Genomic DNA, 167,272 nt, shown 5'->3' with positions numbered 1-167,272 from the left:
GTTTAGCTTACAGAACTGCTTGTGAAGCTCTAGAGGATGAGTTCAAGTAAATGTTGCACTTATTCTTGCAATTTATCATATCAAAAATAGAGGAAAAAAGGTAGATAAGGAGGCAAGGATTCCTTGCTTGGTCCTCTCTTTCATGCTAAAATAACCATAGAATCTGCATTTGGCGAAGGAGTAGGACCATGAAAAAGAATTCCCTCTATAACACTTCCAATATTAGTCTTTTTCAATACCTCTTTGCGATTGCAGTGATATTGGTGCATAGTGGTCGCTTGACCTCTTATGAGCCGGTGCATTTTGGTCTCAAGAGTATGCTCGGCCGGCTAGCGGTGCCATTTTTTATCGTCTGTGCCAGCTTTTTCCTCAAGCCATCACTAAGAGATGCAAGGAAAATGAAGACCTATCTGGTCAAAATCGTAAAAACCTATTTATTTTGGAGTTGTGTCTATCTTCCCTATGCCTGGGTCTTTTTTTCTAGTCTTCATCTCCCTGTCTATCTCTTTCCAGCAGGCGTTCTGATTGCTCTTCTCTATCTGGGAATGTGCTACCAACTCTGGTATATCCCAGCCTTTTTGCTGGGCTTGTTTTTGGTCAATCAATTGGTCAAACGCCTAGGTATGGTTTGGACGGGGTTGATCACCTTTCTTCTATACTGCTGGGGTTTGATCGAGACCTATTCAGCTTATCTGGACACCACGAGTCTTCTCAAGGGTTACCAACTCTACAGCAACTTATTTTTCACAGCGCGAAATGGTCTCTTTTACACGCCTATTTTTATCTTTATGGGTTACTATCTCTATGACCATTTTCATGCACAAACCTTTAGGGTTCACCGTTGGCAAAAAGTAGCCCTTGCCTTTGGACTGTTCTGTTTAGAAGGCCTCATCATTTTTCAACATGAAGGAATCGATAAGAACTTTTACTTGCTCCTTCCCTTTGTGACGGTCTATTTGGTTAATGCTTGTCTGCGATCGTCCTTTTTGAAAAGCTATGATTTGCAGTACTTAAAGCAGATGAGCATGGCGCTTTATTTTTCGCATCCGATCTTTATCGAATGGGCTCGCTATGGCTTTAGCAATGTTCCGCTTTCTTATCCAGACAGGGGCAAGTTGATTTTTGTGACGGCCTTGTTGGGAAGTCATCTCTTTGGATTGGCCATGCTCTCTTATCACTCTTGGCAAAAAGAAGAGAAAAACAGAAGTCTTGAAAAGGAAGTTCTCTAGAGAGACTTCTTTTTTATTTTAAGGGAGACAGATAGGTCAGCTGAGGGTTGCAATTCTTTTCCAGTTTGGTTATGATGTAAGGGATTACAAGTGAAACCAAAAAGGAGAAGCACATGAAGAAAAAATGGTGGCATGATGCCGTGATTTATCAGATCTATCCCAAGAGTTTTTTAGATAGCAATGGAGATGGAATCGGTGACCTCAAGGGGATCATCAGTAAGCTGGATTATTTGGAGAAGTTAGGTATTACAGCCATTTGGCTGTCTCCTGTCTACCAAAGCCCTATGGATGATAATGGCTACGATATATCTGATTATGAGGATATTGCTTCCATCTTTGGTACCATGGAAGATATGGAAACATTGATTGCGGAGGGGCAAAAGCGCGGTATTAAGATGATCATGGATTTGGTGGTCAACCATACATCTGATGAACATGCTTGGTTCATCGAGGCCAAGGAAAATCCAAACAGTCCAGAGCGAGACTACTATATTTGGAGGGACCAACCCAATGATCTTGTATCTACCTTCAGTGGTTCAGCTTGGGAATTTGATCCAGCTTCCCAGCAGTATTATTTGCACTTCTTTAGTAAGAAGCAACCAGACCTGAATTGGGAAAATGAGACCCTTCGGCAGAAGATTTATGACATGATGAACTTTTGGATCGACAAGGGGATCGGTGGTTTTCGGATGGATGTCATCGACATGATTGGGAAAATTCCTGATCAGAAGATCGTAGCCAATGGTCCCATGCTCCACCCTTATCTGAAAGAAATGAATCGAGCGACTTTCGGGGATAAGGATTTGTTAACGGTCGGGGAGACCTGGGGAGCGACACCTGAGATTGCTAAGCAATACTCTGGTCCTGACAATGAAGAATTATCGATGGTCTTTCAATTTGAACACATTGGGCTTCTCTTCCAAGAGGGTCAGCCCAAATGGCACTATGCGAAGAAACTCAATGTTCCTAAGTTGAAAGAAATCTTTTACAAGTGGCAGACGGAACTGGGCATGGATGAAGGCTGGAACTCCCTCTTTTGGAACAATCATGACCTTCCTCGGATTGTCTCTGCCTGGGGAGATGACCAAGTATACCGGGTGAAGTCCGCTAAGGCCCTAGCCATTCTTCTTCATTTGATGAGAGGGACACCTTATATCTACCAGGGGGAAGAGATTGGCATGACCAACTATCCTTTTAAGAGCCTAGACGAAATCGAAGATATTGAATCTATTAACTACGCTAAGGAAAGCCTAGAAAAGGGAGTAGACCTCGACACCATTATGGACCAGATCCGACATATTGGCCGGGACAATGCTCGGACTCCGATGCAGTGGTCCAAGCAGCCACAGGCTGGTTTTACAACCGGTCAACCTTGGCTAGCTGTTAATCCAAACTATCAGGAAATCAATGTGGAAGCGGCTTTGGCTGATCCCTCATCCATTTTTTATACCTACCAACAATTAGTTGCCCTCCGTAAGGAGCAAGACTGGTTGATCTCGGCAGACTTTGAGCTAGTGGATACAACTGATCAAGTCTTTGCCTACCAACGAGTAAATGGGAATCAACGCTATTTGATTGTGGTCAATTTGTCTAGTCAAGTTCAGAGCTTTGAACTGGAGGAAGACTATCAGGAGGTCCTCATTAGCAATACCAATGTAGAGCAGGTTAAACAAACAAAAGTATTGGAACCTTGGGATGCTTTTTGTGTGCAACTAACTTGAGCATAAGTTCCTACAAAAAAGAAGCGGATAGCTTCTTTTTTTGTTTTAGAGGGGACGAGGACTGTCCAATGGGAGGGGCCTCGGTCTGTCTAGTAGAAACCTTATAGTTATTTTTTATAAGAACTATTAGTTCTGGTCAATGGCAAGCGACGAAAACCCTTGATCTATAAGGTTATAGCTTCTGGCTATATCGTAAACCATTGAAAAGCAATTATACAGAAGGGGCTTCTTCTGATAAGATAGACTCAACTTGAATTTTTGGAGGACAAAACATGTCAACTACAATTATCGGATTCCCTCGTTTGGGTGAATTCCGCGAACTAAAATTTACAACTGAGAAATATTTTAGAAACGAAATTACAGCTGAAGATTTGTTGGATGCTGCAAAAGAATTGCGTGCCAAACACTGGAACATTGTCAAAGAAAAAGGCATTACTGAAATCCCATCAAATGACTTTTCACATTATGACAACTTCCTAGATGCTGCTTTCCTCTTCAACGTGGTTCCTGCATCAGTTCAAAACTTGGACTTGTCTGACCTTGAACGCTACTTCGCTTTGGCGCGTGGTTACCAAGGAGAAAAAGGGGATGTGCGTGCCCTTCCAATGAAGAAATGGTTCAACACCAACTACCACTACATCGTTCCAAAATTTGAAAAAACAACAGAAGTCAAATTGGCTGGTCACAAGATTTTTGATGAGTACCAAGAAGCGAAAGAATTGGGTCTTGATACTCGTCCAGTTGTGGTTGGACCATTCACTTTCCTTCAATTATCAGACTTTGAAGAAGGCGTGAAAGCAGAAGACTTCGTGGATAGCTTAGTAGCTGCTTACCAAGATGTTTTTGCTAAATTGGCAGAGCTTGGTGCAACTCGTATTCAATTGGACGAAGCCGCTCTTGTTAAAGATTTGTCAGCTGAAGAAAAAGCGCTCTTCTTGAACCTATACAACAAGCTCTTGGCTGACAAGAAAGGTCTTGAGGTCTTGATCCAAACTTACTTTGGTGATGTTCGTGATGTCTACAATGACCTTGTGAACTTGCCAGTAGATGCGATCGGTCTTGACTTTGTGGAAGGGAAGAAAACTCTTGAACTCGTTAAAGGTGGCTTCCCAGCTGACAAGACTCTTTATGCAGGGATTGTCAATGGTAAGAACATCTGGCGCAACAACTACGAAGCAAGCTTGGAAATCTTGAAACAAGTACCAGCTGAAAACATCGTTTTGACAACTTCTTGCTCACTGCTTCATGTGCCATTTACAACTGCCAATGAAGACTTTGAACCAGCTATCTTGAACCACTTTGCTTTTGCAGTTGAAAAATTGGAAGAACTTCGTGACTTGGATGCTATCCGCAACGGTCAAGGTGAAGCAGCCCTTGCAGCAAACAAAGAACTCTTTGCGACAGAACGTGTCGGAGAAAATGCAGAACTTCGTGCACGTATTGCTGGATTGACAGAAGCAGACTACACTCGTTTGCCAGCTTTTGCTGAACGTGAAGCTATCCAAGAAGAAGCATTCAAACTTCCAGCCCTTCCAACAACAACCATCGGTTCATTCCCTCAAACGAAAGAAGTTCGTGCCAAACGTTTGGCCTTCCGTAAGGGTGAATTGTCACAAGAAGAATACGATGCCTTCCTTGCTGAAACCATCGACGAATGGATCAAATGGCAAGAAGAAGTTGGATTTGATGTACTTGTACACGGTGAATTCGAGCGTAACGACATGGTTGAGTACTTCGGTCAAAACTTGTCAGGTTACCTCTTCTCTAAGAATGGTTGGGTACAATCATACGGTATGCGTGGGGTGAAACCACCAATCATCTGGGGGGATGTGACTCGTCTCAACCCAATCACTGTCAAATGGTCTAGCTACGCACAAAGCCGTACGGACAAACCTGTTAAAGGGATGTTGACTGGACCTGTTACCATCCTTAACTGGTCATTCCCACGTGAAGACATCTCTATCAAGGATTCTACTCTTCAAATCGCTCTTGCAATCAAGGATGAAGTTCTTGACCTTGAAGCTGCAGGCGTGAAGATTATCCAAATCGACGAGGCTGCTCTTCGTGAGAAATTGCCACTCCGTCGTAGTGACTGGTACGAAGACTACCTTGACTGGGCTATTCCAGCCTTCCGTTTGGTACATTCAACAGTAGCACCAGACACACAAATCCACACTCACATGTGTTACTCAGAATTTACAGATATCATCCCAGCTATCGACAACATGGATGCAGACGTCATCTCATTTGAGGCAAGCCGTTCAAACCTTGAAATCTTGGACGAACTCAAAGCGAAAAACTTCCAAACAGAAGTTGGACCTGGGGTTTACGATATCCACTCACCTCGTGTGCCTAACGAAGGCGAAATCGATCACACTATCGAAGCGATCCTTGCCAAAGTACCAAGCAGAAAAGTTTGGATCAACCCTGACTGTGGTTTGAAAACTCGTGGAATTAAAGAAACAAAAGAAAGCTTGATCCGTCTTGTAGAAGCGGCAAAAGCTGCTCGTAAAGCGCTATAAAGCAAGTAGAAATTCCTAAGCTTGCTCGATAGCAAAAAAAGAATTGCTCAATCAAGAAAGGAATACATTTGATGACTAAGCAAACACCGTCGCTCTCCTTTGAGGTTTTCCCTCCAAATCCTGAAGTAGGCAATGCCAAGCTCTTACGTGCCTTGGAAAATATGCAGGAATTAGCTCCACACTTTATCAGTGTGACAGCTAGCAATAATAAATACAATATCAAAGAGACGACGGTTGCTTTAGCCAATCATATTCAGAATGAATTGTCTATTCCGACCATTGCCCACTTACCTGCCATCTATCTAAGCAAGGAAAAAGTAGCAGATACCCTTCATGAATTAGATCAAGTAGGGGTTCATCGGATCTTGGCCCTTCGTGGTGATATTATTCCTGGTATTGAGCCTTTAAAAGACTTTCGTTATGCAACGGACTTGATTGAATTTATTAAAACAGAAGCTCCTCACTTTGATGTGATCGGTGCTTGTTACCCAGAAGGTCACCCCGATTCGCCAAACCAAATTTCAGATATTCAAAATCTGAAAAAGAAAGTGGATGCTGGATGTTCGAGCCTAGTGACTCAGCTTTTCTTTGACAATGAGCGTTTCTACGATTTTCAAGATAAGTGTATTTTGGCGGGAATTGATGTGCCCATTCATGCAGGAGTGATGCCAATTCTTAACAGAAACCAGGCCCTTCGCTTGTTGAAGACTTGTGAAAATGTTCATATCCCACGGAAATTCAAAGCCATTCTGGATAAGTATGAACATGATCCAAAATCCCTTCGTGCAGCTGGTTTAGCCTATGCGGTGGATCAAATCGTTGATTTGGTCACACAAGATGTTGCCGGTGTCCATCTCTACACCATGAACAATGAAGATGTAGCCTATCATGTCCACCATGCAACAAAAGCCTTATTTGAACACCAACCAAATTTGGAAGTGATTTAATCAACAGTCTAAGCAGGAATTGTAGAGATTGAGAAAAATTTTTCTCAGTCTCTTTTTTACTTGGGCCAATCGCTTGCTAAAAGACAACTTTTTTTTTATAGTATTAATATGAAGATTTTGGAGGCGCTTGCAATGAAGAGAGAACTCACGTTGAAGTTATTTGGACCCCCTAAGGTTGTTTTTCAACAGAAAGACATCCGTTTTTCCTTCTCGAAGATGGAGGCTTTATTTTATTACTTAGCTGTATCGGGTGAGGTTAACCGTGATGAAATTGCGGGTATTCTTTGGGGGGATAAGGAAAACCAAGTCGCTCGGAAAAATCTACGGAATACTGTTTACCAAGCCAATAAAATCTTTGAAGGAGATGTCATTGTTTCTCCAAGTAGGAGTAGCCTGGCCCTTAATCCTGAGTTGAATCTTTCTTTGGATGTCCAGCTTTTTGAAAGGGATCCAATAAGCAATTTACATCTTTATCAGGGAGATTTTCTAGAAGGCTTCTACGTCAAGGATGATGAGGACTTTGACCAGTGGGCTTCCCGTAAACGGAGCGCTTATAAGCAACTCTATATTGAAAGCTGTTATCAAAAGATTGACAAAGAGGGGCTGGGAGACCCTGGTATAGAGTCCTTACTCCACCATTTAGTAGAGCTGGATGAATTTGAAGAAAAGAACTACCAGCTCTTGATGGAGTATTATAGAGTTCATCACCAGCTGGGGAAATTTTTTGAGACCTATTACAAGCTGGTGGATTTATTGGATCGTGAGCTGAATGTTCGTCCCAGTCGAGTGATAGAAGAACTGTATCATTCTGTTTTGGAAGCTAAACGCACCCGTAAACAGAGCAATCGTGTGAATGTCCGAGAACTCCCTTTCTTTGGTCGCAAACAAGAACTGTCCCAACTGGAAGAATACCTCTCCTTAGTAGAGAAGGGGGAAGCGGTTGGCCCTCTCTTGGTCATGGGGCAATCTGGAACAGGCAAAAAACGTTTATTGCGTCAATTGGTCTTGCTGTCCAATCGTAGTTTTAGCTTTGTCAAGCTGGAAGGCAAAGTCGGCAGTCGCCAAGAAGAAGGAGGGATCTGGGACGACCTCAAAGCTTCCCTAGAGAAAGTGAGTGGGGGCTTGGAAGCTCCTCCTCTAGGAAAAGCGGACAATCTCCCTGCTGTCCGGAAGCACCTTCAAAGACTCAGCCAAGAAAAACCTCTCCTGATTCTGCTTGAAAATGCTCAGTGGATGGATGCGGCCTCATTCAATAAAGTAAAGCAATTGGAGGAGAAAAGTAGCGGGGAAAGATGGCAACTGATTGTTACAGCTGAGGGGCCTTTGCCGGAATTCTTGCTCACCTTCTTTGGGAGCTTAAAAGTAGAGAGACGGTTGTCCCAGCTCGAGTTGACCAATTTTGATCCGAGTGAAAGTCGATTACTCTTGCAAGGGCAACTGGGGCAGATAGAACCAGCCCTGATCGAGCAAATGATGGAGTGGAGTGAAGGTAGTCCCTTCTTGTTGTCCAGCTATATAGAAGAGTGGAAAGAGAAGGAAAGTTTAGAGCCCTTACCTGATATCATTCAAGCTTATCTGTCTCAAGAGTTGGGTGACTTGAGCAGTGAAGAGGAGTCCCTTCTTCATTATTTGTCTTGTTTTCATAAGCCGATATCCATGTCTATCTTGGCCGATTTGACAGCTACAGATCTTTCTGTTTTAACTGCATTATTAGATCCTTTAACTCAAAGAGGAATCATCTCAATAGTGGAGGAAGGGGAGGATCTCTTGGTCCAATTTTGCAAGCAATTGGTAGCCATGTACTTCTACCAACTCCTGTCACCAGCCAGACGGCGTCTCTTCCACCAACAAATCGCGCAAAAACTGGAAGAAACCTTAGAAGATTCGACAGATTTGCTCTTCTATAAGGAAATTGCTTACCAATACAAGCAGTCCCAAAATCTCTTGCGTTCTCTATCCTTTGAGCTGACCTACTTGGAAGAAATCCTCCAGCTAGAACATGAACTATTCCCAATATACTCCAAGGGAGAAGAAGGGGGAGTATCCGATGGGAAAAATAGCCATTTGGACATTTTTGGGGAACTCTCTCGTCTTCGTCGAGAACTGGATCAGCTTTTTTCAAGGCACCAAAAAGATAGAGATTACAAGTATTTGCAACTGCGTTACTTGTATCTAGAGGGGCGCTACTTTATTCGAAGCGGAGAGTACCAAAAGGGGATTCATGATATACAAAAGGTCATCTCCTATGCGCGGGAACTCAAACAGCTCGACTTCCTTTTAGAAGGGTACCGGCAAATCATTTATTATTGCATTCAAACAGAAAATATTTCTGAAATGGCCTATTACACAGATTTGGTTTTAGAAGATGCGATTCAGGCCAACAACCATGAAGCGATTGCGATTCAGTTGCGCTTGAAGGGTTTGTACCATTTGATGGTGGGGGATGAGGAGCAGGCGACCCGCCACCTCTATCGCTCCATTGATTGCTTTAGTCTGACCAATAGCATGCAGGCCAAGTATGCCATTCAAATTGCGGCTTCTTTAGCCTACCTGGCTGAGATAGAGCAAGTCAGGGGACATTTTCAAGTAGCTGTTACCCACTTGGAAGAGGTCCTTCGCCTGGTGGGAGATCAATCTGTTGATTCGGTCCGAGTGGTGTTTGAAATTGATCTTGGGATTGCCTACTATTGGAAGGGAGACTTGGTCCAAGCCCGTCTCTATTTTGACAGGGCTCAAAAGGTTTTGTCCAGCGTTCGCTTCCCTTGGAAGGAAGAATTGCTCGAATTTTATCAAGCCTTAATTGCTTGTCATTTTGGGGAACAAGAGAAGGTAGCACATTACCTGGCTCGTAAAGAAGGAACCATAAAGCAAGCGACTCATTCACGGGATAAGGGGATGGTGTATTATCTCTTGGCTTTCCTATCGGCCCAGAAGGAGCAAGGAGAGCATCTGAATCCTCCTTTGAGCATCTTCTTGAGAGAAGATAAAAACTACTACAAGAAACTGGCAGAGCAACACTTGACTCCATATAGAGATCGTCCCTTCCTCAAGAGATTAAAAGTCCTCTAGTATATCTTATCAAGTGTTATGAAGGAAGAATAAAAAAGGCTTTGCAACGCCCTAGGGGTGGATGTTGCGAAGCCTTTTGTATTGTTAGAGAGGTTTTGAATCTTATTTTTGTTGGGACAAGATTTGGGTCAAGTAAAAGATAAAGGTTGCAGCCAGGTTGGAGGTGTGGTTGTCAATATCATGAGGAGGGGAAACTTCCACAATATCAAAGCCAATCAGTTTGCCACTAGCTGCAATGTGTTGGAGCAACATCAAGGCTAGTTTTGGATCCACACCAAGTGACTGGATGGCACTGACACCAGGGGCAGAACCAACGGCAAAGCAGTCCATATCGATGGAGAGGTAAATCGCTGTCTGTTTTTCTAAGAATTGATCAATCCGATCAAGAATAGCCTGGTGGCTCATCCGGAAGAGATCTTGTCCTGTTAAGAAATCAATGCTTGGTGTTTTAGCTACATAGTTGAATAGGAACAGGTTATTGCTGTGTTCCTGAATGCCCAAGATTAAGTAAGGGAAATCCTGGCTCTCTTCTTTTGCGTGGTCTGCCATCTGGCGAAATCCTGTTCCAGAGTTGGGACCAGTTTGGTCGTAAGGACGCAGGTCAAAGTGAGCATCTAGGTTGATGACGGCCAATTGTTCATCTGGTTGCAAGGAGGATTTGAGGCCCAGGTAGTGACCATAAGCCGTTTCATGCCCTCCACCAAGGACGATTGGTTGAATATTTAACTCCAACATCCGTTTGACAGTTAGAGAGAGGCTCTCTTGCAAATCTTCAAGAGAACGATTGGGGCCATCGATATTTCCAACATCAAAAACTGTGACGTTGGTGCCCCAGTGCCAAGGAAGTTTAGCGAGCTGGGTGCGAATAGCATTAGGACTTTCGACGGCACCGACACGACCATTATTGATATAGACTCCTTTATCGCTTTTAAAGCCAAGGATTCCAAAGGTGATTTCTTCAAAAGGAGTCAAGGTTTCATCATTCAAATCCAAAAACTTCGTTAGCATTCCCCATTTGGCTGTATAAGGATTGTCTTCAATACTGCCTTGGTAATAACTGTAAGTCGTTGGGTAATAATCTCTAAGCACGTTACATGCCTCCGTTTGTTTGTATTTGGCTAGAATTGGAAAGGCTGAGAAATTTTCTCAGCCTTTTTCTGCTGTATACTTACTGTATCAGTATTGAATGCTTAAGTCAACTGCTTTTTCGATGGTTGCTAAGAATTCTTCACTTTCAACAACGGCAGATGCTTTATTGAGTTCTTCGAAGATTTCGATGTCTTTGTCAAATTCAATGAAGGCCACCTTGTTGCGAATCATGTCATAGGCTGGTTTTGTACCTTTACCAAGTTCATGATTTTCTGGTTTGAGATCTAAGGCTTGGCAAGCGGCCATGATTTCAGTGGCAACGATGCGACGTGAATTCTTAAGGATTTCTGCTGCTTTACGAGCTGCTGTAGTTCCCATGCTGACGAAGTCTTCTTGGTTTTCACAAGATGGGATTGAGTCAACGCTGGCTGGGTGAGACAAGATTTTGTTTTCAGATGCAAGAGAAGCACAAGCATACTGCGTAATCATGAAGCCTGAGTTGAGGCCAGGATGTTTGACCAAGAAGGATGGCAATTTGCTAAGTTGGCTGTTGACCAAGCGTTCCACCCGACGTTCAGATACGTTTCCGATTTCAGAAAGGGCAATACCCAAGAAGTCAAATGGTTGTGCCATTGGTTCACCGTGGAAGTTACCTCCGGAGATGACGTGTCCTTCCTTGGTGATGATTGGGTTATCTGTCACAGAGTTGATTTCGATTTCAACTTTTGTTTTTACATAAGCAATAGAGTCTTTGCTGGCTCCATGGATTTGAGGGATACAACGGAGTGTATAAGGATCTTGGACCCGTTGTTGGGTTGCAACGGTTGTGTTTTTGCTTCCTTCAAGGAGGTTACGGATATTACGAGCGGTTGCCAATTGTCCACTTTGAGGACGGATGGTATGAAGGTCTTCTTCAAATGGGCTGGTAATACCATTGTGGACTTCCATTGAAAGAGCACCGGCAATGTCAGACAGTTTGAGCAATTGGATACCATCATAAGTCGCAAGAGCGCCGATACCGGTTAGGACAGTCGTACCATTGATCAAAGCAAGCCCTTCTTTGGCAGCCAATTGGATCTTTTCAATACCAGCTTGGTCGAGAGCTTCTTGACCGCTCAAGAGTTGACCTTTGTAGTAGGCATGTCCAAGTCCCAACATTGGGAGCACCATATGAGAAAGGGGGGCAAGGTCTCCGGAAGCTCCGAGTGATCCTTTTTCTGGAATATAAGGAGTCACTCCTTTGTTAAGCAATTCTAATAGTTTTTCAACAGTTGACAGACGAATGCCAGAATAGCCTTTTAAGAGCGAGTTGATCCGGATGAGCATGATGGCACGAACGGCATCTTCTGGAAGTGGATCACCAAAACCAGATGCGTGGGTACGAATCAAGTTTTCTTGCAGTTGGACAGTATCTTCTGGAGAAATGCTGACATTACAGAGGGAGCCAAATCCAGTGGTCACACCATAGACAACACGTTTTTCACGGACGATATCATCAACAATTTTACGAGATGCGATAACAGCTTCTTTGGCTGCTTCGTCTAACTCACATTGGGCACCGTGCCGAGCGACGGCGATGACTTCTTCCAGTGTTAAGCTGTTACCATCTAAATGAATCAATTGAGTCATATAAAACCTCCGATTATGAATTGTTCTGTAGAAGTAGATGTGTTTACTTCGGTTTGAATACCAAACGTGAGCCCATTGTCTATTGCTCTTAGGAAGATTGAAAGAAGTCTTAGAGAAAAGAGCTCAGGTTTGATATTCGTAGCTTCTTAGATGGGCTAGGGAGCAAAGAAATTCTTTGCTCCTCCTAAGTTCCCATCTAGTGTGTAAATAGAATTGGTGAGGACTGTTTTATTTCTTAGCTAGTTTGTCACCGTGGAAAACAAAGTAAAGTCCACTAGCGATTACTAGACCGATAGCTCCCCATACAAAGTTCATTAGATTATCCCCTGCAATCATCAAGATACTGATGACAACAGCCAAAATTGGGATAACTGGACCGAATGGCACTCGGAAGGTAACCTTTTTCTCTGGGTACATTTTTCTGAGTTTGAGCGCTGCCAAAGCAGTCGGAATATATTGGAAGAAACGGAAAACAACACTGAAAGTTGCTAAGGATTCGAAAGATCCAGATAACAAGAGTAAGAATGCAAAGAAACCGGAAATGATAATGGCAATGACAGGAGCATTCTTGGAGTTTGTTTTTCCAAGTTCTGCTGGCAAGAGTTTTTCGTCTGCTAGGGCAGCACCGAAACGAGGAACCATAATGGATTCACCGATGTTGAGACCGGCGATTGAAATGAGAGCACCATAGGAGACAAGAGGGGCACCGATAGGGCCAATCATTTTAACAAATGCGTCTTGTACTGGTGCCTCGGTTCCCATAATGCCTCCACCAAGCATAGCGATTGTTCCAGCGATGATCAACATGTAGAGAACTGAGACGATACTGATGGATCCCAAGATAGCACGAGGAACGTTCTTTTCAGGGTTACGCATTTCCCCTGCAACGATGGACATGGTTTCGAATCCGATAAATCCGTAGAAGATGTAAACAGCGGTACTAGAAATAGCACTAAAGAGATTTGATCCACTTTCCAATTGAAGGAAAGGTGTGAAGTTGCCCTTGCTTACTCCACCAGGAATAAAGAAGATGGCGAAGAGTGAGAAGAGGACAATTGGGATTAATTTTGCAACAGTAGCTGTCAGTGTGAACATTTTCGATGTTTTCAGACCGGCGATGTTCATAAGACTCAAGAGAACCAACATAACGATACTAATCTGTAGGTTGTAGCCTTCGAATGCTGGGAAGGTAATGATGAAGATCTTAGCAAAACCAGCTAGCATAGCAGCCCAAGCGATAACGGTAACGGCCCATCCGAGGATCCCGACGTTAAAGCCGACAAAGTCTCCGAAAGCTGCTTTTGAGTATTGCATGGCTCCACCGTTTTTATCAAAGTAGCCAGCCGTTTCAGCCAGACAGGCTGATAGTAGCATGACAAGAATAGCTACTCCAAACATGACGGCCAGGGAAGCTGGTCCGAGGCCAGAATATATCTTTTTGGGCAAGAGGAAGATACCAGACCCAATCACGGCATTGATACCGTATAGAGTGGCACCGCTAAAGCTGAATTTCGCTTTTTCTTGTTCCTCAATCGACTGTTTATGTGCTCCGTTCATAATGTCTCTCCTTTAAAACATTATCTTAGCGCAGTCCAGATAGCAATCGGTTGCTTCCCAGACTGAAGGGGTGAAAACGTGATTGTCATCTCTTGAAGAGGAGATGCTTGTTCAATAAACAGGAGCTCGTGAGTTTGGAGGGAGTAGGATTGTCCCTTTTTCCATTCAAGTGTTAGTGGACAGAGAGCATAGATCCATTGATAGCGACTCTGGCTCGTGACACTTTCATTTGGGGATATAGCACTCATATGCCCCTGATAGGAAGGCTTATAGATGAGATTAAAATCTTGACAGGTCCCTTGGCTGGATACAGGATCTCCCCCGTCAAAGAAGTAGCTTTGAAATGGCTTCAAAACCACTTCTTTCTTTTGATGGGTGAGTGTAATCGATGAAGTCAGAGGCATCAAGATTCGGTGGTAGCCTGTGAGATCGGAAAAGTCACTTGTTTCAACCTCTACCGTTGCTGTGGAGAGGCGAAAGTCAAAGGTCCGATCTGGATAACTTCCCTCTTTTGGAGAGAGGAAGAGTTGGGTAGTTTGGCCACCGGACCAAGTAGATATCTGATAATCTGCGGGGGTAAGATGAAGGATAGTCACCATAGGACGTCCTCTTTCTTAAAAGAGACCAGTGATATTGCCTTGGGCATCGATATCAATCTTTTCACTGGCTGGAACTTTTGGCAGGCCAGGCATGGTCATGATCGTTCCGGTGAGAGCTACGATAAAGCCAGCTCCGGCTGCTACCTTAAGGTTACTGATTTTAACAGTGAAGTCTTTTGGTGCTCCGATTTTCTTGGCATCATCCGAGAAGGAATATTGCGTTTTGGCCATACAAATTGGGTAGTTTGAGAAGCCAAGAGCTTCCAATTCTTTGAGTTCGCGTTTAGCAGCTGGCGTTAGGCTGATACCTTTTCCACCATAGACTTTTGTGACAATCTTGGTCAATTTCGTTTCAATGCTGTCTTCGTCGTCATAGACATAAGAGAAGTGGTTTTCTTCTTGAGCTAGTTGAATGACTTTTTCAGCTAGGTCGCGTCCACCAGCGCCACCATGTGCCCAGACATCCGAAATGACAACATCTACATTGCGTTTCTTACAAGATTCATAGACAGCTTCTAGCTCTGCCTCTGTATCCAGTGGGAATTTGTTAATGGCAACGACCACAGGAAGGCCATAGACTTCTTGGATGTTGGCCAAGTGTTTGTCTAGGTTTGGCAGACCATCGATAACAGCTTGGACATTTTCAGTAGCCAAGTCCGCTTTGGCAACTCCGCCATGCATCTTGAGAGCACGGATGGTTGCGACGAGGACTACGGCAGAAGGTTTGAGTCCGGCAATGCGGCACTTGATGTCAATGAATTTTTCAGCACCGAGATCTGCTCCGAAGCCAGCTTCTGTCACAACATAGTCTGCATATTTGAGAGCTAGTTTAGTAGCCAGCACACTGTTACAGCCATGAGCAATATTGGCAAATGGTCCACCGTGGATAATAGCAGGAGTATGTTCCAAGGTTTGTACCAAGTTGGGATGGATGGCATCTTTGAGAACAGCTGCCATAGCGCCTCCAGCCTTGAGGTCTTTAGCTGTGACCGGTTGTCCTTGGTAGTTGTACCCAATGATGATGCGATCGAGGCGTTCTTTGAGGTCAAGGATATTTTCTGAGAGACAGAGAATAGCCATGATTTCAGAAGCCACTGTGATATCAAAGCCATCTTCACGAGGAACCCCATTTGTTTTTCCTTGGAGGCCATCGACAATATGACGGAGTTGACGATCATTCATATCGACCACCCGTTTCCAGGTGATGCGACGAGAATCGATGCCCAACTCATTGCCGTGATGGATGTGATTGTCAATCAAGGCAGCAAGCAGGTTGTTGGCAATCCCAATGGCATGGAAGTCACCTGTAAAGTGAAGGTTGATGTCTTCCATTGGAACCACTTGGGCGTACCCACCACCTGCAGCTCCCCCCTTGATCCCAAAGACAGGGCCAAGTGAAGGTTCGCGGAGGGCAATAACCGCTTTTTCACCAATAGCAGAGAGGGCATCCACTAGTCCAACAGAGGTGGTTGTTTTTCCTTCTCCGGCAGGTGTCGGAGAGATGGCTGTCACAAGGATCAGCTTTCCATCTTTCTTGTCCTTTAGTTGTTCCAGTTGATTGCTATCGATTTTTGCCTTGTACTTTCCGTAGAGTGAAATATCCTCTTCGGTCAATCCAAGTTCAGCAGCGATTTCTGTGATGGGCTTCATTTGGACAGAATTGGCAATTTCAATATCCGATAAAACCATAGAATCCCTTCTTTCTTTGTAGGTATTAAAGTTATAAAGTTGAATGATAGGTTTATGATAGGCTTTCTAAAATGCTTTGGTAAATGCTATCTGCAAGGTCAGAGCCTGTTTGGAGGAGTTCGAGACCCTTGCCGTGGTATTCTTGGACAAAGTCTTGGTCCTTGATTCCTGAAATGTTGATTAGGACATTAAGCCAAGCCCCCTGAAGGCCAGCTTTAAGGTTGAGAGCAGCCACCCCTAGGTCACTCGCCGCATTGGTATTGGACTTGCCAACAGCTTCTTTGGTGGTTTCAAGCGCCTCAACGATGAGCTCCATCATAGAGAAAGGAGATACTGTCGCATGTTTCAAAGCTTTTTGCATGGCTTCACGACGAGCGGCTTTCTCTTCTTCCGTTTCTTTTGGAAGATCAAAGACAGCTGATACGACGTTGAAAGCTTCTGTATCCTTGTCAATAGCTTCTAGTAATTGATCTTGGAGGTGGGCACTTTTTTCGTGAACCCCTTTGATGTGGTCTTCAAATTCAGCGTATTTTTTCTTACCAATGGTCAGTTCGCAGACCATTTTTGTAAGGGAAATCCCATTTGCAGCAGATAGGGCAGCAGCAGAACCACCACCTGGAGCTGGGGCATCTGAACCAAGAACCTTGGCAAACTCAGTAATACTTAAGTCAACTAGTTTCATAGAACTCCCTTTCTAACCCAACAAGTGATTTTCCAAGACTTGTTTGCTGTAGTCAAAGTCTTCTAATTGCAAGTAGTATTCAGCAGAGTCGATCAAAGCCTTAGCTGGAGCAAGTCCGATGAGTTCTGTTCCGATGATTCGAACCCCGTAGCGTTGTGCTTCGAAACGAACGGTTTCAACGACGCGATACAATGGGAATTTTTCCAAGTTGACCATGTTGATAGAAACTTGGGCAATGTTGCGATCTTCTAGCATAACACCAATCGCTTTACAGTATTTGTATCCACCGCTGGATCCGCGAATGATTTTAGAAATGTTATTGGCAATTTCTAGATCATCTGTGTCCAGGTTGACATTGAAGGCAACGAGCGGCATACGGACACCGACAGCAGTAACCCCTGCAGTTGGGTGAATCTTGCGTTCACCGTAGTCTGGTTTCCAGTCTTCTTCCAACAATTTTTCTGGCATTCCTTCGAATTGGCCTTTACGAACTTTAGCGAGGTTGGTGCGTTCTGGACGGGTTGCGGCATCTTCATAGAGGAAGATTGGAATACCCAATTCACGATTGATGCGTTCCGCTACTTTATTAGCGATTTCAACACATTCATCTGTTGTGATATCTTTGACTGGAACGAATGGACAAACGTCTGTTGCTCCCATCCGAGGGTGTTCGCCTTCGTGCTTGGTCATATCGATGTTTTCAGATGCGTATTTTACCAATTGGAAAGCCGCTTCTTGAATGGTTTCTTCATCCCCAACGAGTGTAAAGACGCTGCGGTTGTGACTAGCATCAGACGAGTAGTCTAATAATGTAACACCTGGAATGCTTTTCGCAGTAGCGACTAATCCGTCGATTACAGCTTGATTGCGTCCTTCGGAGAAGTTTGGAATACACTCAACAATTTTTGCCATATGATTACCTCTTTTTATAGGAGAAGTGGGGAAGGAGGGCAATGTATTCTCCTCCCCTTTCTCAATTTTTATTTTTTTGAATTAAAACAATTTTTGAACCGCATCTTTGACCAAATCTTCGTCTGCAAGATAAGGAATAGTGATGTGGTCTGTTCCTGCATGGAGACGGTTGTATTCGATCGCTGTTTCAATAGCATGATTGTTCCGTGCCCAGTTCCGACGAGCAACCCCTCCCATGGTATCCCATGAAATAGCAGATTTGATAATTTCGTCGATTCGGTGACTACCGTCTAGAACAAGACCGAATCCTCCGTTGATAGCTTTACCGATACCAGTACCACCACCATTGTGGAGAGCAACAAGACTCATACCGCGAGCAGCGTTACCAGCGTAACATTGAACCGCCATATCGCAAGTAACGTTCGATCCATCTTTGATATTGGATGTTTCACGGAATGGAGCATCTGTACCAGATACGTCATGGTGGTCACGTCCGATCATGACTGGTCCGATCTTACCTTGGCGAATGAGTTCATTGAATTTCAAAGCAATGTTGACACGGCCCATACAATCTTGATAGAGGATACGAGCTTCTGTACCCACCACCAATTGGTTCTTTTCAGCATCGCGAATCCAGTTGTAGTTATCGCGGTCTTGGTAACGACGAGTTGGATCGATCGCTTCCATAGCTGCGTGGTCAGTTGCAATCAAGTCTTCGTGTTTACCGCTGAGGCAGACCCAACGGAATGGTCCATAACCATAGTCAAAGAGCATAGGGCCCATGATATCTTCTACATAAGATGGCCAAATGAAGCCGTCTTTGTCATCCAAACCATTCTTAGAAATTTCCTTGATGCCTGAGTCATAAACAGATTTCATGAAGGCATTACCATAGTCGAAGAAGTAGGTACCTTTAGCAGTCAAATCTTTAATCACTGCGAAGTGGCGAGCCAAGGTTTCATCGACGAGACGGTGGAAGGTTTCCTTGTCTTCTGCCAACAAGCGTGTCCGTTCTTCAAAGCTAATACCAGCTGGACAATAACCACCATCGTAAACGTTGTGGCAAGAGGTTTGGTCAGACAAAAGATGAACATGGACTTGGTGTTCATTGACATATTCAAGCAAGTCTACGATATTACCATGGTAGGCAATAGAAGTTGATTCACCAGCTTCCAGTGCTGCTTGAGCCAATTTCACAGCTTCTTCGGCACTGTCTGTCACTTGACTAATCCAGCCTTGAGAGTGACGGGTTTCGATCCGAGAGCGGTCCACTTCTGCAACGATAGCAACAGCTTTTGCAATTTCAGCTGCTTTCCCTTGAGCGCCACTCATACCACCGAGACCAGATGAAATAAAGAGTTTACCAGTTAAGTCACCATCGTCAGCAACGCCGAGTTTAAGACGACCAGCATTAAGAAGAGTGTTGAAGGTACCGTGAACGATTCCTTGAGGGCCGATGTACATCCAGCCACCAGCAGTCATTTGACCGTAGTTGGTAACGCCCATCTCTTCAGCAATTTCCCAGTCGTGCATGTTGTCATACTCACCTATCAAAAGACCATTGGTAATGATAACGCGAGGAGCTTCTGGTTTAGACTTGAAGAGGCCGAGTGGGTGACCAGATTCAACGACCAAGGTTTGGTCTTCCGTCATGACTTCCAAGTATTTTTTGATCAAGTTGTATTGCATCCAGTTAGCACAGACAGAACCTGTTTCTCCATAAGTAACCAACTCATAAGGATAAAGAGCAATCTCAAAGCTCAAGTTGTTGTCGATCATGACCTGCATAGCTTTAGCAGCAGTGCAGTTTCCTTTGTACTCATCAATTGGTTTTCCATAGATCCGATCTTTTGGACGGAAGCGATAGCCATAGATCCGACCGCGAGTTTTTAGTTCTTCTAGAAATTCTGGGATCAACTCTTGGTGGAATTTTTTAGGGATGTAACGCAGAGCGTTTTTAAGGGCAATCTCAGTCTGAGCTTGCGTTAAGCGGAAGCCTCTATCAGGTGCACGACGGATGCCTTCTTGAAACGTTGCCTTTTCAGGTAGGACATCAAAGTCAAGTTTGACAGACATAGCAGCTGCAATTTCTTTATCGTCTATAAATGACATAGTAGGAACCTCCTTATGTATAAACTATGAATTTATATTTTCTTTATTGTATCCAAGAAACGTCAATAAAGAGTCAAAAATAAATTTAATTTTTAATAAAGCAAAAAAAAATTAGGGAAAAACTTTTTGACTTTTTTTTGACGCTTTTGCTTTAGAATTATAAAATGAATAACAATGGAAATAGAAAGGAAAGTATTCATATGTCTGCTGATGTAATCTTAACCCACTTTAACCAGTTGTTTTGTCCAAACGACCTCGGTCATCCTCTTTATGGTAAGGAGATGGCAGAGGCAAAAATCCTTTCTGATGCTTATATCGCCATTAAAGATGGAAAGGTACTTGCAGTGGGGACCGGTCAACCAGATCCAGAACTGATGGATGCCCATACGGAAGTAAAATCCTGTGAAGGAAAAGTTGCGACCCCTGGCTTGATTGACTGCCATACCCACTTGGTCTATGGAGGCAGTCGTGAACATGAATTTGCTAAAAAGTTAGCGGGTGTTTCCTACTTAGATATTCTCGCTCAAGGAGGAGGGATTCTGAGCACTGTTCGGGCAACACGAGAAGCGTCCTTCGACAACCTTTATGACAAATCCAAACGACTGTTGGATTATATGTTGCGCCATGGGGTGACAACTGTTGAAGCCAAGAGTGGTTACGGTTTGGATTGGGAAACGGAAAAACGCCAATTAGATGTAGTAGCAGCCTTGGACCGAGACCATGAAATTGATCTGGTTTCAACCTTTATGGCAGCTCATGCGATCCCGACAGAGTACAAGGGCCGTTCTCAAGAGTATTTAGATCTGATTATTGAACAAATGCTTCCAAAGGTAAAAGAAGACAATCTGGCTGAATTCTGTGACATCTTCTGTGAAAAGGGTGTCTTTACAGCGGATGAATCCCGCTATCTTCTGTCGAAAGCCAAGGAAATGGGCTTCAAATTACGAATTCATGCGGATGAAATTGAGTCCATTGGTGGCGTGGATGTGGCAGCCGAATTGGAATCTACCAGTGCAGAACACTTGATGGTCATTACTGATGAGGGTATTCAAAAACTAGCAAAAGCAAAAGTTATTGGAAATCTTTTGCCTGCAACAACCTTCAGCCTCATGGAAGATACCTATGCACCAGCTCGTAAGATGTTGGACGCTGGCATGGCTATTACCCTAACAACAGACAGCAATCCAGGATCCTGTCCGACAGCCAATCTCCAGTTTGCTATGCACCTTGGTTGCTTCATGATGCGCCTAACTCCAGTGGAAATTCTCAATGCAGTGACCATCAATGCAGCCTACTCAGTAGATCGTGCCAAAACGATTGGCTCTTTCGATGTTGGAAAACAAGCTGATATCACGATTTATGACGCACCAAATCTAGATTATCTCTTCTATTTCTTTGCGACCAACCTAGTGACAGATGTCTATAAGAATGGTAAGAAAGTGATTTAATTTTCTTCGTTTTAAATGTGACCTAAATAGAAAACCCCCTCATCAGAATTGGTTGATGAGGGGTTTTTAGGGCTTAGAAAAGTATTTCAAAAGAGGAGTTAGAAAGCTTTAAATTCCAACCTTGACATCTGAGAATCGCTCAGACACCTGTGCAAAGAGAGTGTAAAGTTGTTCTTCAGCGTTCTTCTTATTTTTAATGGCTAGGCGGTGCTGTTTCTTTGGCTTGTCCTTGCGGATGTAGCACAATTGGAAGATAGAGCGGGCAATACCTGATTGACGAACTCGAGTGACATGTAAGTATAGTTGTTGAACATCTCGTAAATCAATCGTTTGCGTTCCTCTGAAATAGGTGATCAAATGATTTTTGTATAAGATAACTTTTAAGTCTTGATTGTAGTAACTGGCCTCATCAGCCAAACGGTTTAGATCTCCTTGGAGTTCGGGATAGTTTTGGTGGAGTTCCTGATAGGAAGCAATGGTCCGTTTCCGAACAGAGAAGCTGGCTACAACCATTGTAATGGTAAGTCCAGCTAAAGCAACTGAACCAAGTAAGAGGAATAAGGAGTCTTTGTTATATTCCGTAAGGCTTAGGTAATAGCTGGTCGTCATATTGAGTGACACGACAGAAGTCGGGTCAAGGAGGGAATGGATGTACTCACTATAACCGACAAGGCGACCGTTGCGAGATGTATTCTTACTATCCTTGGCTAAAGGGGCTAGTTGCGTTCCCTTTAGTTGATAAGGTTTGGTCTGCAGTTCCCCATTCTTCGCTTTATCAATGATTTCTTTAATCGTCGCATCGTCTTTTTTGGTTTCGATCCCTGCATACTTACCATCATTTTGGTTATCGTATTGGACAATATAGAGTACATGCCTTTTGTCCACAGTTCCGACAGGTTCTGGATAAATATCATAGACTTGCATCGTTACAGGATCCCCAGACTTTTCTGCCTTAGCAAAGCTAGTAGCAGGATTTTGGTGACGAATCCATAATGAAAATACTAATCCTGCGAATGCTAGGAAGACAAGGGCAAGCACCAGACCTGACACAAATCCTTTATTGCGTTTTTCCTTAATCATATCGACCTCCTTTAGTTTGATATCTAAAGTATATCACGAAAGATTTTATGTGACAAGGAAATTTATAGACGGCTGATTTCTAAGGCTTTTTAGCAGTTTCACCCAAAAGCTGTCTGTAAAATGATTGAAAAATAGTTTGATTTTAGAAGAGATTTGTAACTTTTTATAAAAAATTATATTTTTTTTAATTTTTTCTATATACAAAAAGATAAATTATTGATAGAATAGAAAAGAATTGAATTAAATTTGGTTCGCGCTCATTCTGTCTTCATGTTAGTGAAACAGAATGTTTATAACCTAAATACTTGCACTGGATTCTAATTCATCAGAATCATAGCTAGAATTTGAGAGGAGACAATATGACTGTTGATTTTAACAGCAAAGCATACTTGGATAAAGTGGATGCGTGGTGGCGCGCAGCAAACTATATTTCAGCTGCTCAAATGTACTTAAAAGACAACCCGTTGTTGAAACGTGAAGTGGTTGAAAACGATTTGAAAGCTCACCCAATCGGACACTGGGGAACTGTACCTGGACAAAACTTTATTTACGCACACTTGAACCGTGCCATCAACAAGTATGACTTGGATATGTTCTACATTGAAGGACCAGGTCATGGTGGACAAGTAATGGTGTCCAACTCTTACTTAGATGGTTCTTATACAGAATTGAATCCAAATATCCCACAAAATGAAGAAGGATTTAAACACCTATGTAAAATCTTCTCATTCCCAGGAGGGATTGCATCTCACGCGGCACCTGAAACTCCAGGATCTATCCACGAAGGTGGAGAACTTGGTTATGCTCTTTCTCACGCAGCTGGAGCTGTTTTAGATAATCCAGATGTGATTGCTGCAACCGTAATCGGTGATGGTGAAGGGGAAACTGGTCCATTGATGGCTGGTTGGTTGGCCAATACCTTCTTGAACCCAGTCAATGATGGTGCTGTTCTTCCAATCTTCTACCTCAACGGTGGAAAGATCCACAATCCAACAATCTTCGAACGCAAAACAGACGAAGAATTGGCCCTCTTCTTTGAAGGTCTTGGATGGAAACCAATTTTTGCAGACGTAACGGCTATTTCTGACGACCATGAAGCAGCTCATGCTTTGTTTGCAGAAAAATTGGACGAAGCGATTGAAGAAATCAAGAAAGTCCAAGCAGAAGCTCGTAAAGGTTCTGCAGAAGAAGCAACTCAACCAGTATACCCTGTCTTGATTGCTCGTATTCCTAAAGGTTGGACTGGACCAAAAGCTTGGGAAGGAACACCAATCGAAGGTGGATTCCGTGCGCACCAAGTGCCAATCCCAGTAGATGCTCACCACATGGAGCATGTAGATGCCCTTCTTTCATGGTTGGAATCTTACCGCCCAGCAGAGTTGTTTGATGAAACTGGTAAACTAGTTCCTGAAATTGCTGAAATCGCACCAAAAGGTGACCGTCGTATGGCTATGAACCCAATCACAAACGCAGGTGTTATCAAACCAATGGACACTGCTGATTGGAAGAAACATGCCTTCAAGATCGAAACACCAGGTGCCATCATGGCGCAAGATATGATCGAGTTTGGTAAGTATGCAGCAGATCTTGTGGATGCGAACCCAGATAACTTCCGTATCTTTGGACCAGATGAAACCAAATCAAACCGTCTTCAAGAAGTCTTCACTCGTACAAGTCGTCAATGGTTAGGACGTACGAAACCAGACTACGATGAAGCTTTGAGCCCTGCTGGACGTGTCATTGACTCTCAATTGTCAGAGCACCAAGCAGAAGGAATGCTCGAAGGATATGTCTTGACAGGTCGTCATGGATTCTTCGCTTCTTACGAATCATTCCTTCGTGTCGTAGACTCTATGATTACTCAACACTTCAAATGGTTGCGTAAATCGAAGACACATACGACATGGCGTAAAAACTACCCAGCCTTGAACCTGATTGCGACTTCAACTGTTTTCCAACAAGACCACAATGGTTATACTCACCAAGATCCAGGTATTTTGACTCACTTGGCTGAGAAAACTCCTGAATACATCCGTGAATACTTGCCAGCAGATACCAATAGCTTGCTTGCAGTGATGGATAAAGCCTTCAAGGCAGAAGACAAGGTAAACTTGATCGTTACTTCAAAACACCCACGTCCTCAATTCTACTCAGCTGATGAAGCAGAAGAATTGGTTCATGAAGGATACAAGGTGATCGATTGGGCATCAACTGTTGCAGCAGATGAAGAGCCAGATCTTGTCATTGCAGCTGCAGGTACAGAGCCAAACTTAGAAGCTCTTGCAGCCATCACAATCTTGCACAAGGCTTTCCCAGAATTGAAGATCCGCTTTGTCAACGTTGTAGACATCTTGAAATTGCGTCACCCATCAGTCGATGCTCGTGGACTTTCAGATGAAGAGTTTGACAAAGTCTTCACCGCTGACAAACCAGTGATCTTTGCCTTCCACGGTTACGAAGGCATGATCCGTGATATCTTCTTCAACCGTCACAACCACAACTTGCGTGTGCATGGTTACCGTGAAAACGGTGATATCACAACACCATTCGATATGCGTGTCATGTCTGAATTGGATCGCTTCCACTTGGCACAAGATGCAGCTAATGCAGCTCTTGGAGCAGAAGCAGCTGAATTTGCAGCTCAAATGGACGAAACAATTGCATTTCACAATGCTTACATCCGTGAACACGGTGATGATATTCCAGAAGTACACAACTGGAAATGGGAAAACGTAAATAAATAAGTTTATTCCAAAAGAAATCAGAAGCTATTCTGGTTTCTTTTTTTTTACCTTTTTAAAGAAAGAAACTTTGTCTAAGGAATTCCCCTTGGTAAGAGAAGCTTCTCCAATACTGGATAGAGAAACCTATCAAAAATCAATAAAATAATATATTTTTTAGAATTTGCTAGATTGCATTGACTTTGCATAAGATAAGGACTAAAATATAGGTGTGGAAACCGCTTACAAAATATAAAGGAGGTCTGTTTATGGGAAGCGACAGACAACAACGTTTTTCTCTACGAAAATATGCAGTCGGCCTAGTATCGGTACTTGTCGGATGCTTTTTTTGTGGGGTGACTGTTTCAGCCCAGGAGCAGGAAGGGCAGGTAGATGTACCCGCTATTGTAGTAAAAGAAGGAAGTCAGGAGGTGAGTCCGACAGTCGGACAGGGCGATGGCTCGGACGGCGCTCATACAACTGATACAGTTAAGGAGGAGTCTTCTTCACAAGAGAAAGCCAAGACTGAGAAAACTGGCGAGATCTCACCTTCCAATGCTCAAACAAATCCAGTTTCGGACCCTACACCTGAAAAAGAAGGTGTTGAAAAGAAGGAGCAAGAAGACCACACTGTTTTAGCATCTCAGCCAGTAGCTAATAAGGACGCTGTTTCAGCAAGTGTGGCAGATGAAGCCCGTGTTCAGGCCCTGGTACGTTTGGAGACGAAAAAGCAAGCTGAAGCAGCTCCTCTTAGTATTGCGGAGCAGATCAAGGATAATGCACCAATCAAGGAAGCGGTATTGAATGAATTGAAGGAAAAAGGCATTCAGTATACAAAACTAGCTGATTTTGATTTGGTCTTTAATGGTTTTGTTTTAGAAACCAAGTACAAGGATGCTTTGAAGATCCGTCAGTTAGCGCGTGTTGAAAAGGTGGAAATTACGCCACTAACGGATCGGACGGATGCACAGCCTAGCCCAACGAAGCAGAATACCCTCCTTCCTACAAAAGTTAGTGATGAAAATGAGTTGATTAATCTACAGCCTCTCTGGGACAAAGGGATCAAGGGGCAAGGTCGGGTGGTAGCTGTTTTAGATACTGGTCTTGATGTCAACCATAATTTCTTTAGTCTAACGGATAAAAGCAAAGCCAAATATCAGAATAAAGAGCAGATGGAAGCGGCTATGAAAAAGGCAGGCATCACTTATGGGAAGTGGTACAACGATAAGGTGGTCTATGCCTATAACTATTCAGATATGAACGATGAGATTCGAGAAGATGATCCGCGTTCACATGGGACCCACGTAGCAGGCTCAGCCGTTGGAAATGCGACCAAGCCAGTGCCAACTGGCGAATACCTAAAGGGAGTCGCACCAGAAGCCCAGCTTATCTTTATGCGCGTTTTCTCTGATAAGAAGGGCATGACAGAACAAGGCTTTGTCGTCGCTAAGGCTGTTGAAGATGCGGTCAAGCTTGGTGCTGACACCATCAATATGAGTTTTGGTGGAGTTAATGGATCTGAAGCAGATACCAATCCCCTAACTCGTCAAGCCTTTGAATTCGCTCGTAAATCCGGTGTTGTCATCAATGCTGCAGCAGGGAATTACGCCGTAAGTGGATACTGGCAGGCTAAGCCAAAAGCAGATGCACCGGATACTGGAACGATTGATGAACCCGCCATTGAAGATGGAGTTCTAGCCATTGGTGCTTTCAATAATCAGATCAATCACGAAACGACCATGCGTCTGGAAATCCCAGCTCTAAAGGATAAGAAAGAATTCCAAAATGGCCTCGTCGATCTTCCCGTTTACCGGCTGATTTTCCCAGTAGAAGGTCCTCAGTCTTACGTTTCAGTTCCAAAAGGTGGACTGGATAGTTACCGAACTGCTACGGTGAAAGGCAAAATTGCTCTGGTTGAGAGCGGTGGGGATGTGACGGACGAAGAGAAGGTTAATGCCCTCAGACAAGCTGGTGCAAAAGGTGTCCTCGTTTATCAGAATGAAGAGCAAGGGGACAGCCTCCAAAAACTTCCGATGGGCTATTGGGGCTCCTTCTATCCGGTTAGCGTCTTGAATCATGCTATCGGTAAAGAACTCGCTTCCCACGCTGGAGAATACGAGCTAATCTTCCATCAGGAAGTCAAGAAAGTGCCTTATAGTGAAGCCAACAAGATGCTCTTCTTTACTGGTTGGGGGCTTTCTGCCGAAGGAAAACTTAAGCCAGATGTTACCCTACCTGGCGGAATGGTCTACTCGGCGATTCCAGATGGTCTGTATGATATGGATGAGGGGACCAGTATGGCAACGCCCCATGCGGCAGGGGCGACAGCCTTGATCAAGCAAGCTCTAGAACAACGTTTCCCAACTTATAGTCCAGAGCAAATTCATACGCTTTTGCGCCAATTAGTCATGAGTACAGCCAAACCTCATTTTGATCAGGAAAGTAAGAGCTACTCTTCTGTCCGTCAACAAGGATCTGGTCTCATGGATGCTGCAGCGGCAGCCTTTGGTGATGTCTTTGTAACAGGCGGAAAAGGAACAAACAGTAGTTTGACGCTAGGCAATGTCAAGGATACCTTTACGTTTGAGGTTACGGTGCACAACTTAAGTTCGGAAGCGAAAGACTTCACTTATCATACGGTCGTCAACACCGATCAGGTGGAAAATGATCGCATCAGCTTGAAGATGCGTCAGCTACTGGATCAAGTGGGAGAAAAAATCATTCATGTTCCAGCAAAGGGAAGTGTGACGGTTCCAATTTCTGTAGATACCAGTACCTTTACAAGCGAACTTACCAATCAAATGAAGAATGGTTACTTTTTAGAAGGATTTGTCTTCTTTAAAGATGCCAAAACCAAGAAAGATCTCGTAAGTCTTCCATATATCGGCTTCAAAGGGCAGTATCAGGATTTACCAGGTATCGAAAAGCCTATCTATGCCTTCACTGGGGATGAAAAACCATTCTACTATTATGCAAATGAAAAAGCAGAGAAACCTGAAAAAGACTCAGGAGATCACTTTACAGCCTTGGTCAGCACTATTTGGCGCGGGGGCAAAGAAGTACAGGTTGTATTGGGAGAAAAAGATGGGCATTACGATGGAAATCAACTTGTCTTCTCGCCAAATGATGATGGTTCCTATGATAGTGTCAAGCTCAATGCAGTCGTTTTGAGAAATGTAGACAATATTCATTTATCGGTCTATCGTGCAGATGACCTCAAACGCGAACATCCTATTTTTGAACAAGGTAATGAAAGTCAGAAGAAATCGGACTATGGTTGGCGGATTAATGACCGTAGTAAGATTCTTTATGCGACACAGTGGGCAGGCAAGGACAATAACAATCAGCTAGTGCCAGATGGGGACTATCAATATGTAGTCACTTATCGTCCAAGCACACCAGGTGCCAAACCTCAAGAGATTGTTCTAAAAGTCCGAGTCGATAAGCAAGTGCCACAACTGGCGAATACCAAGGATCTCTTTGATCCAGCAACTCGTCTCTTTAAGCCAGGTGAAATTATTGAAACGGGTAGTGGACTAGGCGGAAAATACCTCTCTTACAAAAAAGATGATCAGGAAGTCGAAATTAGTCCAAATGAAGATGGAACCTACTCTATTCCAGAAGGAGTAGATCTAAAAACTGTGCGCTTCTATATTTGGGATCAGGTCAATAATACCAACACCTTGACCTTGGATGGTAAGACCGCTTCAGAAGAAAAAACGACGGAAAAATCAGGGACGGAGGAAGCAAGTCCGACAGCTGCGACTAGCGAAGCAACCGTCGGTCGCTTAGAGGTGCAAATTGTCGATGAAAAAGGCGAGGCAACCAACCAATACCCAGAAATGATGCGTTACCAAGTCTTTGACAGCAAGGGGAATCGGGTGGATCAAGAATTTAATAGCTACTACGAAGATCCGCTACCGACTCTTCCATTTGGAACCTACACTGTAAAAGTTGTCGCTCAAGATCAAAATTATTCTTGGGTATCTCCAACCACTGTGACAGTGGAATTAAGCAAGGAGCACCCTGAAGGACTGGTCAAATTTGTCTACCACTACATTGACAAAAATCGCTTTGACCTCGTCTTTGACAAAGAACTTCCAGATGGAACCCGTGTCTTTGCCATTGATCAGAAGACAGGAGAAAAAGTGGAGTTGAATCAAACCCTATATGAACCAAAGACATTTGAAAGCATCCTGATCAATGGAGAGTATCAGATCCATATTGATCTGCCAACAGGTTATCGGGCAGTGGAAAATGATTTCATCTATACCGTAGCTAATCGTATTAATCGCTACTTGACCAGTTTTGTAGAAGTCTCAGAAGATCAGGTGGAAGATCCAACTGTCCCACCTACTCCTCAACTGTCACCTATGACACAAAAAGGTAGAATAAAAATGGATCAGGAGGCTCAACAAGTCACTCCTCAACCGTCACCTATGACGCAAGAAGGTCAATCAGCAATGGATCAGGAGCTTCAACAAGTCTCTCATCGCCCAGTAACTTCTCTTCCAAAAACTGGACAGGAAAATGACCAATTAGGGATTGTAGGCTTTATGGTTTTTCTACTCACTTTCGGTGCGATCCGAATGAAGAAAAATCATCCAGACCAAGTATAACGTTCTCTTAGTAGAGAAAATTGAGTGGGCTTCAGGTGGTGTAACAGCCACCTGAACCTGGTATATAAAAAGGAGTTTTTATGGAATTTCATCGACAACAACGTTTTTCCATTCGTAAATATGCGGTTGGAGTTGCTTCCGTTTTAATAGGTATGTTCTTGATGGGATCGGTGGTTTCGGCAGATACTGTAACACCAGCACCATCCACAGTCGAGTCATCAGCCGTAGTACCTGATAGCACAACGACAGATGAAAAGGCAATAGAGCCGATCGTTGCTGTTAAGGAGGATATCTCCGGTGTACCAGTAGAAAAATCGACTTCCGCTGTCCCTACTCCAACAGAGACTGAGGGCAAGGACCAGACCAAACAAGCACTAAATACTTCTTCAGTTGCTAGCGATTCTTCAAATGAGAACCCAAGAGAAGAGAAGACCTTGTCACCTTCTGTTATTGCAAGTCCAAAAGTCAATTCTGAAGTTGTTGCGACGGAGGCTCCCCAGGAAGTAGCTAAAGAAACGCTAGAGGATGCAAGTCCAGTCGAGGTCCTGGTTCGCCTGAAAGAAAAGGTTTCTGCTGAGAATGGAGATGGATCTCGAACTTCAAAAGAAGCGCGTATCGAGCAAACCAACCAAGACCATGAACAATTTTTGAAAGAACTCGAAAGACAATCCATTCAGTTCAAAAAATTGTATGACGTTAATTTGCTCTTTAATGGATTGGCTCTAGAGACGACCTATGGAGATGCTAAAAAGATCCGGGGATTAGCACGTGTCGATGCCCTAGATTATGCTCCACTTGGTCGGACCAGAGTAGCTGAGAACCAGCCTACTCCTGCCTCACCGGCTTCAACTACGACCAAGGTCAGTGAAGAAAACAGCCTGATCAATTTGCAACCACTCTGGGATAAGGGTATCAAAGGCCAGGGACAGGTTGTAGCGGTTATCGATTCGGGGGTCGACCCTGCCCACGATATTTTTCGTCTAACAGATATAAGCAAGGCCAAGTACAAGAGTGAAGCGGAAATTGAAGAGGCTAAAAAGAAGGCCGGCATCACTTACGGTAAATGGTACAACAATAAAGTCGTCTACGTTCACAACTATAGTGATATGGATGACAATGTTAAAGAAGATGATCCAATCTCTCACGGTGCCCACGTAGCTGGAACCGCTGTGGGAAATGCCTCTCAACCATCCCCAAATGGTGAGATTATTCGAGGTGTCGCTCCCGAAGCCCAGCTTATGTTTTTGCGTGTTTTCTCAGACACCAAGGGCGGTCAGGTTCAAAATTTCATCTATACCAAGGCAGTGGAAGACGCCGTCAAATTAGGGGCTGATTCCATCAACATGAGTTTGGGAACCGCATCAGGCTCGATTTATGATGTAGGAGAAATCACGCGCCAGGCCTTTGAGGTAGCGAGAAAGGCGGGAGTGACCATTACAGTTGCCTCTACCAATATGGCGACCAATGGCTTCTGGCACAGCAAACCACTTGCAAGCACACCGGATTATGGGATGACAGGAACCCCATCCGTCAACCCAAATGTCATCTCAGTCGCTTCGATTAATAGTCTGACCAAGCATGAGTCGACAGAAGCAAGCCTGACCGTAGAAGCCTTAAAAGGTTCCGTGGACTTTCCTGATGGCAAAATTCCGATGCACTCCTTTGTAGAACGCGATGCCTTTCGGACAACCATCCCTCAAAGTTATCTCCATGTGGAAAAGGGAGGGATCGACCACTACCAAGCTGATAGTATCAATGGGCACTTAGTCCTTACGGAGCGAGGTGGGGAAGTTTCGGATGTGGATAAGGTCAAAGAGCTGAAAAGAGCAGGTGCTACAGGGGTGATATTCTACCAGACTAAGGAGCAGGGCAATAATCCTGTAGGCTTTGACTTAGAAGGACTGGGGGAACGATTCCCAGTTGGGGTTATTGGCCACGATGCTGGAAGTGTCTTAGCTCAACATGCCAAGGACTACCAGCTCCATATTGCCAACAAATTCAAACGGGTTCCGTACGACGCAGCCAATCAATTATCCGACTTCTCCTCTTGGGGGCTGTCAGCTGATGGCGACCTCAAACCGGATGTCACTCTTCCAGGAGGGATGATCTACTCATCTGTTAATAATGGAGAGTACTATATGGATAGGGGGACCAGTATGGCCTCTCCTCATGCAGCGGGTGCCACTGCGCTGGTGAAACAAGCCCTGAAGGAGCGCTTCCCTCATCTCAGTCCAGAACAGTTACAAGTTCTTGTCAAACAGATGACCATGAGTACAGCTGTCCCGCATGTTGATGAGGAAACACATGCCTATTCCTCTGTTCGTCAGCAAGGAGCAGGGGTCATGGATGTCACAGCTGCAGCTCTAGGAGATCTCTATGTGACTGCAAAAGATGCTAAAAGTAGTCTGACACTAGGCAATGTCACAGATACTTTTGAGTTTGATGTGACCATCCACAATCTTTCCAATCAAGAGAAGTCTCTTCGTTATGAAACGACCCTTCAGACAGACCAAGTTCAAGATGGTAAATTCACCCTTCATCCTCGGCTATTAGAAACCATAGATGGCAAGGAAACCATCACTGTTCCAGCCAATGGTCAGCGGACCATCCATGTAACGGTTGATGCGAGCAAGTACAAGGAAGAGCTCAGCAAGCAAATGCCAAATGGTTATTTCTTAGAAGGTTATGTACTAGTCAAAGATGCCGGCACCCAAAAACATCTGGTCAGCCTCCCTTATGTTGGCTTTCATGGAGATTACCAAAATCTGCGTGGCATTGAAAAGCCAATCTACGAATACACAGGTAGCGACAAGCCGTTTTACTACTACAAGGACAAGACCGATTATCCAGATGAAAAGGTCCCAGAAACGCCAGAGCGTCATCCAGACAATCACTTTACCTCTTTGATCAGTTATGTCTATGAAAATGGAGAATCCGTAGCCAAAACTCTTGGCCAGGATGGGGATCGCTTTGATGGGGACCAACTTTACTTCTCTCCAAACAATGATTCCAGCTTTGATAGCATCAAGGTTAAAGCCGTCATGCTTCGCAATGTTGAAAATGTCCACCTATCAGTTTACAAGAAGGAGGACACAGCTCGTACTAACCCGATTTACGAGGTCGGAAATGAAGTCCACCGTAAGACAGACTGGAGTTACCGGATTGGGAATCGTAGCGAAGAGTTTTATGAAATCTCTTGGGAAGGTTTGGACAAAGACGGCAAGCAATTACCAGATGGAGAATACCAATTTGTGATCACCTACCGTCCAACTGCTTCAGGGGCTAAGCAACAAGAGCTTAACTTCAAGGTTAAGATTGACAATACGGCTCCAAGCATCGAGTCTGGAAGTGCACAGTACGATCCAGCAACACGGATTTTCCGACCAGGTAAGGTGATTGAAACTGGTAGTGGACTAGCAGGGACTTATCTGTCCTACGTCAAAGATGGGGAAACCGTGGCCTTGGAACCCCAAGAGGATGGTAGCTATCTGCTTCCGGAAGGGGTGGACCCTTCTACTGTTCGCTATACCATCTGGGATAAGGTCTACAATACCACTGAGATGGACATCGAAGGAAAGAAAGTAGAGGCAACGACTTCGACGAATGAAGCCAGTTCAGATGAACAACCAGGCGAGACAGAGACTGAAAAATCAAAGGCTGAAAAGAGCACCTTGGAGGTGGTCTTCACAGATAGCAGTGGAGAAGTCATTTCGTATTATCCATCCGTCGTTCGTTATCAGGTAGTGGATGACCAAGGCCGTGTAGTAGAAGGAGAGTTCAATGCGTCCTACAATGCTGGCACCTTCCCAGACTTACCTTTTGGTACTTATACAGTGAAAATCACCCTATCTGATTACCATTATGATTGGGGAACAGAACTAGTGAAGAAGGTGACGGTTTCAGCCGAAAATCCACATCCGAAAGTGACCTTTGCCTTCCATTATTTAGATGAAAACAAACTCACTATTGGATTTGATCAGCCGGTTCCGACAGGAACAGTCGTAAAAGTGGTGGGGAATGATGGTATCAGTCGCCTTCTCCCACAAAGTATCTATGATTTGAAACGCTTTGAGACCATGCTGATGAACGGCTCCTATCGTGTTCATGTGGATCTCCCAGCGGGGTATCGTGCATCGGAAAATGATTTCCTTTATGAAGTGAGCAATCAAATCAATTTCCACCTTCTTTCTTTGGTCAAAGACGTTATCAAGCCAAACCCAGAGGTGCATAGTGGAGCGATTGTGGAACCATGGATTCAACCAGAAAATCCGACACTAGAGATACCGGAAACTCCAGTGACGCCTGTCCAACCAGCGGTATCCAAAGGCCCAGTTACCCCAGCTCAACCAACTACACCTGAAACGAAAGAAGTTGCAGCAAACAAACCAGTCGCTGTTGGCTATCATACTGGTGGCCAAGCAGAAGTGGCTGCTTCAAGGCCAATAACCAGCCTTCCAAAAACAGGACAAGAAGCCTTGACTTCAACAGCCCTCAGCCTCTTGGGTATGAGTTCACTAGCTTTGGCAGGTTTTGTAGCAAGCAAAAAACGGCAAGATTAAGCCGTTCAGGCATTAGCTTACTCTAAAAAACGTCCGTTTAATTTTAGAAACGGACGTTTTGAATGTTTTAAGCTGTTTTCTCCACCCAGACACTGCGGACTAAGAAGAGGCTGATGAGGGCAAGGGCTAGGAAGATCCCTGCAACATAATAGTAGGGTTGGTCGAGAGTTGTTGAACGACCAGAGAGGTTCACAATACCTCGATAGAGGGCTCCAGCAGTTGCCGTGGCAACAGCTGAGTTCCAAAGATTAAGAGTGATTCGAGAAAGGCCTTTTACCACTAGTTGCAGAGCTACGAGCAGGGCGCCACCAATCAAAGGGATCAAGAAGAGGTAGTGCATGAAGGCAGAGGTTTCGCCAAAACTAAAGTGTTCGTAGATGCGACTCCCGACGAAGAAGAAAGCTGAAATCAGAGTGTACCAGAGGATGGTCTTTTTCAACCGTTGTTTGATAGGATTAGTAACCGATGTAGACAATGTCACTCACCGCCCTTTCTGAGATAGTACCATTTGTAGTTGGTTTGTTCATAACTTGGCCATTGAAGTAAAGAGTAGAAGATCCACCACCATCCAGGTTGTAGGCTGTTTTAACGCCATACGATTTCATCACTTCCGCTAATTGGTAGAGAGAAAGCCCTTCACTCTCTGAAGTCCGGCCGTCCGAGACGACAATGATGTAGTGATTTTCATCGATGATCCCAATGGCAGTTCGTGGGTTAGAAGACATGGATTGTCCCACCTCTGAGTTAGTATCGACTGTAATTTCTCCATCTTCAACCAAGGAAGGTCCGAAGGCAAGGAGATTAACAACCCCGTCTTTGACCAACTGATCCGCAGAGATTTCATCTTCGTAGATAACCTTAAAGGAACCATCTTTATAAATCGCTAAGTCGCCATTGCTAGAGTCTTCGCGAACCGTATCGCGGTAGACCACTCCGTTTCGGATGACATAGCCGGTGCTATTAGCTCCGTAGTAGTCTCCATTGACGGCTAGAATAGCATTGTTCTCAGCTGCAGTGACGGAAGTTTTAGCCGTCACATTGGTCCCATAGGTATTTTGAGCAAAAGCAGTTTTTAGATAGTCAGAAGAGCTAACCGTAATATCTGCAATGTAAACTTGAGTGTTTTCAACTGTTTTTTCTGTCAGGCTCACCTGGATATTGTCATCGGAGTAACTGGTATCTGTTGTAGTAGCAGTTGCGGCAGCTTGTTCAGCAGCTTTGGTATCAGTGGTCGTAGCTTTGACTGTTTGGATAGCATCGGATAAGACAAAGGTTTTGAGCATAGAATAGCTGAAGGAGCTTGTTAGCAGGATACCAAAACAAGCAGCATAGGTATACGATTTTTTAAAGAATTTCATGAGTAGGTGCAGTCCTTTCCTTGAAAATGATTTTTTTCTGAATCAACCATGAGACGACGAAAAGCAAGAGTCCGACGAGCACTTTGCAGAGGAGCAAATGGAGACCGAAGCTTGTATAGAAGAGTCGAATCAAGAGGGTATCGAGAATAAAGAGTCCAATCGCAAGTCCCAAGTAACCACTTCCGGTTCGAGCCAGGCTGTCTTTGTTCTTAAAGACGAAACGTTTGTTGGTCGAGTAGTTAAAGATAGAGCTAGCCACACGAGCAATCCCGTTGGCAAGGAGGATCCGAAGGCTAATCGGCACAGCCATCATCACGAACAGGAAGAAGGCGTAGACCAGATAGTCAACGATAAAGCTACTCAGGGAGGAGAGGGCAAATTTAAACATGTCCTTGTAGATCATAAGGCCGTCTCGAATAGGGCGGAAGTGGGACCCTTCATTGTCATTGATATAGACTGTTTCAATCGGAACTTCCAAGATGGGGAAGGCCTTGCTAGCTGCGAGGAGAACATTCATTTCGTACTCATACCGTTGTCCCTCAATTTCTAACATAAAGGGGATCATGTTGGTTGTAAAGGCTCGAAGGCCAGTCTGCGTATCTGTCACAGCGACCCCTGTTTGTTGCTTGAACAAGAAGCGGGTCAATTTATTTCCAAAGGCTGAACGCAAGGGAACCTTTCCTGAAAAGGCGCGTGCCCCTAGAATCAATTGATTCGGATTATCTTGCGACTGGTTGGCCACGCGGAAGATATCCCAAACCTTATGTTGGCCATCGGCATCGGCAGTGATGACTGTACCGTATTGCCCTTGCTCTTGAATGTAGGTGTAGGCTGTTTTGAGAGCCCCTCCTTTTCCAAGGTTCACTTCGTGGTGAAGGACTGTAGATAATCCGTTTAACTTTTCAAAAATAGCCTGGCAATCCTCAGAACTACCATCGTCCACAACGATAATGGAGAAGTCACATTTTTCTCTCAGTTTTTTCACCAGTTTGAGAAGTTTTTGATCGGGTTGATAAGCGGGGATGACTAAATAATTCATAACCGTTCCTCGTTTCTTGTTTGTGATGAAGGTAGTATAACGGCCCATTCTTAAAGCTAACTGATATCAGTTTTCTTTAAGGAAAGGAGGAGATTTCCTTGCTGTATAAAAACTAGAGAAAATAATAGAAGAAAAATAAATCTTCTCAAAAAGAATCAAGAGAAGGTATTTTTACTTGCCATCTATCCTAAAGTCTGGTATAATAGTTTCTTGTGAGCAAACCTCACTTACCCCTTGCAAAGACTTGGGGTCATTAGACCAAAAGGAGGAACATATCAATGGCTAAATACGAAATTCTTTATATTATTCGTCCAAACATTGAAGAAGAAGCTAAAAACGCTTTGGTAGCACGCTTTGACTCTATCTTGACTGACAACGGTGCAACTGTTGTTGAATCAAAAGATTGGGAAAAACGTCGTCTTGCATACGAAATCCAAGATTTCCGTGAAGGACTTTACCACATCGTAAACGTTGAAGCGAACGACGATGCAGCTCTTAACGAGTTCGACCGTCTTTCAAAAATCAACGGTGACATTCTTCGTCACATGATCGTAAAAGTTGACGCGTAAGCCCTAACGAATAAAGAAGGTGACTAATGATTAACAATGTTGTACTTGTAGGTCGTATGACTCGAGATGCTGAACTTCGTTATACCCCTCAAAATCAGGCTGTTGCGACATTCTCACTTGCTGTTAACCGTAATTTTAAAAACCAAAATGGTGAACGAGATGCGGACTTTATCAACTGTGTGATTTGGCGTCAACAAGCTGAAAATTTAGCAAATTGGGCTAAAAAGGGTGCCTTAGTTGGGATTACAGGTCGTATCCAGACTCGTAATTATGAGAATCAGCAAGGTCAACGTGTTTATGTCACTGAAGTCGTAGCGGACAGCTTCCAATTGTTGGAAAGCCGCGCGAATCGTGAAGGACAAGCAAGTGGTGGTTATGCTTCAGCTGGAGGATTTGCAGGAAATGCAGCTCCAAGCTTTGGAGGATCTGAACCATCAAATGCAACACCAAACTTTGGACGTGATGATAATCCATTCGGAGCTAATCCAATGGACATCTCGGATGACGATCTACCATTTTAAGAATGGGTTTAACGAATTAAAACTATAAAGGAGAAATAAACATGGCTCAACAACGTCGTGGCGGATTCAAACGCCGTAAAAAAGTTGATTACATCGCAGCAAACAAAATTGAATATGTTGATTACAAAGATACTGAGCTTCTTAGCCGTTTCGTTTCAGAACGTGGGAAAATCCTTCCTCGTCGTGTAACTGGAACTTCAGCGAAGAACCAACGTAAAGTAACAACAGCTATCAAACGCGCTCGCGTAATGGCTTTGATACCTTTCGTAAACGAAGATTAAAAAAAAGACCCGGGTGGGTCTTTTTTTCACGAGCCTGGAAATTGGATAGCGAGTTGAGGTCCGGGTGGCCCTCTTTTTCATGAGCTTGAAAACAAGAAAGCGAATTAAGACCCTTACAGGTCTTTTTTTCAGGTCCGGGTGGCCCTCTTTGATCTTTCCCAAGCTCTAATTATGCTATAATGAGGGGGAGAAAGGTATCAAGAAGCGCAACATGAAGGAAAGCACAATCATCAGAAGTATGATGGAGTATGATATTGAAGGGATCTCTCAAGCCTTTATCCATCAAGGGTGGCCGGGTAGAGAGGATATCTTGGCCAGCTATTTTCAGGATCAGGAGAACGGAAAGAGAGACGTATTAGTAGCTGAGTCGGATGGATTTGTGGCAGGTTATATCACTATATTGCCTTATGCCAAGCACGGCCCTTTCGTGGGAGTCTATCCTGAACTATCTGATTTTAATGTTTTTGAGCCATTTAGAAATCGAGGAATTGGGAATCAACTCTTAGAAGAGGCGGAAAAAAGAGTCCGGCTACTATCAGAGATTGTTACTTTAGGGGTTGGTTTACACTCGGGTTATGGTCCAGCTCAAAGACTGTATGTCAAACGGGACTATATCCCAGACGGATCTGGAGTTTGGTTTAGGGATCAGCCCTTGGACCCTTACAGTTCTTGTGAAAACAATGATGACTTAGTCCTCTATTTTTCAAAAAGATTGAACAGGGAAATACAGTAAAAACAAAAACGGATGAAAACTTCATCCGTTTCTTTTTAGCGTCGTTGAGGTGCTGTATTGGCGCTCTTAATATTGTATTTTTTCTTCAAGTAGTAGCGGAGAAGAAGAGCTCCTCCACCGAGTAAGAGCATGAACCAGTTTGGTACACGAGGGTTGAGGAATTGTGGGAGCAAAGCAGTGACCATGAGAATTACAACCCAAAGGATCATCGCCAACATTAGGATAGGGAGTGACTTGGTTAAAGCAGGCCGTTTCATTCCACGTTTAGAAACTTCGTAGTACTGGTAGAAGTAGTAATACATCAAATAGAGCACAACCCCACCAGCCAAGCTACCAAGAGTCAATGTGAGAAGTCCATAAGTGGTTCCCTGAGGTGCAAAAAGGTTCATGAAGGCTGAAATAGCAGCAAAGAGACCAAAGACGAGAAGGAAAGAATCTGTGATCATAAGATGAGGAGCATCATTCTCTTTTGGATGCTCTTTTTCGTAGCGTTCCTGATCACTAAAAGCATTGGCCCAAACAGTTGGCGCTCCAAAGAGAGTTCGCGCCGTTACTCCTTTTGGTTGGTTTTCAAAGATAGCTGGAAGAATTTCTTCAATCAGGCTAGTAGCCTCTTCTTCTGTTTTGCCGTTTTCAATCAATTGGTGTTTAGCGATGCGAACGAATTCTTGATTCTTTTTACTTAATTGGGTCAAATCAAATTGAGACATAAATACTCCTTAGTGTTATTAGTAGGTGTTAGAACCATTTTTTATGGATGAGGTAGACAACGAGCGATCCGGTCATGGCAAAGGCAATAAAGATAATGAGCCAGAAAGCATTAGGTTCTCCGTTGAGGGGGAGATCATTGTTTTTAAAGTTCATGCCATAAGCCGAGAAGATCATAGTTGGGATGGACATGACGATGGTCACCATGGCCAAGGTCTTCATGATATTATTCTGGTTGTTGGAGATGATCGATGCGAAGGTATCGGTCATAGAGTGGAGAATGTTTCCATAAATATCCGCCATCTCAATGGCCTGTTGGGTCTCGATCAAGGTATCTTCCAACAGATCCTCGTCTTCCAGGTATTTCTTGATGTTACTAGTGGCACTGGTCAATTTCTTGATCACGCGCTCATTGGTTTTCAGAGAGGCCTTGAAGTAGACGATGGTCTTTTCTAGCTCCATCAGTTCAATCAGCTCCTCATTACGCGTTGACTTGTGCAGTTGACTTTCAATCTGTTCACTCTTGCGATCCAAGGTACGAAGCGCGGTTAAGTAGAGCTCGGCATTGCGATAAAGGATCTGGAAGATGAAGCGGGATCGCATGAAGGTATAGAAATTCCGCAAGCGACGATTGATAAAGGTGTCTAGGAGAGGTAACTCTTCCAAGCAAGTGGTGATGATAGCCTCTTCTGTTAGGATAATTCCCAAAGGGATGGTGACATAGTAGGTCTGATTGTTCCGCTCTTCCTTGATGGGAACGTCTACGATGATCAAGGTATACTCATCTTCGATGGTCATACGGGACATTTCTTCCGCATCGAGTGGTGCTCGTAAGTCGGCAATATCGATGTTAAAAGCAGAGGCGATTTCCATCGATTCACTTTGGGAAGGATTGACAAGGTTGATCCAGCTACCGGGTTCCAGTGTCTCTATTTCTTTAAATTCAGTCGTTGTCGATAAAAAGACCTGTTTCATGGTGCCTCCCCTTGTTTTTTTACACCTTAACATTATAACAGAAAAAGCACGCTTTTGGATAAAAGAATACTGAAAAATTTGATATAATGAAGGATAAATAAATTGATGAAAAGTGGAAGAAATGCTCGATAAAATTGTCATTCATGGAGCGCGTGCTCATAATTTAAAAAATATTGATGTTGAAATTCCTCGAGATAAGCTGGTCGTGGTCACTGGTCTATCAGGTTCTGGGAAATCGAGCTTAGCCTTTGACACTCTCTATGCAGAAGGACAAAGACGTTATGTAGAGAGCCTGTCAGCTTATGCTCGTCAGTTTTTAGGAAATATGGAAAAACCCGATGTGGACTCGATTGATGGCCTAAGTCCAGCCATTTCCATTGACCAAAAAACAACCAGCAAAAATCCGCGGTCAACGGTTGGAACGACAACAGAAATTAACGATTACTTACGCCTTCTATATGCTCGTGTGGGGACTCCTTACTGTATCAACGGCCATGGAGCGATTACGGCTTCTTCGGTCGAGCAGATTGTAGACCAAGTTTTGGAATTGCCAGAGCGCCAACGCCTGCAAATTCTAGCGCCCATCGTTCGTAAGAAAAAAGGCCAACATAAGAATATCATCGAAAAGGTGCAAAAAGACGGCTATGTCCGGGTGCGTGTGGATGGCGAGATCTTTGATGTGACAGAAGTCCCAGAATTATCCAAAAGCCAACAGCACACAATTGAGGTTGTCGTAGACCGGATTGTCATCAAAGATGGCATTCGGTCCCGTCTCTTTGATTCGGTCGAAGCGGCCCTTCGGATCGCAGATGGCTACGTGGTCATCGATACCATGGACGAAAATGAACTGCTCTTTTCAGAGCATTATGCTTGCCCGGTTTGTGGCTTTACCGTCCCTGAGTTGGAACCTCGTCTCTTTTCATTTAATGCCCCCTTTGGCTCTTGTCCAGATTGTGATGGACTAGGGATCAAGCTAGAGGTGGACTTGGATTTGGTTGTTCCAGATTCTAGCAAGACTCTCCGTGAAGGAGCACTAGCACCCTGGAATCCGATTTCTTCTAACTACTATCCTCAGATGTTGGAGCAGGCCATGATCCAGTTTGGGATTGATATGGACAAGCCATTTGAAGACTTGTCCCCAGAAGACCGACACTTGATTTTCTATGGTTCTGAGGGCAAGGAATTCCATTTCCATTATGAGAATGAATTTGGTGGGGTTCGCGATATTGACATTCCTTTTGAAGGGGTCGTTACCAATATTAATCGCCGTTACCACGAAACGTCTAGCGACTTTACTCGCAATCAGATGTTGTCCTACATGAATGAATTGACTTGTGTCACCTGCCATGGGTATCGCTTGAATGACCAGGCCTTGTCTGTCCGAGTAGGAGGAGAGAGGGGGCTACATATTGGGCAAATCTCTGACTTGTCCATTGAGGACCATCTTAAGGTGGTAGCTGATCTCAAATTAACCAAGAATGAGGAGACCATTGCTCGACCGATTCTCAAAGAAGTCAAGGATCGTTTGACCTTCTTGAACAATGTTGGCTTGAGCTATCTGACCCTGTCTCGCTCGGCCGGGACTCTATCTGGGGGAGAGAGTCAGCGGATTCGCTTGGCGACCCAGATCGGCTCCAACCTCTCAGGTGTCCTCTATATCCTGGATGAGCCTTCGATCGGTCTTCATCAACGGGACAATGATCGCTTGATTGCTAGCCTCAAGAAGATGCGTGATTTGGGCAATACCTTGATCGTTGTCGAACACGATGAGGATACCATGAGAGAGGCTGATTACCTGATCGACGTCGGTCCAGGAGCCGGTGTCTTTGGAGGCGAGATTGTTGCGGCTGGAACGCCTAAGCAGGTAGCCCGCAATAGCAAATCCATCACTGGTCAGTACCTCTCTGGAAAACGGGCTATCCCTGTACCAACGGAACGACGGGTGGGCAACGGTCGCTTTATCGAATTGACAGGGGCTGCTGAAAATAACTTAAAAGAGGTGACCGCTCGCTTCCCGCTGGGCAAGTTCATTGCTGTTACTGGCGTTTCTGGATCAGGGAAGTCAACCTTAGTCAACAGTATTTTGAAAAAAACGCTGGCGCAAAAGTTGAACCGCAATTCAGAGAAACCCGGGAAATACAAAACCATTTCAGGTGTCGAGCACATTGATCGACTGATTGATATCGACCAAAGTCCGATTGGCCGCACTCCACGCTCCAATCCGGCTACCTATACAGGTGTATTTGACGACATTCGTGACCTCTTTGCCCAAACCAATGAAGCCAAGATTAGAGGCTACAAAAAAGGCCGTTTTAGTTTCAACGTCAAAGGAGGCCGGTGTGAGGCCTGTTCGGGAGATGGGATTATCAAGATTGAGATGCATTTCCTACCGGATGTCTATGTACCGTGTGAAGTCTGTCATGGACGACGCTACAATAGTGAAACCCTAGAAGTTCACTATAAAGAAAAAAATATCTCCCAGATTTTGGACATGACCGTCAATGATGCGGTGGATTTCTTTAAACATATTCCAAAGATTAATCGCAAATTACAAACCATCAAGGATGTCGGCTTGGGCTATGTGACCCTGGGACAGCCGGCAACGACGCTTTCTGGTGGAGAAGCCCAGCGGATGAAGTTGGCTTCAGAGCTTCATAAGCGCTCAACTGGCAAGTCCTTCTATATCTTGGATGAGCCGACAACAGGACTTCATACAGAGGATATCTCTTGTTTGCTCAAGGTTTTGGAACGCTTTGTGGACGATGGCAATACCGTTTTGGTTATTGAGCACAACTTAGATGTCATTAAGACAGCGGACCATATCATCGACTTAGGACCAGAAGGTGGTGTCGGTGGTGGTACCATTATTGCGACAGGAACACCAGAAGAAGTAGCCAGCAACCCAGCTAGCTTTACAGGACAGTATTTGAAAGGGAAATTACAATGAACCAACGAATTACAAATCTACGAACTAAAATGAAGGCACAGGATTTAAAAGCTGTCCTCATTAACAACTTGAAAAATGTCTACTATTTGACAGGTTTCTGGGGATCAAATGGGACTGTTTTGGTGACAGAAGAGCGCGTGGTCCTCTTCACCGATTCGCGCTATACCATTCATGCCCATGCGACTTGTTTCCCCTTTGTTGAGATTGTTGAAACCCGCAATGAATTGGAAGAAGCGGCAAAAATTGTCAAAGACGCAGCGATCCAAGAACTTGGCTTTGAGGATGAGATCACAGTTGCCTATCATACTCGTCTGGCGACAGTTTTCTCAGGAGTCTCTCTAAGAGCCTTGTCTGATTTTGTGATGGAGTTTCGTTTGATTAAGGATGAGACAGAAGTGGCAACCATCCGCAAGGCCTGCAGTATTTCAGATCAAGCCTTCCTAGATGTGCTGGAGTTTATCAAGGTTGGTCGAACAACAGAGTTAGAAGCGGCAACTTTCCTGGATTTCAGAATGCGGGAATTGGGAGCGTCAGGTGTATCCTTTGATATCATCTCCGCTGCGGGAGAGCGCTCTGCTATGCCCCATGCGACTCCAAGTGATCGCATCATCTCTGCTGGGGATGCCTTGACCTTGGACTTTGGCTGTCTCTACAACCATTACGTCAGTGATATGACCCGGACCATTTATGCAGGTCATGTCAGCGACAAGGAAAGAGAAATTTACGAAACGGTCTTGAAAGCCAACCAAGCTCTCATTTCTGAAGCCAAGGCTGGACTCGGTTTCCGTGATTTTGATAAAATTCCTCGGGATATTATTGAGGCTGCAGGATACGGTCAGTACTTTACTCATGGAATTGGCCATGGAATTGGCTTGGACATCCATGAAGAGCCTTATTTCAGTCAAACTTCAAAAGAAGTTATCAAGGCGGGGATGGTTTTGACAGATGAGCCAGGGATCTACATTGAAGGCTTATCTGGTGTCCGGATTGAAGATGATCTCCTGATTACGGAAACTGGCTGTGAAGTCTTGACCTTGGCACCGAAAGAATTGATTGTGATCTAAGGAAATTTGCAGAGACAGATTTGAGAAATCTGAGCATTTGTGATAAAATAAAGAGTAATATATTTTTAAAAAGAGGTATGAAAACATGATTGAAGCAAGTAAGTTGAAAGCTGGTATGACCTTTGAAACAGCTGATGGAAAATTGATCCGCGTTTTGGAAGCTAGCCACCACAAACCAGGTAAAGGAAACACCATCATGCGTATGAAATTGCGTGATGTACGTACTGGTTCAACTTTTGATACAAGCTACCGTCCAGAAGAAAAATTTGAGCAAGCTATTATTGAAACTGTACCGGCTCAATACTTGTATAAAATGGATGATACAGCTTACTTCATGAATACTGAAACATATGACCAATATGAAATTCCTGTTGTCAATGTTGAGAACGAATTGCTTTACATCCTTGAAAACTCAGAAGTGAAAATTCAATTCTACGGAAGTGAAGTGATTGGGGTGACTGTTCCTACAACTGTTGAATTGACAGTTGCTGAAACTCAACCATCTATTAAAGGTGCTACAGTGACAGGTTCTGGTAAACCAGCTACAATGGAAACAGGTCTTGTGGTAAACGTTCCAGACTTCATCGAAGCAGGACAAAAATTGATTATCAATACAGCTGAAGGAACTTACGTTTCTCGTGCCTAATCAGCTCTAAAATAGGTCTGATAGAAAGGAACTTCTATGGCAACTGAACAATACGGCGAAATCGTCATTGCACCTCGTGTGCTAGAAAAAATTATTGCGATTGCGACTGCAAAAGTAGATGGTGTTCATTCTCTTGAAAACAAGAGTGTATCGGATAGCCTTTCAAAACGTGCTCTTGGACGTGGGGTTTACCTTCGTACACAAGAAGATGGTCAAATTTCTGTTGATATTTACCTCTATCTAGAGTATGGTGTAGCAGTCCCTAAAGTAGCGGTTGCGATCCAAAAAGCAGTAAAAACAGCTGTCTATAATATGGCAGATGTCACCTTGGATGATGTCAATATCCATGTGGTTGGAATCGTGACTGAAAAAGCAGCGAAACCTGATTTGAAAGATTTGTTTAATGAGGATTTCCTCAATGACTGATATTTTATTTGAATCACGTCGTGATCTACGGGAGCGTGCCTTTCAAGCTCTAATGAGTTTAGAGTATGAAGGGGATGTTGTAGAAGCCTGTCAATTTGCTTTTACTCATGACAAAGAGGAGACTAACCAGGAAGTGGAAATTCCAGCTTTTCTACTCAATTTGGTATCTGGTGTTCGTCAATCAAAGGATGAATTGGATCAACAGATTGCCCAACACTTGAAAACTGGATGGACCGTCGAACGCTTGACTCTAGTGGAGAAAAACATTCTTCGTTTGGGTGTGTTTGAAATCACTTCATTTGATACCCCTCAGTTGGTTGCAGTGAATGAAGCGATTGAATTAGCTAAAACATTTTCAGATGAAAAATCTGCTCGGTTTGTGAATGGTGTCTTAAGCCAATTCGTAACGGAAGCAGAATAAGATAGAAAAGAAACCACCTTTGAGGGTGGTTTCTTTTTGAGTATAGAGCTTCGCTTGATTATGATAAGGAAAAAGACTGGTACAAAAGTCCGGCCTCTCAATTGACTTTGGATTGTCTAACAAGACGCAGTGGTTGAGTGGGCTCTACTACGCTGATTTTATCAGCTTTTACAGCCCTACTCAACTGTGCGGAGGTGGGACAACGAAATCGAATTCTAACGAATTACCGATTTCTGTCCCACTCTCTTTTAAACACTTTTGCCGGGTAAAACACTAACAGGGAGAAAATAGCCTGTTGTTTTTACGTCTTTTCCTTCGATTTTTTGAAGAAGAAGGTCGACTGTAAGGCGAGCAATCTCTTGTAAGGGTTGCTTGATGGTGGTGAGACGGGGGAAATAATTTTCGATAAAGTAGGTCCCGTCATAGCCAATGATCTTCAGGTCTTCTGGAATGGCAATGCCGAGTTCGTCAGCGATTTTCATCACCAAAATAGCCGTTAGATCGTCAGATGCAAAGATGGCATCCGGTTTTTGCTGAGTCAAGATGGACTTGATTTCCATTTCTTTGCGAATAGGTGAGTAATCACTGGAAACATTGATAATTTGTGCTTCTGGTAGGACGGAAGCAAAGCCAGCGTGGCGAAGACCGGTTGGGGAATTAGAGTTGTCATTCCCTGTAATCATAATAATCTTTTGTGCCCCTGTCTTGGCAAGGGTTTCTGCAGCGAGAACTCCACCAGCGTAGTTATCTGAAGAGACGACTGGAATCTCAGGGGAGAGGTTCCGGTCAAAGGCGATGATAGGAGCTGTGACCCGGTTATAATCTTCAATTCCCAGATTATGACTACCAGAAATAATCCCATCTACTTGATTGGCTTCTAGCATTTCGATGTATTCACGTTCTTTTTCCGAATCATGCTCGCTATTACAAATAATGGTTTTGTACCCATGTTTAAACAGTTCTTCTTCCAGTTTATCGATTAATTCTGCATAGAAGACATGGCTGATTTTTGGAAAGATCAAGCCGATTAACTTGGCTGATTTTCCTTGTAGGCTCCGAGCAATCGTATTCGGCTTGTAGCCCAATTCCCTCATGGCCTCTTTAACCTTTGAGACAGTTTTTTCAGATAAATAGCCCTTTTTGTTAATGACTCGTGAAACTGTCGTTGGGCTGACGCCAGCTAATTTGGCGACATCAGTGAGCTTTGCGACCATAGTCTAGTTCGTAGTATGTTCCAGTAGGTGTTCCGGATTTGATCAAGATACCAGTTTGATCAGCATGCGGGAAGACGCGACCAGAGAATACCTTTTCTCCTTTGTTGATAAAGATTTCAAAAATCGAGTTATCGATGAAAATTGTAGCAGTTGTCGCTTGATTTTCGATCGGGCAAGTACGAGTAGTTCCAAACTCTTGGGCATACTGTTCGCCAGCTTGGCTACGGTCGACAATGACTTGACCATTTGCAATATCAAAAGTAATAGAAAGTCCTTTGCCTTCTTTATCGGCTAGGAGAACAATCTCACTTTTGCTATTGGCTTCAAAGGTTAATTCTAACTCGTAGCAATTATTGGTTGTTTCCTTGTTTGTAAATTCGGAAGAAGTGGAGCGGAGCTCTTTTACAGCTTCAACCGGATATTGATAAAGTTTACCGTCCTGAATGGTTAGCTCTTTGACCAAAGAGAAGGATCCTTGGTGGTCATAGCGATCGGATGGGTATGCGACATCTGGTAAACCTAACCAGCTAACCGTTAAGGCTCTTCCATCAGGAGTGTTGAAGCCTTGAGTTGCATAGGCTTCGAAGCCGTAGTCCAAGTTGTGCAATTCAGATACGTCAACGAGACGAGCTTGTCCAGGATCAAAAGAAGCCCCAATCTTATACATATTTGGGTAGATATTGTCGTAGTCGAGGACTGCTTTGTCCAAACCTTGAGGGCAATACAGAAGGACAGGTTGCTCACCGACGAAGACCAAGTTAGGACATTCCATCATATAAGCTGTACGATCATTGTTGAAATCAAGATCGCCTACTTCAACCCAGTTGGTATAATCGTTATTCACCGCTTTGTAAAGGCGAACGAATCCTTTTTTCTCAAGGTCTTGACCCCCGACGATGGCATAGTATTGATCTTTGAATTTAAAAATCTGTGGGTCGCGGAAATGATCGGTAGCATCCTCTGGTTGATCAATGAGGATTTGGTCGATTTTTTCGAGATTTCCATCCTGGTCTAAGAGAGCTCCGATTTGGTAGGGATGACGGATCCAGTTCTCGTCTCGTACATTTCCTGTATAGAATAAGAAAAGTTTATCATCGAATTGCATAGCCGAACCAGAATAGGCTCCGTGGCTATCCAAAGGTGTGTCTGGTAAAACTTTAAGACCAGTTTCTTTAAAATGAACTAAATCATCACTTTCCAGTTGTACCCAAGACTTCAATCCGTGAGCGGCTCCAAAGGGAAAATTCTGGTAAAAAAGAATCCATTTACCATTAAAATAGGAGAAACCATTCGGGTCATTTAAAAGACCAGTTTTGGGTTCGACATGGTAATGAGTATGCCAAGGAGAATTAGCCATGTTTTCTTTTATTTGTTTCTTTTCTTCTTCGGTCCAGTCTTCATATCGTTTGTACCGAAGTGCTGTTGTCCATTCCATTTGACTCCTCCAAAATTTTTCTTACTTCCATAGTACCGATTTCTATAAAAAAAAGCAAGACTTTGGCCAAAGAATTGAGAAAAAATGTCAAACGTTTATCATAAGATTTAGTAGGAGAAACTAGATTGAGTTTTTGAAAATAAATGAAAATATGAAAGTTTTTGAAAACAAATTAATATAAAACATCCAATAGGATAGGTAGATTAGGTATTTATGTGAATGAAAATGAAAAACAATTGTTTCAAACAATCAAAAATAGCAAAATGTTATCAAAAACTTTCTGCAAAACGGTTGACATATTCTTAATACGTGGTACAATTAAATGCGTAGAGACGGGTGAACCGTTTTCAAAACAATAAAAAATAAGGAGATTTTTGCAAATGTCAAATACAGAAATTGCAAAAAAAGTCATCGATGCGATCGGTGGAGTTGAGAACGTCAACAGTGTTGCTCACTGTGCGACTCGTCTTCGTGTGATGGTGAAAGATGAAGCGAAAGTCGACAAAAATGCTGTCGAAAATATTGAAAAAGTTCAAGGAGTTTTCTTTAACTCAGGTCAATACCAAATCATCTTTGGTACTGGTACTGTGAACAAGATTTATGATGAAGTAGTCGCTCTTGGATTGCCAACTTCAACTAAGGCTGAAATGAAAGCAGAAGCCGCTAAACAAGGAAATTGGTTCCAACGGGCTATCCGTACATTTGGTGATGTCTTTGTACCAATCATCCCAGTTATTGTTGCGACAGGTCTCTTCATGGGTGTCCGTGGACTCTTGAATGCCCTTGGTGTGACTCTTCCAGAAGATGTTACGACTTATACTCAAATTTTGACGGATACGGCCTTCATCATCTTGCCAGGTCTTGTCGTTTGGTCAACCTTCCGTGTCTTTGGTGGGAATCCAGCAGTTGGTATCGTTCTTGGTATGATGCTTGTTTCTGGTTCGCTTCCAAATGCCTGGGCGGTTGCATCCGGTGGTGAAGTGACTGCTATGAAATTCTTCGGCTTTATTCCAGTAGTAGGGTTGCAAGGATCTGTTCTTCCAGCCTTTATTATCGGGGTTGTTGGAGCTAAGTTTGAAAAAGCTGTTCGTAAAGTAGTTCCAGATGTCCTTGATCTCTTAGTGACACCATTTGTTACTCTTTTCGTAATGTCAATTCTTGGTCTATTCCTTATTGGACCAGTATTCCACGTTGTTGAAAACTACATTCTTCTTGGAACAAAAGCTGTTCTTAGCTTACCATTTGGTCTTGGTGGGTTGTTGATTGGTGGGGTACACCAAATTATTGTCGTATCAGGTGTTCACCACATCTTCAACTTGCTTGAAATTCAATTGCTTGCTGCTGACCATGCCAACCCATTTAATGCTATCATCACAGCTGCTATGACTGCTCAAGGAGCTGCTACTGTAGCGGTTGGTGTGAAAACTAAAAATCCTAAATTGAAAACTCTTGCTTTCCCAGCTGCTCTTTCTGCCTTCTTAGGTATTACTGAGCCTGCGATTTTTGGGGTTAACTTGCGTTTCCGTAAACCATTCTTCCTTTCATTGATTGCAGGTGCTATCGGTGGTGGATTGGCTTCACTTCTTGGTCTTGCTGGTACTGGTAGTGGAATCACAATCATTCCAGGTACAGTGCTTTATGTAAATGGTCAACTCCCACAATACTTCCTTATGGTAGCAGTATCATTTGCTCTTGGTTTTGCTCTTACTTACATGTTTGGTTTTGAGGATGAAGAACCTGAAACTGTAACTGAAAGTGCTACAACAGATCGTTTTGTTGAGGAAGCTGTGACTGGAACCGTTCCTGCAACTCTTCAAGATGAAACCATTATTTCACCAATCGTTGGGCAAGCTGTTGCTTTAGAAAATGTGAATGACCCTGTCTTCTCAAGCGGTGCTATGGGTCAAGGGATTGCAGTGAAGCCATCTGAAGGTGTCGTTTATGCTCCTGCAGATGCTGAAGTAACCATTGCTTTTGCAACTGGACATGCCTTCGGTTTGAAGACAGCGAATGGTGCTGAAATCTTGATCCACGTTGGGATTGACACTGTTTCAATGAATGGTGACGGTTTTGAGCAAAAAGTTGCACAAGGTGACAAGGTTAAAGCTGGTGATGTTCTTGGAACATTTGATTCTGCTAAAATTGCAGCAGCTGGTCTTGATGATACAACAATGGTCATCGTCACAAACACAGCTGACTATGCTTCAGTAACTCCAGTAGCTACTGGTGCAGTTGCTAAAGGCGATGCGATTATTGAAGTAAAAGCATAATTTAAAATATGATTGCTCAAGGACTGGTTAGGGTATCCTCCAGTCCTTGAATTTTGTTTGGAGATGAGGTTTGGAATAAAAAAGTTGCTCACCTAATGTTGAAACATAAATAAGAGTAGTTTTTTCTTTAAGGAATAGAAGTGAACCGTTTTCCTTTATGATATAATAGAAAAAAAGAGAATTGAAGAAGAGGATTGATATGACTAAATTATATGGAAGTCTTGAAGCTGGTGGAACAAAGTTTGTTTGTGCTGTAGGTGACGAAAATAATAACGTCATTGAAAAGACACAGTTTCCAACAACAACCCCTATTGAAACCCTTGATAAATGTATTGAGTTTTTCTCTAAATTTGAAAGCCTTGCTGGTTTAGCGATTGGTTCATTTGGACCGATTGATATTGATAAAAATTCAAAAACATATGGTTTTATTACAACAACTCCCAAACCCCATTGGGCGAATATTGATGTGGTAGGGGCTTTCCGTCGTGCGTTAAATGTACCGATTTACTTTACAACGGACGTAAATAGCTCGGCATATGGTGAAGTTGTCGCTCGTAATAATGCGGGTGCACGGATTGAAAACCTAGTCTACTATACAATTGGTACAGGGATTGGTGCAGGTGTCATCCAGCGTGGTGAATTCATTGGTGGAGTGGGACATCCTGAAATGGGCCATTACTATGTTGCTAAACACCCAATGGATGTTGAAAAAGAATTTAATGGTGTGTGTCCATTCCACAGAGGCTGTTTAGAGGGTCTTGCGGCTGGTCCAAGCCTGGAAGCTCGTACTGGTATTCGTGGGGAAAATATCGAACTCAATAGCTCTGTATGGGATATCCAAGCCTACTATATTGCCCAAGCTGCTGTCAATGCAACTGTAACCTTCCGCCCAGATGTGATTGTCTTTGGTGGAGGAGTGATGGCACAACAGCACATGTTGGATCGCGTTCGTGAAAAATTCACAGTATTATTGAACGGCTACTTACCAGTTCCAGATGTTCGTGACTACATCGTGACTCCTGCGGTAGCTGGAAATGGTTCAGCAACCTTGGGTAACTTTGTCTTAGCAAAACAAGTCAGCAAAAAAGACTAATCAGGTAAGGCTGAAACAACAAAAAGCATGAAATGCTAGGGGAGGGAGTTCTTCGTCGGGAAGATGGATGAATGACCTTCTCTTTTTTAAGCAAGAGAGGAGAAAAGATGGAAAAAGCCATTATGAAGGATCCCTTCTTTTTGAGTCAAGTATCTGAAGAAGCGACAAAAGAGGATTTGTATCTGGCGCAAGACTTACAAGATACCTTACGAGCTCACCAAGATTCCTGTGTTGGCATGGCGGCCAATATGATTGGTGTACGCAAGCGAGTGATCATTATCCAATTTGGTTTGATGCCCTTGGTTCTCTTTAACCCTGTTCTAGTCAAGAAAGAAGGAGTTTATGAGACAGAAGAGGGGTGTCTTTCTTTGGTAGGGAGCCGAAAAACGAGCCGCTTTGAAAAGATTCAAGTCTCCTACCGCGACATGAATTGGAAGCCTCAGCTCATAAGCTTAGAAGGTTTTGCGGCTCAGATTTGCCAGCATGAGCTAGATCACCTGGAAGGGATTTTGATCTAGGTCCAGTTGCTGCTTGTTAAGGAATCGATCGAAGAGAAATTGTTGATGAAAAAAGAATATTTGTTCTATGAACGTGTTAGACCATTTTTTGTGTCCCATCCCTATTATCTTTCTTTATTAAAGTGGGCTAACCGCCTCGTCACCCTCCTGATGCCACTCCTTTACTTTTATGTTCTTTGGGCAGCCTATCTGAAAGCTTCCGAGCTTTGGGTTGTTCTTGCCTATCTGTTGGTTCCAGCCTCTGGCTTTATTTTATTGAGTGTCATTCGAAAAGCAATCAATTGGCCCCGTCCCTATGAGCTTGGCACATTTCCACCTCTCTTAGAGAGAGAAGGCAAGGGGAGTTCTATGCCAAGTCGGCATGTTTTTTCGGCGGCAATCATTTCGACGGTAGCTTGGGGTGTGAATCCTCTTCTATCGAGCTTAGGTCTCTTCTTGGCTCTGCTATTGGCAGGAGTTCGTGTTCTGGCGGGACTCCATTTTGTCCGTGATGTCGTAGTCGGATTTGTCGTTGCACTCCTATGGGGAATCGTCAGTTTTTCTCTATTAGGAATTTTCTGATAGAGGCTGGATGAGAGAAGTAAGAAATGATTAAAAACTGCCTAACTCAGTTAGGCAGTTTTTAATTATGTGAGATTTGGTGTTGGAATTTTTGGAAGAACCGTTCACGTTCTTCTATAATCGCAGGACTTGGGTTTTTGAGGGAAGTTAACAAATCAACCAAGTCAGGTGTGACTTCACGAATCAGCTCTCCCAGTGACCAAATGGCTGTTGCAATATGAATCTGGTTTTGCGAGGTTTCGATGATTTCTAACAGTTTAGGAATAGCAGACCGGTCATTAGCATTGGCCAAAGCAATGATAGCATTGCGCTGGAGAATATTTTTTCCCCGCCAACTACCAGCGACCATTCCAAATTTTTCCTTGAATTGTCCATTGGATAACTCAATAAAGGGGATTAATTCTGGGTGAGCCAATTCAGGATCGATATCAGTGGCTAATGGATTGTCCAGACCACGATTGTAGGGGCAACAGATTTGACAGATATCACAACCGTAGATGACCGTTTTAATCTTTTTACGGAATTCCAGATCCATCATCCCCTTGTCTTGGGTCTGAAAGGAAAGGCAACGTCGGGCATTCATAGAGCCATCTCCGATTAAACAAGAAGTCGGGCAGGCTTCTACACAGCGGTTACAATCTCCGCAACCATAGTCAACGGCTTGATCGGGTTCAATCTCTAGGTTGGTGATAAGCTCCCCTAAAAACATATAAGAACCGTATTCTTTCGAGATGACGAGGCCGTTCTTTCCGATAAAGCCAATCCCAGCTCGTTGAGCAACCGCGGTATCCACTAAGGCACCGGTATCCACCATGCCCTTGTATTCGAAGTCGGCGGTTAATTCTTCAATTCCTCTTGCTAGCCGGTCTAATTTATCTTGCAAGACATAGTGATAATCAAGGCCCCAACTGTTGGGGGTGAATTTTCCGCGTTTATAGGCCGTCTTCTGAGGTTGTTGTTTTAACTTGTGGGGATAGGCAACGGCAATGGAAATAATCGTTTTAGCAGAAGCTAAACTTAAGCATGGTTGGATTCGTTCTTCAATATTTTTGTGCTCAAAACCAGAATTTCGGCCTTCTTCCACAGCTAGGCGGAGGGATTTTTCTAAATAGGAAAAATCATCTGCCGTGGTAAAGCCAATTTTTGAAATACCAATGGAGTGAGCCAATTCAATAATAGATTCTTTGAGGTTCATATACCTATTATAGCGGAAAGCTGGTAAAAATGCGAAAAACGTGCAAAAAATTAAAAAGGGTCTAAACAGCTTGGCATGGCTTTCAAAAATGAGTAGAATTTGGTATAATAAGGTATTGAATACAAGGATATATGGAGGCAGGTATGTCACAACCGTTATTTTTACAATCCGTCATGCAGGAAAAGATTTGGGGTGGAACTAGATTACGAGATGAGTTTGGCTATGAAATCCCGAGCGATCATGTTGGTGAATACTGGGCTATTTCGGCCCATCCACATGGTGTTTCTGTTGTTAAGAATGGACCTTATGCTGGAATGGGCTTAGACCAACTATATGCAGAGCATCGCGAATTATTTGGAGATCGAACAGAACCGGTTTTTCCTTTGTTGACAAAGATTCTAGATGCAAATGACTGGCTCAGTGTTCAGGTTCACCCAGATGATGCCTATGGAATGGAGCATGAAGGAGAACTTGGGAAAACTGAATGCTGGTATATTATTGCCGCTGATGAAGGGGCAGAGATTATCTATGGTCACCACGCTCAGTCCAAGGAAGAATTGCGCCAAATGATCGAAGCCAAAGAATGGGATGATCTGTTAGCACGGGTTCCTGTGAAAGCGGGAGATTTTTTCTATGTGCCAAGTGGTACCATGCATGCCATCGGTTCAGGTATCCTAATCTTGGAAACCCAGCAATCGAGCGATACAACTTATCGAGTTTACGACTTTGATCGCAAAGATGATCAAGGGAATTTACGTGAGTTGCATATTGAACAGTCCATTGATGTACTGAACTTAGGTGCTCCGGCAAATAGCCGACCGGTTGAGGAAAAAGTCGATCACTTGTCGTCTACTTTGTTAGTGGTCAATGACTTCTTTGGTGTTCACAAGTGGGTAGTCAATGGGGAAGTTCGATTTGAAAAGACCCATGATTATAGCTTGGTGAGCGTTCTCTCAGGGCAAGGAAGTCTTCAGGTAGATGGGGTAGATTATCCGATTGGAAAAGGAGACCACTTTATCTTAACGAGTGATATCCAGACTTGGACCTTGTCAGGAGAAGAGATGGAATTAATTGTCAGTCATCCATAAATGGAGAAAGGAGGTTGAGTCATCAAGTACTCAGCCTTTTGTTGTTTTTAGGAATTTTCTAATGGATGGTTGGAAGGTGAAATTGATAAGGGAAAAAGAGGGGGAAACCATTTTCTAATCAATGGAATTTCTTGATGGATAAGCTACAGTATGCTATAATAAAAAGAACGTTTAAAATTTAAGAAATTTGAAAAGTAAGGAAACTAATGGCTAATTTATTAAAAACAATTATCGAAAATGATAAAGGTGAATTAAGACGATTGGAAAAGATGGCAGATAAGGTCTTCTCGTATGAAGATCAAATGGCTGCCTTGTCAGATGATGAACTGAAAGCGAAAACAGAAGAGTTCAAGCAACGCTACCAAGATGGTGAATCATTGGATGATCTCCTCTATGAAGCTTTCGCAGTAGTTCGTGAAGGTGCTAAACGTGTCTTGGGCTTGTTCCCTTATAAAGTACAGGTCATGGGGGGAATTGTTCTTCACCATGGTGACGTTCCAGAAATGCGTACAGGGGAAGGGAAAACCTTGACCGCGACCATGCCGGTGTATTTGAATGCCCTATCTGGTAAAGGAGTTCACGTTGTTACTGTCAACGAATACTTGACAGAACGTGACGCGACAGAGATGGGGGAATTGTACTCATGGCTAGGTCTTTCAGTTGGGATCAACCTAGCTGCAAAATCACCTTCTGAAAAACAAGAAGCTTACGCTTGTGATATCACCTATTCAACCAACGCGGAAATCGGTTTCGACTACTTGCGTGATAACATGGTTGTTCGTGCCGAAAACATGGTACAACGTCCTTTGAACTACGCATTGGTCGATGAGGTAGACTCCATCTTAATCGATGAAGCCCGTACTCCATTGATTGTTTCAGGTCAGACTTCTACAGAAACTAGCCAACTTTATCACATGGCGGATGCCTTTGTGAAATCTTTGGAAGAAGAAGACTACATTATTGATGTCCCTTCAAAAACGATTGGTTTGTCAGATTCTGGAATTGATAAGGCTGAAAGCTACTTTAAGCTTGAAAACTTGTATGACATTGAAAATGTTGCTTTAACGCACTACATTGACAATGCTCTCCGTGCCAACTACATCATGATTTTGGATATCGACTATGTGGTCAGTGAGGATCAAGAAATCTTGATCGTCGACCAATTTACAGGTCGGACCATGGAAGGTCGTCGTTATTCAGACGGCTTGCACCAAGCGATTGAGGCTAAAGAAGGTGTGCCGGTTCAAGAAGAAACCAAAACATCAGCTTCTATTACCTACCAAAACTTGTTCCGTATGTACAAGAAACTTTCAGGGATGACAGGTACTGGTAAAACAGAAGAAGAAGAATTCCGTGAAATCTACAACATTCGCGTCATTCCAATTCCAACCAACCGTCCGATTGCACGTATTGACCATCCAGACCTTCTCTATCCAAGCTTGAAATCGAAGTTTAAAGCTGTAGTAGAAGATGTAAAGGCTCGCTATGAAAAAGGCCAACCAGTCTTGGTGGGTACTGTTGCTGTTGAAACCAGTGACTACCTATCTCGCCTTTTGGTCGAAGCAGGCGTTCCTCACGAAGTCTTGAATGCGAAAAACCACTACAAAGAAGCACAAATCATCATGAACGCTGGTCAACGTGGTGCCGTTACGATCGCGACCAACATGGCCGGACGTGGTACCGATATCAAGCTCGGCGAAGGAGTTCGTGAACTCGGTGGACTTTGTGTCATTGGTACAGAGCGTCATGAAAGCCGTCGTATTGATAACCAGTTGCGTGGACGTTCTGGACGTCAAGGGGATCCAGGTGAATCTCAATTCTACCTTTCTCTTGAAGATGAGTTGATGCGTCGTTTCGGTACAGAGCGCATCAAGGCCTTGCTAGACCGTTTCAAACTAAGCGAAGAAGAATCTGTCATCAGATCCAACATGTTTACACGCCAAGTTGAAGCAGCTCAAAAACGAGTGGAAGGGAACAACTATGACACTCGTAAGCAAGTCCTTCAGTATGATGATGTTATGCGGGAACAACGCGAGATTATCTACTCTCAACGCTATGATGTTATTACAGCGGATCGTGATTTAGCTCCAGAAATCAAGGCTATGATCAAACGGACCATTAAACGGATCGTTGAAGGAGCAAGCCACTCAAGCAAGGAAGAACGGATCGAAGCTATTCTGAACTTTGCCAAATACAATTTGGTCCCTGAAGATACGATTTCAGAGAGCGATATTGAAGGCAAATCGGATAAAGATGTGATTGATTACTTGTATAAACGCGCTGAAGAGGTTTATGAAAACCAAGTAGCGAAACTACGTGATGAAGAAGCAGTCAGAGAATTCCAAAAGGTCTTGATCCTTCGTGTTGTGGATAGTAAATGGACTGATCATATCGATGCTTTAGATCAATTGCGTAATGCTGTCGGTCTTCGTGGCTATGCACAAAACAATCCTGTAGTTGAATACCAATCTGAAGGATTCCGTATGTTCAACGACATGATTGGCTCTATCGAGTTTGATGTGACTCGTTTGATGATGAAAGCTCAAATTCATGAACAAGAGCGTCCACGTACAGAACACAGTATTTCAACGACAGCGACTCGCAACATTGCCGCTCAAAAAACTGATTTACCAGAAGATCTTGATTTGAGTCAAATCAAACGCAATGATATTTGTCCATGTGGATCTGGTAAGAAATTTAAAAACTGTCACGGTAAAAAACTCTAATCGTATGAAAGGATTTGCCTATGTCTTTTACAGCTACTAGCCCAATCATTGATGAAACAACGGTGACTTCTCTTTATCGCTTAGAAGGGGAACATTTGGCTCGCAAAGAAGCGCGTGATCGTGAACTAGCCTCTATTTTAAAGGGGGAAGACAAGCGGATCTTGCTTGTGATGGGACCATGCTCATCAGATAATGAGGAAGCGGTGATGGAATATGCTCGTCGACTTGCAGCCCTTCAAGAAGAAGTCAAAGATCGGGTCTTCATTGTGATGCGGGTCTATACTGCTAAACCTCGGACCAATGGTGATGGCTATAAAGGCTTGATGCATCAGCCAGATACTGCTTCAGAACCAAGTTTTGTAGCTGGTTTAAAGGCTGTTCGTCGCTTGCATCATCGAGTGATTACAGAAACCGGATTGACAACAGCAGACGAATTGTTGTATCCAGAGACCTACCCATTTGTTGAGGATTTACTTTCCTATGTTGCTATTGGGGCACGTTCTGTAGAAGATCAAGGCCATCGATTTGTAGCGAGTGGAATTTCAGTCCCAACTGGATTGAAAAATCCGACATCTGGAAATCTGTTTGTCATGTTTAATGCGATTTATGCTGCACAGCATGGGCATCATTTCTTCTATAATGGTCGTTCTGTGGAGACAAGCGGAAATTCATTCGGACACGCTATTCTGCGTGGGGCCTTAGATGCGAATGGGAAAAATATTCCAAACTACCACTATGAAGATCTGTTAGAAGCTGCGCATCGCTACCAAGCCTTGGGATTGCAACATCCATTTATCCTGGTTGATACCAATCATGATAATTCAGGGAAAAAATTTGCTGAGCAGATTCGCATTGTCAGAGAAACCCTTACAAATCGTAGCTGGAATCCAATTATCCATGATGTAGTCCGTGGATTTATGATTGAATCTTATCTAGAGGACGGTCGTCAAGATCAACCAGAAGTATTTGGTCAATCGATCACAGACCCATGCTTGGGTTGGGAAAAGACAGAAAGCTTAGTACGAGAAATTTATCAGTATGTAGCTGAATAAGATGAAAGGGCTGGAGAAAAGATTCTCAGCCCTTTCCTTCTTAAATTGAGTTGTCGATAGAGAATCATTGAAGAGGAAATAATATGATTGTTGGACATGGGATAGATATCGAATCGATCCAATCCATTGAACAAGCCTACCAGAGACATCCGAGATTTGCTTCCAAGGTATTGACAGAGACGGAACGAGAACGGTTCGACCAATTATCTGGAAAACGGAAAATGGAATACCTGGCAGGTCGATGGTCTGCCAAAGAAGCCTTTTCCAAGGCTTGGGGAACAGGAATTGGTCCAGTAGGATTTCAGGATTTGGAAATTCTAACCAATCAAAAAGGAGCGCCCTATTTTTCAAAAGCTCCTTTTAGTGGAAAGATTTGGGTATCGATTAGTCACTCAGGCGATTTAGTTTCGACCAGTGTCATTTTGGAGGAAAGAAATGAAAGCTAGTATACATAGACCAACGCGAGCATATGTGGATGTAGAGGCTATTGCCTATAATGTTCAACAAATACAAGCCCATATTCCGAAAGAGACCTTGACTTTTGCAGTTGTCAAGGCTAATGCCTACGGCCATGGGGTTGTGCCAGTGGTAGAACGTTTATTGCCACTAGTAGATGCTTTTTGTGTCTCCAACCTAGATGAAGCCTTGGAAGTTCGCCAAGTAGCAGGTGAAAAGCCGATTTTAATTTTGGGTGTTGCACCAGTGGAACACGTTGCGATCGCCATCAAAGAGGGAATTCGCTATACAGTGGCTAGTCTCGAGTGGTTGAAAGCTTTGTTAGCTAAAAAGACTGATTTGAGTGGGTTGAAGGTTCATATAAAAGTGGATTCAGGAATGGGACGAATTGGTTTCCGTTCAGCAGAAGACTTGCAAGAAGCCATGATTTTATTAAGAGACCATGGAGCAGAAGTGGAAGGGATCTTTACTCATTTTGCAACAGCTGATGAGATAGATGATCGCCATTTTCAAAACCAATTGCAACGATTTAAGTGCTTACTGGAGCTCTTGCCCTTTACTTCGAAAATCGTTCATGCTAGCAATTCAGCAACAACTTTATGGCATGCTGATACCATATTTAATGCGGTCCGACTGGGCGATGTCATGTATGGCCTCAATCCAAGTGGAAGAGAGTTAGAACTTCCCTATGACATCCGTCCTGCTTTGAGTTTGGAAACAGAATTGGTGCATGTCAAGCCACTAGAAGTGGGGCAGACAGTTGGCTATGGAGCGACCTATCAGACTAGTGATGAAGAGTGGATTGGGACCATTCCGATTGGCTATGCAGATGGCTGGACCAGAGATATGCAAGGTTTTCATGTCCTTGTTGATGGGCAATTCTGCCCGATTGTCGGTCGCGTATCCATGGACCAAATCACCATTCGCCTACCGAAGGCCTACCCGATTGGGACTAAGGTAGTATTGATCGGAGTAGATGGTGATCTAGCTATAACGACAACGGACGTAGCAGATTATAGAGGCACGATCAACTATGAGGTTGTTTGTGTCTTGAGCGATCGCGTCCCAAGAGTTTATCGTCCAACAAAGGAAGATAGTGGGAAGTAAGCTGTTTGTCTTTTCCTAGCTTCCTTTCATAAAAAGTTCGAGATGAAAGAGGTTGAAGACGAATGTCCCAGCCTCCTTTCTTATCTAGGAGGAATGAATGAACTTACACCAACCACTATCTGTCCTACCAGGAATTGGACCAAAATCAGCAGAGAAATACAAGAAATTGGGTATCGAAACGGTTGAAGATCTCTTACTTTACTTCCCATTTCGGTATGAAGATTTTAAATCAAAAAATGTTTTAGACCTGGAAGATGGAGAAAAAGCAGTTGTTTCTGGACTTGTCGCTACTCCAGCCAATGTCCAATACTATGGTTACAAGCGTAACCGTCTTCGTTTCACTATTAAACAAGGGGAGCTGGTCCTAGCAGTTAGTTTCTTTAACCAGCCCTATCTAGCGGACAAGATTGAACTGGGGCAAACGGTGGCTGTCTTTGGTAAATGGGACAAAGCCAAGGGAGCCTTGACAGGAATGAAACTGTTAGCGCAAGTTGAAGATGACCTCCAACCGGTCTACCGCTTGTCTCAAGGGGTGAGTCAGTCTGCCCTGGTAAAGGTCATTAAAACGGCTTTTGAAGCCGGATTGGATCAACTGTTGGAAGAAAATCTCCCCCAAATCTTAATGGACAAGTATCATCTGCTTTCTCGCAGACAAGCAGTCAGAGCCATGCATTTTCCCAAGGATCTTGAGGAATACAAGCAGGCTCTGAGACGAGTAAAATTTGAAGAACTGCTCTTTTTCCAATTGCAACTGCAGGTCTTGAAGGAAGAAAATCGTTCTGTTGGACAGGGAATCGTGCTGGATTGGGATGAGAAGAAGCTAAAAGCTCTTCAAGCTAGTCTTCCCTTTGCTTTGACAGAAGCCCAGGAGAGAAGTCTGAGCGAAATTCTAGCAGATATGCGTTCTCCTTACCACATGAATCGTCTCTTGCAAGGGGACGTTGGAAGTGGAAAAACCGTCGTTGCTGGATTAGCCATGTATGCTGCTGTGACAGCTGGCAAACAAGCGGCCTTGATGGTACCGACAGAAATTTTGGCCGAGCAACATTTACAAAGTTTGACATCTCTTTTTTCTAACCTTAGAATCCTTCTTTTGACAGGAAGTTTAAAAGCTGCGGAGAGACGAGAACGGTTGGATTTGATTAAGTCAGGGCAAGTGGACCTTGTTGTGGGAACCCATGCCTTGATTCAGGAGGGGGTTCATTTTCATGATTTAGGCTTGATCATTATTGATGAGCAGCACCGTTTTGGTGTGGCCCAAAGACGGATCCTGCGTGAAAAAGGCCAAAATCCGGATGTCTTGATGATGACAGCGACCCCAATCCCTCGGACCCTGGCAATCACTGCTTTTGGAGATATGGACGTTTCCATCATCGATCAAATGCCAGCTGGTCGAAAAGAAATCATCACCCGATGGGTCAAGCACCAACAGTTAAACTTGGTTTTGGATTGGCTGGTCAAAGAAATTCAAAAAGGTTCCCAAGCCTATGTTATTTCTCCTTTGATTGAAGAATCTGAAGCCTTGGACCTCAAAAACGCTATTGCCTTAGAGGAAGAATTGATTGCTTACTTCGGGGATCGTGTCCGTATTGCCCTCCTCCATGGTAAGATGAAGGGGGAAGAAAAAGACGCCATTATGCAAGCCTTTAAGCAAGGAGAAATTGACTTACTAGTTTCTACAACTGTTATCGAGGTTGGAGTTAATGTTCCCAATGCCACCGTCATGATTATCATGGATGCAGACCGCTTTGGATTGAGCCAATTGCACCAGCTGAGAGGTCGGGTAGGACGTGGTGATAAGCAGTCTTACGCAGTATTAGTTGCCAATCCTAAAACAGAATCAGGCAAGCGTCGAATGAAAATCATGACCGAAACAACCAATGGGTTTGTCTTGGCAGAAGAAGACCTCAAGCTACGAGGCTCTGGGGAAATCTTTGGAACGCGTCAATCAGGTATACCAGAATTTCAAGTGGCCAACCTCATTGAAGATTATCCGATTTTAGAGGAAGCGCGAAAGGTAGCTGTTCAAGTGGTGACAACTCCTAATTGGCGAGAGCATCCAGACTGGCACTGTCTGTCTCTGCATTTGGAACAGAAAGAACACCTGGATTAAGAAGTGATAAGAAAAAGAGGCTAGGACAAAAGTCCGGCCTCTCAATTATCTTTGGATTGTCGAGCAAACCGCAGTGGTTGAGCGGGCTCTACTACGCTGATTTCATCAGCTTTTACAGCCTTACTCAACTGTGCGGAGGTGGGACGACGAAATCGAATTCTAACGAATTACTGATTTCTTTCCTACTCTCTTTTTATCTTTTTTTAAGTTTGTGGACCTATAATCGTAAAAAACAGAAAAGAGGTCCTAGCTATGCGAACCATGTTGAAATTTATTTTGTCAGTCATTATCTCAGTCCACCAAAGCTATTTTTAAATTCAAAAGGCGGATGTATCAACCATCACGCCTTCTATTCTTATTTTAACCTTCCATATAATCTCTTAATTCTTTATCTTTTAAGCCAGCATTGATTGCGATCAAGAGTTTTAGCCGAGCCTTGGCGGCATTGAGCTCTTTGACAAAGAAGATGCCGTGCTCGTGAAGTTGAACTCCGCCACCGTCGTAGGCATAAACTGGTTCCGCAATCCCATTGAAGCAACGAGAAACTAAAGCAATGGGGAGGCCAGACTCTTGAAACTCAAAGAGTTTTTCCGCAACCTCCCTAGGAAGATTTCCTGCACCAAAGGCTTCGATAATTAAGCCATCCATTTGTCGAACATCTAGCATATCAAGAAGGTCTGTCTTCATGCCAGCATAGGCAGAAACAATGGGGACGACTCCCTTAATCTCTTGCAAATCAAATCGAACACGAGGTTCAGCTGTTTTGAAATAGAGAACTTCTTTTTTCATGACCAAGCCTAGAGGACCGTGAGTTGGTGTTTGAAAAGTACTGACATTGGTTGTATGGGTTTTGGTCACGTACTTGGCTGCATGGACTTCGTCATTCATCACGACCAAAACACCCTTGTCTTGTGATTTGGGATCTGCCGCGACCCGGATGGCAGTCAGATAGTTATAGACGCCATCACTCCCTAATTCGTTGGAGCTTCTCATGGCTCCTGTCAGGACTACCGAAATAGTTGGCAAGTCCATGGTATCTAGAAAGTAGGCTGTTTCTTCAAGAGTATCGGTACCGTGGGTGATGACAATCCCATCATACTGGGAAGCCTCTTTCTGAATCTTATGATAAAGTTGCAACATGTGCTGAGGAGTTACATGAGGGCTAGGTAAATTAAAAAAATCTTCTGAAGTAAGCTCAATCCCTGCCAGTGACAGATCAATATGGTTCATGGGGTTGGATGAATTGGTCACGACAGCTCCAGTGGCATCCGCCTGCATGGAGATGGTCCCTCCTGTATGAAGGGCCAAAATTTTCTTAATCATGTGTGTCTCCTTAGAATGTGTGTTATAATTTATTGTATCATAAAACGGAAAGAAAGCAGTTATCATGGAAATAAAAGCGGTCTTTTTTGACATTGACGGAACCTTGGTCAATGATAGTAGAATGGTTTTAAAGTCGACCGAAAAAGCCATTCGCGCCTTAAAGGAACAAGGAATTTTTGTTGGTTTGGCAACAGGGAGAGGCCCCTTCTTTGTCCGTCCTTTTATAGAGCGTTATGACTTTGATTTTGCGGTCACCTATAATGGTCAGTATATTTTTACCAAGGACAAGGTCTTATCTGCTTCTCCAATTGATAAGAATAATCTTCGTCACTTGATTGACTATGCAAAGAAACATTGCATCGAAATCGCCTTAGGAACAGAAGATGGAGTTGAAGGTTCGCGCATTATGAGTTTTGGTCTGAGTCCGATTTCTCTATGGTCTGCACGATTTGTACCAAAAGGCTTTTCGAAGGCAGTTAGTCAAGGCTTCAACAAGGTGGTTAGCAAGGTTGTCCCTCAGGACCAAAAGCAACTGCAACAAATTGCTCAAGGACCAGTTTATCAGGTTCTCTTATTAGCTAGTCCTAAAGACACTCAAAAAGTTGAGCAAGCTTTTCCTGATTTAAAATTTACGCGTTCCAGTCCCTTTGCGGCAGATGTTATCAACCCTGGTAACTCAAAAATGGAGGGGATTCGGATTGTAGGAGAAGAATTTGGCTTCTCGATGGACCAAGTTATGGCCTTTGGAGATTCGGATAATGACTTAGAGATGCTTTCGGGTGTCGGTCTGTCGATTGCGATGGGGAATGGGACAAGCAAGGTTAAAGAAGTAGCTCAGCATACGACGACCAGTAATACCAAAGATGGGATCAAAAAAGCGCTGGAACATTTTGGTATTATCACGGATCAGTCACTTTTTGTTAGTCGCGATGACCACTTTAATAAGGTCAAAGCCTTTCATCAACTCATGGATGGTCAAACCCAGGAAGAACCAAAGGCCTGGGACAATCAAGAGGCTCTTTACCGAACCATGTTTAAGCAGGAAGAACTGGTTGAATTTATCCGCGCGGCTAGCAAAGATGAAGCAACCTTTGATCGTTCAATTGAAAGCTTGCATCAAGCCCTAGATGAGGCAGCTAATAAGGTTCGTAGCAAACATCCAGCTGAGATCTCCTTGGTGGGGCAGGTTGATGCCTTGATTGATACGCTGTATCTGACTTATGGTAGTTTTGTTCTAATGGGGGTTGATCCTGAAGAGGTCTTTGAGATTGTTCACCGCGCCAATATGGGGAAAATTTTCCCAGATGGTCAGGCACACTTTGATGAAGTCACGCATAAAATTTTAAAACCAGACGACTGGGAAGAAAAGTATGCACCTGAGCCAGCCATTCAAAAAGAGCTGGAACGGCAAATCAAAGCTTATCAAAAACATTGCTCTGAAAAAACAGTAGAATCTGAGGAAACTAAAAAGGTGTGAGGAAATTCATTCTCCTTCACACCTTTTTGTTTTTTATAAAGTTTATAAGGTCTTTTCTGACTCACGAACCACTAACAAATCGACATTGGCATGGCGGAGGATATATTCAGAAGAAGAACCAACTAGTAAACGTTCAAAAGCATTTAGACCAGTCGCCCCAACCATGATGAGGTCAACACCTTCTGCTTCTGGGATATCAGTTGCTAAGAGGACTTTTGGATTTCCCATTTCAACCACCGAAGCAATATCTTGGACGCCAGCTTCTTTTGCACGCTTGATATACCCTTCTAATAGTTCATTGGCTTCTGTTTGGAATCCTTCATACACCTCGGCATCAAAGCTAGAGACACTTTGTAAAGCACGTGTATCAACGACATGAGCAAGGGTAAGTTTAGAACCGTTTCGCAACGCAACATTGACCCCCTTCTCAAAAGCGAGTTCAGCTTCGCGAGATCCATCAACTGCAACCATGATGTTTTCGTATTTTTGAGACATGTTCCGTCCTCCTTTACTGCTTGAAAAACGTGAAAATGAAATGGATGAACCCATTTATGTTACCTATAATTATATTTTAAACCTTTTACCATAGAAAGTAAAGGTCAAATCAGATATCTATAGGATTTCATCGAAAATGAAAGAGGTTGCTTAGTTGTACTCGAGATTAACTAGTGGTATAATGGAAGCAGTTTGATAAAGTGAGGAAAAAATCATGAAAGAATACAATAAGTCCGTCAAACTGGAGCACGTCGCTTACGATATTCGTGGTCCAGTCTTAGAAGAAGCGATGCGCATGCGGGCAAACGGGGAGAAAATCCTTCGCTTAAATACAGGAAATCCGGCTGAATTTGGGTTTACAGCTCCCGACGAAGTCATTCATGATTTGATTATGAATGCTCGGGATAGTGAAGGGTATTCGGATTCAAAAGGAATTTTTTCTGCTCGTAAGGCCATTATGCAGTATAGCCAATTGAAAAAGATTCCGAATGTTGAGATTGATGATATCTATATCGGAAATGGTGTTAGTGAGCTAATCGTGATGTCTATGCAAGGCTTGCTGGATAATGGGGATGAAGTACTTGTACCAATGCCAGACTATCCTCTTTGGACAGCAGCGGTCAGCCTAGCAGGTGGTAATGCAGTGCACTATGTCTGTGATGAAGAGGCTGAGTGGTATCCTGATATTGATGATATCAAGTCAAAAATCACATCGAACACTAAGGCTATCGTCGTGATCAACCCTAACAACCCGACCGGAGCTCTTTATCCAGATGAGGTGTTGTTGGAAATTGTCGAGATTGCTCGCCAACATGGCTTGATTATCTTTGCAGATGAAATCTATGATCGCTTGGTCATGGATGGTGCCAAACACACAGCCATTGCTAGTCTCGCGCCAGATTTATTCTGTGTCAGCATGAACGGTTTGTCCAAATCACACCGCATCGCGGGCTTCCGTGTCGGCTGGATGGTCTTGTCTGGACCAAAACACCACGTGAAGGGCTATATCGAAGGTTTGAACATGCTTTCTAATATGCGCCTGTGTTCAAACGTCTTGGCCCAACAAGTGGTACAGACTTCTTTGGGAGGCTACCAGTCAGTGGATGAGCTCTTGCTCCCAGGTGGTCGAATTTACGAACAACGGAACTTTATCTACAAGGCCATCAATGATATTCCAGGACTTTCAGCTGTCAAACCAAAAGCTGGTCTCTATATCTTCCCTAAGATTGATCGCGAGATGTATCGAGTGGATGATGATGAGCAGTTTGTCTTGAATTTCTTGAAACAAGAAAAGGTTCTCTTGGTTCACGGACGTGGATTCAACTGGAAAGAGCCAGATCATTTCCGGATTGTTTACCTTCCACGAGTGGAAGAATTGGCTCAAATTCAAGAGAAGATGACCCGTTTCTTAAAACAATACAAACGATAAGAGTAAGAGAAATCGCTAATAGGCGGTTTCTTTTTTTGAATGAATCTAGCGAATATTTTGTTACATAAGCCTAATTTTTCAGAATTGAATAGAATTGTAGAAAAAATAAATAATTTTCAGATAATTTGATTGAAATTCCCTCACTTATATGATATACTTTAGCTGACTACATGCGAGGTTTATTATGGCTAAATTATTAGAAAAAACGAGAAAAATTACATCTATCTTGAAACGTTCTGAAGAACAGTTGCAAGATGAAATGCCTTATAATGCAATTGCCCGTCAACTGGCTGATATCATTCATTGTAACGCTTGTATTATTAATAGCAAGGGAACTCTTCTAGGTTATTTCATGCGCTACAAGACGAATAATGACCGGGTTGAGGCTTTTTTTGACAATAAAAAATTACCGGAAGATTATGCTAAAGCAGCTAGTTTAGTCTATGAAACAGAAGCAAACCTTCCTATCGAACATGATTTGACCGTCTTTCCGGTAGAGACCAAGTCTGAATTTCCTGATGGCTTAACGACCATTGCACCCATTCATGTTTCTGGGATTCGTTTGGGATCTTTGATTATCTGGCGCAATGATAAAGAGTTTGACGATGATGATTTGATCTTGGTTGAGATTGCTAGTACTGTAGTTGGGATTCAAATGTTGAACTTCCAACGAGAGGAAGATGAGAAAAACATTCGTCGCCGGACAGCGGTCAATATGGCTGTTAATACCTTGTCTTACTCTGAACTGCGGGCGGTTTCCGCTATCCTTAGTGAATTGAAAGGTAATGAAGGGCAGTTGACAGCGTCTATTATTGCGGATCGGATTGGCATTACTCGCTCAGTGATTGTCAATGCACTTCGGAAGTTGGAGTCAGCAGGAATTATTGAAAGTCGTTCGCTTGGGATGAAGGGAACTTATCTCAAGGTGTTGATTCCAGATATCTTTGAGGAAATTAAGAAAAGAGACTACTAATGAACAAAGCATTGATTTCAATTGATTACACAGTTGATTTTGTCGCAGATGATGGAAAACTGACCGCTGGAGCGCCTGCCCAGGCTATTTCAGAAACTATTGCTCAAGTGACAGAGGAAGCTTTTAAGCAGGGAGCTTATGTCTTCTTTGCTATTGATGGCCACGATTTGGACGATCCTTTTCATCCGGAAAGTAAACTATTTCCCCCTCACAATATTATGGGGACTACTGGTCGTCATCTTTATGGGCCTTTGGCTAATTTTTTCAAGGATTATCAGTCAGATGCTCGTGTCTTTTGGATGGACAAACGTCATTATTCTGCCTTTTCAGGGACTGATTTGGACATCCGCTTACGAGAGCGGGGAGTGGATACTGTCATTTTGACAGGGGTTTTGACGGATATCTGTGTTCTCCATACAGCTATTGATGCCTATAATCTGGGCTATCAGATTCAAGTAGTGGAGTCTGCTGTAGCCTCCCTAACAGTAGAGAATCATCAATTTGCTCTGAATCATTTTAAATACGTTTTAGGTGCAACACTAGTAGATGAGAAACTAAACAAAATCAAAGACTAACGATTGATTTGTAAGATAGTATCAGATGAAGAATCTGATACTATTTTTTAGGAGCTAGCCATTGTTTTGTAACTCCAAAAATGATATTCTTAAGGGTGTTTAAGAAGGAGAAATGAATGAGTAGAAAAGCAGTTGTCTTTGTAGCAGAGTTATCCTATATGGAAAAATTAGAAATTGCTATCAAATCACTTTGTGCCCATCATCGCCACTTAAAAATCTATGTACTGAATGAGAATATCCCTACAGAGTGGTTTCAACTGATGAATCATCGTTTGGCAACCATTGACTCAGAGATTTTGAACTGTCGGGTTGCTGCGGAGAGTTTCAAACAGTTCTCACTTCCAAGCTCGCATCTTCATTATGCGACCTTTTTCCGTTATTGCATCCCAGAATTAGTCGAAGAAGATCGTGTTCTCTATTTGGATTGTGATATGATTGTGACGAAATCTCTATCAGACTTATTTGAAGTAGATTTAGATGGCTGTGGGTTAGGAGCGGTAGAGGATCGTCCGACAACAAGAGAGGGCTTCAATGCCGGACTACTCGTATTGGACTTGGCTTGGTGGCGTGATCACCAGACGACTCAAGCTCTCTTTGACTTGACCAAGGAGCATCACCAGCATGTCTATGGAGATCAAGGAATTTTGAATCACTACTTCAAGGATGCTTGGCTTCGCCTGCCTTTAACCTATAACCTTCAAGTGGGATCGGATAAGGATCAGCATCAGTATGGGGACTTAGCCTGGTATGATGAGTTTCAAGGCCTTCCAGCAGTCATTCATTATACATCTCATAATAAGCCTTGGACAGCTAAACGATTCAATCGTTTCAGAGAGATTTGGTGGTTCTATTATGCTTTATCTTGGGAAGATAACTTATTAAGAAAGCCACTCATGCAGCAGCGCTTGGAAGATCTAATAGGGGAATTCCCCTATCATACTGCTGTCTATACTCATTCAGCAGATTTACATGAGGTAGAGCTTCTATTGAAGGCCTTTCCAGATGTAGCTTTTCATGTATTGGCGCACACCCATTTTGGTTTTGGCTTGATTCAGCTGGAACGGTATCCAAATTTAATCCTTTATCCCGCCTTTGATCCTTTGACGAGCCGCAAGGTCCTAGAAAAAATCGATTTTTATTTGGATATCAATCCATATGGAGAAGTGGACCAAATTACTCAAAAAATCCACCAGTTGGGCAAGCCGATTTATTCCTTTGTTAGTACCAATCATGATCAGACTGGGCAAAATCACCTTTTTGAAGACCAGCAAGTAGATCAGATGATTGAAGCTATCCGCCAATATCTAAAGATAGTTGAGAAATAGAAGATGGAAAAAAAAGAAGTCATTAGTATTGTGATTCCCATTTACAATGTGGAAAAGTATCTGAGCCAGTGTCTTGAGACTGTTGTGACCCAAACCTATCCTCATTTGGAGATTATCTTGGTCAATGATGGGTCTCCTGACCAATCAGAAGCTATCTGTAAGGAGTTTTTTAAGAAGGATACTCGTATTCGCTACATCCGCCAAGAAAATGGTGGCTTATCTGCTGCAAGAAATGCGGGGATTGATTTAGCAACAGGGGACTATATTACCTTTATCGACCCAGATGATTGGGTAACGGAAGACTATATTGAAACCCTCTATAACCAATTAATAAAATATGAGGCCGATATCTCCATTGGGAACTACAATTTATATGATGAATCGAGAAGCAAGTACCTCATTAAAGTGACGGAAGAGACCTACTCAGAAGCGGTGTATGAGGGGCGGGAGATTATCGACCAAGACGCTGTCCAGGAAACCAAGGACATGGCTTGGGCCTGTGCCATGATGAAGCTCTACAAGCTTTCTCTCTTTGACGACCTTCGTTTTCCCCTTGGGAAAAATGTAGAGGATAATTTCTTGATGTATAAGTTGTTGCTGAAGGCTGAGCGTGTCATTCATACAGAGAAGTGTATCTACTGGTATCGAGTTGGCAGAGAGGACACCCTATCTCAGGTCTGGACTGAGAAGCGTGTCTCAGATGAGATGGAAGCTAAAAATGAAAAACTGGCCCTTTTAGGAATGATGGGGTATGATTTGACTTGGCATCGTTATATCTACAAGACGAGGTTGAAACGAGCGATTGAAAAGCTTGAAGAAGCCCAGCTACAAGAAACAGAAACCTATCAACGTGCCCGTATGAACTTAGGTTTGTTGGAGCCCTAAATTCTTAGTTAGTGGGCTTCTTTTTAGAAAGGATTCTTATGCTAGTCATTGCACCAGAAAATAGTAGAGAGCTGGAAAAAGTCAGAAAGCTACTGGCTATCTTGGGTCAGTCTTATCAGGTTCTGTTTACCAATTTAGAAACAGATTTGGGTCTGGGAGAAGCTAGCTTGGTTTCCCTCTTGACCTATACAGATCCCAGCTCTAGAGAGGGCAAGCCCCTCTTTTTCAATGACCTACCTGTTCCTGCCTATTGGGAGCCGTGGACCATGGGGATTACGACCTATATTTTTGATGGTCAGAAACGACGTGGAAATATAATCTTACGAAAAGATATCCAATCACGAACTGTAGAGCGTGTGGAGTGGTTGGGTGAGGGGGATACTGTTCTGACCGTTGAGGATTACAATCGTTATGGTTGGAGAAGCCGTCAACGACTGTTGGAAGAAGATGGACAAACCTACCTGGAAATTTACTACAATCGAAATCAGGAAGAGGTCTTGCATCATTTTGTCAAAAAGGGGTATTTCCTCTATCAGACAAAGTCTGGTCGAGATCAGCTTTATGCCAATGAGGAGGAATTGAGACGAGCCCTATTAGATAAGGTCCTTTCTGGTCAGGAACCCCTTATCTGTTTGGATTCGAAGGTAGTTCCCCTTCTACAAGAACTTAGAAAGGAAGACCTCATTTTTTGCAGTCCTCAGCAAGAGAATTTAGACGACCTTCAAAAACAAGTCAAGCAGATTCTCATCTTGAATTACTATGCTCCTGAAGATCGAAACACGGACCTTCACTATGTGGCTGGATTGGTTGATCCCGAGACAATGGCCTTTCAAGCTAAGGCTTTGATCATGACAGCATCAGAAGAGGTAGAAGGCTTGGCCTATTTGGTAGAAAGTCTTCCTGAAGTGGACTTTCATGTTGCAGCCCTGACCAACATGGGACCAAAATTAACGAACCTAAACTCCTTTTCAAATCTCTATCTCCATCCGAATTGTTCAGAGGAGCGTTTCCAGGAGCTATTGGTAAGTTGCTCGCTATATTTGGATTTGAACCAGGGCAAGGAAGTTTTAGCAGCCACCATGAGGGCGATTGAAAATGGACAGTTAATCCTTGGATTAGACACCACTGTTCATTGGGGAGCATATCAAAAATTACCAACTGTCCTGACCTCCGGCGAATTATTACTAGAAAAGATCAAAGAAGTGTTGCAATCACCAGAAGAGTTTACTAGTCGGATTGAGGAACAAAGAGATGTCTTACAATTGGCTAGGAAAGAAGATTTGCTTACACTCTTCAATTGTCGAGAGGAGGTAGCTACATGACCATTTATACCTTTAATCTTTTGGTGGGCTATGAACCAAATGGGGTAGATGTAGCTCAAGCTTCTCGGGCGATCATGCTTCGTCAGTTACAGGAGCCAGCACGATTTGTCTTTACGACCTGGCCCAGTCCTCAGAAGTTAGCCTATTATCTTTCGCTTGGCCACAAGGATGAAGAACTCTTATATGCCTATCTCAGCTTTACGGATCAAGCAACCAATGTTCCTTCTGTCACAGTCGGGGCTCTACAAATGGACTTTCAGTTAACGCGACTAGACTTGGTGAAAAAGACGGAGACGGAGGCACATTACCAGCTTTCTAATAACCAATCGCTGGTCTTTACTTTAGATCCTTATCATAGAGACTGTGTCCGCTATGTTGATTATCTAGTGAGAGGGTCCATTGTAAAACGGGAGTGGTATGGGGCCAAAAAAATGGTTACAGAGTACTTTGTGGGTGGGATCATCGTGCGGCGAACCTATCACCATCAAGATGGCAAAGTAGCTTTTCAAGAAATCAAGCAGGGAGAACAATGGTTTTACCAATTGGGGACAGAAATCTTATTGACCCAAACCCAAGTGTTGGAACGTTTTCTTGCTCGACTTAATCTAGGGAAAGAAGATATCCTCCTGCTTGATCGGGCTTCATTAATGGACTTTACCCGTCCAATTCTTGAGCAAAAGACTTCTGCTCGTTTAGGCTTTGTCTTTCACTCGGAACATGAATTTTTGAATGGTTCTCTTAACTATGAGTACTATTATGTATTTAAATATATGCGACGCTTTGACTTCCTGCTAGTAGCAACAGGACTTCAAAAAGAGGTCTTATTAGAAACTTTTAAAAAGCAAGGTATAGATGTACTTCCTATTTATGTACTTCCTGTTGGACATTTGGATCAGTTACAGCAACCATCGTCCCCGCGCCAACCTCTGAGCATGATGACGGCCTCTCGTCTGGATCCTCGTAAACGAATTGATTTAGCCATTCGAGCGGTTGCTCTAGCCCATCAAAAGGTGCCCAGTTTGCAATTTCATATCTTTGGTAAAGGAGGAGAGGAGCCTACTTTGCGCCAGCTTATTCAAGATCTTTATGCGGATGATTATATCTTGCTTCGAGGGCATGCAGATCTAGATTCTCTCTATCCCCAGTTTCAAGTATATGTCACGACTTCCCAGTGGGAGACCTTTGGATTGACCTTGATGGAGGCGGCCGGAGCAGGGTTAGCCTTGCTCGGCTTTGATGCCCGTTATGGCAATCCAACTTTTATAAAAGAGGGTGAAAATGGCTTTTTGGTACCTTATAGCGAGACAGTGCAAGAAGAACAATTGGTGAAAGAGTTGGCAGACAAGCTGGTCCAGCTCTTTGAAAGTGACCTTGCACCATTTCATCAGGCTTCTTATGACTTGGCTTCTTGCTACCTCGCATCTCATGTCCAGGAACTCTGGAAAGAAACTCTAATAGAGATGGGACAATTAGGTGAAAAAGCAATATAAAATGAAGAATCTGTAGCGACAAAAAAGTCCTACAGATTTTTTCTAAGGCAAGCAAATTGAGCTAAATTATGGTAAAATAGAGGGTATTGAAAAATCATCAATTCACGAAAGGAAGCAAGATGAAAATTACGCAAGAAGAGGTAACCCACGTTGCCAATCTTTCAAAATTGAAATTCTCTCCAGAAGAGACAGCTGAGTTTGCGACAACCTTGTCGAAGATTGTCGACATGGTGGAATTGTTGGAAGAAGTGGACACAACCGGTGTGGCTCCAACAACGACCATGGCGGATCGTAAGACCGTATTGCGTCCGGATGTCGCTGAAAAAGGCACTGACCGCGACCGTTTGTTTAAAAATGTACCTGAAAAAGACAATTACTACATCAAGGTGCCAGCTATCCTAGAAGATGGAGGAGATGCCTAATGTCATTCAATCAAAAAACTATTGAAGAGTTGCACGACCTCCTTGTCTCTAAGGAAATTTCAGCAACCGAATTGACCCAAGCGACACTTGACGATATCAAGGCGCGTGAAGAAGCAGTCAATGCCTTTGTGACGGTGGCTGAAGAAGTGGCCCTTGCACAAGCCAAGGCCATTGATGAAAAAGGAATCGATGCAGATAATCTTCTATCAGGGATTCCACTCGCCGTCAAAGACAATATCTCAACAGATGGCATCTTGACGACTGCGGCATCAAAAATGCTCTATAACTATGAGCCCATCTTTGATGCGACAGCGGTTGCTAATGCCAAGGCAAAAGGGATGATTGTCATCGGAAAGACCAACATGGATGAATTTGCCATGGGGGGATCTGGTGAAACTTCTTACTATGGACCAACCAAGAATGCTTGGGACCACTGCAAGGTTCCTGGTGGATCATCTAGTGGTTCTGCTGTAGCTGTGGCTTCAGGGCAAGTCCGTTTGTCCCTTGGTTCAGATACTGGGGGTTCTATCCGCCAACCGGCTGCCTTTAATGGGATTGTTGGTCTCAAGCCATCCTATGGAACGGTTTCCCGCTTTGGTCTCATTGCCTTTGGTAGCTCATTGGATCAAATTGGTCCTTTTGCACCAACCGTTAAGGAAAATGCCCTCTTGCTCAATGTCATTGCCAGTGAAGATGTCAAAGATTCAACTTCAGCGCCCGTCCGCGTAGCAGATTATACTTCTAAGATCGGTCAAGATATCAAAGGCATGAAGATTGCCCTTCCTAAGGAATACCTTGGGGAAGGGATTGACCCAGAAGTCAAAGAAACGATTCTTAATGCAGCTAAGCACTTTGAAAAATTGGGAGCAACTGTCGAAGAAGTCAGCCTGCCTCATTCTAAATACGGGGTTGCTGTCTACTACATCATCGCTTCATCTGAAGCTTCTTCAAACTTGCAACGTTTTGACGGGATTCGTTATGGTTTCCGTGCGGAAGATGCCAAGAACTTGGATGATATCTACGTGAACACTCGTAGCCAAGGCTTTGGTGATGAAGTCAAACGTCGGATCATGCTGGGAACCTTCAGTTTGTCATCTGGTTACTACGATGCTTACTACAAGAAAGCTGGTCAAGTCCGGACACTTATTATCCAAGACTTCGAAAAAGTCTTTGCGGATTACGATCTCATCCTTGGTCCTACAGCTCCAAGCGTGGCCTTTGATTTGGATTCGCTCAACCATGATCCTGTTGCCATGTACTTGGCGGACTTGTTGACCATTCCAGTTAACTTGGCGGGTCTTCCAGGGATTTCGATTCCTGCAGGATTTGCTCAAGGTCTTCCAGTTGGTTTGCAGTTGATTGGTCCGAAGTATTCGGAAGAGACCATCTACCAAGCTGCAGCTGCCTTTGAAGCAACAACGGATTACTACAAGCAACAACCCCTTATTTTCGGAGGTGACAATTAATGAACTTTGAAACAGTCATCGGACTTGAAGTCCACGTTGAATTGAATACAAACTCAAAAATTTTCTCACCAACCTCTGCTCACTTTGGGAACGAGCAAAATGCCAATACCAATGTGATCGACTGGTCTTTCCCAGGGGTGCTTCCTGTCTTGAACAAGGGTGTTGTGGACGCTGGTATTAAGGCTGCTTTGGCCCTGAATATGGACATCCACCAGCACATGCACTTTGACCGTAAGAACTATTTCTACCCTGATAATCCAAAGGCCTACCAAATTTCGCAATTTGACGAGCCCATCGGTTTCAACGGTTGGATTGAAGTACAATTAGAAGACGGCTCAACTAAGAAAATTGGGATTGAACGGGCCCACTTGGAAGAAGATGCTGGTAAGAATACGCATGGAACAGATGGATTCTCTTATGTAGACCTCAACCGTCAAGGGGTGCCATTGATTGAGATCGTCTCTGAAGCAGATATGCGTTCTCCAGAAGAAGCCTACGCTTATTTGACAGCCCTCAAAGAAGTCATCCAATACACAGGTATTTCAGACGTCAAGATGGAAGAAGGATCGATGCGGGTCGATGCCAACATTTCCCTTCGCCCATACGGCCAAGAGGAATTTGGTACCAAGACGGAGTTGAAAAACTTGAACTCTTTCTCAAACGTCCGTAAAGGTCTTGAATACGAAGTTGAGCGTCAAGCGAAAATCTTGCGTTCAGGTGGGGTCATTCGTCAAGAAACACGCCGTTATGATGAAGCAAATAAGAGCACCATTCTTATGCGTGTCAAAGAAGGAGCAGCGGATTACCGTTACTTCCCAGAACCAGACCTTCCATTGTTTGAAATCTCAGATGAGTGGATCGAGGAAATGCGCACAGAGTTGCCAGAGTTTCCAAAAGACCGTCGTGCTCGCTATGTGGCAGAGCTTGGCTTGTCTGACTATGATGCCAACCAATTGACAGCGACGAAAGTCACTTCTGACTTCTTTGAAGCAGCGGTAGCCCTTGGTGGCGATGCCAAACAAGTGTCTAACTGGCTCCAAGGTGAAGTGGCGCAGTTCTTGAACGCAGAAGGCAAAACGCTGGAAGAAATCCAATTGACACCGGAAAACTTGGTCGAAATGATTGCCATCATCGAAGATGGAACCATTTCATCTAAGATTGCCAAGAAAGTCTTCGTTCATTTGGCGAAAAACGGTGGTGGCGCGCGTGAATACGTCGAAAATGCTGGATTGGTACAGATTTCAGATCCTGAAGTCTTGATTCCTATCATCCACCAAGTCTTTGCAGACAACGAAGCAGCAGTAGCCGACTTCAAGTCAGGGAAGCGTAATGCGGACAAGGCCTTCACCGGCTTCCTCATGAAAGCAACTAAAGGCCAAGCTAACCCACAAGTAGCTCTCAAGTTACTTGCCCAAGAATTGGCTAAGTTGAAAGAAGAGTAATAGAGAAAAAACCAGCCGAGAGGTTGGTTTTTACTATCCATAAAATTGTGTTAGAATAGGAAAGATCATTACATATCAACTGTCATTAGGAGGAGTTACATGAACAAATTTTTAAGAGTCTTATTTGTCCTGGTTATCATCGCCATGTCTGGAGCGATTATCTTCCAGCTCTTCTTTCCATCTTATATGGGAAGTCATTCGGGATATGGTATTTCTGCCGGTTGGCAACGGGAAATTGGGATTTGGAATGTGGCAGTTCTTGTGATTCTCATTGCTGTAAATCTCAAATATGATTGGTTTTATCTTCGTACGGTTTTATTGGCCTTGATTGTTGGTGGCATTGGAATTGGGACGAATCATTTATTTGCTTATCTCAACTATCATTTGCCAGTAAATGCTATTGGAGCTTTTGAAAATTATCTTCTTGTTCTGGGCTGGATTGTCGGTTGGAAATTAGAGTCATCTCGGACCGATAATTAAGATATTAACCGTCTGTTTCTTCTTGACAAAGCTTGTGAAAAGGCTTACAATATGGTTGTCGGGTTTCCTGAAAGGGAATTGCAATTCATGGAAAAATAGGAGAATCATATGGAAACAATGAAAGCTGCTCGCTGGCATGGCAAGAAGGACGTTCGTATCGAAGAAGTAGAAGTCCCTAAAGTACAACCTCATCAAGTAAAGGTTGCGGTCAAATTCACAGGAATCTGTGGGACAGACTTGCATGAATACTTGGATGGGCCAATCTTTATTCCAACAGAGGAGCATGTTTATTCTGGTCAAAAAGCACCCGTTACCCTCGGTCACGAGTTTGCTGGAGAAATTGTTGAGGTTGGAAGCGATGTGACTCGTGTTAAAGTCGGTGATCGTGTGACGATTGAACCAATTTTGGCAAAACACAACTTAATTGGTGACTACAACCTTGATCCAAACTTGAACTTCGTCGGTCTTGCGGCAGATGGTGGGTTTGCTAAATACTGTGTCCTAGATGGAGATTTAGTCCATGTGATTCCAGATAGCTTGAGCTATGAGCAAGCAGCGCTTACAGAACCTGCTGCTGTGGCTGTTTATGCAGTTCGTCAATCTGCTTTGAAAACAGGGGATACAGCTGTTATCTTTGGTTTAGGTCCAATCGGTCTCTTGATCGTGGAAGCCCTTCGTGCAGCAGGTGCTTCAAAAATCTATGCGGTTGAATTGTCTCCTGAACGTCAAGCAAAAGCAGAAGAGCTAGGTGCCATTGTGGTTCGTCCAGAAGAAGGTGAATCAATCGTTGAAGCCATTCATCGCTTGACGGATGGTGGAGCGGATGTGTCTTATGAAGTAACAGGGGTTCCTGTTGTTCTTGGGCAAGCTTTGGCAGCTGTCCATAAGGCTGGTGAGTGTATGGTTGTTTCTATTTGGGAACGCGAAGCCAGCATCAATCCTAATGAATTCGCCATTCAAGAAAAGACTCTTAAAGGGATTATCGCTTATCGCCACATCTTCCCTAAAGTATTGGAATTGATGGAACAAGGCTATTTCTCTGCTGAAAAATTGGTTACCAAGAAAATCAAATTGGAAAACATTGTTCAAGATGGCTTTATCGAATTAACGCAAGATAAATCTCAAATCAAGATTTTGGTTGAGCCGTAAATTAGTATATTTTATGAATAAAACCAGTCCATTTGGGCTGGTTTTTTTTACTAGGGAGGACAATATAAAAAGATAGTATAAATTAAGAAAACGCTTGCATAAATAATTCTTACATGCTATACTGGTTGAACACTAATCATTTTAAGGAGACAGATATGAAACAGAAACCTTCTGTGTCAGGCGATAAACAAGTCGTCTATGCGATTCGTCGATTGAAAAATGGCGTTGGTTCGGTGGCGATTGCGACGAGCTTGGCTTTATTAACAGCCTTTGCTGGTCCGGTCAGTGCGGATGAGGTGGGCAATACCCCTGCACCAGCTTCAGAAGTGGTGACAGCCCCGTCAAATGAAGCAAGCATTTCTTCATCGGATGTGAAACCAGCTGCGAACACTGAGGCAAGTGAAACTCCAAAAGTGGCGGAAGAAAGTGTCACTGCGCCTGAAAATGTAAGCGCCCTCACTGAAGGAGTGGCTTCTTCTCAGTCTGAGAAGGCAGAGGAGCCGATAGCTGATCAGACTATCCGGATTCACGTGAAAAAGCTACCAGAAGAAAACAAGGAAACTCAGGGGCTTTGGACCTGGGATGATGTTGAAAAGCCTTCGGAAAACTGGCCGACGGGTGCTCAATCCTTTAAGGACGCAAAAACGGATGACTATGGCTATTATCTAGATGTCAAACTTAAAAATGATCAGGCTAAGAAGATTAGCTTCCTCATCAACAATGTTAAAGGGGACAATATCACAGGGGACAAGTCCATTGAATTGCTCTCTCCAAAAATGAATGAAGCTTGGTTAGATGACAAATATAAAGTCTATTCTTATCAGCCTCAAGCAGAGGGAACGGTCAGAGTCAATTACTATCGGACAGATGGAAATTATGACAAAAAATCTCTCTGGTATTGGGGAGATGTAGAGAATCCGAGCAGTGCTGCTTGGCCGGATGGGACAGATTTTGTAGCGACAGGGAAATACGGTCGTTACATTGATATCCCCCTAAAGGAAGCTGCAAAAGAATTTGGTTTCTTATTATTGGATGAGAGTAAGTCTGGAGATGATGTGAAAATTCGACAAGAAGATTATAAATTTGCTGACTTGAAGAACCATAGCCAGATTTTCTTACGGGACGATGATCCGACTGTTTACACCAATCCATATTATGTCAACGATATCCGTATGACAGGTGCCCAGCATGTCGGTAAGGAAAAGATTGAAGCCAGCTTCTCGACCTTGGCGGGAGCACAGAAAGAAGAATTGCTCAAGCGGACCAAGATCACGGATGCTCAGGGAAATCCTGTCACCATCTCGGACCTGCTTTTAGATGAAGCAGGAAAGAAAGTAACCTATACAGGAGATTTCTCTCAGGTTGATCAATCCTATACGGTTCAATACGACAATGACCGCTTTACAACCAAAATGAACTGGCGCCTCAAGGATGAAGCCTATAGCTACGATGGAACGCTCGGAGCTCATCTTCATGAAGGAGGGAAGAAGGTTGATCTCACCCTCTGGTCACCAAGTGCGGAAAAGGTATCCGTTGTCATCTATGATAAGAACGATTCTGAAAAACTAGTTGGCCGTGTGGCTCTAGAAAAAGGGGAGCGAGGAACTTGGAAGCAGACTCTTTCTGCTGATTCAGGACTGGATATCCAAGATTATACGGGCTATTTCTACCAGTATGAAATTGAACGCCAAGGGAAGACCTTTACCGTTCTTGATCCGTATGCCAAATCGTTGGCAGCTTGGAACAGTGAATTGTCCAAGACAGATGCGGTTCATAAGGTAGCAAAAGCAGCCTTTGTTGATCCAAGTAGATTAGGTCCGAGTGACTTAACCTATGCGTCCATTCCAAACTTTAAGAAGCGAGAAGATGCTATCATCTATGAAGCTCATGTCCGCGACTTCACTTCTGATCCGGCTTTGGCATCAGAGCTTAAGAGCCAATTTGGGACCTTTGCTTCCTTTGTTGAAAAATTGGATTACCTCAAAGACCTTGGTGTAACCCACGTTCAACTCTTGCCAGTTCTGTCTTATTACCACGTTAATGAATTGAAAAACAGCGAGCGCTTGTTAGAGTATGCATCAAGCAACAGCAATTACAACTGGGGTTATGATCCACAGAACTACTTTGCCTTAACAGGTATGTACTCAACAGATCCAAGCAATCCTCAAAAACGGATTGAAGAATTCAAGAATTTGGTCAATGAAATTCACAAACGCGGAATGGGAGTGGTACTAGACGTTGTTTATAACCATACAGCTAACGTGGACATCTTTGAGGATATCGAGCCAAATTACTACCATTTCATGGATGCGGACGGTACACCTCGGACAAGCTTTGGTGGTGGACGTTTGGGAACCACCCACTACATGTCCAAACGAGTCTTGGTTGATTCAATTAAGTATTTAGTAGATACTTATAAGGTGGACGGTTTCCGATTTGACATGATGGGTGACCATGATGCGGCCTCTATCGAAGAAGCCTACAAGGCGGCTCGGGCTCTGAATCCAAATCTCATCATGTTGGGAGAAGGCTGGGTGACCTATGCAGGTGATGAAAATAGTCCTGTACAACCAGCAGACCAATCCTGGATGAAGAAAACAGACACCGTTGCTGTATTCTCAGATGATGTTCGAAACAATCTAAAATCAGGTTATCCAAATGAGGGACAACCAGCCTTTATCACCAATGGAAAACGAAAGATTGCGACTATCTTTAAGAATCTCATCGCACAACCAACCAACTTTGAGGCAGATAGCCCAGGAGATGTCATCCAATATATTGCGGCCCATGATAACTTGACCCTCTTTGATATTATCGCTCAGTCGATCAAGAAGGACCCTAGTATCCCAGCCAACAATGCAGAGATTCATCGTCGCTTGCGTCTCGGAAACCTGCTCGTGCTGACAGCTCAAGGAACACCGTTCCTTCATTCTGGTCAAGAATATGGTCGGACTAAGCAATTCAAGGATCCAGCTTACCGCACGCCTGTTTCCGATGACAAGGTTCCAAACAAATCTCATTTATTAGTAGATGAAAATGGAAAACCATTTGATTACCCTTACTTTATCCACGATTCTTATGATTCAAGCGATGCTATCAACCACTTCGATTGGGAAAAAGCAACCAATGAAGCCCTCTATCCAGAGAATACGCGCTCTCGCGCCTTCACCAAAGGCTTGATTGCCCTTCGTAAGTCAACAGACGCCTTCCGGATGGACAACATGGAAGAAGTGAAGAACCACGTCAAGCTCTTGACGATTCCAGGTGAGAATGGAGTTGAAGAAGAGGATCAGGTGATTGGCTACCAAATCACTGCTAGCAATGGAGATGTCTATCTAGTCTTGGTAAATGCCGATACAAAGGCGCGTGACTTTGCATTAGGAACGGACTTCGAACGCTTTAGAAAGGCAGATGTTCTAGTGGATGGTGAACGAGCAGGTATTAGCAATCTAACTGATCCAAAAGGAATCTCTTGGACAGAAACAGGACTTCGACTAGATGCTTTGACAGCAACTGTCTTGCGTTTGTCTACTAAGGAAGAAGCTGAAAATCCTGTTCTTCCAAATCGTCCTGAATACCATACACCGGTATCTCCATCTCCAGATAAAGTCCTTCCTTCGCAAACTGCTAAACCGACGTCACAACTTCTTGCTCGAAAGAAAGAAGAGCCAGAGGTTCAAGATTTGACTCCTCATCATGAATTCGTTTCAGTTGAAAATGGAGAAGAAGCAAGTACAACTCGCGCGCTTCCTGAAACAGGAGAAGTGAGCTCCAACCTCACTAGCTTAGCTGGGCTCCTTCTCTTAGGAGGTCTCGGGTTAGGAATGGCTAAGAACGGGAGAAAAGAAGAATAAGATCTTCTAGAAAGGATTTAAAAATAGTTTTTAAATCCTACATAAAACCAGTCCATTTGGGCTGGTTTTTGTGATAGAATAGAGAAGAAGCAGTGTACCGTATTAATTCGTTTTGGGAGGCAACATGTCTACATCTTTCAAAGGAACCGTGATGACTGTGATTGCTGGAATTGCCTGGGGGCTTTCTGGAGTGAGCGGGCAATATTTGATGGCCCACGGTTTTTCAGCTATCGTTTTAACCAATATTCGTTTACTAATTTCAGGTGCCGTCCTCCTTCTCTTTGCCTATCTGTCTGACAAGGAGAAGTTTGTTGCCTTTTTTAAGGATAAAAGTTCTTATATCTCTTTGATTCTCTTCGCCTTTTTGGGATTGCTATTGACTCAGTTAGCCTATCTGATTGCTATTGCAGAAACCAATGCTGGAACTGCAACAGTGCTTCAATACGTATGCCCGGTTGGTGTTTTAGCCTATACCTGCATCAAGGATCGTGTTGGTCCTACTGTCTCTGAGATTGCTTCCATGCTGTTAGCAATTGGGGGGACCTTCCTGATTGCCACCCATGGACAGTTGAATCAATTGGCTATTACGCCCAAGGGTCTAGGCTGGGGCTTGTTTTCGGCCTTTGCCTACGCTCTCTATATCATTTTACCCCTCAATTTAATCAAAAAATGGGGAAGCATGCTGGTCATTGGGGTAGGCATGCTCTTGCCAGGGATTCTCATGCTTCCTTTTAGTGGCTTGGTATCCTTTCAAGGACACTATTCTTCGGATAACCTCTGGGCCCTCTTTGGCTTGATTGTGTTAGGAACCATTTTTGCTTATACGGTCTTTCTTAAAGGAACCTCGATGGTCGGGGCAGTCAAGGGGAGTTTATTAGCTTCTATTGAGCCTATTTCCGCTGTGTTTTTCGCCTATATGATTATGAACGATCAGTTCTATGCGATTGATTTTATAGGGATGGGGATGATTTTGTTAGCAGTTCTTCTGATTTCTCTGAAAGACCTCATTATTCAAAAAGAAAAAGGAATTCTATAAAAAAAGATGCTGGGTGTTTGCCCAACATCTTTTTTAGGTCATTTGCCAGAAATAGTCGATGATATAGGTGAGACCATAGGTGTAGATGACTAGAGTAATCGGTTTACAGAGAATAATAATGGTCATATAGCGCTTAAAGGTCATATTGGTCAATCCAGCTAGCATGCAGAGAAAGTCAGCAGGACTGATGGGCCAGATCATCATGAAAATGAAGAAGCGATCAAACCGCTTGCCTTCGTTGAGCCAGTTAATATACTTGTCGTAAGTCTTCTGGCTGACCATAGACTGGACAAACTTAGGCCCGTACATTCTTGCGAGGTGGAAGATGATGGCACAGCCGATGACGATGCCGATGTAGTTGTAGATGGTCCCAATGATGTGGCCATAGATAAAGACACCAGCGACAGACGTAAGAGCGCCAGGAATAATCGGCACCACCGTCTGGAGAATTTGGAGCAAGATAAAAAGAGGAGGCCCAAAGATTCCGGCTTGCAAAATAAAGGCTGACAGGGTTTCTTTAGATTGAAGAATGCCAGAAAAGTAGGCCCAGATACAGAATGCAAGGGTTGCGAGGGCTCCAATGATGGAGGACCAATTGATGATTTTTTGGAGGAGAGGAGAAACCTCCCTCAATTTTTTTTCTTTTGCTATCATAACTCTTCCATGTATTTTTTTCTTCTACTATACCACGTTTTTGGAACTTTGTAACGATTTTGTCTATTTTAGAGAATATCAAAGAGATAGAATGGGTCCTCTTACAAAGGGGAGACAACGAAGCAAGTGCAAAATACGTCCATTTATGCTACAATGAAGAGAATATAAAAAATGGAGAAAAACGTGTCAATCGAAAATTACAAACCAGATTTTGCGGTGGAAGCAGCCTATGATCTCACCGTTGCAGACTTGAAAAAACAAGGCATCAAGGCGGTCCTTGTGGATTTGGATAATACCTTGATTGCTTGGAACAATCCGGACGGCACCCCAGAGATGCGCCAGTGGTTGCATGATCTTCGTGATGGAGGGATTCGAGTTATCGTGGTGTCTAATAATAGTCCCAAACGGGTCAAGCGCGCTGTTGAGAAATTTGATATTGACTATGAAGCTTGGTCGCTCAAGCCCTTTACTTTTGGGATTGATCGGGCTCTCAAACGTTTCCACTATAAGAAAAATGAAGTGGTCATGGTCGGGGATCAACTGATGACGGATATCCGGGCTGCTCATCGTGCAGGCATTCGCTCGATTTTGGTCAAGCCTTTGGTCGAGCATGACTCCATCAAGACCCAGATCAACCGGGCGCGTGAACGCCGTGTCATGAAGCAAATGGCCGAAAAATATGGTCCAATTGTATATAAAAAAGGAATCTAAGAATGGAAGAATTATTCTGTATTGGCTGTGGAGCCCCCATTCAGACAGAAAATAAAGAGGGGCTAGGCTATACTCCCCAATCAGCTCTTGAAAAGGGCTTGGAAACAGGCGAAGTCTATTGCCAACGCTGTTTCCGTCTGCGTCACTATAATGAAATCACAGATGTGCATCTGACAGATGATGATTTCCTAAAGCTCCTTCACGAAGTGGGGGATAGTGACGCACTTGTGGTCAATGTAGTCGATATTTTTGACTTTAATGGTTCTGTCATTCCTGGCTTACCGCGCTTTGTAGCAGGTAATGATGTCCTTTTAGTTGGAAATAAAAAGGATATCTTGCCCAAGTCTGTCAAGGATAGCAAGGTGACCCATTGGTTGATGGAGCGGGCCCACGAAGAAGGGATGCGTCCTGTCGATGTGGTCCTCACCTCTGCCCAAAACAAGAGTGCCATCAAGGACTTGATGGAAAAGATTGAGCAGTACCGCAAGGGACGTGATGTCTATGTGGTAGGTGTGACCAACGTAGGGAAATCGACCCTCATCAATGCGATCATCCAAGAAATCACTGGAGACAAGGATATCATTACAACCTCTCGCTTCCCAGGGACAACACTGGACAAGATTGAAATCCCACTGGACGATGGATCCTACATCTATGATACACCAGGGATTATCCATCGCCACCAGATGGCTCATTACTTGACGGCTAAAAACCTCAAGTATGTCAGTCCTAAAAAAGAAATCAAGCCCAAGACTTATCAGCTCAATCCCGAGCAAACCCTCTTTTTGGGTGGTCTGGGACGCTTTGACTTTATCAAGGGAGAAAAACAAGGTTTCACCGCCTTCTTTGATAACGAACTCAAGCTTCATCGGACCAAACTCGAAGGAGCGACCGTCTTTTATGACAAGCATGTCGGTGGCTTACTAACACCCCCTAACAGCAAGGAAAAAGAAGAATTTCCACCCTTGGTTTCCCATGAGTTTACCATCAAGGACAAGACAGACCTCGTCATCTCAGGACTCGGCTGGATCCGCGTCAATGGAGAAGCAAAAGTAGCCGTCTGGGCACCAGAAGGCGTCGCCGTCGTAAGTCGTAAAGCTATTATTTAAAAATTTGAAATAGAATGAAATTGAAGAGCGAGCGAAGTGAGCTCAAATAGGGATCGTTATTGCCGTGGTGTAGTTGCCAATCGATAGATTGGCAAGGGCAAAATGGAGACTAAGGCTCCATTTTGAGGTAAGGAAATCCATTTTTCAAAGATGAGATCTTTGAAAAATTAGTTCCGGCCGTCCCCACCACTTAAAATAACGATCAAAAAATAAGGAAATAAAAACATGACATTAACATCCAAACAACGGGCTTTCCTCAATAGCCAAGCCCATAGCCTCAAACCTATTATCCAAATTGGGAAAAACGGGCTTAACGATCAAATCAAAACCAGTGTTCGCCAAGCGCTAGACGCTCGCGAACTGATTAAGGTCACCCTCCTTCAAAATACGGACGAGAATATCCATGAAGTAGCGGAAATCTTGGAAGAAGAAATCGGTGTGGATACGGTTCAAAAAATTGGACGCATCCTCATCTTGTATAAACAATCAAGCAAAAAAGAAAACCGGAAGATTTCAGTCAAAGTAAAAGAAATCTAAGAGACACAGGAGAGCAGGTATATGGCCATTGAACTATTAACCCCCTTTACCAAGGTAGAGTTAGAGCCAGAGATCAAAGACAAGAAACGCAAACAAGTTGGTATTTTGGGTGGGAATTTCAATCCGGTCCATAATGCCCATCTCGTGGTTGCAGACCAGGTCCGCCAACAATTGGGCTTGGACAAGGTCCTTCTCATGCCAGAATATGAGCCTCCGCATGTGGATAAAAAAGAAACCATTGATGAGCGTCATCGCCTGAAAATGCTAGAACTAGCCATCGAAGGGATTGAAGGGCTAGAAATCGAGACGATTGAGCTAGAGCGTAAAGGGATCTCTTATACCTACGATACGATGAAGTTGCTCAATGAGCGAGACCCAGATACAGACTATTACTTTATCATTGGAGCGGATATGGTGGACTACCTGCCAAAGTGGTATCGGATTGACGAGTTAGTGGAGATGGTCCAGTTTGTCGGTGTTCAACGTCCCCGTTACAAAGCGGGAACTTCTTATCCAGTGATTTGGGTCGATGTTCCCCTGATGGATATCTCTTCAAGCATGGTGCGAGAGTTTATCGCTCAAGGTCGGTCGCCCAACTTTATGTTGCCAAAACCAGTTTTGGACTACATCAAGAAAGAAGGTTTGTATTAATGACCTATGAAAACTATCTCGGCTTTTCTCGAGAGGTCTTGCTCGAAAAAATGGGCCAAATCCTTCCGGAAAAACGCCTAACCCATTGTTTAGGGGTTGAGAAGGCTGCTCGTGAATTAGCTAAGCGCTATGGGGCAGATGAAGAGCAGGCTGGCCTAGCCGGTCTATTACATGACTACGCCAAGAAATTATCAGATCAGGAATTTCTGGACTTGATCGATCGCTATGAGCTGGATCCAGCATTAAAAAACTGGGGCAACAATGTCTGGCATGGGATGGTAGGGATTTATAAGATCCAAGAAGATCTCGGACTAACAGATCCAGCCATTCTTCGTAGTATTGAGATTCATACGGTTGGGAGTGGACAGATGTCAACCTTAGACAAGATTGTCTATGTGGCAGATTATATTGAGCATAACCGGGCCTTTCCAGGGGTGGATCAAGCGCGAGAAATCGCTCAAGTCTCCTTGGATCGTGCCGTGGCCTATGAGACAGCTCGCACAGTCGAACATCTAGCCCACCAAGGGTTGCCCATTTATCCCCAAACCCTTGAAACCTATAACGCCTTTGTGAAGTATTTGAAAGAGGACTAAATGAAAGAAAAAGAATTACTTGAACTTGTTGTTAAAGCTGCCGATGAAAAGCGCGCGGAAGATATTGTGGCTTTGGATGTTCAAAGCTTGACCAGCGTGACCGATTACTTTGTTATCACGAGCTCTATGAACAGCCGTCAGTTGGATGCGATTGCTGAAAATATTCGCGAGAAAGTCGTTGAAGCTGGTGGCAATGCCAGCCACGTCGAAGGTGACTCAGCTGGAGGTTGGGTCCTTCTTGACTTAGGTGGTGTGGTGGTCCATGTCTTCTCAGAAGAAATGCGTACCCACTATAATCTAGAAAAGCTATGGCACGAAGCAAGTGCTGTCGATCTTTCAGCAGCCCTAGCATAAGCAGGCAAACTCAGTTGGCAGCAACTGAGTTTTGTTGGTTAAATTGAAATTCTATGGAAAGAAAGGATGGAGCCTCGTGTTTGGTTATTTTCTTAATTGAACACGAGCTAAAAGCTGTGAGAAAAAGACTCACTTCCTTTGTATCTGATGATACAGCAAGAAGTTTCCTATTTTCTTTATACTTTTAACGCTCTTTGTATCATGAATATGGCGACTTATGAAACGTTTGCGGCTGTCTACGATGCGGTTATGGATGATAGTTTGTATGATTTATGGACGGATTTTTCCCTCCGCCATCTCCCAAAGACAAAAGATAAGAAAAGATTACTGGAATTAGCTTGTGGAACAGGGATTCAGTCTGTCCGCTTTTCCCAAGCTGGATTTGACGTGACAGGATTAGACCTGAGTGCTGACATGCTGAAGATTGCTGAAAAAAGAGCGGCTTCAGCCAAGCAAAAGATTGATTTTATCGAGGGCAATATGTTGGACTTGTCGCAAGCGGGTACCTACGATTTTGTGACCTGCTACTCTGATTCCATCTGCTATATGCAGGACGAGGTGGAAGTGGGAGATGTCTTCAAAGAAGTCTACAATGCGCTTAACGAAGACGGGGTCTTTATCTTTGATGTCCATTCAACCTATCAGATGGATGAGGTTTTCCCAGGCTATTCTTACCACGAAAATGCAGAAGATTTTGCCATGCTCTGGGATACCTATGAGGATGAAGCCCCTCACTCGATCGTCCATGAGCTGACTTTCTTTGTCCAAGAGGAGGATGGCAGCTTTAGTCGGCACGATGAAGTCCATGAGGAGCGGACCTATGAAGTTTTAACCTATGACATTTTGCTGGAGCAGGCTGGCTTTAAATCTTTCAAATTGTACGCGGACTTTGAAGATAAGGCCCCAACAAAGACCAGCAAACGATGGTTTTTCGTAGCGCAGAAGTAGGATAGCATGACAGTTACAGGTATTATTGTAGAATTTAATCCTTTTCACAATGGGCACAAGTACCTGCTGGAACAGGCAGAAGGGCTGAAAATCGTTGCCATGTCTGGGAATTTTGTCCAACGTGGCGAGCCTGCCATTGTAGACAAGTGGATTCGCGCGCAGATGGCTTTGGAAAATGGAGCAGACCTGGTGGTCGAGCTCCCCTTTCTAGTAGCTGTTCAGTCGGCTGATCATTTTGCCAAGGGAGCGGTAGAGATCTTGTCCCGTCTGGGAATCGACCAATTGACCTTTGGGACAGAAGAGGTCTTAGACTACCAAGCGATTGCAACTATTTACTCTGAGAAAGAAGTGGAAATGGAAGCTTTCTTGCGAAGCCTTCCTGACGATTTATCCTATCCACAGAAGACCCAAAAAATGTGGGAAACCTTTGCTGGAGTGGAGTTCACAGGGGATACTCCCAACCATATCCTGGGCTTGGCTTATGCCAAGGCTTGTGCTGGGAAGGGGATTGCGCTCAAGCCTATCCAACGTCAAGGTGCGGGTTACCATTCGGAAGAAAAAGAGGTGGCTTTTGCTTCTGCAACTAGTCTACGCCTACACAAGGATGATCAGGACTTTGTCGACCGATTCATGCCCAATAGCCAACTCTTTCAGTCGGCTCCAAAGGTATCTTGGGAGGATTACTATCAATTGCTCCGTTATCAAATCCTAACCCATCCGGAGCTGACACAGATTTTTCAGGTCAATGAAGAGTTGGCTAGTCGGATAAGGGATGCCATTCGAAGCGCGAGTTCTGTGGAAGACTTGGTGGAGAAAGTGGCAACCAAGCGCTATACCAAGGCGCGTGTCCGTCGCATTTTGACTTATATCTTGGTAGGGGCGATGGATCAAGAATCGCCCGATGCCATTCATGTCTTAGGATTTTCCGCAAAAGGCCAAGCTCACCTCAAGTCACTAAAAGGTCAAGTGGACTTGGTGACGCGGATTGGTAAGGAACCTTGGGACAGTTTGACCCAGCAAGCGGATCAGGTGTATCAGTTAGGCCATCCCCAATTGCCAGAGCAGACCTGGGGTCGGGTGCCGGTGAGAGTGGAAGAATAAACAGTCTTACGCTCCCCCTATGCCCACATAACAAAGACATCTTTGTCACATATGGCAAGAAGTTTTATGATTTACGGAAACAGTGTTTATTTACTGTCTAAAAATTCTTTTTAGACAGTAGATTATTTTTACCAAATTTAGAAACTTTTTACGAATAATTAAGTGGAGAGGAAAAACTTGTACAAGTTCCTGACAAGTTTTTCTTTTTCATGTATAATAATAGAAAATAGGTAGAATGAGGTATGGTAATGGAAGCAGTCGTTTATTCAACATTCCGCAATCATTTGAAGGATTATATGAAGAAGGTGAATGATGAGTTTGAGCCTTTGACAGTCGTGAATAAGAATCCAGACGAAGATATTGTGGTTATTTCTAAGAGCGAGTGGGACAGCCTACAAGAAACCCTAAGACTAGCTCAGAACAAGGAATTGTCAGATAAGGTCTTGCGGGGCATGGCAGAAGTCCGAGCTGGTCAGGTTCAACTCCATGAGATTGAGGGGTAACGGATGTTACTCAAGTTTACAGAAGATGCCTGGAAGGATTATTGTTACTGGCAAAGTCAGGACAAAAAAACACTGAAGCGGATTAATAGCCTGATTAAGGAGATTCAAAGGGATCCATTTGCAGGGATTGGTAAACCTGAACCCTTGAAATATGACTTTCAAGGAGCATGGTCAAGGCGGATTGATGCAGAAAATCGCCTGATTTATATGCTAGATGAGTCAGGTGTCGCTTTCCTCTCTTTTAAAGATCATTACTAAGTCTCTAACAGAGAGGCTTTTTTGATAATTGAACTAGCTATTTCAAGTTTCCACCTCATAGAAAATTCCCATGAATCCCCAGCTAAAAATAGAAAAATCTAGTCTAATGTGGACGATTTGTGATATAATGTTAAAGATTGAAAATAATATGAATCAAACACAAGGAGAATCCTCATGGGACGTAAATGGGCCAATATTGTAGCCAAGAAAACTGCCAAAGATGGTGCTAACTCAAAAGTATATGCGAAATTCGGAGTTGAAATCTATGTAGCCGCTAAAAAAGGTGAGCCAGATCCAGAATTGAATACTGCTTTGAAATTCGTTATCGACCGTGCTAAACAAGCGCAAGTGCCAAAACACGTGATTGATAAAGCGATCGATAAGGCAAAAGGAAATACAGACGAAACCTTTACAGAAGGACGTTATGAAGGATTTGGACCAAATGGTTCTATGTTGATCGTTGATACCTTGACGTCAAATGTCAACCGTACAGCTGCCAATGTCCGTGCGGCTTTTGGTAAAAACGGCGGTAACATGGGAGCTTCAGGTTCTGTGTCTTACCTCTTTGACAACAAGGGTGTCATCGTATTTGCGGGTGATGATGCGGATGCTATCTTTGAGCTTTTGCTTGAAGCAGATGTCGATGTAGACGATGTTGAAGCAGAACAAGGAACTATTACAGTTTACACTGCTCCAACTGACCTTCACAAAGCGATTGTTGCTTTGCGGGAATCTGGTATCGAAGAATTCCAAGTAACTGAATTGGAAATGATTCCTCAATCAGAAGTTGAGTTGTCGGGTGAAGATTTGGAAACCTTTGAAAAACTTTACAGCGTTCTTGAAGACGATGAGGACGTGCAAAAAATCTACACTAACGTAGATGGATTCTAATAGAAGTAGACCTTTGAAGATAATTTCTTCAAAGGTTTTTTTCTTCTAGCGTGGCTTTTTAAGGAACGAGTATGAAGTAATAAAAAGTGTTATAGCCCCTGGCTATAACTTAGAGAAAAAAATAGGAATTAGACGAATAGGGGAGGCAGTGATAGAATAGAACTATGCTAGAAAGGGGACGAGAAATGGTATCATTTTCCTATGAACATCTAGTGCCCGTTCGGCATTATGTGCATCAGCATCCAGAGTTGTCTGGACAAGAATACCAAACCACAGCTTATCTCAAAGCCTATTTGGAAAAGCTAGGTGTACGCATTTTAAACAGTGGATTAAAAACTGGTCTGATTGCTGAAATCGGAAGCGGTAAACCAGTCATTGCTCTTCGAGCAGATATTGATGCCCTCCCGATTCAGGAGAACACGGGTCTCGACTACCAAAGCCAAAACCCTGGTGTCATGCATGCCTGTGGCCATGATTTCCACCAGGTCAGCCTCTTAGGGGCTGCAGAAGTCCTAAAGGGTATGGAGGCTGACTTAAAGGGAACGGTTCGGTTAATTTTTCAGCCGGCTGAAGAGACTTCTGAGGGAGCATCTGCGGTATTAGCAACCGGACTCCTCGAAGATGTCCAAGCCATCCTTGGATTTCACAACATGCCGTCATTGCCTGCGGGTCAGTTGGCCCTGCGTCCAGGCGCCATGATGGCTGGAGTTGAAAAGTTCAAGGTGACTGTCACTGGAGTGAGCAGTCATGCGGCTCGACCGGATCTCGGTTTGGATACTGTTGTAGCGATTACTAGTATGGTCCAGCAGTTGCAGACCTTGGTCTCTCGTACGGTTTCGCCATTTGAGACAGCTGTCCTATCGGTGACCCATATCGAAGCTGGTTCAACCTGGAATGTTCTTCCCAAGTCTGGTTACTTCGAAGGAACCATTCGAACCTTTAATCCGGATCTCCAGAAACGTCTCAAGGCGGACTTCATTCGCGTGATCGAACAGATCTCTAACAGTACCGGAGTCATGGTCCAATTTGATTGGGGCAAGACACCACCGGTTACCTATAATGATAAGGTCTTGGCTAAAAAAGTCTTTCGCTGGTCCAAGTCTTTCGCAGAAGTTGTGGAGGCTCAGCCGTCGACAGCGGGTGAAGATTTTGCCTTCTATCAAGAGAAGATCCCGGGAGTCTTTGCTTTTATAGGATCCAATGGTGCAGCGGATGCACCGGATCTCCACCATGATAGCATGATCATAGATGACGCGGCTTTTGCGGTATCGGTTCCATATTACGTTGAAAATGCCCTCGCTTTGCTGGAAAAATTCTCAACCAAATGAGAGGTGATAGATAAAACCTATCACCTCTATAAAGAAAATATAATACCCAAGAGTTAGGAATTTTGATATGATGGAAAAAGCTGTTTTTTTACAGAGGAATAAACAATTTTAGTGAAAAAGGAGAACAAATGAAATTGAATAAATTCATCAAATATGTTGCTTTGAGCCTTGTGGGCTTAGCTGCAGTTGGGACTTTGGTTGCCTGCTCATCCAAGTCATCAAGTAAATCAAGTGGAAAACGGACCATTGAAGTCGCAACAGTTGGGACAACCAAACCCTTCACCTATGATAAGGATGGGGAATTGACTGGTTACGAAATCGAAGTTATGCGTGAAATCTTCAAAGGTTCAGATAAATACGAAGTCAACTTTAATAAGACAGAGTGGTCTTCTATCTTTGCTGGTTTAGACGGAGATCGTTACCAAATCGGTGTCAGCAACCTTAGCTACGATAAAAAACGTGCGGAGAAATACTTGTACCCAAATCCTTACGCTAAGAACCCAGTGGTCTTAGTAGTCCGTAAAGATTCAGGCATCAAGTCATTAGATGATATCGGTGGCAAGTCTACAGAGGTCATCCAAGGAACTTCTACAGCGAAACAATTGGAAGCCTACAATAAAGAGCATAAGGACAATCCAACAGAGCTCAAATATACAGAGGGGACCATCCAATCCATTCTGTCTAATTTGAGCGATGGCCGTTCGGATTATAAGATTTTTGAACGCTTGACAGTTGAGGCCATCATCAAGGACCAAGGCTTGGATAACTTGGAGGTCATCGAACTACCAAGCGATCAACAACCATACGTATACCCAATCCTTGCCAAAGGTGAGAAAGAATTGGAAACCTTCGTCAACAAACGGATCAAAGAGTTGTACGAAGATGGGACACTGGAAAAATTGTCTAAGAAGTACTTCGGTGGAACTTACCTTCCAGAAGCTTCTGATATTAAATAAGGTTATTTAAAAACATCATAAGGAGAAAGAATATGAAATTAACAAAACTTTTTGGTGTAGCAGCTCTTGCTACCGTTGCAACCTTTGCCTTAGCAGCATGTGGGTCTTCAAAATCATCTAAATCATCTGATAAAGATGGTGTGACAACTGTTAAAGTTGGGGTGATGAGCTTAAGCGATACAGAAGAAGCTCGTTGGAAAGAAGTGCAAAAGAACTTGGATGATGCAAAAGCTAACATCAAGTTGGAATTCACTGAGTTTACAGACTATTCTCAACCAAACCAAGCTGTTCGTGATGGGGATGTGGATATCAACGCTTTCCAACATTACAACTACCTTGAAAACTGGAACAAAGAAAACAGTGCAGACCTAGTTTCTGTAGCAGATACTTATATTGCGCCAATCCGTCTTTACTCTGGTACAAAAGATGGGAAGAACAAATACACAGATGTGAAAGACATTCCTGAAAAAGGAACGATTGCAGTACCAAACGACCCAACAAACGAAAGCCGTGCCTTGTATGTATTGGAATCAGCTGGTTTGATCAAGTTGGATACAAAAGATGGGGAATTGGCTACTATCAGCAACATCAAAGACAATCCAAAGAACTTGACAATTTCTGAGTTGGACGCTTCTCAAACAGCTTCTTCACTTCCATCAGTTGATGCAGCAATCATCAATAACACCTTTGTTCGTGAAGCAGGTATTGATTACAAGAAAGCTCTCTTTGTAGAAAAAGCAAACAGCAACTCTAAACAATGGTACAACTTGATTGCAGCTAAGAAAGATTGGAAATCATCTGATAAAGCGAAAGCAATCGAAGCCATTATTAAAGCCTACCATACTGATAACGTGAAGAAAGTCATTGAAGAATCTTCAGACGGTATGGACCAACCAGTTTGGTAATTGAGAGGATGAATAGAGAGGTGGAGAAGGTTTTCTCTACCTCTTATCGTGTATAGAAGGAGGAAATGATGTCCAATCCAAGAGAGACAGAACAAATACGCAAATTTGAAAATGATGAGGTGGCTCAGCATTATTTTGAAGTCCTGAGGACCCTCATCTCCAAGCGGTCTATCTTTGCCCAGAAGATTGGTTTAAAAGAAGTAGCAACCTACTTGGGAGAAATCTTCACAGCTGCGGGGGCTAAGGTAACTGTGGATGACAGCTACACAGCGCCATTTGTTATTGCTAAATTTGTTTCACCTAATCCGGATGCGAAGACCATCATTTTCTACAACCATTACGATACAGTTCCAGCAGATGGTGACCAACCTTGGACGAGTGATCCCTTTACGCTGTCTGTCCATTACGGGACCATGTATGGTCGAGGGGTAGATGACGACAAGGGTCATATTACTGCGCGGTTAACGGCTATTCGAAAATATATCCGTGAAAATGGCGACCTGCCGGTTAACATTACCTTCATTATCGAAGGGGCAGAAGAATCTGCTTCGACCGATCTGGATAAGTATCTATCCAAGCACAAAAAGCATTTGCGTGGGGCAGATCTCTTAGTTTGGGAACAAGGTACCCGCAACCAACAAGGAGAACTGGAAATCTCAGGTGGAAACAAGGGGATTGTGACCTTTGACATGGTGGTCAAAAGTGCAGATGTGGATATCCATTCCAGCTATGGTGGAGTAGTGGATTCAGCATCCTGGTATCTGCTCAATGCTTTGTCGAGTCTACGAGATAAAGACGGTCGGATCCTGGTGGATGGCCTCTATGAATTGATTGAGGAGCCTAACGAGCGGGAACTGGCCTTGATTGATCGTTATGCCAATAAAACGGCAGACGATGTGACAGAAATCTATAATCTCCAATTGCCTATTTTGAAAGAGGAACGAAGTGAGTTCTTGAAACGTTTTTATTTTGAGCCAGCCATGAACATTGAAGGTTTGGGGACAGGATATCAGGGGCAAGGTGTCAAGACGATTCTCCCTGCAGAAGCTCGAGCCAAGATGGAAGTTCGTTTGGTACCAGGCCTGGAACCCAAACAAGTCTTAGAATTGATTCGTGCTCAGTTGAATAAAAATGGCTTTGGGAAGATTGAACTTGTTTTCACACTAGGGGAAATGAGCTATCGGAGTGATATGAGTGCGCCGTCCATCCTCAATGTGATTGATCTGGCCAAACGCTTTTATCCAGAAGGGGTCTGTGTCCTTCCGACAACTGCAGGCACTGGTCCCATGCATACAGTCTTTGAGGCCTTGCAAGTTCCAATGGCAGCCTTTGGTATTGGAAATGCCAATAGTCGAGATCATGGTGGGGATGAGAATGTGAAAATTGCAGACTACTATACCCATATTGAATTAATTAAGGAGTTAATCACAAGTTATGAGTAAAGAAATTATCAAACTGGACCATATCGATGTTACCTTTCATCAGAAAAAACGGGAAATTACAGCCGTGAAGGATGTGACCATTCATATCAATGAAGGGGATATTTACGGGATTGTCGGTTATTCTGGAGCTGGGAAATCAACTCTTGTAAGGGTCATCAATCTCTTGCAAGTACCGTCAGCAGGTACTATTACCGTAGATGGCGATGTCATCTATCAAGACCAGGTGACCTTGAATGCTGCGGCTTTACGCCAAAAACGTCGAGACATTGGTATGATTTTCCAACATTTCAATCTAATGGCCCAAATGACCGCTGCTGAAAATGTGGCCTTTGCCCTTAAACATTCAGACTTATCTAAAGAGCAAAAGGCTGAAAAAGTAGCCAAGTTGTTGGAACTAGTTGGTCTGTCAGATCGGGCGGACAACTATCCTGCTCAATTGTCAGGTGGACAAAAACAACGGGTGGCGATTGCGCGTGCGCTCGCCAACGATCCAAAGATTTTGATTTCTGACGAATCAACATCCGCACTAGATCCAAAAACGACCAAACAAATCCTTGCTCTTCTGCAAGAGCTGAATCAGAAGTTGGGCTTGACAGTGGTCTTGATTACCCATGAAATGCAGATCGTTAAAGACATTGCCAATCGGGTGGCTGTCATGCAAAATGGTGAATTGATTGAAGAAGGCTCTGTTTTAGACATCTTCTCTAATCCTAAGAACGAATTGACACAAGACTTCATCACAACTGCAACAGGAATCGAGGAAGCTATGGTGAAAATCAACCAGCAACAAATTGTTAAGAAATTGCCGGCTGATTCTGTTTTGGCCCATTTGAAATATTCTGGTTCGGTGACAGACACAGCGATTATCAACGATATTTATAAACAGTACCAAGTGTCTGCTAATATTCTACACGGAAATATTGAAATTTTGGATCATACCCCTGTTGGTGAGTTGGTTGTTATCCTTACTGGGGAAGCAGCGAATCTAACTGCAGCACAGCGGGATCTACAAGCAGCAGGTGTTTCTGTGCGTGTCTTAAAAGAAGGGAGTAATGCATGATTGACTTTATTCAAACCTATCTACCAAATGTTTACCGGATGGGCTGGAGTGGCCAAGCTGGATGGGGAACAGCGATTTATCTGACCCTTTACATGACCTTTATCTCTTTTGTGATTGGTGGTTTATTGGGACTCATTGCAGGATTATTATTAGTCTTGACAGCACCTGGTGGGATTATCGAGAATAAATTGGTTTTCCATATCTTGGATAAAATCACGTCCATCTTCCGTGCCATTCCTTTTATCATCTTGCTAGCCTTGATTAATCCCTTTACTCGTATGATTGTCGGAACTGGGATTGGTCCTACGGCGGCCTTAGTTCCCCTATCTTTAGCTGTCTTTCCTTTCTTTGCTCGCCAAGTTCAAGTCGTTTTGTCTGAATTGGACCGTGGGGTGATTGAAGCAGCTCAAGCTAGTGGGGCAACATTTTGGGATATTGTTGGTGTCTACCTTCGTGAAGGACTTCCTGATTTGATTCGTGTCACAACCGTTACCCTCATTTCCTTGGTTGGTGAAACAGCCATGGCGGGTGCGATTGGAGCAGGTGGTCTCGGAAACGTCGCTATTTCATATGGTTACCAACGCTTTAATAATGACGTTACCTTGCTAGCAACCTTCTTGATTCTGCTTTTGATTTTCTTTATTCAGTTTATCGGTGATTTCTTGACCAAGAAAATTAGCCACCGGTAAGGATGGGATAGATACATGAAAATAATACAGAAACATCAGTTTAAGCAGGTTGCGGCCTTTGCAGGCTTGTATTTTCTTGCCATTGGCTTAGGTGTCCTACTTGGAAGTCTGGTTGATCATCAAGGCAACATGTTCTATGCTCCAGCCTTCTCTGCCCTGGTTGGTGGAGGAATCTATCAGGTCTATGTTGAGAAAATTCAACGAACAGGAGCCATTCTAGTCGTTGCTCTTGTGATTGGTGCTTTTTTCCTTTTCACTCGTCATGGAGCTGGAGCTTTTCTGCCTGCTCTTGTTGGAGGGCTTTTGGCAGAATTGGTCGCAGGCCGTGGCCACTACCAGTCGAAGTTAGGCAATGCGGTGTCTTTCCTCCTCTTTTCTTTTACGACGACAGGGCCTATCCTTATGATGTGGTTCCAACCAGCTAGTTATCGTGCTTCTTTACTAGCCCGTGGGAAATCGGTGGATTATATCGAACGCGTTATGGTACCGTCGAATATGGGAACGGTGAGCTGGTTTTTACTGACCCTTCTTCTTGGAGCTCTGCTAGGTTATCTTCTTGGATACTTGGTCTGTCAAAAACTAAATAGAAAATAACATGATGGAGAAGAAACATGCACAATAATTTACTAGTCCTTCAGTCAGACTTTGGTCTGGTGGATGGGGCTGTCTCTGCTATGATTGGAGTAGCTTTAGAGGAATCACCAACCCTCAAGATTCACCACTTGACTCATGACATTACACCTTATAATATCTTTGAAGGAAGTTACCGCCTCTTTCAGACGGTGGATTACTGGCCAGAAGGGACAACCTTTGTATCGGTCGTCGATCCGGGTGTCGGCTCCAAACGTAAAAGTGTTGTAGCCAAAACGGCCAAGAATCAATACATTGTTACACCGGATAATGGGACCCTCTCTTTCATCAAGAAACATGTAGGAATCGTTGCCATTCGTGAGATTTCAGAGGTGAAGAACCGCCGGGCCAATACAGAGTTTTCTTATACCTTCCACGGGCGTGATGTCTATGCCTATACAGGAGCTAAGTTAGCCAGTGGCCATATCAGCTTTGAGGAAGTGGGGCCAGAACTCAGTGTTGAACACATTGTAGAAATTCCAGTGGTGGAAACTGTTATGGAGGACAATCTTGTCAAAGGAGCCGTTGACATCTTGGATGTGCGCTTTGGTTCTCTGTGGACCTCGATTACTCGGGAAGAGTTTAATCATTTGGAACCCGAATTTGGGGAACGCTTTGAAGTAACCATCTATAACAATGACATGCTGGTTTACCAAAACCAAGTAACCTACGGCAAGTCTTTCGCCGATGTGCGGATTGGACAGCCAATCCTCTATATCAATTCCCTCTACCGTGTTGGTCTTGCTATCAATCAAGGATCCTTTGCCAAGGCCTATAACGTAGGAGTTGGGGCTTCTTGGCATATCGAAATTAGAAAAATGGAAAATTAATAGGAGATAAAATATGAAACAAAAACAAGCTTTTTCAATTAAGGATGTTGTAGCTATCGGGGTTGGAGCAGCCCTCTTTGTGGTCATTGCGATGATTCCAATTCCGGCGCCAGCTCCAAATACCAGCATTCAGTTGCAGTTTGCGCTTCAAGCACTTTTTAGTGTAGTCTTTGGTCCGATTGTCGGCTTCTTAATGGGCTTGATCGGTCATGCTATCAAAGATGCTATGTCTGGAGGTCTTTGGTGGACTTGGATCATTTCTAGTGGCTTGTTTGGTCTCTTTGTTGGTTTCTTCCGCAAACAAATCGGTGACCTCAAAGGAGAAGTGACCAAGAAAGAATTGATCGTCTTTAACGTTGTGCAAGTCATTGCCAACTTGCTTATTTGGGGAGTCATTGCTCCGGTTGGGGATGTCTTGATCTACCACGATAATCCAAATAAAGTCTTCCTACAAGGTGTTGTAGCAGGTTCTGTCAATGCTTTAGTTGTAGCTATTGCAGGTTCTCTTCTCTTGATTGCCTATGCTCGTACCCAAACAAAAGATGGAAGTTTGTCTAAAGACTAATCATAAATAAGAAGATAAAGTCTGGGAAACCAGGCTTTTTTTTGTTTACCAAAAATATTTTTTACAAAATGCAAAATATATGTTGCAAAATATAAAATATAGTGTATAATAGAGTTATAAAAACAAGAAAGGAAAAGCCTGTGGCGAAAAATCTCAAATTAAAAATGGCCCGGGTCGAGCATGATATGACCCAGGGGGATCTTGCAGATGCCATCGGGGTGACACGCCAGACCATTGGCCTGATCGAGGCAGGGAAGTACAATCCGACCCTCAGCCTCTGCCTTGCTATTTGTAAGACCTTGGATAAGACGCTGGATCAACTGTTCTGGGAGTAACAGTTTCAACATAGAAAGAGGAAGAAAATGAAACAAAAGAAAGAACCAATTGTAAAAGATGAACGGACCATGCTGGTTGATGGAAAAATTGCAGGGGAACTTGTTCTAGGAATGACTTGCTTTATTGCCCTATCTGTCCTTGTGAAAGCTAGTATTCTGGACTTAACCCTAGTAGCCTATATGCCCGAACTTATTCTCTTGATTGCCATGGGGGCTTATGCCCTTGTAAGAAGGATCAGTTCAGGGATTGACATTCGAGATATGTTAGAAAAAAATAGCTGGTTGAGCCGCATCGGATCAGGCGTCTTATTTGCCTTATTTGTGATCGCAACAGATGTAATTGGGAAGCGGGAAACGATGAGCTTTATGTTCAGTCCCAAGTATCTGCTCAAAATTGTCCTTGCCATTTTCGTCTTTGCCCTTTTGACTTATCTGTTAGAGAAACCACTAGGACTGATCAATCGGAAAAAACAGAAGAAGATCGAGGCAGAATTAGAGGAGGAATAGATGAGAGTACACTTGATGAACAAACAAATCATAGATGAACGAGAGGAAGGACTGGCCAATAAAGCTGGTGCGGAGACGGCTGGTTTTCTGTTTCTTGCCTTAACCGTTTTTAGTGTGGGGTCTATATTTACTTCTCAGGTCGGTCTGAGTCCAATCATGGTCGTAAGTCTACTCATTGTGTCAGGATTGTATTATTCGGTTCGATGTCAACGATTGGGTGTACGGTTTATCAGCTATAGCTACCTCAATCTAACTGGTATGGTAGCAGTGACCTCTATTCTTTCCTTATTCATCTGGGCTCAGAATTATCAATTAAACCAAGCTGTCTATCACCATAATCCTTTTCATTCAAAATTCTTGCTCGTACTTCCTATTACTTTTTTACTGAATTTCCCAATTATAGGGGGTGTGAATGCTGTTGTGATGCTGCTTGCAAAAGTAGAGAAAAAACGCTATGACGCCTATCTGGATCAGTTGGAAAAGGAAGAGTAGGAAGTTGAAATCTTGGTTTCATCGTGTAAAAGTCTGGAACCCCAGGCTTTTATTTTTCAGTCAAATAAATTGCATTCGTTTTCTGGGGAGAGTATACTGGTATAGTTGAATGAAAAATTCTGATAATTTAATCTTAGAAAAGAGAATCTTATGGCAAAACCTATTCGTGTTTTACTTTACTATAAATATGTTCCCATCGAAAATGCAGAACAATTTGCGGCTGATCACTTGGCTTTCTGTAAATCAATCGGGCTCAAGGGCCGTATCCTAGTTGCTGACGAAGGAATCAACGGAACCGTTTCTGGTGATTACGAAACGACGCAAAAATACATGGACTACGTTCACAGCCTTCCGGGTATGGAAGACCTATGGTTCAAGATGGATGAGGAAGAAGAGCAAGCCTTCAAGAAGATGTTCGTCCGCTATAAGAAAGAGATTGTCCACCTTGGATTAGAGGATGATAACTTTGATAACGACATCAATCCCCTTGAAACGACAGGTGCTTACTTGTCTCCAAAAGAATTTAAAGAAGCCCTCCTAGATGAAGATACAGTTGTCCTTGATACTCGTAACGACTATGAGTACGACCTTGGACACTTCCGTGGTGCTATTCGTCCAGATATCCGCAATTTCCGTGAGTTGCCACAATGGGTCCGTGATAATAAAGAAAAATTCATGGACAAACGTGTCGTAGTTTACTGTACAGGTGGAGTCCGTTGTGAGAAATTCTCAGGCTGGATGGTGCGTGAAGGCTACAAAGATGTCGGTCAATTGCACGGCGGAATTGCAACCTACGGAAAAGATCCAGAAGTTCAAGGAGAACTATGGGATGGGAAAATGTACGTCTTTGACGAGCGAATTGCTGTCGATATTAACCATGTTGATCCAAGTGTTGTCGGAAAAGACTGGTTTGATGGAACACCATGTGAACGCTATGTCAACTGTGGAAATCCTTTCTGTAACCGCCGCATCTTGACTTCAGAAGAAAATGAAGACAAGTACCTCCGTGGTTGCTCACATGAGTGCCGTGTTCATCCACGCAATCGCTATGTAGAAGAACACAACTTGTCACAAGAAGAGGTTGCTGAGCGTTTGGCTGTTATCGGTGAGACGCTTGATGGAACTCTTGCATAAGTTAAAAACAGCCTTTTGGCTGTTTTTTTTCTATGGAAAGTCATGAAAATTTGTGCTATAATTTGGTAAGCGATTACAAAAAGGAGAAAACAAATGTCAGTTGTGTTTTCAATTCGAAATAAAAAGAGTATGTTTGGCTATCAAAAAGTGATGCCAGCTAAAGATGTATTGAATTTGGTGGAGGGAGTTCTTACCTACAGTTTTGAGGAAGCCATGCTTGGTCGCTCTCTCAAAGATTTTCCAGCCATGATGTGTATCCGCTATGGCAAGAGTTGCTTGCCGATCATCCTTCGTTATCTGGATCAAGAGCATGCTTATCAGTTCATCCTTGCAGATTTTGCCACCCTTGAAGATTGGCGACTCATCTTGGAATGGCTCAGTGCCCTAGCTCGTCAGTTGGGGAATGAGATTCACGATAATTTAGGAACCAGCTATGACGCAGATTCTATTTTCTCTTTTGACTATGAGAACTATTTGCTGAAGAATCTACAGAATCTAGAAAAAGATCCAGACCTTCATCAATATCAACTTCAGGGATTTGCTCATTCTGTGATCTTGGATCGTGAGCTCCTTCGTAAAATTTTAGACTCCGCTCAACCTTTAGAGGAGTTCGGTCAAGTGGTTAAAAAGGTTCAATACAGCTCCGCCTTCTTTAGTCAAGTTCGTTTCTACCGTCAGAACGAAACGGGAGGCATTATTGGCAGTTACAGTCTAACAGAAGATACGGATACTGTCTTGCCACGAGTGCCTTTTGTTCCAGCAGAGTTTGTAGAGAAGGTCAATATGGATGAAGTCATCGACTGGAAAGTGAACTTAGTGGAAATCACTGGAAATCCCGATATGCCAGAGAGTTATAAGCCGGTGGGGGCTGTGAATTTAGAAGCCCTACTGGATGCTTTGGACTCAAGTGAATTTGATTTGTTGGATGCCAATCAAATTGAAATCAAAAAATTGTCCAAAGAACGCTTGTTGCAATTAGCCCAACTCTAATAAAAAAAGTTCTCAGTGTTGAGAACTTTTTCTTTTAGTTTGATTCATGTGGTAAGATCAAGTTAAGGATGATTCCTGTCATAGCGGAGAGGGCTGTTCCTGATAGGGTCACTGGACCAAGATTCAGAATTGCTCCACCGAGTCCAAGAACCAACATGGCACTTGCAATAATCAAGTTGCGCATCAAGCTGAAGTCAACACGTTCTTTGATCAAGACTTTCAAACCATTACTTGCGATTACCCCATAGAGCAAGATGGACATCCCACCGAGAACAGAGTTTGGAATGGTAGAAATGAGAGCAGTAAATTTACCAAGGAAGCTCAAGGAAATAGCAATCAAGGCTGCATTTCGGATAACGGAAACAGAAGCGATGCGAGTCATCCCAATAACGCCTGTATTTTCACCGTAAGTGGTATTGGCTGGACCACCAAGGAAGGCTGATACAGATGTTGCAATCCCGTCACCAAGAAGGGTACGATGAAGTCCCGGTTGTTTCAAGAATTGACGGCCACAGATTTGACTAAGCACGGTATGGTCACCGATATGTTCTGAAATAGTTACGATAGCGATTGGCAAGATGGCGATGGTTTCAGGACCGAAATATAAGTTGTATTGTTTGAAGGCCCCACCCGTATTGAAAGGAAGATAGAAACCAGGGATTTCAAACCAGTTAGCCTTGAGGACCGGATCAAAGTTCACCAAACCCAAGCAAACTGCGAAGACATAACCACCGATAATGGCAAAGAGGAAAGGAATGATTTTGAAGAAACCTTTTCCTTTGGTGTTGATGAAGGCGGCAATCAGGAAGGTTACGACAGCGACAAGGGCATTTTTCCAATCTCCCCCTTCGACAAAACCAGCGTTTTTAACAGCGGATCCTGCAAGTCCTAGACCAATGACGATGATCATAGGTCCAATAACAACGGCAGGAAGCAATTTGTCAATCCAGCGAGTGCCTGCTACTTTAACCCCTGCAGCGACTAGCACGTAGATCAGACCGGTCAGGATAACCCCTGTTTGGGCTGCATCGACTTTTCCTCCCATTTCCTTCATCGCCAAAGCCATGGCTGTGATGAAGGCGAAGGAAGATCCGAGGTAGACAGGGACTTTAAAGCCGGTACAAGTCATATAGATCAGTGTCCCAACACCTGATGCAAAGAGGGCAACGGATACGGGCATGCCCAAGATGAGTGGTACCAAAATGGTAGCCCCAAACATGGCGAAAACGTGTTGGAAACTTAATAAGATTCCTTTTAGGGGTGCCGGACTTTGGTCGACATCCAGGAGCAAATCAACAGTTGATTCTTCTTTCATAATAACCTCACTTTTGGGCACCAAAAAAGAGCCCATGAATATTTTTGCATAGCAAGGGCCCTCAGATTATTCATATTCTGTGTCTTTGTCACCTCACAGGATGACATTAAAAACCTTTGCTTCTATGAAGTATAGCAGAAAAAAAATATTTTGTAAATATTTTTTTCCCGAGCCCGAAAACGAGAAAGCGAGGCTCGTTTTGTAAACGAATTTTTCCCGAGCCAAGAAACGAGAGAGCGAGAAGGGAATCATTGAAGTTCTCATTTTTGTATCAGGAAAGAGGTTAACGATCGACGCAGTGGTTGAGTGGCCCCTCCCACGCTCTAATTCTCGCTTGGACGGGCCTACTCAACTTTGCGGGGGAGGGACGACGAAACCGTCGTTTTAAATGGTAATCGATTTCTGTCCCTCTCCCTTTTCCCGAGCCTAGAAATAAAAAAGCGAGGCAGGAGCTATCTATTTTCATCATGAAAGAGGTCAATGGTAGACGCAGTGGTTGAGGAATCCTTCTTCCTTTTGGAGGACAGCTCTGTTGTTTCCCATCACAAAAGGCGAACAAGTGGGCTTGCTTTCCCCTTTGTTAGAAGGAAAGAGGCCGATTTTGTGGTATAATAGAGGACTAGAAGTAGAATGAATGAAAGAGAAGTCAGAGATGCTGTTAGAAGAATTTGATGCCAATCGACAGGCGATTATCAACCCACAAGACCTACATGGTCCTATTGAAGGATTTCCCAAAGTAGTCATCTCTTGCTTTTCAAGAGTAACTTTTGCGCGCCTCCTTGAAAATTATGAACATGAGGTAATTACAAGAACTTCCATGGCCAACTTTGAAGTCATTGTCTATGGGATTTCGATTGAAGACCAACAGATTGCTGTCTTTAATGCACCAGTTGGGGCTGCTTCCTGTGTAGGGATTATAGAGGATTTGATTCAATTTGGGATGGAAAAACTGGTGCTCTTTGGGACCTGTGGGGTTTTAGATCGAGATATCGAAGCGACCTCCATTATCATTCCAACGGCTGCTCTTCGAGACGAGGGGACCAGCTATCACTATCTTCCGGCTAGTGATGAAGTGGAAGTAAATAAGGAAAGCCTTCCTCTCTTCCAAGCTTTTCTGGATAGTCACAAGGTTTCCTATCAGAAAGGAAAAGTGTGGACGACAGATGCTCCCTACCGGGAAACCATCGACAAGATGAAGCGACGAATGGAAGCAGGAGCCATCTGTGTAGATATGGAATGTTCGGCAGTGGCAGCTTTAGCAGCTTTTCGGGGCTTTGAGCTCTGCCATTTCTTCTACGCAGCAGACCACCTCTCGGAAGAAAAATGGGATATCCGAACCTTATCTAGTCATGAGGATTTAGATAGCAAGGATCGAATCGCGGATTTAGCCATCCAATTTGCGCTCTTATGGGAAAAGGCGAACTAAATGAAAGAAGCAATGATTGAACTGAAGGATTTTTCCTTCCAATACAAGGCCCAGTCTGAGCCAACTTTGAAAAATCTCAACTTAACCATTTATAAGGGGGAAAAGGTCCTGATTGTCGGGCCATCTGGCTCTGGTAAGTCAACCATTGGCCAGTGTTTAAATGGGATTATCCCTAATATCTATAAGGGAACTAGTAGTGGGCAATTCCTCATTCAGGGGAAAGAAGCCTTTGATCTCAGTATTTACGAGAAGTCTCATTTGGTCAGTACGGTCTTGCAGGATACAGATGGTCAGTTTATTGGTCTCAGTGTTGCAGAAGATTTAGCTTTTGCCCTTGAAAACGATATGGTGGAGCTGGAAAGTATGAAATCTCGGGTCCATACCTGGGCGGAGCGTTTAGATTTGAGCAAGCTCTTGGACCATCGGCCTCAAGATTTATCCGGTGGGCAAAAACAACGGGTCAGCTTGGCGGGTGTCCTGATTGACGAAAGTCCGATCCTACTCTTTGATGAGCCACTGGCTAATCTAGATCCCAAATCGGGTCAGGATATTATTGATCTGATCGATCAGATTCATGAAGAACAGGGGACGACCACCATTATTATCGAACACCGGTTAGAGGATGTACTCTACCGTCCCATCGATCGGGTCATCTTGATCAATCAAGGGCAAGTCCTCTTTAATGGGAGCCCAGATGAGTTGTTGAGGACGACACTGCTGGCTGAAAATGGGATTCGTGAACCCCTCTATTTAACAACTCTTCGCCAGTTAGGCCAGAATATCAGCAAGCTACCGCATTTGGACAAGGTAGAAAAACTACCACTTGGGGATGTATCAGTGGATATCCCAACTCCTCATTTTGAAAAAGGAGCAGAGGCAGATACAATCCTAGAACTTGGTCATTTGAACTTTGCCTATCGAGAAGGGCAACCCATTCTAAAAGACCTTTCTCTAACCATTCCAAAAGGCCAACGGTTGGCCATTGTTGGTAAAAATGGGGCTGGAAAATCAACCCTTGCTAAGGCAATTTGTGGCTTTATCCAGACGGAAGGAACCTATTTCTCAAAGGGAGAGGATATCAAGGGAGATAGTGTCAAGGAGCGGGCAGAGCGCGTGGGCTATGTCTTGCAAAACCCCAACCAGATGATCTCGACCAACATGATTTTTGATGAGGTGGCTCTGGGTCTTCGCTTGAGAAATGTTCCAGAGGACCAGATTGAAAGTCGTGTCCATCAAGCCTTGAAGACCTGTGGTCTCTACGAATTTCGTAAGTGGCCGATTTCTGCTCTGTCCTATGGCCAGAAAAAGCGGGTGACCATCGCCTCTATCCTTGTCTTGGGACCAGATGTTCTCGTCCTCGATGAGCCGACGGCTGGTCAGGACCAACGAAACTATACGGAAATTATGGATTTCCTTGATGAACTCCATCAAAAAGGGCATACCATTGTCATGATTACCCATGATATGCAGCTCATGCTGGATTATTCGGACCGGGCAGTTGTGGTCATGGATGGGCAGGTTTTGGCTGATTTGACACCGGCAGAGCTCTTGACCCAACCAGAAATTTTGAGACGGGCTAATTTGAAAGAAACGTCTATTTTCGCCTTGGCAAATCGACTTGGTGTCGATCCTCTTGCCTTGACCCAGTTTTATATGAATCAGAAGGGGGAAGGTCATGAATAATCGCTTAGTCGGCTACCATGCCGGAACCAGTTTTCTGCATCGCCTTTCAGGCGCTAGCAAACTTCTTTTCTTACTCTTGGTATCATTAGCTGCCATGTTGAGTTACGATACACGCTTGTTGTTGGTTATTGGTCTGGGTGCCCTCGCCTTATTTGCAACATCAGGCATTCGTTTGAAAGACATCTCCTTTGTTCTGAGCTTTGCCCTAGTCTTTGCCCTGCTAAATGTCTTGATGGTCTATCTTTTTGCCCCTCAATATGGGGTAGAAATCTATGGAGCAAAGACAGTTCTTCTAGATGGTTTAGGGGCATATAGTATTACAGCCCAAGAGTTGTTTTATCTCTTCAACCTCGCTTTGAAGTATGTCTGTACCATTCCTTTAGCTCTTATTTTCCTAATGACCACCCATCCCAGTCAGTTTGCTTCGAGTCTCAACCAGATTGGGGTGTCCTACAAGATTGCTTACTCAGTGAGCTTGACCTTGCGCTATATTCCAGATGTGCAGGAGGAATACCAGATTATCAAGCTCTCGCAAGAAGCCAGAGGCTTGGAGTTGTCCAAAAAGGCCAACTTTGTCCAACGGGTGAAGGGAAATCTTCAGATGATTTCTCCCTTGATTTTTAGTTCTTTGGAGCGGATTGAAACGATCTCTACGGCCATGGAACTGCGTCGCTTTGGAAAAAATAAAAAACGGACCTGGTACACCTACCAGGAGATGACCACTCCTGATCGCTTGATTATCCTAGGGTCAATCTTTATGGTGGTCTTGAGTCTCGTCCTGATTTGGGTAAACAAAGGTCGCTTCTATAATCCTTGGAGGTAAGAAAATGGCAGAAACAATTTTAGTAACGGGAGCATCTGCTGGCTTTGGCCAAGCCATTTGTCACCGCTTAGTTGCCGATGGGCATCGCGTGATCGGTGCTGCTAGGCGCATTGAAAAATTACAGGCTCTTCAAGAAGAGCTGGGCGAAGCTTTTTATCCCCTTCAAATGGATGTGACGGATTTTTCTCAGGTGGATCATGCACTTGCCAGTTTGCCAAAAGCTTGGGAGAGAGTGGATGTTTTGGTCAATAATGCTGGCTTAGCCCTAGGCCTCGCCCCAGCTCATGAAGCAGATCTTGCAGATTGGTTGACCATGATTGAGACCAATATTATCGGTCTGACCTATTTGACCCGGCAAATCCTTCCACAGATGGTGGAACGAAATGATGGTTATGTCATCAATATGGGGTCAACTGCTGGGACGGTGCCTTATCCAGGGGCCAATGTTTATGGTGCTTCCAAGGCCTTCGTTAAACAGTTTTCATTAAATCTGCGTGCGGACTTGGCTGGAAAACAGATTCGGGTGACCAATATTGAGCCAGGTCTCTGTGAAGGGACCGAGTTCTCGGTGGTTCGCTTTAAAGGGGATGAAAAACGGGTAGAGGCTCTCTATCGAGACGCCCATGCCATTCAGCCAGAAGATATTGCCAATACCGTAGCTTGGCTCATCCAACAGCCCAAGCATGTCAATGTCAACCGCATTGAAATCATGCCGGTTTCCCAAACATTTGGACCGCAACCGGTCTATCGGGGTGACTAGTTGCTAACCAGCACGATCCGGTGCTGGTTATTTTTCCATGTTGAGAATAGAGAATAGGAGGGGGAAACCCATGTCAAAAGCTTTAGTGATTGGATCTACTGTTTGCGATGTTATGGTCTATCTGGATCGACTACCGAGTCGGGAAGGAGACGCCCATATCCATGAGCAGACTTGGTCTCTTGGAGGGTGTGCCTTTAATGTCGTCTCCGTACTTCATGCTTTGGGTCAAAATGTTGACTTCATCTCGCCAGTGGGGACAGGTGTCTACGGGGACTTTGTCAAGGCAGAACTCAAGAGGCTGGGCATCCAGACTCCAATCTCAGTAACCGGGGCAAATGGTTGTTGTTATTGCTTTATTGAGTCGGATGGTGAAAGGACTTTTTTATCAGATCATGGAGTAGAATATAGTTTTCAGAAGGAATGGCTCCAGTCTCTGGAGCAGGAAAGCTACGACTCTATATATCTCTGTGGCCTTGAAGTAGAAGAGCCGACTGGATTGGAACTGATTCAATCTGTGTCAAAAATCAAAGGTCAAGTCATCTTTGCACCAGGACCTCGAGGACTCTTGATTCCCGAGGAGCGTTTGGAAGCCATCTATGATCTCCACCCCATTCTCCATGTCAATGAGGCAGAAGCCAAGGCTTTTTCAGCTTGTGAAGAGATTGCTGATGCTGCTAAGAAGCTCTACCAAAGAACGGGTCAGTTAGTCATCGTCACCTTGGGAGAAAAAGGAGCGATCGCATACGATGGTAGGTTCTACGAGGTGGCCGGATTTCCGACAGAAGTGCGTGATACCGTAGGAGCAGGAGATAGTCATCTGGGAGCCTTTTTAGCGGCATCTTTGCAAGGGCTAGATGTGGAGGATGCCTTAACCTTTGCTAACCGTTTTGCAAGTATGGTTGTGGCGACCAAGGGAGTTCATTTAGAGCGCCATCACTACCATACCCTAGAGCAAGAGTTAAAAAAATTAGTTTATTCAAAAAGAAGCTGACAAACTGTCAGCTTCTTTTTAGTATCATCTTATAACGGACGCTTATTTGGCATGCCCGCTTTTCTTGGGTATTTATTAGGGGTTTCTTTTTTCTTTTCTACAAGAGTGATATAGCGTGGATCCCCATTAGGCAATTCATACTGTAGATTGTCTTCAACCTTGCTAAAGAGCAGATTGAGGGCGTTTTTGGCTTCCTCCAACTCTTCTGGAGCATTGCTAGCCTTCAGAGCAAGAAGCTGTCCCCCTACTTTCAGATAGGGAATGGTCAGTTCAGACAAGACCTGCATGCGGGCAACGGCGCGGGCAGTTACGATATCAAATTGGGCACGAAAGGCCTTGTCTTGTGCAAAGTCCTCAGCACGTCCATGGTAGAAATGAACTCCGCTCAAGCCTAACTCTTCAGCTAGTAAATGAAGGAAATTGATTCGCTTATTGAGGGAATCAATAATGGTCACATCTATCTCAGGGAATAGGATCTTCATTGGTAGACTCGGAAAGCCAGCACCAGCGCCGATATCCAAGAGACGGATGGGTTGATTTTCGATTAAACCTTGTAAAATAGGTGCGATAGAATCATAAAAATGCTTGAGATAGACTTCATCTTTATCGGTGATAGCGGTGAGATTAATTTTCTCATTCCATTCCACGAGGAGCTCGAAATAGCGTTCGTATTGCTCTTTTTGTCGATCAGTTAGTGGGAAGCCGAGGTCGGCTAAACGGTCATAAAATTCTTCTGGTTTCATAAGATAATTTTACCACAAAATAAGGGAAATTTGATATACTGGTACTAAAGAAATGAAAGGAATTCAATAAAATGATTTGGATTATTCTTGGGGTCCTAGTGGTCCTTGTGTTGATGGTAGTAGGAGTTTACAACGGTTTAGTGAAAAGTCGGATGCAAACTCGTGAAGCTTGGAGTCAAATTGACGTGCAATTGAAACGTCGGAATGACTTGATTCCAAACTTGATCGAAACCGTTAAAGGCTATGCTAAGTACGAAGGAGATACACTAGCAAAAGTAACTCAACTTCGCCAACAAGTAGCGCAAGCATCTTCACCTGCAGAAGCAATGGCAGCCAGTGATGCTCTTTCACGTCAAGTGGCAGGTATCTTTGCGGTTGCAGAAAACTACCCAGACTTGAAAGCTAACACCAACTTCATGCAATTGCAAGAAGAATTGACTAACACAGAAAACAAAATTTCTTATGCTCGTCAATTGTACAACAGTGTAACTAGCAATTACAATGTCAAGTTGGAAACTTTCCCAACAAACGTGATTGCTGGAATGTTTGGCTTCAAACAAGCCGAATTCCTTCAAGTGCCTGAAGAAGAAAAAGCAGTACCAAAGGTGGACTTTAGCGGATTAGGAGACTAATATGCTTTTTGACCAAATTGCAAGCAATAAAAGGAGAACTTGGATTCTCCTTATTGCTTTTTTCATACTCTTGGCTCTCATCGGAGCAGCCGTAGGCTACCTCTGGTTAGGATCCTCACTTGGAGGCGTCATCCTAGCTTTAATCATTGGTGGGATTTATGCCTTTAGCATGATTTTCCAATCAACCGAAGTTGTGATGCGGATGAACGGGGCGCGTGAGGTGACGGAAGAGCAAGCCCCTCAACTCTACCATATTGTCCAAGATATGGCTATGGTAGCTCAAATCCCTATGCCTCGAGTTTATATTGTAGATGATCCCTCCATGAATGCATTTGCGACAGGGTCTAATCCTCAAAATGCTGCTGTTGCAGCAACGACAGGTCTTCTGGCTGTGATGAACCGTGAGGAATTAGAGGGAGTCATCGGACACGAAGTCAGCCATATTCGCAATTACGATATCCGCATCTCTACGATTGCAGTTGCCCTTGCTAGTGCCATCACCATGCTCTCTAGTATTGGAGGACGGATGATGTGGTGGGGCGGTGGTCGTAGACGGGATGATGATCGAGAAGGGGGCAGTGGTTTAGAAATTATTATTCTGATCCTATCCTTGATTGCCATCGTATTAGCTCCATTAGCAGCGACTTTGGTTCAGTTAGCCATTTCTCGTCAACGGGAGTTCCTAGCGGATGCCTCAAGTGTCGAATTGACACGGAATCCTCAAGGAATGATCAATGCTCTTTTGAAACTGGATAACAGTGTGCCTATGCAACGAGAAGTCGATAGTGCAAGTAGTGCTCTCTTTATCAACGATCCTAAAAAAGAATCCGGATTTCAAAAGCTCTTTTATACCCACCCACCCATTGCCGAGCGGGTTGAAAGATTAAAAAATATGTAAAAAAATCCACCAAACAGTGGATTCAGATTGAAGATACAATCATCTTAGAACCTTTCCTTAGGTGAGTACGGACGTCAGCGAACTTCTATGAAGTTCCATGACTTAGTTTTGTACCTAAGGTTCCAAAACTCCCGAGTGCTAGAAACAACCTTGTTTCTAGCACTTTTCTCACGGCGGAAAGTTTCAGTAGATGATTGAATAACTCTAAAGAATAAAAAGTATTTATCTTTATAGAAGTTAATAGAATTGTATAAAAGATAACTTTGTCCTAAATCTCAATCCACCAAACGGTGGTTTTTTTATTTGGTAGTTAAGAGGAGGGTAGTGAAACCAAGGATAGCAAAGGTCCCCCAAGCTAGGGGAAGGCTCCAGATAGCTAGACTAGAAAAGAGAGCTGTTCCAAGGGGCATGGCAAAGCTGACCATCAGTCCCAAAAAGCTAGAGGTAGAAGCTAATTTTTCAGCGGGTAATTTACTCATTAAAAGACTGGAAACTTTTGGGTTGATTTTTGCAACAAGATAACCAAGGAAAGTGATGAGTAGAAGGGAAAGGAAATCCCAGTGCACCAGAATATTTGTGAGCCCAAGCATAGTCAGCCCACCTGCTATCCACAGAAGGATATGGTGGAGGCTTTGCTTGGAAAAATAATCGTGAGGTGTCAGACTAGCACAGACCATGCTTAAAATAGTCACTGCCTCTAAGATCAAGAGGGATTGGCTAAAGCTCAACTGAAAGAAGGGGGAGTCAAGCAGTTGCAAATTGTAGATACCAGAGATGGATCCCCCTAAAGCATTGATGAGAACCAATGAGAAGAGCAACTTGCCAAAGTGGTGGACCTCCTCATCTGCAAAAATATTTTTGGCATTGGAATACATCTCTTGGCATTCGTGTACCAAAGAATTCTTATTTTGGGGCTCAATGACGGGATCATGTGTCAGCTGCTTTTTTCTCATCAGGAGACAAGTGGAAGACAGGAGAAAAGTCACGGCATTGATCGAAGCGACCAGAGCAAAATGTTGATGGCTGATGGCTAGCAGCCAAACTCCCAGGGCTTGTCCAGAAATCGAGCAGACCATACTAAGTAGTTGATTGAAGGAGTAGGCCTCCATCAAATCCTCGCTAGAGATGTTCTTTTTCATGATGGGAAGTTGTAGCCCCCCGCGATAATCGCTCAAACAATCCGAAACAATGTTTAAGAAGCAAACAATCGAAAAGGCTAGGTAACCTGGAATCTTGGTCATGAGAGCAATAAGGATGAAGAGGATGGCTTGGAGATAGCCGATACGGATCAACCAGTAAGCTTTTTTCTTCGTATGATCAGCCTTCATGCCAACAAAAATGCTAAAGAGGCTTGGAATAAACACAATGAGATTAGCAATGCCAACCGCCAGACTCGGTTGAGGCATGCTGGCAGCAAAGACCACGAAAACCAGATTGTAGATGGCGGCACCAAGGGTATTCAAAAAGCGAGAAAGACTGAGTAAGGCAAAAATTTTATTACGAGCTAAGAGTTTCATAAGCCTTCCTCCTTCACGTGATCAGTGGGTAGAGCTTGTTTGATGGATCGAACAATCTGTTTAAAGACCTGTAATTTCTCATCATCAGAGAGAAGAAGTTTCTGATCTTTTAGGTAGACGCTGGTATGCTTGAGAAACAAATGAAGGAAATATCTTTTTAGTTTGATCATCATGGAAGGGACCTTCTTTCTTTGCTTGATGATCCTATTGTAGACCTCAAGAATAAGAAAAACAAAATGTTGCATATTTTCAACAAAAAGAGGCTGGGACAAAAGTCCTAGCCTCTCAATTATCTTTGGATTGTCGAGCAAGACGCAGTGGTTTGAGTGGGCTCTACTACGCTGATTTTATCAGCTTTTACATCCCTACTCAACTGTGCGGAGGTGGGACGACGAAATCGAATTCTAACGAATTACCAATTTCTGTCCCACTCTCTTTTCAGGATTCCTTGATCAGTTCTTGCAGGCCCTGTTTGTAGTAGTTGGCACTGTCCTTACAATCCAGAATAGAGAGAACCTGGATGGCCTGTTCCATCTTTTCAAGACCGATTTCTTTTTCTCCCTTTCGATAGAGAAATTCTCCTTTGGCATAGAGATAAACCGTCCGAAGGTAGGCTTCGTTCTCAGAGTAAAAGTGGTCGTTAATTAGGTGGTCAAAAAAAGATGCATCTTCAAATTCATTTGAACTAATGGCGAGAAAGAAGCCATTAAGGAAAATAGAATTGATGGCAGGACGAGAGGAATCTAGGAGAAGCTTGAAATCCTCCCGTTGGACCAACTCCTCTGTGTATTGTCGATAGAGCTGACTAGAGAAAAGAGGAGAGGTCAGTGAAAATAGGCTTAACTCAAAATTTCCCCAGACCATGACAGAGAAGAGGTAGTCATAGAGGAAATCTAGTTCCTCTTGGCTAGCAGCCAACTCTACCTCAGGATATAAGCCAAGTATTTTGGCCTTGAGAATAATGCTGGCTAAGAAGTCTTCTTTTTTGTGATCTTTCTGATAGGCTAGTTGGTAGCTTTGGTACAAGGCTTGGTCGTGTTCCAAGCTCATGTTTTCATAGTGCTCTTTCAACAATTTGGGAATAAAGGAGTGCTGATCGATACCAGCTAGATGGGAAAACTCACTGAGGCTGGTTTTGATCTGTTGAAGGGCCTGAAAAAACCGTTGCGTCGTCAGGTCATTTTCCCCTCTTTCAAATCGAGATAACATGGAGCGCGAAAATTCGCCACCTGTAGCCTCCTCTAAAGAGATGTGGCGACTTTCACGTATTTGCCGAAAAACTGCTCCGATTTCTTTCATGAATTCTCCTCTATCTAACATTGCTCAATGCCCTAGCAAGTGAACCTCTTTTGTCCAAGAGATGGTGGGACCCTTGTGTACAACACCAATTTGCCTAGTCTCTGTATCTTTTTTCATGATTATAACAAATTTTTGAGGAGACATCTTGGTTGAAGGGACAGCTTCATGATATACTAGTAGTATCTAGAAGATTTGAGGACAAAAGAATGAACTTATTTACACAAGAAATCCGTAAAAATCCTGAAGGACTAGCCTTTGATCAAGAGTTGGATTTGCTCAAGGAATTGCAAAAGCGTAATCCAGAAATTCTTGATTTAAAGAATGTGACAGTGGCAGGACGAGTAGCCTATGATACAGGCCTCTATGTCTTGGATTACCAGTTGAGCTATACCATCGTTTTGGCCTCTAGCCGAAGCATGGAGCCTGTCGAGATTCAAGAGAGCTATCCTGTAACAGAGGTATTTGCGGAGGATGTACAGTCAGAGGCAGATATCGAAGCTCTTGAGGAAGACTTGATCCTTCCAATCGAAGGTGGGAAGATTGACCTGAGTGAGAGTGTAGCGGATAATATTCTGCTCAATATTCCTCTCAAGGTTCTCACTCCAGAAGAGGAGGCTGGAGAAGGTTTTATAGAGGGCAATGATTGGAAAATCCTATCCGAAGAAGAATACCAAGCTGCTCAAGCGATCAAGAAAGAAGAAAACAGTCCTTTCGCTGGTCTAAATGGCTTGTTTGACGAAGAATAAGCTAGAGATTGCATTTGATAAATTTAGACATAAATACAGGTCTTTTCTTTGAGGAAAGGCCTTCTTTTGATATACTAGGATTAATAAACAACAGAGGGTAGACCTCTAAAAAGGAGAAAAAGTATGGATACTTTATTTATTCCAGGTTGGTTGATTACCGGCCTAATAGTCACAGTTATTATTTTGATTTTGCTTGTTAAAGGTTATGTGAACGCTAAACCCAACGAAGTCGTGGTCATTACAGGTCTTCGGAAACAACGTCACTTGCGTGGGAAAGCTGGCTTTATGATTCCCTTTGTCGAACAACGCTCTTATCTTGATATTGAGCAATTCTCGACAGATGTTCGGACGTCAGAAGCAGTCCCAACACTGGACTTCATTAACGTCCGTGCCGATGCAGCTGTTAAATTAAAAATTGGTACAACCGATGAAATGATTGCCCGGGCTGCAGAAAACTTCTTGAACTGGAATACGACAGATATTTCCAATTCTGTCCAAGATGTCTTGGAAGGAAACTTGCGGGAAGTGATCGGTCAGATGGAGCTCCGTAAGATGGTCAATGACCGTCAAGAGTTTGCCTCAAAAGTGCAGGACAACGTAGCACCAGACTTGGCCAAAATGGGTCTGGAAGTCATCGCTTTTACGGTTCAATCCTTCTCTGATGAAGGGGGAGTCATCGATAACCTCGGGATTGAAAATGTTGAAACCATCAAGAAAGATGCCTTGATTGCCAAAGCCAAAGCGGAACGCGAACGCAAGGAAGTCGAAGCAGAACAAGATAAATTGGCCAACGACAAACGCGTCGCTGCCGATCTTGAAATCGCGCAAAAACAAAACGAATTAAAACTCAAACAAGCAGCCCTCAAGCAAGAAGCAGATATTGCCCAAGCAAAAGCAGATGCCGCTAAAGGGATTGAGGCAGAAGTGCAACGTCGTGAACAAGAGCGCGTGGCAGCCGAAGCCAATATCATGAAACAGGAAAAAGAAGCGGAAGTCAAAGAGCGCGAAGTTAAGGTTCGTGAGCAAGAATTGGATGCCAACATCCGCAAACAAGCTGAAGCTGAAAAATATGCGCGTCAACAAGCTGCAGAAGCAGAATTGATCGAACGCCAACGCAAGGCGGAAGCAGAACTCTTCGAAACACAAAAAGAAGCCGAAGCTCGGAAAGCCCAAGCCGAAGCTGAGAAATTCGCCCAATTGCAAGAGGCCGAAGCTATTGAAGCCAAAGGTCGCGCCGAGGCCGAAGCCATTCGCTTGAAACTAGAAGCGGAAGCCAAAGGTTTGGACCAAAAGGCCGAAGCAATGAAGAAAATGCAAGAAGCAGCCATTACTGAAATGGTCGTTGACAAGTTGCCTGAAATTGCGCGTGCTGTCGCAGAACCATTAACCAAGGTGGATAAGATCACCATGTACGGGGAAGGCAATGCTTCTAAGATGGTGGGCGATATTATGCAAAGTATCGACCAAGTCTCTCAAGGAGCTGGATTTGATATTCGTCAATTGCTAGCAGGAGCTCTTGGAGTTAATATGACGGTCAACAAACTCAAAGAAGGAGAACAACCGGTCATTGAAGCAGAAGAGTTAGCTTCAAAAGAAGATTAATGTCATTCATTAGAAAGTGTCTGAGGACTGTAACTCAGGCACTTTTTGTTTTTTGCTTCAAAGTAGATAGGAGCTATCTTTCTACATGAAGGGGCAGGGGATGATTTTCTACTTTCATTTGATGTCAAAAAATGGTAGAATAAAGGCAAACTATAAAGAGGAGTGTCACATGACAAAAGCAAACTTTGGTGTTGTTGGTATGGCCGTAATGGGTCGTAACCTTGCCCTTAATATTGAATCTCGTGGATACACAGTTGCTATCTATAACCGTAGTAAAGAAAAAACAGAAGATGTTGTTGCTTGCCATCCTGAAAAGAACTTCGTGCCAAGCTATGATATCGAAAGCTTCGTAAACTCAATCGAAAAACCACGTCGGATCATGCTCATGGTTCAAGCAGGACCTGGTACAGATGCGACCATCCAAGCCCTTCTTCCACACTTGGATAAAGGCGATATCTTGATCGACGGAGGAAACACGTTCTACAAAGATACTATCCGTCGTAACGAAGAGTTGGCAAACTCAGGGATCAACTTCATCGGTACTGGTGTATCTGGTGGTGAAAAAGGTGCCCTTGAAGGTCCTTCTATCATGCCTGGTGGACAAAAAGAAGCTTATGAATTGGTAGCTGATGTTCTTGAAGAAATCTCTGCAAAAGCACCAGAAGATGGAAAACCATGTGTGACTTACATCGGTCCTGATGGAGCAGGTCACTACGTGAAAATGGTCCACAACGGTATCGAGTATGGCGATATGCAATTGATTGCAGAAAGCTATGACTTGATGCAACACTTGCTTGGCCTTTCTGCAGAAGACATGGCTGAAATCTTTACGGAGTGGAACAAGGGCGAATTGGACAGCTACTTGATCGAAATCACTGCGGATATCCTTGGACGCAAAGACGATGAAGGTCAAGATGGACCAATCGTAGACTACATCTTGGATGCTGCAGGAAACAAGGGAACTGGTAAATGGACTAGCCAATCAGCGCTTGACCTTGGTGTGCCATTGTCACTCATCACTGAGTCAGTATTTGCACGTTACATCTCCACTTACAAAGAAGAACGTGTACACGCTAGCAAGGTGCTTCCAAAACCAGCTACTTTTAAATTTGAAGGAGACAAGGCTGAGTTGATCGAAAAGATCCGCCAAGCCCTTTATTTCTCAAAAATCATCTCATATGCACAAGGTTTTGCACAATTGCGTGTAGCTTCTAAAGAAAACAACTGGAACTTGCCATTTGCAGACATCGCCTCTATCTGGCGCGATGGATGTATCATCCGTTCTCGTTTCTTGCAAAAGATCACAGATGCTTACAACCGTGATGCAGATCTTGCTAACCTTCTTTTGGATGAGTACTTCTTGGATGTAACAGCTAAGTACCAACAATCTGTTCGTGACATTGTAGCTCTTGCTGTACAAGCAGGTGTACCAGTACCAACCTTCTCAGCAGCCATCACTTACTTTGATAGCTACCGTTCAGCTGACCTTCCAGCGAACTTGATCCAAGCGCAACGCGACTACTTTGGTGCTCACACATACCAACGTAAGGACAAAGAAGGTACCTTCCACTATTCTTGGTACGACGAAAAATAATTGTAGGTTATGACAAAGCGGATATTACTAGTAGAGAATGAAAAGAATTTAGCGCGCTTTATTGATTTAGAACTTCAAAAAGCAGGCTATGTAGTTGATTTGGTAGAACAAGGGGAAATCGCCTTGAAACTCCTGCAGGCTACAGAATATGATTTAATTCTTCTCAATTACGAACTAGAAGATATGAGTGGGGAAGATTTTGCCCAACGCCTGAGCAAGATTCGTCCTGCAGCAGTCTTGATTGTCTTAGATAGTCGTGAGAAAATTTCCGAGCATATGGAGAGTATCCAACGATTTGCAGTGTCTTATGTCATCAAACCATTCGTGATCAGTGATTTGGTTGAGAAAATCATTGCTATTTTTAGAGGCCGTGATTTTATTGACCAACATTGTAATCAGATGAAAGTTCCTACTTCCTATCGGAATTTACGAATTGATGTCGAGAATCATATGGTGTATCGGGGTGAGGAAGTAATTGACTTGACACGTCGTGAGTATGATTTGTTAGCGACTTTGATGGGAAGTAAGCATGTCCTCAGTCGGGAGCAATTGCTGGAGCGTGTCTGGAAGTATGAGAGTACAGCAGAAACCAATATCGTTGATGTCTATATTCGCTATCTTCGTGGAAAAATAGATCTCCCAGGACAAAAGAGCTATATCAAAACTGTCCGAGGTGTCGGCTACCAAATGCAAGAATAAGAACATTCCCTTTGATGAGCAATCTCAAAGGGATTTTTTGTGTGTCAAAAGGGAAGAAAGAAGAAATTTTTTTAAAAAATTTTTTTAAAAAAATTGTGAAAGAAGCAAACGTTTGCTTAAATGATAGGCTTTTCAAGGGCTTTATCTATAAAGTTTGTGAATTAAAAATATAGATGTAAGGGCTTTACAAATAGAAAAAAAGTGGTATAATAGTAAGTGAAATATGCAAACGTTTTCTTATATTACGGGCATTTCAAATTTATAAGGAGGTCGAATGATGAATAAACAATCATTCAAAAGTCTATTTAGCTTTGAATTTTGGCAAAAATTCGGTAAAGCATTGATGGTGGTCGTTGCAGTTATGCCTGCGGCAGGTCTGATGATCAGTCTTGGTAAAACTGTTGCAATGATTAATCCAGAACTTGGTTTCTTGGTGACGACCGGTGGTGTTCTTGAACAAATCGGTTGGGGAGTCATTGGGAATCTTCATATTCTCTTTGCATTGGCTATCGGTGGTAGCTGGGCAAAAGAACGTGCTGGTGGTGCCTTTGCGGCAGGTCTATCCTTTATCTTGATTAACCGGATCACTGGTGTGATGTTCGGTGTAACAGGAGATATGCTCAAAGATCCAAAGGCACAAGTTCATACACTTCTTGGCGGATCTATCAAGGTTGCTGATTACTTTACGAGTGTTTTAGAATCACCTGCCTTGAATATGGGGGTTTTCGTTGGGATTATTGCCGGTTTTGTAGGGGCGACAGCCTTTAATAAATACTACAACTACCGTAAATTACCAGATGCCCTATCCTTCTTTAACGGGAAACGGTTTGTACCATTTGTCGTTATCCTTCGTTCTGTCATTGTGGCTCTTGCCTTGTCATTCTTATGGCCAGTAGTCCAAACAGGAATTAACAACTTTGGTATTTGGATTGCCAACTCAAAAGAAACTGCTCCAATCTTAGCACCATTTGCTTTTGGTACCTTGGAACGTCTCTTGCTTCCATTTGGTCTTCACCATATGTTGACCATCCCAATCAACTACACACAATTGGGTGGTACCTATGAAGTTATCTCAGGTATCTCAAAAGGAACAACTGTATTAGGTCAAGATCCACTTTGGTTAGCTTGGATTACAGACTTAGGAAACACTAAAGGAACTGACCCTGCTACTTACCAACACTTGTTGGATACCTTCACACCTGCTCGTTTCAAAGTGGGACAAATGATTGGTTCATTCGGTATCTTGATGGGGATCTCGCTTGCTATTTACCGTAATGTAGACCCTGATAAGAAACACAAATACAAAGGGATGATGATTGCGACTGCTCTTGCAACCTTCCTTACAGGGGTTACAGAACCAATCGAGTACATGTTTATGTTCGTGGCAATGCCTCTTTACCTTGTTTATGCAGTGGTGCAAGGTGCAGCCTTCGCGATGGCCGATATCGTCAATCTTCGTGTCCATTCATTCGGATCTATTGAGTTCTTGACTCGTACACCAATGACCATTAAAGCCGGTATTGGTGGAGATATCCTTAACTTTATCTGGGTAACTGTTCTCTTTGCCGTGATCATGTACTTCATTGCAAACTTCATGATCAAGAAATTTAACTACGCAACTCCTGGACGTAACGGAAACTACGAACAAGCTGAAGGTGGATCAGATGAGTCTGAAACTTCAGGTTCAGGTAAAGTAGCTGCTGCTTCTCAAGCAGTTAACATCATCAACCTTCTTGGTGGACGTGCTAACATCGTCGATGTGGACGCATGTATGACTCGTCTTCGTGTGACTGTTAAAGATGCTGAAAAAGTTGGAACAGAAGAGCAATGGAAAGCTGAAGGAGCAATGGGACTTGTCATGAAAGGACAAGGGGTCCAAGCAATTTACGGTCCAAAAGCGGACGTATTGAAATCAGATATCCAAGATTTGTTAGATTCAGGTGAAGTGATTCCTGAAACTCTTCCAAGTCAACAGACAGCGGCTCAACAAGCAGAAGTTGCCTTTAAAGGGGTGACAGAAGAAGTTCACTCAGTTGCTGAAGGACAAGTCATTGAATTAGAAAAAGTTCAAGATCCAGTCTTCTCACAAAAAATGATGGGTGACGGATTTGCAGTTGAACCAGCAAATGGTCAGATTGTTTCACCAGTAGCTGGTAAGGTGACAAGCGTCTTCCCTACCAAACATGCCCTTGGTTTGGTAACAGAATCAGGTCTTGAAGTTCTCGTTCATATCGGTCTTGATACTGTAAGTTTGGAAGGCAAACCTTTCACAGTGAAGGTAGAAGAAGGCCAAACAGTGGCAGCGGGAGATTTATTGGTAGAAGCAGATTTGGATGCTATTCGTGAAGCTGGACGTGCAACTACAACAGTTGTAGTCTTCACAAATGCTGCAGCTATTCAATCTGTCACTCTTACACAAACTGGTCAACTTCCAGCAGATGCTGTGGTTGCCAAGGTTGAATTATAATCTATGAGAGTCATTCCTTGTATCCATCGGATACAGGGAATTCTCTATTAGGAGAGTAGGATCATGAAATTTTTAACTTTAAACACTCATAGTTGGATGGAAGAAAATCCCCAACAAAAATTTGAGGACTTATTAACAGACATTCTTGAAAAGCAATACGATCTGATTTGTTTCCAAGAAATCAATCAGGCCATCGAAAGTCCAGTTGTTCCAGTTAATGACTTATATCATCCAACTCCTTCTGCGGAGCCGATCCATCAGGATCACTATGTTCGTTGTTTAGTTGAAAAATTAGAAGAAGAAGGATTGAGCTATCACTGGACCTGGGCTTACAACCATATCGGCTATGACCGTTATCATGAAGGTGTGGCAGTTCTATCACGTACCCCAATCCAGGCAAGCGAACTCTTGGTTTCAGATGTGAATGATCCAACAGATTATCATACACGACGGATTGCCATTGCAGAAACCCAAGTTGATGGGAAAGAAATTGCGGTTGCCAGTGTCCACCTCTCTTGGTGGGACAAAGGTTTCCAACAAGAGTGGGCGCGTTTAGAAGAACGCTTTAGCCAATTGCAGAAACCCTTAATTTTAGCCGGAGATTTTAATAATCCAGCTGGTCAAGAAGGTTATGAAGCCATTTTAGCGAGCCCGCTAGCTCTTCAAGATAGCTTTATTGAAGCCCGTCAGACCAAGGGGACTTACACTGTAGGTCCAGGAATTGATGGTTGGGATGATAATCAGGTACCCTTGCGGATTGATTATGTTTTCACCTCAAAAGAATGGGTTATCGAACGGCTAGAAGTTGTGTTTGATGGCTCTAGTCAGCCGCTCATCAGCGACCATTATGGTTTGTCAGCTGACTTGTATTTACCATAAGATTCAAATCCCTATGCCTTCAGGAGGCTAGGGATTTTCTTTATTTCCCTTGCTTTCACTTTAGCCCTAAATATGATAGAATAAAGTATTAAGAAACGATAAGGAGGGTGTCCATGCGGTGTCCAAAATGTGGCGGAAACAAGTCTAGTGTTGTAGATAGTCGCCAGGCAGAAGATGGGAAAACGATTCGTAGAAGAAGAGAATGTGATGAATGTCATCATCGCTTTACCACTTATGAACGAGTAGAAGAGCGGACTCTTGTTGTGGTGAAAAAAGATGGCACCCGGGAACAGTTTTCTAGAGATAAAATATTTAATGGGATTATTCGATCTGCTCAGAAACGTCCCGTGTCGAGTGACGAAATTGAGGAAATTGTGGGTCGAATCGAACAAAAGATTCGTAGCCAGAGTGAAAATGAGATTCAGAGTGACTATATCGGATCGCTGGTCATGGACGAGTTAGCAGAGTTGGACGAAATTACCTATGTTCGGTTTGCGAGCGTCTATCGTAGTTTCAAGGATGTTGGTGAATTGGAAAGTCTCTTAAAACAGATTACCAAAGGAACGAAGAAGAAAAAGGAAAAATAGATGAAGCCCAATACTTCATTTTCTTTCTTGAAGAATAATTATTTAGCGCCTACAGGAGCCTCCTTTACGCACCTGTATGGACCAATATTAGGTGTTCAAGCAAGTCAATTATATACGTTTCTGCTGAGTCTCTATGATCAGGGGAAAGAAAAACGGCTGATTGCTGTCATTTTAAATCATTTGGATCTAGGTTTCGCTCATTTTCTTGAAAGTCTAGACCGCTTGATTGCCATGAATTTATTAGAGGTTTATGAAACAGAAGAAGGACTTCAGTTCCGATTTGTGCCTCCACTAGAAGCAGATCAATTTTTTGCCAATGTTGCTTATCAGAAGTTGCTAGAGAAAAAAATAGGAGAAGCAGCAGTTCGTGACTTGCTACCTGAAAAACCAGAGGGCGAGAAACGGAAGGTGAACTTTGCCTCTATCTTTGGGATTGATGGTGTTTCGACCCCTCAGAGGAAAACATCTTCCTTCAGTTTGGAGCACTTCAAACAATTAATGGTGCGGGATGGTCTCCGTTTTGAAAATGAACAGGAGGATCTCTTGGTTCTCTATGCCATCACTGAAGAGAAGAATTGGACCTGGTATGAGACCTATCTATTGGCCAAGGAGACAGCGGCTAATTTAATCATTTCGACCAAACGGATGAGACAAAAACTGACCCAACAACCACAAGAAAAAGGTAAGGATGAGTTCACTCCGCAGGAAAAAGCCATAATTCGGGAAGCTAAAAATAAGACCAGTCGTCAATTTTTAGCAGGAATTAAAAAAGCGCGTAAGGCAGTCGTGACCCAATCAGAACGTCAAGTAATTTCTGATTTGGCGCAGTTAGGCCTCTTAGATGAAGTCATAAATGTGATCTTGTTGTTGACCTTTAACAAGGTTGCTTCTGCCAATCTTAATGAAAAATACGCTTTAAAGGTTGGGAATGATTTTGCTTATGAGGGGATTAAAACGGCTGAGGAGGCCGTCCTGAAGATCCGCCAGCGCCAAGACTCCCATTCACAAAAAGCAAAAGAGAAAGCAGCTAAGAGTGGGTCAGCGACTGGAAAGACCAATGTTCCGAAGTGGAGTCAGCCTAACTATACCAACCAGACTAGCCAGGAAGAACAGGCTGATCTGGAACAACAAAAACGGGCCTTGCTCGAGAAATTAAATCAAGGAGGGGAGTAAATGGAGAGCGTAGGGAAAACCATGTCCCAGATGAATCGATCACAGCAGTTCAATTATGAAGAATTGGTAGCTCAAATTCTCGCCGAACCTGAGATTGCAACCTTTATTCAAAAGGAAGCCTTGTCGGATGCTGAAATCCGTCGCAGTATTTCCAAGTTTAACCAATACATCAGTGAACGGAATCGCTTTGTCCTCGGGGATGAGGATTATATTGCAAGAGGGTATAAGCCTGTATTGGTCATGAATGAGGGCTATGCGGATGTTTCCTACGAGGAGACACCTGAGTTGATTGAGGCACAAAAACAAGCCGCTATCAATAGACGCTTGCAACTAATCAACTTGCCAAGCACTTTGAAGGAAGCTTCCTTAGCCAAAGTCGACTTGGATGATCGTGGACGTTTTGGAGCCTTTGAAGAGTTAGCCAATTTTGTTGCTTCCTATCCTCAAGCCCGTAAAGGAATTTTTCTATACGGAGATTTTGGAGTAGGGAAAAGCTATATGATGGCAGCCCTTGCTCATGACTTGTCCGAAAAACGGCAGGCTTCTTCAACCCTCTTGCATTTCCCAAGCTTTGTCATTGATGTCAAAAATGCCATCAACACAGGCCAAGTCAAAGAGATGCTGGATCAGGTTAAGAAAGCTGAAATTTTGATCCTTGATGATATTGGGGCAGAGCAAATGTCACCGTGGGTTCGGGATGAAGTCTTGCAAGTGATTTTGCAACACCGGATGCAGGAGATTCTTCCAACCTTCTTTACCTCCAATTTCAACTTTGAAGATTTGGAACGTCATTTTGCTACATCTCGGAATGGAGATGAGACTTGGCAAGCCAAACGGGTTATGGAGCGAATCAAGTTCCTTGCTAAAGAAGTCCGCCTAGAAGGAGAAAATCGCCGATGAATACTGTTATTGATTAGATGAAATCTCATTCTTCTGTTCGTCGTTTTAAGGAGGAGGACATCAAAGAAGAAGACCTCCGAGCAATCCTAACAGCTGGACAAATGGCTTCCTCTTGGAAGAACTTCCAGTCTTACTCCATTATCTTAGTGAGAAGCCAGGAAAAGAAAGAGGCGCTCTATCAATTCGTCCCTCAGGAAGCTATTCGTCAATGCTCTGTTTTCTTACTGTTTGTAGGAGATCTCAACCGAGCTGAAAAAGGTGTTCGGATGCATACGGATCAATTCCATCCAGAAGGACCAGATAATTTATTAATTACTTCTGTAGATGCGGCCTTGGCAGGTCAGAATACCTTGCTGGCTGCTGAAAGTCTAGGCTACGGAGGCGTCATTATTGGCTTGGTTCGGTATGAAGCGGCTGAAGTGGCTAAACTATTTAACTTACCAGACTACACCTATCCCGTCTTTGGGATGGCTTTAGGGGTTCCAAACCAAAACCATCCTGTTAAGCCTCGCCTTCCTTTGGAAGCTGTTGTCTTCGAAGAAAGTTACCAGGAGCAGACTCCTGAAGTGATTGAGGCTTTTGACCAGGAGCAGACTGCCTATGCTGGAGCGCGAGCGACGGATACTTGGAGCCAACGCTTGGCTGCCCAATTTGGACAGGAAGAACCTGCTGCTACGGCAGAATTATTAAAGAAGCACCAACTAGAAAAATAAGAGAAAAGAGGGAACCATGGCTTTACCGACTGTTGCCATTGTAGGACGTCCCAACGTCGGGAAATCAACGCTCTTTAACCGGATTGCCGGTGAGCGGATTTCCATTGTCGAGGATGTCGAAGGGGTTACTCGGGACCGTATTTATGCAACGGCAGAGTGGCTCAACCACCAATTTAGTATTATTGATACTGGCGGGATTGATGACGTGGACGCACCTTTCATGGAGCAAATCAAGCACCAAGCTGAGATTGCCATGGATGAAGCAGACGTCATTGTCTTTGTCGTATCTGGAAAAGAAGGGATTACCGATGCAGATGAGTATGTCGCTCGGATGCTCTACAAGACCCATAAACCAGTCATTTTAGCAGTCAATAAAGTGGATAATCCAGAGATGCGGACTGACATCTATGATTTCTACGCTCTTGGCTTAGGAGAACCCTTGCCAGTGTCATCTGTACACGGGATTGGTACAGGGGATGTCTTGGATGCCATCGTTGAAAACCTTCCGACGGATCGAGAGCCAGAAAATCCAGATGTCATCAAGTTCAGCTTGATTGGTCGTCCAAATGTCGGAAAATCTAGTCTGATCAATGCTATCCTTGGGGAAGATCGCGTCATTGCCAGTCCTGTGGCTGGAACGACGCGAGATGCGATTGACACCCATTTTACCGATGCGGAAGGCCAAGAATACACCATGATTGATACAGCCGGAATGCGAAAATCAGGTAAGGTCTATGAAAATACAGAGAAATATTCTGTCATGCGGGCTATGCGGGCTATTGATCGCTCGGATGTGGTCTTGATGGTCTTGAACGCAGAAGAAGGAATTCGCGAGTACGATAAGCGGATTGCTGGATTTGCCCATGAAGCTGGAAAAGGGATGATTATCGTGGTCAATAAGTGGGATACCCTTGAAAAGGATAACCACACCATGAAGCAATGGGAAGATGATATTCGAGATCAGTTCCAATACCTTTCTTATGCACCTATCATCTTTGTCTCTGCTTTGACCAAACAACGCTTGCACAAGCTACCAGACATGATCAAGCAAATCAGTGAGAGCCAAAATACACGCATTCCTTCAGCTGTCTTGAACGATGTCATCATGGATGCCATTGCCATTAATCCGACACCTACAGATAAAGGAAAACGTCTGAAAATCTTCTATGCGACTCAGGTTGCTACCAAGCCACCAACCTTTGTGGTCTTTGTCAATGAAGAGGAGCTTATGCACTTCTCTTATCTTCGTTTCTTGGAAAATCAAATTCGGAAAGCCTTTGTCTTTGAAGGGACTCCGATCCATTTGATTGCTCGGAAACGGAAGTAGGTATTTATGAAAACTTTGAAACAAGGACTCCTGCTTGTAGTCACATTCATAGTATTTCTGGGATTGACAGCTTGCAGCGTTGAAAGAGAAGAAACCTATGAGAAAAAAGATAAAGACATTCTTCTTCGAGTGACGATTCGACATAGATCCAACCAAATGATCTCTGAAGAGTTTTGGGCTGATAATTTTAATGTAAATATTGAAGATGACTCTGAGTTCGAATATATTAAAAAAGAAATTGTTGAACCTAAAAAAGGAATTTCGGGCTATACAACAGATGTGAGTCGGACGAAAGAGGGTGGACTGATGATTCATACCAAGATCGTCTACCAAGACTTAGATGTTGAAGCCTTAAATAAAGCCAACGATGAGAAAAAAACGTTTGGAGAACTGGCCAACTATTCAGAACATATCAAAAATTTCAAAAAAGAAGGCTATAAGAGAATAAAATAAAAGGAACACACTTGGTGTTCCTTTTAGAATGTAAACAAACCATTTTTAACATAAAATAGCTAGCTATATTTCAAATAATGACTTTTATTTTTGGAGTCATTCAAGTAGATCTGAAACTTTCCGCCGTGAGAAAAGTGCTAGAAACAAGATTGTTTCTAGCACTCGGGAGTTTTGGAACCTTGGATCCAAAACTAAGTCATGGAACTTCATAGAAGTTCGCTGACGTCCGTACTCACCTAAGGGAAGTTTCTAAGAATACCTCTTCTTTAATTTGAATGGAAAAAGAAAAGTGGAGTAGGTGATAGTAAAATCAGGCATTGAATTCTTCACAATTCTTTGTCTTTTTTTCTATTTTAGAGGGGATATGATATAATAAAGGGATAAACATAAGGTGGTAAATATGGCAAAATTAATTCCTGGGAAAATCCGTTCAGAAGGAATCCTTCTCTATGAAAACGGGAAAGTATCCCTACAGGAAATGAAGAATCAGTACCTCTATTTCAGAATTGACAATGATTCCCTCCGGTATAGTCTTGATGATCAAGCAATTTTTTGTAGTTGTGATTTTTTTCAAAAGAAGAAATTCTGTGTGCATTTAGCTGCGGGAGAAGCCTTTTTAAAAAATGATGAAGAAGGGAAGGAACTCTTACTTGGTTTGGAGCAAGACGCAACAGAGAGCCAAGAAACAAAGGAAAAAGTATCTTTTGGAAGTTTGTTTTTAGATCAGGTCCTGCCAAAGATTGAAAGCAAAGAGGTCCGTTTTGGGCTCTCAGCGACCGGTCATGTAGACGACTATTCTGGTCAGTTTTTGTGGACCCTTCGTATCTATCGCAGACCGGATGAGAGAACTTATGTAGTGCGGGATGTTGTGGCATTTTTGCAAGCTATCAGAAAACAGTCCCATTTTGCAATTGGGAAAAGTTATTATGAGCCGATTTCCTACGCAGCCTTTGACCCTGAAAGTCGTGCCTTGATACGATTTTTAGAAGGCTTATTATCGGGGGATCCGATACATGATGCCCTCTTCTTTCCAAATGGAGGCCGTCACCTTTACTTTCCAATGAGCTTCTTTGAAGAAGCTGTACAATTATTAATGGATCTACCGTCCTTTACCCTTGAAGTCGGGATGGATACCTATCAGGAAGTTTTCTTTCAAGAACTCCAAGAAGATTCAGGCTTGTTTTCTTTCCAAGTAGTGGAAATGAAGGAGTTTATCGAACTACAGGTCCAAGTGGCTTCCTATAAAATGGTGGAAGGTCGCTTTCTTTTGGCAAATGGCCATTTTCACCAAATCTCACCACTTCAAAAGATTTTGATTGAGGCTGTTCAGAGTTTACCCCTATCCAGTGATCAGAAGAGACATGTTCAATTTGATTTGTCAGATCAGACCAAATTGACCTATAGTTTAGAGCAATTTAAGAAAATTGGAGAGGTGAAAGCACCAAGTAACTTCTATATTCACGATTTTCAACCTCACTTTGCTTTTGATTTATCGGAGCAAGGAGAAGTGCTGCTGGATCTAGTTTTTGTCTACGAGGACCGTATCGTTCGCTCTGAGAAAGAACTTAAGGATCTGCCTTATTCCAGTAATTTTGATAAGGAACGTTTGGTTTTTGAAACCATCTTGACAGCTGGCTTTACCAATCAATTTCAAACAAAACGAGCTCCTCTCCTTCCCAAGCAGATCTATCCCTTCTTTCAGCAGACCCTTCCCTTGTTTGAAGAACTGGGAGAGGTCGAAGTTTCGGATAAGTTGTTAGATCTGTATCAGGTTGAAAAGCCAAAGATTGCCATTCAAACCAGTGGTCGTCTCCTTGAGATTGGTTTTGAATTTGACTCCATTGATCCCTCTGAGATTGAGCAAGTGATGAGTGCCTTGGTTGAGAAGAATGACTATTATATCAGTCAATCAGGAAAGGTTCTAATCTTTGATGAAGAAACCAAGCGGATCAGTCAGACTTTATTGAATCTTCGTGCAAAGAAGACAAAAACAGGTCAGTTACAAACCAATCGCATTGCAGCCTTCCAGCTCTCCCAGTTATTTGAGTCAGCTGACAATGTCCAATTTTCTGAAGAGTTTCGTCACTTGGCTCATGATTTGATTCATCCAGAGCAATTTCCATTAGGTAAGCTACAAGTAAATGCTAAACTTCGAGATTATCAGGAAGTCGGAGTCCGCTGGCTATCCATGCTCAATCACTATGGTTTTGGGGGGATTTTGGCAGATGATATGGGGCTTGGAAAGACCCTCCAGACCATTGCCTTTCTCTCAAGTGTTGCGACGGCGGATTCTAAGATTTTGATTTTAGCCCCATCTAGTCTAATCTATAATTGGAAAGAGGAGTTCGAAAAGTTTGCTCCACAAATGAAAGTGGAGGTTATCTATGGCCTCAAAGCAAGTCGCGACGAGGTGATTGCAAGCAACCCTCAGGTAGCGATTACCAGTTACGCTTCTTTCCGCCAGGACGTAGAGCAATACGAAAAAAATCAGTACCAATACTTAATATTGGATGAAGCCCAGGTCATGAAAAATTCCCAAACCAAGATTGCTCAATACTTACGGAAATTCGATGTTCCTCATACCTTTGCTTTGTCGGGAACTCCAATAGAAAACCATGTAGAGGAACTCTGGTCGATTTTCCAAATTGTGCTTCCTGGTTTGTTTCCGGGTAAAAAAGAATTTAAACAATTGAGTCCAGAGACTATTTCTCAATACGTCAAGCCCTTTATCATGAGACGGAAAAAAAGTGAAGTCTTGCAAGAACTTCCAGATTTGATTGAGATGACCTATAAAAATGAATTAGCTGACGATCAAAAAACGATCTATTTAGCCCAGTTGAAGCAAATGCAAGCCCGCATTCTAAGCTCTTCTGAAGAGGAACTCAATCGCAGTAAGATGGAAATCTTATCTGGTTTGATGCGTCTTCGTCAGATTTGTGATACTCCATCCCTCTTTTTAGAGGACTATACTGGAGAAAGTGGGAAGCTGGATAGCCTTCGAGAATTGCTAGAGCAGATCAAAGATGGAAACCAACGAGTGTTGATCTTCTCACAATTTAGGGGCATGTTGGATATCATTGAAAAAGAGTTGGATGCTCTGAAGATGACTTCGTTTAAAATCACAGGATCTACGCCAGCTAATGAGCGCCAAGATATGACCAACGCCTTTAACTCCGGTCAAGGAGATGCCTTTCTCATTTCCTTGAAAGCAGGTGGAGTTGGCTTGAATTTGACGGGTGCTGACACGGTTATTTTAGTTGACCTATGGTGGAACCCTGCGGTAGAAGATCAAGCCATTGGTCGTGCCCATCGAATGGGACAAGATAAGAATGTTGAGGTCTACCGGATGATTACTCGAGGGACCATCGAAGAAAAAATTCAAGAGCTCCAGACTAGCAAACGTCATTTAGTTTCTACAATATTAGATGGTACCGAAACGCGCTCCAGTCTTTCTATTGAAGAAATTCGGGAAATTTTGGGTATTTCGGTGGAATAACTTGAAAAATTAAATGAATAGTTTATAATTAATGAAGTGTCGAAAGGAAGAAATAGGATGACGGATAAGCATTTCCCTCAAGTAGCAGATGATGAAATTATGCTAACTCAAATGCCCCATATGAATTTATATGATGATGGGGACTTCATTAGTAATATTCTTGGGGACTATACAGATAAAAATTATTTGGAATGGGAGCCAATTGCTACCGGAAAGGCAGCAGAGCAACCTTATCAAAAAAATCTACAAAAATCCCTTCAAAAACCATTTGAAGTGCCTAAGTCAAGAAGGCAACCAATGACTCCTGATTTCAAGGAGCCTGTTGATAAAAAGAGCCCGGCGAATCGCTACGCAGAAGAAGCTCGTGAAGTAGCGCGTGCTGATTTGAAAAAGAAGCGGACGGCTCCGTATTTAACAGCAGATATTGCATCAAAACCCAATCGTAAAAAATTCACCCCTTCTTTCATGCCAAAAGTGAAGCCGACAGCTCCTTTTCAAAAAGAAAATCCTGGTGAATTGATTAAATATGGTGAGCGACTGAAACAAGAGCAATTGATCCTTTTAGAAGGGGCTGAGGAAGTTCCAGTTCAAGAATCCCATCAAGAAGAGAAACCCAAAAAGAACAATTATGATTTCTTGAAAAAGAGTCAAATCTATAACAAGGATCAACAGAACATTCCAACGAGACTCATTAAACAAGAACTCAATGTGACCAATCTGGACTAGCGGGAGGAGAAACTATGTCAAAAACATTTCATTTTATCGGAATAAAAGGAGCTGGTATGAGTGCCTTGGCTCTCATGCTCCATCAGATGGGACACACTGTACAAGGATCTGATGTAGAGAAATATTACTTTACCCAAAGAGGTCTGGAGCAAGCAGGGATTACCATCCTACCTTTCAGCGAAGAAAATCTTACTGGAGATCAAATCTTGATCGCTGGAAATGCTTTTAAACCTGAGAACAACGTAGAGATTGCTTATGCAGATGCTCAAGGCTATACCTATCAACGCTATCATGAATTCTTGGGTGAATTTATGCGTGATTTTGTCAGCATGGGAGTAGCAGGAGCTCACGGGAAAACCTCTACTACAGGGATTTTGTCTCACGTTCTGTCTAATATCACAGATACTAGCTATTTGATTGGGGATGGAACTGGTCGTGGTTCGAAAGGTGCTAAGTACTTTGTCTTTGAATCAGATGAGTACGAACGTCACTTCATGCCTTACCACCCAGAGTATTCAATCATCACTAATATTGATTTTGACCATCCTGACTACTTTACTGGCCTAGAAGATGTCTTTAATGCCTTCAATGATTATGCTAAACAAATCTCCAAAGCCTTGTTCATCTATGGTGAAGATTCTGAGCTTCGTCGGATTACAGCCAAGGCTCCGATTTACTACTATGGATTTGAAGAAGAAGGCAATGATTTTGTAGCCAGTGATCTCTTGCGGTCTACTACGGGATCAACCTTTAGTGTTCACTTCCGTGGGGAAGATTTGGGACAATTCCAAATCCCATCCTTTGGCCGTCACAATATCATGAATGCAACAGCGGTCGTTGGGTTACTTTATATCGCTGGGTTCGATCTTGATTTGGTTCGGGAACACTTAAAAACTTTTGGCGGGGTCAAACGTCGCTTTACAGAAAAGATTGTCAACGATACCGTCATCATTGATGACTTTGCCCACCATCCAACTGAAATCATTGCCACTTTGGATGCAGCCCGTCAAAAATACCCAAGTAAGGAAATCGTAGCGGTCTTCCAACCTCATACCTTTACTCGGACGATTGCCCTTTTGGATGAGTTTGCGGATGCTTTGAATCAGGCTGATGCGGTGTACTTGGCACAGATTTATGGATCAGCTCGCGAAGTGGATCATGGGGATGTCAAAGTCGAAGATCTAGAAGCAAAAATTATCAAGAAATCAGGTGTGATTACAGCTGAAAACGTTTCTCCACTCTTGGATCATGATAATGCCGTTTATGTCTTCATGGGAGCAGGAGATATCCAGACCTATGAATATTCATTTGAACGTTTACTTGGGAACTTAACCAATAATGTTCAATAAGGAGATACCATGCAACCAAGCGTTAGGATTCGGTTTGCTAAAGAAAATGATTGGGATGAGATCGAACAGATCACGTCCCAAAATTTTTCTTTTCAAAGAGAGAAGCTGCAAGAACTGAATGGGTTCAGGACCCTGGTCTTGGAATTTGAAGGGCGAGTGATTGGAAGTTGCCTGATTCAGTTGGAGGAGCAGTTCGAGAATCCCTCTTTAAAATTATTGTGGTTGGAAATTCTTCCAGACTTTAGAAAACAAGGCTTTGGTATCTTGCTACTCGCCGCACTCAAGTCTCTTGTAGCTCAAGAATCCTTGTTAGGGATTCATGTGACCTGCCAGGAAGAGTTGATTCCGTATTTTGAAATGAATGATTTTCAACTAGAGATAGGGGATAAGGAAGAAGGAGTGGAGGGCTATCACCTAATGTGGCACCTATCCCTATAGAAAGGAAGAAAAATGAACATTCGTCGTGCAACTATGAATGATTTAGAAGCCATTGTTGCCATAGAACTGGAAAATTTTAGTCCAGAAGAGGCAATAGATAAGACGGTGCTTGCAAAATATATTGAAACGTTTAATAATAGCTTTATAGTCGCTGAAAAGGATGGCCAAATTCTTGGCTATCTAGAAGGCCCAGTGACACAAACTAGATATGTCGAGGACCGCTCTTTTACAGCGGACGTAAAGGACGAGTCCCATCTACCAGGAGGTTTTATTACCCTTACGAGTCTTTCGATTTCTCCGTCTGCCCAAGGCTTAGGAGTTGGGAAAGCCCTACTTGAAGCCATGAAGAATCTTGCCTTAGAAGAAGGACGAGAAGGGATCAGCCTGACTTGTCATGATTACTTGATTGAGTATTATGAAAGGAACGGCTTTGTAAATGAAGGACGCTCGGCCTCTAACTATGCTGGGGAAGTCTGGTACGATTTAGTATGGGAGGTCCCATCAAGTAAGTGATCAATAGGATTTAAGGCCCTCAAGCCTCGTTCCTATTGCTTTTCTATCCCTTTTAAGATATAATATTAAGGATTATGACAAGGGGGGTCAAGTATTTGACTGAAAACCAACAAGAGAATGAAAAATTATTAAGCTTCAAAGAGCGGATTCTACGTGATCTTGAAGAAGCCAATAAACAGATTGTACAGGTTGAAAAAGAAAATGACTTACCTGTTCAAGAAATCACTATTCCAGAAATCAAAGAAGACGAGACGGAAGGACCGCTTACTGAGCATGTATCAGAAGAGTCCGAAGTTCAGGAAACCGTAGAGATTCCAGAGGAAGTAGAAAAAATAGAAGTACCAGAGGTTGCAGAGGTTCCTGCAATTCAGGAAGTAGCCGAAGAGAACCAAGAAGAAACACCTCTACCAATCGAAGAGCCAACTCGAGAAGCAGAAAGCTCAAGTCAGCCTGTGGCTGTTTCGAAAAAAGAAACACCTGTATCTAGTGTTTCGCGCAAGGATCGGGACCAACGTGTTCAGAAAAAGAAAAAGCAGAACACCATTGCGAAACGAATCGTCTTGACGGTTCTAGGAATTCTTTTTGTCTTAATGGTTGCAACTGGAATTTTTGCAGTGACCTATGTTCAATCTAACTTAAATGCTATGGATGCCAAGGCTACAGAGTTTGTAACCGTTGAAATTCCTGCTGGTTCTAGCAATCGTGAAATTGGGACTATTTTGGAGAAAAAAGGCTTGATTAAGAATGGCCAGTTCTTCAACTATTACACCAAGTTCAAGAATTATGGGAACTTCCAATCCGGTTATTTCAATCTTCAAAAGAGTATGGATCTAGATACCATTATTCAAAAATTGCAAGAGCAAGGAACTAAAACTCCGGAACCACCAGTCTTAGGAAAAATTACCATTCCTGAGGGCTACACGATTGATCAAATCGCGGAAGTGGTTTCTGTGGATGCGAGTTCCAAATCTGGTGCCAAGACTCCATATACGCAAAAAGAATTCCTAAAAGTCATCCAAGATGATGCCTTTATTGAAAAGATGGTAGCTAAATATCCTAAGTTATTAGCAACCTTGCCGTCCAAAGAAAGTGGCGTACGCTACCGCTTGGAGGGATATCTCTTCCCAGCTACTTATGGTTATGGAAAAGATAGTAAAATGGAAGATCTTGTGGACCAAATGTTAGCTGCGATGGACCAAAATCTTTCAGCCTACTATGACACTATGGAAGCTAAAAATATTGATGTCAATGAGGCATTGACTTTGGCTTCTTTGATTGAAAAAGAAGGCGCTACCGATAAAGACCGCAAGGATATTGCAAGTGTCTTTTATAACCGTTTGAATCAAGACATGCCTCTTCAAAGTAATATTGCCATCTTGTACGCACAAGGCCAGTTAGGCAAGAAGACGACTCTTAAAGAAGACGCAACAATTGATACCAATATTGAATCACCTTATAATATCTACAAGAATACTGGTTTGATGCCTGGTCCAGTAGATAGTCCTGGACTATCTGCAATTGAAGCAGCCGTCAACCCAAGCAAGACAGACTACCTCTACTTTGTAGCAAATGTAGAGACTGGGGAAGTCTATTTTGCAAAAACTTATGAGGAACACACTAAAAACGTGGAAGAACACGTGAATAGCAAATTAACAGAAAGCAGCTCAAACTAAGGAGGATGTGGCATGCCACACCTTTTTAGTTCGAAAAAATATATAGAAAAGAGAAAGAAATATGGCAGAAAAAACCTATCCAATGACCCTAGCTGAAAAGCAAAAATTAGAACTTGAATTAGAAGAGTTGAAATTAGTTCGTCGTCCAGAAGTTGTAGAGCGGATTAAAATTGCTCGTTCTTACGGAGACCTTTCAGAAAACAGTGAATACGAAGCAGCTAAAGACGAACAGGCTTTTGTTGAAGGACAAATCTCCAGCCTAGAAACAAAGATTCGTTACGCTGAAATTGTCGATAGTGATGCTGTCGCTGTTGACGAAGTAGCGATTGGAAAAACAGTTACTGTTCAAGAAATTGGCGAAGACGAAGAAGATGTTTACATTATTGTTGGTTCAGCTGGAGCGGATGCTTTTGCTGGTAAGATCTCAAATGAAAGTCCAATCGGTCATGCCTTAATTGGTAAGAAAACAGGGGACACTGTGACGATTGAAACTCCAGCAGGAAGCTACCAAGTGAAAATCTTAAACGTTGAAAAAACAGAATAAAAAATGAGAGTGAGTCACTCTCATTTTTTTTTGAAGATAAAGTCTTCTGAAAAACTTTACTTAGGTGAGTAAGGACGTCAGCGAACTTCGAAGAAGTTCCATGACTTAGTTTTGAGACCTTCGCTCTTTAATTTCCAGGCTCAGGCTAAAACAGTTCCCCAAACTGTTTTACTCTCAAAACTCCCGAGTGCCTGAAACACAATAGTTTCAGGCACTTTTCTCACAGCGGAAAGTTTTTCATCTTCTTAAATAACTAAAAAATAAAAGTCATTTTTTGATAATCATCTAACTGTTTTATGTAAAACAATAGTTTGTATCTATTATTATATGAGAATGAACCACTCTCATTTTTTTGTAGTAATGGAAAAGCCGAGATATCATCTCGGCTTTTTTGCTAATATTAGTTACGGTTGCGTTGTTTTCCAGCGTTTCGTTTTTTGTTTCCGTTAGTTGGAAGGGAACGATTCGCATTGGTTGGATTAGTAGGTGTAATATCTTTTTTAACGCGACGTCCATTGGATGCTGGAGCTTTTGGAGGGTTGTTTTTATATTCTTCAGCAACTTGTTTCCGCAATTTTGGACGGATGAGGTAGTTGATGACAAATTGTTGAATAATCTGTACGAAACCACCGACTACCCAGTAGAGAGTGACGCCAGCTGGTGCCATTAAAGAGAAGACTGCAATCATAATTGGACTTACGAGAGCTGTTTTCTTCATAGTTTCTCTTTGGTTTTCATCTTCGATACCATGGAGAGAAAGCATACTTTGAATGTAGTAAAGAACAGCAACAACTAAGGTTAAAGCTAGACTTTTTGAACCGAGACCAATGCCAAGGAAAGAGTCCTTGCTAATACCAGGAGTGTATTGAGCTGCAAAATAAAGGGCAGAGAAGAAAGGCATTTGAATCAACAAAGGTAGACATCCAATACCACCAAATGGGCTGACACCATTTGCTTTTTGAGCATCCATCAATTCAGAGTTGGCCAATAATTTTTCTTCTTGAGTCTCCGCATTTTTGATGCGTTCTTGGATCGGCGCAAAGATTGGTTTGAGGTAGTTCATCTTCTCAGACTGGTAGGTTGCCTTCCAAGATTGATAAATACCTAGAGGGAAGATGATGACTCGAACAATCACTGTCACGAGGATAATCCCTAGACCAAAGCCAAGGCCAAGATCTGTCGCAAAGAAATTGATGGCTTCCCCCATCGGTTTTCCAATGAGGTTCCAGACGAAACCAGTTGGTTGTTTGGTTGTCTTGTCGATGCTGACACATCCTGTTAAGAGGAGGAGGGCAGACAAGCTGAAAGCAGCAAGTAGATAACGTTTATATTTTTTCACGAGTTACAATCCTTTAATTTTAAATAATACCTTTCTATTCTACTGTTTTTTTATTAAATTAACAATAGTTCTCTGGACTTAATTTGAAATTTTAAAATCTTTGTAGGGTTCGAAGTTTGCCAGATGGACGTCTAGATAAGAAACCTTTGAAAAAGGAGTAGGGCCTTTTCGTATTTCTTGGATAAATTTGGCCATGCGGGCATTGTCTTCGCAGGCGGCAAGGATAGTGACCGTTCCGTCATCATTGTTCCAGACCCGGCCTGTAATACCTCCAATTTCTAATGCTAGGCTATAAACTCCCCAACGGAAGCCAACACCTTGAACTCGACCTTGGGCCGTCATTTCAACTTTTTGCATGCTTGTTCCCCTTGTGCTTGAATTCCTACTCAGGACGGAGAAGCTCCTCCTGTGAATGTGGTATAATAGTCTTATGAATATTATAACCTCTAAGTCCAATAATGGGATCAAAAAAGTTAAAAAACTTCATCAAAAAAAATACCGAGTCGACTCCTACCTGATCGAAGGCTGGCATCTTTATGAAGAAGCTATCAATCATCAGGCTCCGATTGAACAAGTCTTTGTTCTGGAAGAGTTTGTTGATAAAATCAAGGTCGATGCGAAGGTGACCATCGTAAGTCCTGAGGTTTTAGCGGAAATTGCTGATTCCAAAAGCCCTCAAGGAATCGTGGCAGAAATTAAGATACAGCCAATCCAGCATCTTCAGCTGGCTCAAGGACGGTATTTATTGTTAGAGGATGTTCAAGATCCAGGAAATGTCGGAACCATGATTCGGACTGCTGACGCAGCAGGCTTTGACGGGGTGCTTCTAACCGATCAATCAGCAGATTTGTATAATATGAAAACCTTGCGCTCTATGCAGGGGAGTCATTTTCATCTTCCTGTTATCCGTCTGCCTAAAGAGCAACTCTTAACAGCCATTGAAGAAAGTCAGCTACCCATCTATGCGACCACCTTGTCTCAGGATTCTATTGACTATAAGCAAGTGGAGAAAGTCCCTGCTTTTGTACTGGTCATGGGGAATGAAGGACAAGGTATTAGTGACCAGATGGCTGAGAAGGCAGATCAGCTGGTTCATATCACCATGCCAGGTCAGGCAGAGAGTCTGAATGTCGCTGTTGCTGCAGGGATTTTGATCTTTTCTATGATCGAAGAATAGTGCGTTAGTCAGATAGAGGAGGTGATACGCATGTATCGACAAGACAAAGAATATATGGCTGAAGTCGGACATTTGATCCAGCATCCCAAACTTCAAAAATTAAAGGAAATTCCCCACCATATTCATTCCAACCGTTTGGAGCATTCTATTCACGTTAGCTACACTAGCTACCGCATTTCTAAGAAGATGGGCTGGGATACCAAAAGTACAGCAAGGGGAGCTCTCTTACACGATCTTTTTTACTACGACTGGCGGCAGGTCAAATTTAACAAGAGCCATGCCTGGGTACATCCTCGGATAGCTGTCCGAAATGCCAAAAAGATAACAAGCCTCAATAAAAAAGAAGAGGACATCATCCTCAAACATATGTGGGGCTTGACGCTTGCTCTACCTCGCTACAAAGAATCTTTCCTCGTGACCATGGTCGATAAATACTGGGCGATCAAAGAAGTCTCAGAACCAATGAGAAAAAAGTGGTCAAAGAGGAGACTTTTCCATCGAAAAATGTTAAAATCATAATAATTTAAGTTTGAAAGGAATAATTGATGATGAATCAACAAACCGTTATCCACGAACAAAGTGGTCTTAATAGCTTTTATAGCAAAATTTATTCTCTAGTTGGAGTTGGAGTTGGAATCTCAGCTGTTGTATCAGCTTTGATGATGACACTTTTCCAAGAAACCTTCATATATATTCTAACTCAGGCTCCATGGGTCTACTATATTGCCATTGCTGTTGAATTGATTTTGGTCCTGGTCGCTTCGAGACAATCTGTGAAAAACAATCCCATGGCCTTGCCTCTCTTTTTAACTTATTCAGCTCTGAATGGCTTTACCTTGAGTTTTATCATTGCACGCTATGCTCAAGCGACAGTTTATAAAGCCTTCGTCGTTAGTGCCTTGATGTTCTTCATCATGTCTGCCATTGGTCGTGTGACCAAAAAAGACTTGTCTGGAATGGGACGAGCATTTATGGGGGCCTTGATTGGTATTATCATTGCTTCGATTGCAAACATCTTCTTACAAAGCTCTGGTATGGATTATGTCCTTAGCATTCTTTGTGTTATCATCTTTGCAGGTTTGACTGCTTGGGATAACCAAAAGATTCGTTATGTCTATGAACAATCCAATGGTCAGCCAACCAATGGATGGGTTGTTGCTTTGGCTTTGGAACTCTATCTTGATTTCATCAACTTGTTCATCAATATCTTACGTATTTTTGGACGCAACGATTAATAGAAAGAGCTGGGAAACCGGCTTTTTTTGTTTGAAAACTTGTGATATACTAAAGAAAATTGATAGAAAAGAGAATCTTCACATGAAACGTCCATTTATTAGTAGAGAAAAATTAAAACAAATTATGGAAACCTATCCAACTCCCTTTCACCTATATGATGAAGCTGGGATCCGGCAGACAGCTCGTGCTCTCCATCAAGCCTTTTCTTGGAATCCAGGCTTTAAGGAGTATTTTGCTATCAAAGCGACCCCTAATCCAGCCATCCTAAAAATCCTCAAAGAGGAAGGCTGTGGCGTGGACTGTGCCAGTTATGTAGAATTGCTGATGGCACAAAAATTAGGGTTTACAGGCCAAGAAATTATGTTTTCTTCCAACAATACACCGGCTGAAGAGATGGTCTTTGCCCGTCAGCTAGGAGCGACTATCAACTTGGATGCTTACGAAGATGTAGCCTTTCTACAATCTGTTGCGACACTACCGGAGGTCATCTCTTGCCGCTATAATCCAGGAGGGGTGTTTGAACTGGGAACGGATATCATGGACCATCCTGAAGAGGCTAAGTTCGGCATGACCAAGGAGCAATTAATCCAAGCATTTACGGAGTTGAAAGATTTAGGAGTCAAACGATTTGGGATCCATGCCCTCTTAGCTTCGAATACCGTCTCCAATGATTACTATCCAGAATTGGCTAAGCAATTATTCCAGTTGGCAGTAGAAGTGGTTGAAAAGACAGGGGTTACCTTGGACTTTGTCAATCTCTCTGGTGGGGTTGGAGTGAACTACAAACCAGAAGACCAACCAAATGATATTGCTGTGATTGGGGAGGGTGTTCGTAAGGCTTACGAGGACATTTTAGTTCCAGCAGGCTTGGATCAAGTGAAAATCTATACAGAATTAGGCCGCTTTATGCTAGCACTACATGGCCTATTGGTCACCCATGTCACCCATAAGAAACAGACTTATCGGACCTATCTAGGAGTAGATGCTTCGGCTGTCAACCTCCTCCGTCCCGCTATGTACGGGGCCTACCACCATATTACCAATCTCGATCGTCCAGATGGAGAGACAGAAGTAGTAGATATTGTTGGTAGTTTGTGTGAAAATAATGACAAGTTTGCCAAGAATCGGGAATTTCCTGTTTCTGAGATTGGGGATCTTTTGGTCATCCATGATACGGGAGCGCATGGTTATTCCATGGGCTATCAGTACAATGCCAAGCTCCGCTCTGCGGAGATTTTATTAGAAGAATCGGGCCAAACTCGTCTCATTCGACGGGCCGAAAAACCAGAGGATTACTTTGCAACATTGTATGGCTTTGACTTTGAAAAATAGGGCCTTTTTGGTATAATAGAAAATGTGTAAATATTGAATTTAGGAGAAAAACACTTATGTCTACATTTTTGACAATTTTATTGATTATCCTTGCTTTTTTTGGTGGAATGTTGGCCGGTATGTATCTACTTCGCAAGCAGTTTGAAAAAGAATTTGCATCAAACCCACGTTTGAATGTTGAAGCGGTTCGTACATTATTGGGAGCTAGTGGTCAACGTCCAAGTGAAGCGAAGGTGCAACAAGTTTACCGTCAAATTCTGAATCAACAAAAAGCATCTTTAAATACGAAGAAGAAATAAAAGCAAAACAGATGACACAATAAAATAAGTAGGGGGACTTTAAGATTTTTCTTGGTCCCTTGTTTTGAAAGGAAGGCAGATGGACAATCGACCAATTGGTTTTTTGGATTCGGGTGTCGGAGGGTTAACCGTTGTTCGCGAATTGATGCGGCAACTCCCCCATGAAGAGGTGGTCTATATTGGTGATTCCGCTAGAGCACCTTATGGCCCGAGACCAGCAGATCAAATTCGTGACTATACTTGGGAGATGGTTCGTTTTCTCCTAACGAAAAATGTGAAGATGATTGTTTTGGCCTGTAATACGGCGACAGCAGTTGTATGGGAAGAGGTGAAAGAAGCCTTGGATATTCCTGTTCTAGGAGTGATTTTGCCAGGAGCTTCCGCAGCGATCAAGGCGACAAAAAGCAAACGAATTGGAGTCATTGGGACTCCAATGACGGTCGCCTCAGATATTTATCGTAAAAAAATTCAAAGCCTGTCACCAGAAATGGCAGTAGAGAGTTTAGCTTGTCCGAAATTTGTCCCTCTGGTTGAATCCAATGAGTTGCAGTCCAGTGTTACAAAAAAAGTTGTCTATGAAACCTTGAAACCTTTGGCTGGGAAAGTGGATACACTGGTTTTGGGATGTACCCATTATCCTCTCCTTCGCCCTATTATTCAAAATGTCATGGGGCCAGAGGTTCAATTAATTGATAGCGGTGCTGAGTGTGTCCGGGATATCTCGGTCTTGCTCAACTACTTTGAGATTAATCGCAGTCGTCAACTGGAGGACTGCCACCATCAGTTTTATACAACGGCCAATGCAGCCAGTTTTGCAGCGATTGCCAAGACTTGGTTGCATCAAGTTGTTCATGTGGAGCATGTAGAATTATGAACCAAAAGATATATGAATACAAAGATGCCTTAAATTGGTTTCTAGCTGAATGGGGAGATCGGAGTGACTATAACGAATATAGTGAAGTCTCTTCAGAAGCTTCTGAGCTTGTTGACTTAGTAGAATCACTAGTTGGAGACACAGACTTGGGCTTTCCCCTAAATGTAACGGTTGTTCGTTACGCCTCTAGTTTGCAGTTTTTGACCTTCCTCTTTCAAATCGTTGAGGAAACACTAGGTCGCAAAATTGAAATCGTGCAGCGTCAAGGAGCTCTTCTCATTGTAGAAGGAGAGCAATTGCTCTCTGTTTATCTACCAAAAAATGGTCTTCCACTTGCAGATTTTTTGGGCCAGGAAGGTCTTAAGGATCGCTTGCTAATCGCTACTCGGAATGAAGGAAAAACCAAAGAGTTTCGTCAGATCTTTGAACAAATGGGTTTTGAAGTCGAGAATCTCAATGACTATCCAGATCTTCCAGAAGTCGCTGAAACAGGAATGACTTTCGAAGAAAATGCTCGCCTAAAAGCTGAGACAATTTCACAGCTAACAGGGAAAATGGTGTTGGCAGATGATTCAGGACTCATGGTCGATATCCTTGGGGGCTTACCAGGTGTCTGGTCTGCTCGCTTTGCAGGTGTGGGAGCGACCGACTTAGAGAACAATGCCAAGCTCTTACATGAGTTGGCGATGGTCTTTGAATTGAAGGATCGGTCAGCAAAATTTCATACAACCTTAGTGGTTGCCAGTCCTGGTAAGGAGAGCCTTGTTGTGGAGGCAGATTGGCCAGGATATATCAATTTTGAACCAAAAGGTGAGAACGGGTTTGGCTATGATCCCCTCTTTTTAGTAGGAGAAACAGGTAAGACATCTGCTCAACTAACTCTAGAGGAGAAAAATCAACAATCGCATCGTGCTTTAGCCGTGAAGAAATTAGTGGAGGTATTCCCAGCATGGCAGAACAAGTAATTATCGTCATGAGCGATTCTCATGGAGATCGTCAGATCGTAGAAGAGATCAAAAACCACTATAAAGGAAAGGTCGATGCCATTTTTCACAACGGGGATTCTGAGTTAGAAAGTACCGACCCTGTATGGGAAGGCATTCATGTTGTCAAAGGGAACATGGACTTTTATGGGGAGTACCCTGAACGTCTGGTGACGCAATTGGGTCCTACTCGGATTATTCAAACCCATGGTCATCTTTTCCAAATTAATTTTAGTTTTCAAAAGTTAGATTTGTGGGCCCAGGAAGAAGATGCAGATATCTGCCTCTATGGCCATCTGCATATTCCGGATGCTTGGAAGGAAGGGCGTACCCTTTTTCTGAACCCTGGGTCAGTCAGTTTACCGAGGGGGCCCATTCAAGAGTGCCTCTATGCTAAAGTGGAAATTGATGCAGATTCCTATCGAGTTGAATTTTTAAATCGGAAACATGAGGTCTATGAACCTCTTACAAAGGAGTTTGATCGATGATCGCCAAGGAATTTGAGGAGTTTATTCTCCGAGAAGAAAAGACTTTTTTGACTCCAGCGCGCAATTTGGCTGTCTTGATTGATACGCATAATGTGGATCATGCCATCTTGGTGCTGAGTCAAATTAGCTACACTCGCGTTCCTGTTGTGACCGATCAAATGAAATACGTAGGGACGATTTCTTTAACAGATATTCTTTCTTACCAAATGAAACATGATTATTCTGATGAAGTCTTTTCATCCATGGACATCGTTCATATGACAAAAACGGATGGGGAGCGCCTTGGAAAAGACTATACTGTGACGGAAGTCTTGCATAAGTTGGTAGAGGAATCCTTTCTACCGGTTGTTTCAGAGGATGGAGTCTTTGAAGGAATCATCACTCGAAAATCCATTTTAAAAGCCATCAACTCCCTCATGCACAATTTCTCAAATGAATATGAGATGAGGAAAAAATGAAAGAATACATAGCTAGTTTTATCAAAGAAAAAGACTTGAGTGAAAATTCACAGACGGCTTATTCTTATGATTTGGATCAGTTCGTGGATACTGTTCATAACCATGTCTCAGATACCAATCTTCGAATTTATCAAGCTTCGATTAAAGATTTTAAACCAGCTGTTCAAAAACGGAAGCTTTCAGCCGTCAACCAATTTTTGTTTTATCTTTATCAACATCAAGTTATCGAGGATTACCATCGCTTGGTCCTTCCGAAAGTCTCTGTGCCGAAAAGCCACGACCAAGAACTATTGGACTTATCCCTCTTGTGGGAAGGGTCAGAACTATCCCAAGGTCGCTTGATTGCCCTATTGATTGTCGAGATGGGCTTGTTGCCTAGTGAAATTCTTCAGTTGAAAATCGTTGATATTGAACTCGATTTTCAGGTTTTGCGAGTAGGAAAAGAAGGGCAAAAACGGGTCTTGCGTATTCCGGATGCTCTTCTAGGAGAGTTGACGGATTTGATGACGGGGACTTATTTATTTGATAACAAGGGCAAGGCCTACTCACGTCAGTGGGGCTTCCGTCAATTAGAGTCCTTCCTATTGGAAAAAGGGTTTGAGAATCTTTCGGCACAATCCTTACGGGAACAATACATTTTAAAACAAAGAGAACAGGGGATGGATCTGTTTAGCATCGCCCGCGAGCTCGGTTTAAAAACTCTTGTTACCTTAGAAAAGTATAAGTAATGGATATTAAAATAAAGGATTTTGAAGGTCCCTTGGATCTTCTCTTACACCTCGTTTCAAAATACCAAATGGATATTTATGAGGTTCCTCTGATTGAGGTGATCGAGCAGTACTTAGCCTATCTAACGACCCTTCAAGCCATGCGACTTGAGGTTGCTGGTGAATACATGCTGATGGCCAGTCAATTGACCTTGATTAAGAGTCGGCGTCTCCTTCCAAAAATTGCGGAGCAAGCAACGGATGAAGAAGATTTGGAGCAGGATCTCCTGTCTCAAATCGAAGAGTACCGGAAGTTTAAACTATTGGGTGAAAAGATGGCCCTTCAACACGAGGAGAGAGCCCAGTACTTTTCAAAACCCAAAACGGAATTAGTCTATGATGATGCTGAATTGGTCCATGACAAGACCACGATAGATCTTTTCTTGGCCTTTTCAAAATTGTTAACGAAAAAGAAGGAAGAATTTCGACAAAATCATACGACCATTGTTCGAGACGAGTATAAAATTGAAGACCTGATGAATGTTGTTCGTCACTTGTGTCAACCTGGTAAGAGAATCTTACTACAAGATATTTTTGAGGAAGCCAAGGATGTCAACGAACTGATTACAGTCTTTTTGGCGACTTTGGAATTAATTAAAGTACAAGAAGTTGAGGCTCTTCAGGAAGAACCATTTGGAGATATTATTTTAGTAGGATTAAAGAATGAGTAAAATTGCAGAGATGGAGGCCCTCTTGTTTGTTGCAGGAGAAGATGGTTTGACAATTAGGCAGATTGCCGATCTCTTATCCCTTCCTCCCACAGGGGTGATTCAAAGTTTAGAAAAATTGGCCCAGAAATATGAGCAGGATCAAGATTCTAGTATGGCCTTATTAGAGACAGCGTCAACCTATAAATTAGTGACCAAGTCCCAATATGCAGAGCTGTTACGTGAGTATTCAAAGTCACCAATGAATCAAAGTCTCTCTCGTGCCGCCTTGGAAACTCTCTCCATCATTGCCTATAAACAGCCGATTACTCGGATTGAAGTCGATGATATTCGAGGGGTGAACTCTAGTGGGGCTATTTCAAAATTACTTTCTTTTGAGTTGATTCGAGAAGATGGGAAGAAAGAAGTCATTGGGAGACCCAATCTCTATGTGACGACAGATTACTTTTTGGATTACATGGGGATAAACCATCTAGACGAGCTACCAATTGTTGAAGAGACTGAGTTAATCGGTCAAGAAAGCCAATTATTTACAGAAAGAACTGAGGAAATTGATGAGAATTAATAAATATATTGCTCATGCTGGTGTCGCAAGCCGCCGCAAAGCAGAGGAATTGATTAAGCAAGGCCTTGTCACTGTAAATGGCCAAGTGGTCCGTGAATTGGCGACGACGATCAAGTCTGGAGACAAGGTAGAAGTAGAAGGTCAACCAATATACAATGAGGAGAAGGTTTACTACCTCTTAAATAAACCAAGAGGCGTCATTTCCAGTGTATCAGACGATAAAGGGAGACCAACTGTTATTGATTTATTACCGCAAGTCAAGGAACGGATTTATCCTGTCGGTCGTTTGGACTGGGATACTTCAGGTGTCCTGATTTTGACCAATGATGGTGATTTTACGGATGAAATGATCCATCCGCGTAATGAGATTGATAAGGTTTATGTTGCGCGTGTGAAGGGATTGGCGAATAAAGAAAACTTGCGTCCTTTGACACGTGGTGTGACCATTGATGGGAAAAAAACCAAGCCAGCAACTTATGAAATTCTAAAAGTTGACCCAGAAAAGAATCGCTCAGTTGTCCAATTGACTATCCATGAAGGGCGCAATCACCAGGTCAAGAAGATGTTTGAAGCTGTTGGCCTTTTGGTGGATAAATTGTCTCGGACCCAATTTGGAAATCTAGACGTTTCTGGACTTCGCCCTGGTGAATACCGCCGACTCAATAAAAAAGAAATCAGCCAATTGCATACTCTTGCGGTGACAAAGACGAAAAAATAATGAAGAAATGTGCAATCGGACTTGTTCGTCTCTATCAACGCTTTCTTTCGCCCCTCTTTCCGCCTTCCTGTCGCTATAATCCTACCTGTTCCAACTATATGATTCAGGCTATTGAACGGCATGGTTTAAAAGGGATTCTGATGGGGCTTGCTCGAATTCTCCGTTGCCATCCCTGGAGCACGACGGGAGTGGATCCAGTTCCAGATCATTTCAGTCTGAAAAGCCACCTAGAAGAGGAAGAGAAAGGCAAAAATTAAGATCGAACATACTTTAATCAAAAGTCTCACTCAGAGCAAAGAAAAAGAGAGTGGGACAGAAATCGGTCATTGGTTAGAATTTGATTTCGTCGTCCCACCTCCGCACAGTTGAGTAGGGCTGTAAAAGCTGATGAAATCAGCGTAGTAGAGCCCACACAACCACTGCGTCTTGCTCGACAATCCAAAGACAATAAAGAGGCTAGGACTTTTGTCCCAGCCTCTTTTGTTTTTTTAGCGGTCTGACCAAGTGCGTGGCATAAAGAGCAGTAACATAGGGTAGATTTCCAACCGTCCTGCAATCATGGCGATCGATAGTAAGAGCTTAGAGATTGGGCTAAAGATAGCAAAGGTATCCGTTGTTCCAATCATCGGTCCGATATTGTTAAAGCAACTAAAGACAGCGCTGACGACCGTCATAAAATTATTGCTATCAAAGCTGACAATCGCAATGAGAGAGATCATAATCAAGGTATAGACTACGAAGTATTTTAAGATTTTGTGCTGGGTATCCTTATCCAAGGCTGTGCCATTCACATGCAGGGTCATCACCCGATTGGGTGAGAGGGTCGAACGAATTTGATTCTTCCCGATTCGAGCTAGAATTAAGAAACGAATGACTTTCAGCCCCCCTGCAGTTGAGCCAGCCGATCCACCAACCACCATGAGCATGAGGAGGAGGAACTGAGAAAAGACCGGCCAATCAACAGTGTTGCCAAAACCAAATCCAGTCGTGGTAATGACGTTGGACACTTGGAAAAAGGACATTTCGAAACTATCTGCAAAATTGTGATAGAGGTGAAAAATGTTGCAGGCAATCAGTAGGGAAGAGACACCGACAATCATTAAATAGGTACGAAGTTCTTCATCGCCGAAAAAGGCTTTGAACTTGCGAAGCATGATGTAGTAGTAAAGGTTAAAGTTAACCCCAAAGACCAAGACTCCGAAACTGACCAAATAAGTGATGAGAGTCGAATGGTAGTGGGCAATTCCATCGTTAAAGACGGTGAAACCACCAGTTCCGGCTGTCCCCATGGCAATGATAAAACTATCATACAGGGGCATGCCAGCACAGAAGTAGATAATGACGAAGAGGAAGAAGAGGGCCAGATAGAGATAGTAAAGGATTTGAGCTGTATTCTTGAGTTTGGATACAATTTTACCAAATACCGGGCCAGGAACTTCTGCCTTCATCACTTCGAGGTGGCTGTTCTTATTATTGTCCATAATCGCTAGGGCAAAAACCAGCACCCCCATCCCTCCGATTAAGTGGGTAAAACTACGCCAGAAGAGAAGAGAAGGGCTAAGGACAGAGACGTCATTTAAAATGGTAGCCCCTGTGGTTGTGAAGCCAGAGCTAACCTCGAAAAATGCATCAATGATGTTTGGAATTTGTCCTGAGAAGACAAAGGGGAGAGCACCGAAGAAGGACCAGAGGATCCAACACAAAGCTACAATGAGAACGCCTTCTTTGGCGTAGATGTGAAAATCTTTGGGCTTGAATAAGGTACCAATTCCTCCAAGGATGAGGAGGATGGCAATGGTTGCAAATAGAGAGATAAAGACAGCCGGACTATCTTTCACAACAAAATCATTCTTTAGATTGAGGAGTGCAACGACAATCGGAACACAAAGCAACATGGCTTCAATCAAAAGGAGTTTTGCTAAAAGGTAGCGAATCATACTTTTATTCATGGCTTACCCCTCTATCAAATCATAGATTTTCGTGATATTGCTGATTAAGGTGGTAACGATAATTCGGTCCCCAATCAAGAGGTGATCATCCCCAGTTGGGAAAATGGCTTTCCCATTTCGGATAATGGCCGCTATCAGAACACCTTTTTTCAATTTCAATTGAGCCAAAGGCTTGCCAGTCATCTTATTTTCTTCTCGAATCTGGAATTGAAGGGTTTCAATTTGACCATTGGCAACGTGGTGCAAGGCTTCAAGATTCGAATAACGGGCATTGTAGCGTCCGCGGATGAAATGCATGATCGTATCAACTGCGATTCCTTTGGGTGTCACAATACTTGAAAAATCTTGACGATCAATGATTTCAAGTAAGCTGGTTCGATTGACCTTGGTAATATTCTTTTGTACACCAATACTATTTAGGAACATGGAAGAGATAATGTTTTCTTCATCGACGCCCGTTAAGGTTGCCACGGCATCAAAGTTACCTGCGCGTTCCTCCATTAGGATATCTTTTGATGTCCCGTCGCCTTGGATGACATAGAGGTCAGGGAATTCTTGACTAAACCATTCTGCTCGTTTTTGATCGATTTCAATCACTTTTAAGTCGATTTTTCGTTTATTATTACTAAGAATATTCAGAAGATAGTAGGAAATCTTACCAGCACCAATGAGGAGGAGACTTTTAACAACCTGAGGACGAATGCTATTGTGGAAATTCACAATTTCCACTCGATTTCCCGTCATAAAAATCTTATCAAAGGCTTGTAAAGTGAAGTCCCCATCTGGAATAGTTAACTGTCCTTGTCGTTCGATAGCACAGATAATAATGTTTCCATATTTCTTCCTGAATTGAGAAAGGGTCATCTGACAGAGAGGGCTTTCCTCTTTGATTATAAATTCCATAAAAGCGACCCGTCCACTAGCAAAATGCTCAACAGACAAGGCGTTTGGAAAGTCAATACTGTTAGCAATGTAGCGAGCTGCTAGAAGCTCAGGATTGACGACTAGAGAGAAGCCAAGAATATTTTTTTCTTTGAAATAAGAATTTGAGTATTCTGGATTCCGGACGCGGACAACGGTCTCTTTGGCTCCCATTTTCTTAGCCAAAACGGCAGATACCATATTGACTTCGTCTTGCTCTGTCAGGGCGACAAAAATATCGCAGTCAGCCACATCTGCTTGTTCTAGAATTTTAAAGTTGGCACCATTTCCAACAATACCAATGATATCGTAGCGTTTGGTAATATGATTAACAACGGCTTCATCTTGTTCAATCAAGATGACATCGTGATTTTCCGCGACGAGGGAACGACAGAGGGCTGTTCCGACCTTACCGCCTCCAACTACAATAATTTTCATGAATATTTCCTCCAAAGTATGATTCTATCTTACTCTATTTTCAAAAAAAAATCACCTCTTAATGGTGCAAATAGGGCATAAAGAGCCAGAGTCTCTTCAATACATGAAAGAGAATGTAAAAAAGTGAAATTTTTGGGCCGAAATAGTTGACAGGAGGGATGAAAGTGGTATACTGATACAGTAACCTCATTGATTTACCTCAAACCTGTTGTGAGTTAAGTTAATGAAGTCGTAACCACGCTGTTTGCTGAGCTTGACTCCGGGCAGTGTGGCTATTTTTTTGTCGGAAAAGAGATCGTGATGAATATCGAAGAATTAGCTTATACAGAAACCAAATCAAAAAACCATGTAGTCCTCTATCAACCTCAAATCCCCCAAAACACAGGCAATATCGCTCGCACTTGTGCAGCTACCAATGCCCCTCTTCACATCATCCGTCCCATGGCCTTCCCTATTGATGATCGGAAGATGAAACGAGCTGGATTGGATTATTGGGATAAGTTAGACGTCCGCTTCTACGATAGCTTGGAAGAATTTATGGAGGCTGCGGCTGGAGGAAAGGTTCACCTAGTATCAAAATTTGCTGATCGAACCTATTCGGAAGTAGCCTACAATGATGATGCAGAGCATTATTTCATTTTTGGTCGTGAGGACAAAGGCTTACCAGAGAATTTTATGCGACTCCATGCTGAAAAGGCGATTCGGATTCCGATGAATGATGAGCATGTCAGAAGCTTGAATGTCTCCAATACCGTGTGCATGATTGTTTACGAAGCCCTCAGACAACAGGAATTTGCTGGATTAGAGCTAGTCCATCAGTATGAGGGAGACAAGTTGAAGTAGGAAGAGGCTCTTTACAACAGGGACTTCGTTGTAACTTTTGATATTACAAAACACTTGCAATAGCAGGTGTTTTTTGATATGATAAAGGAGTCTTCAGGGCAGGGTGTGATTCCCGACCGGCGGTGACTTTTACTAGCTATTTTGGCTTACTCGTCGTTGTCTTGTCTCGATATACGATAGTATTATCTTCGACTGCAACGCCTAGATTAATCCAAAATATCTTCGTAAAAGAAGTCCGCGAGCGCAAGCTGATGTGGTGTGACTCCACAACCGACAGTATAGTCTGGATGGGAGAAGACGAGAGAGGAACAAACCTGTTCTTTTTGACGATGGACTTGATGGAAATTTTGTTGATTTTATAAGAAATTAGTCTTTGCGCTTTTTTCTTGTAGCATCAAGGCTTTTTTCGTCAAGTATTAAGGAACTGTTTAAGTTTTCTTTAAAACGATTGAAATAGAATAAGGTTAAGGGAATCTTTCCAACTTCTTCTAATTTTAGTAAAAATTGGAGGAACCTGTGATGACAAATACTCGTAAACTGACCCTAGTGGCTGTTTTATCTGCACTTTCTTTTCTATTGATGTTTTATCAACTATCAATAGGGATTGATTTTTTAAAGGTTGACTTTAGTACGATCCCAATCTTACTCGCCTTAGTTCTATTAGATTTGAAGAGCTCAGTTGTGGTGGTTTTGATTCGATCTGTTCTCAAGTTGGTTTTGAATAGTCGAGGAGCTGAGACCTTGGTTGGCTTACCGATTAATATCATTGGTGTCTTAGTCTTTGTCTTAGCATTTGCAGTCATTTGGAATAAGAAGAAAAACCAGGTTCGGTTTGTGATTGCTAGTCTAGTTGGGACCATTGGTCTAACTATTTCCATGCTCCTAGTCAATTACTATTATGCCATCCCTCTCTATGCTAAATTTGTTGGTTTTGACATCGCAAAGATGGTCGGAGTTGAAAAGTATCTTCTCAGTATGGTTGTTCCCTTTAATCTAATAGAAGGACTGATTTGGGCTGTGACCTTCTGGATGGTATACACCGTCGTACAGCCCCTACTTAAAATCTATGAAAAATAAACAATCTCATTTTTTAAAGGGCTCTTTTGCCCTTTTGTTATTTATGATTCTGGGCTATGTAGTCAAATTTTATCCTGAAAATTTAGTCGGAATCGATCAACCGATTCAATCGGCTATTCGCGGGGATTTACCAGCCTATTTGACAGCCTTCTTTACCCGTGTAACAGTGCTGATGAACACACCCGTTGTTGCATCCTGGGTTGGCGTCATTGTCCTCTTCTTTGTCTGGAAGAAATGGTATACGGAGGCCATCCTCCTCACCGGGAGTTTGGTTACAACTGGATTACTCGTGGTGATCCTGAAACACATCTATTTACGCCCACGACCAGCACTTCAACATTTGGTTCAAGAAGGGGGCTATTCTTTCCCAAGTGGCCACTCCTTGGCAGCCACCCTGGTCTTCGGTAGTTTGATCATTGTGGTAGGGCAACGGATGACCTCTCAAGTCGGGAAAGTCCTGGCTCAGCTTGCCCTCTTTCTTTGTATGGTGACCATCGTTGTATCACGTGTCTATGTTGGGGTTCATTACCCGACAGACGTCACAGGAAGTATGCTTTTGGGATTTGGTCTGTTGCAAATGGTCTTTCCTTATTACGACCGTTTGCGTTTTGAATGGCGCTTTAAGAGTAAGCAGAAGTAAAGCATGAACGATATATTTGAAGAAAAGGTCCTAAGGGTCGTTGCTCAGATTCCCCTGGGATGTGTGGCCACCTATGGTAAAATTGCCCAACTCATTGGCTATCCTCGCCATGCCCGCCAGGTCGGCAAGGTCTTGGCCACTTCTTTACAGGCTGTTTCCTATCCCTGTCACCGGGTTGTGACCTCTACTGGTCGCCTGGCTCCTGATTGGGAAGAGCAAGGCACGCTTCTCTGGGCAGAAGGGGTGGAATGCAACTCCAACGGTTGTGTGGATCTTAAAAAATACAAATGGAAAGCAGAGGAGACTCAACTTTGAGTTCACTCTGCTTTTTTGCTATAATGAGGGGTATGAAATCCTATACGACCTTAAATGATTATTACCGAACCTTATTTGGAGAAAAGACCTTCAAAGTCCCAATCGATGCGGGCTTTGACTGTCCCAATCGTGATGGAACTGTTGCTCGTGGGGGCTGTACTTTTTGTACAGTTTCTGGCTCTGGGGACGCCATCGTAGCACCAGATGCCCCTATTCGGGATCAGTTTTACAAAGAAATTGATTTTATGCACCGCAAATGGCCCGACGTCAAAAAGTATTTGGTCTATTTTCAAAATTTCACCAATACGCATGAATCCGTCGATGTCATTCGGGAGCGCTATGAGCAAGCCATTAATGAGCCGGGTGTCGTAGGGATTAATATCGGGACACGGCCAGACTGCTTGCCAGATGAAACGTTAGCCTACCTAGCAGAATTGACAAAGCGAATGCATGTGACCATTGAGCTAGGCTTGCAGACGACCTATGAAGCGACATCTGAATTGATCAACCGTGCTCATAGTTACGAGCTCTATGTAGAAACGGTCAAGCGGATTCGTCATCAGGTTCCCAAGGCTGAGATTGTTTCGCATTTGATCAACGGTCTTCCAGGGGAGACGCATGAGATGATGGTAGAAAATGTCCGTCGTTGTGTGACGGACAATGATATTCATGGTATTAAGTTACACCTGCTCCACCTGATGACCAACACTCGGATGCAACGGGACTATCATGAAGGGCGGTTGCAATTGATGAGCCAGGAGGAATACGTGTCGGTCATCTGTGACCAACTGGAAATTATTCCCAAGGAAATTGTCATCCACCGGATTACAGGAGATGCTCCGCGAGAGATGCTGATAGGCCCAATGTGGAGTCTCAATAAGTGGGAAGTCCTGAATGCTATTGAAACAGAAATGCGTCGTCGAGGAAGTGTTCAAGGCTGTAAAGTAGGAAAAATGGAGGAGTAGGATGTTGCGACCATTAGAAATGGCCCATGATTTTCTTAGGGAAGTCATTACGGATCAAGATACCGTCGTTGATGCGACTATGGGTAATGGGCATGATACGCTTTTCTTGGCGAAACTAGCCAAAGAAGTTTATGCATTTGATATTCAAGAGCAGGCCTTGGTCCATACGCAGAAGCGTTTGGAAGAAGCAGGTCTTGCCAATGCCCACCTTCTTTTGAAGGGGCATGAAGAGGTTGATTTCTATGTAAACCAGGTCAAGGCCGCTATCTTCAATTTAGGCTATCTTCCTTCAGCAGACAAGTCGATTATTACCCAGCCTAGAACAACTATCCGAGCCATCGATAAGTTATGCCATCTCTTGGTCAAAGGGGGCCGGATAGCGATCATGATCTACTATGGTCATGAAGGTGGAGACCTAGAAAAAGATGCTGTCTTGGATTTTGTCTCTCAGCTTCCCCAACAAGAATTTACGGTTACTAGTTATCGGACCCTCAATCAAATTAATCATCCACCATTTTTGGTGATGATCGAAAAATTAGAAAGTTACCGCCATGGATAAAGAATTTTTAAAAAATAAAATTGAAGCCCTTCGCCACGATTTTGTGGAGTCAACGTCTCATGAACGTGCTGTCGGCTTTTTGGATGAAGCACGGATGAGCAAAAAGATGATCAAAATCAAGAAGAAGTTACTCTCTCTTGAAATGGAACGTTGCCAGAAGAAAATTGAGCACAAGGATCTGACAAAGATTGATCAAAAGATCCAAGAACAAAAACAACTCTTTGAGGACTGTTGTAACCAACGATCAGGAGGATAAGAGATGGAGATTCTTGTATACGCCATTGTCTTTTCCCTGATCCTGATTGTCTCCAATGCGACCAATAAGTTGATTCCGACCTTGCCCCTGCCCTTGATCCAGATCGTCCTTGGGATTGGGATAGGCTTTCTCTTACCCAATTCGGAGTATCACTTAGATACCGAGCTTTTTTTGGCCTTGGTTATTGGTCCCCTCCTCTTTCGAGAGGCAGAAGAAGCTGATATTACTTCTATTCTCAAGCACTGGCGCATTATCGCCTTTTTAATCTTCCCAGTTATTTTTATTTCGACCCTTAGCTTGGGTTGGTTGGCTCATCTCCTGTGGCTAGGAATTCCACTAGCTGCCTGTATGGCAGTTGGGGCAGCGCTCGGTCCGACAGATTTAGTGGCCTTTGCCTCCCTTTCGGAACGCTTTACCTTCCCTAAACGGGTCTCCAACATTTTAAAAGGAGAAGGCTTGCTCAACGATGCTTCAGGTTTGGTGGCTTTTCGAGTAGCTCTGGCTGCTTGGATCACTGGGGTCTTCTCCTTGGGACAGGCTAGCTGGGACTTGGTGGTTTCCATTTTAGGCGGTTTTGCGGTAGGGATTGTGACAGCGGCTGTCAACCGTGGACTTCAGAAACTATTGTTGAGTGTTCGGGCAACAGATATTGCTAGTGAACTCATTTTAGAATTGAGTCTTCCCTTGTTAACCTTCTTTATTGCAGAAGAGATCCATGTATCAGGGATTATTGCGGTTGTCGTGGCCGGCATCCTAAAGGCTAGTCGGTTTAAGAAAATTACCCTACTAGAAGCCAAAGTCGATACGGTTACCCATACGGTTTGGAATACAGTCAATTTTGTCCTCAACGGATCCGTCTTTGTCCTTTTAGGGATGGAGCTTGAGATGATTTCTGAGCCAATTCTTAGGACTCCCTTTTACAACAATCTGCTCTTGATTGTGACTGTTCTTTTATTGACGGGACTCCTATTCTTGATTCGCTTTTTGATGGTGTATGGATTTTACTGGTACCGTGGTTTCCGATTGAAAAAATCCATTGATAAGTATCTGAAAGATGCCCTCTTGTTGACCTTTTCGGGGGTCAAAGGAACGGTGTCCATCGCGACCATTCTCTTGATACCGACGCAGCTAGAAGCAGAATACCCAGTTCTCTTGTTTTTAGTAGCAGGGGTGACCTTGTGTAGTTTCCTGATTGGACTTCTCATCCTACCAAAGCTCTCTGAAGACAAAGAGGAATCCAATGATCATTTGATGCACATTGCTATCTTAAACGATGTCGTCATGCTATTGGAGAAGGAGTTGACAGTGACCAAGCAGAAGGGGCCTCTCTATGCAGCTATTGATAATTATCATGGGCGGATAGAAAATATGATTCTCAATCAGGAGGATAAGGCCACTCAAAGAGACTGGGAGCAACTGAAACTCCTTATTCTCAGTATCGAGAACGATGGCTTGGAACAAGCCTATGAAGAAGGAAAGATTCGAGATAGAAGCTACCATGTCTATCAACGCTATCTCCGATCCATGGAGCAGAAAGTCAACCGCAATCTTTCATCACGCCTGACCTATTATTTCTTGGTGCTCTTCCGCCTAATTCGCCTCCTTTTCCATGAGGTTGTGACCTTTGGATCCGGTATTCGGGCGTGGAAAAACGGAGAAAATTACAAGCTCGAAGCGATTGATTATGACCAGATTGCCGCCTTGTATTTGGCGAATACGGAAATTATTATCGAGAGTTTGGAAAATCTAAAAGGAGTTTATCGCAGTAGCCTGGTTTCTTTCCTTCAAGAATCACGCCTGCGTGAAACGTCTTTGATTACCAGTGGAGCCTTTGTAGAGCGGGTTATCAATCGGATCAAGCCCAATAATATTGATGAGATGCTAAGAGGCTATTACCTGGAGAGAAAACTCATTTTCGAATATGAGGAGCAGCATTTGATTTCGGCCAAGTATGCACGTCGTATGCGGCAAAATGTCAACGAATTGGAAAACTATTCCTTGAAAGAAAGTGCCAATACTCTTCCTTATGATATGATCAATTACGCTCGAAATCGATAAAAAATAAATTTCCACCTAAATAGAAGAAAAGAGATTGGTGACGCTTGTCCCAATCTCTTTATTTTGTATCTTGGCAGGCTATTGATTATTGGTCTGGCTGAATGTAATAGCGATCTTCCCCGATAGGAATCAGCTGGACCTTCCCCCCATAAAAGTCTGATAGAGTTTCTTGGGTGAGAATGTCTTTCTTAGGTCCTTGGGCAAAACTTTGTCCCTCCTTGAGGAGAAGGACATGACTAAAGGACTTGGTGATTTCCTCTGCATGGTGGGTGACAAAGAGAATGGTCGGTGCCTTTTCCATCTGTTTGATCTGGTGAATCAGCTGAAAGATGGCTTCCCGAGCAAATAAGTCGAGCCCACTTGAGGCCTCGTCGAAGATGAGAAGATCGGGTTGTTCCATGAGACTACGGGCGATAAGAATCGTCTGTTTTTCACCTTGAGAGAGGGTCCTGTATTTTCGCCCGATCAAAGAAGTAGCACCGATGCGACACAACATGGACCGCGCTTCTTCGAGTTCTTTCTCTCCATAAGTTGTATAGAGGATGCTACTCTTGTATTTCCCAGTGAGGACAATTTCTTCTGGGGATAGAGATTCAGGGATGCGCTCAGAAATAAAGGAGCTAACCACTCCAATCCGCTTGCGGAGCTCAGGAATACCCCCTTGCCCAAATTGCGTCCCGAGCACAGAAACATCTCCTTCTGTTTTCCAGTATTCCGCCATTAAGAGACGAAGGAGGGTCGATTTACCAGCACCATTCAGTCCAAGGATAGCCCAGGTTTCCCCTTTTTTAACGGTCCAATTTAAATGGGAAAGGAGGTTTTTTCCTTCTTTCCTTAGAGTGACTTCTTTCAGTTCAATTAAGCTATCTTTCATCTTTTTAACCTTTATAAAAATATTCTCTATTTTATCATAAATATGATAAAATAGCAGATAGGAGGAAAGGGATGTTTCATAAAAGTAAATTATTTTTCTGGACCTGTGAAGTCCTATTATTAACGATTATATTCTATATTTGGGGAAGTATGGGAAGCCTCATCTCTCCATTTGTATCTGTTCTGAATACCATTATTCTTCCATTTTTGATTGCTGGTTTCTTGTATTATATCACCAATCCTATCGTAGAATTTTTGGAAAAGAAATTTCATCTGAATCGAATTTTTGGCATTCTCTTAACCTTGGTAACCCTTTTTGGATTGATTATTTATGGGATTGTTTATATCTTGCCTATTTTGATCAACCAGTTGTCAAGCTTGATTAATTCAACCCAAGGCTTGTATTGGGAAGTGCAAAGTTTTGTGACCAAGTTATCTAAGAATCCAGCTTTTCAGAGTATCAATATCCAATCGACCATTCAGCAACTAAATCTATCTTATGTGGATATTCTACAAAATATCTTAAACAGTGTGACCAATAGTTTGGGTAGTGTGGTATCGACAATTGTCAATACGCTCTTCATTCTGGTTATGACCCCGATATTCTTGATTTATTTCTTGATTGATGGGAAGAAGTTGCTTCCAATGTTAGAGCGGACGATCCTGAAGAATGACCGGCGGAATATTAGCTCCCTCATAGTGAGTCTCAACCAAACAGTTTCTCGTTATATTAGTGGGATTTCTATCGATGCTTTAATTATCGGAACCTTAGCTTTTATTGGCTACAGTATCATCGGTTTGAAATATGCATTGGTCTTTGCTATTTTCTCAGCCTTGGCCAACCTTATTCCCTATATTGGACCGACGATTGGCTTGATTCCCATGGTGGTTACCTATGCCTTCACGGATTTCAATATGATGATCAAAGCGGTCATCTTCATGTTGATTGTTCAACAAATCGATGGAAACATCCTTTATCCACGGATTGTGGGAGGCGTAATGAAAGTGCATCCCATTACCATTATGGTTCTTTTGCTCTTGTCCAGTAACATCTATGGTGTAATTGGAATGATTGTGGCGATTCCGGTTTATTCGATTGGTAAAGAAATCATGAAATTCCTCGCAGCCTTGTATGAAAATCATAAAAAGACACAAGAGCAGCGCAAGCAAGAAGAGTTTGGAATCATTAATAAATCCTAACAGAATAAATTAGAAGGGAATGGGTGACCATTCCTTTCAAATTGAAGATAAAGTCTTCTAAAAAAACTTTCCTTAGGTGAGTAGGGACGTCAGCGAACTTCGTCGAAGTTCCATGACTAATTATTGAGCCTAAGGTCTCAATAATTCCGAGTGCCTGAAACATAATTGTTTCAGGCACTTTTCTCACAGCGGAAAGTTTTAGCTCTACTTGAATGACTCAAAAAATAAGAGTCATTTTTTGAAAATTATCTAGCTGTTTTATGTAAAACAATAGTATGTCTACATTAAAAAAGGAATGGGTGACCATTCCTTTTTGAGTATAGACTTAGAAAGGATAGGCTAAGGACTTGAATCGTAAACTTTTACATTTCCTTTAAGAAAATATGTTATAATGAATTAGTAATGATACAAAATCAAGGAGTTTCTATAAGATGATAGAATTGCTTGCCAAGAAGCAGCGACGCCAAATGCGTTTGCTAGAAACATTAATTCGAGAGAAGCGCTGGTTTCATTTGAAGGAACTCGCTGAAATGTTAGATTGTACAGAGCGGTCATTAAAGGAGGATTTGTCAAATTTACGGACGGTCTTTAATGAATTTTTGATTGAATCTTCGACAAATGGTATTAAAATTAGCTATGACGATTCGATTGGGATTGAGGTGGTGTACCATCACTTCTTTAAAGAATCTACAGCTTTCTCCCTCTTGGAATACTTGTTCTTCCATAAAGATGTTTCCAGTGACTTAATTTGTAGACGGTATGATCTCAGCCAGCAATCATTTTATCGCTTGATTCGAAATATCAACCAAATTATTCAGGAAAAGTACAATATTCGTATCACCTTGAATCCTCTAAATGTTGTGGGGGACGAAGTCGATATTCGATTTTTCTATTCCCAGTATTTTGCTGAGCGGTATTATTATTTAGAATGGCCATTTCCTGATATCAGAGAGCAAGTTATTATTGATTTCATCACCTTCTTCTATAAATTGACAGAAATCCCACTGACTTATTCGATCTTCCATTCCTATAAAATCATGCTGACGGTCTACCTATACCGGATTAAGCAAGGTTATCGAATTGAAGGGGCCAATAATTTTGAACAATACGCTTATCTCTATCAAGAGCTCCCAAAAATCAATGAGATGCTTCGTTATTTTGGTTTGCAGCTGGGTGTAGAATTTAATGAAGAAACCATTGAACAACTCTTTATTATCTTCTTGCAGAAACGCTTTTATTTTACTCCACAGGGTCTGATTGACGCTACAGAGGAAGACGCTGTTACAAAAAAATCCTATATTTTAGCCTCTCAATTTCTTGATCACCTGAGTGAATCTTATGGTTTAGAACTTGAGAATTATGAAGAGATGATCATGCATATTCACAACACTGCCTATTTGGAGCGACGTGAAATCTTTGGTGAATTTCTTCTCTATGATACTAAGAGCTATACCAATGAGGATTATCGAACCCTCTTCCCTAAATTTTATCAGGATGTTGAAACTGGTTTGTATCACTATCTCAAAGAGATGGGCTTTCATGAAAATCCTGAAAACCTCAAGCATCAGATTTATACCGTATTTTCACATTGGGAAAATCTATTGCCTCAACTATTAAGGAGACGGACAGCTGTCAAGGTCTTAATCATTAGCCGATACGATGACCACCATGCTAAGTCCATGATTGATTTCTTAAAATTTTATTGTACGGATAACATTGAGTTTTCACAGGTCATCAAGCATGACTTTAAACTTCATGAATTAGAGCACACTGAGTATGATGTCATTGTTGCCAACTTTATGATTCCGGATATAAAAGGGAAAAAATTTATTTGTACAAGTAGTTTGACCCTTTTGGAACTTGTAGAAAAACTGAATGTACTCTTTTATGATTTTACACGTTATGGAGTATAACTGGCCTTCCCTCCTCTTTTAGGAGGGAAATTTTTGCGACTATGCACCATTTTAAAAAATATGATATAATGGGCATTATTACTATACATTGAGGAGAATATCCATGGAAGACCCTGGCAGTCAGGATTTAATACTGCAATTTGTTTTACTATTTGTATTGACCTTATTAAATGCATTTTTCTCTGCAACGGAGATGTCGATGGTATCGCTGAATCGTTCTCGGGTAGAGCAAAAAGCGGAGGAAGGCGATAAGAATTATATTCGTCTCTTAAAGGTATTGGAAAATCCCAACCACTTTTTATCTACGATTCAGGTTGGTATTACCTTGATTACCATCTTGTCTGGGGCAAGCCTAGCAGATAATCTTGGGAAAGTAATCGCTTCTTGGATGGGAAATACGGAGACAGCACGTGCGATAGCTAGCTTCCTCTCACTGGTTTTTTTGACCTATATTTCGATTGTATTTGGTGAGTTATATCCGAAGCGTATTGCCATGAATCTGAAAGATAGCTTGGCTATTCGAACGGCTCCAATTGTTATTTTACTAGGAAAAATCGTTAGCCCCTTTGTCTGGCTCTTATCGGCATCAACCAATCTGGTCAGTCGTCTGACCCCGATGCAATTCGATGATGCAGACGAAGAGATGTCACGGGATGAGATTGCCTATATGCTGGCTAAGAGTGAAACGAGTCTGGATGCTGACGAGATTGAAATGTTGCAAGGAGTCTTTTCACTAGATGAGCTGATGGCGCGTGAGCTAATGGTTCCTCGTACGGATGCCTTTATGGTGGATATCCAAGATGATACCAGAGAAATCATCGAAAGTATCTTAAAACAGAATTTTTCTCGTATTCCTGTCTATGATGATGACAAGGACAATGTCATTGGTCTGATCCATACCAAACGTTTGCTTAATGAAGGTTTTGTGAATGGATTTGATAACATCGCTCTTCGCAAGATTCTTCAGGAACCGCTCTTTGTACCGGAAACAATCTTTGTGGATGATCTTTTAAAGGAGCTCCGGAATACACAAAATCAGATGGCCATTTTGCTCGATGAGTATGGAGGAATGGCTGGTCTGGTAACCTTGGAAGACCTTCTGGAGGAAATCGTCGGTGAAATTGATGATGAGACCGATAAGGCTGAAAATGACGTATTTGAAATTGAGCCTAACCTCTATATTGTGCAGGGGATTGTGACCTTAAATGACTTTAATGAGTATTTTGATGTGAAGCTGGAAAGTGATGATGTGGATACCATTGCAGGCTACTACCTAACTGGGGTTGGTCGCATTCCAGGTCACAAGGAACGCTTGAGTTTTGAAGTAGACAGCATGAAGAAGCATTTGATCCTTACAAACGATAAGGTGAAAAATGGTCGTGTCACCAAGGTGAAGGTTGAGGTCAGTGATCTAGTCGATGAAGACGAGCAAGCGACAAAAGTTCAAGAATAAAGAACATCAAATCAGGGAGTTTCCCTGATTTTTTTATATTCATTTTAGTTGAGTTTGCATCTCTAACCAAATTAATTTATAATAAAATAATTAGTGGTTATAAGGAGATAGCAATGAAACAAGAAGAATGGTTAGCAGAGTTTGAGAGAGCCCATGGTCGACCAGCCAATCAAGAGGAGATCCAACAGGTTTTTGGTGCGTTTGGATGTCCTGAAACACAAGCGACACCGAATACGCCCGTAAACCCAATTCAATCTCCATTTGAGGGAGCAGCTCCTGTTTCCAATCAAGGACAATTTGGAGGTCCCTTACCGTTTCCAGAACAAGCCAAATTTGGAGGAGCAGCGCCAGCCTCAGAGCAAACGCCATTTGGAGGAGCAACGCTAGCGCCAGAACAAACACCATTTGGAGATTCGATACCAGCATCAGAGCAAACACAGTTTGGAGGAGCAGCGCCAACTCCAGAGCAAACGCCATTTGGAGGTGCAACACCAGTCCCAGAACAAACACAGTTTGGAGGTACAGGCCAAGCCCCATTTGGAGGTGCAAGTCCAACTCCAAATCAATTCCAAGGTGGAACAAGTCCTTATCAGCATCAAGGACAGGCTTTTGGACAAGGTGGAACTCAGCCACAATCTCCTGTTCAGGAGGCGGCTCAAGCAGGAGCGCCCTTTGCATCTTATAACAACGCTCAGATGCAGGGAGGCTATCCAAACAATGGGCAACTGAATTACCAGGCTAATTCCCCATATATGGGACAAGCTCCAATGCCAGGTAAGAAGTCTAAAAAAGGGCTGATTATTGGTTTATGTAGTCTTGTTGCTGTTGCAGTTTTATCTGTACTTGCATTTTTCTTATTTACTAAAAATCCAAATAGTATTCAAGGAAAATGGTCAGCTACTCCTGAAATGAAAAAGACAATGAAGTCTGCTTTTTCTGGCACCTTCTCGGCTACATCAGATATTTCAAGTGAATTTATAAAAGACATTGATATGATCGTAGAGGTAAAGGGGAAAAAAGTGACCATCAGTGTGGTTGGTAAGATTGATTTCAAGGGAGCTGCAAAGGAACTCTATGATGATGGAGACAATGATTTTTACTCTGTTGAGGATGCCTTAGACTATATCCAGGAAAACAGTGAGAATTCCTATTTAGAGGATATGGGACTTGAAATCGATGTGAAGAAAGGTACTCTTAAAATGGTAGCCTTTGAAGGTGAGGTGGATGAAAAAGATCACCGATTCATTCAGGATGAAGATAAGAGTCATTTCCTACGATACGATCTCAAGTATAAAATTGAAAATGGAACGCTGAAAGTTTCCGTGGATGGAAATGATTATGGAATTGAATACTCCTTTAAAAAATAAGATATTCGCTTATTTAGGCTCTTTGTCAACTGTAAAGAGTTGATGAAAAGTTATACCCTGAGAGTGGGACAGAAATCGGTAATTCGTTAGAATTCGATTTCGTCGTCCCACCTCCGCACAGTTGAGTAGGGCTGTAAAAGCTGATGAAATCAGCGTAGTAGAGCCCACTCAACCACTGCGTCTTGCTCGACAATCAAAAGACAATTGAGAGGCTAGGACTTTTGTGCCAGCCTCTTTTTGATGTTCTTGTTTTCTACAATAAAATAGGCTCCATAATTCCTATGGTGATTTTACCCACTACAGAAATCATAGAGCCATGAAATCAGGGTTTTTCGCTGATTTTTTATGCTCATTTTAGTCGGATTTGCTTCTCCTATGAATTTCCTTTATAATAAAATAAGTAAAGGTTAGAAGGATATAGTAATGAAACAAGAAGAATGGTTAGCAGAGTTCGAGAGAGTCCATGGTCGACCGGCCAATCAGGAGGAAATCCAACAGGTTTTTGGTCAGTTTGAAAGTCCAGAAACACAAGCGACACAGGATATGCTGGTAAATCCAATTCAATCTCCGTTTGGAGGTGCAAGCCCAGCTCCAAATCAATACCAAGGTGGAACAAGTCCGTTTCAACATCAAGGACAAGCTTTTGGCCAAGGTGGAACTCAGCCACAAGCTCCTGTTCAGGATTCGGCTCAAGCAGGAGCGCCTTTCGCATCCTATAACAATGCTCAGATGCAGGGAGGTTATCCAAACAATGGGCAACTGAATTACCAGACTAATTCCCCATATATGGGACAATCCCCAATACCCGGTAAGAAGTCTAAGAAAGGGCTGATTATTGGATTATGTAGTCTTGTCGCCGTTGCAGTTTTAGCTGTGCTTGCCTTTTTCTTATTTACTAAAAATCCTAATAGTATTCAAGGGAAATGGTCAGCTACTCCTGAACTGAAGAAAGAAATGACAGCTGGTTTTAAAGAAAGTTTCACCTCGACTTTAGATATCTCTAGTGAATTTATTAAAGATGTCGAAATGATTGTGGAAGTAGAGGGTAACAAAGTAAAAATTTCTACATCAGGAAAAGTTGATTTTAAAGGAGCAGCAAAAAAACTCCTTGAAGGCGATAAAAGTTATTTATATTCTATGGAAAATGCATTGGAGTACATTGAGGAACGAAGCAAATGGGGTTACTTGAAGGAAATAGGAGTTGAAATTGATGTTAGAAAAGGAACCATTGATATGGTGCTATTTGAAGGCGAGTTATCTGAAAAAACTCATGAATTTCTTGTAGATAGTGGTGGAAACTTTGTAATGCAATACAATCTCAAATATAAATTGGTAAACGGAACGTTAACGGTTTATCAGAATGAAGAGGATGATTTTAAATACACCTTTAAAAAATAAGATATTCGCTTATTTAGTGCCCTAATCGGGCGCTTTTTTTGTTACTATACGTAGAAAAAATAAGATAATCCCCAATTGTCAAGTCAAGTGCAACAAAGTCATTCCTCTGATTAAGCGAGTGTTCTTCCAGCTGTTTGAGCTAGCTCAAACAGCTTTTTTGCG

150 protein-coding genes, 2 pseudogenes and 1 riboswitch are annotated in these 167,272 nt (G+C 43.0%); of the genes and pseudogenes, 122 read left to right on the top strand and 30 right to left on the bottom strand.

The window, feature by feature from the left end:
* The first annotated feature begins 188 nt into the window (after positions 1 to 188).
* The 5 genes from K1J10_RS00765 to K1J10_RS00745 all read left to right on the top strand — a co-directional run bounded on the left by K1J10_RS00765 (position 189) and on the right by K1J10_RS00745 (position 9,488).
* On the top strand, positions 189 to 1,229 hold the full coding sequence (locus tag K1J10_RS00765; protein WP_223355555.1) for an acyltransferase family protein: 1,041 nt from the start codon (positions 189 to 191) through the stop codon (positions 1,227 to 1,229).
* 113 nt (positions 1,230 to 1,342) lie between these two features.
* On the top strand, positions 1,343 to 2,950 hold the full coding sequence (locus K1J10_RS00760; protein ID WP_223355554.1) for a glycoside hydrolase family 13 protein: 1,608 nt from the start codon (positions 1,343 to 1,345) through the stop codon (positions 2,948 to 2,950).
* 272 nt (positions 2,951 to 3,222) lie between these two features.
* Positions 3,223 to 5,472 carry a 5-methyltetrahydropteroyltriglutamate--homocysteine S-methyltransferase gene (gene metE / locus K1J10_RS00755; RefSeq protein ID WP_223355553.1) on the top strand — a complete coding sequence of 750 codons (2,250 nt, stop codon included), beginning with the start codon at positions 3,223 to 3,225 and terminating at the stop codon, positions 5,470 to 5,472.
* A gap of 71 nt (positions 5,473 to 5,543) precedes the next feature.
* The gene (metF, locus tag K1J10_RS00750) at positions 5,544 to 6,419 is read left to right on the top strand and encodes a methylenetetrahydrofolate reductase [NAD(P)H] (protein WP_195323621.1); all 876 of its coding nucleotides are present in this window, start codon (positions 5,544 to 5,546) and stop codon (positions 6,417 to 6,419) included.
* Positions 6,420 to 6,551: 132 nt separating this feature from the next.
* Positions 6,552 to 9,488, top strand: a complete 2,937-nt coding sequence (locus K1J10_RS00745) for an AAA family ATPase (RefSeq protein ID WP_223355552.1) — start codon at positions 6,552 to 6,554, stop codon at positions 9,486 to 9,488.
* A gap of 102 nt (positions 9,489 to 9,590) precedes the next feature.
* On the opposite strand, the gene hutG is transcribed toward K1J10_RS00745, so the two are convergent.
* From hutG to K1J10_RS00705, 8 genes are all read right to left on the bottom strand, one after another.
* Complete coding sequence (hutG, locus tag K1J10_RS00740; RefSeq protein ID WP_195323623.1) at positions 9,591 to 10,577, bottom strand: formimidoylglutamase; 987 nt, start codon at positions 10,575 to 10,577, stop codon at positions 9,591 to 9,593.
* Between the two features lie 87 nt (positions 10,578 to 10,664).
* Positions 10,665 to 12,206 carry a histidine ammonia-lyase gene (hutH, locus tag K1J10_RS00735; protein ID WP_126404783.1) on the bottom strand — a complete coding sequence of 514 codons (1,542 nt, stop codon included), beginning with the start codon at positions 12,204 to 12,206 and terminating at the stop codon, positions 10,665 to 10,667.
* Positions 12,207 to 12,434: 228 nt separating this feature from the next.
* Positions 12,435 to 13,763, bottom strand: a complete 1,329-nt coding sequence (locus K1J10_RS00730; RefSeq protein ID WP_048716383.1) for an APC family permease — start codon at positions 13,761 to 13,763, stop codon at positions 12,435 to 12,437.
* A gap of 20 nt (positions 13,764 to 13,783) precedes the next feature.
* Positions 13,784 to 14,362, bottom strand: a complete 579-nt coding sequence (locus K1J10_RS00725; protein WP_223355551.1) for a HutD/Ves family protein — start codon at positions 14,360 to 14,362, stop codon at positions 13,784 to 13,786.
* 15 nt (positions 14,363 to 14,377) lie between these two features.
* Complete coding sequence (locus K1J10_RS00720; protein ID WP_223355550.1) at positions 14,378 to 16,051, bottom strand: formate--tetrahydrofolate ligase; 1,674 nt, start codon at positions 16,049 to 16,051, stop codon at positions 14,378 to 14,380.
* Between the two features lie 52 nt (positions 16,052 to 16,103).
* Positions 16,104 to 16,733 carry a cyclodeaminase/cyclohydrolase family protein gene (locus K1J10_RS00715; protein ID WP_125374493.1) on the bottom strand — a complete coding sequence of 210 codons (630 nt, stop codon included), beginning with the start codon at positions 16,731 to 16,733 and terminating at the stop codon, positions 16,104 to 16,106.
* 12 nt (positions 16,734 to 16,745) lie between these two features.
* On the bottom strand, positions 16,746 to 17,645 hold the full coding sequence (gene ftcD / locus K1J10_RS00710) for a glutamate formimidoyltransferase (RefSeq protein ID WP_006595667.1): 900 nt from the start codon (positions 17,643 to 17,645) through the stop codon (positions 16,746 to 16,748).
* An 81-nt stretch (positions 17,646 to 17,726) separates the two neighbouring features.
* A complete protein-coding gene (locus tag K1J10_RS00705) occupies positions 17,727 to 19,757 on the bottom strand; it encodes a urocanate hydratase (protein ID WP_223355549.1) in 2,031 nt (676 codons plus the stop codon).
* A gap of 200 nt (positions 19,758 to 19,957) precedes the next feature.
* Between K1J10_RS00705 and hutI the strand changes: the two genes are divergently transcribed.
* Positions 19,958 to 21,205: an imidazolonepropionase gene (gene hutI / locus K1J10_RS00700; protein ID WP_126404777.1), complete on the top strand. Its 1,248-nt coding sequence runs from the start codon at positions 19,958 to 19,960 to the stop codon at positions 21,203 to 21,205.
* Positions 21,206 to 21,313: 108 nt separating this feature from the next.
* On the opposite strand, the gene K1J10_RS00695 is transcribed toward hutI, so the two are convergent.
* Positions 21,314 to 22,285 carry a hypothetical protein gene (locus tag K1J10_RS00695; protein WP_223355548.1) on the bottom strand — a complete coding sequence of 324 codons (972 nt, stop codon included), beginning with the start codon at positions 22,283 to 22,285 and terminating at the stop codon, positions 21,314 to 21,316.
* A gap of 359 nt (positions 22,286 to 22,644) precedes the next feature.
* Here K1J10_RS00695 and K1J10_RS00690 point away from each other — a divergent pair, with 359 nt between their 5' ends.
* The 3 genes from K1J10_RS00690 to K1J10_RS00670 all read left to right on the top strand — a co-directional run bounded on the left by K1J10_RS00690 (position 22,645) and on the right by K1J10_RS00670 (position 34,183).
* Positions 22,645 to 25,029: a phosphoketolase family protein gene (locus K1J10_RS00690; RefSeq protein WP_223355547.1), complete on the top strand. Its 2,385-nt coding sequence runs from the start codon at positions 22,645 to 22,647 to the stop codon at positions 25,027 to 25,029.
* Positions 25,030 to 25,274: 245 nt separating this feature from the next.
* Positions 25,275 to 29,624 carry an SGO_0316/SGO_0317 family LPXTG-anchored serine peptidase gene (locus K1J10_RS10700; protein ID WP_263285363.1) on the top strand — a complete coding sequence of 1,450 codons (4,350 nt, stop codon included), beginning with the start codon at positions 25,275 to 25,277 and terminating at the stop codon, positions 29,622 to 29,624.
* A gap of 80 nt (positions 29,625 to 29,704) precedes the next feature.
* Positions 29,705 to 34,183, top strand: a complete 4,479-nt coding sequence (locus tag K1J10_RS00670; RefSeq protein WP_223355546.1) for an SGO_0316/SGO_0317 family LPXTG-anchored serine peptidase — start codon at positions 29,705 to 29,707, stop codon at positions 34,181 to 34,183.
* A 67-nt stretch (positions 34,184 to 34,250) separates the two neighbouring features.
* Here the strand turns inward: K1J10_RS00670 and K1J10_RS00665 are convergent, their stop codons facing one another.
* Genes K1J10_RS00665 through K1J10_RS00655 form a run of 3 tightly spaced genes read right to left on the bottom strand, consistent with a single transcriptional unit; the run spans position 34,251 to position 36,580 of the window.
* Positions 34,251 to 34,658: a hypothetical protein gene (locus K1J10_RS00665; RefSeq protein WP_223355559.1), complete on the bottom strand. Its 408-nt coding sequence runs from the start codon at positions 34,656 to 34,658 to the stop codon at positions 34,251 to 34,253.
* Positions 34,639 to 35,541, bottom strand: a complete 903-nt coding sequence (locus K1J10_RS00660) for a phosphodiester glycosidase family protein (RefSeq protein ID WP_223355545.1) — start codon at positions 35,539 to 35,541, stop codon at positions 34,639 to 34,641. The genes K1J10_RS00665 and K1J10_RS00660 overlap by 20 nt, the downstream gene beginning before the upstream one ends.
* Entirely contained in the window at positions 35,528 to 36,580 is a 1,053-nt protein-coding gene (locus K1J10_RS00655) for a bifunctional glycosyltransferase family 2/GtrA family protein (protein WP_223355544.1), read from the bottom strand. The genes K1J10_RS00660 and K1J10_RS00655 overlap by 14 nt, the downstream gene beginning before the upstream one ends.
* Before the next feature lie 278 nt (positions 36,581 to 36,858).
* Between K1J10_RS00655 and rpsF the strand changes: the two genes are divergently transcribed.
* From rpsF to K1J10_RS00635, 4 genes are all read left to right on the top strand, one after another.
* On the top strand, positions 36,859 to 37,149 hold the full coding sequence (gene rpsF / locus K1J10_RS00650) for a 30S ribosomal protein S6 (RefSeq protein ID WP_006595679.1): 291 nt from the start codon (positions 36,859 to 36,861) through the stop codon (positions 37,147 to 37,149).
* 26 nt (positions 37,150 to 37,175) lie between these two features.
* The gene (locus K1J10_RS00645; protein WP_154853702.1) at positions 37,176 to 37,670 is read left to right on the top strand and encodes a single-stranded DNA-binding protein; all 495 of its coding nucleotides are present in this window, start codon (positions 37,176 to 37,178) and stop codon (positions 37,668 to 37,670) included.
* A 41-nt stretch (positions 37,671 to 37,711) separates the two neighbouring features.
* Entirely contained in the window at positions 37,712 to 37,951 is a 240-nt protein-coding gene (gene rpsR / locus K1J10_RS00640) for a 30S ribosomal protein S18 (RefSeq protein WP_054364984.1), read from the top strand.
* 211 nt (positions 37,952 to 38,162) lie between these two features.
* The gene (locus tag K1J10_RS00635) at positions 38,163 to 38,684 is read left to right on the top strand and encodes a GNAT family N-acetyltransferase (protein WP_129822441.1); all 522 of its coding nucleotides are present in this window, start codon (positions 38,163 to 38,165) and stop codon (positions 38,682 to 38,684) included.
* Positions 38,685 to 38,719: 35 nt separating this feature from the next.
* On the opposite strand, the gene K1J10_RS00630 is transcribed toward K1J10_RS00635, so the two are convergent.
* Together K1J10_RS00630 and K1J10_RS00625 are read right to left on the bottom strand one after the other, a co-directional pair.
* A complete protein-coding gene (locus K1J10_RS00630) occupies positions 38,720 to 39,394 on the bottom strand; it encodes a DUF1129 family protein (RefSeq protein WP_129270089.1) in 675 nt (224 codons plus the stop codon).
* Positions 39,395 to 39,422: 28 nt separating this feature from the next.
* Positions 39,423 to 40,367: a magnesium transporter CorA family protein gene (locus tag K1J10_RS00625; protein WP_006597173.1), complete on the bottom strand. Its 945-nt coding sequence runs from the start codon at positions 40,365 to 40,367 to the stop codon at positions 39,423 to 39,425.
* Positions 40,368 to 40,488: 121 nt separating this feature from the next.
* Here K1J10_RS00625 and uvrA point away from each other — a divergent pair, with 121 nt between their 5' ends.
* From uvrA to nusB, 5 genes are all read left to right on the top strand, one after another.
* Entirely contained in the window at positions 40,489 to 43,314 is a 2,826-nt protein-coding gene (gene uvrA / locus K1J10_RS00620) for an excinuclease ABC subunit UvrA (RefSeq protein WP_223355543.1), read from the top strand.
* On the top strand, positions 43,311 to 44,378 hold the full coding sequence (locus K1J10_RS00615) for a M24 family metallopeptidase (RefSeq protein ID WP_048716421.1): 1,068 nt from the start codon (positions 43,311 to 43,313) through the stop codon (positions 44,376 to 44,378). Before uvrA ends, K1J10_RS00615 begins: the two co-directional genes overlap by 4 nt.
* 85 nt (positions 44,379 to 44,463) lie before the next feature.
* On the top strand, positions 44,464 to 45,024 hold the full coding sequence (efp, locus tag K1J10_RS00610) for an elongation factor P (RefSeq protein ID WP_006595686.1): 561 nt from the start codon (positions 44,464 to 44,466) through the stop codon (positions 45,022 to 45,024).
* A gap of 36 nt (positions 45,025 to 45,060) precedes the next feature.
* Positions 45,061 to 45,450, top strand: a complete 390-nt coding sequence (locus tag K1J10_RS00605) for an Asp23/Gls24 family envelope stress response protein (RefSeq protein WP_006595687.1) — start codon at positions 45,061 to 45,063, stop codon at positions 45,448 to 45,450.
* Positions 45,443 to 45,871: a transcription antitermination factor NusB gene (nusB, locus tag K1J10_RS00600; protein ID WP_223355542.1), complete on the top strand. Its 429-nt coding sequence runs from the start codon at positions 45,443 to 45,445 to the stop codon at positions 45,869 to 45,871. The genes K1J10_RS00605 and nusB overlap by 8 nt, the downstream gene beginning before the upstream one ends.
* A 248-nt stretch (positions 45,872 to 46,119) precedes the next feature.
* On the opposite strand, the gene K1J10_RS00595 is transcribed toward nusB, so the two are convergent.
* The gene (locus tag K1J10_RS00595; protein ID WP_223355541.1) at positions 46,120 to 47,085 is read right to left on the bottom strand and encodes a LacI family DNA-binding transcriptional regulator; all 966 of its coding nucleotides are present in this window, start codon (positions 47,083 to 47,085) and stop codon (positions 46,120 to 46,122) included.
* Positions 47,066 to 48,520, bottom strand: coding sequence for a sucrose-6-phosphate hydrolase (locus K1J10_RS00590; protein ID WP_223355540.1), 1,455 nt, complete (start codon positions 48,518 to 48,520; stop codon positions 47,066 to 47,068). Before K1J10_RS00590 ends, K1J10_RS00595 begins: the two co-directional genes overlap by 20 nt.
* Positions 48,521 to 48,900: 380 nt before the next feature.
* Between K1J10_RS00590 and K1J10_RS00585 the strand changes: the two genes are divergently transcribed.
* From K1J10_RS00585 to K1J10_RS00570, 4 genes are all read left to right on the top strand, one after another.
* Positions 48,901 to 50,790 carry a sucrose-specific PTS transporter subunit IIBC gene (locus K1J10_RS00585; RefSeq protein ID WP_223355539.1) on the top strand — a complete coding sequence of 630 codons (1,890 nt, stop codon included), beginning with the start codon at positions 48,901 to 48,903 and terminating at the stop codon, positions 50,788 to 50,790.
* Between the two features lie 199 nt (positions 50,791 to 50,989).
* Positions 50,990 to 51,883, top strand: coding sequence for a fructokinase ScrK (gene scrK / locus K1J10_RS00580; protein WP_135782755.1), 894 nt, complete (start codon positions 50,990 to 50,992; stop codon positions 51,881 to 51,883).
* A 107-nt stretch (positions 51,884 to 51,990) separates the two neighbouring features.
* Entirely contained in the window at positions 51,991 to 52,401 is a 411-nt protein-coding gene (locus tag K1J10_RS00575; RefSeq protein WP_223355538.1) for a peptide deformylase, read from the top strand.
* A 45-nt stretch (positions 52,402 to 52,446) separates the two neighbouring features.
* Positions 52,447 to 52,962: a phosphatase PAP2 family protein gene (locus K1J10_RS00570; RefSeq protein ID WP_223355537.1), complete on the top strand. Its 516-nt coding sequence runs from the start codon at positions 52,447 to 52,449 to the stop codon at positions 52,960 to 52,962.
* Between the two features lie 61 nt (positions 52,963 to 53,023).
* On the opposite strand, the gene queG is transcribed toward K1J10_RS00570, so the two are convergent.
* Positions 53,024 to 54,157 (bottom strand): tRNA epoxyqueuosine(34) reductase QueG, encoded by a 1,134-nt coding sequence (gene queG / locus K1J10_RS00565; RefSeq protein WP_223355536.1) that lies wholly within the window; start codon positions 54,155 to 54,157, stop codon positions 53,024 to 53,026.
* Positions 54,158 to 54,300: 143 nt separating this feature from the next.
* Here queG and manA point away from each other — a divergent pair, with 143 nt between their 5' ends.
* From manA to recG, 6 genes are all read left to right on the top strand, one after another.
* Positions 54,301 to 55,245, top strand: coding sequence for a mannose-6-phosphate isomerase, class I (manA, locus tag K1J10_RS00560; RefSeq protein WP_223355535.1), 945 nt, complete (start codon positions 54,301 to 54,303; stop codon positions 55,243 to 55,245).
* A gap of 206 nt (positions 55,246 to 55,451) precedes the next feature.
* Positions 55,452 to 57,971 (top strand): preprotein translocase subunit SecA, encoded by a 2,520-nt coding sequence (secA, locus tag K1J10_RS00555; RefSeq protein ID WP_223355534.1) that lies wholly within the window; start codon positions 55,452 to 55,454, stop codon positions 57,969 to 57,971.
* Between the two features lie 20 nt (positions 57,972 to 57,991).
* Positions 57,992 to 59,023, top strand: a complete 1,032-nt coding sequence (locus K1J10_RS00550; protein WP_223355533.1) for a 3-deoxy-7-phosphoheptulonate synthase — start codon at positions 57,992 to 57,994, stop codon at positions 59,021 to 59,023.
* 83 nt (positions 59,024 to 59,106) lie between these two features.
* A complete protein-coding gene (gene acpS / locus K1J10_RS00545; RefSeq protein WP_006595699.1) occupies positions 59,107 to 59,469 on the top strand; it encodes a holo-ACP synthase in 363 nt (120 codons plus the stop codon).
* Positions 59,459 to 60,586, top strand: a complete 1,128-nt coding sequence (gene alr, locus K1J10_RS00540; protein WP_223355532.1) for an alanine racemase — start codon at positions 59,459 to 59,461, stop codon at positions 60,584 to 60,586. Before acpS ends, alr begins: the two co-directional genes overlap by 11 nt.
* Positions 60,587 to 60,683: 97 nt before the next feature.
* A complete protein-coding gene (gene recG, locus K1J10_RS00535) occupies positions 60,684 to 62,699 on the top strand; it encodes an ATP-dependent DNA helicase RecG (RefSeq protein WP_223355531.1) in 2,016 nt (671 codons plus the stop codon).
* Between the two features lie 360 nt (positions 62,700 to 63,059).
* Here the strand turns inward: recG and K1J10_RS00530 are convergent, their stop codons facing one another.
* Complete coding sequence (locus K1J10_RS00530; protein ID WP_223355530.1) at positions 63,060 to 64,022, bottom strand: asparaginase; 963 nt, start codon at positions 64,020 to 64,022, stop codon at positions 63,060 to 63,062.
* A gap of 64 nt (positions 64,023 to 64,086) precedes the next feature.
* Between K1J10_RS00530 and K1J10_RS00525 the strand changes: the two genes are divergently transcribed.
* Positions 64,087 to 65,499, top strand: a complete 1,413-nt coding sequence (locus tag K1J10_RS00525; protein WP_223355529.1) for a Cof-type HAD-IIB family hydrolase — start codon at positions 64,087 to 64,089, stop codon at positions 65,497 to 65,499.
* 42 nt (positions 65,500 to 65,541) lie between these two features.
* Here the strand turns inward: K1J10_RS00525 and K1J10_RS00520 are convergent, their stop codons facing one another.
* Positions 65,542 to 65,994 (bottom strand): universal stress protein, encoded by a 453-nt coding sequence (locus tag K1J10_RS00520; protein WP_126404752.1) that lies wholly within the window; start codon positions 65,992 to 65,994, stop codon positions 65,542 to 65,544.
* Positions 65,995 to 66,208: 214 nt separating this feature from the next.
* Here K1J10_RS00520 and K1J10_RS00515 point away from each other — a divergent pair, with 214 nt between their 5' ends.
* From K1J10_RS00515 to K1J10_RS00450, 14 genes are all read left to right on the top strand, one after another.
* Positions 66,209 to 67,423 (top strand): pyridoxal phosphate-dependent aminotransferase, encoded by a 1,215-nt coding sequence (locus K1J10_RS00515; RefSeq protein WP_126404751.1) that lies wholly within the window; start codon positions 66,209 to 66,211, stop codon positions 67,421 to 67,423.
* Between the two features lie 184 nt (positions 67,424 to 67,607).
* On the top strand, positions 67,608 to 68,396 hold the full coding sequence (gene codY / locus K1J10_RS00510; protein WP_223355528.1) for a GTP-sensing pleiotropic transcriptional regulator CodY: 789 nt from the start codon (positions 67,608 to 67,610) through the stop codon (positions 68,394 to 68,396).
* Positions 68,396 to 68,971, top strand: coding sequence for a cysteine hydrolase family protein (locus K1J10_RS00505; protein WP_223355527.1), 576 nt, complete (start codon positions 68,396 to 68,398; stop codon positions 68,969 to 68,971). Before codY ends, K1J10_RS00505 begins: the two co-directional genes overlap by 1 nt.
* A 116-nt stretch (positions 68,972 to 69,087) precedes the next feature.
* Complete coding sequence (locus K1J10_RS00500) at positions 69,088 to 70,296, top strand: glycosyltransferase family 8 protein (protein WP_223355526.1); 1,209 nt, start codon at positions 69,088 to 69,090, stop codon at positions 70,294 to 70,296.
* 3 nt (positions 70,297 to 70,299) lie between these two features.
* Positions 70,300 to 71,181 (top strand): glycosyltransferase family 2 protein, encoded by an 882-nt coding sequence (locus K1J10_RS00495; protein ID WP_195563336.1) that lies wholly within the window; start codon positions 70,300 to 70,302, stop codon positions 71,179 to 71,181.
* A gap of 38 nt (positions 71,182 to 71,219) precedes the next feature.
* Positions 71,220 to 72,503 (top strand): accessory Sec system glycosyltransferase GtfB, encoded by a 1,284-nt coding sequence (locus K1J10_RS00490; protein WP_223355525.1) that lies wholly within the window; start codon positions 71,220 to 71,222, stop codon positions 72,501 to 72,503.
* Positions 72,500 to 73,993, top strand: coding sequence for a glycosyltransferase (locus tag K1J10_RS00485; protein WP_223355524.1), 1,494 nt, complete (start codon positions 72,500 to 72,502; stop codon positions 73,991 to 73,993). The genes K1J10_RS00490 and K1J10_RS00485 overlap by 4 nt, the downstream gene beginning before the upstream one ends.
* A gap of 119 nt (positions 73,994 to 74,112) precedes the next feature.
* Positions 74,113 to 74,415 carry an Asp-tRNA(Asn)/Glu-tRNA(Gln) amidotransferase subunit GatC gene (gene gatC, locus K1J10_RS00480; RefSeq protein WP_002884769.1) on the top strand — a complete coding sequence of 101 codons (303 nt, stop codon included), beginning with the start codon at positions 74,113 to 74,115 and terminating at the stop codon, positions 74,413 to 74,415.
* Positions 74,415 to 75,881, top strand: coding sequence for an Asp-tRNA(Asn)/Glu-tRNA(Gln) amidotransferase subunit GatA (gatA, locus tag K1J10_RS00475; RefSeq protein WP_223355523.1), 1,467 nt, complete (start codon positions 74,415 to 74,417; stop codon positions 75,879 to 75,881). The genes gatC and gatA overlap by 1 nt, the downstream gene beginning before the upstream one ends.
* Positions 75,881 to 77,323 (top strand): Asp-tRNA(Asn)/Glu-tRNA(Gln) amidotransferase subunit GatB, encoded by a 1,443-nt coding sequence (gatB, locus tag K1J10_RS00470; RefSeq protein ID WP_223355522.1) that lies wholly within the window; start codon positions 75,881 to 75,883, stop codon positions 77,321 to 77,323. The genes gatA and gatB overlap by 1 nt, the downstream gene beginning before the upstream one ends.
* A gap of 99 nt (positions 77,324 to 77,422) precedes the next feature.
* On the top strand, positions 77,423 to 77,803 hold the full coding sequence (locus K1J10_RS00465) for a hypothetical protein (protein WP_223355521.1): 381 nt from the start codon (positions 77,423 to 77,425) through the stop codon (positions 77,801 to 77,803).
* Between the two features lie 108 nt (positions 77,804 to 77,911).
* Positions 77,912 to 78,952, top strand: coding sequence for a 2,3-butanediol dehydrogenase (locus tag K1J10_RS00460; RefSeq protein WP_061564287.1), 1,041 nt, complete (start codon positions 77,912 to 77,914; stop codon positions 78,950 to 78,952).
* A gap of 155 nt (positions 78,953 to 79,107) precedes the next feature.
* A complete protein-coding gene (locus K1J10_RS00455) occupies positions 79,108 to 82,806 on the top strand; it encodes a pullulanase (RefSeq protein WP_223355520.1) in 3,699 nt (1,232 codons plus the stop codon).
* A 124-nt stretch (positions 82,807 to 82,930) separates the two neighbouring features.
* Positions 82,931 to 83,842: a DMT family transporter gene (locus K1J10_RS00450; RefSeq protein WP_223355519.1), complete on the top strand. Its 912-nt coding sequence runs from the start codon at positions 82,931 to 82,933 to the stop codon at positions 83,840 to 83,842.
* A 33-nt stretch (positions 83,843 to 83,875) separates the two neighbouring features.
* Here the strand turns inward: K1J10_RS00450 and K1J10_RS00445 are convergent, their stop codons facing one another.
* Complete coding sequence (locus tag K1J10_RS00445; protein ID WP_223355518.1) at positions 83,876 to 84,496, bottom strand: TVP38/TMEM64 family protein; 621 nt, start codon at positions 84,494 to 84,496, stop codon at positions 83,876 to 83,878.
* Between the two features lie 183 nt (positions 84,497 to 84,679).
* Here K1J10_RS00445 and K1J10_RS00440 point away from each other — a divergent pair, with 183 nt between their 5' ends.
* From K1J10_RS00440 to K1J10_RS00320, 25 genes are all read left to right on the top strand, one after another.
* The gene (locus tag K1J10_RS00440; protein WP_223355517.1) at positions 84,680 to 85,207 is read left to right on the top strand and encodes a YqeG family HAD IIIA-type phosphatase; all 528 of its coding nucleotides are present in this window, start codon (positions 84,680 to 84,682) and stop codon (positions 85,205 to 85,207) included.
* A gap of 2 nt (positions 85,208 to 85,209) precedes the next feature.
* Positions 85,210 to 86,316, top strand: a complete 1,107-nt coding sequence (gene yqeH, locus K1J10_RS00435; RefSeq protein WP_223355516.1) for a ribosome biogenesis GTPase YqeH — start codon at positions 85,210 to 85,212, stop codon at positions 86,314 to 86,316.
* 225 nt (positions 86,317 to 86,541) lie between these two features.
* The gene (yhbY, locus tag K1J10_RS00430; protein WP_006595720.1) at positions 86,542 to 86,853 is read left to right on the top strand and encodes a ribosome assembly RNA-binding protein YhbY; all 312 of its coding nucleotides are present in this window, start codon (positions 86,542 to 86,544) and stop codon (positions 86,851 to 86,853) included.
* A 21-nt stretch (positions 86,854 to 86,874) separates the two neighbouring features.
* A complete protein-coding gene (locus K1J10_RS00425; protein ID WP_223355515.1) occupies positions 86,875 to 87,504 on the top strand; it encodes a nicotinate-nucleotide adenylyltransferase in 630 nt (209 codons plus the stop codon).
* Complete coding sequence (gene yqeK, locus K1J10_RS00420; protein ID WP_223355514.1) at positions 87,504 to 88,097, top strand: bis(5'-nucleosyl)-tetraphosphatase (symmetrical) YqeK; 594 nt, start codon at positions 87,504 to 87,506, stop codon at positions 88,095 to 88,097. The genes K1J10_RS00425 and yqeK overlap by 1 nt, the downstream gene beginning before the upstream one ends.
* Positions 88,098 to 88,451 (top strand): ribosome silencing factor, encoded by a 354-nt coding sequence (rsfS, locus tag K1J10_RS00415; RefSeq protein WP_223355513.1) that lies wholly within the window; start codon positions 88,098 to 88,100, stop codon positions 88,449 to 88,451. It begins immediately after the preceding gene.
* Positions 88,452 to 88,658: 207 nt separating this feature from the next.
* Complete coding sequence (locus K1J10_RS00410; protein ID WP_317629275.1) at positions 88,659 to 89,399, top strand: class I SAM-dependent DNA methyltransferase; 741 nt, start codon at positions 88,659 to 88,661, stop codon at positions 89,397 to 89,399.
* A 6-nt stretch (positions 89,400 to 89,405) separates the two neighbouring features.
* Positions 89,406 to 90,500 carry a nucleotidyltransferase gene (locus K1J10_RS00405; protein ID WP_223355512.1) on the top strand — a complete coding sequence of 365 codons (1,095 nt, stop codon included), beginning with the start codon at positions 89,406 to 89,408 and terminating at the stop codon, positions 90,498 to 90,500.
* A gap of 248 nt (positions 90,501 to 90,748) precedes the next feature.
* A complete protein-coding gene (locus K1J10_RS00400) occupies positions 90,749 to 91,003 on the top strand; it encodes a type II toxin-antitoxin system Phd/YefM family antitoxin (RefSeq protein WP_003014291.1) in 255 nt (84 codons plus the stop codon).
* Between the two features lie 3 nt (positions 91,004 to 91,006).
* The gene (locus K1J10_RS00395; protein WP_006595728.1) at positions 91,007 to 91,261 is read left to right on the top strand and encodes a Txe/YoeB family addiction module toxin; all 255 of its coding nucleotides are present in this window, start codon (positions 91,007 to 91,009) and stop codon (positions 91,259 to 91,261) included.
* 174 nt (positions 91,262 to 91,435) lie between these two features.
* Positions 91,436 to 92,152, top strand: a complete 717-nt coding sequence (locus K1J10_RS00390; protein WP_223355511.1) for a YebC/PmpR family DNA-binding transcriptional regulator — start codon at positions 91,436 to 91,438, stop codon at positions 92,150 to 92,152.
* 185 nt (positions 92,153 to 92,337) lie between these two features.
* Entirely contained in the window at positions 92,338 to 93,480 is a 1,143-nt protein-coding gene (locus K1J10_RS00385; RefSeq protein WP_223355510.1) for an amidohydrolase, read from the top strand.
* Between the two features lie 128 nt (positions 93,481 to 93,608).
* Positions 93,609 to 94,436 carry an amino acid ABC transporter substrate-binding protein gene (locus tag K1J10_RS00380; RefSeq protein ID WP_006595731.1) on the top strand — a complete coding sequence of 276 codons (828 nt, stop codon included), beginning with the start codon at positions 93,609 to 93,611 and terminating at the stop codon, positions 94,434 to 94,436.
* Positions 94,437 to 94,468: 32 nt separating this feature from the next.
* Positions 94,469 to 95,341 carry a MetQ/NlpA family ABC transporter substrate-binding protein gene (locus K1J10_RS00375; RefSeq protein WP_135782720.1) on the top strand — a complete coding sequence of 291 codons (873 nt, stop codon included), beginning with the start codon at positions 94,469 to 94,471 and terminating at the stop codon, positions 95,339 to 95,341.
* A 68-nt stretch (positions 95,342 to 95,409) separates the two neighbouring features.
* Entirely contained in the window at positions 95,410 to 96,783 is a 1,374-nt protein-coding gene (locus K1J10_RS00370; protein WP_223355509.1) for a M20/M25/M40 family metallo-hydrolase, read from the top strand.
* Entirely contained in the window at positions 96,776 to 97,843 is a 1,068-nt protein-coding gene (locus K1J10_RS00365) for a methionine ABC transporter ATP-binding protein (RefSeq protein ID WP_223355508.1), read from the top strand. Before K1J10_RS00370 ends, K1J10_RS00365 begins: the two co-directional genes overlap by 8 nt.
* Positions 97,840 to 98,532 (top strand): methionine ABC transporter permease, encoded by a 693-nt coding sequence (locus tag K1J10_RS00360; protein WP_006595735.1) that lies wholly within the window; start codon positions 97,840 to 97,842, stop codon positions 98,530 to 98,532. The genes K1J10_RS00365 and K1J10_RS00360 overlap by 4 nt, the downstream gene beginning before the upstream one ends.
* 15 nt (positions 98,533 to 98,547) lie before the next feature.
* Complete coding sequence (locus K1J10_RS00355) at positions 98,548 to 99,126, top strand: MptD family putative ECF transporter S component (protein WP_223355507.1); 579 nt, start codon at positions 98,548 to 98,550, stop codon at positions 99,124 to 99,126.
* A gap of 17 nt (positions 99,127 to 99,143) precedes the next feature.
* Complete coding sequence (locus K1J10_RS00350; RefSeq protein ID WP_006595737.1) at positions 99,144 to 99,992, top strand: SAM hydrolase/SAM-dependent halogenase family protein; 849 nt, start codon at positions 99,144 to 99,146, stop codon at positions 99,990 to 99,992.
* 13 nt (positions 99,993 to 100,005) lie between these two features.
* On the top strand, positions 100,006 to 100,557 hold the full coding sequence (locus tag K1J10_RS00345; protein WP_223355506.1) for an ECF-type riboflavin transporter substrate-binding protein: 552 nt from the start codon (positions 100,006 to 100,008) through the stop codon (positions 100,555 to 100,557).
* A 140-nt stretch (positions 100,558 to 100,697) separates the two neighbouring features.
* Positions 100,698 to 100,892, top strand: coding sequence for a helix-turn-helix transcriptional regulator (locus tag K1J10_RS00340; protein WP_003005328.1), 195 nt, complete (start codon positions 100,698 to 100,700; stop codon positions 100,890 to 100,892).
* A 27-nt stretch (positions 100,893 to 100,919) separates the two neighbouring features.
* Complete coding sequence (locus tag K1J10_RS00335) at positions 100,920 to 101,399, top strand: DUF6773 family protein (RefSeq protein WP_223355505.1); 480 nt, start codon at positions 100,920 to 100,922, stop codon at positions 101,397 to 101,399.
* The gene (locus K1J10_RS00330) at positions 101,400 to 101,891 is read left to right on the top strand and encodes a DUF6773 family protein (RefSeq protein WP_223355504.1); all 492 of its coding nucleotides are present in this window, start codon (positions 101,400 to 101,402) and stop codon (positions 101,889 to 101,891) included.
* A gap of 150 nt (positions 101,892 to 102,041) precedes the next feature.
* A complete protein-coding gene (gene trhO, locus K1J10_RS00325) occupies positions 102,042 to 103,025 on the top strand; it encodes an oxygen-dependent tRNA uridine(34) hydroxylase TrhO (protein WP_223355503.1) in 984 nt (327 codons plus the stop codon).
* A 93-nt stretch (positions 103,026 to 103,118) separates the two neighbouring features.
* The gene (locus tag K1J10_RS00320) at positions 103,119 to 104,015 is read left to right on the top strand and encodes a DUF4299 family protein (RefSeq protein WP_223355502.1); all 897 of its coding nucleotides are present in this window, start codon (positions 103,119 to 103,121) and stop codon (positions 104,013 to 104,015) included.
* Positions 104,016 to 104,049: 34 nt separating this feature from the next.
* On the opposite strand, the gene K1J10_RS00315 is transcribed toward K1J10_RS00320, so the two are convergent.
* The gene (locus K1J10_RS00315) at positions 104,050 to 105,330 is read right to left on the bottom strand and encodes a uracil-xanthine permease family protein (protein ID WP_223355501.1); all 1,281 of its coding nucleotides are present in this window, start codon (positions 105,328 to 105,330) and stop codon (positions 104,050 to 104,052) included.
* A 652-nt stretch (positions 105,331 to 105,982) separates the two neighbouring features.
* Here K1J10_RS00315 and K1J10_RS00310 point away from each other — a divergent pair.
* The 6 genes and pseudogenes from K1J10_RS00310 (at position 105,983) to K1J10_RS00290 (ending at position 111,013) form a co-directional block, all read left to right on the top strand.
* Positions 105,983 to 106,756: a nucleoside phosphorylase gene (locus K1J10_RS00310; protein WP_223355557.1), complete on the top strand. Its 774-nt coding sequence runs from the start codon at positions 105,983 to 105,985 to the stop codon at positions 106,754 to 106,756.
* Positions 106,757 to 107,608, top strand: a pseudogene (locus K1J10_RS10785) (DUF3744 domain-containing protein); the annotation flags it as partial.
* Positions 107,609 to 107,641: 33 nt separating this feature from the next.
* Positions 107,642 to 108,439, top strand: a pseudogene (locus K1J10_RS10780) (energy-coupling factor ABC transporter ATP-binding protein); the annotation flags it as partial.
* Positions 108,432 to 109,262, top strand: a complete 831-nt coding sequence (locus K1J10_RS00300; RefSeq protein ID WP_223355499.1) for an energy-coupling factor transporter transmembrane component T family protein — start codon at positions 108,432 to 108,434, stop codon at positions 109,260 to 109,262. The pseudogene K1J10_RS10780 and the gene K1J10_RS00300, both read left to right, overlap by 8 nt.
* A 4-nt stretch (positions 109,263 to 109,266) precedes the next feature.
* Positions 109,267 to 110,022: an SDR family oxidoreductase gene (locus K1J10_RS00295; RefSeq protein WP_223355498.1), complete on the top strand. Its 756-nt coding sequence runs from the start codon at positions 109,267 to 109,269 to the stop codon at positions 110,020 to 110,022.
* 70 nt (positions 110,023 to 110,092) lie between these two features.
* The gene (locus tag K1J10_RS00290) at positions 110,093 to 111,013 is read left to right on the top strand and encodes a carbohydrate kinase family protein (protein WP_223355497.1); all 921 of its coding nucleotides are present in this window, start codon (positions 110,093 to 110,095) and stop codon (positions 111,011 to 111,013) included.
* Between the two features lie 29 nt (positions 111,014 to 111,042).
* On the opposite strand, the gene rsmG is transcribed toward K1J10_RS00290, so the two are convergent.
* Positions 111,043 to 111,756, bottom strand: coding sequence for a 16S rRNA (guanine(527)-N(7))-methyltransferase RsmG (gene rsmG, locus K1J10_RS00285; RefSeq protein WP_223355496.1), 714 nt, complete (start codon positions 111,754 to 111,756; stop codon positions 111,043 to 111,045).
* Between the two features lie 71 nt (positions 111,757 to 111,827).
* On the opposite strand from rsmG, the gene K1J10_RS00280 reads away from it, so the two are divergent.
* Together K1J10_RS00280 and htpX are read left to right on the top strand one after the other, a co-directional pair.
* Positions 111,828 to 112,388, top strand: a complete 561-nt coding sequence (locus tag K1J10_RS00280; protein ID WP_003013312.1) for a LemA family protein — start codon at positions 111,828 to 111,830, stop codon at positions 112,386 to 112,388.
* A gap of 1 nt (position 112,389) precedes the next feature.
* Positions 112,390 to 113,286 (top strand): zinc metalloprotease HtpX, encoded by an 897-nt coding sequence (htpX, locus tag K1J10_RS00275; protein WP_223355495.1) that lies wholly within the window; start codon positions 112,390 to 112,392, stop codon positions 113,284 to 113,286.
* A 299-nt stretch (positions 113,287 to 113,585) separates the two neighbouring features.
* Here the strand turns inward: htpX and K1J10_RS00270 are convergent, their stop codons facing one another.
* The 3 genes from K1J10_RS00270 to K1J10_RS00260 form a co-directional block, all read right to left on the bottom strand.
* Positions 113,586 to 114,803: an MFS transporter gene (locus tag K1J10_RS00270; protein WP_223355494.1), complete on the bottom strand. Its 1,218-nt coding sequence runs from the start codon at positions 114,801 to 114,803 to the stop codon at positions 113,586 to 113,588.
* Positions 114,800 to 114,976, bottom strand: a complete 177-nt coding sequence (locus K1J10_RS00265; protein WP_223355493.1) for a hypothetical protein — start codon at positions 114,974 to 114,976, stop codon at positions 114,800 to 114,802. The genes K1J10_RS00270 and K1J10_RS00265 overlap by 4 nt, the downstream gene beginning before the upstream one ends.
* Positions 114,977 to 115,241: 265 nt before the next feature.
* Positions 115,242 to 116,102 (bottom strand): helix-turn-helix domain-containing protein, encoded by an 861-nt coding sequence (locus K1J10_RS00260; protein ID WP_223355492.1) that lies wholly within the window; start codon positions 116,100 to 116,102, stop codon positions 115,242 to 115,244.
* A 206-nt stretch (positions 116,103 to 116,308) separates the two neighbouring features.
* On the opposite strand from K1J10_RS00260, the gene K1J10_RS00255 reads away from it, so the two are divergent.
* The 19 genes from K1J10_RS00255 (at position 116,309) to greA (ending at position 137,981) form a co-directional block, all read left to right on the top strand.
* Positions 116,309 to 116,848, top strand: coding sequence for a YceD family protein (locus K1J10_RS00255; protein ID WP_223355491.1), 540 nt, complete (start codon positions 116,309 to 116,311; stop codon positions 116,846 to 116,848).
* A 123-nt stretch (positions 116,849 to 116,971) separates the two neighbouring features.
* Positions 116,972 to 118,450 (top strand): flotillin family protein, encoded by a 1,479-nt coding sequence (locus tag K1J10_RS00250; protein ID WP_223355490.1) that lies wholly within the window; start codon positions 116,972 to 116,974, stop codon positions 118,448 to 118,450.
* A 169-nt stretch (positions 118,451 to 118,619) separates the two neighbouring features.
* Positions 118,620 to 120,044 (top strand): NADP-dependent phosphogluconate dehydrogenase, encoded by a 1,425-nt coding sequence (gndA, locus tag K1J10_RS00245; protein ID WP_223355489.1) that lies wholly within the window; start codon positions 118,620 to 118,622, stop codon positions 120,042 to 120,044.
* A 9-nt stretch (positions 120,045 to 120,053) separates the two neighbouring features.
* Positions 120,054 to 120,743, top strand: coding sequence for a response regulator transcription factor (locus K1J10_RS00240; protein ID WP_223355488.1), 690 nt, complete (start codon positions 120,054 to 120,056; stop codon positions 120,741 to 120,743).
* Between the two features lie 277 nt (positions 120,744 to 121,020).
* On the top strand, positions 121,021 to 123,210 hold the full coding sequence (locus K1J10_RS00235; protein WP_223355487.1) for a PTS transporter subunit IIBC: 2,190 nt from the start codon (positions 121,021 to 121,023) through the stop codon (positions 123,208 to 123,210).
* 63 nt (positions 123,211 to 123,273) lie between these two features.
* Positions 123,274 to 124,089 (top strand): endonuclease/exonuclease/phosphatase family protein, encoded by an 816-nt coding sequence (locus K1J10_RS00230; protein ID WP_223355486.1) that lies wholly within the window; start codon positions 123,274 to 123,276, stop codon positions 124,087 to 124,089.
* Between the two features lie 113 nt (positions 124,090 to 124,202).
* Complete coding sequence (gene nrdR, locus K1J10_RS00225; RefSeq protein ID WP_006595763.1) at positions 124,203 to 124,676, top strand: transcriptional regulator NrdR; 474 nt, start codon at positions 124,203 to 124,205, stop codon at positions 124,674 to 124,676.
* On the top strand, positions 124,677 to 125,849 hold the full coding sequence (locus K1J10_RS00220; RefSeq protein ID WP_223355485.1) for a replication initiation and membrane attachment family protein: 1,173 nt from the start codon (positions 124,677 to 124,679) through the stop codon (positions 125,847 to 125,849).
* A complete protein-coding gene (gene dnaI / locus K1J10_RS00215; protein WP_223355484.1) occupies positions 125,850 to 126,749 on the top strand; it encodes a primosomal protein DnaI in 900 nt (299 codons plus the stop codon).
* A 17-nt stretch (positions 126,750 to 126,766) separates the two neighbouring features.
* Positions 126,767 to 127,462: an NADPH-dependent oxidoreductase gene (locus K1J10_RS00210; RefSeq protein ID WP_223355483.1), complete on the top strand. Its 696-nt coding sequence runs from the start codon at positions 126,767 to 126,769 to the stop codon at positions 127,460 to 127,462.
* 16 nt (positions 127,463 to 127,478) lie between these two features.
* Positions 127,479 to 128,789: a ribosome biogenesis GTPase Der gene (gene der, locus K1J10_RS00205; protein ID WP_006595767.1), complete on the top strand. Its 1,311-nt coding sequence runs from the start codon at positions 127,479 to 127,481 to the stop codon at positions 128,787 to 128,789.
* A gap of 6 nt (positions 128,790 to 128,795) precedes the next feature.
* On the top strand, positions 128,796 to 129,242 hold the full coding sequence (locus K1J10_RS00200; RefSeq protein ID WP_006595768.1) for a hypothetical protein: 447 nt from the start codon (positions 128,796 to 128,798) through the stop codon (positions 129,240 to 129,242).
* A 400-nt stretch (positions 129,243 to 129,642) separates the two neighbouring features.
* A complete protein-coding gene (locus tag K1J10_RS00195; RefSeq protein WP_223355482.1) occupies positions 129,643 to 132,738 on the top strand; it encodes a DEAD/DEAH box helicase in 3,096 nt (1,031 codons plus the stop codon).
* 57 nt (positions 132,739 to 132,795) lie between these two features.
* The gene (locus tag K1J10_RS00190) at positions 132,796 to 133,464 is read left to right on the top strand and encodes a cystathionine gamma-synthase (protein WP_223355481.1); all 669 of its coding nucleotides are present in this window, start codon (positions 132,796 to 132,798) and stop codon (positions 133,462 to 133,464) included.
* A 14-nt stretch (positions 133,465 to 133,478) separates the two neighbouring features.
* Entirely contained in the window at positions 133,479 to 134,813 is a 1,335-nt protein-coding gene (gene murC / locus K1J10_RS00185; protein WP_223355480.1) for a UDP-N-acetylmuramate--L-alanine ligase, read from the top strand.
* Between the two features lie 9 nt (positions 134,814 to 134,822).
* A complete protein-coding gene (locus tag K1J10_RS00180) occupies positions 134,823 to 135,251 on the top strand; it encodes a GNAT family N-acetyltransferase (RefSeq protein ID WP_223355479.1) in 429 nt (142 codons plus the stop codon).
* A 12-nt stretch (positions 135,252 to 135,263) separates the two neighbouring features.
* Entirely contained in the window at positions 135,264 to 135,764 is a 501-nt protein-coding gene (locus K1J10_RS00175; RefSeq protein WP_223355478.1) for a GNAT family N-acetyltransferase, read from the top strand.
* A 62-nt stretch (positions 135,765 to 135,826) separates the two neighbouring features.
* On the top strand, positions 135,827 to 137,437 hold the full coding sequence (gene mltG, locus K1J10_RS00170) for an endolytic transglycosylase MltG (protein ID WP_398577081.1): 1,611 nt from the start codon (positions 135,827 to 135,829) through the stop codon (positions 137,435 to 137,437).
* A 61-nt stretch (positions 137,438 to 137,498) separates the two neighbouring features.
* Positions 137,499 to 137,981, top strand: coding sequence for a transcription elongation factor GreA (gene greA, locus K1J10_RS00165; RefSeq protein WP_006595775.1), 483 nt, complete (start codon positions 137,499 to 137,501; stop codon positions 137,979 to 137,981).
* A 400-nt stretch (positions 137,982 to 138,381) separates the two neighbouring features.
* On the opposite strand, the gene yidC is transcribed toward greA, so the two are convergent.
* A complete protein-coding gene (gene yidC, locus K1J10_RS00160; protein ID WP_223355476.1) occupies positions 138,382 to 139,320 on the bottom strand; it encodes a membrane protein insertase YidC in 939 nt (312 codons plus the stop codon).
* A gap of 78 nt (positions 139,321 to 139,398) precedes the next feature.
* The gene (locus tag K1J10_RS00155) at positions 139,399 to 139,677 is read right to left on the bottom strand and encodes an acylphosphatase (protein ID WP_048715417.1); all 279 of its coding nucleotides are present in this window, start codon (positions 139,675 to 139,677) and stop codon (positions 139,399 to 139,401) included.
* A 73-nt stretch (positions 139,678 to 139,750) separates the two neighbouring features.
* Here K1J10_RS00155 and K1J10_RS00150 point away from each other — a divergent pair, with 73 nt between their 5' ends.
* The 14 genes from K1J10_RS00150 (at position 139,751) to yidD (ending at position 149,142) form a co-directional block, all read left to right on the top strand.
* The gene (locus K1J10_RS00150; protein ID WP_223355475.1) at positions 139,751 to 140,497 is read left to right on the top strand and encodes a TrmH family RNA methyltransferase; all 747 of its coding nucleotides are present in this window, start codon (positions 139,751 to 139,753) and stop codon (positions 140,495 to 140,497) included.
* A 30-nt stretch (positions 140,498 to 140,527) separates the two neighbouring features.
* Complete coding sequence (locus K1J10_RS00145) at positions 140,528 to 141,016, top strand: HDIG domain-containing metalloprotein (RefSeq protein ID WP_140814251.1); 489 nt, start codon at positions 140,528 to 140,530, stop codon at positions 141,014 to 141,016.
* Between the two features lie 29 nt (positions 141,017 to 141,045).
* Positions 141,046 to 141,732: a Bax inhibitor-1/YccA family protein gene (locus K1J10_RS00140; protein ID WP_006595780.1), complete on the top strand. Its 687-nt coding sequence runs from the start codon at positions 141,046 to 141,048 to the stop codon at positions 141,730 to 141,732.
* 82 nt (positions 141,733 to 141,814) lie between these two features.
* Complete coding sequence (locus K1J10_RS00135; RefSeq protein ID WP_223355474.1) at positions 141,815 to 143,065, top strand: diaminopimelate decarboxylase; 1,251 nt, start codon at positions 141,815 to 141,817, stop codon at positions 143,063 to 143,065.
* A 56-nt stretch (positions 143,066 to 143,121) separates the two neighbouring features.
* Positions 143,122 to 143,364, top strand: a complete 243-nt coding sequence (locus K1J10_RS00130; protein WP_006595782.1) for a YneF family protein — start codon at positions 143,122 to 143,124, stop codon at positions 143,362 to 143,364.
* Positions 143,365 to 143,443: 79 nt separating this feature from the next.
* A complete protein-coding gene (racE, locus tag K1J10_RS00125) occupies positions 143,444 to 144,238 on the top strand; it encodes a glutamate racemase (RefSeq protein ID WP_006595783.1) in 795 nt (264 codons plus the stop codon).
* Positions 144,235 to 145,203, top strand: coding sequence for a nucleoside-triphosphate diphosphatase (locus K1J10_RS00120; protein ID WP_048688311.1), 969 nt, complete (start codon positions 144,235 to 144,237; stop codon positions 145,201 to 145,203). Before racE ends, K1J10_RS00120 begins: the two co-directional genes overlap by 4 nt.
* Positions 145,188 to 145,709, top strand: a complete 522-nt coding sequence (locus K1J10_RS00115) for a metallophosphoesterase (RefSeq protein WP_048688308.1) — start codon at positions 145,188 to 145,190, stop codon at positions 145,707 to 145,709. The genes K1J10_RS00120 and K1J10_RS00115 overlap by 16 nt, the downstream gene beginning before the upstream one ends.
* Positions 145,706 to 146,167: a cyclic-di-AMP-binding protein CbpB gene (cbpB, locus tag K1J10_RS00110; RefSeq protein WP_154857558.1), complete on the top strand. Its 462-nt coding sequence runs from the start codon at positions 145,706 to 145,708 to the stop codon at positions 146,165 to 146,167. Before K1J10_RS00115 ends, cbpB begins: the two co-directional genes overlap by 4 nt.
* Positions 146,164 to 146,895, top strand: a complete 732-nt coding sequence (gene xerD / locus K1J10_RS00105) for a site-specific tyrosine recombinase XerD (RefSeq protein ID WP_048688302.1) — start codon at positions 146,164 to 146,166, stop codon at positions 146,893 to 146,895. Before cbpB ends, xerD begins: the two co-directional genes overlap by 4 nt.
* Positions 146,895 to 147,605 carry a segregation/condensation protein A gene (locus K1J10_RS00100; protein WP_048715402.1) on the top strand — a complete coding sequence of 237 codons (711 nt, stop codon included), beginning with the start codon at positions 146,895 to 146,897 and terminating at the stop codon, positions 147,603 to 147,605. The genes xerD and K1J10_RS00100 overlap by 1 nt, the downstream gene beginning before the upstream one ends.
* Positions 147,598 to 148,167: an SMC-Scp complex subunit ScpB gene (gene scpB, locus K1J10_RS00095; protein WP_048789536.1), complete on the top strand. Its 570-nt coding sequence runs from the start codon at positions 147,598 to 147,600 to the stop codon at positions 148,165 to 148,167. The genes K1J10_RS00100 and scpB overlap by 8 nt, the downstream gene beginning before the upstream one ends.
* A complete protein-coding gene (locus tag K1J10_RS00090) occupies positions 148,157 to 148,885 on the top strand; it encodes a pseudouridine synthase (protein WP_023024093.1) in 729 nt (242 codons plus the stop codon). The genes scpB and K1J10_RS00090 overlap by 11 nt, the downstream gene beginning before the upstream one ends.
* Complete coding sequence (gene yidD, locus K1J10_RS00085) at positions 148,885 to 149,142, top strand: membrane protein insertion efficiency factor YidD (protein WP_223355473.1); 258 nt, start codon at positions 148,885 to 148,887, stop codon at positions 149,140 to 149,142. The genes K1J10_RS00090 and yidD overlap by 1 nt, the downstream gene beginning before the upstream one ends.
* 231 nt (positions 149,143 to 149,373) lie before the next feature.
* Here the strand turns inward: yidD and K1J10_RS00080 are convergent, their stop codons facing one another.
* Positions 149,374 to 150,834, bottom strand: coding sequence for a TrkH family potassium uptake protein (locus K1J10_RS00080; RefSeq protein ID WP_223355472.1), 1,461 nt, complete (start codon positions 150,832 to 150,834; stop codon positions 149,374 to 149,376).
* Positions 150,835 to 150,837: 3 nt separating this feature from the next.
* Positions 150,838 to 152,193 (bottom strand): Trk system potassium transporter TrkA, encoded by a 1,356-nt coding sequence (trkA, locus tag K1J10_RS00075; RefSeq protein ID WP_125374413.1) that lies wholly within the window; start codon positions 152,191 to 152,193, stop codon positions 150,838 to 150,840.
* A 300-nt stretch (positions 152,194 to 152,493) separates the two neighbouring features.
* On the opposite strand from trkA, the gene K1J10_RS00070 reads away from it, so the two are divergent.
* The 8 genes from K1J10_RS00070 to K1J10_RS00035 all read left to right on the top strand — a co-directional run bounded on the left by K1J10_RS00070 (position 152,494) and on the right by K1J10_RS00035 (position 158,906).
* Positions 152,494 to 153,036 carry a tRNA (cytidine(34)-2'-O)-methyltransferase gene (locus K1J10_RS00070; protein WP_125374412.1) on the top strand — a complete coding sequence of 181 codons (543 nt, stop codon included), beginning with the start codon at positions 152,494 to 152,496 and terminating at the stop codon, positions 153,034 to 153,036.
* Positions 153,037 to 153,121: 85 nt separating this feature from the next.
* Positions 153,122 to 153,339: riboswitch (FMN riboswitch) on the top strand.
* 216 nt (positions 153,340 to 153,555) lie between these two features.
* Positions 153,556 to 154,113, top strand: a complete 558-nt coding sequence (locus K1J10_RS00065; RefSeq protein ID WP_223355471.1) for an ECF transporter S component — start codon at positions 153,556 to 153,558, stop codon at positions 154,111 to 154,113.
* Positions 154,103 to 154,753 carry a phosphatase PAP2 family protein gene (locus K1J10_RS00060; RefSeq protein WP_048789540.1) on the top strand — a complete coding sequence of 217 codons (651 nt, stop codon included), beginning with the start codon at positions 154,103 to 154,105 and terminating at the stop codon, positions 154,751 to 154,753. The genes K1J10_RS00065 and K1J10_RS00060 overlap by 11 nt, the downstream gene beginning before the upstream one ends.
* Before the next feature lie 3 nt (positions 154,754 to 154,756).
* Entirely contained in the window at positions 154,757 to 155,068 is a 312-nt protein-coding gene (locus K1J10_RS00055) for an MGMT family protein (RefSeq protein WP_223355470.1), read from the top strand.
* Positions 155,069 to 155,091: 23 nt separating this feature from the next.
* On the top strand, positions 155,092 to 156,033 hold the full coding sequence (locus K1J10_RS00050) for a TIGR01212 family radical SAM protein (protein ID WP_223355556.1): 942 nt from the start codon (positions 155,092 to 155,094) through the stop codon (positions 156,031 to 156,033).
* A 1-nt stretch (position 156,034) separates the two neighbouring features.
* Positions 156,035 to 156,592 carry a tRNA (mnm(5)s(2)U34)-methyltransferase gene (locus K1J10_RS00045; RefSeq protein WP_223355469.1) on the top strand — a complete coding sequence of 186 codons (558 nt, stop codon included), beginning with the start codon at positions 156,035 to 156,037 and terminating at the stop codon, positions 156,590 to 156,592.
* Positions 156,585 to 156,848, top strand: a complete 264-nt coding sequence (locus tag K1J10_RS00040; protein WP_223355468.1) for a hypothetical protein — start codon at positions 156,585 to 156,587, stop codon at positions 156,846 to 156,848. Before K1J10_RS00045 ends, K1J10_RS00040 begins: the two co-directional genes overlap by 8 nt.
* A gap of 3 nt (positions 156,849 to 156,851) precedes the next feature.
* Positions 156,852 to 158,906, top strand: a complete 2,055-nt coding sequence (locus tag K1J10_RS00035) for a cation:proton antiporter (protein ID WP_223355467.1) — start codon at positions 156,852 to 156,854, stop codon at positions 158,904 to 158,906.
* An 85-nt stretch (positions 158,907 to 158,991) separates the two neighbouring features.
* Here K1J10_RS00035 and K1J10_RS00030 read toward each other — a convergent pair whose 3' ends face one another.
* Entirely contained in the window at positions 158,992 to 159,780 is a 789-nt protein-coding gene (locus tag K1J10_RS00030; protein WP_223355466.1) for an ABC transporter ATP-binding protein, read from the bottom strand.
* A gap of 71 nt (positions 159,781 to 159,851) precedes the next feature.
* Here K1J10_RS00030 and K1J10_RS00025 point away from each other — a divergent pair, with 71 nt between their 5' ends.
* The 5 genes from K1J10_RS00025 to K1J10_RS00005 all read left to right on the top strand — a co-directional run bounded on the left by K1J10_RS00025 (position 159,852) and on the right by K1J10_RS00005 (position 167,110).
* Positions 159,852 to 160,979 carry an AI-2E family transporter gene (locus tag K1J10_RS00025; protein ID WP_156676929.1) on the top strand — a complete coding sequence of 376 codons (1,128 nt, stop codon included), beginning with the start codon at positions 159,852 to 159,854 and terminating at the stop codon, positions 160,977 to 160,979.
* Positions 160,980 to 161,410: 431 nt separating this feature from the next.
* The gene (locus K1J10_RS00020; RefSeq protein ID WP_223355465.1) at positions 161,411 to 162,892 is read left to right on the top strand and encodes a M protein trans-acting positive regulator PRD domain-containing protein; all 1,482 of its coding nucleotides are present in this window, start codon (positions 161,411 to 161,413) and stop codon (positions 162,890 to 162,892) included.
* 103 nt (positions 162,893 to 162,995) lie between these two features.
* The gene (locus K1J10_RS00015) at positions 162,996 to 164,345 is read left to right on the top strand and encodes a hemolysin family protein (protein WP_156676928.1); all 1,350 of its coding nucleotides are present in this window, start codon (positions 162,996 to 162,998) and stop codon (positions 164,343 to 164,345) included.
* 113 nt (positions 164,346 to 164,458) lie between these two features.
* Positions 164,459 to 165,712: a hypothetical protein gene (locus tag K1J10_RS00010; protein ID WP_223355464.1), complete on the top strand. Its 1,254-nt coding sequence runs from the start codon at positions 164,459 to 164,461 to the stop codon at positions 165,710 to 165,712.
* A 423-nt stretch (positions 165,713 to 166,135) separates the two neighbouring features.
* Positions 166,136 to 167,110 (top strand): hypothetical protein, encoded by a 975-nt coding sequence (locus tag K1J10_RS00005; protein ID WP_223355463.1) that lies wholly within the window; start codon positions 166,136 to 166,138, stop codon positions 167,108 to 167,110.
* The last annotated feature ends 162 nt before the right edge of the window (positions 167,111 to 167,272 follow it).

It is taken from the genome of Streptococcus australis (assembly GCF_019930045.1).
Taxonomy (GTDB): Bacteria; Bacillota; Bacilli; order Lactobacillales; family Streptococcaceae; genus Streptococcus; species Streptococcus australis_D.
Note: the sequence above shows the minus strand (reverse complement) of the source record. Positions and strands in the feature narration are given on the sequence as shown.

What these genes read in the sequence shown, in the direction of transcription:
- K1J10_RS00765 (WP_223355555.1), top strand. Translation starts at nt 189, where the DNA reads ATGAAAAAGAATTCCCTCTATAACACTTCCAATATTAGTCTTTTTCAA.
- K1J10_RS00760 (WP_223355554.1), top strand. Translation starts at nt 1,343, where the DNA reads ATGAAGAAAAAATGGTGGCATGATGCCGTGATTTATCAGATCTATCCC.
- metE (WP_223355553.1), top strand. Translation starts at nt 3,223, where the DNA reads ATGTCAACTACAATTATCGGATTCCCTCGTTTGGGTGAATTCCGCGAA.
- metF (WP_195323621.1), top strand. Translation starts at nt 5,544, where the DNA reads ATGACTAAGCAAACACCGTCGCTCTCCTTTGAGGTTTTCCCTCCAAAT.
- K1J10_RS00745 (WP_223355552.1), top strand. Translation starts at nt 6,552, where the DNA reads ATGAAGAGAGAACTCACGTTGAAGTTATTTGGACCCCCTAAGGTTGTT.
- hutH (WP_126404783.1), bottom strand. Translation starts at nt 12,206, where the DNA reads ATGACTCAATTGATTCATTTAGATGGTAACAGCTTAACACTGGAAGAA.
- K1J10_RS00730 (WP_048716383.1), bottom strand. Translation starts at nt 13,763, where the DNA reads ATGAACGGAGCACATAAACAGTCGATTGAGGAACAAGAAAAAGCGAAA.
- K1J10_RS00725 (WP_223355551.1), bottom strand. Translation starts at nt 14,362, where the DNA reads ATGGTGACTATCCTTCATCTTACCCCCGCAGATTATCAGATATCTACT.
- K1J10_RS00720 (WP_223355550.1), bottom strand. Translation starts at nt 16,051, where the DNA reads ATGGTTTTATCGGATATTGAAATTGCCAATTCTGTCCAAATGAAGCCC.
- K1J10_RS00715 (WP_125374493.1), bottom strand. Translation starts at nt 16,733, where the DNA reads ATGAAACTAGTTGACTTAAGTATTACTGAGTTTGCCAAGGTTCTTGGT.
- ftcD (WP_006595667.1), bottom strand. Translation starts at nt 17,645, where the DNA reads ATGGCAAAAATTGTTGAGTGTATTCCAAACTTCTCCGAAGGACGCAAT.
- K1J10_RS00705 (WP_223355549.1), bottom strand. Translation starts at nt 19,757, where the DNA reads ATGTCATTTATAGACGATAAAGAAATTGCAGCTGCTATGTCTGTCAAA.
- hutI (WP_126404777.1), top strand. Translation starts at nt 19,958, where the DNA reads ATGTCTGCTGATGTAATCTTAACCCACTTTAACCAGTTGTTTTGTCCA.
- K1J10_RS00695 (WP_223355548.1), bottom strand. Translation starts at nt 22,285, where the DNA reads ATGATTAAGGAAAAACGCAATAAAGGATTTGTGTCAGGTCTGGTGCTT.
- K1J10_RS00690 (WP_223355547.1), top strand. Translation starts at nt 22,645, where the DNA reads ATGACTGTTGATTTTAACAGCAAAGCATACTTGGATAAAGTGGATGCG.
- K1J10_RS10700 (WP_263285363.1), top strand. Translation starts at nt 25,275, where the DNA reads ATGGGAAGCGACAGACAACAACGTTTTTCTCTACGAAAATATGCAGTC.
- K1J10_RS00670 (WP_223355546.1), top strand. Translation starts at nt 29,705, where the DNA reads ATGGAATTTCATCGACAACAACGTTTTTCCATTCGTAAATATGCGGTT.
- K1J10_RS00660 (WP_223355545.1), bottom strand. Translation starts at nt 35,541, where the DNA reads ATGAAATTCTTTAAAAAATCGTATACCTATGCTGCTTGTTTTGGTATC.
- K1J10_RS00655 (WP_223355544.1), bottom strand. Translation starts at nt 36,580, where the DNA reads ATGAATTATTTAGTCATCCCCGCTTATCAACCCGATCAAAAACTTCTC.
- rpsF (WP_006595679.1), top strand. Translation starts at nt 36,859, where the DNA reads ATGGCTAAATACGAAATTCTTTATATTATTCGTCCAAACATTGAAGAA.
- K1J10_RS00645 (WP_154853702.1), top strand. Translation starts at nt 37,176, where the DNA reads ATGATTAACAATGTTGTACTTGTAGGTCGTATGACTCGAGATGCTGAA.
- rpsR (WP_054364984.1), top strand. Translation starts at nt 37,712, where the DNA reads ATGGCTCAACAACGTCGTGGCGGATTCAAACGCCGTAAAAAAGTTGAT.
- K1J10_RS00635 (WP_129822441.1), top strand. Translation starts at nt 38,163, where the DNA reads ATGAAGGAAAGCACAATCATCAGAAGTATGATGGAGTATGATATTGAA.
- K1J10_RS00630 (WP_129270089.1), bottom strand. Translation starts at nt 39,394, where the DNA reads ATGTCTCAATTTGATTTGACCCAATTAAGTAAAAAGAATCAAGAATTC.
- K1J10_RS00625 (WP_006597173.1), bottom strand. Translation starts at nt 40,367, where the DNA reads ATGAAACAGGTCTTTTTATCGACAACGACTGAATTTAAAGAAATAGAG.
- uvrA (WP_223355543.1), top strand. Translation starts at nt 40,489, where the DNA reads ATGCTCGATAAAATTGTCATTCATGGAGCGCGTGCTCATAATTTAAAA.
- K1J10_RS00615 (WP_048716421.1), top strand. Translation starts at nt 43,311, where the DNA reads ATGAACCAACGAATTACAAATCTACGAACTAAAATGAAGGCACAGGAT.
- efp (WP_006595686.1), top strand. Translation starts at nt 44,464, where the DNA reads ATGATTGAAGCAAGTAAGTTGAAAGCTGGTATGACCTTTGAAACAGCT.
- K1J10_RS00605 (WP_006595687.1), top strand. Translation starts at nt 45,061, where the DNA reads ATGGCAACTGAACAATACGGCGAAATCGTCATTGCACCTCGTGTGCTA.
- nusB (WP_223355542.1), top strand. Translation starts at nt 45,443, where the DNA reads ATGACTGATATTTTATTTGAATCACGTCGTGATCTACGGGAGCGTGCC.
- K1J10_RS00595 (WP_223355541.1), bottom strand. Translation starts at nt 47,085, where the DNA reads ATGGTCGCAAAGCTCACTGATGTCGCCAAATTAGCTGGCGTCAGCCCA.
- K1J10_RS00590 (WP_223355540.1), bottom strand. Translation starts at nt 48,520, where the DNA reads ATGGAATGGACAACAGCACTTCGGTACAAACGATATGAAGACTGGACC.
- K1J10_RS00585 (WP_223355539.1), top strand. Translation starts at nt 48,901, where the DNA reads ATGTCAAATACAGAAATTGCAAAAAAAGTCATCGATGCGATCGGTGGA.
- scrK (WP_135782755.1), top strand. Translation starts at nt 50,990, where the DNA reads ATGACTAAATTATATGGAAGTCTTGAAGCTGGTGGAACAAAGTTTGTT.
- K1J10_RS00575 (WP_223355538.1), top strand. Translation starts at nt 51,991, where the DNA reads ATGGAAAAAGCCATTATGAAGGATCCCTTCTTTTTGAGTCAAGTATCT.
- K1J10_RS00570 (WP_223355537.1), top strand. Translation starts at nt 52,447, where the DNA reads ATGAAAAAAGAATATTTGTTCTATGAACGTGTTAGACCATTTTTTGTG.
- queG (WP_223355536.1), bottom strand. Translation starts at nt 54,157, where the DNA reads ATGAACCTCAAAGAATCTATTATTGAATTGGCTCACTCCATTGGTATT.
- manA (WP_223355535.1), top strand. Translation starts at nt 54,301, where the DNA reads ATGTCACAACCGTTATTTTTACAATCCGTCATGCAGGAAAAGATTTGG.
- secA (WP_223355534.1), top strand. Translation starts at nt 55,452, where the DNA reads ATGGCTAATTTATTAAAAACAATTATCGAAAATGATAAAGGTGAATTA.
- K1J10_RS00550 (WP_223355533.1), top strand. Translation starts at nt 57,992, where the DNA reads ATGTCTTTTACAGCTACTAGCCCAATCATTGATGAAACAACGGTGACT.
- acpS (WP_006595699.1), top strand. Translation starts at nt 59,107, where the DNA reads ATGATTGTTGGACATGGGATAGATATCGAATCGATCCAATCCATTGAA.
- alr (WP_223355532.1), top strand. Translation starts at nt 59,459, where the DNA reads ATGAAAGCTAGTATACATAGACCAACGCGAGCATATGTGGATGTAGAG.
- recG (WP_223355531.1), top strand. Translation starts at nt 60,684, where the DNA reads ATGAACTTACACCAACCACTATCTGTCCTACCAGGAATTGGACCAAAA.
- K1J10_RS00530 (WP_223355530.1), bottom strand. Translation starts at nt 64,022, where the DNA reads ATGATTAAGAAAATTTTGGCCCTTCATACAGGAGGGACCATCTCCATG.
- K1J10_RS00525 (WP_223355529.1), top strand. Translation starts at nt 64,087, where the DNA reads ATGGAAATAAAAGCGGTCTTTTTTGACATTGACGGAACCTTGGTCAAT.
- K1J10_RS00520 (WP_126404752.1), bottom strand. Translation starts at nt 65,994, where the DNA reads ATGTCTCAAAAATACGAAAACATCATGGTTGCAGTTGATGGATCTCGC.
- K1J10_RS00515 (WP_126404751.1), top strand. Translation starts at nt 66,209, where the DNA reads ATGAAAGAATACAATAAGTCCGTCAAACTGGAGCACGTCGCTTACGAT.
- codY (WP_223355528.1), top strand. Translation starts at nt 67,608, where the DNA reads ATGGCTAAATTATTAGAAAAAACGAGAAAAATTACATCTATCTTGAAA.
- K1J10_RS00505 (WP_223355527.1), top strand. Translation starts at nt 68,396, where the DNA reads ATGAACAAAGCATTGATTTCAATTGATTACACAGTTGATTTTGTCGCA.
- K1J10_RS00500 (WP_223355526.1), top strand. Translation starts at nt 69,088, where the DNA reads ATGAGTAGAAAAGCAGTTGTCTTTGTAGCAGAGTTATCCTATATGGAA.
- K1J10_RS00495 (WP_195563336.1), top strand. Translation starts at nt 70,300, where the DNA reads ATGGAAAAAAAAGAAGTCATTAGTATTGTGATTCCCATTTACAATGTG.
- K1J10_RS00490 (WP_223355525.1), top strand. Translation starts at nt 71,220, where the DNA reads ATGCTAGTCATTGCACCAGAAAATAGTAGAGAGCTGGAAAAAGTCAGA.
- K1J10_RS00485 (WP_223355524.1), top strand. Translation starts at nt 72,500, where the DNA reads ATGACCATTTATACCTTTAATCTTTTGGTGGGCTATGAACCAAATGGG.
- gatC (WP_002884769.1), top strand. Translation starts at nt 74,113, where the DNA reads ATGAAAATTACGCAAGAAGAGGTAACCCACGTTGCCAATCTTTCAAAA.
- gatA (WP_223355523.1), top strand. Translation starts at nt 74,415, where the DNA reads ATGTCATTCAATCAAAAAACTATTGAAGAGTTGCACGACCTCCTTGTC.
- gatB (WP_223355522.1), top strand. Translation starts at nt 75,881, where the DNA reads ATGAACTTTGAAACAGTCATCGGACTTGAAGTCCACGTTGAATTGAAT.
- K1J10_RS00465 (WP_223355521.1), top strand. Translation starts at nt 77,423, where the DNA reads ATGAACAAATTTTTAAGAGTCTTATTTGTCCTGGTTATCATCGCCATG.
- K1J10_RS00460 (WP_061564287.1), top strand. Translation starts at nt 77,912, where the DNA reads ATGGAAACAATGAAAGCTGCTCGCTGGCATGGCAAGAAGGACGTTCGT.
- K1J10_RS00455 (WP_223355520.1), top strand. Translation starts at nt 79,108, where the DNA reads ATGAAACAGAAACCTTCTGTGTCAGGCGATAAACAAGTCGTCTATGCG.
- K1J10_RS00450 (WP_223355519.1), top strand. Translation starts at nt 82,931, where the DNA reads ATGTCTACATCTTTCAAAGGAACCGTGATGACTGTGATTGCTGGAATT.
- K1J10_RS00445 (WP_223355518.1), bottom strand. Translation starts at nt 84,496, where the DNA reads ATGATAGCAAAAGAAAAAAAATTGAGGGAGGTTTCTCCTCTCCTCCAA.
- yqeH (WP_223355516.1), top strand. Translation starts at nt 85,210, where the DNA reads ATGGAAGAATTATTCTGTATTGGCTGTGGAGCCCCCATTCAGACAGAA.
- yhbY (WP_006595720.1), top strand. Translation starts at nt 86,542, where the DNA reads ATGACATTAACATCCAAACAACGGGCTTTCCTCAATAGCCAAGCCCAT.
- K1J10_RS00425 (WP_223355515.1), top strand. Translation starts at nt 86,875, where the DNA reads ATGGCCATTGAACTATTAACCCCCTTTACCAAGGTAGAGTTAGAGCCA.
- yqeK (WP_223355514.1), top strand. Translation starts at nt 87,504, where the DNA reads ATGACCTATGAAAACTATCTCGGCTTTTCTCGAGAGGTCTTGCTCGAA.
- rsfS (WP_223355513.1), top strand. Translation starts at nt 88,098, where the DNA reads ATGAAAGAAAAAGAATTACTTGAACTTGTTGTTAAAGCTGCCGATGAA.
- K1J10_RS00410 (WP_317629275.1), top strand. Translation starts at nt 88,659, where the DNA reads ATGGCGACTTATGAAACGTTTGCGGCTGTCTACGATGCGGTTATGGAT.
- K1J10_RS00405 (WP_223355512.1), top strand. Translation starts at nt 89,406, where the DNA reads ATGACAGTTACAGGTATTATTGTAGAATTTAATCCTTTTCACAATGGG.
- K1J10_RS00400 (WP_003014291.1), top strand. Translation starts at nt 90,749, where the DNA reads ATGGAAGCAGTCGTTTATTCAACATTCCGCAATCATTTGAAGGATTAT.
- K1J10_RS00395 (WP_006595728.1), top strand. Translation starts at nt 91,007, where the DNA reads ATGTTACTCAAGTTTACAGAAGATGCCTGGAAGGATTATTGTTACTGG.
- K1J10_RS00390 (WP_223355511.1), top strand. Translation starts at nt 91,436, where the DNA reads ATGGGACGTAAATGGGCCAATATTGTAGCCAAGAAAACTGCCAAAGAT.
- K1J10_RS00385 (WP_223355510.1), top strand. Translation starts at nt 92,338, where the DNA reads ATGGTATCATTTTCCTATGAACATCTAGTGCCCGTTCGGCATTATGTG.
- K1J10_RS00380 (WP_006595731.1), top strand. Translation starts at nt 93,609, where the DNA reads ATGAAATTGAATAAATTCATCAAATATGTTGCTTTGAGCCTTGTGGGC.
- K1J10_RS00375 (WP_135782720.1), top strand. Translation starts at nt 94,469, where the DNA reads ATGAAATTAACAAAACTTTTTGGTGTAGCAGCTCTTGCTACCGTTGCA.
- K1J10_RS00370 (WP_223355509.1), top strand. Translation starts at nt 95,410, where the DNA reads ATGTCCAATCCAAGAGAGACAGAACAAATACGCAAATTTGAAAATGAT.
- K1J10_RS00365 (WP_223355508.1), top strand. Translation starts at nt 96,776, where the DNA reads ATGAGTAAAGAAATTATCAAACTGGACCATATCGATGTTACCTTTCAT.
- K1J10_RS00360 (WP_006595735.1), top strand. Translation starts at nt 97,840, where the DNA reads ATGATTGACTTTATTCAAACCTATCTACCAAATGTTTACCGGATGGGC.
- K1J10_RS00355 (WP_223355507.1), top strand. Translation starts at nt 98,548, where the DNA reads ATGAAAATAATACAGAAACATCAGTTTAAGCAGGTTGCGGCCTTTGCA.
- K1J10_RS00350 (WP_006595737.1), top strand. Translation starts at nt 99,144, where the DNA reads ATGCACAATAATTTACTAGTCCTTCAGTCAGACTTTGGTCTGGTGGAT.
- K1J10_RS00345 (WP_223355506.1), top strand. Translation starts at nt 100,006, where the DNA reads ATGAAACAAAAACAAGCTTTTTCAATTAAGGATGTTGTAGCTATCGGG.
- K1J10_RS00335 (WP_223355505.1), top strand. Translation starts at nt 100,920, where the DNA reads ATGAAACAAAAGAAAGAACCAATTGTAAAAGATGAACGGACCATGCTG.
- K1J10_RS00330 (WP_223355504.1), top strand. Translation starts at nt 101,400, where the DNA reads ATGAGAGTACACTTGATGAACAAACAAATCATAGATGAACGAGAGGAA.
- trhO (WP_223355503.1), top strand. Translation starts at nt 102,042, where the DNA reads ATGGCAAAACCTATTCGTGTTTTACTTTACTATAAATATGTTCCCATC.
- K1J10_RS00320 (WP_223355502.1), top strand. Translation starts at nt 103,119, where the DNA reads ATGTCAGTTGTGTTTTCAATTCGAAATAAAAAGAGTATGTTTGGCTAT.
- K1J10_RS00315 (WP_223355501.1), bottom strand. Translation starts at nt 105,330, where the DNA reads ATGAAAGAAGAATCAACTGTTGATTTGCTCCTGGATGTCGACCAAAGT.
- K1J10_RS00310 (WP_223355557.1), top strand. Translation starts at nt 105,983, where the DNA reads ATGCTGTTAGAAGAATTTGATGCCAATCGACAGGCGATTATCAACCCA.
- K1J10_RS00300 (WP_223355499.1), top strand. Translation starts at nt 108,432, where the DNA reads ATGAATAATCGCTTAGTCGGCTACCATGCCGGAACCAGTTTTCTGCAT.
- K1J10_RS00295 (WP_223355498.1), top strand. Translation starts at nt 109,267, where the DNA reads ATGGCAGAAACAATTTTAGTAACGGGAGCATCTGCTGGCTTTGGCCAA.
- K1J10_RS00290 (WP_223355497.1), top strand. Translation starts at nt 110,093, where the DNA reads ATGTCAAAAGCTTTAGTGATTGGATCTACTGTTTGCGATGTTATGGTC.
- rsmG (WP_223355496.1), bottom strand. Translation starts at nt 111,756, where the DNA reads ATGAAACCAGAAGAATTTTATGACCGTTTAGCCGACCTCGGCTTCCCA.
- K1J10_RS00280 (WP_003013312.1), top strand. Translation starts at nt 111,828, where the DNA reads ATGATTTGGATTATTCTTGGGGTCCTAGTGGTCCTTGTGTTGATGGTA.
- htpX (WP_223355495.1), top strand. Translation starts at nt 112,390, where the DNA reads ATGCTTTTTGACCAAATTGCAAGCAATAAAAGGAGAACTTGGATTCTC.
- K1J10_RS00270 (WP_223355494.1), bottom strand. Translation starts at nt 114,803, where the DNA reads ATGAAACTCTTAGCTCGTAATAAAATTTTTGCCTTACTCAGTCTTTCT.
- K1J10_RS00265 (WP_223355493.1), bottom strand. Translation starts at nt 114,976, where the DNA reads ATGATGATCAAACTAAAAAGATATTTCCTTCATTTGTTTCTCAAGCAT.
- K1J10_RS00260 (WP_223355492.1), bottom strand. Translation starts at nt 116,102, where the DNA reads ATGAAAGAAATCGGAGCAGTTTTTCGGCAAATACGTGAAAGTCGCCAC.
- K1J10_RS00255 (WP_223355491.1), top strand. Translation starts at nt 116,309, where the DNA reads ATGAACTTATTTACACAAGAAATCCGTAAAAATCCTGAAGGACTAGCC.
- K1J10_RS00250 (WP_223355490.1), top strand. Translation starts at nt 116,972, where the DNA reads ATGGATACTTTATTTATTCCAGGTTGGTTGATTACCGGCCTAATAGTC.
- gndA (WP_223355489.1), top strand. Translation starts at nt 118,620, where the DNA reads ATGACAAAAGCAAACTTTGGTGTTGTTGGTATGGCCGTAATGGGTCGT.
- K1J10_RS00240 (WP_223355488.1), top strand. Translation starts at nt 120,054, where the DNA reads ATGACAAAGCGGATATTACTAGTAGAGAATGAAAAGAATTTAGCGCGC.
- K1J10_RS00235 (WP_223355487.1), top strand. Translation starts at nt 121,021, where the DNA reads ATGAATAAACAATCATTCAAAAGTCTATTTAGCTTTGAATTTTGGCAA.
- K1J10_RS00230 (WP_223355486.1), top strand. Translation starts at nt 123,274, where the DNA reads ATGAAATTTTTAACTTTAAACACTCATAGTTGGATGGAAGAAAATCCC.
- nrdR (WP_006595763.1), top strand. Translation starts at nt 124,203, where the DNA reads ATGCGGTGTCCAAAATGTGGCGGAAACAAGTCTAGTGTTGTAGATAGT.
- K1J10_RS00220 (WP_223355485.1), top strand. Translation starts at nt 124,677, where the DNA reads ATGAAGCCCAATACTTCATTTTCTTTCTTGAAGAATAATTATTTAGCG.
- dnaI (WP_223355484.1), top strand. Translation starts at nt 125,850, where the DNA reads ATGGAGAGCGTAGGGAAAACCATGTCCCAGATGAATCGATCACAGCAG.
- K1J10_RS00210 (WP_223355483.1), top strand. Translation starts at nt 126,767, where the DNA reads ATGAAATCTCATTCTTCTGTTCGTCGTTTTAAGGAGGAGGACATCAAA.
- der (WP_006595767.1), top strand. Translation starts at nt 127,479, where the DNA reads ATGGCTTTACCGACTGTTGCCATTGTAGGACGTCCCAACGTCGGGAAA.
- K1J10_RS00200 (WP_006595768.1), top strand. Translation starts at nt 128,796, where the DNA reads ATGAAAACTTTGAAACAAGGACTCCTGCTTGTAGTCACATTCATAGTA.
- K1J10_RS00195 (WP_223355482.1), top strand. Translation starts at nt 129,643, where the DNA reads ATGGCAAAATTAATTCCTGGGAAAATCCGTTCAGAAGGAATCCTTCTC.
- K1J10_RS00190 (WP_223355481.1), top strand. Translation starts at nt 132,796, where the DNA reads ATGACGGATAAGCATTTCCCTCAAGTAGCAGATGATGAAATTATGCTA.
- murC (WP_223355480.1), top strand. Translation starts at nt 133,479, where the DNA reads ATGTCAAAAACATTTCATTTTATCGGAATAAAAGGAGCTGGTATGAGT.
- K1J10_RS00180 (WP_223355479.1), top strand. Translation starts at nt 134,823, where the DNA reads ATGCAACCAAGCGTTAGGATTCGGTTTGCTAAAGAAAATGATTGGGAT.
- K1J10_RS00175 (WP_223355478.1), top strand. Translation starts at nt 135,264, where the DNA reads ATGAACATTCGTCGTGCAACTATGAATGATTTAGAAGCCATTGTTGCC.
- greA (WP_006595775.1), top strand. Translation starts at nt 137,499, where the DNA reads ATGGCAGAAAAAACCTATCCAATGACCCTAGCTGAAAAGCAAAAATTA.
- K1J10_RS00155 (WP_048715417.1), bottom strand. Translation starts at nt 139,677, where the DNA reads ATGCAAAAAGTTGAAATGACGGCCCAAGGTCGAGTTCAAGGTGTTGGC.
- K1J10_RS00150 (WP_223355475.1), top strand. Translation starts at nt 139,751, where the DNA reads ATGAATATTATAACCTCTAAGTCCAATAATGGGATCAAAAAAGTTAAA.
- K1J10_RS00145 (WP_140814251.1), top strand. Translation starts at nt 140,528, where the DNA reads ATGTATCGACAAGACAAAGAATATATGGCTGAAGTCGGACATTTGATC.
- K1J10_RS00140 (WP_006595780.1), top strand. Translation starts at nt 141,046, where the DNA reads ATGAATCAACAAACCGTTATCCACGAACAAAGTGGTCTTAATAGCTTT.
- K1J10_RS00135 (WP_223355474.1), top strand. Translation starts at nt 141,815, where the DNA reads ATGAAACGTCCATTTATTAGTAGAGAAAAATTAAAACAAATTATGGAA.
- K1J10_RS00130 (WP_006595782.1), top strand. Translation starts at nt 143,122, where the DNA reads ATGTCTACATTTTTGACAATTTTATTGATTATCCTTGCTTTTTTTGGT.
- racE (WP_006595783.1), top strand. Translation starts at nt 143,444, where the DNA reads ATGGACAATCGACCAATTGGTTTTTTGGATTCGGGTGTCGGAGGGTTA.
- K1J10_RS00120 (WP_048688311.1), top strand. Translation starts at nt 144,235, where the DNA reads ATGAACCAAAAGATATATGAATACAAAGATGCCTTAAATTGGTTTCTA.
- K1J10_RS00115 (WP_048688308.1), top strand. Translation starts at nt 145,188, where the DNA reads ATGGCAGAACAAGTAATTATCGTCATGAGCGATTCTCATGGAGATCGT.
- cbpB (WP_154857558.1), top strand. Translation starts at nt 145,706, where the DNA reads ATGATCGCCAAGGAATTTGAGGAGTTTATTCTCCGAGAAGAAAAGACT.
- xerD (WP_048688302.1), top strand. Translation starts at nt 146,164, where the DNA reads ATGAAAGAATACATAGCTAGTTTTATCAAAGAAAAAGACTTGAGTGAA.
- K1J10_RS00100 (WP_048715402.1), top strand. Translation starts at nt 146,895, where the DNA reads ATGGATATTAAAATAAAGGATTTTGAAGGTCCCTTGGATCTTCTCTTA.
- scpB (WP_048789536.1), top strand. Translation starts at nt 147,598, where the DNA reads ATGAGTAAAATTGCAGAGATGGAGGCCCTCTTGTTTGTTGCAGGAGAA.
- K1J10_RS00090 (WP_023024093.1), top strand. Translation starts at nt 148,157, where the DNA reads ATGAGAATTAATAAATATATTGCTCATGCTGGTGTCGCAAGCCGCCGC.
- yidD (WP_223355473.1), top strand. Translation starts at nt 148,885, where the DNA reads ATGAAGAAATGTGCAATCGGACTTGTTCGTCTCTATCAACGCTTTCTT.
- K1J10_RS00080 (WP_223355472.1), bottom strand. Translation starts at nt 150,834, where the DNA reads ATGAATAAAAGTATGATTCGCTACCTTTTAGCAAAACTCCTTTTGATT.
- trkA (WP_125374413.1), bottom strand. Translation starts at nt 152,193, where the DNA reads ATGAAAATTATTGTAGTTGGAGGCGGTAAGGTCGGAACAGCCCTCTGT.
- K1J10_RS00070 (WP_125374412.1), top strand. Translation starts at nt 152,494, where the DNA reads ATGAATATCGAAGAATTAGCTTATACAGAAACCAAATCAAAAAACCAT.
- K1J10_RS00065 (WP_223355471.1), top strand. Translation starts at nt 153,556, where the DNA reads ATGACAAATACTCGTAAACTGACCCTAGTGGCTGTTTTATCTGCACTT.
- K1J10_RS00060 (WP_048789540.1), top strand. Translation starts at nt 154,103, where the DNA reads ATGAAAAATAAACAATCTCATTTTTTAAAGGGCTCTTTTGCCCTTTTG.
- K1J10_RS00055 (WP_223355470.1), top strand. Translation starts at nt 154,757, where the DNA reads ATGAACGATATATTTGAAGAAAAGGTCCTAAGGGTCGTTGCTCAGATT.
- K1J10_RS00050 (WP_223355556.1), top strand. Translation starts at nt 155,092, where the DNA reads ATGAGGGGTATGAAATCCTATACGACCTTAAATGATTATTACCGAACC.
- K1J10_RS00045 (WP_223355469.1), top strand. Translation starts at nt 156,035, where the DNA reads ATGTTGCGACCATTAGAAATGGCCCATGATTTTCTTAGGGAAGTCATT.
- K1J10_RS00040 (WP_223355468.1), top strand. Translation starts at nt 156,585, where the DNA reads ATGGATAAAGAATTTTTAAAAAATAAAATTGAAGCCCTTCGCCACGAT.
- K1J10_RS00035 (WP_223355467.1), top strand. Translation starts at nt 156,852, where the DNA reads ATGGAGATTCTTGTATACGCCATTGTCTTTTCCCTGATCCTGATTGTC.
- K1J10_RS00030 (WP_223355466.1), bottom strand. Translation starts at nt 159,780, where the DNA reads ATGAAAGATAGCTTAATTGAACTGAAAGAAGTCACTCTAAGGAAAGAA.
- K1J10_RS00025 (WP_156676929.1), top strand. Translation starts at nt 159,852, where the DNA reads ATGTTTCATAAAAGTAAATTATTTTTCTGGACCTGTGAAGTCCTATTA.
- K1J10_RS00020 (WP_223355465.1), top strand. Translation starts at nt 161,411, where the DNA reads ATGATAGAATTGCTTGCCAAGAAGCAGCGACGCCAAATGCGTTTGCTA.
- K1J10_RS00015 (WP_156676928.1), top strand. Translation starts at nt 162,996, where the DNA reads ATGGAAGACCCTGGCAGTCAGGATTTAATACTGCAATTTGTTTTACTA.
- K1J10_RS00010 (WP_223355464.1), top strand. Translation starts at nt 164,459, where the DNA reads ATGAAACAAGAAGAATGGTTAGCAGAGTTTGAGAGAGCCCATGGTCGA.
- K1J10_RS00005 (WP_223355463.1), top strand. Translation starts at nt 166,136, where the DNA reads ATGAAACAAGAAGAATGGTTAGCAGAGTTCGAGAGAGTCCATGGTCGA.